The organism is Pseudomonas sp. AK-TSAG1-1, from assembly GCF_056821665.1.
In genome coordinates, this window is sequence record NZ_CM165965.1 from 3,934,043 (window position 1) to 4,155,869 (window position 221,827).

The 221,827-nt window shown below is 58.8% G+C and carries 234 protein-coding genes, 10 tRNA genes and 6 pseudogenes (2 of these 250 cut by a window edge); 103 read left to right on the forward strand and 147 right to left on the reverse strand.

Annotated features, from left to right (window positions below; translation table 11 throughout):
* The 5 genes from AC1UK9_RS17435 to hglS all read left to right on the forward strand — a co-directional run.
* Window positions 1-718 carry the 3' portion of an alpha/beta fold hydrolase gene (locus AC1UK9_RS17435; RefSeq protein ID WP_025111246.1) on the forward strand. Its footprint begins 209 nt before the window's first position, so the window shows 718 of its 927 coding nt (coding positions 210-927); its start codon lies beyond the left edge, outside the window; the stop codon is at window positions 716-718.
* On the forward strand, window positions 715-2,214 hold the full coding sequence (glcD, locus tag AC1UK9_RS17440) for a glycolate oxidase subunit GlcD (protein ID WP_482578120.1): 1,500 nt from the start codon (window positions 715-717) through the stop codon (window positions 2,212-2,214). The genes AC1UK9_RS17435 and glcD overlap by 4 nt, the downstream gene beginning before the upstream one ends.
* The gene (glcE, locus tag AC1UK9_RS17445; protein WP_482578121.1) at window positions 2,214-3,263 is read left to right on the forward strand and encodes a glycolate oxidase subunit GlcE; all 1,050 of its coding nucleotides are present in this window, start codon (window positions 2,214-2,216) and stop codon (window positions 3,261-3,263) included. The genes glcD and glcE overlap by 1 nt, the downstream gene beginning before the upstream one ends.
* Before the next feature lie 2 nt (window positions 3,264-3,265).
* Window positions 3,266-4,486, forward strand: coding sequence for a glycolate oxidase subunit GlcF (gene glcF / locus AC1UK9_RS17450; RefSeq protein WP_482578122.1), 1,221 nt, complete (start codon window positions 3,266-3,268; stop codon window positions 4,484-4,486).
* Window positions 4,487-4,574: 88 nt separating this feature from the next.
* Window positions 4,575-5,963, forward strand: a complete 1,389-nt coding sequence (gene hglS, locus AC1UK9_RS17455; RefSeq protein WP_482578123.1) for a 2-oxoadipate dioxygenase/decarboxylase HglS — start codon at window positions 4,575-4,577, stop codon at window positions 5,961-5,963.
* 47 nt (window positions 5,964-6,010) lie between these two features.
* Here the strand turns inward: hglS and AC1UK9_RS17460 are convergent, their stop codons facing one another.
* Window positions 6,011-6,688: a type 1 glutamine amidotransferase domain-containing protein gene (locus AC1UK9_RS17460; RefSeq protein WP_473012964.1), complete on the reverse strand. Its 678-nt coding sequence runs from the start codon at window positions 6,686-6,688 to the stop codon at window positions 6,011-6,013.
* Window positions 6,689-7,094: 406 nt separating this feature from the next.
* Here AC1UK9_RS17460 and AC1UK9_RS17465 point away from each other — a divergent pair, with 406 nt between their 5' ends.
* The 4 genes from AC1UK9_RS17465 (at window position 7,095) to AC1UK9_RS17480 (ending at window position 13,164) form a co-directional block, all read left to right on the forward strand.
* Window positions 7,095-7,610, forward strand: coding sequence for an Hcp family type VI secretion system effector (locus AC1UK9_RS17465; protein WP_047601845.1), 516 nt, complete (start codon window positions 7,095-7,097; stop codon window positions 7,608-7,610).
* A gap of 131 nt (window positions 7,611-7,741) precedes the next feature.
* Window positions 7,742-9,817 carry a type VI secretion system Vgr family protein gene (locus AC1UK9_RS17470; protein ID WP_482578124.1) on the forward strand — a complete coding sequence of 692 codons (2,076 nt, stop codon included), beginning with the start codon at window positions 7,742-7,744 and terminating at the stop codon, window positions 9,815-9,817.
* Window positions 9,814-10,647 (forward strand): DUF4123 domain-containing protein, encoded by an 834-nt coding sequence (locus AC1UK9_RS17475; protein ID WP_482578125.1) that lies wholly within the window; start codon window positions 9,814-9,816, stop codon window positions 10,645-10,647. The genes AC1UK9_RS17470 and AC1UK9_RS17475 overlap by 4 nt, the downstream gene beginning before the upstream one ends.
* Window positions 10,648-10,665: 18 nt before the next feature.
* Window positions 10,666-13,164 (forward strand): LysM peptidoglycan-binding domain-containing protein, encoded by a 2,499-nt coding sequence (locus tag AC1UK9_RS17480; protein ID WP_482578126.1) that lies wholly within the window; start codon window positions 10,666-10,668, stop codon window positions 13,162-13,164.
* Between the two features lie 31 nt (window positions 13,165-13,195).
* Here the strand turns inward: AC1UK9_RS17480 and AC1UK9_RS17485 are convergent, their stop codons facing one another.
* Entirely contained in the window at window positions 13,196-14,188 is a 993-nt protein-coding gene (locus AC1UK9_RS17485) for a formylglycine-generating enzyme family protein (protein WP_482578127.1), read from the reverse strand.
* Between the two features lie 62 nt (window positions 14,189-14,250).
* Between AC1UK9_RS17485 and tssI the strand changes: the two are divergent.
* The 4 genes and pseudogenes from tssI to AC1UK9_RS17505 all read left to right on the forward strand — a co-directional run.
* Window positions 14,251-16,254 (forward strand): annotated as a pseudogene (gene tssI, locus AC1UK9_RS17490) (type VI secretion system tip protein TssI/VgrG); the annotation flags it as partial.
* Window positions 16,255-16,585: 331 nt separating this feature from the next.
* The gene (locus AC1UK9_RS17495; protein ID WP_482580489.1) at window positions 16,586-16,786 is read left to right on the forward strand and encodes a CPCC family cysteine-rich protein; all 201 of its coding nucleotides are present in this window, start codon (window positions 16,586-16,588) and stop codon (window positions 16,784-16,786) included.
* Window positions 16,774-16,956 (forward strand): annotated as a pseudogene (locus AC1UK9_RS17500) (RHS repeat-associated core domain-containing protein); the annotation flags it as partial. The gene AC1UK9_RS17495 and the pseudogene AC1UK9_RS17500, both read left to right, overlap by 13 nt.
* A 67-nt stretch (window positions 16,957-17,023) precedes the next feature.
* Complete coding sequence (locus tag AC1UK9_RS17505) at window positions 17,024-17,470, forward strand: SMI1/KNR4 family protein (RefSeq protein ID WP_482578128.1); 447 nt, start codon at window positions 17,024-17,026, stop codon at window positions 17,468-17,470.
* A gap of 738 nt (window positions 17,471-18,208) precedes the next feature.
* Here the strand turns inward: AC1UK9_RS17505 and AC1UK9_RS17510 are convergent.
* The 3 genes and pseudogenes from AC1UK9_RS17510 to AC1UK9_RS17520 form a co-directional block, all read right to left on the reverse strand.
* Window positions 18,209-18,724 carry an SMI1/KNR4 family protein gene (locus tag AC1UK9_RS17510; RefSeq protein ID WP_482578129.1) on the reverse strand — a complete coding sequence of 172 codons (516 nt, stop codon included), beginning with the start codon at window positions 18,722-18,724 and terminating at the stop codon, window positions 18,209-18,211.
* Window positions 18,725-18,726: 2 nt separating this feature from the next.
* Window positions 18,727-19,170: an HNH endonuclease gene (locus tag AC1UK9_RS17515; RefSeq protein WP_482578130.1), complete on the reverse strand. Its 444-nt coding sequence runs from the start codon at window positions 19,168-19,170 to the stop codon at window positions 18,727-18,729.
* Window positions 19,083-19,883, reverse strand: a pseudogene (locus tag AC1UK9_RS17520) (RHS repeat domain-containing protein); the annotation flags it as partial. The pseudogene AC1UK9_RS17520 and the gene AC1UK9_RS17515, both read right to left, overlap by 88 nt.
* A 41-nt stretch (window positions 19,884-19,924) precedes the next feature.
* Between AC1UK9_RS17520 and AC1UK9_RS17525 the strand changes: the two are divergent.
* Window positions 19,925-20,353, forward strand: a complete 429-nt coding sequence (locus AC1UK9_RS17525) for a hypothetical protein (RefSeq protein ID WP_482578131.1) — start codon at window positions 19,925-19,927, stop codon at window positions 20,351-20,353.
* A 36-nt stretch (window positions 20,354-20,389) separates the two neighbouring features.
* On the opposite strand, the gene AC1UK9_RS17530 is transcribed toward AC1UK9_RS17525, so the two are convergent.
* Window positions 20,390-21,202 (reverse strand): VanW family protein, encoded by an 813-nt coding sequence (locus AC1UK9_RS17530; protein WP_482578132.1) that lies wholly within the window; start codon window positions 21,200-21,202, stop codon window positions 20,390-20,392.
* A 217-nt stretch (window positions 21,203-21,419) separates the two neighbouring features.
* On the opposite strand from AC1UK9_RS17530, the gene AC1UK9_RS17535 reads away from it, so the two are divergent.
* Window positions 21,420-22,226 (forward strand): glycosyltransferase family 2 protein, encoded by an 807-nt coding sequence (locus AC1UK9_RS17535; protein ID WP_482578133.1) that lies wholly within the window; start codon window positions 21,420-21,422, stop codon window positions 22,224-22,226.
* A gap of 328 nt (window positions 22,227-22,554) precedes the next feature.
* Here the strand turns inward: AC1UK9_RS17535 and AC1UK9_RS17540 are convergent, their stop codons facing one another.
* The 5 genes from AC1UK9_RS17540 to AC1UK9_RS17560 form a co-directional block, all read right to left on the reverse strand.
* Entirely contained in the window at window positions 22,555-23,139 is a 585-nt protein-coding gene (locus AC1UK9_RS17540) for a hypothetical protein (protein WP_025109894.1), read from the reverse strand.
* A 280-nt stretch (window positions 23,140-23,419) separates the two neighbouring features.
* The gene (locus AC1UK9_RS17545) at window positions 23,420-24,490 is read right to left on the reverse strand and encodes a lipocalin-like domain-containing protein (protein WP_473012974.1); all 1,071 of its coding nucleotides are present in this window, start codon (window positions 24,488-24,490) and stop codon (window positions 23,420-23,422) included.
* Window positions 24,480-26,951, reverse strand: coding sequence for an ABC transporter permease (locus tag AC1UK9_RS17550; RefSeq protein WP_482578134.1), 2,472 nt, complete (start codon window positions 26,949-26,951; stop codon window positions 24,480-24,482). Before AC1UK9_RS17550 ends, AC1UK9_RS17545 begins: the two co-directional genes overlap by 11 nt.
* Window positions 26,948-27,601 carry an ABC transporter ATP-binding protein gene (locus AC1UK9_RS17555; protein ID WP_482578135.1) on the reverse strand — a complete coding sequence of 218 codons (654 nt, stop codon included), beginning with the start codon at window positions 27,599-27,601 and terminating at the stop codon, window positions 26,948-26,950. Before AC1UK9_RS17555 ends, AC1UK9_RS17550 begins: the two co-directional genes overlap by 4 nt.
* A 195-nt stretch (window positions 27,602-27,796) precedes the next feature.
* Window positions 27,797-29,494, reverse strand: coding sequence for a sulfatase-like hydrolase/transferase (locus tag AC1UK9_RS17560; protein WP_482578136.1), 1,698 nt, complete (start codon window positions 29,492-29,494; stop codon window positions 27,797-27,799).
* A 390-nt stretch (window positions 29,495-29,884) separates the two neighbouring features.
* On the opposite strand from AC1UK9_RS17560, the gene AC1UK9_RS17565 reads away from it, so the two are divergent.
* The 17 genes from AC1UK9_RS17565 (at window position 29,885) to AC1UK9_RS17645 (ending at window position 48,612) form a co-directional block, all read left to right on the forward strand.
* Complete coding sequence (locus tag AC1UK9_RS17565) at window positions 29,885-31,237, forward strand: UDP-glucose dehydrogenase family protein (RefSeq protein WP_025109889.1); 1,353 nt, start codon at window positions 29,885-29,887, stop codon at window positions 31,235-31,237.
* Complete coding sequence (locus AC1UK9_RS17570) at window positions 31,234-32,271, forward strand: NAD-dependent epimerase (RefSeq protein ID WP_025109888.1); 1,038 nt, start codon at window positions 31,234-31,236, stop codon at window positions 32,269-32,271. The genes AC1UK9_RS17565 and AC1UK9_RS17570 overlap by 4 nt, the downstream gene beginning before the upstream one ends.
* A gap of 18 nt (window positions 32,272-32,289) precedes the next feature.
* On the forward strand, window positions 32,290-33,036 hold the full coding sequence (locus tag AC1UK9_RS17575; protein WP_473012978.1) for a sugar transferase: 747 nt from the start codon (window positions 32,290-32,292) through the stop codon (window positions 33,034-33,036).
* Window positions 33,036-33,683: a CpsD/CapB family tyrosine-protein kinase gene (locus tag AC1UK9_RS17580; protein ID WP_025109886.1), complete on the forward strand. Its 648-nt coding sequence runs from the start codon at window positions 33,036-33,038 to the stop codon at window positions 33,681-33,683. The genes AC1UK9_RS17575 and AC1UK9_RS17580 overlap by 1 nt, the downstream gene beginning before the upstream one ends.
* Before the next feature lie 21 nt (window positions 33,684-33,704).
* The gene (locus AC1UK9_RS17585; RefSeq protein WP_025109885.1) at window positions 33,705-34,730 is read left to right on the forward strand and encodes a polysaccharide biosynthesis/export family protein; all 1,026 of its coding nucleotides are present in this window, start codon (window positions 33,705-33,707) and stop codon (window positions 34,728-34,730) included.
* A 17-nt stretch (window positions 34,731-34,747) separates the two neighbouring features.
* A complete protein-coding gene (locus AC1UK9_RS17590; protein ID WP_473012979.1) occupies window positions 34,748-36,340 on the forward strand; it encodes a GumC family protein in 1,593 nt (530 codons plus the stop codon).
* Window positions 36,337-37,428, forward strand: coding sequence for a glycosyltransferase family 4 protein (locus AC1UK9_RS17595; RefSeq protein ID WP_025109883.1), 1,092 nt, complete (start codon window positions 36,337-36,339; stop codon window positions 37,426-37,428). The genes AC1UK9_RS17590 and AC1UK9_RS17595 overlap by 4 nt, the downstream gene beginning before the upstream one ends.
* Window positions 37,425-38,795 (forward strand): O-antigen ligase family protein, encoded by a 1,371-nt coding sequence (locus AC1UK9_RS17600; RefSeq protein WP_482578137.1) that lies wholly within the window; start codon window positions 37,425-37,427, stop codon window positions 38,793-38,795. Before AC1UK9_RS17595 ends, AC1UK9_RS17600 begins: the two co-directional genes overlap by 4 nt.
* A complete protein-coding gene (locus AC1UK9_RS17605) occupies window positions 38,792-39,760 on the forward strand; it encodes a glycosyltransferase (protein WP_482578138.1) in 969 nt (322 codons plus the stop codon). The genes AC1UK9_RS17600 and AC1UK9_RS17605 overlap by 4 nt, the downstream gene beginning before the upstream one ends.
* Window positions 39,753-40,889: a glycosyltransferase gene (locus AC1UK9_RS17610; protein WP_482578139.1), complete on the forward strand. Its 1,137-nt coding sequence runs from the start codon at window positions 39,753-39,755 to the stop codon at window positions 40,887-40,889. The genes AC1UK9_RS17605 and AC1UK9_RS17610 overlap by 8 nt, the downstream gene beginning before the upstream one ends.
* A gap of 13 nt (window positions 40,890-40,902) precedes the next feature.
* Window positions 40,903-41,904: a polysaccharide deacetylase family protein gene (locus tag AC1UK9_RS17615; protein WP_482578140.1), complete on the forward strand. Its 1,002-nt coding sequence runs from the start codon at window positions 40,903-40,905 to the stop codon at window positions 41,902-41,904.
* Entirely contained in the window at window positions 41,901-43,205 is a 1,305-nt protein-coding gene (locus AC1UK9_RS17620; protein ID WP_025109878.1) for a lipopolysaccharide biosynthesis protein, read from the forward strand. Before AC1UK9_RS17615 ends, AC1UK9_RS17620 begins: the two co-directional genes overlap by 4 nt.
* Window positions 43,202-45,121 carry a hypothetical protein gene (locus tag AC1UK9_RS17625; RefSeq protein ID WP_482578141.1) on the forward strand — a complete coding sequence of 640 codons (1,920 nt, stop codon included), beginning with the start codon at window positions 43,202-43,204 and terminating at the stop codon, window positions 45,119-45,121. The genes AC1UK9_RS17620 and AC1UK9_RS17625 overlap by 4 nt, the downstream gene beginning before the upstream one ends.
* Before the next feature lie 101 nt (window positions 45,122-45,222).
* On the forward strand, window positions 45,223-45,912 hold the full coding sequence (locus AC1UK9_RS17630; protein WP_025109876.1) for a GNAT family N-acetyltransferase: 690 nt from the start codon (window positions 45,223-45,225) through the stop codon (window positions 45,910-45,912).
* Window positions 45,913-45,916: 4 nt separating this feature from the next.
* Entirely contained in the window at window positions 45,917-47,101 is a 1,185-nt protein-coding gene (locus tag AC1UK9_RS17635) for a GNAT family N-acetyltransferase (protein WP_473012986.1), read from the forward strand.
* On the forward strand, window positions 47,073-47,864 hold the full coding sequence (locus tag AC1UK9_RS17640) for a ChbG/HpnK family deacetylase (protein ID WP_482578142.1): 792 nt from the start codon (window positions 47,073-47,075) through the stop codon (window positions 47,862-47,864). The genes AC1UK9_RS17635 and AC1UK9_RS17640 overlap by 29 nt, the downstream gene beginning before the upstream one ends.
* Before the next feature lie 55 nt (window positions 47,865-47,919).
* A complete protein-coding gene (locus AC1UK9_RS17645; RefSeq protein WP_482578143.1) occupies window positions 47,920-48,612 on the forward strand; it encodes a GNAT family N-acetyltransferase in 693 nt (230 codons plus the stop codon).
* Window positions 48,613-48,747: 135 nt separating this feature from the next.
* Here the strand turns inward: AC1UK9_RS17645 and AC1UK9_RS17650 are convergent, their stop codons facing one another.
* Complete coding sequence (locus AC1UK9_RS17650) at window positions 48,748-49,554, reverse strand: class I SAM-dependent methyltransferase (protein ID WP_482578144.1); 807 nt, start codon at window positions 49,552-49,554, stop codon at window positions 48,748-48,750.
* Between the two features lie 727 nt (window positions 49,555-50,281).
* Complete coding sequence (locus AC1UK9_RS17655) at window positions 50,282-51,169, reverse strand: LysR family transcriptional regulator (RefSeq protein ID WP_025111240.1); 888 nt, start codon at window positions 51,167-51,169, stop codon at window positions 50,282-50,284.
* 130 nt (window positions 51,170-51,299) lie between these two features.
* Here AC1UK9_RS17655 and AC1UK9_RS17660 point away from each other — a divergent pair, with 130 nt between their 5' ends.
* Both AC1UK9_RS17660 and AC1UK9_RS17665 read left to right on the forward strand, forming a co-directional pair.
* Complete coding sequence (locus AC1UK9_RS17660; protein WP_482578145.1) at window positions 51,300-52,316, forward strand: alpha/beta hydrolase; 1,017 nt, start codon at window positions 51,300-51,302, stop codon at window positions 52,314-52,316.
* A 183-nt stretch (window positions 52,317-52,499) separates the two neighbouring features.
* Window positions 52,500-53,927 carry a mechanosensitive ion channel domain-containing protein gene (locus tag AC1UK9_RS17665; protein ID WP_482578146.1) on the forward strand — a complete coding sequence of 476 codons (1,428 nt, stop codon included), beginning with the start codon at window positions 52,500-52,502 and terminating at the stop codon, window positions 53,925-53,927.
* 64 nt (window positions 53,928-53,991) lie between these two features.
* Here AC1UK9_RS17665 and ycaC read toward each other — a convergent pair whose 3' ends face one another.
* The 5 genes from ycaC to AC1UK9_RS17690 all read right to left on the reverse strand — a co-directional run bounded on the left by ycaC (window position 53,992) and on the right by AC1UK9_RS17690 (window position 58,725).
* Window positions 53,992-54,615, reverse strand: a complete 624-nt coding sequence (ycaC, locus tag AC1UK9_RS17670; RefSeq protein WP_025111237.1) for an isochorismate family cysteine hydrolase YcaC — start codon at window positions 54,613-54,615, stop codon at window positions 53,992-53,994.
* 68 nt (window positions 54,616-54,683) lie between these two features.
* Window positions 54,684-56,522, reverse strand: a complete 1,839-nt coding sequence (locus AC1UK9_RS17675) for an amidohydrolase (protein WP_482578147.1) — start codon at window positions 56,520-56,522, stop codon at window positions 54,684-54,686.
* A gap of 30 nt (window positions 56,523-56,552) precedes the next feature.
* Complete coding sequence (locus AC1UK9_RS17680; RefSeq protein WP_482578148.1) at window positions 56,553-57,179, reverse strand: antibiotic biosynthesis monooxygenase; 627 nt, start codon at window positions 57,177-57,179, stop codon at window positions 56,553-56,555.
* Window positions 57,172-57,588 (reverse strand): DoxX family protein, encoded by a 417-nt coding sequence (locus tag AC1UK9_RS17685; RefSeq protein ID WP_482578149.1) that lies wholly within the window; start codon window positions 57,586-57,588, stop codon window positions 57,172-57,174. Before AC1UK9_RS17685 ends, AC1UK9_RS17680 begins: the two co-directional genes overlap by 8 nt.
* 213 nt (window positions 57,589-57,801) lie before the next feature.
* Window positions 57,802-58,725: a LysR family transcriptional regulator gene (locus AC1UK9_RS17690; protein ID WP_473012996.1), complete on the reverse strand. Its 924-nt coding sequence runs from the start codon at window positions 58,723-58,725 to the stop codon at window positions 57,802-57,804.
* A gap of 212 nt (window positions 58,726-58,937) precedes the next feature.
* Between AC1UK9_RS17690 and AC1UK9_RS17695 the strand changes: the two genes are divergently transcribed.
* Both AC1UK9_RS17695 and AC1UK9_RS17700 read left to right on the forward strand, forming a co-directional pair.
* Complete coding sequence (locus AC1UK9_RS17695; RefSeq protein WP_025111232.1) at window positions 58,938-59,369, forward strand: helix-turn-helix domain-containing protein; 432 nt, start codon at window positions 58,938-58,940, stop codon at window positions 59,367-59,369.
* Window positions 59,370-59,503: 134 nt separating this feature from the next.
* Window positions 59,504-62,383: an ATP-binding protein gene (locus tag AC1UK9_RS17700; protein WP_482578150.1), complete on the forward strand. Its 2,880-nt coding sequence runs from the start codon at window positions 59,504-59,506 to the stop codon at window positions 62,381-62,383.
* On the opposite strand, the gene AC1UK9_RS17705 is transcribed toward AC1UK9_RS17700, so the two are convergent.
* Both AC1UK9_RS17705 and AC1UK9_RS17710 read right to left on the reverse strand, forming a co-directional pair.
* The gene (locus tag AC1UK9_RS17705) at window positions 62,345-63,802 is read right to left on the reverse strand and encodes an ATP-binding protein (protein WP_482578151.1); all 1,458 of its coding nucleotides are present in this window, start codon (window positions 63,800-63,802) and stop codon (window positions 62,345-62,347) included. The genes AC1UK9_RS17700 and AC1UK9_RS17705 overlap by 39 nt on opposite strands.
* 158 nt (window positions 63,803-63,960) lie before the next feature.
* Complete coding sequence (locus AC1UK9_RS17710; protein WP_025111229.1) at window positions 63,961-64,911, reverse strand: GlxA family transcriptional regulator; 951 nt, start codon at window positions 64,909-64,911, stop codon at window positions 63,961-63,963.
* A gap of 212 nt (window positions 64,912-65,123) precedes the next feature.
* Here AC1UK9_RS17710 and AC1UK9_RS17715 point away from each other — a divergent pair, with 212 nt between their 5' ends.
* Complete coding sequence (locus AC1UK9_RS17715) at window positions 65,124-65,846, forward strand: pirin family protein (protein ID WP_473013000.1); 723 nt, start codon at window positions 65,124-65,126, stop codon at window positions 65,844-65,846.
* A 49-nt stretch (window positions 65,847-65,895) separates the two neighbouring features.
* Here the strand turns inward: AC1UK9_RS17715 and AC1UK9_RS17720 are convergent, their stop codons facing one another.
* Both AC1UK9_RS17720 and AC1UK9_RS17725 read right to left on the reverse strand, forming a co-directional pair.
* A complete protein-coding gene (locus tag AC1UK9_RS17720; RefSeq protein WP_473013001.1) occupies window positions 65,896-66,291 on the reverse strand; it encodes a hypothetical protein in 396 nt (131 codons plus the stop codon).
* Window positions 66,292-66,540: 249 nt separating this feature from the next.
* Window positions 66,541-67,416: a LysR family transcriptional regulator gene (locus tag AC1UK9_RS17725; RefSeq protein ID WP_025111226.1), complete on the reverse strand. Its 876-nt coding sequence runs from the start codon at window positions 67,414-67,416 to the stop codon at window positions 66,541-66,543.
* Between the two features lie 173 nt (window positions 67,417-67,589).
* Between AC1UK9_RS17725 and AC1UK9_RS17730 the strand changes: the two genes are divergently transcribed.
* Window positions 67,590-68,588, forward strand: a complete 999-nt coding sequence (locus AC1UK9_RS17730) for an NAD(P)H-quinone oxidoreductase (protein WP_482578152.1) — start codon at window positions 67,590-67,592, stop codon at window positions 68,586-68,588.
* 109 nt (window positions 68,589-68,697) lie between these two features.
* A complete protein-coding gene (locus AC1UK9_RS17735; RefSeq protein WP_482578153.1) occupies window positions 68,698-69,642 on the forward strand; it encodes an alpha/beta hydrolase in 945 nt (314 codons plus the stop codon).
* Here AC1UK9_RS17735 and AC1UK9_RS17740 read toward each other — a convergent pair.
* Window positions 69,639-71,450, reverse strand: a complete 1,812-nt coding sequence (locus AC1UK9_RS17740; protein ID WP_482578154.1) for an ABC transporter ATP-binding protein — start codon at window positions 71,448-71,450, stop codon at window positions 69,639-69,641. The genes AC1UK9_RS17735 and AC1UK9_RS17740 overlap by 4 nt on opposite strands.
* Window positions 71,451-71,652: 202 nt before the next feature.
* On the opposite strand from AC1UK9_RS17740, the gene AC1UK9_RS17745 reads away from it, so the two are divergent.
* Complete coding sequence (locus tag AC1UK9_RS17745; protein ID WP_482578155.1) at window positions 71,653-72,066, forward strand: VOC family protein; 414 nt, start codon at window positions 71,653-71,655, stop codon at window positions 72,064-72,066.
* Between the two features lie 56 nt (window positions 72,067-72,122).
* Here the strand turns inward: AC1UK9_RS17745 and AC1UK9_RS17750 are convergent, their stop codons facing one another.
* A complete protein-coding gene (locus AC1UK9_RS17750) occupies window positions 72,123-72,452 on the reverse strand; it encodes a hypothetical protein (protein ID WP_482578156.1) in 330 nt (109 codons plus the stop codon).
* A 167-nt stretch (window positions 72,453-72,619) separates the two neighbouring features.
* On the opposite strand from AC1UK9_RS17750, the gene AC1UK9_RS17755 reads away from it, so the two are divergent.
* The 4 genes from AC1UK9_RS17755 (at window position 72,620) to AC1UK9_RS17770 (ending at window position 74,161) form a co-directional block, all read left to right on the forward strand.
* Window positions 72,620-72,895 carry a hypothetical protein gene (locus AC1UK9_RS17755; RefSeq protein WP_482578157.1) on the forward strand — a complete coding sequence of 92 codons (276 nt, stop codon included), beginning with the start codon at window positions 72,620-72,622 and terminating at the stop codon, window positions 72,893-72,895.
* A gap of 69 nt (window positions 72,896-72,964) precedes the next feature.
* Complete coding sequence (locus tag AC1UK9_RS17760; protein ID WP_025111219.1) at window positions 72,965-73,168, forward strand: hypothetical protein; 204 nt, start codon at window positions 72,965-72,967, stop codon at window positions 73,166-73,168.
* A 358-nt stretch (window positions 73,169-73,526) separates the two neighbouring features.
* Window positions 73,527-73,703, forward strand: coding sequence for a DUF3606 domain-containing protein (locus AC1UK9_RS17765; RefSeq protein ID WP_008076910.1), 177 nt, complete (start codon window positions 73,527-73,529; stop codon window positions 73,701-73,703).
* 263 nt (window positions 73,704-73,966) lie between these two features.
* A complete protein-coding gene (locus AC1UK9_RS17770) occupies window positions 73,967-74,161 on the forward strand; it encodes a hypothetical protein (protein WP_482578158.1) in 195 nt (64 codons plus the stop codon).
* A gap of 237 nt (window positions 74,162-74,398) precedes the next feature.
* On the opposite strand, the gene AC1UK9_RS17775 is transcribed toward AC1UK9_RS17770, so the two are convergent.
* Window positions 74,399-74,761 (reverse strand): response regulator, encoded by a 363-nt coding sequence (locus tag AC1UK9_RS17775; protein ID WP_482578159.1) that lies wholly within the window; start codon window positions 74,759-74,761, stop codon window positions 74,399-74,401.
* 23 nt (window positions 74,762-74,784) lie between these two features.
* Window positions 74,785-76,227: an ATPase domain-containing protein gene (locus AC1UK9_RS17780; protein WP_482580491.1), complete on the reverse strand. Its 1,443-nt coding sequence runs from the start codon at window positions 76,225-76,227 to the stop codon at window positions 74,785-74,787.
* Window positions 76,228-76,495: 268 nt separating this feature from the next.
* Here AC1UK9_RS17780 and AC1UK9_RS17785 point away from each other — a divergent pair, with 268 nt between their 5' ends.
* The gene (locus AC1UK9_RS17785; protein WP_482578160.1) at window positions 76,496-77,314 is read left to right on the forward strand and encodes an alpha/beta fold hydrolase; all 819 of its coding nucleotides are present in this window, start codon (window positions 76,496-76,498) and stop codon (window positions 77,312-77,314) included.
* Complete coding sequence (locus tag AC1UK9_RS17790; RefSeq protein ID WP_482578161.1) at window positions 77,304-78,473, forward strand: PAS domain-containing sensor histidine kinase; 1,170 nt, start codon at window positions 77,304-77,306, stop codon at window positions 78,471-78,473. The genes AC1UK9_RS17785 and AC1UK9_RS17790 overlap by 11 nt, the downstream gene beginning before the upstream one ends.
* Before the next feature lie 142 nt (window positions 78,474-78,615).
* On the opposite strand, the gene AC1UK9_RS17795 is transcribed toward AC1UK9_RS17790, so the two are convergent.
* Complete coding sequence (locus AC1UK9_RS17795) at window positions 78,616-78,861, reverse strand: hypothetical protein (RefSeq protein ID WP_482578162.1); 246 nt, start codon at window positions 78,859-78,861, stop codon at window positions 78,616-78,618.
* 162 nt (window positions 78,862-79,023) lie between these two features.
* Here AC1UK9_RS17795 and AC1UK9_RS17800 point away from each other — a divergent pair, with 162 nt between their 5' ends.
* Both AC1UK9_RS17800 and AC1UK9_RS17805 read left to right on the forward strand, forming a co-directional pair.
* Entirely contained in the window at window positions 79,024-79,749 is a 726-nt protein-coding gene (locus AC1UK9_RS17800) for a hypothetical protein (RefSeq protein WP_482578163.1), read from the forward strand.
* Between the two features lie 22 nt (window positions 79,750-79,771).
* Complete coding sequence (locus AC1UK9_RS17805; protein WP_482578164.1) at window positions 79,772-80,452, forward strand: SOS response-associated peptidase family protein; 681 nt, start codon at window positions 79,772-79,774, stop codon at window positions 80,450-80,452.
* Here the strand turns inward: AC1UK9_RS17805 and AC1UK9_RS17810 are convergent, their stop codons facing one another.
* The 8 genes and pseudogenes from AC1UK9_RS17810 to AC1UK9_RS17845 form a co-directional block, all read right to left on the reverse strand.
* Window positions 80,453-80,683: a hypothetical protein gene (locus AC1UK9_RS17810; RefSeq protein ID WP_482580492.1), complete on the reverse strand. Its 231-nt coding sequence runs from the start codon at window positions 80,681-80,683 to the stop codon at window positions 80,453-80,455.
* A gap of 179 nt (window positions 80,684-80,862) precedes the next feature.
* Window positions 80,863-81,369 (reverse strand): lysis system i-spanin subunit Rz, encoded by a 507-nt coding sequence (locus AC1UK9_RS17815; RefSeq protein ID WP_482578165.1) that lies wholly within the window; start codon window positions 81,367-81,369, stop codon window positions 80,863-80,865.
* Window positions 81,369-81,791, reverse strand: a complete 423-nt coding sequence (locus AC1UK9_RS17820) for a cell wall hydrolase (RefSeq protein WP_482578166.1) — start codon at window positions 81,789-81,791, stop codon at window positions 81,369-81,371. Before AC1UK9_RS17820 ends, AC1UK9_RS17815 begins: the two co-directional genes overlap by 1 nt.
* Before the next feature lie 56 nt (window positions 81,792-81,847).
* Entirely contained in the window at window positions 81,848-82,336 is a 489-nt protein-coding gene (locus AC1UK9_RS17825) for a tail fiber assembly protein (protein ID WP_482578167.1), read from the reverse strand.
* A 533-nt stretch (window positions 82,337-82,869) separates the two neighbouring features.
* Window positions 82,870-83,169: pseudogene (locus AC1UK9_RS17830) on the reverse strand (tail fiber domain-containing protein); the annotation flags it as partial.
* A 21-nt stretch (window positions 83,170-83,190) separates the two neighbouring features.
* Window positions 83,191-83,877: a hypothetical protein gene (locus tag AC1UK9_RS17835; RefSeq protein WP_482578168.1), complete on the reverse strand. Its 687-nt coding sequence runs from the start codon at window positions 83,875-83,877 to the stop codon at window positions 83,191-83,193.
* A complete protein-coding gene (locus tag AC1UK9_RS17840; protein ID WP_482580493.1) occupies window positions 83,877-84,182 on the reverse strand; it encodes a hypothetical protein in 306 nt (101 codons plus the stop codon). Before AC1UK9_RS17840 ends, AC1UK9_RS17835 begins: the two co-directional genes overlap by 1 nt.
* A 15-nt stretch (window positions 84,183-84,197) precedes the next feature.
* Window positions 84,198-87,758, reverse strand: coding sequence for a TipJ family phage tail tip protein (locus tag AC1UK9_RS17845; RefSeq protein WP_482578169.1), 3,561 nt, complete (start codon window positions 87,756-87,758; stop codon window positions 84,198-84,200).
* A gap of 129 nt (window positions 87,759-87,887) precedes the next feature.
* Between AC1UK9_RS17845 and AC1UK9_RS17850 the strand changes: the two genes are divergently transcribed.
* Window positions 87,888-88,112, forward strand: a complete 225-nt coding sequence (locus AC1UK9_RS17850; protein ID WP_198760385.1) for a hypothetical protein — start codon at window positions 87,888-87,890, stop codon at window positions 88,110-88,112.
* On the opposite strand, the gene AC1UK9_RS17855 is transcribed toward AC1UK9_RS17850, so the two are convergent.
* From AC1UK9_RS17855 to AC1UK9_RS17970, 24 genes are all read right to left on the reverse strand, one after another.
* Complete coding sequence (locus AC1UK9_RS17855) at window positions 88,090-88,359, reverse strand: hypothetical protein (protein ID WP_482578170.1); 270 nt, start codon at window positions 88,357-88,359, stop codon at window positions 88,090-88,092. The genes AC1UK9_RS17850 and AC1UK9_RS17855 overlap by 23 nt on opposite strands.
* Window positions 88,356-88,964: a tail assembly protein gene (locus AC1UK9_RS17860; protein ID WP_482578171.1), complete on the reverse strand. Its 609-nt coding sequence runs from the start codon at window positions 88,962-88,964 to the stop codon at window positions 88,356-88,358. Before AC1UK9_RS17860 ends, AC1UK9_RS17855 begins: the two co-directional genes overlap by 4 nt.
* 42 nt (window positions 88,965-89,006) lie before the next feature.
* On the reverse strand, window positions 89,007-89,429 hold the full coding sequence (locus tag AC1UK9_RS17865) for a hypothetical protein (RefSeq protein ID WP_482578172.1): 423 nt from the start codon (window positions 89,427-89,429) through the stop codon (window positions 89,007-89,009).
* Window positions 89,430-89,777: 348 nt separating this feature from the next.
* Complete coding sequence (locus AC1UK9_RS17870; RefSeq protein WP_482578173.1) at window positions 89,778-90,119, reverse strand: hypothetical protein; 342 nt, start codon at window positions 90,117-90,119, stop codon at window positions 89,778-89,780.
* Between the two features lie 33 nt (window positions 90,120-90,152).
* Window positions 90,153-90,908, reverse strand: a complete 756-nt coding sequence (locus AC1UK9_RS17875; protein ID WP_482578174.1) for a C40 family peptidase — start codon at window positions 90,906-90,908, stop codon at window positions 90,153-90,155.
* A 1-nt stretch (window position 90,909) separates the two neighbouring features.
* A complete protein-coding gene (locus AC1UK9_RS17880; protein ID WP_482578175.1) occupies window positions 90,910-91,659 on the reverse strand; it encodes a phage minor tail protein L in 750 nt (249 codons plus the stop codon).
* A 9-nt stretch (window positions 91,660-91,668) separates the two neighbouring features.
* The gene (locus AC1UK9_RS17885; RefSeq protein WP_482578176.1) at window positions 91,669-92,007 is read right to left on the reverse strand and encodes a phage tail protein; all 339 of its coding nucleotides are present in this window, start codon (window positions 92,005-92,007) and stop codon (window positions 91,669-91,671) included.
* The gene (locus AC1UK9_RS17890; protein WP_482578177.1) at window positions 92,007-95,063 is read right to left on the reverse strand and encodes a phage tail tape measure protein; all 3,057 of its coding nucleotides are present in this window, start codon (window positions 95,061-95,063) and stop codon (window positions 92,007-92,009) included. Before AC1UK9_RS17890 ends, AC1UK9_RS17885 begins: the two co-directional genes overlap by 1 nt.
* Window positions 95,064-95,090: 27 nt before the next feature.
* A complete protein-coding gene (locus AC1UK9_RS17895; protein ID WP_439822014.1) occupies window positions 95,091-95,360 on the reverse strand; it encodes a DUF1799 domain-containing protein in 270 nt (89 codons plus the stop codon).
* A 53-nt stretch (window positions 95,361-95,413) separates the two neighbouring features.
* Entirely contained in the window at window positions 95,414-95,794 is a 381-nt protein-coding gene (locus AC1UK9_RS17900; RefSeq protein ID WP_482578178.1) for a phage tail assembly chaperone, read from the reverse strand.
* Between the two features lie 9 nt (window positions 95,795-95,803).
* Complete coding sequence (locus AC1UK9_RS17905; RefSeq protein WP_482578179.1) at window positions 95,804-96,463, reverse strand: phage tail protein; 660 nt, start codon at window positions 96,461-96,463, stop codon at window positions 95,804-95,806.
* Window positions 96,464-96,502: 39 nt separating this feature from the next.
* A complete protein-coding gene (locus AC1UK9_RS17910) occupies window positions 96,503-96,931 on the reverse strand; it encodes a phage tail terminator-like protein (protein WP_482578180.1) in 429 nt (142 codons plus the stop codon).
* On the reverse strand, window positions 96,928-97,524 hold the full coding sequence (locus AC1UK9_RS17915; protein WP_482578181.1) for a hypothetical protein: 597 nt from the start codon (window positions 97,522-97,524) through the stop codon (window positions 96,928-96,930). The genes AC1UK9_RS17910 and AC1UK9_RS17915 overlap by 4 nt, the downstream gene beginning before the upstream one ends.
* Window positions 97,521-97,889 (reverse strand): hypothetical protein, encoded by a 369-nt coding sequence (locus AC1UK9_RS17920; protein WP_482578182.1) that lies wholly within the window; start codon window positions 97,887-97,889, stop codon window positions 97,521-97,523. Before AC1UK9_RS17920 ends, AC1UK9_RS17915 begins: the two co-directional genes overlap by 4 nt.
* Window positions 97,890-97,905: 16 nt before the next feature.
* Window positions 97,906-98,409 carry a DnaT-like ssDNA-binding protein gene (locus tag AC1UK9_RS17925; protein WP_482578183.1) on the reverse strand — a complete coding sequence of 168 codons (504 nt, stop codon included), beginning with the start codon at window positions 98,407-98,409 and terminating at the stop codon, window positions 97,906-97,908.
* A gap of 57 nt (window positions 98,410-98,466) precedes the next feature.
* On the reverse strand, window positions 98,467-99,057 hold the full coding sequence (locus AC1UK9_RS17930) for a hypothetical protein (protein WP_482578184.1): 591 nt from the start codon (window positions 99,055-99,057) through the stop codon (window positions 98,467-98,469).
* Window positions 99,058-99,102: 45 nt separating this feature from the next.
* Window positions 99,103-100,065, reverse strand: coding sequence for a major capsid protein (locus tag AC1UK9_RS17935; protein WP_003225242.1), 963 nt, complete (start codon window positions 100,063-100,065; stop codon window positions 99,103-99,105).
* Window positions 100,066-100,077: 12 nt separating this feature from the next.
* On the reverse strand, window positions 100,078-100,806 hold the full coding sequence (locus tag AC1UK9_RS17940; RefSeq protein ID WP_482578185.1) for a hypothetical protein: 729 nt from the start codon (window positions 100,804-100,806) through the stop codon (window positions 100,078-100,080).
* A 78-nt stretch (window positions 100,807-100,884) separates the two neighbouring features.
* Window positions 100,885-101,349, reverse strand: a complete 465-nt coding sequence (locus tag AC1UK9_RS17945; RefSeq protein WP_482578186.1) for a DUF6998 domain-containing protein — start codon at window positions 101,347-101,349, stop codon at window positions 100,885-100,887.
* A 32-nt stretch (window positions 101,350-101,381) separates the two neighbouring features.
* Complete coding sequence (locus AC1UK9_RS17950; protein ID WP_482578187.1) at window positions 101,382-102,467, reverse strand: minor capsid protein; 1,086 nt, start codon at window positions 102,465-102,467, stop codon at window positions 101,382-101,384.
* A complete protein-coding gene (locus tag AC1UK9_RS17955) occupies window positions 102,442-103,860 on the reverse strand; it encodes a DUF4055 domain-containing protein (protein ID WP_482578188.1) in 1,419 nt (472 codons plus the stop codon). The genes AC1UK9_RS17950 and AC1UK9_RS17955 overlap by 26 nt, the downstream gene beginning before the upstream one ends.
* The gene (locus tag AC1UK9_RS17960) at window positions 103,857-105,158 is read right to left on the reverse strand and encodes a terminase large subunit domain-containing protein (protein ID WP_122855075.1); all 1,302 of its coding nucleotides are present in this window, start codon (window positions 105,156-105,158) and stop codon (window positions 103,857-103,859) included. Before AC1UK9_RS17960 ends, AC1UK9_RS17955 begins: the two co-directional genes overlap by 4 nt.
* Window positions 105,145-105,606 (reverse strand): DUF2280 domain-containing protein, encoded by a 462-nt coding sequence (locus AC1UK9_RS17965; protein WP_482578189.1) that lies wholly within the window; start codon window positions 105,604-105,606, stop codon window positions 105,145-105,147. Before AC1UK9_RS17965 ends, AC1UK9_RS17960 begins: the two co-directional genes overlap by 14 nt.
* Before the next feature lie 31 nt (window positions 105,607-105,637).
* A complete protein-coding gene (locus tag AC1UK9_RS17970; RefSeq protein ID WP_482578190.1) occupies window positions 105,638-106,261 on the reverse strand; it encodes a putative metallopeptidase in 624 nt (207 codons plus the stop codon).
* A 74-nt stretch (window positions 106,262-106,335) separates the two neighbouring features.
* Between AC1UK9_RS17970 and AC1UK9_RS17975 the strand changes: the two genes are divergently transcribed.
* Window positions 106,336-106,530, forward strand: coding sequence for a hypothetical protein (locus tag AC1UK9_RS17975; RefSeq protein ID WP_482578191.1), 195 nt, complete (start codon window positions 106,336-106,338; stop codon window positions 106,528-106,530).
* A 31-nt stretch (window positions 106,531-106,561) separates the two neighbouring features.
* Here the strand turns inward: AC1UK9_RS17975 and AC1UK9_RS17980 are convergent, their stop codons facing one another.
* A complete protein-coding gene (locus tag AC1UK9_RS17980) occupies window positions 106,562-106,753 on the reverse strand; it encodes a hypothetical protein (RefSeq protein WP_482578192.1) in 192 nt (63 codons plus the stop codon).
* Window positions 106,754-107,399: 646 nt separating this feature from the next.
* On the opposite strand from AC1UK9_RS17980, the gene AC1UK9_RS17985 reads away from it, so the two are divergent.
* Window positions 107,400-107,597 (forward strand): hypothetical protein, encoded by a 198-nt coding sequence (locus AC1UK9_RS17985; RefSeq protein ID WP_482578193.1) that lies wholly within the window; start codon window positions 107,400-107,402, stop codon window positions 107,595-107,597.
* Between the two features lie 32 nt (window positions 107,598-107,629).
* Here the strand turns inward: AC1UK9_RS17985 and AC1UK9_RS17990 are convergent, their stop codons facing one another.
* Window positions 107,630-107,962 carry a phage holin, lambda family gene (locus AC1UK9_RS17990; protein ID WP_482578194.1) on the reverse strand — a complete coding sequence of 111 codons (333 nt, stop codon included), beginning with the start codon at window positions 107,960-107,962 and terminating at the stop codon, window positions 107,630-107,632.
* A gap of 165 nt (window positions 107,963-108,127) precedes the next feature.
* Between AC1UK9_RS17990 and AC1UK9_RS17995 the strand changes: the two genes are divergently transcribed.
* Window positions 108,128-108,391, forward strand: coding sequence for a DUF6555 family protein (locus AC1UK9_RS17995; protein WP_482578195.1), 264 nt, complete (start codon window positions 108,128-108,130; stop codon window positions 108,389-108,391).
* Window positions 108,392-108,942: 551 nt separating this feature from the next.
* On the opposite strand, the gene AC1UK9_RS18000 is transcribed toward AC1UK9_RS17995, so the two are convergent.
* From AC1UK9_RS18000 to AC1UK9_RS18035, 8 genes are all read right to left on the reverse strand, one after another.
* Window positions 108,943-109,620 (reverse strand): hypothetical protein, encoded by a 678-nt coding sequence (locus tag AC1UK9_RS18000; RefSeq protein ID WP_482578196.1) that lies wholly within the window; start codon window positions 109,618-109,620, stop codon window positions 108,943-108,945.
* On the reverse strand, window positions 109,617-110,219 hold the full coding sequence (locus tag AC1UK9_RS18005) for a recombination protein NinG (protein WP_482580494.1): 603 nt from the start codon (window positions 110,217-110,219) through the stop codon (window positions 109,617-109,619). Before AC1UK9_RS18005 ends, AC1UK9_RS18000 begins: the two co-directional genes overlap by 4 nt.
* Window positions 110,219-110,620 carry a recombination protein NinB gene (locus AC1UK9_RS18010; protein WP_482578197.1) on the reverse strand — a complete coding sequence of 134 codons (402 nt, stop codon included), beginning with the start codon at window positions 110,618-110,620 and terminating at the stop codon, window positions 110,219-110,221. The genes AC1UK9_RS18005 and AC1UK9_RS18010 overlap by 1 nt, the downstream gene beginning before the upstream one ends.
* Window positions 110,617-110,841 carry a hypothetical protein gene (locus AC1UK9_RS18015; protein ID WP_482578198.1) on the reverse strand — a complete coding sequence of 75 codons (225 nt, stop codon included), beginning with the start codon at window positions 110,839-110,841 and terminating at the stop codon, window positions 110,617-110,619. The genes AC1UK9_RS18010 and AC1UK9_RS18015 overlap by 4 nt, the downstream gene beginning before the upstream one ends.
* Window positions 110,838-111,635, reverse strand: coding sequence for a hypothetical protein (locus AC1UK9_RS18020; RefSeq protein ID WP_482578199.1), 798 nt, complete (start codon window positions 111,633-111,635; stop codon window positions 110,838-110,840). The genes AC1UK9_RS18015 and AC1UK9_RS18020 overlap by 4 nt, the downstream gene beginning before the upstream one ends.
* Window positions 111,622-112,593, reverse strand: coding sequence for a phage replication protein (locus AC1UK9_RS18025; protein WP_482578200.1), 972 nt, complete (start codon window positions 112,591-112,593; stop codon window positions 111,622-111,624). Before AC1UK9_RS18025 ends, AC1UK9_RS18020 begins: the two co-directional genes overlap by 14 nt.
* A 179-nt stretch (window positions 112,594-112,772) precedes the next feature.
* The gene (locus tag AC1UK9_RS18030; protein WP_482578201.1) at window positions 112,773-113,390 is read right to left on the reverse strand and encodes a hypothetical protein; all 618 of its coding nucleotides are present in this window, start codon (window positions 113,388-113,390) and stop codon (window positions 112,773-112,775) included.
* A 54-nt stretch (window positions 113,391-113,444) separates the two neighbouring features.
* On the reverse strand, window positions 113,445-113,660 hold the full coding sequence (locus tag AC1UK9_RS18035) for a hypothetical protein (protein ID WP_482578202.1): 216 nt from the start codon (window positions 113,658-113,660) through the stop codon (window positions 113,445-113,447).
* A gap of 87 nt (window positions 113,661-113,747) precedes the next feature.
* Between AC1UK9_RS18035 and AC1UK9_RS18040 the strand changes: the two genes are divergently transcribed.
* From AC1UK9_RS18040 to AC1UK9_RS18095, 12 genes are all read left to right on the forward strand, one after another.
* Window positions 113,748-114,479 carry an XRE family transcriptional regulator gene (locus AC1UK9_RS18040; RefSeq protein WP_482578203.1) on the forward strand — a complete coding sequence of 244 codons (732 nt, stop codon included), beginning with the start codon at window positions 113,748-113,750 and terminating at the stop codon, window positions 114,477-114,479.
* Between the two features lie 478 nt (window positions 114,480-114,957).
* Window positions 114,958-115,377: a low affinity iron permease family protein gene (locus AC1UK9_RS18045; protein ID WP_482578204.1), complete on the forward strand. Its 420-nt coding sequence runs from the start codon at window positions 114,958-114,960 to the stop codon at window positions 115,375-115,377.
* Window positions 115,378-115,622: 245 nt separating this feature from the next.
* Complete coding sequence (locus tag AC1UK9_RS18050) at window positions 115,623-115,892, forward strand: hypothetical protein (protein WP_025110118.1); 270 nt, start codon at window positions 115,623-115,625, stop codon at window positions 115,890-115,892.
* 552 nt (window positions 115,893-116,444) lie between these two features.
* Window positions 116,445-117,587 carry a hypothetical protein gene (locus AC1UK9_RS18055; protein ID WP_482578205.1) on the forward strand — a complete coding sequence of 381 codons (1,143 nt, stop codon included), beginning with the start codon at window positions 116,445-116,447 and terminating at the stop codon, window positions 117,585-117,587.
* 879 nt (window positions 117,588-118,466) lie between these two features.
* Complete coding sequence (locus tag AC1UK9_RS18060) at window positions 118,467-118,871, forward strand: hypothetical protein (protein WP_482578206.1); 405 nt, start codon at window positions 118,467-118,469, stop codon at window positions 118,869-118,871.
* The gene (locus AC1UK9_RS18065) at window positions 118,868-119,059 is read left to right on the forward strand and encodes a hypothetical protein (protein ID WP_482578207.1); all 192 of its coding nucleotides are present in this window, start codon (window positions 118,868-118,870) and stop codon (window positions 119,057-119,059) included. The genes AC1UK9_RS18060 and AC1UK9_RS18065 overlap by 4 nt, the downstream gene beginning before the upstream one ends.
* Window positions 119,056-119,250 carry a hypothetical protein gene (locus AC1UK9_RS18070; RefSeq protein WP_482578208.1) on the forward strand — a complete coding sequence of 65 codons (195 nt, stop codon included), beginning with the start codon at window positions 119,056-119,058 and terminating at the stop codon, window positions 119,248-119,250. The genes AC1UK9_RS18065 and AC1UK9_RS18070 overlap by 4 nt, the downstream gene beginning before the upstream one ends.
* Window positions 119,247-119,618 (forward strand): hypothetical protein, encoded by a 372-nt coding sequence (locus AC1UK9_RS18075; RefSeq protein ID WP_232324042.1) that lies wholly within the window; start codon window positions 119,247-119,249, stop codon window positions 119,616-119,618. The genes AC1UK9_RS18070 and AC1UK9_RS18075 overlap by 4 nt, the downstream gene beginning before the upstream one ends.
* A 156-nt stretch (window positions 119,619-119,774) precedes the next feature.
* Window positions 119,775-120,512, forward strand: coding sequence for a hypothetical protein (locus AC1UK9_RS18080; RefSeq protein ID WP_123588046.1), 738 nt, complete (start codon window positions 119,775-119,777; stop codon window positions 120,510-120,512).
* The gene (locus AC1UK9_RS18085) at window positions 120,509-121,072 is read left to right on the forward strand and encodes a siphovirus Gp157 family protein (RefSeq protein WP_482578209.1); all 564 of its coding nucleotides are present in this window, start codon (window positions 120,509-120,511) and stop codon (window positions 121,070-121,072) included. Before AC1UK9_RS18080 ends, AC1UK9_RS18085 begins: the two co-directional genes overlap by 4 nt.
* Before the next feature lie 7 nt (window positions 121,073-121,079).
* Entirely contained in the window at window positions 121,080-121,601 is a 522-nt protein-coding gene (locus AC1UK9_RS18090) for a hypothetical protein (RefSeq protein WP_482578210.1), read from the forward strand.
* Window positions 121,602-121,682: 81 nt separating this feature from the next.
* Entirely contained in the window at window positions 121,683-122,051 is a 369-nt protein-coding gene (locus AC1UK9_RS18095; protein ID WP_482578211.1) for a hypothetical protein, read from the forward strand.
* Here AC1UK9_RS18095 and AC1UK9_RS18100 read toward each other — a convergent pair.
* Window positions 122,029-122,247 (reverse strand): hypothetical protein, encoded by a 219-nt coding sequence (locus AC1UK9_RS18100; RefSeq protein WP_482578212.1) that lies wholly within the window; start codon window positions 122,245-122,247, stop codon window positions 122,029-122,031. The genes AC1UK9_RS18095 and AC1UK9_RS18100 overlap by 23 nt on opposite strands.
* Window positions 122,248-122,457: 210 nt before the next feature.
* Between AC1UK9_RS18100 and AC1UK9_RS18105 the strand changes: the two are divergent.
* Window positions 122,458-122,766 (forward strand): annotated as a pseudogene (locus tag AC1UK9_RS18105) (hypothetical protein); the annotation flags it as partial.
* 41 nt (window positions 122,767-122,807) lie between these two features.
* On the opposite strand, the gene AC1UK9_RS18110 reads toward AC1UK9_RS18105, so the two are convergent.
* Both AC1UK9_RS18110 and AC1UK9_RS18115 read right to left on the reverse strand, forming a co-directional pair.
* Window positions 122,808-123,002 (reverse strand): hypothetical protein, encoded by a 195-nt coding sequence (locus AC1UK9_RS18110; RefSeq protein ID WP_482578213.1) that lies wholly within the window; start codon window positions 123,000-123,002, stop codon window positions 122,808-122,810.
* Between the two features lie 75 nt (window positions 123,003-123,077).
* Complete coding sequence (locus AC1UK9_RS18115; protein WP_482578214.1) at window positions 123,078-123,263, reverse strand: hypothetical protein; 186 nt, start codon at window positions 123,261-123,263, stop codon at window positions 123,078-123,080.
* Between the two features lie 79 nt (window positions 123,264-123,342).
* Between AC1UK9_RS18115 and AC1UK9_RS18120 the strand changes: the two genes are divergently transcribed.
* Both AC1UK9_RS18120 and AC1UK9_RS18125 read left to right on the forward strand, forming a co-directional pair.
* On the forward strand, window positions 123,343-125,148 hold the full coding sequence (locus tag AC1UK9_RS18120; protein ID WP_482578215.1) for a DNA cytosine methyltransferase: 1,806 nt from the start codon (window positions 123,343-123,345) through the stop codon (window positions 125,146-125,148).
* 43 nt (window positions 125,149-125,191) lie between these two features.
* A complete protein-coding gene (locus AC1UK9_RS18125; protein ID WP_482578216.1) occupies window positions 125,192-125,791 on the forward strand; it encodes a hypothetical protein in 600 nt (199 codons plus the stop codon).
* Between the two features lie 53 nt (window positions 125,792-125,844).
* Here the strand turns inward: AC1UK9_RS18125 and AC1UK9_RS18130 are convergent, their stop codons facing one another.
* The gene (locus AC1UK9_RS18130) at window positions 125,845-126,039 is read right to left on the reverse strand and encodes a hypothetical protein (protein ID WP_482578217.1); all 195 of its coding nucleotides are present in this window, start codon (window positions 126,037-126,039) and stop codon (window positions 125,845-125,847) included.
* 143 nt (window positions 126,040-126,182) lie between these two features.
* Window positions 126,183-126,512 carry a hypothetical protein gene (locus tag AC1UK9_RS18135; protein WP_482578218.1) on the reverse strand — a complete coding sequence of 110 codons (330 nt, stop codon included), beginning with the start codon at window positions 126,510-126,512 and terminating at the stop codon, window positions 126,183-126,185.
* A 134-nt stretch (window positions 126,513-126,646) separates the two neighbouring features.
* Between AC1UK9_RS18135 and AC1UK9_RS18140 the strand changes: the two genes are divergently transcribed.
* From AC1UK9_RS18140 to AC1UK9_RS18160, 5 genes are read left to right on the forward strand one after another with little or no spacing between them, the layout of a single operon-like run.
* Complete coding sequence (locus tag AC1UK9_RS18140; RefSeq protein ID WP_482580495.1) at window positions 126,647-127,507, forward strand: hypothetical protein; 861 nt, start codon at window positions 126,647-126,649, stop codon at window positions 127,505-127,507.
* 49 nt (window positions 127,508-127,556) lie between these two features.
* Window positions 127,557-128,483, forward strand: coding sequence for an adenine nucleotide alpha hydrolase family protein (locus tag AC1UK9_RS18145; protein WP_482578219.1), 927 nt, complete (start codon window positions 127,557-127,559; stop codon window positions 128,481-128,483).
* Window positions 128,471-128,965: a hypothetical protein gene (locus AC1UK9_RS18150; RefSeq protein WP_482578220.1), complete on the forward strand. Its 495-nt coding sequence runs from the start codon at window positions 128,471-128,473 to the stop codon at window positions 128,963-128,965. Before AC1UK9_RS18145 ends, AC1UK9_RS18150 begins: the two co-directional genes overlap by 13 nt.
* A gap of 44 nt (window positions 128,966-129,009) precedes the next feature.
* Window positions 129,010-129,222: a hypothetical protein gene (locus AC1UK9_RS18155; protein WP_083368497.1), complete on the forward strand. Its 213-nt coding sequence runs from the start codon at window positions 129,010-129,012 to the stop codon at window positions 129,220-129,222.
* Complete coding sequence (locus AC1UK9_RS18160) at window positions 129,222-130,334, forward strand: tyrosine-type recombinase/integrase (RefSeq protein ID WP_482580496.1); 1,113 nt, start codon at window positions 129,222-129,224, stop codon at window positions 130,332-130,334. Before AC1UK9_RS18155 ends, AC1UK9_RS18160 begins: the two co-directional genes overlap by 1 nt.
* An 89-nt stretch (window positions 130,335-130,423) precedes the next feature.
* On the opposite strand, the gene AC1UK9_RS18165 is transcribed toward AC1UK9_RS18160, so the two are convergent.
* The 9 genes from AC1UK9_RS18165 to thrS form a co-directional block, all read right to left on the reverse strand.
* Window positions 130,424-130,500 (reverse strand) — tRNA-Pro (locus AC1UK9_RS18165).
* 88 nt (window positions 130,501-130,588) lie between these two features.
* Window positions 130,589-130,945, reverse strand: coding sequence for a MerR family transcriptional regulator (locus AC1UK9_RS18170; protein WP_003179985.1), 357 nt, complete (start codon window positions 130,943-130,945; stop codon window positions 130,589-130,591).
* On the reverse strand, window positions 130,926-131,228 hold the full coding sequence (gene ihfA / locus AC1UK9_RS18175; protein ID WP_002553164.1) for an integration host factor subunit alpha: 303 nt from the start codon (window positions 131,226-131,228) through the stop codon (window positions 130,926-130,928). Before ihfA ends, AC1UK9_RS18170 begins: the two co-directional genes overlap by 20 nt.
* Window positions 131,229-131,231: 3 nt before the next feature.
* Entirely contained in the window at window positions 131,232-133,610 is a 2,379-nt protein-coding gene (pheT, locus tag AC1UK9_RS18180) for a phenylalanine--tRNA ligase subunit beta (RefSeq protein WP_473013006.1), read from the reverse strand.
* Between the two features lie 26 nt (window positions 133,611-133,636).
* A complete protein-coding gene (gene pheS / locus AC1UK9_RS18185) occupies window positions 133,637-134,653 on the reverse strand; it encodes a phenylalanine--tRNA ligase subunit alpha (RefSeq protein WP_003226365.1) in 1,017 nt (338 codons plus the stop codon).
* A 109-nt stretch (window positions 134,654-134,762) separates the two neighbouring features.
* A complete protein-coding gene (gene rplT / locus AC1UK9_RS18190) occupies window positions 134,763-135,119 on the reverse strand; it encodes a 50S ribosomal protein L20 (RefSeq protein WP_002553161.1) in 357 nt (118 codons plus the stop codon).
* 28 nt (window positions 135,120-135,147) lie between these two features.
* A complete protein-coding gene (gene rpmI, locus AC1UK9_RS18195) occupies window positions 135,148-135,342 on the reverse strand; it encodes a 50S ribosomal protein L35 (RefSeq protein ID WP_002553160.1) in 195 nt (64 codons plus the stop codon).
* Window positions 135,343-135,402: 60 nt separating this feature from the next.
* Window positions 135,403-135,954: a translation initiation factor IF-3 gene (gene infC / locus AC1UK9_RS18200; protein WP_170929410.1), complete on the reverse strand. Its 552-nt coding sequence runs from the start codon at window positions 135,952-135,954 to the stop codon at window positions 135,403-135,405.
* A complete protein-coding gene (thrS, locus tag AC1UK9_RS18205) occupies window positions 135,954-137,876 on the reverse strand; it encodes a threonine--tRNA ligase (RefSeq protein WP_025111217.1) in 1,923 nt (640 codons plus the stop codon). Before thrS ends, infC begins: the two co-directional genes overlap by 1 nt.
* Before the next feature lie 381 nt (window positions 137,877-138,257).
* Between thrS and AC1UK9_RS18210 the strand changes: the two genes are divergently transcribed.
* A complete protein-coding gene (locus AC1UK9_RS18210; RefSeq protein ID WP_320328654.1) occupies window positions 138,258-138,557 on the forward strand; it encodes a hypothetical protein in 300 nt (99 codons plus the stop codon).
* A 292-nt stretch (window positions 138,558-138,849) separates the two neighbouring features.
* A complete protein-coding gene (locus AC1UK9_RS18215) occupies window positions 138,850-139,062 on the forward strand; it encodes a cold-shock protein (RefSeq protein ID WP_003179963.1) in 213 nt (70 codons plus the stop codon).
* 72 nt (window positions 139,063-139,134) lie between these two features.
* Here AC1UK9_RS18215 and AC1UK9_RS18220 read toward each other — a convergent pair whose 3' ends face one another.
* Window positions 139,135-139,452 carry an I78 family peptidase inhibitor gene (locus AC1UK9_RS18220; protein ID WP_025111215.1) on the reverse strand — a complete coding sequence of 106 codons (318 nt, stop codon included), beginning with the start codon at window positions 139,450-139,452 and terminating at the stop codon, window positions 139,135-139,137.
* Between the two features lie 168 nt (window positions 139,453-139,620).
* Window positions 139,621-139,926: a hypothetical protein gene (locus AC1UK9_RS18225; RefSeq protein ID WP_482578221.1), complete on the reverse strand. Its 306-nt coding sequence runs from the start codon at window positions 139,924-139,926 to the stop codon at window positions 139,621-139,623.
* 132 nt (window positions 139,927-140,058) lie between these two features.
* On the opposite strand from AC1UK9_RS18225, the gene AC1UK9_RS18230 reads away from it, so the two are divergent.
* Window positions 140,059-140,271 (forward strand): hypothetical protein, encoded by a 213-nt coding sequence (locus tag AC1UK9_RS18230; protein ID WP_025111213.1) that lies wholly within the window; start codon window positions 140,059-140,061, stop codon window positions 140,269-140,271.
* Between the two features lie 34 nt (window positions 140,272-140,305).
* Here AC1UK9_RS18230 and AC1UK9_RS18235 read toward each other — a convergent pair whose 3' ends face one another.
* The 8 genes from AC1UK9_RS18235 to AC1UK9_RS18270 form a co-directional block, all read right to left on the reverse strand.
* Window positions 140,306-141,334: a nucleoside hydrolase gene (locus AC1UK9_RS18235; RefSeq protein WP_482578222.1), complete on the reverse strand. Its 1,029-nt coding sequence runs from the start codon at window positions 141,332-141,334 to the stop codon at window positions 140,306-140,308.
* 45 nt (window positions 141,335-141,379) lie between these two features.
* Window positions 141,380-141,784 (reverse strand): D-ribose pyranase, encoded by a 405-nt coding sequence (gene rbsD, locus AC1UK9_RS18240; RefSeq protein WP_473013009.1) that lies wholly within the window; start codon window positions 141,782-141,784, stop codon window positions 141,380-141,382.
* Entirely contained in the window at window positions 141,781-142,698 is a 918-nt protein-coding gene (gene rbsK, locus AC1UK9_RS18245; RefSeq protein ID WP_473013010.1) for a ribokinase, read from the reverse strand. Before rbsK ends, rbsD begins: the two co-directional genes overlap by 4 nt.
* A 24-nt stretch (window positions 142,699-142,722) precedes the next feature.
* Window positions 142,723-143,742, reverse strand: coding sequence for a LacI family DNA-binding transcriptional regulator (locus AC1UK9_RS18250; RefSeq protein WP_482578223.1), 1,020 nt, complete (start codon window positions 143,740-143,742; stop codon window positions 142,723-142,725).
* 3 nt (window positions 143,743-143,745) lie between these two features.
* The gene (locus AC1UK9_RS18255; protein WP_025111208.1) at window positions 143,746-144,723 is read right to left on the reverse strand and encodes an ABC transporter permease; all 978 of its coding nucleotides are present in this window, start codon (window positions 144,721-144,723) and stop codon (window positions 143,746-143,748) included.
* Window positions 144,720-146,273: a sugar ABC transporter ATP-binding protein gene (locus AC1UK9_RS18260; RefSeq protein WP_025111207.1), complete on the reverse strand. Its 1,554-nt coding sequence runs from the start codon at window positions 146,271-146,273 to the stop codon at window positions 144,720-144,722. Before AC1UK9_RS18260 ends, AC1UK9_RS18255 begins: the two co-directional genes overlap by 4 nt.
* A gap of 57 nt (window positions 146,274-146,330) precedes the next feature.
* Complete coding sequence (locus tag AC1UK9_RS18265; protein ID WP_025111206.1) at window positions 146,331-147,287, reverse strand: sugar ABC transporter substrate-binding protein; 957 nt, start codon at window positions 147,285-147,287, stop codon at window positions 146,331-146,333.
* Window positions 147,288-147,487: 200 nt separating this feature from the next.
* Window positions 147,488-147,943, reverse strand: coding sequence for a hypothetical protein (locus AC1UK9_RS18270; protein WP_482578224.1), 456 nt, complete (start codon window positions 147,941-147,943; stop codon window positions 147,488-147,490).
* A 339-nt stretch (window positions 147,944-148,282) separates the two neighbouring features.
* On the opposite strand from AC1UK9_RS18270, the gene AC1UK9_RS18275 reads away from it, so the two are divergent.
* The 3 genes from AC1UK9_RS18275 (at window position 148,283) to AC1UK9_RS18285 (ending at window position 150,534) form a co-directional block, all read left to right on the forward strand.
* Window positions 148,283-149,371 (forward strand): asparaginase, encoded by a 1,089-nt coding sequence (locus AC1UK9_RS18275; protein ID WP_025111204.1) that lies wholly within the window; start codon window positions 148,283-148,285, stop codon window positions 149,369-149,371.
* 199 nt (window positions 149,372-149,570) lie between these two features.
* A complete protein-coding gene (locus tag AC1UK9_RS18280; protein ID WP_482580497.1) occupies window positions 149,571-149,840 on the forward strand; it encodes a DUF1654 domain-containing protein in 270 nt (89 codons plus the stop codon).
* A gap of 4 nt (window positions 149,841-149,844) precedes the next feature.
* The gene (locus AC1UK9_RS18285; RefSeq protein WP_007961223.1) at window positions 149,845-150,534 is read left to right on the forward strand and encodes an endonuclease; all 690 of its coding nucleotides are present in this window, start codon (window positions 149,845-149,847) and stop codon (window positions 150,532-150,534) included.
* A 56-nt stretch (window positions 150,535-150,590) separates the two neighbouring features.
* Here AC1UK9_RS18285 and AC1UK9_RS18290 read toward each other — a convergent pair whose 3' ends face one another.
* Both AC1UK9_RS18290 and AC1UK9_RS18295 read right to left on the reverse strand, forming a co-directional pair.
* Entirely contained in the window at window positions 150,591-151,502 is a 912-nt protein-coding gene (locus AC1UK9_RS18290) for a siderophore-interacting protein (protein ID WP_482578225.1), read from the reverse strand.
* Between the two features lie 86 nt (window positions 151,503-151,588).
* Window positions 151,589-151,957, reverse strand: a complete 369-nt coding sequence (locus tag AC1UK9_RS18295) for an SPOR domain-containing protein (protein ID WP_025111201.1) — start codon at window positions 151,955-151,957, stop codon at window positions 151,589-151,591.
* A 250-nt stretch (window positions 151,958-152,207) separates the two neighbouring features.
* On the opposite strand from AC1UK9_RS18295, the gene csrA reads away from it, so the two are divergent.
* Window positions 152,208-152,402, forward strand: a complete 195-nt coding sequence (csrA, locus tag AC1UK9_RS18300; RefSeq protein ID WP_003179932.1) for a carbon storage regulator CsrA — start codon at window positions 152,208-152,210, stop codon at window positions 152,400-152,402.
* 220 nt (window positions 152,403-152,622) lie between these two features.
* Here csrA and AC1UK9_RS18305 read toward each other — a convergent pair whose 3' ends face one another.
* Complete coding sequence (locus tag AC1UK9_RS18305) at window positions 152,623-153,078, reverse strand: DUF2214 family protein (protein WP_482578226.1); 456 nt, start codon at window positions 153,076-153,078, stop codon at window positions 152,623-152,625.
* Window positions 153,079-153,961: 883 nt separating this feature from the next.
* On the opposite strand from AC1UK9_RS18305, the gene AC1UK9_RS18310 reads away from it, so the two are divergent.
* A complete protein-coding gene (locus AC1UK9_RS18310; RefSeq protein WP_482578227.1) occupies window positions 153,962-154,918 on the forward strand; it encodes a tyrosine-type recombinase/integrase in 957 nt (318 codons plus the stop codon).
* A gap of 399 nt (window positions 154,919-155,317) precedes the next feature.
* The gene (locus AC1UK9_RS18315; protein WP_482580498.1) at window positions 155,318-155,389 is read left to right on the forward strand and encodes a hypothetical protein; all 72 of its coding nucleotides are present in this window, start codon (window positions 155,318-155,320) and stop codon (window positions 155,387-155,389) included.
* Window positions 155,390-155,426: 37 nt separating this feature from the next.
* On the opposite strand, the gene AC1UK9_RS18320 is transcribed toward AC1UK9_RS18315, so the two are convergent.
* Window positions 155,427-155,762 (reverse strand): hypothetical protein, encoded by a 336-nt coding sequence (locus AC1UK9_RS18320; protein WP_482578228.1) that lies wholly within the window; start codon window positions 155,760-155,762, stop codon window positions 155,427-155,429.
* 155 nt (window positions 155,763-155,917) lie between these two features.
* A complete protein-coding gene (locus AC1UK9_RS18325) occupies window positions 155,918-156,844 on the reverse strand; it encodes an FRG domain-containing protein (RefSeq protein WP_482578229.1) in 927 nt (308 codons plus the stop codon).
* Window positions 156,845-157,087: 243 nt separating this feature from the next.
* Here AC1UK9_RS18325 and AC1UK9_RS18330 point away from each other — a divergent pair, with 243 nt between their 5' ends.
* A complete protein-coding gene (locus AC1UK9_RS18330; protein WP_482578230.1) occupies window positions 157,088-157,471 on the forward strand; it encodes a hypothetical protein in 384 nt (127 codons plus the stop codon).
* A gap of 53 nt (window positions 157,472-157,524) precedes the next feature.
* A complete protein-coding gene (locus AC1UK9_RS18335; RefSeq protein WP_482578231.1) occupies window positions 157,525-157,989 on the forward strand; it encodes a hypothetical protein in 465 nt (154 codons plus the stop codon).
* A gap of 617 nt (window positions 157,990-158,606) precedes the next feature.
* Here AC1UK9_RS18335 and AC1UK9_RS18340 read toward each other — a convergent pair.
* Together AC1UK9_RS18340 and AC1UK9_RS18345 are read right to left on the reverse strand one after the other, a co-directional pair.
* Window positions 158,607-159,023 carry a hypothetical protein gene (locus tag AC1UK9_RS18340; protein ID WP_482578232.1) on the reverse strand — a complete coding sequence of 139 codons (417 nt, stop codon included), beginning with the start codon at window positions 159,021-159,023 and terminating at the stop codon, window positions 158,607-158,609.
* Window positions 159,024-159,053: 30 nt separating this feature from the next.
* The gene (locus AC1UK9_RS18345) at window positions 159,054-159,362 is read right to left on the reverse strand and encodes a hypothetical protein (RefSeq protein WP_482578233.1); all 309 of its coding nucleotides are present in this window, start codon (window positions 159,360-159,362) and stop codon (window positions 159,054-159,056) included.
* 112 nt (window positions 159,363-159,474) lie between these two features.
* Here AC1UK9_RS18345 and AC1UK9_RS18350 point away from each other — a divergent pair, with 112 nt between their 5' ends.
* The 3 genes from AC1UK9_RS18350 (at window position 159,475) to AC1UK9_RS18360 (ending at window position 160,706) form a co-directional block, all read left to right on the forward strand.
* Window positions 159,475-159,696 carry a helix-turn-helix domain-containing protein gene (locus tag AC1UK9_RS18350; protein WP_482578234.1) on the forward strand — a complete coding sequence of 74 codons (222 nt, stop codon included), beginning with the start codon at window positions 159,475-159,477 and terminating at the stop codon, window positions 159,694-159,696.
* Between the two features lie 32 nt (window positions 159,697-159,728).
* Window positions 159,729-159,944 carry a hypothetical protein gene (locus AC1UK9_RS18355; protein WP_482578235.1) on the forward strand — a complete coding sequence of 72 codons (216 nt, stop codon included), beginning with the start codon at window positions 159,729-159,731 and terminating at the stop codon, window positions 159,942-159,944.
* A 135-nt stretch (window positions 159,945-160,079) separates the two neighbouring features.
* Complete coding sequence (locus AC1UK9_RS18360) at window positions 160,080-160,706, forward strand: recombinase family protein (protein WP_482578236.1); 627 nt, start codon at window positions 160,080-160,082, stop codon at window positions 160,704-160,706.
* 400 nt (window positions 160,707-161,106) lie between these two features.
* On the opposite strand, the gene AC1UK9_RS18365 is transcribed toward AC1UK9_RS18360, so the two are convergent.
* The gene (locus AC1UK9_RS18365; protein WP_482578237.1) at window positions 161,107-161,361 is read right to left on the reverse strand and encodes a hypothetical protein; all 255 of its coding nucleotides are present in this window, start codon (window positions 161,359-161,361) and stop codon (window positions 161,107-161,109) included.
* Between the two features lie 175 nt (window positions 161,362-161,536).
* On the reverse strand, window positions 161,537-162,181 hold the full coding sequence (locus AC1UK9_RS18370; protein WP_306958378.1) for a hypothetical protein: 645 nt from the start codon (window positions 162,179-162,181) through the stop codon (window positions 161,537-161,539).
* A gap of 209 nt (window positions 162,182-162,390) precedes the next feature.
* On the opposite strand from AC1UK9_RS18370, the gene AC1UK9_RS18375 reads away from it, so the two are divergent.
* On the forward strand, window positions 162,391-163,065 hold the full coding sequence (locus AC1UK9_RS18375; RefSeq protein WP_482578238.1) for a hypothetical protein: 675 nt from the start codon (window positions 162,391-162,393) through the stop codon (window positions 163,063-163,065).
* Between the two features lie 118 nt (window positions 163,066-163,183).
* Here the strand turns inward: AC1UK9_RS18375 and AC1UK9_RS18380 are convergent, their stop codons facing one another.
* Complete coding sequence (locus AC1UK9_RS18380) at window positions 163,184-163,501, reverse strand: hypothetical protein (protein WP_482578239.1); 318 nt, start codon at window positions 163,499-163,501, stop codon at window positions 163,184-163,186.
* 2 nt (window positions 163,502-163,503) lie between these two features.
* On the reverse strand, window positions 163,504-163,758 hold the full coding sequence (locus AC1UK9_RS18385) for a hypothetical protein (protein WP_482578240.1): 255 nt from the start codon (window positions 163,756-163,758) through the stop codon (window positions 163,504-163,506).
* 561 nt (window positions 163,759-164,319) lie between these two features.
* On the opposite strand from AC1UK9_RS18385, the gene AC1UK9_RS18390 reads away from it, so the two are divergent.
* Window positions 164,320-164,544 carry a hypothetical protein gene (locus AC1UK9_RS18390; RefSeq protein ID WP_008028259.1) on the forward strand — a complete coding sequence of 75 codons (225 nt, stop codon included), beginning with the start codon at window positions 164,320-164,322 and terminating at the stop codon, window positions 164,542-164,544.
* Between the two features lie 224 nt (window positions 164,545-164,768).
* On the opposite strand, the gene AC1UK9_RS18395 is transcribed toward AC1UK9_RS18390, so the two are convergent.
* A tRNA-Val gene (locus tag AC1UK9_RS18395) sits at window positions 164,769-164,845 on the reverse strand.
* Window positions 164,846-165,029: 184 nt separating this feature from the next.
* Here AC1UK9_RS18395 and AC1UK9_RS18400 point away from each other — a divergent pair.
* Window positions 165,030-166,313, forward strand: a complete 1,284-nt coding sequence (locus AC1UK9_RS18400; RefSeq protein ID WP_482578241.1) for an NAD(P)/FAD-dependent oxidoreductase — start codon at window positions 165,030-165,032, stop codon at window positions 166,311-166,313.
* A gap of 65 nt (window positions 166,314-166,378) precedes the next feature.
* On the opposite strand, the gene AC1UK9_RS18405 is transcribed toward AC1UK9_RS18400, so the two are convergent.
* From AC1UK9_RS18405 to leuC, 23 genes are all read right to left on the reverse strand, one after another.
* Entirely contained in the window at window positions 166,379-167,350 is a 972-nt protein-coding gene (locus AC1UK9_RS18405) for an XdhC family protein (RefSeq protein ID WP_482578242.1), read from the reverse strand.
* Between the two features lies 1 nt (window position 167,351).
* Window positions 167,352-168,587 carry a cytochrome c gene (locus AC1UK9_RS18410; RefSeq protein WP_025111197.1) on the reverse strand — a complete coding sequence of 412 codons (1,236 nt, stop codon included), beginning with the start codon at window positions 168,585-168,587 and terminating at the stop codon, window positions 167,352-167,354.
* Between the two features lie 2 nt (window positions 168,588-168,589).
* The gene (locus AC1UK9_RS18415; RefSeq protein ID WP_025111196.1) at window positions 168,590-169,129 is read right to left on the reverse strand and encodes a (2Fe-2S)-binding protein; all 540 of its coding nucleotides are present in this window, start codon (window positions 169,127-169,129) and stop codon (window positions 168,590-168,592) included.
* Entirely contained in the window at window positions 169,122-171,953 is a 2,832-nt protein-coding gene (locus tag AC1UK9_RS18420; protein ID WP_482578243.1) for a xanthine dehydrogenase family protein molybdopterin-binding subunit, read from the reverse strand. Before AC1UK9_RS18420 ends, AC1UK9_RS18415 begins: the two co-directional genes overlap by 8 nt.
* A 508-nt stretch (window positions 171,954-172,461) precedes the next feature.
* A tRNA-Asp gene (locus AC1UK9_RS18425) sits at window positions 172,462-172,538 on the reverse strand.
* Window positions 172,539-172,631: 93 nt separating this feature from the next.
* Window positions 172,632-172,708: transfer RNA gene (locus tag AC1UK9_RS18430), tRNA-Asp, on the reverse strand.
* A gap of 55 nt (window positions 172,709-172,763) precedes the next feature.
* Window positions 172,764-172,839 (reverse strand) — tRNA-Val (locus tag AC1UK9_RS18435).
* Between the two features lie 217 nt (window positions 172,840-173,056).
* Window positions 173,057-173,833, reverse strand: coding sequence for an SDR family oxidoreductase (locus AC1UK9_RS18440; protein WP_482578244.1), 777 nt, complete (start codon window positions 173,831-173,833; stop codon window positions 173,057-173,059).
* Entirely contained in the window at window positions 173,830-175,041 is a 1,212-nt protein-coding gene (locus AC1UK9_RS18445; protein ID WP_025111193.1) for an O-succinylhomoserine sulfhydrylase, read from the reverse strand. The genes AC1UK9_RS18440 and AC1UK9_RS18445 overlap by 4 nt, the downstream gene beginning before the upstream one ends.
* 80 nt (window positions 175,042-175,121) lie before the next feature.
* On the reverse strand, window positions 175,122-176,627 hold the full coding sequence (purF, locus tag AC1UK9_RS18450; RefSeq protein WP_007956466.1) for an amidophosphoribosyltransferase: 1,506 nt from the start codon (window positions 176,625-176,627) through the stop codon (window positions 175,122-175,124).
* A 41-nt stretch (window positions 176,628-176,668) separates the two neighbouring features.
* The gene (locus AC1UK9_RS18455) at window positions 176,669-177,229 is read right to left on the reverse strand and encodes a CvpA family protein (protein WP_007961197.1); all 561 of its coding nucleotides are present in this window, start codon (window positions 177,227-177,229) and stop codon (window positions 176,669-176,671) included.
* A 98-nt stretch (window positions 177,230-177,327) separates the two neighbouring features.
* Entirely contained in the window at window positions 177,328-177,981 is a 654-nt protein-coding gene (locus tag AC1UK9_RS18460; RefSeq protein ID WP_482578245.1) for an SPOR domain-containing protein, read from the reverse strand.
* Window positions 177,965-179,272 (reverse strand): bifunctional tetrahydrofolate synthase/dihydrofolate synthase, encoded by a 1,308-nt coding sequence (gene folC, locus AC1UK9_RS18465; protein ID WP_482578246.1) that lies wholly within the window; start codon window positions 179,270-179,272, stop codon window positions 177,965-177,967. Before folC ends, AC1UK9_RS18460 begins: the two co-directional genes overlap by 17 nt.
* On the reverse strand, window positions 179,269-180,189 hold the full coding sequence (accD, locus tag AC1UK9_RS18470; RefSeq protein ID WP_482578247.1) for an acetyl-CoA carboxylase, carboxyltransferase subunit beta: 921 nt from the start codon (window positions 180,187-180,189) through the stop codon (window positions 179,269-179,271). Before accD ends, folC begins: the two co-directional genes overlap by 4 nt.
* Before the next feature lie 200 nt (window positions 180,190-180,389).
* Window positions 180,390-181,034: a phosphoribosylanthranilate isomerase gene (locus AC1UK9_RS18475; RefSeq protein ID WP_482578248.1), complete on the reverse strand. Its 645-nt coding sequence runs from the start codon at window positions 181,032-181,034 to the stop codon at window positions 180,390-180,392.
* Between the two features lie 65 nt (window positions 181,035-181,099).
* Window positions 181,100-181,954: a tRNA pseudouridine(38-40) synthase TruA gene (truA, locus tag AC1UK9_RS18480; protein WP_025111188.1), complete on the reverse strand. Its 855-nt coding sequence runs from the start codon at window positions 181,952-181,954 to the stop codon at window positions 181,100-181,102.
* A 269-nt stretch (window positions 181,955-182,223) separates the two neighbouring features.
* Complete coding sequence (locus AC1UK9_RS18485; protein ID WP_482578249.1) at window positions 182,224-184,875, reverse strand: motility hub landmark protein FimV; 2,652 nt, start codon at window positions 184,873-184,875, stop codon at window positions 182,224-182,226.
* Window positions 184,876-185,084: 209 nt separating this feature from the next.
* A complete protein-coding gene (locus AC1UK9_RS18490) occupies window positions 185,085-186,095 on the reverse strand; it encodes an aspartate-semialdehyde dehydrogenase (RefSeq protein ID WP_482578250.1) in 1,011 nt (336 codons plus the stop codon).
* A 248-nt stretch (window positions 186,096-186,343) separates the two neighbouring features.
* Window positions 186,344-187,456, reverse strand: a complete 1,113-nt coding sequence (gene asd, locus AC1UK9_RS18495; RefSeq protein ID WP_007956451.1) for an aspartate-semialdehyde dehydrogenase — start codon at window positions 187,454-187,456, stop codon at window positions 186,344-186,346.
* A 66-nt stretch (window positions 187,457-187,522) separates the two neighbouring features.
* Window positions 187,523-188,605: a 3-isopropylmalate dehydrogenase gene (leuB, locus tag AC1UK9_RS18500; RefSeq protein ID WP_473013025.1), complete on the reverse strand. Its 1,083-nt coding sequence runs from the start codon at window positions 188,603-188,605 to the stop codon at window positions 187,523-187,525.
* A gap of 68 nt (window positions 188,606-188,673) precedes the next feature.
* Window positions 188,674-189,441, reverse strand: a complete 768-nt coding sequence (locus AC1UK9_RS18505; protein ID WP_473013026.1) for a class I SAM-dependent methyltransferase — start codon at window positions 189,439-189,441, stop codon at window positions 188,674-188,676.
* A gap of 139 nt (window positions 189,442-189,580) precedes the next feature.
* Complete coding sequence (gene leuD / locus AC1UK9_RS18510) at window positions 189,581-190,225, reverse strand: 3-isopropylmalate dehydratase small subunit (RefSeq protein ID WP_025111182.1); 645 nt, start codon at window positions 190,223-190,225, stop codon at window positions 189,581-189,583.
* 11 nt (window positions 190,226-190,236) lie between these two features.
* Window positions 190,237-191,655: a 3-isopropylmalate dehydratase large subunit gene (gene leuC, locus AC1UK9_RS18515; protein WP_025111181.1), complete on the reverse strand. Its 1,419-nt coding sequence runs from the start codon at window positions 191,653-191,655 to the stop codon at window positions 190,237-190,239.
* 141 nt (window positions 191,656-191,796) lie between these two features.
* On the opposite strand from leuC, the gene AC1UK9_RS18520 reads away from it, so the two are divergent.
* Both AC1UK9_RS18520 and AC1UK9_RS18525 read left to right on the forward strand, forming a co-directional pair.
* On the forward strand, window positions 191,797-192,687 hold the full coding sequence (locus AC1UK9_RS18520) for a LysR family transcriptional regulator (RefSeq protein WP_007969232.1): 891 nt from the start codon (window positions 191,797-191,799) through the stop codon (window positions 192,685-192,687).
* 68 nt (window positions 192,688-192,755) lie between these two features.
* Window positions 192,756-196,034: a sensor domain-containing protein gene (locus tag AC1UK9_RS18525; protein ID WP_482578251.1), complete on the forward strand. Its 3,279-nt coding sequence runs from the start codon at window positions 192,756-192,758 to the stop codon at window positions 196,032-196,034.
* Between the two features lie 46 nt (window positions 196,035-196,080).
* Here the strand turns inward: AC1UK9_RS18525 and AC1UK9_RS18530 are convergent, their stop codons facing one another.
* From AC1UK9_RS18530 to gltX, 10 genes are all read right to left on the reverse strand, one after another.
* On the reverse strand, window positions 196,081-196,524 hold the full coding sequence (locus AC1UK9_RS18530) for an Hsp20 family protein (RefSeq protein ID WP_025111179.1): 444 nt from the start codon (window positions 196,522-196,524) through the stop codon (window positions 196,081-196,083).
* A 120-nt stretch (window positions 196,525-196,644) separates the two neighbouring features.
* Entirely contained in the window at window positions 196,645-197,604 is a 960-nt protein-coding gene (locus AC1UK9_RS18535) for a tRNA dihydrouridine synthase (protein ID WP_473013028.1), read from the reverse strand.
* A gap of 158 nt (window positions 197,605-197,762) precedes the next feature.
* Window positions 197,763-198,212, reverse strand: a complete 450-nt coding sequence (locus AC1UK9_RS18540) for an acyl-CoA thioesterase (RefSeq protein WP_025111177.1) — start codon at window positions 198,210-198,212, stop codon at window positions 197,763-197,765.
* 47 nt (window positions 198,213-198,259) lie between these two features.
* A complete protein-coding gene (locus AC1UK9_RS18545) occupies window positions 198,260-199,093 on the reverse strand; it encodes an alpha/beta fold hydrolase (protein ID WP_482578252.1) in 834 nt (277 codons plus the stop codon).
* A 29-nt stretch (window positions 199,094-199,122) separates the two neighbouring features.
* Entirely contained in the window at window positions 199,123-199,662 is a 540-nt protein-coding gene (locus AC1UK9_RS18550) for a TetR/AcrR family transcriptional regulator (RefSeq protein ID WP_025111175.1), read from the reverse strand.
* Window positions 199,663-199,842: 180 nt separating this feature from the next.
* Window positions 199,843-199,918 (reverse strand) — tRNA-Glu (locus AC1UK9_RS18555).
* Window positions 199,919-199,996: 78 nt separating this feature from the next.
* Window positions 199,997-200,072, reverse strand: a tRNA-Ala gene (locus tag AC1UK9_RS18560).
* A 53-nt stretch (window positions 200,073-200,125) separates the two neighbouring features.
* Window positions 200,126-200,201 (reverse strand) — tRNA-Glu (locus AC1UK9_RS18565).
* Window positions 200,202-200,280: 79 nt separating this feature from the next.
* Window positions 200,281-200,356 (reverse strand) — tRNA-Ala (locus AC1UK9_RS18570).
* Window positions 200,357-200,559: 203 nt separating this feature from the next.
* Window positions 200,560-202,041: a glutamate--tRNA ligase gene (gene gltX, locus AC1UK9_RS18575; protein ID WP_473013029.1), complete on the reverse strand. Its 1,482-nt coding sequence runs from the start codon at window positions 202,039-202,041 to the stop codon at window positions 200,560-200,562.
* A 228-nt stretch (window positions 202,042-202,269) separates the two neighbouring features.
* Between gltX and AC1UK9_RS18580 the strand changes: the two genes are divergently transcribed.
* A complete protein-coding gene (locus tag AC1UK9_RS18580) occupies window positions 202,270-203,319 on the forward strand; it encodes an HlyD family secretion protein (protein WP_025111173.1) in 1,050 nt (349 codons plus the stop codon).
* Window positions 203,309-204,859 carry an MDR family MFS transporter gene (locus AC1UK9_RS18585; protein ID WP_482578253.1) on the forward strand — a complete coding sequence of 517 codons (1,551 nt, stop codon included), beginning with the start codon at window positions 203,309-203,311 and terminating at the stop codon, window positions 204,857-204,859. Before AC1UK9_RS18580 ends, AC1UK9_RS18585 begins: the two co-directional genes overlap by 11 nt.
* 113 nt (window positions 204,860-204,972) lie before the next feature.
* On the opposite strand, the gene uvrB is transcribed toward AC1UK9_RS18585, so the two are convergent.
* Window positions 204,973-206,988: an excinuclease ABC subunit UvrB gene (gene uvrB, locus AC1UK9_RS18590; protein WP_025111171.1), complete on the reverse strand. Its 2,016-nt coding sequence runs from the start codon at window positions 206,986-206,988 to the stop codon at window positions 204,973-204,975.
* A gap of 337 nt (window positions 206,989-207,325) precedes the next feature.
* Between uvrB and AC1UK9_RS18595 the strand changes: the two genes are divergently transcribed.
* The gene (locus AC1UK9_RS18595) at window positions 207,326-208,522 is read left to right on the forward strand and encodes an amino acid aminotransferase (protein WP_025111170.1); all 1,197 of its coding nucleotides are present in this window, start codon (window positions 207,326-207,328) and stop codon (window positions 208,520-208,522) included.
* Between the two features lie 222 nt (window positions 208,523-208,744).
* Window positions 208,745-208,945, forward strand: coding sequence for a hypothetical protein (locus tag AC1UK9_RS18600; RefSeq protein ID WP_053118898.1), 201 nt, complete (start codon window positions 208,745-208,747; stop codon window positions 208,943-208,945).
* Here AC1UK9_RS18600 and AC1UK9_RS18605 read toward each other — a convergent pair.
* Entirely contained in the window at window positions 208,942-209,172 is a 231-nt protein-coding gene (locus AC1UK9_RS18605) for a hypothetical protein (protein WP_025111168.1), read from the reverse strand. The genes AC1UK9_RS18600 and AC1UK9_RS18605 overlap by 4 nt on opposite strands.
* Window positions 209,173-209,400: 228 nt before the next feature.
* Between AC1UK9_RS18605 and AC1UK9_RS18610 the strand changes: the two genes are divergently transcribed.
* Window positions 209,401-209,476 (forward strand) — tRNA-Asn (locus tag AC1UK9_RS18610).
* A 119-nt stretch (window positions 209,477-209,595) separates the two neighbouring features.
* Here the strand turns inward: AC1UK9_RS18610 and AC1UK9_RS18615 are convergent.
* Entirely contained in the window at window positions 209,596-211,122 is a 1,527-nt protein-coding gene (locus tag AC1UK9_RS18615) for a nucleobase:cation symporter-2 family protein (RefSeq protein ID WP_482578254.1), read from the reverse strand.
* 255 nt (window positions 211,123-211,377) lie between these two features.
* Here AC1UK9_RS18615 and AC1UK9_RS18620 point away from each other — a divergent pair, with 255 nt between their 5' ends.
* Window positions 211,378-211,662 carry a BrnT family toxin gene (locus tag AC1UK9_RS18620; protein WP_473013032.1) on the forward strand — a complete coding sequence of 95 codons (285 nt, stop codon included), beginning with the start codon at window positions 211,378-211,380 and terminating at the stop codon, window positions 211,660-211,662.
* Window positions 211,663-211,665: 3 nt separating this feature from the next.
* A complete protein-coding gene (locus AC1UK9_RS18625) occupies window positions 211,666-211,998 on the forward strand; it encodes a BrnA antitoxin family protein (RefSeq protein WP_482578255.1) in 333 nt (110 codons plus the stop codon).
* Between the two features lie 2 nt (window positions 211,999-212,000).
* Here AC1UK9_RS18625 and AC1UK9_RS18630 read toward each other — a convergent pair whose 3' ends face one another.
* Together AC1UK9_RS18630 and AC1UK9_RS18635 are read right to left on the reverse strand one after the other, a co-directional pair.
* Window positions 212,001-212,828: an arylamine N-acetyltransferase family protein gene (locus AC1UK9_RS18630; RefSeq protein ID WP_482578256.1), complete on the reverse strand. Its 828-nt coding sequence runs from the start codon at window positions 212,826-212,828 to the stop codon at window positions 212,001-212,003.
* 100 nt (window positions 212,829-212,928) lie between these two features.
* On the reverse strand, window positions 212,929-213,723 hold the full coding sequence (locus AC1UK9_RS18635) for an exodeoxyribonuclease III (protein ID WP_473013035.1): 795 nt from the start codon (window positions 213,721-213,723) through the stop codon (window positions 212,929-212,931).
* 127 nt (window positions 213,724-213,850) lie between these two features.
* On the opposite strand from AC1UK9_RS18635, the gene AC1UK9_RS18640 reads away from it, so the two are divergent.
* Together AC1UK9_RS18640 and AC1UK9_RS18645 are read left to right on the forward strand one after the other, a co-directional pair.
* Window positions 213,851-214,435, forward strand: coding sequence for a GNAT family N-acetyltransferase (locus tag AC1UK9_RS18640; protein ID WP_473013036.1), 585 nt, complete (start codon window positions 213,851-213,853; stop codon window positions 214,433-214,435).
* A gap of 89 nt (window positions 214,436-214,524) precedes the next feature.
* A complete protein-coding gene (locus AC1UK9_RS18645; protein ID WP_025111161.1) occupies window positions 214,525-214,830 on the forward strand; it encodes a hypothetical protein in 306 nt (101 codons plus the stop codon).
* Between the two features lie 83 nt (window positions 214,831-214,913).
* On the opposite strand, the gene AC1UK9_RS18650 is transcribed toward AC1UK9_RS18645, so the two are convergent.
* The 4 genes and pseudogenes from AC1UK9_RS18650 to AC1UK9_RS18665 form a co-directional block, all read right to left on the reverse strand.
* A complete protein-coding gene (locus tag AC1UK9_RS18650; RefSeq protein ID WP_473013037.1) occupies window positions 214,914-216,482 on the reverse strand; it encodes a sensor domain-containing diguanylate cyclase in 1,569 nt (522 codons plus the stop codon).
* 275 nt (window positions 216,483-216,757) lie between these two features.
* The gene (locus tag AC1UK9_RS18655) at window positions 216,758-217,282 is read right to left on the reverse strand and encodes a hypothetical protein (protein ID WP_482578257.1); all 525 of its coding nucleotides are present in this window, start codon (window positions 217,280-217,282) and stop codon (window positions 216,758-216,760) included.
* A 229-nt stretch (window positions 217,283-217,511) separates the two neighbouring features.
* Window positions 217,512-217,712: pseudogene (locus AC1UK9_RS18660) on the reverse strand (PAAR domain-containing protein); the annotation flags it as partial.
* A 141-nt stretch (window positions 217,713-217,853) separates the two neighbouring features.
* Window positions 217,854-218,519, reverse strand: a complete 666-nt coding sequence (locus tag AC1UK9_RS18665; RefSeq protein ID WP_025111158.1) for a ribonuclease T2 — start codon at window positions 218,517-218,519, stop codon at window positions 217,854-217,856.
* A gap of 165 nt (window positions 218,520-218,684) precedes the next feature.
* Here AC1UK9_RS18665 and AC1UK9_RS18670 point away from each other — a divergent pair, with 165 nt between their 5' ends.
* From AC1UK9_RS18670 to AC1UK9_RS18680, 3 genes are all read left to right on the forward strand, one after another.
* Window positions 218,685-219,155, forward strand: a complete 471-nt coding sequence (locus AC1UK9_RS18670; RefSeq protein ID WP_025111155.1) for a hypothetical protein — start codon at window positions 218,685-218,687, stop codon at window positions 219,153-219,155.
* A gap of 125 nt (window positions 219,156-219,280) precedes the next feature.
* Window positions 219,281-220,552, forward strand: coding sequence for a hypothetical protein (locus AC1UK9_RS18675; protein WP_482578258.1), 1,272 nt, complete (start codon window positions 219,281-219,283; stop codon window positions 220,550-220,552).
* 53 nt (window positions 220,553-220,605) lie between these two features.
* A protein-coding gene (locus AC1UK9_RS18680) for a copper resistance system multicopper oxidase (protein WP_482578259.1) crosses the window boundary here: on the forward strand, window positions 220,606-221,827 show its 5' portion. It continues 485 nt past the right edge of the window; the window shows 1,222 of its 1,707 coding nt (coding positions 1-1,222); its start codon is at window positions 220,606-220,608; its stop codon lies off the right edge, out of view.

Below are 221,827 nucleotides of genomic sequence, written 5' to 3' on the forward strand. Positions count from 1 at the left end.
TGGCTACAGCGCCGACAAGAACCTGTGGCTGCGCTTCGCCCGGCATTTTGTCCGCCAGTACCGGGTGATCATCCCGGACCTGGCCGGCCACGGTGAAACCGGCTTCAAGGCCGGTGGCGGCTACGATATCCCGCTGCAGGCCAAGCGCATGATCCAGCTGCTCGACGTCTGCGGCGTGGAGAAAGTCCACGTGATCGGCAATTCGATGGGCGGCTACATCGCAGCGTGGCTGGCGGCGACCTATCCGGAGCGGATTGCCTCGGTGGCATTGATCGATCCGGCCGGCGTGACCGCACCGCAGGCCAGCGACATGGAGCGCCACCTGGCCCGCGGGCATAACCCGTTCCTGATCAATTCCCGCGAAGAGTTCCGCCAGTTTTATGCCATGACCATGGCCTCGCCGCCGTGGGTGCCCGGGCTGGTTCTGGACGCCATCGCGCAGCGTTATGAGCGTCAGCGCGACGAACTGGAAGAGATCTTCCGCGATTTTCGCGCCAGCCCGCCGATGGAGCCGAAACTCGCCGAGATCAAATGCCCGGCGCTGCTGTTGTGGGGACGCAAGGATCGCTTGATCGACGTCAGCAGCGTACCGATCTGGAGCAAGGGCATCGCCAATCTGCGGGTCGACGTGTGGGATGGCGTCGGGCACATGCCGATGGTCGAGCAACCGACCAACACCGCGCGGTTGTATCGGGAGTTTCTGGGCAACCAGCGATGAACATTCTTTATGACGAGCGCCTCGACGGGCCGCTCCCCGAGGTCGACAAAGCGCAATTGCTCAAGGCCTTGCAGCATGCCGTGCCCGACCTCGACATTCTCTGGCGCGAAGACGAACTCAAGCCTTACGAGTGCGACGGTCTGTCGGCCTATCGCACCACGCCAATGCTGGTCGCCCTGCCCCGGCGACTCGACCAGGTGCAGACCCTGCTCAAGCTCTGCCATCAACGCAATGTGCCGGTGGTTGCCCGTGGTGCCGGCACCGGGTTGTCGGGCGGTGCGCTGCCACTGGAAAAAGGTCTGTTGCTGGTGATGGCGCGGTTCAACAACATCCTCCACATCGACCCGGCAGCCCGCACCGCGCGGGTTCAACCCGGAGTGCGCAACCTGGCGATTTCCCAGGCCGCGGCACCGTTCGGCCTGTATTACGCGCCGGACCCGTCATCGCAAATCGCTTGCTCGATCGGCGGCAACGTCGCGGAAAACGCCGGTGGCGTGCATTGCCTCAAGTACGGCCTGACCGTGCACAACCTGCTGAAGATCGAAGTGCTGACCATCGAAGGCGAACGCCTGACCCTGGGCAGCGACGCCCTCGATGCGCCGGGTTTCGATTTGCTCGCGCTGTTCACCGGCTCCGAAGGTCTGTTGGGGATCATCACCGAAGTCACGGTCAAACTGCTGCCAAAACCGCAAGTCGCCAAGGTCTTGCTGGCCAGTTTCGACTCGGTGGAAAAGGCTGGCCGCGCCGTGGCCGACATCATCGCGGCGGGCATCATCCCCGGCGGCCTCGAGATGATGGACAATCTGGCGATCCGCGCCGCCGAAGATTTCATTCACGCCGGTTATCCGGTCGATGCCGAGGCGATCCTGCTGTGCGAACTCGATGGCGTCGAAGCGGACGTCCACGACGATTGCCTGCGAGTTCGCGAGGTCATGACCCAGGCCGGCGCCAGCGAGGTGCGGCAGGCCCGCGACGAGGCCGAGCGCGTACGTTTCTGGGCCGGGCGCAAAAACGCCTTTCCAGCCATCGGCCGCTTGTCACCCGACTACTACTGCATGGACGGCACCATTCCGCGCCGCGAGTTGCCCGGTGTACTGCAAGGCATTGCCCGCCTCGGCGCCGAATACGGCTTGCGCGTCGCCAACGTGTTTCATGCCGGCGACGGCAACATGCACCCGCTGATTCTGTTCGACGCCAACCAGCCCGGCGAACTGCATCGCGCGGAAGCGTTGGGTGGCAAGATTCTGGAACTGTGCGTGCAGGTTGGCGGCAGCATCACCGGCGAACACGGGGTCGGCCGCGAGAAAATCAATCAGATGTGCGCGCAATTCAACAGCGCTGAATTGACCCTGTTCCACGCGGTAAAAGCCGCATTCGACCCGCAAGGCCTGCTCAATCCCGGCAAGAACATCCCGACCCTGCATCGCTGCGCGGAATTTGGCGCGATGCACATTCATGCCGGGCAACTGCCGTTCCCTGAGCTGGAGCGCTTCTGATGGCTGACGTCGACGCCAGCAGCGCCTTGCTCGATCAAGTCAACGAGGCCCGGGCCAACGCCACGCCGCTGAAAATCCAGGGCGGCAACAGCAAGGCGTTTCTTGGCCGCGAGGTGGCCGGTGAAGTGCTCGACACCCGTGTGCACCGCGGCATCGTGCGCTATGAACCGACAGAACTGGTGGTCAGCGTGCGCGCCGGTACGCCGTTGCGCGAGTTGCTGGAGGCGCTCGACGCGGCCGGGCAGATGCTGCCGTGCGAGCCGCCGGCCTTCGGCGACAGCGCCACGGTCGGCGGGATGATCGCCACCGGACTGTCCGGGCCGCGACGGCCATGGTCCGGCTCGGTGCGCGATTTTGTCCTCGGCACCCGGGTGATCACCGGCCTCGGCGAGCACCTGCGCTTCGGCGGCGAAGTGATGAAAAACGTCGCTGGCTATGACCTCTCGCGCCTGCTGACCGGCAGTTTCGGCTGCCTCGGCGTGCTCACCGAAGTCTCGCTGAAAGTCCTGCCAAAACCGCGTCAGTGCCTGAGCATCCGCCTCGACCTCGATTGCACCCGGGCGCTGGCCAAACTGGCCGAATGGGGCCAGCAACCCTTGCCGATCAGCGGCGCCTGTCATGACGGGCAAAGCCTGTATCTGCGCCTGGAGGGTGGCGAAGGTTCGGTGACCGCCGCCCATCAACGCCTTGGCGGCGAGCCGCTGGACTCGGTGTTCTGGCGTGATTTGAACGAACAACGCCTGGCATTTTTTGACGAGGGCCTGCCGCTGTGGCGCCTGTCGCTGCCGAACGATCTCGGGCCGCAGGACTTGCCCGGCCAGCAGTTGATCGACTGGGCCGGCGCGCAACGCTGGCTGAAATCCGAGCACGAACACATTCAGATCCTCGCCCAGGAACTCGGCGGCCACGCCACCTGCTTCACCCATGGCGCCAGCGATACACCGTTCCAGCCGCTGGCCCCGGCATTGCTGCGCTATCACCGCCAGCTCAAGGCGCAACTCGACCCGCAAGGGCTGTTCAACCCCGGCCGGATGTACGCGGAGTTCTAGCCATGCAGACCACCCTCAGCGAACAAGCCCGACAACTGCCGCGTGCTGCCGAGGCGGAAAAGATTCTGCGCACCTGCGTGCATTGCGGGTTTTGCAACGCGACCTGCCCGACGTATCAATTGCTCGGTGATGAGCTCGACGGGCCGCGCGGGCGCATCTACCTGATCAAGCAAGTGCTCGAAGGCGCCCCGGCCACCGAGCAGACTCAACTGCATCTGGATCGCTGCCTGTCCTGCCGCAATTGCGAAACCACCTGCCCTTCCGGCGTCGACTATCACAACCTGCTCGACATTGGCCGGGCGGTGGTCGACCGGGCCGTGCCGCGCCCCGCTGCCCAGCGTTTGTTGCGCGAGGGCTTGCGCGCACTGGCGCCGAACCCCGGGGTGTTCAAGGGATTGCTGCGGGTCGGCACAACGTTTCGGCCGCTGCTACCGCGAAGCTTCGAAAGCAAATTGCCGCAACGCGCGCCAGTGTCCGGCACACGCCCTGCTCCGCGCCATACGCGCCGGGTGTTGCTGCTCGAAGGCTGCGTGCAACCGGGCCTGTCGCCGAATACCAACGACGCGACGGCGCGGGTGCTCGATCGGCTGGGGATTAGCGTCATTCCAGTGGCCGAGGCCGGTTGCTGTGGTGCGCTGGACTATCACCTCGACGCCCAGGCCAAGGGCCTCGACCGCGCCCGGCAGAACATCGACGCCTGGTGGCCACACCTGGAAAACGGCGCCGAAGCGATCGTGCAGACGGCCAGCGGTTGCGGCGCGTTCATCAAGGACTACGGGCACTTGCTGGCGCAGGACCCGCGCTACGCCGACAAGGCGCGGCAGATCAGTGAACGGACGCTGGATCTGGTGCAAATCCTCGCGCACGAACCACTGGAGAAAGTGTGTGCCGCCAGCCAACGGCGGATCGCCGTGCACTGCCCCTGTACCCTGCAACATGCGCTGAAACTCGGCGGCGCGGTGGAAGCGCTGCTGACCCGCCTCGGATTTAATCTCACGCCGGTGCCGGACGGGCATCTGTGTTGCGGTTCTGCCGGCACCTATTCACTGACGCAACCAACCCTCGCTCGGCAACTGCGCGACAACCGCCTCAATGCCTTGGAGAGCGGGCGCCCGGACCTGATCGTCACCGCCAACGTCGGTTGCCAGCATCATCTGGCCGGCGCCGGCCGCACGCAGGTTTCGCACTGGATAGAACTGGTGGATCAGTCGTTGGCAGAATGAAGTCCGTAGGATTCTTCGTTTGCCGCCGTCGACGAAGGCTGCGATCTTTTCCTCCATTCTTTACATGACCGTGGCAGGAATTTTTTTCATGACCGTGCAGCCTTTCGTCAGCCCCGACCTGATCCGCCAACGCTTCTCCAAAGCGATGTCCGACATGTACCGCGAAGAAGTGCCGTTGTACGGCGCACTTATGGAACTGGTGGAGCAGACCAACCGCGAGGTGTTGGCACGCGAGCCGCACATCGCCCGGCAGTTGCACGGCACCGGCGAGATCGAGCGCCTGGACATGGAGCGCCATGGCGCGATCCGCGTTGGCACCGGCAAAGAGCTGGCGACCCTCGCCCGCCTGTTCGCGGTGATGGGCATGCAACCGGTGGGTTATTACGACCTGACCCCGGCGGGCGTACCGGTGCACTCCACGGCGTTTCGCGCGGTGCACGAAGCGGCGCTGCAGGTCAGTCCGTTTCGGGTGTTCACTTCGCTGTTGCGCCTGGAGTTGATCGAAGATCCCGAGTTGCGCACGTTCGCCGAGTCGGTGTTGAGCCAGCGCTCGATCTTTACCTCGCAGGCGCTAAGGCTGATCGATCAGGCGGAAGCGGCCGGTGGCCTGAATGAGCATGAGGCGGCGGAATTTGTCCTGCAGGCACTGGAGACCTTTCGCTGGCATCACAGCGCAACCGTCACCGCTGAGCAGTACCGCACGCTCAGCGCCCAGCACCGTTTGATCGCCGATGTGGTGGCATTCAAAGGCCCGCACATCAATCACCTGACTCCGCGCACGCTGGACATCGACATCGTTCAGGCGCAAATGCCGGTGCACGGCATCACCCCCAAAGCGGTGATCGAAGGTCCGCCGCGCCGGCACTGCCCGATCCTGCTGCGCCAGACCAGTTTCAAGGCGCTGGACGAGCCGATCGCCTTCACGGACCAGCACGGCACCCACGGCAGCCACAGCGCGCGTTTCGGCGAGATCGAGCAACGCGGTGCGGCGCTGACACCTAAAGGTCGGGCATTGTATGACCGCTTGCTGAATGCCGCGCGCGATGAACTCGGTGACTTCCCCAACGAATGCAACGCCGCACGTTACAACGCGCTGATGACCCAACACTTTGGCGAATTTCCTGACAGCGTCGAAGGCATGCGCGCACAGGATCTGGCGTACTTTCGCTACTTCGCTACGGAAAAAGGCCTGGCAGCGGGTGCGCCCTCGCCGGCGTCGCTGGAAGATCTGCTGCGCGATGGGCATATGAAAGCCGAACCGCTGGTGTACGAAGATTTCCTGCCGGTCAGCGCGGCGGGGATTTTTCAGTCGAACCTTGGTGATGCGGCGCAGACGCACTATGGCGAACACTCAAACCGCCAGGCGTTCGAACAGGCCTTGGGGCGTTCGACCATTGATGAGCTGGGGTTGTATGCCGAGACGCAGCGGCGTTCGATTGAAGAGTGTGCCCGGGTTTTGGGGTTGAAACTGATCTGAATGTGGCGAGGGAGCAAGCTCCCTCGCCACAGAATCAAGTGCTGCTATCAGCGCAGTCGCGACAACAGCGCGAACGCCGTCTCTTCCGACGACGCCGGATTCTGCCCGGTCAGCAGCAGCCCGTCCTCACGGGTGTAGCTCGACCAGTCCGCACCCTTGGAGAAGATCCCGCCCTTGGCCTTGAGCTCGTCTTCCACCAGAAACGGCACCACGTTGGTCAGCCCTACCGCCTCCTCTTCACTGTTGGTGAAGCCCGTCACTTGCTTACCGTTGACCAGCGGCTGACCGTCCGCACCTTTGGCATGACGCAGCACGCCGGGCGCATGACACACCGCCGCCACTGGCTTGCCAGCGTTGTAAAACGCTTCGATCAAGGCAATGCAATGGCGGTCTTCAGCCAGGTCCCACAACGGGCCGTGTCCACCGGGATAGAACACGGCATCGAAGTCCGCAGCCTGCACCGCGTCCAGTCTGACCGTCGAGGCCAGAGCCGATTGCGCAGCGGAGTCCTTGCGAAAGCGCTCGGTCGCGGCGGTCTGTGCGTCCGGCTCGTCACTCTTCGGGTCCAGTGGTGGCTGACCGCCCTTGGGCGAGGCCAGCGTCAGTTGCGCGCCGGCGTCCTTGAACACGTAGTAAGGCGCGGCGAATTCTTCCAGCCAGAAACCGGTTTTCTTACCGGTATCACCCAGTTGCTCGTGGGACGTTAAAACCATCAGGATTTTCATGTCGCTCTCACTCGATGCGGGGAATGTTCGTACGCCTTCGGCGTGGTCGTGAGTGATTGACCGTCGATCAAGACGGATCGTTTCAAGCGCTCGATGATGGCACTTGGCCTTGCTGCGCAACTTCTTGCGCACTTGTTTGGCGAAAAAGACCACCCATCACGCTACAGGCCTTGATTGGCGTGGCTCGCAGCCAAGTGCGCAACTTCTTGCGCAGTACTGCGCAAGAAGTTGCGCACTTTCGACCTCGATTCAGTGAAAAACATCGCTCCAACCGCAGACTAGAGCCACTTCACCCCCGGCTTCCGGGACCTTCAGCAAACCTGGCACGCTCCTTGATAACAGTCAGGCACCCACCGGGCGATTCCGCCCCGGGCACCCTAAATTTATTCCGCAAGGAGAGCACCCCATGGCAACACCAGCGTACATGTCGGTTACCGGCGAGAAACAAGGCCTGATCACTGCCGGCGCCTTCACCGCCGACTCCGTTGGCAACACCTACCAGGAAGGCCACGAAGACCAGGTCATGGTTCAGGCTTTCAGCCACGACGTGATCATCCCGCGTGACCCACAATCCGGTCAGCCAACCGGTCAGCGCGTTCACAAGCCAGTTGTGATCACCAAGGTCTACGACAAGGCTTCGCCTCTGCTGCAAGCTGCTCTGACCTCCGGCGAGCGCATGAGCGAAATCGTTATCCAGTGGTACCGTACTTCTGCTCAAGGTACTCAAGAGCACTACTACACCACCAAACTGGAAGACGCGATCATCGTCGCCATCAACAACAAAATGCACAACTGCCAGGATCCAGGCAACTCGCACTTCACCCACCTGGAAGAAGTGCAGTTCACCTACCGCAAAATCACCTGGACCCACGAAGTATCCGGTACTTCGGGTTCCGATGACTGGCGTGCTCCAGTCGTTTAATTACGGCTGATCGTTACAAGCATCGACCAGCCCTGCTGGTCGATGTTGTTTACGCCCCTCCAGAATTTCGCGTGCGTTGAACCGCCTTGCGGTTGTCGACGAACGCCGCTGTACAGCACGAGGAACAAGGGATGTTCGCGCCGGCCAATGAAACCCACTTTGCCCTGACCATCGAAGGGCTCTCCGCCGATTTTCAGGTATTCACCCTGACCGGCCGGGAAGCCATCAGCCAGCCTTTTGTATTTGAGGTGGAGCTGGTCAGTGAGCAGCCGTCGCTGGACCTCGAAACCCTGCTGCACAAACCTGCCTTCCTGCAGCTGTCGCCCGATGGCAGCGGCATCCACGGCCAGATCTATCGCGCCGCACAAGGTGACTCGGGCAAACGCCTGACCCGTTATTCGGTGACCCTGCGCCCGCAATTGTCGTACCTGGCGCACCGCGTCAACCAACGCATCTTCCAGAACCTCACGGTGCCGAAAATCATCGGCATGGTCCTCGAAGAACACGGCATCCAGAGCAACGCCTACGAATTCAAGACCGGTTCGATCTATCCCGAGCGCATCTACTGCGTGCAATACGATGAATCGGACCTGCATTTCATCCAGCGTCTGTGCGAGGAAGAAGGTATCCACTACCACTTCCAGCACAGCGCCACGGCGCACAAGCTGGTGTTCGGCGATGATCAGACGGTGTTCCCGAAACTCAAGCCTGTGGCCTACCAGCAAGACTCCGGCATGGTCGCCAGCAACCCGGTGATCAAGCGTTTCGACCTGCGCCTGGAAACCCGCACCAGCCGCACCACGCGCCGCGACTACGACTTCGAAAAACCACGCCTGACGCTGGAAAGCGAAAACCGTGGCGACGCCCTGCCCGACCTCGAAGACTACGACTACCCGGGCCGCTTCATCGACCGCGAGCGCGGCAAGCACCTGGCCAAACGCGCCCTCGAACGCCACCGCAGCGACTTCCAGCTCGCCGAAGGCAAGAGCGACCAGCCGCTGCTGGTCTGCGGCCATTTCCTCGCCCTGACCGAGCACCCGAAGGCCAAGTGGAACGACCTGTGGCTGCTCACCGAAGTCCTGCACGAAGGCAAACAGCCGCAAGTGCTCGAGGAGTCGGTGACCAGCGACACCACCGCATTGAAAGACGACTTCCATCAGGGCTATCGCAACCGCTTTCAGGCGACCCCGTGGGACGTGCCGAACCGTCCACCGCTGCGCCACCCGAAACCGCGCATCCTCGGCAGTCAGAGCGCCGTGGTGACCGGCCCCAAAGGCGAAGAGATCCATTGCGACCAGTACGGCCGGGTCAAAGTGCAATTCCACTGGGACCGCGAAGGCCAGGCCGACGACAAGACCAGTTGCTGGCTGCGCGTCTCCAGCGCCTGGGCCGGCGCCCAGTACGGCGGCATCGCCATCCCGCGCATCGGCATGGAAGTGCTGGTCACCTTCCTTGAAGGCGACCCCGATCAACCGCTGATCAGCGGCTGCCTGTACCACAAGGAAAACACCGTCCCCTACGCGCTGCCGGCGAACAAGACCCGCAGCACCTTCAAGACCCTGAGTTCGATGGGCGGTGGCGGCTACAACGAACTGCGCATTGAAGACAAGAAAGGTCAGGAGCAGATCTACCTCCATGCCCAGCGCGACTGGGACGAGAACATCGAACACGACCAGAAGATCCGCGTCGGCAACGAACGCCACGACACCGTCGAAAAGAACAGCTACAGCGAATTCAAGGCCGAAGAGCACCACACCGTCTACGCCGACCGCAAAGTCGAAACCCGCGCCAACGACCACCTGACCGTGGGCGTCAACCAGCACATCAAGATCGGCACCGGCCAGTTCATCGACGCTGGCCAGGAAATCCACCTGAGCAGCGGCATGAAAGTCGTGCTCGAAGCCGGCGCCGAGTTGACCCTGATCGGCGGCGGCAGCTTCATCAAGATCGACGCCGGCGGCGTGACCATGAGCGGCCCGGTGATCAACATGAACTCCGGCGGCAGCCCCGGCAGCGGCACCGGCGCCGCCCCGCTGATGCCCGGCATCCTCAAACAGGCCGACGCCGACAAGGCCGGCCAGGTTGTCAAACCTTCATTGGGTTCATTCAAGGCACAGTCAAAAGCTGGCGTATTGCTACCGACGCCATCGTGTCATCTGGACTCAACAGGTTGCTGTCCCATTCACCAACCGGGCGCTTCAGCATGATTGCTTCCATTGAATCACCCTTCAAGCAGCCTGCAACAACGGGTGTCATGTGTCTGATTCTGGATCGAAGTTGTGATCCGGACCTGTTGAGCCACTTGTATCAGGGTCACGGGCAATCCCGGCCCAGTTGCATACCGCTGTTCACAGGAACGCCATACGCAGATCTTCAGCCTGCCGGTCCCTACGCAGTCCTGTGTCCAGAAAAAGGTGCAGCTGCGGATTTCATCGGTGTTTTGCTGGAACAGGCGGACGCTGGTTGTGTCGCCTGGCTGAGCAACCCGGAGTCACTGGATCAGGGCGTGGAGCACTGGCGCAGCCTGCTGACAGTACGTACCGATGATGAACCACAACAGATGATGCGTTTCTTTGACCCGCGCTGGCTGGAACCTTTGCTGTTGAGCCTCGACGAAGCCGAAAGAACGCAATTTCTCGGCCCGTTCACTAGCTTGGCCTGGCGAAACGAAATCGGCTGGCGATATTACGCCAAGGCGCCGCACAGTCAGGAAACAGTCGTCCAGCCACCGGCATGGCTGTATTTGAGCCCACAACGGCAGACGCTAATAGAGCAGGGGCGGTTGAAAGTCATTGCCACCCGTTTTGCCGACGACTACCGCGACGCATTGCCGCCGAAGGACACCGTTGAATTCGTCCACCGACAACTGCTGGCGGGCCAGGCTATGGGGTACGAGCAAATGGCCGATCAGGAACGCTGGCTACGTTTGGCCATTATGCGCGGAGACACCTTCTGGACACGCTCGCCCGACGCAGAACTGCTGGCCCGTGACGATATCGCGCTGGGTGACAAGCTGACCCAACTGGAAAGTCTGTAACTACAAGGACGACGAGCAATGAGCGACACCTACACCGTTAAGAGCGGCGACACTCTTGGCAGCATTGCCGCCGCGAACAAATGCTCCGTGGCAGATCTGCGGGCACTGAACCCGATCATTACTGACCCCAACCACATCAAGACCGGCTGGACGTTGAAGCTGCCGGCAGCTTCGGCCAAAGCTCTGCCGCTTCCCAAACACGCAGAGAACCAAAGCACCACTGCCGTCAAAGGCGCCATTGAGTGCAAGGATGAACTTGTTGAAGTCATCCATATCACCGGCGAAGAACACTTCTACATACTGACGGAAAAGGAATCGAACGAGCTCAAGCAGCAGTCCGACCTCGTCAAAAAGCTGATGGACGAGCTGCATCAAAATCTGGCCAGCGCGACCGAAGCCAGCAAGTGCACCAAGACCAAAGATCCCCAAGCGTCTTGCTCCTGCACGAGTTGCATAAAAGATAAGTGGAACGCCAAGGCTGAAGAAGCTGGCCTGTTGCAGCGCTCCCCTCCTCCAGTGGAAAAACCTAAAACCATTATCGAACGCAAGGAAGATCTGCAAGGCCAACTGGCGACTGTGCAAAAGGCCCGTGATTGGTATCAAGATTACACGCCGAAGGCCGCGTTCGAAGGCAACTTTCTAGAGAGCAACTGGAAAGGTCTGCAAACCAAAAAAGTCGCAGAACTCAATGCCGAGATTCAATCACTGCGCACCCGAATTGCGGCACAAGGCAAGGCCGAGGCCGGCGACAGCTCAACCAGCGCCAATGGTGCAGCGCCGGACATCAAGCATGGCAAGGGAAAAACCTCTGATATCCAGAAGGGAAAGCAGGTAAAAACCGGCATCACAACGGTCGAATACATTTCCTTCCGTGACCCGACTCGACGTCACTACATCCCTATTCGTACTCGCCAGCAGTTCACCTGGAGCGTCAAAGTTCCTACCACAGTGATGCAAGGCAAACCGTTCGATAAGAACCTTGCCAAAAATCTGATCAAGGACATCAGAACAGCTGTCTCCGATGGCCGCAAAACCAGCCCTCTCGGCAGCCTCGAAGCTAAACTCACCTCGTGGACGAGCAAAGACGACAACCTGCTCAACGCACTGCACAAAGAATGCTCCTGGACCTCTAACGAAGCGGACTCGGCGCAATATGCGGTATCTGCCGAGGCCCATGCATTCCGTTTTGCCGCAACAGCCAGCGCCGGGATCAACAGCTGGGAGCCGGGCAAAGGCAACATCGAAGTCGGTGTCAAAGGAAGCGCGGCGATCTCGTTGGCCGAAGGCTCTGTAGCACTCAAGAGTTTCTTCCCCAACCAGGGCGGCTATGTGGTGCGCATGCCTTACCGCAATGCCGAGGGTAAGGAAGTCGTCAGCGATATCGGTATCTTCCGACTCGACGGCAAGGTGGAGTTGTCGTGTTTCCTTGGAGCAACGACGCAAGGCCAGGCCGGTGTCAAAGCCCAATACAAACCAAAAGAAGCGGAAGCCTCCGGCGCGACCGCGCTCCTAAGCACGCCCGACATTGCTGTCGACAAACGACGCGGCGGCAGCCTGGGCGTGAAGGGTAACGCTTTCGCCGGCGTGCAAGGCGGCGGCACCGTGACCGGAACGTTGAAATGGCTTGATTCGACCAAACAAGGCGCCGGAAAAATCGTCGCAGGACAGGCAAACGACAGTGGCAGTACGGATTGGTCGAGCTTGGTTGAAGTCAAGGCTGAAGGGAACGCGGCTCTGGGTATTGGGGCGGGTTTTGATTTTGGTATAGAGATTCGCGCGGATCGTTTGGCAATCAACTGTAAAGCCAGTCTGGTTTTTGGTCCAGGAGCGGGGGGGGGGTTTGGTACGTCGGTAGACCTCGAAAAAATTGGTGATCTGATCTACGTGTTTTGCAATGCACTCTCGAAAGCGGACTTCCATTATCAGCTGGCGGTGACTAAAGATGCATTCAACTATATGGCTAGGGGAATGTTCAAAATTGCGACGCAACCCGGCGCAGCATTTAATGAAGGCTTTCAAAAAATAGGGCTTTGGTGGGAGGACCGAAAGGCAACTAAAACTGAGGCACAAAATCTTGCCAAGTACTTAATCAGCCATCGCTCAATAACGATTAACCGTAAAAAAATACCACTTGAGATGCTACCACCGGAAACAATCGGACCGATGCTTCATTTATTGACCGAAAGTTTCGTAGAGAGTTGGGCTGAAGAACAAGAGAAGGCTGTTGTTCTACTACTGTCCCACTTGCGCAGCTGGCGACACTTCATTGCAGCATTGGAATGCTGCTCGAAAGATGGTAGCAAAGTCAATGCAATGGATAGTCTCGATCGCCTAAACTCTCTACTTGACGGAATGGAACAACAACAATTCAATCGTTTTATCGGAACCTTGGCGATAAATATAGATACCACTGCACCAGACTTTGGGATGCTTGCTTGGAACCCCGGTCTACCTTGGCGTAAAGAGAGAACTTTGATAGCCGCAAAACGCAGCAACCACTTTGACGGTCTGGCTTGAGCAAGGGCGCCAAAGGCGCCTTGCTTATTAACTAAAGTGTTTTATCTGTCTGGATAGCGCAGCGAAATCCAGTGCCAGGATAGTAAGCATCTTGCTCCGGTTTATCGGGCCAACGCCGAACTATAGATGCCGCAGACATAGGACCTTCAGGGTAGTAAGAACCACGCTTCACCTTATAGACACCTGACTCTGGCCCTTTAGGATTTTCCGATGGCGAATGCTCGTAGTAATTCTCGTCGTACCAATCATTAACCCAGTCAGTTGCGTTCCCAGCAAGACTGTAAATACCTAGAGGATTTGGCGGGAATCGATCAATTGAAAACGTTCTGCCTTCTCCTTCGACTGGATAGTTTTTGCCAAAATCCAAACTACCTGTATTGGTAGGGAAAAGAATATGCTGACCACGACTGCGAGCAGCAAACTCCCACTGAGCCTCCGTAGGCAAATCTACAGGATAACCACTTACTTCCGCTATCCAATGACAATAATTTTTAGCTTCTTGCCAAGTCTTGGTAAACGCGGGCAAGTTTGATTTATAACGAAACTCCAAATCTTGACGCTTGCGTTTTTCGGAGTCGAACAACGGCTTACCGCTCGAAGTAAAAAACAAATCAAAATCGCCAAGCGACACTTGAAACTTAGAAAAATAATAACCACTCAACTTCACCGAATGCACAAAATCATCATCACCATTACTACTGATATTACAAAGCTGCTCGGGCTCCTGCCCACATGGCCAAGTGCAAACATCTTTCTCGTCATATTCACAAATCCAGCCAAAGTCACCCATGTCAAATTGGCCACCTTCGACAAACACCATATTGTCGATCGACTTCACAACCGTGTTGAGCACTTTGTCGCGCATTTCACTGGAAAGATCAGGGTATTTTGTCTTGATCGTCGCCGCAATCGAGGCGACTTTTTCCGCGGGCAGGCTCTTGCTACTAGGCAATGAGCCAGACTCTGCCTCACAACCAAGCAGCAGCGTAATGAAAGGAAGGGCAAGTACAGACTGACGTAACACGAGCAATATCCTTATTAAGGTGCATCAAAGGGCAAACCTTAGCATCCCATGCCAAGACTACAAAATGCATCATCCGCCACCGCAGCGACTTCCAGCTCGCCGAAGGCAAGAGCGACCAGCCGCTGCTGGTCAGCGGCCATTTCCTCGCCCTGACCGAGCACCCGAAGGCCAAGTGGAACGACCTGTGGCTGCTCACTGAAGTCCTGCACGAAGGCAAACAGCCGCAAGTGCTGGAAGAATCGGTGACCAGCGACACCACCGCGCTGAAAGACGATTTCCATCAGGGCTACCGCAACCGCTTTCAGGCGACCCCGTGGGACGTGCCGAACCGTCCACCGCTGCGCCACCCGAAACCGCGCATCCTCGGCAGTCAGAGCGCCGTGGTGACCGGCCCCAAAGGCGAAGAGATCCATTGCGACCAGTACGGCCGGGTCAAAGTGCAATTCCACTGGGACCGCGAAGGCCAGGCCGACGACAAGACCAGTTGCTGGCTGCGCGTCTCCAGCGCCTGGGCCGGCGCCCAGTACGGCGGCATCGCCATCCCGCGCATCGGCATGGAAGTGCTGGTCACCTTCCTTGAAGGCGACCCCGATCAACCGCTGATCAGCGGCTGCCTGTACCACAAGGAAAACACCGTCCCCTACGCGCTGCCGGCGAACAAGACCCGCAGCACCTTCAAGACCCTGAGTTCGATGGGCGGTGGCGGCTACAACGAACTGCGCATTGAAGACAAGAAAGGTCAGGAGCAGATCTACCTCCATGCCCAGCGCGACTGGGACGAGAACATCGAACACGACCAGAAGATCCGCGTCGGCAACGAACGCCACGACACCGTCGAAAAGAACAGCTACAGCGAATTCAAGGCCTACGACCCACTGGATCGCCTGGTCAGCGTTCGTGGCGCTACACCCGAAACCTTCGCTCATGACCCGGAGGGTAACCTGCTCGGTCAGACCGACATGCCCGTAGCCAACCTAGCCAACGTCAAAGGCAACCGCCTGCTGATGCAGGGCGACCGCCACTACGACTACGACGCCTACGGCAACCTGATCCGCGAGCGGCGCGGCGCTAACCAGAAACTCGTTACTGAATACCGTTATGACTGCCAACATCGTCTGATTGGCGTAAGTCTGCCGGGGGGCAGTACGGCGTCGTACAAATACGATGCCTTCGGTCGCCGCATCGGGAAGACCGTCGACGGCCAGACCACCGAGTTTCTGTGGCAAGGTGAACGACTGATCGTTGAAAGCGGTGACAACCGTTATCGCAGCTACATCTACGAACCCGATAGCTTCCGCCCATTGGTGATGCTTGATGGCGAAGGTCCACGCAAGGCCACGCCGTTTTACTACCAACTCGACCACCTCGGCACACCGCAAGAACTCACTGATTACAGCGGCGAGATCATGTGGTCGGCGAAGTATCGCGCCTACGGCAACCTCGCTGCGCTGGATGTCAGCGAGATAGATAACCCGCTGCGCTTCCAAGGTCAGTACTTCGATGCCGAGACAGGGTTACATTACAACCGGCACCGCTACTACAATCCGGGCACTGGGCGGTTTTTGACGCCGGATCCGATCAAGCTTTCGGGTGGGTTGAACAACTATCGATACGTGCCTAACCCTACGGGTTGGGTGGATCCGCTTGGTCTGAACACTTGTCCTGGCGGAGATAAATGCATTCCTGGCCAAGGCGCTGAGGCGCCTGAGGACAAAGCCCGGGTAAATCAAGGAGATGCGCAGGTTCCAACGGCGGCCGCATCTGTCAATTGGAAGGGATTTTCTTCTGGGAAGTTGCAACCTCATTATCAAAAGCATGTAATTGATCAAAAAGAATTCGGAAACATAAGCCAAACTGAATACTTAAAAAAGGCGAAAGAATTCTCGAAAGAATCAGGAAGTTTTAACGAAACGAATGTCGGAAATTTTGTAATCAAACATGACCCAGCAACTGGACGAATATTTGTTGGGCACTTGAAGTCCAGAGAAATTAGAACATTCTATAGAGATGATGGTAGAAGCGCCGACGCCTTCCAATCCGCCATCGAATTGGCTAAGGGTTTATAAAATGACCAAAATTGATCGACACGATGCTGTAAAAAAAATCTCAACGGCAATTTTGATTTTGCTTGACCATGACGAGCGAGAATCTCATCTCCTCGATTGGTGGAATATTGATGAGAGTAATCCTGAATTCTTCACGCTATCAGAGCAACTACAAAGACTTATTACTAGCGAGGACGATTTACCTAGCGACATCGATGATAAAAAATATGACGAACTTATCATGCTTGCCCTAACATCAAGCTATAAAGGCGTAACAAACGCATTCCTATCAAAAAAATTAAAGCAATTAAATATTGGAGAGTACGAGGTATCTGGAGAAATTGAAACTCTGATGCCTTGCCCGTGCTGTAAATATCGCACGCTTTCAGTGCTTGGTAATTATGAAATTTGCGACCTATGCAAATGGGAAGACAATGGAACTAGCAACCTTGACACTTATAGCGGCCCAAACCACATGACTCTTCGGGAAGCAAAAGAAATATTTGCAAAAAAAACCGAGAAGCTTCCTTTGGATAAATGGGTGAAAGACTGATCGCGGAAAGCAGAGAAAACCGCGACCGCAGTTACATCTACGAACCGGGTACCTTGCGCCCGCTTGCCATGATCGATGGTGAGGGCCTGCGTCAGGCCACTCCGTTCTACTATCAGCTTTACCGCTTGGGAACATCGCAGGAACGGACCGAATACAGCAACGAGATCATGTGAGCTGCCAAGTACCGCGAAAAGCATATTGGAAAGAATAAACCAAAGACTTTGAGTGAGCAAAATCATGCATAACTATCAAGATTTGATAACAAAGCTCGACAATTCCGACGAAGAAACTTTTTGGCTCGGCCCCGCCACTACTGAGCAAATTAAAAAACTCGAAATTATTTTAGGCATAAAACTAACTGAAGATTTCGTTGATTTCTTGAATGTATGCGGTGGCGGTGGAGCAGCAGGCTCAGAAATATGCGGGATTGAGAACAATGATGCGACTTTAGACAATGGCGGAACTGTAAATTACAGCACCGTGTACTGCCGATCAGAATTTGAACTGCCTAGCAACTTTGCAGTGATTTACTTAAAAGATTACGAAGTTTGCTGGGCAATTGATTGTGGACCCACGGAGAACGGACAGATCACTAGCTACGATCTGTTTAAGAAAAAGCCGTCAAAAAAAATAGCAGACAACTTTTATTCATTCTTCAAAGAATACGTCGAACTTAGAACCTGACTTTTTTCAACCCTGAATTATCTGGCAAGCAGCAAGGGCATTCCACATTCGATTTTCTAGACGTGGTCTTGCCCCGAACAGATATCTGTATCTCGGCCTCCGAAGGTAGAATGTCCATCAATAGCCTAGCCGAGGCGGAGGGACATAAAGGCAAATGGGACAGATTTTTTCCGGCTTGCTCCCCTTTCGATTCAAAAGGGACTGAAAATAAATACGTCGCCCTTTTTCTACATTTCACACTCACCAAAAAGCTGTCGTCGTCAGCTCATTCGCAAAAAAACGAGCTGTGTCTTAACTTTGCTATTGTATGTGTCTTTTGACCTTAGAACCCAATGAGAAGAAATTTTTTCAGTGATTTCAAAAAATTCTAGTGCGAACGGTTTGGGGCATTCATCATACGAGTCTGCGCATATGTAAATCCATGGGCAATCATCCCAGAACTCTATGCCGTAAATTGTATGTTCTTTTCAATTTCCACCTCTAGCCAACTGTCGCTGATTGAGATAGAGCGCCTCAGTATTGTTGCAGTGTCTTGCGTAAAGCTGTTGTCTATTTTGTTTGTTTTGCATCTGACTTTCATTTATTTTCATAGTCCCCTGGTGGCACAAATGTTCCGTACCTAGTTCTAGGGCCTACACAAAGAGCCATATGGCGAGTAAATCAGGGGTAATTCACCCCGGATCGGAGCATGGACAATGTCTATGACATCCGACTAGGGCAATTCTGAATTGCGATTTTCTAAAAATTAAACTCGGCACTGATTACTCCGCCGTCATCTTTTGAGTTGGTTTCATCATTGTCAGGTATGAGTTGCTCGAAAAAATTAGTAAAGGATGGCGCAATTAGAAATAGTGATAATGCATAATCTTTTGCTTCGTGATACCAGTAATATACTTCTTCTGTATTTTTGTTAATGCAAAATTGATCTCCTCCACCTGATTCACCAAAAGTGTAGAAGTCACTGCGTATTTGGTTCGAATACATTTCATTCTTGTAGTGTATGTTGTTTGAGTCTGAAGCTAGTCCGTATAGTACATCCAGAAATACGAAGCCGTTTTTGTCACCGATAGGCAGCTCTTTAGATATTTTGAATTTTGCACCATTGGAAAAGACAATGGCTGTCTTGAATCTGTCAAGGAGCTTTTTCAAGTTTTCTGTGATTTTAATATCGCTTTGCAAACTGTTGCGGGGCCGTTTTGTCTCGAAAGACATCGACTCGGCGCCGAGTTCGTTTAAAATCTTATCATATGACATAACTAATTCCTCATGTCCGAAGCAGAGCCGATATGGGGGATGTTTCCATGTAGGTCTGTTGGTATTAACTGAATAGTCTCTTTATCAAGATGGTGTGGTGTGAACCCAGCTTGTCGTAGCAGTGGTCTAGCAGCATTGGCACTTCTCAGGCCTCGATCCTCTTTCAGTCTTTCATAGACTTTTTTGAAGTCTTGATCTGTTCCATCTACTACACCAGGTTTTAACTTGACAGTACCTTTGGACCACTGTGAAAAGTCGGGACGACCATTGACGAAAGGAATAGCCCCCCCTTTGGTTACCTCGTTGACCTCAGGAATGTCAGAGTACCAAGGGCTTTCCCCCGGCTTTCCTTTCCAGTCAGCCCCCCCGCTAGTTTGATCGGGTCCGGGGTCAAAAAACTTCCAGTGTTCGGATTGTAGTAGCGATAGCGATTGTAGTGTAGACATGTCTCGGCATTGAAATACTGACCCTGGAACCGTAACGGGTTATCGATTTCACTGATTTCCAATGCCGCGAGATTGCCGTAGGTTCGATACTTTGCCGACCACATGATCTCGCCGCTGTAATCGGTGAGTTCCTGCGGAGTGCCAAGATGGTCGAGTTGGTAATAGAACGGTGTAGCCCTGAGCGGGCCTTTGCCGTCGAGCATCGCCAAAGGTCGGAAGGTGCCCGGTTCGTAGACGTAGCTGCGGTAGCGGTTCTCAGCGCTTTCAGCGATCAGCCGTTCACCTTGCCACAAGAACTCTGTGGTCTGGCCATCAACGGTCTTCTCAATGCGGCGGCCGAAGGCGTCGTATTTATAGGACGCGGTGCTACCGCCCGGCAGGCTGACGCCGATGAGGCGGTGCTGACAGTCGTAGCGATATTCGGTGACGAGTTTCTGCCCAGTACCACGGCGCTCACGGCTTAGGTTGCCGTGAGCGCCGTTATCGTAGTGAGGATCACCCTGCATCAGCAGGCGGTTGACTTTGACGTTGGCGAGGTTGGTCGCGGGCAGATCGTTCTGGCCGAGGAGGTTGCCTGCCGGATCATGTACAAAGCTTTCTGGCATAGCGCCACGGATGCTGATCAGTCTGTCCAGCGGGTCGTAGTGGTAGCTGCGTTTGCCTTTGCGGCTGTCATCGATACCGGCAAGGTTGCCGTTGGCGTCGCAGTCATAATAACTGGACCGCCACCTTCGAAAACAACGGTGAATTCCGCATGGGAGCCGAAGGCTGGAGCTTGCTCCTGCAAGGGCCTGACGGCAGAAATATCAAATACTTCGCGGACCAGATCATTTTGGTCAACGATGATGACGGCACCCAGGCTAATTCGTGCATTCGTCTATCCAGCGATGGTATCTACGGTTATTTGAGTACGGCCGTTGACAGCTGCTGGGTGATCGATTTTTCGCGGTGCATGATCGCCCCGCACCGAGTGAGCATCCATCACTACCATGAAGCCTATGACGATAGCGTGGCAGCTTACGAACAACCGGCTTTTAAGCGTGCGAGGCAATACATCAGTGTGGTTGGAAGGTACATCTATCTGACCTTCCCGCTGACCAAAGATGAAGACTTCCCCAAGGTATGGGAAGAGTATCTGTCCATACGCAAACACCAACTGGATGAGCTCTATTTCAGAAACTGATCAGTGGACGCCAGTATCATCGTAGCTATTGGCGCCCTACCCAATCAACTCGTCCATCACCTCATACTTAACCACCACCCGATTCCGATACAACCTCACCCTCTCCACCAATTCCCCCACCTGCCCCTTCTCCCGCACCTCCCGCCAGATCTCATTCTCCCGATACACCCGCTCCCCATCCCGCACAAACCGGTGCCCTTCCTGAAACACGTGATACCGATAATCCCGCACCCGATCGCACAACAATTCCCCCTCCAGCTGCGTCTCCCCCACGTTCAACTTCAACTGAAAAGTCCGATCCGTCGGGTTGTGCAGCACCAGATCTACGTAGTTATAGAAAATCGCCGCGCCGGAACCGAATGGCAATACTCGCCCCTCGTCCGGGAATGGATCGAAGCTGTGGTTGGAGCGTTCAACGACCACCAGTGGTGAGTGAATCGCCATCCAGTGGATCAGGTTGCTCAGCTGGCAGATTCCGCCGCCGATACCGCGTCGCGCTTCGCCGAAGGACAGTTCCATGCCTTCGACGTAGCCGCGTTTGCGGGTTGGCCGGCCGACGAGGCGGCAGAAGGAGAAGTGTTCGCCGGGGGCGATGATGACGCCATCGATGGCGGCGACGGCGAGTTTTAGGTTGATGACTTTGTTGTGTTGCAGGGCGAGATCGGAGTCGCCGAGTTTGCGGATAAGTTTCGAGGTGTGTTTCAGGTAACGAAATGGCAGACGCTCAGCGCCAGCAACAAGGCTTGCATAGCGTTGGCTGGAGCAGTGCCAGGCGATCTGGCGGAACAGCCTTTTTTGCCAGACGCGCAGCCAATACAAGGCTGGGTGGTAGAGCGAGAGTGGTTTCATCCGTGAGTCTACGGCGGGCGCCGTTTGTTCCTTGAGGCGTGAAAAAGGACGCGCAGTTTAGCGTGTGGGCCGGCTTAAGTCGTGTGTGAGGTGTCTGGGCTCGACACACTTCGACCCACTTCCTCATCGGCAAATTAAGCTTCAACTAAGGTTGCGTCGCTAGCATCCCGGCCCGACAGACACCTGTCACCGATCAACCGTGGATGAGCGTCCCGACATGAGCCAGTTTGATTTACCAGCCGTTACGCAGCCGAATTTCAGTCTTGTATTGGTAAATTACAAAACCCCGGACATCACCCGGATGTGCCTGGAACTGTTGCGCCAGCACGTTCAGGCGCAGCGCATTCCGGTTTGGGTGGTGGACAATGATTCGGCGGATGCCAGCCTGGATTACTTGCGCTCGCTGGACTGGATCAATCTGATCGAACGTCCCTCTGCCGGCAAAGAAGCTGGGCATATTGCTCATGGCAAGGCGCTGGACATGGCATTGGAGAAAGTTGAAACCGACTATCTGTTTCTGCTGCACACCGACACCTTTGTCTACGACAAGGAAGTCTTCGCGATGATGCTGCGTGAGTGCACCAAGACTGCGGACATCGCCGCCGTCGGGTGTGTCGAGCAAATTAATCGTGGGGTTGTGAGAGACACCTGGCGATTAACTTCGCGCTTTTGCAAACATTATGTTCGCCGGGCCAAAACCTCGTTGGGCTTGCGCAGCAAAGAGCCGAAACCTTATCGGGAAACTCATCTAAAAAGTTTCTGCACGTTGTGGAACGTCAAATTGATGAAGTCCCTGGGGCTGCACTTTTGTATGGATGACCGGGTGCCCGGTTATACCCTGCAGGATCGAGTGACAGCGTTGGGCTACGGCATCAAGCTGTTGGCGCCGCGCAAGATCTTCCGCTATCTGGATCATATCCAGGCAGGAACCGTCGCAGCTGCCGGCACCTACGGTAAAAATCACCGCCGGACCCGGATGTACGAGGCCACCCTCAAACGCTTTGAGGGGCAGGCATCGGCGTAATCACGGGCACAAAAAAGGGCGACTTCAAAGTCGCCCTTTTTTTGTCTGAAATTGTATACATCCGCTCCGAAGAGGTGTTCGCCCAGTGTAATGGCCTGGCAATCCATGCACCGGTAAAGAGCCCTGACACTGGGCGAACGAGAGGGATTTTAATAGAAGTTGGCGCATATGTCGTCATTCATAAAGGTAAAGATTATGTACGAAAAAGTTAATAGATATTTATCGATCAATTCTTTCGCGAAACTTTCAACCTGCTGCATCACTTATTTCAGATGATTGTTCTCATACAATAATCTGTACAAGAACAACCATCCTGTAGAGTTAATACTCAGCTTTCATGCTGACTGGTCACTTTTAATATATCTGTGTAAGTGACGATAACGCTCTGCCCTTCTTTCAGATCCTTCAGCTTGGCTTGAATTTCTGGCTTTTTCACGTCGAGGATTTTCGACTGGCCCGCCGGGTTTTCCAGGGTCACCTGATTCTTCTTCAAATCAATTTTGGTGATTTTCAGTTGCACCTGAACCTGGCGATACGCTTCGCCACCCGGGTTTTCACTGCCCGGAGCCTTGCGCAACTCGCCGCTGCGCTCGACAGTACCAGGCAGACCTTTATCCACATCGGTATCCAGGTAGGCCGCCACGGAGCGCTGCACTTCAACGTTCACTTGGTCGCCGACCTTGAGGTTGGCCAGATTTTTCGCCTTGTCGCTCAGTTGAACGTGGACCTGGCGACCTTCAGCACCTTCGAGCACGACCTGATGTTTAGCTGCATCGACGGCCAGCACTTTGGTGGTGACCTGATCGGCCTCGAGGGTGGCGGACAGCGGAATATCGGCAGCCAATGCGCCGAAGCTGGTGGCGGACAATACGGTTGCGAGGGTGATGGCCTTGGCCAGTGCTTGGAGCTTCATAAGCGGTACTTTCCCTGTGATGAATGGCAGCACCCGGCGCCAACGCGTGTTCGGCGCCGAATGTGCCACTGAGCATAGACGCTGTTCAGGGCTTGGCTTTGGTTTCTGATGCTGCGTCGGGGGATTGCTGCCAGCAGGTCTGGTCGTCGCTCATGGGGAAGTCCTCGACGGGGTCGCGCAAAGGAGCAGGGAGAAGCGGAGTTCCGGGCAATTGCTTTGTGGGGGCTTTACGGGCGCCTTCGCGAGCAAGCCCGCTCCCACAGGGTTTTGTGTATGGCCGTCAGTACCCGGTCATTTCCAGATAGCCGCGTCCGCCATGGCTGCCGCTGATCCGCACCGGGCCTTCCCAGTAGGGAATGCGCAGGTTCATCCAGGCGTTGGGGTTCAACGCCGACAGGCTGATGTCGAGGTGTTTGTCGGGAATGCTGATCGACCAGCGCACCGGCATCGTGCGGCCGGCGACTTTCGCGGTGTCCTGAGGAGTGAGTTTGATCTGCTCGCCCGTCAGGGTTTGGGTCTGGCCGTCGGTGCTGATCCAGGTGCCGGTCAGATACGGCGCGCCATCGGTTTGCCGGGTGCGAAACAGCATCAGCGATTCACCGCTGTCCAGGTGCAGGGAAAACCAGTCCCATCCAGTCTGGTTGGCCGCCAGCGGTTGGCTGCTCCATTCACGGTCGAGCCAGGCCGGGCCGTTGACGGTGTAGGTCTGCCCGTCGATTTGCAGGGTGCCGCTGGCCTGAAAAAACGGCTGACTGTAGTAGTACGAAGCCTGGCCCTGTTCAGATTTGCGGCTGAAGCCGTTGTCGCCCTGCAACACCAACGGGCGGCTGGACGTGAGGTGCAGTTGATAGCTGAAGGCTTTGTCTGCGGCACTGAGTTGCAGGTCCGTCAGCGGATCCGGCGCCTGACTGGCAAAGCGCCAATCATCAATCCACGCCTCGAACGGTGCCACGTTCACTCCGGCCTGCCCTACGCCACCCCGGGCGTAACGCTCGGCGGCATGGTGCGCGGTGGCCGAGGTCACCGCCGCATGGCCAAGCCAGAGCGTCTGATTGCCCCATCCCGGTGGCTGCGGCGTTGGTTTCAAGGCGCTGCGAAATAACGTCCACTGCACACCGAAATCATGGCCCTGCTGATCCTTCAGATTGGCGGTGACGTACCACCACTCGATACGAAAACCTTCGTGGGCGCCATGATCCGCCGGGAAGCTGAACACCCGCCCCGGCACTACGGGAGTGAACTGAGCAGCCTGATCGCCGAGCCCGGCAAAACCCTTCTGCTCAGAAACAGGCTGATCGCAGCCGCCCAAAAGCAGCAGCGCGAACAGCAGCGCAACGAGGTTAATCCTCATGGGCAAACGTCCTCAGCAGATCCGCCGGTTGCGTGCGGTACAACGAATACAGCGGCCAGGCTGAGGCGAGCAGCGTCGCCAACAGTGCCAACCCCATCAGTTGCAGAAGTTGCAGCGGAAAAATCCGCAGCGGTAAACGCCAACCAAACGCCTGCACATTGATTACCGCATCCAGACACCACGCCAGCGCGATCCCCAGCGGCAGCGCCAGCACCAGCGTCAGCACCGCCAGCAACCAGGTCTGGCCGAGGTTGAGCAGCATCAACTGGCGGCGCGTCACGCCTAACGCCCACAGTGGCGCCAATTGTCCGAGGCGGCTCTGGCTCTGGGTCAGCAGACTGATGAACAGCGCCACACCGGCGACCGCCAGCGTCAGGCTGTTGAGCGCTGCCGTGGCCGCGAAAGTGCGCTCGAACACTTGCACCGACCAACCCTTGAGCCGCGCCTGATCGACGATGCGGCTGTCATCGATCTGGAAGCCCGTTTGCAGCGCAGTCAAAAACGGCGGAATGTCTGGCGGCGCGATGCGCAGGTTGAAACGGTTCGGCGTCAGTGACGGCCACAAACGCAGCAGATGGTTGCTGTTGACCAGCACGTGCCCCTTGGGATTGCCGTAGTCGGCGTAGATCCCGACGATGCGCGGTGTCCACGTCCCCCCCGGGGTCGGCAACGCCAGATGATCACCCGCGCGCACTTTGAGGCGCCGCGCCAGTTGTTCGCTGAGCATGACCGCATCGTCGGTCGCCAGATGCGCCCACGGATCCCCGGCAATCGCGTCAAGCAACGGCCAGTGCTGTCGATAATGCGCATGATCGATCACCCCGAACACATCCGCCGGCCAGCCTTGCACGGTCACCGCCACCTGCCAGTTGGGCAGCACGGCGCTGACATTCGGCTGTTGCTTGAGCCAGCTATACAGCTCGCGGGACTGCGCCGGATTCACCGGGTTGATGTAAAGCTCGGCGCTCAGGCGTTGTTCGAGCCAATCGTTGAAGGTCTGGCGAAAACCGGCGGTCATGCTACCGGCGCCGATGTTGGCGGCCAGCGCCAGCAGCAACGCCATCAGCGCCAGACTCAGCGCCGGCAGTTGCTGGCGACAGTCGGCGAGAAACCACTGACCGAGCACCGAGCGACTGCGCCCGAGCAGTTGATTGAGCACCGCACTGAGCAGCACCGGCAACACCAGCGCAGCACCGAGCAACAGCCCGGCCATCAACACAAAACCGCTGCCGAGGCTGCCGCCCCACACCAACGCCATCAGCGCCGTCCCGCCCAATAGCGACGCCAGCCAACCCTGGCGCCGCAACCAGCGTGCGTGCTGCTGATGCCAGGCCTGCGGATCTGCCACTGCCAACAACGGCAAGCGTGCTGCGCGCAACAGACTGTTGGCGCCGGCCAGCAGCGCGCCGAACAGGCTCAAGCCGACACCGCTGAACCACCACCACGGACTCAGGCGCAACTGCCCCGCCACTTCCGCGCCGTACAAGCCACGCAGGCTGGCGGCGACATCCGGCAGCAACACACTCGCCAGCCAGTAACCGCTGATCACCCCGAACACTCCGCCCACCATGGCCAGCACACCCAGTTCGACGATCAGACTGGCGATCAGCAACCGCGCACTGACCCCGCAGGCGCGCAAGGTGCGCAACAACCCTCGACGCTGTTCCAGCGCCAGGCCAATGGCCGCGTGAACGATGAACAACCCGACCACGAACGAGAGAAATCCCAACGCATCGAGATTCAGATGAAAGCTCTCGGTCAGGCGCGCCAGATTGTTTTCCTCGGCACTGCTTTTCAGTTGCAACTGCCCTTTGAACGCGGCCGGCAGTTCGGCATGAAAATCCTTGGGCAGTAACAGCCGCGACAGTTGCCCGGGTTGTTCGAGCAGGGTTTGCGCAACGCCGATGTCCACCAGCAACACACCCGGTGCCATGTCCTTTTGCGCATGCAGAGGCGGCAGCGTCTGGCCGTTGACGGCCTGCGGCGTGGCGCCTTCGGCGAGGTCCAGCGCTTGCAATGTCTCGGGTGAAATCCACGTACTGCCCGGTGGCGAGAAGAACTCGACGATGCGTTCGATCGGCATCGCCTGCCCGGCCACCGCGGAATCGGTCGGCAGCGACACCGGTTCGATCCCCATCAGTTGCAGGCGCTGGTTGTCGTGATCCTTCAAGACCAGTCGTCCCTGCAGCAGCGGCGAGACCGGCCAGCCTGCACGGCGCAGATCAATGAACCACTGCTGCGCAAACGTCGCGCCATTGGCTGTGCCGAGGCTGGCCTGCGGTTCGCCTCCGATCATCTGGCTGGCCCGGGCGTAACTGTCGCGGGCCTGACTGTTCAGCGCCTCGACGCCGGTCAGCAGACTGGTGGCCAGCCACAGCCCGGTCAACACACTGAAGAACTGCACCGGATGCCGCCGCCAATGGCTGAGCAGCGCGCGCAGGGTTTGCCAGAAAACGTTCACGTCAGCCGGCCGTTGGACAACACCACCCGCTGCGCCAGCCGCGCCGCAACGCGCGGGCTGTGCGTGACCATCAGCAGTGTGGTCGGGGTGTCGTCGAGCAGTTCCAGCAACAGGCGCAGCACTTCATCGCTGGTGGCTTCGTCGAGGCTGCCGGTCGGCTCGTCGGCCAACAGCAATTTCGGCCGTGACGCCAAGGCCCGGGCCAGTGCGACCCGCTGCTGCTGACCACCCGACAACTGCTCGGGATAACGCTTGAGCAATTCGCCCAGCCCCAGACGCTGCACCAGATGCGCCTGCCAACGCGGCTCATGGCGCCCGGCCAGGCGCGCCTGAAACGCCAGATTGTCCTCGACCCGCAGGCTGCCGATCAGGTTGAACTGCTGGAACACCAGACCGATTTCGGTCCGACGCCAGTCGGCCAGTTGCGCTTCATTCATGCTCTCCAGCCGATGCTCGCCGCTACGGATGCTGCCGCGGTCGACCTTGTCGAGGCCGGCGATCAGGTGCAGCAAAGTGCTTTTGCCACTGCCGGATTCGCCCATCAGCGCCAGGCTGCTGCCGGGTTCGAGCGTCAGGTCGATGCCTTGCAGCACCGGTAACGGGCCTTGGGGAGTGAGGTAACTTTTGAAAACGCCTTGAACCTGAAGCATGCCGCCATCCGCTGGGTCAGTGTGGGCCAAGGATAGCGGATAGCGGCCTGATCAGATCAGTGGCGTTTGATCGGGCCTCACCGCTTGCAGGCAAGCTCCCACAGGGATTGCGGTTGTTCACAAAGACTGGGTTCACCATAGAACACTGTGAAAGCGGGCTTGCTCGCGAAGAGGCCAGTTGGCCCAACACAAGTCTCACTCCCCGGCCGCCACACTGGTCGCCGCCTCCCCCGGCGTGACAATGGTCTTCAGATCAATGTGCTTCCACTCAGGCTTGGCCCCCAACCGCGCATTGAAGCGGTAATTGAAGGTGAAGTCGTCCGCCGTCGGCTGGGTCAACGGCTTGCCATACAGCGCTTCGATCCCCGCCAGGTCGTAGCCCATCAACTGCAGCAAGGTCGGAAAAATGTTGTAGTGGCTGGAACGGTCCTTGTTCACCGGTAACGATTGCGCCCAGTCCGGGCCGTGCAACTGATCGCCCTGAATCACCACCAGCGGCACCAGCCCCTCTTCCTCCACCGGATCACCACCGCAGTGAGTATTGAGCCCGGGGTTGCCGCGCTCGTGCAGATCCTGGCCATGATCCGAGGTGTAGATCAGCAGCGCATTGTTCAGATTGGCCTGGGCAAACACCCGGGCAAAAAACTCGCCGACATTCCACAGCACCGTGTTTTTGTAGGCGTTGCGGTACAACACCCAATCGTCCGGCTGGCCGTTGAAACCGTCGCGCTTGCCGGTGTCGGCCACTTCGGTGAACTGCCCGCGGGGCAGCGTCGGCCGATAGGCCATGAATGCGTCGGGGTATTTGTCGTGCACCGGGAAATGCGCGCCGACCTTGTTGATCACCACCAGCTCCGGTTGGTCGTCGTTGAGCAGCTCGATCAGCTTCGCAGCGGCGGCCATGTCGCGATCACGCACGCTGGTCTGGTCAAACTGGACGAACTCGTCGATGTCCTTTTTCTCGGTGTCGGTCATCAGGTTCTGCAGATTGCCGCCGGTGCGCTGGGCGTCAATATAGACGGTGCGCAAGCCGGCCTTTTTCGCGTACTGCCAGATCGACGGCAGCGTGCTGTTGATCCGCATGTAATCGGCGCGGGTGCCGCCGTAGCGCAGGGTGACGTTGGTGTCGGCGCTGCAGTTGGCGATGGACGCGGCGTAACCGTAATTGAAGATGCCGACACCTGGATGCGCCTGCTTGAGGTTGCTGTGCACCCCGAACGGCGCGTTGATGTCCAGGTAATTGCCGGAGATGCTTTCGTCGATGATCAGCACGATGTCGTGATTGACCGCCGCAGTGCTGCGCGCCAGCGTCACCGGCTCACGCGGGCCGACGGTGTTGTGCAGCGCTTCATAGGCAAACAGGTTCAGATAGGCCAGCGGCGTGTACATGATCGGCAAGCCGCGCGCGCCCTCGCCCGCCCGCAGGAACAACACCGCGCTCAGCAGCAAGACCCCGCACACAGGCGCCGCCACCCGCCATGCATTGGGCACCGCCAACGCATGCCGCGGCTTGAGCCCGACGCCAAACAGCAGCAGCAAACCACTGAGCGCGCCATGCATGATCGCGTCGCGATACTGATAGGCGGCTTCCTGGATGAAGCCGCCGGAGTACACCAGCGAGACAAAACTGCTGTAGCTCAGGTAATCAGCGGTAACCCGGGTATATACATCAAAGAATACCGCCGAAACAAACAGCGTTATTGCGAATAAATGACGAATCAGTGCCTGACGAATATAAGCCGTTAGATATAACGCTAAAGTGAGCGCCAAAAACATCGCGCCAAAAAGAAGTACAGCAAAACCGACACCGATAGCCGTTAACCGATCAATGTAATATTCGGAATAAAGCAGCAGATAAACAATTAAAAGCAGTTCTTTCAAATATCGAAACATGGCAATTCCGGTCGTGCGAAACGGCATTGGGTCAATAGTTTGTCGGTCAAAATCTGACACTAGCATCCGGCCATCAAAGCGCAAGAAAAGCCTGACTTTTTCATGAAGCGTCAAAAAACTGTTGACTCAATCCTGACACACTCCAGCGGCTACAAGTCTTTAATTTCAGGGCTTTCGACCGTTTATCGCTTTCTTTGAATTGTGAAAAAAGCGTCAAGAACGGGACAAATCCAGCAATAGCAAGCACTTGATGGCCAATAGCCTGAAAAAAGCCCGGTGTTATACACATGCAACATGTCATTTTGCTGACACGCTTTTCCCTTCCTGCGCTATACCCCTTTTGACAGTTCACTTTCGATCTTCCTCCACCGTCTTACGAGGCACGCCAATATGGACGTGAGCGTATTTGGTACGGGCTATGTTGGCCTTATACAAGCAGCCGCACTTGCCGATGTCGGACATCGGGTTTTATGTGTGGACATTGACCCGAACAAGATTAAACAACTGCAACAGGCTGTTCCGCCTATTAGTGAGCCCGGTTTATCCGCAGCACTGGAGGAAAACATCAAGGCCGGCCGCTTGCTGTTCAGTACCCAGGCCAGTGACGCGGTGGCGCATGCCGAGCTGATTTTCATCGCCGTGGGCACCCCGGCCGATGAGGACGGCTCTGCCGACCTGACCCACGTGCTCAACGTCGCCCGGCAGATCGCCTCGCACATGGAGGCCGATCGCACCCTGATTATCAAGTCCACGGTGCCGGTCGGCACGGCGGACCAGGTGGCCGCCAAGGCCAACGAAGAGTTGCAGCGCCGTGGTCGCAGCAGCCTCAAGGTACGGGTGGTGTCCAACCCCGAGTTTCTCAAGGAAGGCAGCGCCCTCGCCGACTGCATGCGTCCGGACCGGATCATCGTCGGCACCCGTGACGACGCGGCCCGCGAACAGATGAGCGAGCTGTATGCGCCGTTCTGCCGCAACCACGAAAAACTGATGTTCATGGACAACCGCAGCGCCGAGCTGACCAAGTACGCCGCCAACGCGATGCTCGCCACGCGTATCAGCTTCATGAACGAACTGGCCAACCTCACCGAACTGCTGGGCGCCGACATCGAAGCCGTGCGCAAAGGCATCGGCTCCGACCCACGCATCGGCTACCACTTCATCTACCCCGGTTGCGGCTTTGGCGGTTCGTGCTTCCCCAAGGATCTGCGCGCCCTGCTGCACACCGCCGAACACAACGGCATGCCACTGAAACTGCTGCGCAGCGTCACCGACGTCAATGACAGCCAGCGGCACATCCTGTTCAGCAAACTCCAGGCACAGTTTCCGCAAGGCCTGGCCGGCAAGTCGATCGCGATCTGGGGCTTGGCATTCAAACCCAATACCGATGACATGCGCGAAGCCCCCAGCCGCTACCTGATGGACGCATTGTGGGCCGAAGGCGCCAGCGTGCAGGCCTACGATCCGGAAGCCATGTCCGAGTGCCGGCGACTGTACGGCTATCGCGACGATCTGCACCTGTGCGCCACTCGCGATGACACCCTGGAAGATGCCGATGCGCTGGTGATCTGCACCGAGTGGAAGAACTTTCGCGTGGTCGATTTCGAGCTGCTGGCGAGCAAGCTGCGCTCGAAGGTGATTGTCGACGGTCGCAACCTCTACAACCCGGAACACGTGGCCGCCGCCGGCCTGCATTACAGCGGCATCGGCCTGCGCCATATCGCTCCGGAAGGACTGCGCCCATGAAAATCCTGGTCACCGGCGCAGCCGGCTTCATTGGCGCCCATTGTGTGTTGCGGCTGATGCGCGACGGGCACGCGGTGGTCGGCCTGGACAACTTCAATGGCTACTACGACCCGCAGCTCAAACACGATCGCGTGCAATGGGTGCGCGATCAGGTCGGGCATTTCCCGTTGGCGCGGATTGATCTGGCCGATGCCGCCGCGATTGAAGCATTGTTTGTCCGCGAGCAACCGCAAGTGGTGATTCACCTCGCGGCGCAGGCCGGGGTGCGCTACTCGCTGGAAAACCCGAAAGCCTATCTGGACAGCAACCTCTGCGGCTTTTTGAACATCCTCGAAGGCTGCCGGCATCACCCGGTCGAGCATTTGATCTACGCCTCGTCGAGTTCGGTGTACGGCGCCAACCAGCACATCCCGTATTCGGTGCACGACGGCGTCAATCACCCGCTGTCGCTGTACGCCGCCACCAAAAAAGCCAACGAGCTGATGGCCCACAGTTACAGCCACCTGTTCGGGATTCCCAGCACCGGCCTGCGTTTCTTTACCGTGTACGGCCCTTGGGGCCGGCCGGACATGTCGCCGATCCAGTTCGCCCGGGCGATCACCGAAGGCACGCCGCTGAAGCTGTTCAACTACGGCGAGCACCAGCGCGATTTCACTTACATCGACGACATCGTCGAAAGCATCGCCCGTCTCACCGACCACCCGCCGCATAACCACCCGGAGTGGGACCGCGAACACCCCGACGCGGGCAGCAGCATGGCGCCGTGGTGCCTGTTCAACATCGGCGGCCACCACCCGGTGGAGCTGAAAACCTATCTGGCGCTGATGGAAAAACACCTCGGCCAGAAAGCCATTGTCGAGCTCTTGCCCCTGCAACCGGGCGATGTGCTCAACACCTGTGCCGAGACCGATGATCTGGCCCAGGCCACCGGGTTCCAGCCCCGGATCGAGCTGGATGAAGGACTGGGGCGTTTCATCGCCTGGTTTCGAGACTACTACCCCACTGTCTATCGCCCACGCGCCGCTCGCGGCTGAACATCAGCGGAGGACCCCATGACTGGACATGAGCAAGGTGTACCGATCAATCAGATGCGCCGCGACAAGCGCATGGACCCCGAGCACCGAATGCGCCTCGATACCGCCATCCACATGCAGGGCCGTGGCTGGTTGACCGGCCGCGACGGTGGCCGGCCATGGACGCTGTCACGCACCAACCGCGTAATGGCCTGCGTCGGGGCGCTGGTGATTCTGGTGGTGTTTTCACCGCTGCTGCTGGGCCTGGCGCTGGCCATCAAGCTCACCAGCCCGGGGCCGGTGATGTTCGTGCAAAAACGCACCGGCTATCGCGGCCGCAAATTCGGCATGTACAAGTTCCGCACCATGGTCTGCAACGCCGAAGAGCTGAAGGAATCGCTGCGCCACCTCAACAAGCACGGAGCCGACGCCATCGATTTCAAGATCGACAAGGACCCACGCATCACCGGGATCGGCGGTTTCCTGCGGCGCACCAGCCTCGACGAACTGCCCAATCTGATCAACGTGGTCAGTGGTGACATGCGCCTGGTCGGCCCACGGCCGACTTCGTTCAACGCCTACCGCTACAAGGACAACCACCTCGCCCGCCTGAGCATCTACCCCGGCATGACCGGCCTGTGGCAGATCTCCGGGCGCAGCAACATCGACTTCGACCAGCGCGTTGAGTTGGACCTCAGTTACATCGCCGAGCAAAGCCTTTTGCTTGATCTGAAGATCCTGTTGAAAACCCCCTTCAAAGTATTCAGCGGCCACGGAGCAAGCTAATGGACGGTTCAACCAACAAAAGCCTGAGCATTGCCAACCCCAGCGAATCGAACCTGATCTCGACCGTGCTGGATCTGGATCTGCGGATCCTGTTTCTGACCGCCGCCAACCCCGGCGCGGGCACCACCACCAGTGCCCTGGCACTGGCCAGCCAACTGGCGCAGATGAGCAGCGGCCAGGTGCTGCTGGTCGATGCCAGCCAGTCGGCCAGCAACCTCACGCAACAACTGAACCTGAGCAAGGAGCGCGGCCTGCGCGACCTGTTGTTCAACCCCGACAGTCCGCCGCTGTTGCAGGACTGTGTGGTGCAGGTGTCGAGCTTGCCGTTTCACATCCTGCCCAACGGCCGGCCGATCCGCACCATGGAGCACCTGACCGCCGAGCGCCTGAGCCCGTTGCTCGACCAATTGGGCAGCCAGTACCGCTTTGTGGTGATCGACGGTGACGCGGTGTACTCCGCCGCCGACACGCTGGTGCTCGGGACCCAGGTCGACGGTGTGGTGTTCGTGGTCCGTGCTGAAGACACCCGCTGGGAAGTCGCCCAGGCCGCTGTGCAACGCCTGACCCAGGCCGGGGCAAAAGTGGTCGGCAGCGTGTTCAACCGGCGCAAGTACTACATGCCCAAGTGGCTTTACAAAAACCTGTAAGCAAACGCGAAGGATGACGCCATGAACGCCAAGATACTTGTTCTGCTGATGCTGCCGCTTGCAGGCTGCTCCAGCACTCCCGAAACCCAGAACATGCCGGTGAATATCCTCACCGCCACGCCGGCCAATGCCCAGGCGACCGACATGCCCAAGGTCGAACAGACCCTGCGCCCGCAAGATGTACTGGATGTGATCTTCCATATCAGCACCAGCGGTTCGGACGCCTACCGCGTGCAGTCGGGTGACCAGATTGGCCTGAACTTCACCGCGGCCAGCCAGCTCAACGGCAACCAACTGGTGTTGCCCGACGGCACCATCAACCTGCCTGGCGCCAACACCTCGGTGAAAATCGCCGGGCTGACCGGCGACGAGGCGCGCGAAGAAATCCAGCGCGCCTATCAGCGCAAGCAACTGTTCCAGCCCAACCGCAATCAGCTGACGGTGCAGGTCATCAGCCCGCTGACCAATGAACAGAACCTCAAAAGCGCGCTGAATCACCCAGCCACCGGCATGAGCCGCGAGATCACTGTGGGCAACGACGGTTATGCGAGTTTCCCGGAAATCGGCGCGGTGCCGCTGCAAGGCATGACCATCAACCAACTGGAAACCTTCCTCAACCAGAAATACGCGCAGTTGCCCGGGAAGATGAGCGTCGATGTGATGCTCAAATCCACCGCCGGCAACGAGATCTACGTGCTCGGCGAAGTCGGTCAGCCCGGTTCCTACCCGATCCGCCGCCCGGTCTCGGTGCTTGAAGCGTTGACCCTGGCCCGTGGCACCAACGTCAAGGCGCGTCTGGATTCGGTGGTGATCATGCGCCGCAACGGCAATCAGGTGCAGGCCGTGCACTACGACGTGGAAAAAGCCCTGGCGGGCGACGCGTCGCAGATCGCCTACCTGCAACCGGACGACATGCTGTTCGTGCCGAAAACCAAACTGGCGAGTGCCGGCGATCTGGCTCGGCAACTGGCAGACGTGGTGTTGTTCCAGGGCGTGGGCTTCAGCTTCGGCTACCGCGTCGACAACAAAAGCAGCAGCAGTAACTGACTCTCAGGTGAACGATCATGAATCCAAAGGAAAACTACCTGCATGAGTTCTTCAGGATCTTCTTCGCCAACAAGCAATTGGTGAAACGGGTCTTCCTGATCTTTGCAGTCATCGCGTTGGTACTGCCGCTGGTGCTCAAACAGAGCTTCGATATCACCGCCCAGGTGATCGTGCAGTCGAAAAAACTTTCCCAGGGTGACGCCACCACGTCACTGACGGTCGATAACGCCACCTTCATTCCGCCGTCACTGGCGGACATGGAAACCGAAAGCAACATCCTGCGGTCGCCGGCGCTGATCCGCCAGACCATCAGCGAGCTGCGCGACAAGGGCGAGTACAACCCACCGGTGGGCGTGTTCGCCAAACTGGTGAGCGACCCGTTCCGGCGCTACGTCTCCTCGCCGCTGCGCCAGTACGTGATCAATCCGCTGCGTAACCTGCTCGGGCTGCAAACCGATCCGGTGCGTGACACCGTGCTCGACGGCCTCACCCAACAGGCCCTCGACAGCCTGAAGATCGAGACCCTGCCCGGCTCCAACGTGATCTCGATCATCTACAGTTTCCCGGATCCGCACCAGGGCACGACGTTTGTCGCCTCCCTGCTGCAAAACTATCTGGTCAGCCGTCAGGCGTTGCAATCGATCGACCTGCCACAATCCTTCTACGAAACCAAGAAGCACCTGTATCAGGTGCGCCTTGATGGGCTGGAAGGCAATCGCCAGGCGTTGCTGGAAAGTGTCGGTTCGTCCGATCCGAAGGAAGAAATCACCTTCCGCCTGAACGCGATCAACACCGAAGAACAAGCCCTGAACCTGTACCAGGATCGTCTGTTGCAGAGCCAGCGCTGGCTCGAATACCTGAAAACCGCACTGGCCGCTGCCAGCACCAACAAGCTCAACGACTACACCTTCCCCTACACCTTCACCACCACTGTCGACAACGTGGCGTTCGAGGACCGGGAAGTCAAACAGTTGGGCGAGCAACTGACCACCCAGGTCAGCCGCTACATGAATGACCTCGCGGTGTTCCAGCCCGGCAGCGAGCCGATGCTGCTGACTCGCGAGCAGATTGCCCGCACCCGTCAGCAGTTCCTCAAAGTGGTGAGCAACCGCATTCAGGAACGCACCAACGACCTGGCCGTGGTGCAACAGGTGATCGACCAGAAAACCGCGCGCATCGCCGACTTCAAGAACCGCATCCATACCCTGCAGCAGACCCAGAGCAAGCTGCGGCAGATGGACACCGAAATCGACGCGCTGCACACGGCGTTCTCGACCTACGCACAGCGCTTTGCCGAAAGCAGCACCGCCGGTTCGCTCAACGACGACCTGTCGAACGCCAAGGTCCTCAGCCCGCCGTTTGAACCGACAGAGCCGGCCTTCCCCAAACCGTTGCTGATCATCCCGTTCGGGCTGTTCACCGGGCTGCTGCTGGCGATTGCCCTGGTCTATGTGCGTGAGTTCTTCGATCACCGTTTCAAACACCCTGCGCAAATCACCCACGAACTGGGCCTGCCCGTGTTGCTGGTGATCAACGACGAGAACGTGCTGCCACGCAATCCGCACAAGAACTGGACCGTGCCAAGCTTCGTGCACTGGGTGCGCAATTGAACACGCTGTCCACCCCGAACGCCGCGCTGCCGATCATTCATTTGCTCAGCAGCGGTGGCTTCTATGGGGCCGAGCGGATGTTGCTCGATCACTGCCTGGCGACACCGGGGCAGCACCAAGTGCTGTTTCTCGATGCACCGCCGGCGTTGATCGCGCGCTTTCGCGAGGCCGGGGTGGACTGTCGTGGTTGTGCCGGGCTCGGCGAATTGTTGCGCCATCTGCGCGCCCGGCGCAGCGAGCAGCCACTGATCAACACCCACAACTTCAAGGGGCTGTTGTTCGGCTGGGTCGGGGCGACGCTGTTGCGTTTGCCGCTGGTCATTACCCAGCACGGCTTCACCCCGCGCAGCCGCAAACAGAAGTTCTACACCTGGCTGAGTCTGCAGCTGTGCCGCACCGCGTCAGTGGATCGGGTGGTGTGCGTGGCCGAGAGTATTGCCGTGCTGCATCGTCAGGCCAGCGTGCAGGCGGCAAAGCTGCAGGTGATCCCCAACGGCTTGCCGGCCGCCGCCGCGCTGGTTTGCAACGTTGACCGCCAGCGCTGGCTGGCCGGTTACGTCGGGCGCTTGAGCAGCGAAAAAGGCCCGGATCTGTTTCTCGATGCTCTGATTCCGTTGTGTCACCAGCATCCGCAACTGGATGCGGTGATGCTCGGCGATGGCCCGGAACGCGAAGCCCTGCAGGCACGGATCGACGCCGCCGGACTGTCACCACGCATACGCCTGCCCGGTTACCAGACCGCCATGCAAGCGTGGTGGCAGCAACTGGATGCGCTGGTGATCAGCTCGCGCACCGAAGGCACGCCAATGATTCTGCTCGAAGCGATGCAGGCCGGCGTGCCGGTGGTGGCGTTCGCTGTCGGCGGTATTCCCGATGTGCTCGAGCACCGGCACAACGGCCTGCTGGCGCCCCCCGCCGACAGCAGCGCCCTCGCCCGTCAGCTCGACAATCTGCTGAACGAGCCGGACCTGGCCCGGCAATTGTGCGACAACGCAAAGCGTACGCAACAGGATCGCTACGACCTCAAGGCCCTGGCCGAACGCTGGTCGCAGCTGTACATCCGCACGGCACGGGAGGCACGCGCATGATTTTCCCGCTCTCGATCGTCACTCTGCTCGGCCTGGTGTGCATCGGTCTGCTCGCCAGCCCTTATCCGTTTCTGGCACCAGGCGCGGTGTTGGGGCTGGTGGGTTTCTCGGTGTTGTACCGCAAGCCAACCTGGGGCCTGCTGGGCATTGCCGCGCTGGTGCCATTCGAAGGTTTCTTCAAGGACAGCACGCTGTCCGGAAGCAAACTGATCGGCGCGTCACTGGCGGTGATCCTGATGCTGCAACTGGCCATGCACCAGACTCCCGGCGAACGCCTGCGCAGCAACCTCTGGCGTTTTCTGTCGTGGTTTCTGGTTCTGTATTTCCTCAGCCTGCTCAACACCGATGACATGGGCATGTCGCTGGGGCATCTACGTGAACTGAGCGTCGGGCTGATCCTGTTTGTCATCACCCTGCTGATCGGCCGCGAACTGAACCTCGATCTGTTCGCCAGACTGGTGACCCTGAGCGTCAGCGCCACCTGCGCCATGGCCATGTTCTCGACCAGATTTCAGGATCAGGGCCGCGCTGCCGGGCTGCTCGAAGACCCCAACGCCTTCGCCCTGCTGATCGCTTTCGCCATTCCGCTGGGGCTGCTGCTGGTGATTCGCGGCCCGAATCTGTTGCATCGTTTGTTCTGGGGCGCCTGCTGCCTGTTGCTGCTCGGCGGCATGACCAAGACCGAGTCGCGCTCCGGGCTGGTGGTGGTGGCCTTGAGTCTGTTGATCGGCTGCTGGCACTACCGCGCCCAACTGACCCGGATCCGCCCACGGCACCTGGGTTTTGCCATGCTGGGTGCGGCCATCGTGATACCGCTGGCGATCTACGCAATGCCTGCCGGTTACATCGCACGCATTCAATCCCTGAGCGTGCTCAGCGCCGGGGCCAAGGGCCACGACGACGAATCCCTCGGTCGCCGTGCTTCGTACATCGTGGTCGGCGGGCAGATGATCCGCGAGAACCCGCTGCTCGGCTCCGGCCCCGGCACCTTCCCGCTGCACTACGCAACCACCGGTTACGCCAAGGCGTTTTCCGCCAACCGCAAGATCGGTGACCTGTACCGCCGTGCCCACAACACCTACCTGGAAATCTTCAGCGAACTGGGGATTCCTGCCGGCCTGCTGTTCGTCGGCATGCTCGGCCTGGGCCTGTACAACCTGATCCGCGCACGCGCCGCGTGGCTGCAACGGCGCGACTGGCAGCAGGCAGACCTGATGACCCACCTGGGCGTGAGTTTCCTGTCGCTGACCCTGTTTTTGATGTTCCTCAGCGCACCCAACCAGAAATACGTGTGGATCATGCTCGCGCTGACCAGCGTCCTGCGCCTCAAAGCCGAACAAGCACCCCTGACCGAGGCCCGCGCATGAATCGGATCAGCATCATCATCCCGATGTACAACGAGGCCCGGCACATCGGCCGCACGCTGCTGGCCGCGCAAAAAGCCGCACATGCCGCCAACATCGAGTGCGAGTTGATTGTGGTCGACAACGGTTCCAACGACGACGGGCCGCACATCGCCCGCCAGTTCGGCGCGCAAGTGCTGGTGCTGCCGGGCTTGTTGATCGGCGCCTTGCGCAATCGCGGCGTACTGCTGGCGAGCGGCCAGTGGATCGCGTTCATCGATGCCGACGTCGAGATGCCCGAAGACTGGCTCAAGCCATTGTTCGAACTGGAAGCCGGTGCTCAGGCCGACGTGTTCGGCCTTGACCTGCATACCCCCGCCGCCGCGCCGTGGTACGCCACCGCCTGGCAACGGCGCACGCTGCGGCCGTCGAGCCAGGCGTCGCACACGGTGGACTGGCTGCCCAGCTCCAACCTGCTGATGCGGCGGCGCTGGTTCGACAAGGTCGGCGGCTTCAACGAACACCTGCGCACCGGCGAAGACAAGGAGTTCACCCTGCGCCTGAGTGAACAAGGCGCGCGGCTGCTGGCGGTGAACAGCAACGTGGCCCTGCACTGGGGCTACGAAATGAACTGGCGCGAGTGGATGGGCAAGGAGATGTGGCGTCAGGGCAGTCATCTGCAGCTGCTGCGCACCCACGGTTTCAGCCTGCGCCTGCTGCGGTTTCCGATGCTCTCGCTCGGCGCATGGCTGCTCGACTTGCTGGCCATTTCTGCGCTGCTCAACGGTTTCCCGCATCACGCAGCAGTCATGGTGCTGTTGACGACGATACCGGCGCTGGTGCTGAGCATTCGTCAGAGTTCACGCCATCACGACCTGAGCCTGACCCTGCAACTGTGGGGCCTGCACTGGGTGCGCCTGCATCTCGCGGGTGCGGCATTCATTCTCAATCTGTGTCATTGGAACGCCAGGAGGCCTGCCCGTGGCTGAATTCATTTTCTGGATGTGCCTGCTGCTGCCGGTGTACGCCTATCTGGGCTACCCGCTGCTGCTGAGCCTGCTGGCGCCGTTGTTCCCGGCCTGGCGCCATGCCCCGGCGCCGCCGCTGAACATCAGCATCGTGATCGCTGCGCACAACGAGGCGCGGCACATCGAGCACAAGTTGCGCACACTGCTGGCGCAGGATTATCAGCCGGCCACGTTGCAGATCATTCTCGCCAGCGACGGCTCCACCGACGACACCGTGGCCTGCGCGCGCAAGGTGATTGATTCGCGGATCACCGTGCTCGACCTGCCGCGTCAGGGCAAGGCGGCGACGCTGAACGCCGGTGTGGCACTGGCCACCGGCGACATCCTGGTGTTCACCGACGCCGACAATCAATGGTCGCGCGAAACCCTCGGCTACCTGCTGGCGCCACTGGGCGATCCCGGCGTCGGCGCCTGTGCCGGACACATGGTGATTCCGGTGACCGGCACCGGCTTGAGCGTCGGCGACAGCCTGTACCGGCATTACGAAGGCTGGCTGCGCCGGGTCGAGAATCGCACCGGTTGCATGGTCTCGGCCGACGGTGCCCTGCTCGCCCTGCGCCGCGAGTTGTTCCAGAGTGTGCCGGCGGAGGTCAACGACGATTTCTTTCTGAGTACCTGCGCACCGGTCGCCTTCAAGCGCATTGTGTATGTGCCCGAGGCGCAAGTGATCGACCACGGAGTCGACGAAGCGGACAAACAGTTCCGCCGCCGTCAACGCGTGACCGTCGGTGGCCTGCAAAGCCTCGCCCAGCGCAGTGAGCTGCTCAACCCACTCAAGCATGGCCTGTATTCGATTGCGCTGATCAGCCACAAGCTGATCCGCCGCCTGGCGCCGATCCTGCTGCTGCCGTTGCTGCTGAGCAACTTCTGGCTGTGGGACGACCACGGTTTCTATCGAATGGCCCTGATCGCACAGCTGTTCGGCTACGCCGTGGCGATTGCCGGACTGCTGGATTCACAACACCGGTTACCCAAACCGTTCCGCCTTGCGGCCTTCCTGCTGGTGACACTGGCAGGCATGAGCATCGGCCTGTGGCAGTTCCTGCGCGGCCACCGTTACGCCCAATGGAACCCTGAACAAAACCGTTGAGAGGACTCAAGCCATGGCGATCAAACAACTAATAAAACGCACCAGTGGCTGGCTTTACCTCAACTCCCCCGTGGGACGAAATCAGTTGCACGGTGCCGGGGTGATCCTGATGTTGCACCGGGTGCTGGCCAATGACCGCGCCGCCGACCTGCCGCACCGCAATGAACTGTGCGTCGGGCCAAAAGCCTTCGAGCACTTGCTGGTGTGGCTGCGTCGGCATTTCGACTGCGTGCCGTTGATGGACATCCTTGCACCCACCTCACTGCGCAGCGAACGCCCACGGGTAGCGCTGACCTTCGACGACGGCTGGCGCGACAACGCAGTCAACGCCTTCCCGTTGCTGCAAAAACATCAGGTGCCGGCGAGCATTTTTCTCTCCACCGATTTCATCGGCAGCCGCCAGCGCTTCTGGTGGGAAAGCCTTGGCGAAACCTTGTGGGGCAGCCATGGCGAGAAAGCGCGCATGCACTTGATCGAGTGCCTGCACGTGATCCACCACCCGCTGCCGGTACTGGTGGACGACATTGATGTCGACCGGCGCAGCCTGTCGCTGCTGCATTACCTGCAAAGCCTCAAAGATCTGGAGCCGGCGATGCTCGAACGGCTGACCGACGAATGCCCGCCCGAAGCGCAGCCGCAAGCGCTGGACTGGCATCAGGTGCGGGCGCTGGAAGCCTCGGGGCTGGTGCGTTTCGGCCCGCACGGCGCCAGTCACGCGATCCTCACGGGGCTGGACGACGTGCGTCTGAACGAGGAAATCAGCCGCAGCCGTGATGCCTTGAACAACGGCTGCAATCGGCCGCTGCCGGTCTACTGCTACCCCAACGGTAACAACGACGAACGGGTACGCAAGCAGATAGCCGAACACGACTACCCGTTCGCCCTGGGTACCGCCACCGGTATCTATCGCGGCGAAGGCGATCCGTTGAACCTGCCGCGTTTCGGCGTCAGCCAGCGCACCGCGCGCAATCCGGAGCTGCTGTCGTGGCGCATCTTTCGTGGAAACCGGCCATGAGCCGCAGCCACTACCTCAAGCATTTGGCGCTGAGCATGGGCACCAAACTGGCGATGATCGCCCTGCGTTTGCTGCGCAACGTGCTGTTGGCGCGGATCCTCGGCCCCAGCGAACGCGGGCTGTTCGCGCTGCTCAGCACCCTGCCGGACTTGATCAGCGCCGCGACCAGCGGCGGGCTGAATTCAGCCGTCGGCTATCAGGCGGCCAAACAACGGCCGATGGGCCTGCTGCTGAGTCAGGTGCTGGTGTTCGGGTGTCTGCTCGCCGCGCTGCTGACCTTGCTGGTGGTGGCGCTGGTGCGCGAATTCGGTAGCGAGCTGGATGTGACCGTGCAACTCGGGCTGCTGGCCTGGCTGTTGCTGCTGGCGGTGCCGCTGACTGTACTGAAAAGCGGCCTGCTGACCCTGCACAATGCGTCCGGCGGCGTGGTCGCCTTCAACGCCTTGCGCCTGACCGAATCGCTGGCACCGCTGTTGCTGTTTCTTGCGCTGTTCTGGATGTGGAAAAGCGCCGCACTGGAAGCGGCACTGATCAGTTGGCTGGCCGGGATCAGCCTGGTGGTGCTGGCCGGTTGGGTCTGGCTCAAACGCGCACAACCACTGCGCCTGCAATGGGACCGCGCCAGCCAGAACGAACTGCTGCGCTACAGTGCCCGCAGCCATCCGGACCTGCTGTTCCAGCAAGTGATTCTGCGTTCGGATTACCTGTTCATTGGCGCCCTGCTCGGCAGCACCGCACTGGGTCATTACGCGATGGCCAGCGCTGCTGCCGAACTGCTGTTGATCGTCCCGGAGGCGGTGACCACACCGCTGATGAAACGCCTGCTGCAACAGGATGAAGGCATGGACAAGGTCACCCCGCTGGCGCTGCGCTTGACGGCCACGGTGATGCTCGGCGCGTGCCTGTGCATGGCGTTGATCGGCAACTGGCTGATCGTCACCCTGTTCGGCATCGCCTACCAACCGGCGTATCCGGCGCTGCTCGCGTTGCTGCCGGGGCTGCTCGGGCTGTGCTATGCAAGCATCCTGCGTCTGGATCTGCTGGGGAAAAACCGTCCCGGCACGGTGTCGCTGTTGATGGGCCTGGGTGCCCTGCTCAATCTGGCGCTGAACCTGGTGCTGATTCCGGCCTACGGCATCGTCGGCGCGGCAGCGGCTTCGTCGATTGCCTATCTGGCGGTGACGGTTGCGATGCTGGTGTTGTACTGCCGTTTGAGCGGTGTGGCGTTCTGGCAAACCCTGATCATCCTGCCCAGCGATGTCGCGCCAATGTGGCAGATGTTGCAACGGAAGGCCGCATGAAACGCCTGCTCCTGCTGCTCGGTCTCGGCCTGTCGCTGGACGCCTTTGCCGCGTCGATGCGCTGGGGCGAGATCCGCGACGGCAGCCTGTACCTGCAAACCGATCGCCCGGACACCGTGACCGTGCGCTGGACGCCCGCGTGGCAGGCCGACGCCAACGAAGAGCACCTGTACCTGCTTGATGGCCAGGGCAAATTGCAGGGCGAGCGCGTGATCAAGGCCAGCGAAACCCGTGGCACGCAACGCTGGCCGCTGCTGCCGGGTGCCGCCAGTTATCGCCTGGAAATCCCCGGCTACAGCTTCCGCAATTACCGCGTCGAACACGATGACCACACCGTGGCGCTGTTCGAGCCGGCCAAGGTGCATTTCAGCGCCCAGACACAGCAGGGCGACGAGTTGTATTTCAAGGTCGCTCCGGGGGAACATGCGGTGTTGGCCGGCAAGTTTCACGGCGGGGTCAACGCCCTGCAGGCACAGCGGGTTGGCGATGACCAACCCCTGACGCTGACACTCAAACCCTATCGCGCCTATTGGCAGTTCGACCAAGTGGCGTTGCCGGTCAGCGAACGCGAACAGGTCTGGCGCCTGCGCCTGCAAGGCAGCGGCAAAGCGGCGTTCTGGCTCGACGGCACGGCCAACCGGTTCGCGCAGAACCCGCAGCAACTGCAACCCCTGCGCGAGGACGCCGGGCAGACCCGTTTGACCCTGCACGACAAAGTGCTCGGGCGCACGCCGGACCTGGGCATCGCCCTGCCCTACGTGCTGCCGCCCAACGCCAGCCATGCCGCGCTGGATGCACTGAAACCGACGGCGGCCAGTTACTACAGCTTTGTCGATGTCACGGCGAAGAACCCGCATTTCGAAGACGCGTTCCGCAAAGTTTATCAGGATCGCTTCGGCATCCGACAGGACATCACCCTGCTCGCCGGCAGTCAGCGCCAGGCCGACTTGCGCGCCGACGTGCAAAGCAACAACGGCCTCGATGCCTGGCTTGCCGCTACCCGGGCATTGGGCGGTAAAGGCACCCACTACATTGGTTTCGCCGACGAGCCGAACCTCAACTATTCGAGCTTCGAGCAATACCGGGCGATTTTCACCAGCATGGCCAGGCAAGTGCGCAGCGATCCGGCAAACGCCAGGGCCGGCGTGCGCATCGCCATGCCGGCCAGTTCGCGGCTGGTCAACGGGCCGTTCGCCGACAACGCGGCAGACAAGCGCGGCATCGACTGGGCGCGGCGCCTGCTGAGCGAATCGGCCGATCAGGTTGACGCGCTGGCGTGGCACGAATGGATGATCCGCGACCTGCTCGCCACCCGCGTCTACCGCGACAGCGTGCGCCGCGCCGCCGAACTGGTCGGCCTCGACGCCCACGGCCAGCCGCGCAAGGCCTTGCTGCTGGACCAGACCAATCTGTCGAGCGGCTCCAGCCTCAGCCCCTACGATCAGGAAACCCACTACGCCTCGCTGTGGTGGGCCTCGGTGGTGATCAACGCCTCGCAGGACGGTTTGCTGAGCATGCTCAACTGGTTTCAGGCCGCCGACGAGCCGCAGTACCCCAAGGGCATGATACGGGTGTCGGGCGACGATCGCTTCGCGCTGAAACCGGTCGGTCTGGCCCAGCAGTTCATCGCACAGCACTGGCTGCAACAGGTGTTGTGGCTGGAAAACGATGCGTTTGAAGTCGATGTGCTGGCGATGGCCGGTGACGACCAGCGCGGCCTGCTCGGCGTGAACAAAGGCACGCGGTTGCAGCGTGTCGACCTGAGCGGCGCCAAGTGCCCGCTGAACAACGGTGCGTTGCGTTATTTCGGTGCGGATAACCGCAGCCGCGACGCGCCATTTGCCTGCCGCGACGGACGCGTCAGTTTCGACTTGCCAGGGGAAACCCTGTTTGCGCTGAGCTGGAGCGCGTCATGAACCCAATCCCGATCAGTCATGAGCAACGTCAGGCAAACACCGATTCTGTGGCAAAGGGGCTTGCCACAGAGTTTGTCTGCCGGAACGCCGGAGTACAGAACATGGGTATCGTCAGCAAACTCAGCCAGCACATCAAACAAAAAGGCCTGCGCGCCACCCTTGGCAAAGCGTGGAAGCACTACGTGTTTTTCCATCAGGAACTGCTGTGGATGGAGCGCGACCTGGTCAGCCCGGTGCCGCCGCACAGCCTCAAACCCTATGCGCCGCTGCGGGTGGTGAAGATCAGCGCCGACAACGCCAGCGCATTCTCCCGCTATTTCGGCGACCGCGTCGCGACCATGGCCGAACTGGCCAACGAAGGGCACACCGGGCACATGCACCTGGACGATCAGGGCGATGCCGTGGCGTTCATCTGGGGCAGCGCGCGGGACTATTTCGACCGGCACTACTACGGCTGCATGTTCCCGGTAAAAACCGGCGAGTTCTTCGAATTCGGCGGCGAACTGACCCGCGCCTACTGGGGCACCGAACTCTCGGTGGACCTGCAACTGGAGCTGTGGAAAGCCATGGCGCAACAGGGCTGCGACAAGGTCGTGGACGTCTGCGAGTTCCACAACGTCCCGGCGCTCAAACTGCACCTGCGCATGGGTTACACCGAGCAAGGGCGGATCATGAACGTCTATACCCTGTTCGGTCGCTGGCATTTCTACCGCGAAAGCCGTTACAGCGGCTCGCGCCTCGATGCATTGCGCAAACCATCCCGTCCACCTGTCCAAGCAACGGCGGCCTGAGCCCATGACGGCGCGATTCGAATGGCGCACCTCGCTGTGCGCCGCCGACTTCCCGGCAGCAGCGTATGAAGCGCTGCGCCTGCGGGTGACGGACCACACGCCATTCAACAACCTCGGCTGGTTGCGTGCGGCGCAGTTGACCCTCGGCGAGGGAGAACGGTTGCACATTCTGCTGGGTTGGGAAGCGGATGAATTGCGCCTGTGCCTGCCGCTGGTGGCGGGTCATGAGCGCTTTGCCGGGGTGCCGTTGCGGGTCCTGCATCATCTGGGCTATCCACTGGCCGACCGCCTGGCGCTGCTGTCGCTGCTCGATGGCAACGACATGCGCAAGGCCTTGCGGCTGATCCGCCAACGGCTGCCCCACGCGCTTCTTCAACTCAATGAATTGTCCGAGCCGTCGGGGGAAGAAAGCGCGCTCACTCAATGGATGGCTGCCAGCTCCACCGGCGAGCGACGTTTGAGTTGCCGAGTGCCGGTGCACCTGATCAGCGAGGCCGATCAGCAGGAAGTCTCCGGCGACCCGCGCTACAAGCTGCGCCGCGCGCGCAAACGGATTGCCGCGTGTGGCGCCGAGGTGCGGCGGATCACCCCCGACGCGTTGAGCATGCCACCGCTGCTGAAGATACTCGGCGAAGTCGAAGCGGTGAGCTGGAAAGGTGACGAAGGCGTGGGAATTTTTGCCAGCGAGCGCAGCCGGCAATGCATCGAAAATGCCTTCACCGCCCTCGCCGCCCAAGGCCTGGTGCGCGTGGTAACGCTGGAACTCAACGGGCGTTGCATCAGCTATCGCCTCGGCCTGCTCGAACAAGGCCGATTGTACGATTACAACCTCGCGTTCCTGCCGCCATACGCCGATCTGGGCAGCGGCCGGGTGCTGCTGGAGGAATGGATTCGCTGGGGGCTGGACGAGCACTGGCGCTGGATCGATGCCTCGCGGGTCAGCCTGGAAAACTCCAGCCACCAACTGCACGAACGCCTGACCGGACAAATCGACCACTGGCGCTGGAGCTTCTATTCCTGGCGCCCCAGCGGTCTGCTGCTGGGGCTGGGGTTGCGCCTCTGGCATCGCCTGAAACCGACGGTGCAGCAATGGCGGGCGCGGCGGGCGGCCAAACCCGCCGTGGCGCCCGAACCTGTCGTCATCACCACGGAGGGCGATCATGCCTCGCCAAGTCATAGTCAACGCTGACGACTTCGGTCTCAGCCCGAATGAAAACGCGGTGATCTTCGCGGCGTTTCAGGCCGGGGTCATCAGCAGTGCCACGGCCATGGCCAACATGCCCGCATTCGAAGCGGCCTGCGCCATGGCCCGGCACGCGTCGCTGCAGGGGCGGGTCGGGTTGCATTTCAACCTGACATACGGCCGGCCGCTGAGTGCGTCGATCCTGCGCAGTCGCACCTTCTGCGACGGCCACGGCGTGTTCGACCTCAGCCTGCCGCGCCACAGCCTGTGGCTGAACCGTGAAGATCGTGACGCGGTGCGCGAAGAGTTGCAGGCGCAGTGGCAGCGCTGTGTCGAGCATGGCGTGCGCCCGAGCCACATCGACTCGCATCAGCACGTACACAACATCTGGCCGATCGGCGAGATCGTCGCGCGGTTTGCCGCCCACCAAGGCGTGCCGATTCGCCTGGCGCGCAACCTGGGGCAGAACCTCAGCCTGCCCAAACGCGTGTTCAAAGGTTTGCTCAACTGGCGCTTGCAGAGTCTGGCCGGTGCCACGGCGGACTACGTCTGTACACCAGTGGACTTGCGCAACGACCCCGCGCCGACCGACGGCGTGCTGGAAATCGTCGCGCACCCCAATCAGCTCGGGAGCGATTTCGGTGATGCCTACCTCAACCCCGCAGAGTCCCTGAGCCGCGTGCTGGAGCAGCGGCTGACGGGTGTGCCACGGGTGTCCTATGCCGATCTGAACAAGGACTTTTTACGGGGTGCGGCGGCACTCGATTGATTCATCCCCACAACAGCAACATCCACCAGACCGGGCCTCGGCCACGGAGGGCAACATGAACGTCATCGGAAAATTGCGTGATCGTATCCGTCAAAAAGGCTTTCGCCATTTCTTCGCCAGTCTGTGGAAGCGCTACGTGTTCTTCCACTGGGAACTGCTGTGGATGGAGCGCGATCTGGTGACCCCGGTGCCGCCGCACAAACTGCGTCCGTACGAAGGTTTGCGCAAAGTCGATATCACGCCGTTGAACACAGCAGCTTTCGCCAAGCATTTCGGAGACCGCGTCGAAACCATGGCCGAACTCGCTGCCGAGGGCCACACCGGACACATGTATCTGGATGCCGATGGTCATGCGGTGGCGTTCATCTGGGGCAGTATTCGCGACTACCACGACCGTCACTATTACGGCTGCTGGTTCCCGGTCAAACCCGGTGAATTCTTCGAGTTCGGCGGCGAGATGGCCCGGCCGTATTTCGGCACCAGTCTGTCGGTGGACGTGCAGGTCGCCCTCTGGGAAGCCATGGCCGCCCAAGGCTGCCACACCGTCGTGGACACCTGCGAAACCCGCAACATCCCGGCAATGAAACTGCACATCCGCATGGGCTACCACGAACAGGGGCGCATCACCCACGTCTACGGCCTGTTCGGCCGCTGGCGCTTCTACCGCGAAAGCCGCTATGACGGCTCTCGGCTGGAACCGCTGCGCAAACCGGAGCGGCCGGGGGTGAGTGCAGCGGCGCAGGCTTGAATCAATCGTAAAGCGATGGCAGCCATTCGGCCGCCATCGCGAGCAGGCTCGCTCCCACATTGGAGCGGTGTCGTACACAAATCCCTGTGGGAGCGAGCCTGCTCGCGATGAGGCCGGCTGGAGCGATGGAAAGCTTCAGGCCTTGCTCGCGACCAGAGTGAAGCACAGCGGCATCTGCGCTGGCTGATTCAGGTACTGGTCATACACCTCTTCCCGGTTCGAATGCGGGTATTCCTTGAAATGCGCGATGTTCAGCCCGGCCGCGATGGCGCCGCTGAAGATCGCGCCGAGGGTGTGCACGAACCAGTAGGACTTGGCCGCCTGCTGCTCGACCTTGCCGACGTAGACGATCGGCGCTTCCTGCACGAACGGCTCGGCGCGGAAGTAAGAAGTGGCGAGGCGGTACGGGTCTTCGCCGTCGGGGTCGACCATTTCCAGAAACGGATGGGTTTCGTAGATCACCAGTTTGCCGCCCGGCTTGAGGGTCGAGGCGACATGGCGGAAGAACTCGCCGATATCGGGCATCCAGTTGAGGACGCCGATGGTGATCAGCGCCACGTCAAAGCGGCTGTGCAGCGAGGCCGGAAGATGATGGACATCGGCTTCGATAAATTCGGCGTCGTACGGCGAGCGCTGATTCAACTCGCGGGCCTGTTCGAGGAAGGCACTCGACTGATCGACCCCGACCACCGCTCGCGCGCCGAGAGCAAACAGCGACAGGCTTTCGCGGCCGTTGTTGCAACCCAGTTGAATCACCGCTTTACCGTCCACACCGACCTGTTCCAGCAGGCCGCGCAAGGTGTCGTCGAAGCAGGAGAAATCAGCCCGTGACACGTCGTTCAACAGCGCTTGCCATTCCACCGACTCACGGTGATGGCGAGCGGAGTCGTTCCACGCCTGTCGATTGCTGTCGATGGCGGTTTTATTGTTGGGCACTTCCATGGCGCACTCCGGATACTGCTCGTGATTGAGCGGTGTCGAGTCTAGATCAGCCTGACAATGCGGGTTGTTACGAACTTGTAAGCCGTCGCACGCCCCCTGTGGGAGCGGGCTTGCTCGCGAAGGCGTCGGCACAGCCAACATCTTCATCGCCTGAACCACCGCTTTCGCGAGCAGGCTCGCTCCCACAGGTTTTATGGAGTAGGCAAATCTTGCGTTCTGGCTGAACTCTTGTGGGAGCGGGCTTGCTCGCGAAGGCGTCGGCACAGCCAACATCTTCATCGCCTGAACCACCGCTTTCGCGAGCAGGCTCGCTCCTACAGGTTTTGTGGAGTATACAAATCTGGCGGTCTAGCTGAACTCTTGTGGGAGCGGGCTTGCTCGCGAAGGCGCCGGCACAGCCAACATCTTCATCGTCTGAACCACCGCTTTCGCGAGCAAGCCCGCTCCCACAGGTTTTGTGGAGTAGGCAAATCTTGCATTCTGGCTGAAATCTTGTGGGAGCGGGCTTGCTCGCGAAGGCGCCGGCACAGCCAACATCTTCATCGCCTGAACCACCGCTTTCGCGAGCAGGCTCGCTCCTACAGGTTTTGTGGAGTATGCAAATCTTGCGTTCTGGCTGAACTCTTGTGGGAGCGGGCTTGCTCGCGAAGGCGTCGGCACAGCCAACATTTTCATCGTCTGAACCACCGCTTTCGCGAGCAGGCTCGCTCCCACATTTTTGGCGTGGTCACATCTGATTCAGGCGTTCGCGCAGGAATTCGACAAGCGCCTGCACCGGCCGCGAGGCCTGGCGATGTTGCGGATACACCGCCGACAGGGTCAGCGGCTCAGGCCTGTAGTCATCAAGGACCGGCAGCAGCCGCCCGTCGTTCAGCGCCGCGCCAACGATGAACGTCGGCAGATAAGTGATCCCCATCCCCTGCACCGCCGCATCGCGCAGCAACTCGCCGTTGTTCACCCGCATGCGCCCGGTGACGTTCACCAGCAACGGCTTGCCCTGCCCCGCGTTGAAACGCCACTGCACCGAACGACCGTGCCCGTAAGGCAGGCAGTCGTGGCTGTGCAGGTCTTCGGGTTTGAGCGGTGTGCCGCGTTCGGCCAGGTACGCTGGGCTCGCGCAGTACACCCGCTCGATGGATGCGATGCGCCGGGCAATCAGCGTCGAGTCCTCCAGCACACCGATACGCAACGCCAGGTCGTAGCCTTCGCCGAGCAGGTCCACCGGGCGGTCGCTCAAATCCACCTCCACCGTGACCTCGCGATAGCGCTGCAGGAACAGTGGCAACAGGCAGCCCAGATGCGCCACGGCAAACGACAGCGGCGCACTGACGCGAATGGTCCCGCGTGGCTCGGCGGTCTGGCCGGCGATGCCTTGTTCGACCTGCTCGACTTCGCCCAGCAGACGCAATGCCGATTCGTAATAACTCTGGCCCAGTGGCGTGACGTCGAGACGCCGCGTGGAGCGGTTCAACAACCGTACACCGAGACGCTCTTCAAGCTGCATCAAACGGCGGCTGACGAACTGCTTGGACAGGCCCAACTGATCAGCCGCCGCAGTAAAGCTGCCGGAGTCCATGACCTGACAAAAAATACGCATGTCTTCGAACGGGTTCATTGTCACTCTCTGGTAGACAGTCAAACGCTTTATAGCCGCTTTTTCACTTTTCGACAGCTCATTAATCTGTGCTCACGGTTTGAAAACAGCCCGCCACCACACAACAAACTCTCGAAAAAAGGAATTGAGCATGAACCTCACCAAAACCCTGACCGCGTCCCTCCTCGCCCTGTCCATCGGCAACGCTTTTGCCGCCGGCAGCCCGGGTGTCGAACACCACACCCAGGCGTTCCTCGAAGCCCTCGCCGCCGGCGGTGGCAAACCGCTGGAACAACTGAGCCCGAAGGATGCCCGCGCGGTGCTGACCGGTGCGCAAGCGTCGGTAAAAGTCGACCTGTCCGGGGTTGAAGTCAGCGACAAGGCGATCACCGTCGATGGCCAGGTGATCAACCTCAAAGTGGTGCGTCCGGCCAAGGTCAAAGGCGAGTTGCCGGTGTTCATGTTCTTCCACGGTGGCGGTTGGGTGTTGGGCGATTACCCGACGCACCAACGCTTGATTCGCGATCTGGTGGTGGGTTCTGGAGCGGTCGCGGTGTACGTGGATTACATGCCATCGCCGGAAGCACAGTACCCGACGGCGATCAATCAGGCTTACGCCGCGACCCAATGGGTGGCTGAACATGGCAAGGACATTGGCGTCGATGGCAAGCGTCTGGCGGTGGCCGGCAACAGCGTCGGCGGCAACATGGCGGCGGTCGTGGCGCTGATGGCCAAGGAACAGAAAACCCCGGCCCTGCGCTTCCAGTTGCTGATGTGGCCGGTGACCAACGCACAGTTCGACGACGGCTCGTACCAGCAGTTTGCCGAAGGGCATTTCCTCACCAAAGGCATGATGCAGTGGTTCTGGGACAGCTACACCACCAACGCTGCGGAGCGTGCGCAGATCCACGCCTCGCCGCTCAACGCCAGCAGCGAACAGCTCAAGGGCTTGCCCGCGGCGCTGGTGCAGACCGCCGAGTTCGACGTGCTGCGTGATGAGGGTGAAGGCTATGCGCGGCATCTGGATGCGGCGGGTGTGCCGGTGACCTCGGTGCGGTACAACGGGATGATTCATGACTTTGGCTTGCTCAATCCGCTGAGTCAGATTCCGGAAGTCAAAGCGGCTGTGCGGCAGGCGGCGGCTGAGCTGAAGACACATCTGAACTGATGCCTTCGCCACACAACCTTGTGTGGCGAATCCATTCGACTGTGGCGAGAGCGCTTGACCCCGTTCGACTGCACAGCAGTCGCGAAGGCATTTTGGGGTTGCTTCACAACCCAACGGGGGCAAGCGCCTTCGCCACGCTTTTGCCCTGCCAGACCGCCCATCCACGTTTTGCCGGAGCATGCCATGTCTTTCCTCCTTACCCATCCACTGTCCTGGAGCGCCGCCTTGCTCCTGCTCGATGCCCTGCTCTGGCACCTCGCGCCGTTCAAACATCGCGCACCGAGAGTCGGCATGCGGCTGGTGCTGTTTCTTGGTTTCAGTGCACTGATCATCAATGCCGGCATCAGCCCGTTGCTGGCGCCGGTGTTTGCCGATGACCGCGTCGCGCAACTTGGCGCGACCGCGCTGGGGATTGTCTGGTGGCTGTACGCCGCGCGCGTATTGACTGAAGTGATCGGCCTGGCACTGATGCGGCGTATCGGCCACAGCGGTCGGCTGTTGCAGGACGTGATTGGCGCGCTGGTGTTTCTGGCAGCGATCGTCGCGGCCGCCGGTTATGTGCTGGAGCTGCCGGTCAAGGGTTTGCTGGCGACTTCCGGGGTGGTGGCGATCGTCGTCGGCCTGGCACTGCAAAGCACCCTGAGCGACGTGTTCTCCGGAATCGTGCTCAACACCACCAAGCCGTATCAGGTGGACGATTTCGTAGTGATCGACGGCGTCGAGGGCAAGGTACTCGACATCGACTGGCGCGCCACGCACCTGCTGACCAGCACCGGCACTCTGGCCGTGGTGCCGAACTCGGTGGCGGCCAAGGCGAAGATCGTCAATCTCAGTCGTCCGACCAACCTGCACGGCGTCTCGATCAGCATCAAGGTGCCGAATCATATCCGCCCACGGCGGGTGCTCGACGCCCTCGACCGCACACTGCAGGGCAGCAGCAGCCTGCTGTTGAACCCGCCGCCCAAAGCCGTGTTGAAAGAGGCCGGGGAAGAGACGTCGGAGTACGTCGCCAGCGGCTTCATCAGTGAACTGGGCAAGAAAGGCGAGGTGCGTAATCAACTGTTCGACCTCGCCCACCGTCATCTCGAAGCCGCAGGTATTTCCCGACACCCCGATGGCGTGATCGAGCCTTCGACCCGCGCCCGGGCGCTGCTCGATGAAGTAAAAGTCTTCCGCTCGTTGAGTCATGAGGAACGCGATCGCCTTGCTGAATCGATGGTCGCGCAACAGTACGCCGCCGGTCAGGTGGTGCTGGGTCTGGATGAGATCCCCGAGAGTCTGTTTGTGATCGCCACTGGCGTGGTCAGCGCGACCGTGCCCGATGGCAATGGCCAGACCGAAGCCGGGCGCATGGGGCCGAGCGAGGTCATGGGCGAACAGAGCATCCTCGCCGACACGCCGTCGCAGGCCACGTTCACGGCGTTGACGTCGAGCATCATCTATCGCCTCGATAAAGCCCTGACCCGCCAATGCATGGAGCAACGCAGCGCAGTCGGCCAGGCGCTGAACAAACTGCAGGCCGTGCGGCAGCAGAACAGCCGCCTCGCGTTGATGGCGAAACCGGCGCCGATGCGCAAGGGTGGGTTTCTCGGTTGGCTGCAGAAGCGCTGACAGCAAAAAATCGCAGCCATGCGGTCTCCAGGGAGCTGCCGCAGGCTGCGATCTTTTGATTTTCTTACTTGGCAGTGAACTTGGTGTAGCTGTTGATCAGGTTGCGATAGTTCGGCAGGCGTTCCGACAGCAGGTGCGCCAGGCCTTCCATGTCGTTGCGCCAGTCGCCCTGCAGCTCGCACGCCACCGAGAACCAGTTCAACAGTTGTGCACCGGCGGCCGACATCCGCGCCCACGCGGCTTGTTGCACGGTGGTGTTGAAGGTGCCGGACGAGTCGGTGACCACGAACACGTCATAGCCTTCGGCGATGGCCGACAGGGTCGGGAACGCCACGCAGACGTCCGTCACCACACCGGCGATGATCAGTTGCTTGCGGCCGGTGGCCTTGATCGCCTTGACGAAGTCTTCGTTGTCCCAGGCATTGATCTGGCCTGGGCGCTGAATGAACGGCGCATCCGGAAACTGCTCACGCAGCTCAGGCACGATCGGGCCGTTAGGACCGGCGTCGAAGCTGGTGGTGAGGATGGTCGGCAGTTTGAAGAACTTGGCGATGTCGCCCAGCGCCAGCACGTTGTTCTTGAATTCGTTGGGCGTGAAATCCTGCACCAGCGAGATCAGACCGGTCTGGTGATCGACCAGCAACACGACCGCATCATCTTTGTTCAGACGCTTGTAGGGAACGCTCATGGGAAACTCCTTGGGATGGATGTTGCAGGAAGCGCCGTACCAGTTGGCCGGCGCTTTTTTTGTATTCGTCAGAAGGCGAAACAGGAACAGCCGAAGGCGCCCCAGAACCCGGCAAAGTCGCTGACCGGTGCGTTCGACAGGCGCGCTTTTTCGTGGCTGTGCGAGTGCACCGCACAGGCCCCGACACACTGGTGCACCTGCGCCTGCAACGGCGAATTCGGCCGCCAGTGGCCCGGGACCTTGACCACTGGCGACCAGTCCGGCAGCACTGGAATCGAGCGTGGGCCGAGGTCTTCGAAATCGCCGGCGGCGTAGACGATCTTGCCGCCGACCACGGTCAGCACCGACTCGATCCACTTGATCGCTTCTTCCTCGACGTGGAAGAAATCCGCGCTCAGCGCCGCCAGATCCGCCAGTTGCCCGACCTTGATCTGGCCCTTCTTGCCCTGCTCGGAGGAGAACCACGCACTGCCGTGAGTGAACAGTTCCAGCGCGGTGGTGCGCGGCAGACCTTCTTCGTACAACGCCAGGCCACCGACGGTACGGCCGCTGACCATCCAGTACATCGACGTCCACGGGTTATAGCTGGAAACCCGCGTGGCGTCGGTGCCGGCGCCCACTGGCACACCTTCGGCGAGCATGCGTTTGATCGGCGGCGTGGCCTCGGCGGCCTGCTTGCCGTAACGATCGACAAAGTACTCACCCTGGAACGCCATGCGGTCCTGAATCGCGATACCACCGCCCAGCGCCCTCACCCGCTCGATGTTCTGCGGGGTGATGGTTTCGGCGTGGTCGAAGAACCACGGCAGACCGTTGAACGGAATGTCACGGTTGACCTTCTCGAACACGTCGAGCATGCGGCTGATCGACTCGTTGTACGTGGCGTGCAAACGGAACGGCCAGCGCTGCTCGACCAAGTGGCGCACCACCGGCTCCAGCTCCTGTTCCATGGTCTGCGGCAGGTCCGGGCGCGGTTCGAGGAAGTCTTCGAAGTCGGCGGCGGAGAACACCAGCATCTCGCCGGCGCCGTTGTGCCGCAGGTAATCGTCGCCCTGGTGCAGGGTGACGCTGCCGGTCCAGTTCTGGAAATCGCTGAGTTCTTCTTTCGGTTTCTGGGTGAACAGGTTGTAGGCGATGCGCACGGTCAACTGGTCGTCCTTGGCCAGTTGCTCGATCACTTGATAGTCGTCCGGATAGTTCTGGAAACCACCGCCGGCATCGATCGCACTGGTCAGGCCGAGGCGATTGAGTTCACGCATGAACTGACGGGTCGAGTTGACCTGATATTCCAGCGGCAGTTTCGGCCCCTTGGCCAGTGTCGAATACAGAATCATCGCGTTCGGCCGCGCCACCAGCATCCCGGTCGGGTTGCCATTGGCATCCCGGACGATCTCGCCACCCGGCGGGTTTGGTGTGTCGCGGGTGTAACCGGCAACCCGCAGTGCGGCACGGTTGAGCAGCGCGCGGTCATACAGGTGCAGGACGAACACTGGCGTATCCGGCGCGGCCTGGTTGAGTTCTTCGAGGGTCGGCATGCGTTTTTCGGCGAACTGGAATTCGTTCCAGCCACCGACCACGCGCACCCACTGCGGGGTTGGCGTGCGGTCGGCCTGTTCCTTGAGCATGCGCAGCGCATCGGCCAGCGACGGCACGCCTTCCCAGCGCAGCTCGAGGTTGTAGTTCAGGCCGCCACGGATCAGGTGCAGGTGCGAGTCATTGAGGCCGGGGATCACGCAGCGGCCGTGCAGGTCGATCACTTGCGTGGCCGAACCGCGCAGGGCCATGGCCTGGGTGTCGTTACCGACGACGACAAAGCGCCCGTCCTTGATCGCCACGGCACTGGCCAGCGGTTTGCTGCGGTCGACGGTATGAAATTGACCATTGAACAGAATCAGATCGGCGTTCATCGCAGTTCCTTCCGAGTAAATGAATGGGGTTCAGCGTGACGGCTGTTTGGCCGGTTCGATGTGGGCATGGGCCTGACCGGCTTCCAGCCACGGCGCAAACAACCGGGTCACGCGGGGCATGAACACGTACACCACCGACAGGACGATGGTCAGGGTGATCAGGAACGTGGCAACCACGTAGTTGGAAAGCAGCGGATGCAGCTTTAGCAGCGGCGCCCAGATCAGTGGCACCAGCAAGGTATGCGGCAGAATCACCAGCAGCGTGATTACCGCTTGTTTCCAGCGCGGCGGTGGCCGGGCGGCATCGGCCAACGGGGCAAACCAGAATTCATTGATCGGCGCGACTTCGGTCTGATCACCGTCGGCAAGCATCGGCGTCGCTTCATCGACCAGCGCCTGACGCTGTGGCGACTCCAGCCACAGTTGCATGGCCGCGGTGGAGCAAAAACGCAGTACACACGTGTAGGTGTCTAGGCCGCCAAGCTTGCCGCGCACCACGTCCACCCCGAGGTGGCCTTCGCGTTGCCCGGCGACCCGCACGATGTTGCGCAGCCATGCCTCATAGGCTTGTTCAAATCCGGCCTTGACCCGGTGCTTGACGATCAGGGTGACGGTCTCATCAGACCCCGGTGCTTGTGGACTCAGGGCTTCAGGCATAACGCAGCACTCCGGACAGGCGAACATTGAGCGCCAGCCGTCCCGGCCCGGCGATGAACAAAGTGGCGAACAGGATCAACAGCAACCAGCCGAACTGCCCCTCGGCCACACTCCATTGCGGATGCACGACCAGCAGCGCCACCAGCAGCACAAAGAGAATAGGCAAGCAGGCCAATCGCGCCAGCACCCCGCCGACGATCAGTAGCGGACACAGGACTTCGGCAAAAATCGCCAGACACAAGGTCAGATGAGCACCGAGGTGGAACGGGTCTTCGATCTGCTGCAATTGCGCGTTGAAGTTCAACAGCTTGGGCAAACCGTGAACCCACAGCAGAAACAGTCCGCCGCTGACCCGCAGAAACAGCAAGCCGACGTCGTGCGCCTGTTCATCCCGTTGCAAAGCGTTCATGACCTCACCCTTTATTTCTTATCGGGGTCAATCATGCTCGGTGCGGGCGGGGGGAAATTGGATGGATGTGCTCTCTTTCAGACGCGCCGGATTCCTGTGGGAGCGGGCTTGCTCCGGGTGGTGATCCGACGATGGCGTCGGGTCAACCCGCATGATTGTTGAATGACACATCGCTTTCGCGAGCAAGCCTCCCACAAGGGGATTGTGGTGTTTTCACACGGGTGGGATGTCCAGCGGCGCCGCCATGAACTGACTGATCCGCGAACGCAGCCAGCGCTCCGCCGGGTCGTTGTCATGCACCCCGCTCCAAGCCATCGACAGCTGCGCCGCATCGATCGGGAACGGCGGATCTTCGGCGCGCAATGTGCAACCTTCGACCAACGCACAAGCGGCGTAATCCGGCACGGTGGCGATCATTTCAGTGCCGGCGAGCAAGGCGCGCAAGCCACTGAACTGCGGCACACCGAGCACCACGCGCCGCCGACGACCGAGCTTGGCCAGGTCCAGGTCGATGTTGCCGCTCAAGTCACCGGAAAACGACACCATCGCATGCGGGCGCTCGCAGTATTCATCGAGGGTCAGCGGCCCCGGGCGGTCATCGCCGCGCAGCACCTTGCAGGGGATGTCGCGCAGTTTCTTGCGCTTGGCGTTGGCCGGCAGATCGGTGGTGTAGCTCACACCGACGGAGATTTCCCCGGACGCCAGCAGCGCCGGCATCAGCAGGTAGTTGGCGCGCCGCACCACGACGACAATCCCCGGCGCCTCTTGCTGAAGCTTGCGCAGCAGCGGTGGAAACAGGCCGAACTCGGCGTCGTCCGACAGGCCAATGCGGAACACGTCGCAACTGCTCGCCGGATCGAATTCCTTGGCCCGGCTGACCGCGCCGGAAATCACGTCCATCGCCGGTTGCAGCTCTTGCAGAATCGCCAGCGCGCGGGCGGTCGGCTCCATGCCACGGCCGTTGCGCAGCAGCAACGGGTCGTCGAACAAATCGCGCAAACGGCCTAGCGCGGCACTCACCGCCGGTTGGCCCATGAACAGTTTTTCGGCGACTCGGGTCAGGTTCTTTTCGAACATCAGCGCTTCGAAAATCACCAGCAGGTTCATGTCGACGCGGCGTAGATCGTTACGGTTCATGGGCTCCAATTCCTTCGATGACCAGGCGCAAGTGCTGTGCACTTTACGCGATCATCGCGGGTTTGCGCCCGGGTCAGGTCTGCGAATTAACAACGATTAACTCGTCAGTCTGCGCGGCCTGTCTTAACAATGAAGGCCTCTGCGCAGCGTTGTTTTTTGCCCTGAGGGAACGCACCCGGCGGGTGTCCCCTCCCACGACACGGACTTTGGCCATGGCTCATCTACAGCAATCCGTCGCCCTCGCCCCTGCCTGCGAACCCCGCAAGCCGCCCCTCGGCGGCCTCAGCCCGCAACGCGAGCGGCAGGTCAAACAACTGATCCTCGAACGCCTCGGAGAAAGCCTGGAAGTGGCCGAGCTGGCACGTGCCTGCTCGCTGTCGCGCAGCCATTTCTCCCGGGCGTTCAAGGCCAGCACAGGCCTGGCACCGCAGGACTGGATCCGCGAGCAGCGGATCGCCCGCGCCAAGCTGCTGATCCGCCACACCGGCCTGAGCCTGACGCAAATCAGCCTGGAATGCGGCTTCTGCGATCAAGCGCACTTCTGTCACATGTTCACCCGCAGCGAAGGGATCAACCCGTTCGCCTGGCGCTGCCAGGTCATGCGCGAAGGCAAAGACCCCCGAACACGGCCCATGAGCTTTTGAGCATTACCCGAGAGCCTGCCGTTGCACTGATGGCCAAACCTGAGGAATATGCTGCGATACCTTGCACCAGACGGGCTGCGTCTTCACGCAGCGCGCCTGTGCCGGGATCGCCGCATCACCGCAGGAGTGTGCTGTTGAGTCTTTCCCCGAACCAGGCCATCGGCTTCGGCCCTTATCGGATCTACACCGGGCAACGACTGGTCATGGAAGGCGACCAGCCGCTGCGTCTGGGCCGGCGTGCCATGGATATTCTGTTGATGCTGCTGGCACATGCCGGTGAAGTGGTGAGCAAACAGCAGTTGCTCGCCGGCGTGTGGCCGGACAGCGTCGTCGAAGACATCAATTTGCGGGTACACATGGCTGCCCTGCGCAAAGCATTGGGCGACGGTCAGGCCGGCCAGCGCTTTATCGTCACCGTGGCCCAGCGCGGTTACAGTTTCGTTGCGCCGCTGACGGTACAGTCCAGCGAACAACGCCTGCGCGAAGCGGCTCCGGGGCGGCACAATCTGCCGTTGCGCCACACCCGGATGATCGGCCGCCAGCCGCTGGTCGACAGCCTGATGCAGCAGCTGCCGTCGCAGCGTTGCATCACTCTGGTTGGCCCCGGCGGAATCGGCAAGACCACCGTCGCGCTGCGTGTCGCCGAACAACTGATCGGACGCTATCGCGACGGCATCCGCCTGCTGGATCTGGCGCCGCTCAACGACCCGACGCTGATCGCCTCGCAACTGGCGACCCTGCTCAATCTGTCAGTGCACGACGGCGAGCCGCTGGCAGCAGTGCTCAACGCTTTGCGCGAGCGGCAGATGCTGCTGGTGATCGACAACTGCGAGCACCTGATCGATGCCGTGGCGCTGCTCGCCGAAAGCATCCTGCGCGGCGCACCGCACGTGCACATTCTGGCCACCAGCCGTGAAAGCCTGCGCGCTGAAGGCGAGTTCGTGCAGCGTCTGGATTCACTCGACTGCCCGCCGGCGACAAGCGATCTCGATCGCGAACAGGCGATGGCGTTTGCCGCGCTGCAACTGTTCGTCGAACGGGCCATGGTCGCCCACGAACACTTTGAATTGAGCGACGCCGAGTTGCCGCTGGCCATTGAAATCTGCCGGCGCCTGGACGGTATTCCGCTGGCCCTGGAACTGGCGGCAGCGCAGGTCGAAAGCCTCGGCCTGAGCGGTTTGCTGCAGCAGTGGCAGGATCATCTGCATCCACTGGCGGCAGGCAACCACCAGCGCCATGCACGGCACCAGACGTTGCATGCCACGCTGGACTGGAGTTTCAACCTGCTCACCCCCTGCGAGCAGACCTGCCTGCGCCGCCTCGGGACGTTTCGCGGCAGCTTCAGCCTGGCGTCGGCCGCAGCGGTGATCGTCGGGCAGCACATCGAGCCCACCCAGGTACTCGCGGCGATCACGCAACTGGTGGCCAAATCACTGCTCAATGTGGATGTCGGCGATGAACAAGTGTTCTATCGCCTGCTCGACACCACGCGCCATTACGCGCTGGCAAAACTTGAACACAGCGGTGAACGCGAAACCCTGCGCGAACGCCACGCCGAGCGCTATCTGACGTTGATGGAACAGGCGCAAGCCGACTGGGAGCACACGCCAACCACGCAATGGATCGAGCGCTATGCCCGAGCGTTGGAGGATCTGCGCGCCGCCCTCGACTGGAGTTTGCAGGGTGCTGGCTCGCGTTCACTCGGAATCCGTCTGACGGCAACGTCGGCCGCGTTGTGGCAGGAGCTGTCATTACTCAAGGAGTATGGCGCGCATGTACGCCAGGCGCTGACCTTGCTCGCAGCTGCCGAACAACCTTGCCCACGTCTGGAAATCGCCCTGCAACTGGCGCTCGGCAGCGCCTGCTACCACACCTGGGGCGGTTCGCCGGAGACCATCGCAGCGTTCACTCAAGCCAACGCGCTGGCGCAACAGCACCGCGACGTCGCCGGGCAATTGCGCGCGATATCCGGACACCTGGCGGTCAACCTCAGTTGCGGCCATTACCAGGCAGCACTGCAGCAAAGCGCACATTTCGACAGCCTCGGTGACCACGACGATCCTCTGCTGTCGTTGAGTACTCACCGCCTGCGTGTCCTGGCCCTGCACTTTGCCGGCGACCAACCGCAAGCCCGGATCAGCGCCGAGCAAGTGATCCAGCGCATGGCCCACAGCGGCTATCGCAACCGGTTCACCCACGGCTTCGGCGTGCAGTACGACCAGAGCGTGGCGTCGCTGACCATTCTCGCCCGGGTGCTATGGCTGCAAGGGTTTCCCGAACAGGCGTGGCGCACCGCGCGACAGGCGCTGGACATCGCCGTGCAGATCAACCACGGCACCTCGATCTGTTACACCCTGGCCTTGGCCAGTTGCCTGATCGCGCACTACAACGGCGATCCAAAGACCGCACGAGCGCTGTTGCAACTGCTGCTGGAGCAGGCGCAGAAGCATTCGGTGCTGCTGTTCTACAGCTGGGGGCGGCACTATGCGCAGGTTATCGATGAGCGTCTGGCCCAGCCCGACGCCCCTGCGCAAAGCGGCCTGATCAAGGAGCTGATGGTCACACTCGATGCTCGCTACATCGATGCCGCCTTGCTGGAGCGCGCACGCAGTGGCGCGGCGGGCTGGAGCACGGCGGAGGTGTTGCGGGCCGAAGCCGAGCGGTTATTGGCTGATGAGTCGGGTTGTCCGCAGGGAGGCCTTCGCGAGCAGGCTCGCTCCCACAAGAGCCCGCCAGCTTGCGAAAGCGATCACCCAGGCACCGCCTGCACCGTCGACCAGGCAGAAGAACTTCTGCAAGACGCCCTCGCCATCGCCCGGTCCCAGGGCGCCCTGGCCTGGGAACTGCGCAGTGCAACGTCCCTGGCACAGCTGTGGCAGCGCCAATCACGTGACCGCGAAGCACTGGACTTGCTGACCCCGATCTACCAACGCTTCAGCGAAGGTTACGCCACCCCGGACCTGCGTAAGGTGCGCTTACTGCTCGACACGCTGCGCGCCCGGTTGCACGACTGAGCCGGATCGACTCTGTCCGTGGTACCGGGCATGGCGGTGCACGATGTCGCTCAGTTCAGCACTGGTTTCGAGCTGCTCACGCACATAACAGCGAATGGTGTTGAGCATCCGGTAGCGCACCGGGTCTGCGCCCCGCTCCACCGTCAGCCATGACTTGGCGGCCAGACGCTCGATCATCGCCCTCAGGTGCGCACCGTCAATCACCTGCAGCGCCGCCGCCTCGGTAAAAGTCGCTTTGAACACCGACAGGCGCTGCAATACCCGTTGCTCGCTGGCCTTCAGGTCCTGATAGCTCCAGTCCAGCGCGGCGCTCATCGACTGGAGTCGCGCTACCGCGGTGCGTCGACCATGACTGAGCAGGCGCAGACCGTTATCCAGTTGTGTCTGCAGCCCCACCAGCGCCAGTGAATCGATCTGCGCCGCCGCCAGTTCGATGGCCAGCGGCAAACCGTCGAGCCGACGACAGATGTCACACACGGTGGGCAGATCCTGCTCGCGCAGGCGGAAATCATGCTGACGGGCGCGAGCGCGGCTGACCAGCAATTGCACCGCCGAATAGCCCATGAGTTCTTCAACACTGTCCACTGCCAACGCTTTGGGAAAACTCAATGGCGCAACCGGTTGCAGGGTCTCGAGATGGGCGTGCAACGGTTCGCGACTGGTGACCAGCAGCGCCAGCCGGGGCGCAGCCAGTTGCAATCGCTCGACCAGCTCCCGGCCCGGTTCGCGACGACGATCAGCATTGTCCAGCACCAGCAAGGCATGACGTGACACTAACGCCTCGAACGAGGTGTCGAGGGTGTGCAGCAAGTGGTCGAGCAACGATGGAGCATCATTGGCAAGGGACAGATCGACGTACCAGACGCCCTCGCGATAATGCTGTAGCAGCAACTCGGCCACGCGCAGCGCCACCGTGGATTTGCCGATCCCGGCCGGGCCTGTCAGCGTCATCAACCGGCACAGCGGCATTTGTCGCACCAGGCTGCCGACCAGCGAATCGCGGCCGATGACCGGAGTCAAGCGAGCGGGTAAATTATGCTGCGGGGCTTGCAGGGTTTCGAACACCACTTGCGCAACGCTTTGAGCGTGCACCGGGGCAATGAAGCAGTAGCCGCATTGCGGCACGTTGACGATGTAGCGCTGACCGTTCTCGCCATCACCCAACGCCCGACGCAACGCGGCGATGTGCACCCGCAGGTTGATCTCCTCGACCACGCTGTCTGGCCACACCCAGGCGATCAACTGCTCTTTGCGCACCACCCGACCGGCGCGCTCGACCAGCATCTGCAGAATGTCCAGGGCGCGGCCGCCCATGCGCAACTGCCGGTCACCGTCGAGGACCAGCCGTTGGCGCAGATGAAACGCGTAGGGTCCAAAATACAGGACCGATGCAGCGGGCAAATCGTCGTGGCTGTGCATGCCGTTTTCCAGTGCCAGCGGTCGTGAGCATCTGCCTCAGGCCTCCGGCGCCTCTCCCTTCCAAGCGTTGCAGTTATCTTGGCAGGCGCAGGTGACGGCACAACCTCCGTGCGGGGCGCAGCACGGACATCCGGATGCACCGGACGGACACAACCGCTCTAGCTGAACTGTTTGCGGTATTGCGCCGGGGTCAGGCCGAGCTTTTCAGCGAACAGCAGACGCATGTGTCGCACGCTGCCGAAACCGCTTTTATAAGCCACGGTCTTCAAGGGCAGCTCGGTGGTTTCCAGAAGATTACGCGCGCAATCGATACGGGCGTTCTGTAAAAACGCCATCGGCGTCATGTCCACATCCCGCGCGAACACTCGCGCAAAGTGCCGGGTGCTCATGTTCGCCAGACCGGCCATGCGCTCGACCGTAAACGCCTCGTCGAGGTGTTCCAGCACGTGGTTCTGCACGCGGGTAATGGCGGTTTCCTGCGGGGCCACCGCCGCCATCAACGGGCTGAACTGCGCTTGCCCGCCCTGACGCTTCATCACCACCAGCAGAACCTTGGCCACGTCCTGGGCGACTTTTTTCCCGTGATCCTGCGCGACCACCGCCAATGCCAGATCGATACCGGCGGTCACGCCTCCCGAGGTGATCAGATTGCGGTCTTCGGTGTAAATCTGATCAGTCTCCACCTGCGCCTTGGGGAAAGCCTTGATCAGCCGTTCGGTGTAGTTCCAGTGGGTGGTCACGCGATAGCCATCGAGCAGACCGGCATGGCCCAGCACAAAGGCCCCGGTGCAGATCGAACCATAGCGGCCAGCCTGCCCCGCCGCCCGTTGCAGCCAGGCAAGCAATGGTGGGTGCCTTTCGCTGTAGGCCCCCGGGCCACCCGGTACCAGCAGCAAGTCACAGGCCGGGATCGGGTCGTCGATATGGCGGTCGGTTTGTACTTGCACGCCATTGGAGGCGCGGAGCATCCCGCGCTCGGTGCCCAGGGTGATCAACTGGTAATGATCGTCGGCCTTCAAGTAGCGGTTGGCGACCGAAAACACCTCCATGGGACCGGCCATGTCGAGCAGTAAAAATTCGGGAAACAGCACCATTGCCACGGTTTTCATGGGTGAACATCACTGAAATCAAGGAAAAGTAGCCAGAGCTCGCATTATGGCCAAGTGCGTGGCGAGCAGCGAAAAGAATGCGTGATCGAGTACGCAAAACTGTCAACCTGAAAGGGACAGTATTTCAATTTCCATCTACTTATTGCACAGGGCGATTAACAGTAACCTTCTCCTCACTCGGACGAATCAACGTCCCGCCAGGAGATTTCATCATGCTGACTCTGCGCAAAGCTTCCGACCGCGGCCTCGCCAATCATGGCTGGCTGAAGTCCTTCCACACCTTTTCCTTCGCCAGCTACCGCGACCCGCGTGAGCAGGGTTTTTCCGACCTGCTGGTGATCAACGACGACAGCGTGGCGGCCGGCAAGGGTTTCGGCCAGCACCCGCACCGCGACATGGAGATCTTTTCCTACGTGCTGGAAGGCGCGCTGGAACACAAGGACACCCTCGGCACCGGCTCGGTGATTCGCCCCGGTGACGTGCAACTGATGAGTGCCGGCAGCGGCGTGGCCCACAGCGAGTTCAACCATTCGGCCACCCGGCCTGTGCACTTTCTGCAAATCTGGATCGTGCCGGAAGTGGCTGGGGCCAAACCGCGCTACCAGCAGGAGCACTTCAGCGCGCAGAAGAAACGCGGTCGCCTGCAACTGATCATCTCGCCAGACGGCGCTGATGGCTCACTGAAAGTACGTCAGGACGCACGGGTCTTCGCCGGCCTGTTCGACGGCAAGGAAAGCGCGACACTGGAACTGCCGGCCAACCGTTATGCCTACGTGCATGTGGCGCGTGGCAGCGTTGAACTCAACGGCGTGCAGTTGCAGGAGGGCGACGGCGTGCGGGTGCGTGAAGAACAGGCCCTGACCTTGGGCAATGGCGTGGATGCCGAGGTGCTGGTGTTTGATCTGCGGCCGCAGGAGTTGCCGCAAATGCCATGAGGCAGGGGGTTGTCGCCTGCAAAAACGGCCTTCGTTTGAAGGCCGTTTTTTATTGTGGCGGTAAAGGCGTTGGCAGCATCGACGGTTTTGGTGCGTGAACGTCCTTGCCTGCTTGAACTGCGGCGAGGGTGGTTTGTATGGCGACATACATGTTGGCTTGATTGGCGTAATAGGCCCCGACGACGATGGCGACTATTCCCAGTAACTGGACGGCCGTTGCTGCCCAGACGTTGGCTTTGACGGTCGCCCCTTGCCTTGCTGCGTCCTGCGCGCCGTCGGCAATCCTGCGCATTTCTTGCGTAATCAGGTCGTAGCGTTTGTCTCGCTCTACCTGAACAGATAAAAACCCGTCGATTTTCATTGATACCGCGTCCAGTCGAGCATCCATTCGTGTCTCGATGGTCTCGATCCTGGCATTGAATTCTTCGCGACTGATGGCGCCCATGACTTGCGTTCCCTGGCCTTTACTCGTTGTGTCACTGCTTTGAACGTGACTGAATTCCCTGGCTTCCAATTCGACACCTTTATCGGGCTACCGATACCGTCCGTGGTATGTCACGCCAGTGCAAGCGTGCTGCCTTGCACCAGCCTTTGAAACGATAGCCCTCGGTCCTTCGGCCTACAAGCCAGCGGTTTCTGCTATCGGCGTAGGCCGTTTCGTCAGGCTCTGTGAGCTCGCCGATGCCAGTGTGCGCTACTCATTTTCCGAGGCAAACACCTCGACGATCTGTTCAATCACCGCCCTCACCCTTGCGGTGTGGCGCAGATCCGCATGGGTCACAAGCCACACTTCATAGGGCTGCGGCCGGGTACGCTGCGGCCAGAGCCTGACCAGCCCGTCGCGCTCGCCCATGTACAGCGGGATTTCTCCTACACCAATGCCCGCCGCAATCGAGCGCCGTATCAGCAGGCTGGAGCCGAGACTGGCGACAATACGCCCGCGACTGATCGGCTCGCCCACCAGCGTCAGGTCTTTGTGGCTCTGCAGGTACGGTTGATAGACCACCAGATCATGCCCCGCGAACGCACTACCCTGCTCGGGTACCCCGTGGGCATCAATGTAAGCCTGCGTGGCGAACAGCCCGGTGGGCCAGCGAGCGATGCGTCGGGCGATCAGGCCCGGATTGTCCGGCCGGGCATTGCGCACGGCGATGTCCGCTTCGCGCTTCGCCAGGCTGAGCATCTGCGTGGAGGCATCCAGTTGCACGCGCACGTCCGGATGCTGTGCGTGCAAACGGGCGATGGCCGGGATCAGGAAGTCGATGGCCAGCGAATCGGTGGTGCTGACCCGCACCGTGCCGGTCAGGCGATCATCCAGGCCCTCGATCTGGCGCTCGAGTTCAAGCGCAGAATGCTCCATTTTCTCGACAGACCTGAGTGCTGCTTCACCCACCGCAGTCAGTGCATAACCGTCGGAGGTGCGCAGGAACAACGTCGCGCTCAGGGACTTTTCCAGCGCGGTGATCCGCCGTCCGACCGTTGCCTGGTCCACGCCAAGCACCCGCGCCGCGCCCCGCAGCGTCGACTCACGACAGACCGCGAGAAACACCCGTGCGTCATCCCAATTCATCGCTTCTCCTGTTGATGCAGATTTGCATCACTGTGCCGCCAAATCGCTGCGCGAAAGCAGCAACAATAGCCGATATCCTCGCCACTGTTCTCAAGCCTGAAGGGCTTTTGAAGGGAATCATTGCCAACCACTTGAACTCCCACCTACAGCCCCCCTACGCAACAGGACCGGATATGACACTGCCCAGCGAAATGACCCGCATCGAAATCACTCAACCCGGTGGCCCCGACGTCTTGCAACCCAAGCGTGTGCCGCTACCCGTCGCTGCTGCCGGCGAAGTGCTGATCCGCGTGCATGCCGCCGGGATCAACCGGCCGGACGCGTTGCAACGTGCTGGCAAGTACCCGATGAAACCCGGCATGAACCCGATTCCCGGTCTGGAAGTGGCTGGCGAAGTCGTGGCGCTGGGGGACGGTGTCAGTGAGTTTGCCGTGGGTGACAAAGTCTGTGCATTGACCAACGGTGGCGGTTACGCCGAATACTGCACGGTGCCCGCCGGGCAAACCCTGCCGATCCCGGAGGGGCTGGATTGGGTGCAGGCTGCCGCCATCCCGGAAACCTTCTTTACCGTGTGGGCCAACCTGTTCGGCCTCGGCGGCGCCCAGCGTGGTCAGCGGGTGCTGATTCACGGTGGCACCAGTGGCATCGGCACGACCGCGCTGATGCTCTGCCGTGAGTTCGGCATCGAAGCCTTCGCCACCGCCGGCAGTACGGACAAATGTGCGGCGATCAGCGAGCTGGGTGGGCAGCCGATCAATTATCGCGAGCAGGATTTCGCTGCCGTCATCGTAGAGAAAACCGCCGGCAAAGGCGTTAACGCGATTCTCGACATCATGGGCGCCTCGTACCTCAACGCTAATGTCAGCGCGTTGGCGATGGATGGCCGGCTGGTGATGCTGGGCTTTCTCGGTGGTGGCAAGGCCAACGACATCGACTTGCTGGCGATCATGGCCAAGCGCGCGGTGATCACCGGTTCGCTGCTGCGTGCGCGCACCTCTGAGGAAAAGGCCGAAATCGCCGACCACCTGCGCCAATACGTCTGGCCGGTGCTGGCCGCCGGGCGCTGCCTGCCGATCATCGACAAGGTCTATTCGCTGCACGATGCGGCACGGGCGCACGCGCACATGGAAAGCGGTGATCACATCGGCAAAATCGTTCTGCGGGTCGATTGAACCGCAGCATTTTGTAATTGGTGCGGGCACACGGCGGTCGAAAAATCCACGCGCAGACCACGGGTTCTGGTAAAAAGCCTTCTTCGTCTGCGCTGTGGTGAACCGTTTAATGTTCCTTTCCTTCATGACTCGTTTGCGTCGCCGTCGTCTGGCGTTTGCCTGCATGGCTGCGCTGATCATTGGCGTGCCGACGAGTTGTGCCGTCCTCGAACACACCGAGCGCAAACTGCTGTTTCGCATCGAACCGGGCACGGCCGGCTGGTATCACGGTTTGCCGGGCAGCGTGCAGGAACTCGACTTGCAGCCCAAGGGCTTCAAGGCCGGGCAGAACATTCATGCCTGGTGGTGGCCGGCGGAACGGCCGAACGCCCCGGCAATCCTCTATCTGCACGGCGTGCGCTGGAACCTCACCGGGCAGTTGTTCCGCATCGAGCAATTGCGCGCGGCAGGCTACTCGGTACTGGCCATCGACTACCGTGGTTTCGGCCAGAGCAAGGGTGATCTGCCCTCTGAAAGCAGCGTGTACGAAGACGCCCGCGTGGCATGGGAGCGCTTCAAACTGCTGCAGCCCGACCCGAGCAAACGACTGATCTACGGCCACTCCCTGGGAGGCGCCGTGGCCATTGATCTGGCGGCCGAGCTCGGCCAGGACGCCGCACGCGACCATACACCGCTGCCAGTCAAGGGCCTGGTGATCGAATCGACGTTTACCTCCCTCGCCGACGTAGCGGCTGCCGTGGCCAACACCTCGTTACCGGTGCGCTGGCTGCTGTCGCAGAAGTTCGACTCGATCGACAAGATCGCCGAGATTCACATGCCATTACTCGTCGTACACGGCATGGCCGACGCGTTCGTGCCGCCACGCTTCAGCGAGCAACTGTTCAACGCCGCTCAACAGCCCAAGCGATTGCTGCTGGTACCGGGTGCCACCCACAACAACAGCATGGCGCTGGGCGGGCTGAATTATCGCAAGGCGATCGATGCGCTGATCCAGTCCAAACCTGCGCCCCATGTGGCCGGTCCGGCATTGGCACGTAGCGCACAGGACTCCTAGCGATAGCCACGGGCCTGCAGATCGAACAGTTTGGCGTAGTGTCCGTTGGCCGCGATCAGCCATTCGTGATCGCCCTGCTCCAGTATTCGACCGGCCGCCAGCACGATGATCTGATCGGCGTTGCGCACACTGGAAAAACGGTGGGAGATCAGCAAGGTCATGCGATTTTCGGTGTGCTGGCTGAAGTGCTCGAACACCGCCGCTTCCGCAGCCGGATCCAGAGCCGAAGTCGGTTCGTCGAGGATCAGGATGTCGGCATCGCGGCGCATGTAGGCCCGGGACAGGGCAATCTTCTGCCATTGCCCACCGGACAACTCCTGACCACCGGCAAACCAGCGACCCAACTGTGTGGCGTAACCGCGGTCGAGCCCTTCAATGAACGGTGCGGCCATGCCTTCGATCGCCGCAGCCTTCCAGCGTGGCTCTTCATTGAACGCTGAAGTATCACCGACGCCGATGTTCTCCCCCACGCTGAACTGGTAGCGAATGTAGTCCTGGAAAATCACGCCGATACGCCGGCGCAACGTGGTCTCTTCCCAATCCTGCAAGTCACTGCCATCGAGCAGGATACGTCCTTGATCGGGCCGATACAGGCGGGTCAGCAGTTTGATCATGGTGGTCTTGCCTGAGCCATTCTCCCCTACCAGCGCCAGGCTCTTGCCCGGCACCAGATGCAGGTCGATGCCTTCCAGCGCCGCACGGTTGGCTCCCGGATAACGGAAACCGACGTTTTCAAAGCGCAGGCCATCGCCCGGCTGCGCGCCGACAGTGAGATGACCGGAAGCGGCCAGCACCGGTTCGGCCAGATACTCGTAAAGGTTCGACAGGTACAAACCGTCTTCATACAAGCCGCTGATCGCGCTCAAGCTACTGCTGACCGCGCTTTGCCCCTGCTTGAACAGCACCAGGTACATGGTCATCTGGCCCAGACTGATATTGCCATGCACCGCGTCGATCACCACCCAGGCATAAGCCAGATAGAAAGCCCCGGTGCCGAGCAATCCAAGACCGAAACCCCAGCCATCGCGACGCAAGGTCAGGCGCCGGTCTTCAGCGTAGAGCCTGGCGAAGGTGTCCCGGTAGCGTTGCAGCAGCAACGGCGCGAAACCGAACAGTTTGACCTCTTTGATATAGGCCTCATGGGACAGCAAGGTTTCGATATAGCTTTGCTGCCGGCTCTCTGGCGCACGGCGGGTGAACAGGCGGAAAGCGTCGCCGGAAAAGTGTGCCTCAGCAAAGAATACCGGTAACGCACCGACCAACAGCAGCACCAGTGCCCACGGCGAAAAATGCACCAGCAACACACCGAAGCTGATCAGCATGATCAGGTTCTGGATCAACCCCAGCGACTTCATCACCAGCGCCAGCGGCCGGGTCGAGGCCTCACGGCGCACGCGGACCAGTTTGTCGTAGAACTCGGAGTTCTCGAACTGCACCAGTGACAGGGTCTGTGCCTTTTCCAGAATCAGCGTGTTGACCTTCTGTCCCAATTCCACCCGCAACAGCGACTGCTGGACCGACAACGCCCGTTGCGTACCGGACAACAGCGCCAACACTCCCGCTTCCATCAACACATAACGCAACACCGGCCACAGCGGCGCATCGCCGTGCTGTGCGTGTAACTGCATCGCCGTCACCACCGCATCGACAATGCGCTGACCCAGCCATGCGGCCAGCGCCGGCAGTACACCGGCAATCAATGTCGCCAGCACCAAGCCCAGAAACAATCCGCGAGATGTCGCCCAGACCAGCAACAAGGCGCGCCGGGCCTGATCGAACAAAGCGTGGAAGCGGGAAATCAAAGGCATGGATCAGTGAACTCGACAACTGATAGAGCCTGCCATGGTACTCCGCAGGTGTGATCCGTGCTGAAACCGGGCCTTTTCATGAGAAAAACATCTGGAAAAACTCTGCCCATTCCGGCGTCCAATGCTCTGCTATGTTTTAACCGTCTTTCGCGGAACCTGGCGAAAATCGCCTCACTCCGCGCCTACTGCCAGGACCACCACCATGAGAATCAATCCCTACCTGATCTTCAACGGCGACTGCCGCGAGGCCTTCACCTTCTACGAGCAAGCCTTGCAAGGAAAACTCGAAGCGATGATGACCTTCGGCGAAACACCTGCCGCCGAACATGTACCGACAGAGCATCACCACCTGGTCATCCACACTTGCCTGAAAGTCGGCGACCAGATGATCATGGCCTCAGACACCACGCCAGACCGGCCAACCGGGGGCATGAGCGGTTGCTCGATCTCCCTCAACGTCGACAGCATTGCTGAAGCCGAGCGGGTGTTCAATGCGCTGGCCAAGGACGGTCGCGTCGACATGCCGCTTGAAACCACGTTCTGGGCCGCCCGTTTCGGCATGCTGGTGGACCGCTTTGGCGTGTCGTGGATGGTCAATTGCGAGAGCGACAAGTGACGCTGACGTTTCGGCAGGCATGAAAAAGCCCAACCTCTTCGGGTTGGGCTTTTGATTTATCGCTGGGCCAGTTCATGCCGTACGCATTGTTCGTAATAGGTCTGCTTGACCGCCGCTGGCTTGAGCTTTGACGTGCTGTTGTAGGTCTGCTCGGTAATCCCCATCGCCGTCATCCGCATCCACGGCTGCTGGAACTTGCGCACCTGCAATTGCTTGCGCGCGCCATACAGGGAAATCCCCGACAGCTTCGACTGCTGGGCACCGGCAGCAATGTCTGAACCCCAAGTACAGGCAAACCGATGACTCTTGCTCAACTCTTTTGCCTGGGCTCCCACGGCAAATGCAGCCAGGGAAAGCGTTGCAACGGTTATGACAATCGTCCGCATATAGCCAACCTAACCTTTTGAAAAAAGGCGAGTTTGCCCGGTCTCGGGAAACCTGGGGGCCAGCAATTTGCCGCCTGGTTTCATTGCCTACCGCTCGTCCAACGAACAGCACCTTGGCCCTGCCCGCACCTCCAATGCGGTACATCCCTCGTACGGAAGGCCTGGAAATGAACAAGAAGATTGCGACCCTGGTACTGGCAAGCCTGATGTTGACGGCCTCGGGCCTCTCACTGGCAACCGATGAGGCAGGATCCGCCGCGCCGCCTACCGCCATTCCGGGCGTCAATCAGTCCAGCAACAAGCCTGAATCCAATGAAGAAAAGGCCAACAAGAAAGGTGAAGAAGCCTCTGGTTCGAACTCCGGCGCCGCATCGAAAGAAACCGAGAAAGACGCGGCGACCTCCAGCGACTCGGAAGACATTCAGAGCAAGCCAAAACAATAGCCTCTGGATTGAACGCTTGTGAACGCCGATCATGCTGGAGAAGTTTTCAATTTCCTGCAGATGAACCGAATGCCCAAAAGACCAGCACAAACCTCAGCCGCGACCACCGCCGCAGACATCGAACGCTCGATCCAGGCGCTTAACAAAATGGCGGAACGCCTTTGGGGCGATGGCCGAGAAGCTGAAGCAAAGGCACTTCTGGATGCACTGGACGCCTTGAACCGGGCACTGGACCGGATCAGGATCGGTGAGAGTCGCAGGGTTCTGCATTGAGTCCTGCCTGCGCGCAGCGACTTCTTAGCCGCCGCGTAAAACTCACGCGCATGAAAAAGGCCAATGTCGTAAACATTGGCCTAAGTCATTGAATTATATGGTCGGGACGGAGTGATTCGAACACTCGACCCCTAGCACCCCATGCTGGGGACTGGGGCCGACCAAGCAATTGTTTTATAAGGGAAATTGCTCATTTCATGAGTTGCAAAACATCCGTTTTTTTGTGCTTATGCAAACGGTAAACCGTGGGCGGTAGCGGAGGTTTTGCGCAGAAATGTAGTCAACCCAGGCGATCAGGATTGATGGTCTATGCTGGATTGGCCTGGACTGCCCCAGGCTACCAAAAAGGAAATTGAAGATGGCTGATGATCTGAAAAACCGCGGCCCCAAAGATAGAGACCGGGTAAACACTTCCGAGGATTGGGAGTTGAAATATTGGTCGACTAAATTCGGCGTGACAGCGGACCAGCTAAAAGCAGCTGTGAAAGCAGTCGGTCCGATGGTGACCGACGTTCGCAAGAAGCTCGGTAAGTAATGGCGTAACGACCCCGCGGCCCCCGCGGGGCTTTGAGGCGAGGTTAAAGCACCATCATGTCAAGGTGACTTCTGAGCCCATGTAAACTACTGATAGTAAAGGAAAAGATACCAAAATCAGCGTAGTAGAAAATCGCCTTTACCACCTATAAGATTCAACAACTTAGCGCTGTATTTTCCTACAGTGTTTGCTCCCTCCCCGGCGTTCTGCCACTTGAAAACCAATCCCCCTGCTACGCTGGTTTCGTCCACGGAGGAAACCAAATGCCAAACTCTGACCTGCTCCCTTCCCTACTCTTCAAGATCAACGAAAACCAGCTCGCCCTCGAATGCGCCATCATGGAACTGTCCAATTGGGTCGAACACCGCGGATCGGCAGATGTGGCCGAGAACATCCGCAGTGCACACTGGACGATCGACAAAAACGAGGAGTTCATCAAGATGACCCTAGCGGTTTGATGACACTCGACTGGCAGCTAACGGCCAAACAGCGGTGATTCTCTTAGCTGCTCAGAAGCCATCACGGGCGAGATCCAGAGGAGGTTCACGATCAAGCGGAGCTGATCCATCAGCGAATAACGACTATAGAAAATTCTGCTCATCTCCACAAAAACATAAAAAAGTAGGTCAGGTAGGCGTAGCGAGCGGAGCAAATCCTTTCCATTCCACTCAAAACGAGCCTCAAAGCGTCGTTGGCTATTTCGAAGCTAGAAGCCTCCTGACTTCGGAAATCATCAAGTCGATCTTGAATGGCTTTGCCAACACCACATCAAACAGATCCGATCTCTGCATGCCAAGGTGTGCCTGAGCACCGCTCATCAAGATGATCGGCAAATGGTTGTTGGAAGGAAGGGCTCGGATAGCTGTAGCGAATTCCAGTCCGTCCATAACCGGCATCATAAAGTCGGTAATGACCAAGGCGGGCCGCTCTCTATCCAGCACCTCAAGTCCTTTTCGACCGTTGCTGGCCTTTACCACCATGTACCCCTCATCCTCCAGCGCAAAGCTAAGAATGTCAGCGATCAAATACTCGTCGTCGACGACCAGGATGGTGGTCATGTTAATTTAACCCACTTAAAAGCTTAAGAAATTGAACCGGGAGATGCCTCAGTGGGGACTGATGGTTCATGTCTTGAAGTCTTTCTCAGGAAAACATCTTGATCACGGATCACGACCTCGAATCGCGAAGGGTCGTAAGAGCTGTCTCGTACTTTAAGAATGGACAGCGTCCTGCTTAGTTCAGAGTGATTCTCACAGAACCGCATTAGCATCAGGTTGTCGACGATGCTCGAAAGGTCAGAGTTTGGCGCGCTTACTTCGGAGCCAAATAGATCGCGCATTTCCCAAGATGCAAATACCGTAACGCCTCTAGATCGCAGTTCGTTCATCAGTGCACTGAAGAAGTCAGTGATCCTTGCCGGATTTGTCGAAACTCGAGTCATACCGCTAAGGCTATCGATGAACAAGCGCTTGATGCCTTTTTCTCCAACTAGTCTCAGCAAACGTGCGCCCAGTCCGTCCAAAAGGCCTTCTGTAGTAGGCTGCCAGGCAATATTCAAAGCACCGCTGTCCTCCATTCCCTTGATATCGATACCCAGTGATAGGCCTTTGAGTCGCAGTCGCTGTGGACTTTCGTAGAAGCCAAAATGTAGCCCTGGCGCATCTACGGTCGATTCGGCCAGAAATTTGAGGCCCAGTGTTGTTTTACCAATCCCCGAGGGGCCGATTACTAGTGTCACACTGGAACTGTGCAGGCCTCCGCCCAAAATTTCGTCCAGCGTTACGATGCCACTGCCAATACGCGTCATATCGGCGCTGTCGGGGGATGATGGATGGCTATAGAGACTTTCAAGTCGTGGATAAACCACCAAGCCATTCTCGGTAATTTCACACTCGTGAAGACCGGTCATTGCGGAGCTGCCGCGAGTTTTACGAAGCTGAATTCGACGTACTGAACGAGTGCCATACAGCTCCTCGCCCATCTCAATGACGCCGTCTACCATGGTGTGCTCAGGGCTCCCATCGTCCAGGCGGGAGCTGGTAAGGAATAGCACTGTGCAACCAGCGAAAGCGGCGTGACCTTGTAATTCTGAAATAAATTTCTTGGTATCAATAGGCGAATCAGCTTTCGAACGTGCATTAAGCAAACCGTCTACGACCATCACCGTGGCTTTTTGGCGGCTAATTTCGCGTCGAAGCAGCTTTACTACCTCATCCAATCCTTCGTTTTCCAGGGTGTCAAAAGCACTCACAAACTGCATTTCAGCGCCGACCCTGGAGGAGTCGAAAAAGCTTAGGGTAGAAAGAAATTGAAAAAGACGGTCATGCGATTCAGCCAACAGCGTGGCGACCAGAACCCGCCCCCCGTTGTTCGCATGATGGAACCCAAGCTGGTTTGCGAGGATGGTTTTTCCAGACCCCGGGCGTCCTTGGATTATGTATGAAGCCCCCTCGACCAGCCCGCCCCTGAGCAGAGCATCGAGCCCTTCTATTCCGCTTTGAAGGCGTTTTAGCTTTTCCACAATGCGACCCTGATCCGAAAAACAATCTGTTTATACAAGTTAATGGAATGCTAACGCTAATTCTTCTTCGGAGCCATTCAGATGAGCGGAAAAGCTGGGGCGCCATCTCGCTCAAATCTGATAGGCACCAGGAGCGCGCTCCCTTGCAAAGATGATCCTTTTGAATCTGAATTTTTGTGGTTATTGTCACGTACCGATGACTCAAGGCTCGCTACTGTCTACACTGCGTGCTGCGCCCGAATTCTTCTTTTGGGTCCCGGGAGCGTCCAGTATGTCTTTCCAAAGCCGCAATAACGTAAGTGTAATGGGCGACGGCTCTGCAACGCTGATTTTTTCCCACGGTTTTGGTTGCGATCAAACCATGTGGTCTTATCTCGTCGATCATTTCACTAGCCGCTTTAAAGTCGTCCTCTATGACCTAGTCGGTGCCGGACAATCTGATCTGCGTGCTTACAATACGGAAAAATATAGCTCACTGGATGGTTACGCTCAGGATCTGATTCAAATCATCGAAGCTTTCACTACTGGACCAGTCATTCTGGTCGGTCACTCCGTCAGCGCCATGATTGGCGCTTTAGCTGATCGTAGTCTGCACGACCGCATTGTTGCTCACGTGATGATTGGCCCTTCGCCCTGCTATGTCGACTCGGGTGAGTACGTCGGAGGATTCAAACTCGATGACATCGAATCACTATTGCACACTCTGGACAGCAACTATCTCGGCTGGTCTAGCACCATGGCCCCGGTCATCATGGGGGCGCCGGGCCAACCTGCATTGGGCGAATCGCTAACGAACAGCTTCTGCCGAACTGACCCGGACATCGCGAAGCAATTTGCTCGAGTGACTTTCACGTCTGACAACCGCGCGGATGTAAATGGATTGATGACGCCGACCCTGATTCTGCAATCCACTGACGACTTCATCGCTCCCGTTGCTGTGGGCGAATATCTACACCAAGTGCTCCCTAATAGCACTCTGTGCTTGGTTGCGAACGTTGGTCACTGCCCGCACATGAGTGCCCCGAGTGCCTGCTCGGAAGCTATGGACACCTTCCTTTTACCTTGGATGGAAGGCGGCAATGGCAGCTGATACAGCGGTTCTACCCGATCCGCAGGCACTCTTTGAAGACGCACCTTGCGGCTTGGTCATCACCCAAGAAGATGGCTGCATCTTGCGTGCGAACCGGACCTTCAGCGCTTGGATAGGACGCGAGCCAATAGACTTGAATGGCTTGCGCTTTCAAGAGTTATTGACCATGGGTGGACGAATCTTTCACCAAACTCATTGGTCGCCGCTTATGCGCATGCAGGGTTCGGTGGCTGAGGTAAAGCTCGATCTAATCCATCAAGACAAAACAATTGTTTCAATGTTGCTAAATGGGGTACGTCGAGAGCATGCATCGGGGGTTTTTTACGAATTGGCATTGTTCTGTACCGCGGACAGGGACAAATACGAAATCGAGATTCTGAAAGCTCGACAACTGGCGGAAGATCTGCTGACGAAGAAATTGGCGGCTGATGCTGCTTTGTCGGAAGCACAGGTAAAGCTGAATGACGCTTATGAAAAATCACAACGAAGGGCGTTGTTTGCTGAGCAAATGGTGGCCATCGTCAGTCACGACCTAAAAAACCCGCTAACGGCCATCAAAATGGCTGCGGAAATTCTAGCTCGTAGGTTGCCCAAGGGCAGAGACACGATCATGCTTAGTCATATCAGTAATTCTGCGAATCGAGCGCATCGGATGATCGCGGACTTGTTGGATTTCGCACTAGCAAGAGTAGGCCGAGGGATATCAATATCGGCATCAACAATTGACTTGCACGCCGTAGCGGCTCAAAGCATTGCTGAATTAAGGATAGCCTTTCCTGATGCAACGCTCGACCATGAATCGTTTGGAACTGGAAACATGAACCTCGACGCCGATCGTATCCAACAAATCATTGGCAATCTGATCGCTAACAGTGTTGCTTACGGTGATATGCAACGACCGATAACCGTGACATCTCGAATTAGCAGCCGACAAGCTAGCTTATCAGTTCATAACTTTGGTCCAGTAATTTCTGATTCAGCGTTGCCTGGCCTTTTTGAACCAATGACGCGGGGATCAGAAAACGCCAGTGAACTGCGAAGCGTTGGGCTCGGCCTGTTTATCGTCCGAGAAATCGCCATGGCACATGGTGGTGATGTGTCGGTGGAATCTTCTCTTAAGAACGGCACCACCTTCACGGCAACTTTTCCGTTATTTTAACCTTAGATGAATACACGTATTGGTACCGTCAATGACTGATATGAAATACAAACATTGGTCAAATGGTTCATTAATGAATGTATGCTTTTGGCGGAAACCGCCTCTCAATCACGCGAAATCCAACTACGGCGACTCGGTTTTTTTAAATCTCTCCAACAACCTGAACGTGGATTTCAGTAATCCCAAACAGATTGACCTGTTCTAGAATCTCTTCAGCAGTCGAGGCTGCTGTCGGCATGACCAGGTTGTTTTCGCTATCTCCTAAATGTAGCTGTAGCAGATGCATAGCAGCATCGTGAACGACAAGCTCAGACTGCTTCAGTTTAATATTGTGAGTACGGGGCTCGCCGTTGAATAGATATTGGATCGCGTAGTAGCGGTTGCGCATGGATGCCCCTCGAACAATGATGACTTACAGATACCCTGACTTTCTAGTCAATTTTTAGTTCAAATAGACGGCTGGCATGCAGTTCGTCGAGCAGACCTCGCCAGATACAAATCACCCAATTACTGTGCATACATACAGCATCTGTACAGTGAATCTCCTTCCATGAATTTCGACCAAGCCAAATCCCTCCGGCTCCAGCGATGGTACGCGACTCTCAACGACCAGGACTTTCGCATGCAAAACCCTGAGGGCCACAGAAATACCCTTCGTGAGATGGCTGCGACGTTGCATGCTGAAGGACTGATCGATCGGCTTGAGCAGTTCGACATGAATGAAATGGCAGACTCTTCGTACTGGCACGCCGTCGAGGAGCTGCAGAACTCATCGGGCCAATATCGCGGCGCATCGACCTATGACGTCGTGCAGATCGACAACGGAGAGTTGTTGGGCACGATCAGTCGCTCCATCTTCGACTTCGCAACCACCGAGCCGCGCGACGCATCATCTTCCTATGAAGGCAAGGTTTATTCGGGCCCTGATGGGATATACCTGAATCTGGGGCTTTCCCGGAATGTCGGCACGATCACGGGGCTGATTTTGGAGATGCACGGGCGGCGGTACCAATTGATCGAGACGCAGCGAATGATCCGCGGCGTATGCCACAAACCCATCAACGACCCTGACGTTTACCGAGCGCTGGTTGATGTAGCGCAGATTGCCCAAGAGGACCGGGATATGCGCATCTTTGAAAAAGTGCGCCCTCACATCGAATCGGCCGTCTTCTGCACCTGCCCTGCTTGCCTCGATCGGTTTGACGCCCGTGACGACTGCCCGGCCTGCACCGGAAAAGGTTTTGTGACGAAGCCGGCGCCAGCGGGTCTACGCTGAAAGCTCACGCGAGGAACTGGCAATGTGCGGACGACTCTCCCAGTACAGCGGCATTCACGACTTCGTGGCGGCGCTGAGCATGCCGAATGCACTTGTCAACTCGACCGGGGATCAGCCCATCGAGCGGTATAACGCCCCGCCGACCACTCAACTTGTGCTCTTCCACCAGGACGGCCAGTTTCTGCACGCCGACATGATCCGGTGGGGATGGCGACCACACTGGGCCAAGGATCGCGCCGCACCGATCAATGCCAGGGTCGAGAAAGTCGCCCATGGCCCGTTTTTCCGCGCGATCTGGCCGCACCGGGCGATCATTGCGATCAACAACTGGTTCGAGTGGGTCGACGAACGAGGGCCGAAAAAGCAGCCCTACTTGATCAGGCATCGGGACCAGACGCCAATTCTCTGCGCCGCCATCGGCCAATACCCGAACGGGGAGCACGCGCCAAGCGAGCATGACGGCTTTGTGATCATCACCGCGGACAGTGCCGGCGGCATGGTCGATATTCACGATCGCCGGCCCGTGGTGCTAACCCCCGAGCTCGCCCGAGAATGGTTGGACCCGGGCACCCCGAAAGAACGCGCCGAACAGTTGGTGCTGCACCAAGGCGAGCCGACAGAAACGTTCGAATGGTTCAAGGTTGACCGGGCCGTGGGGAACGTCCGGAACCAAGGCCCGGATCTGATCAAGCCGGTCGATTGATCAGCGCTTCGATAGAGTTTTAAGACGCTCCACCAGCGCGGCTTCAAAAATGATGTACAGCCTTTCAGCATCGCCGGCACGCAAAGCCCCGCCGGTTTCCAGTCCAAGCACGAAACCGTCCGCCCGTGCCCCTGCCTTCACAGCGATGATCATCGAGTCGGCCCGGACAATTTGCGCCAGCAGTAGATCTGCTTCCCGCTGCATTTTTTCGCTCAGCACTACGCCTTCCACATTCGCCACCTTTAACTTCAGCGTGACATCCAATACATAACCGCAACCACGACCGTGACCCAGGTGAGCGTTATCAAAAAAGAGAGTCCAGCCAGTCGCTTATCCATGCAGATCACATCAACATTCAAACAAGAATGATGGTTCACGACTGATTGTCTCGCAAGAATGGCTCGGTGCCATTAGCGCTGCAACTCCCGTACATAGTCTTGGCAGGCCTGCAGCGCGATCAGTCCGCGATCGCCGGTGTCGGTGATGGCGATAATTCGTTGAGCATGCGCCGGGTCAAGTCGGGCTCGTACGGCTGCATGATCCACGCCGCCGGCGCCGGCGGTGGCAGGCATACCACAGCCTTTGGCAGTGTCGGTTGCGTCGAGGAGGACTGACAGCCGCAAATCAGAAGTGGCAAGGCGATCGCGCAGGCGATCCTGGTTCTTTTGAGCATCGGTCATTTTCTCGAAGTGGGTTTGCTCACTGGCCGCCAGCCGCTGCTCGAGCGCCAGACGCTTGTCCTGCTCGACCTGCTGCGCGGTGGCAGCGGCTTGGGTCAGTTGATTGAGGGTTTCGGCGTGCTGCCGCGCCTGCTCAGCCAGTTGGCGGCCGTAGCGCCATTCCTGAAACTGCCAGGCGTTGCCGGCACCGAACAGCACCAGCACAACCGCGCAGACCGTCTTCCAAGGAACGACCATCACGGCACATCCTTGAAGAAGACGTGCCCGCCCAATTTCAGGGTCTGCTTTGCCTTCGCCGCCCAGACAGGCGCCTTGATGCTGGTGGCGTAGTAATGAGTCGCGCCGCCGGTGGGATCTTGCACCTTACCGTCGATCACCTGGTCAGCAGCGATCCGACATTGCGCCAGCTCGCGGAATGGGATCTCCTTCACCCCGATCAGGAACTGATAGTTCGGGTCGGTCTTGTTCCAGCAGCTGAACTGGTAAGGCTTTTGGCACACGCCGGCGTAGCCCTCGCCCCACCACGAATTGGTCTTTCCATCGAACACGCGATTGCGGATCGCCCAGGCCACGGCGATCTGGCCGGCCGTGCCTTCGCCGCGCGCCTCTCCCCACAGCGTACGGGCGAGGACGTCGCGGTCTTTCTCAGTTGCAGTCATCACTTTCTCCAGGCAATAAAAAACCGCCTCGCGGGCGGTGTTGGTGGACAATCAGGTCAGGCAGGCGGACTTGGCCAAGTCACCTCGTTAGGCCAGCCGGGCTGCTTATCAATGCGGTTGAGGTCGACCACGTACTTTTTCCACTCATTCAGTTGGGCGGCTTCGGTCTCTTCGGCAATGTCCAGATCGACGGCGTACTGCAGCGGTGCGATGGCAGCCAGCGCTACGCTTCTGAGCTCAGCCCGCACCTGGTACTGACCCTCGGCAGTGATTACGGGCGGCGCCCCTGTGTCTACCCAGTCGCCAGCAGACCACTCGCCATTGCTGTCCCGTGACGCGCCTTGATACTGGGCCTTAAAAAAGCCATCTCCGACGAGCGTCCGTGTCCAGTGCTCTGGCAGCACCGTTTTGCGGCGAATAACTGCGACGGACTCGCCATCGACGATCTCAACTTCCGGTGTGTCGACGAGATAAATCGAGGTTGTGCCGACGATCACATCGCCGATATAGAAGCCGGCAGCGTCAAGCTGATTGATTTTGATCATGAGAGAGGTACCCAAAAGCTGCCGGCAATTGAACCGGCAATATTGCTGGTAGTGACACTCCCGTCCGCCGCGAAAAAGATGCTCGGCGAAGCCTGGCCACTCACGGGGATCGATCTGACCGGCACCACCACGGGGGCTGCCGGCCTGTAACCGACTGGCATGGTCCAAAGAAGCGTGCCGTTGGCGGTGGTGCCGCCGCTGATGTAGAACTGGCACTCAATGTGCCCCAGCACAATCCTGTAGACCACCCGGTAACCGGCCACTACCGACCAGCCATTCTGCAGGGTGGCAGGAATCCATGGTGTGGTCCCCACGGTGTACTCCGTGTAGAGCTGGCCAAGATCCGTTGAATCGACCGCCGCCCGCAGGAAGCCTCCCGTGGTCCAGCCAATCTTCACCTGATTCCCAGTCTGACCGGGGCCGGTACCCATCTGCACCGGGGCGTACCCCGCGTTTGCCAGCACGACGAGGTTCGCAACCGAGGAGGCTCCAGCCAGATCGGTCAATTTTCCTGAGAGGGGCTGCTTATTGGGAATGGACGCGATCAGGTCGCCGAAGTTATTCACCAGCGCCCTGAGCGCATCGGCCGAGTCCTTCACATAGCCCTGCATCGGTGCGAGCGCGTAACTGCCGCCGGCGGCGGTCGCACCCTTGTAAGGCGGTGAAATGGACAGCGCTGTATCGCTGGCAATGTTGGTAACCTCATACCAGCCGCCATCCGGGCCGCGGAATGCATCGCCGACTCGGCCATTGGAAATGAAGGCAGTGCCGGAACCGATCACCGCGTTGGAATTTTGGGTGACAGAGACCGTTCCCGATTTATACCAGGGCATATTCTTTTCCTAAGAATGATATTAGGCAGCGATTTTCGCAAACAGCGCGGGAAGCCAAAAGGCGTAAGGATTGGAGAAACCAATAGTCACTGCATATAAAATTTTATTGGGAAAATCCCACCACGTATAAAGAGACCGCCCGATACCATCGTCATTGGTCATACGCATATTGAATGAATTACCTAGAATATACTCATTCTCAGGAAACTCGAATTTCACAGTATAGTAATTCACATACTCACCCTGCGGCTTTCGGCTGGTTGTAACATAAGTCCAGTTCTGAAATGCTCGGGTAAAAAGGACATTTGGCGTGCCAGAGTCGAATATGACTTCACCTGAAGCCGAAAACAATCTTAGGCCGTAATCGGCTACAGGTTGAGCGCTGAAGGAAGCCACGATATATCTGCCATTTGGGTAGAACCCCACCTGATCGTACATGCCGGTTAGAAATCCCGTCCAATTGCCTGGAGTACCCTGAACAGACGCGGCCACCCCCATTTTCAGTATCCCGTTGACAGTATCCGGCCTAATAAAGATTAAAGGAGGCTCCTGAGTTGTTATCGGTGCAGGAAATGTGACTAGCGCCCCAAAATTTCCGGGACCAAAGTTCGGAACATAACGCCCGCTATAAATAACGCAAAGCCTTGCATACTCTGAATCAAGAATAACAACACCATCATTATTAGAAAAACTTAGTCCATAATCCATCATCGAAACCTTGATACAAAAAGACGCATCGTTCCACTAGCAGTGTAGCTGGCGTCGAATGTGCGCGTGTAATTATATACTCTGGCAACCCCATCCAACATTTCCGTCTCAAACTGACGCTGTCCGGAAGTTACAGGTCCCGCAGGCAGAACAAATGCAATAGAGTTGCTCGGATTACAACCGGGCACCAAAAAGTCCTGTATCCCTTTTACGGAATTGAAAGTCACCAAAGTAGACAAGACGAGCCTGAGCGTGAACGAGTTTTCATCAAGCTGGAGCGCCCCATCGGCGCCCCAGATTCGCATCCCATAAGCCATTGATTACCCCAGATAGCCGAGACGCACACGCAACACATTGTTGGCGTCGTAGACAGAGACGTTGAGAGAGTTGATCACCAACCGCCCCTGCCCTGGCACAATGCCGTTGATCTCGAGTGTGCCGTCTTTGTTGAGAATCCAGCCTTGCTGGCCGGCAATGTAGTTGGTGGAGCTGATGTAACTGCCGATCTTGGCGTTGGTGATTGTCCCGTCGAGGATGAACGCGGACTGCAAAAAAGCTTGGCCGTTCTGAACCGCAAACGGAACGGACAAATTGCCGTTGATTCCATTTACGATGGCGAAACGATCAGCGCTCACCAAGAATTGGCTTTGAAGCCCTGCCCCAGTGTTCTCGATCCCTAAGCCGATGCCAGCCGCGACGTACTGTCCCTGGGCATTTACCTGCATCTTCACCGACCACATCGTGGTCAGTTTCCCTGCCGTGTCCGCGTAGGCGGTCGAGGTCTGCTGAATCTGCGCGGTGTTCTGCCCAACGGAGGCGGTTAACTGATCGATCTTCGTCGACGTCGCCGAGTTGGTGGTGGTGACCACGCGATCAAGCTCGGTGATGGTCGCCTCGTTGCGCCCAACTCGCGCGTCCAGCGTCACCTGGCGCTGTGCCATCGCTTCATTATCAGACGCCCGCACCTTGCTTTCTGCTGCGATCGCAGCGGTGCTATTCCAACCCTTCAAAGCATCAGCAAGGTCGCCTTCCCCGCTATCGTCCCGAGAAGATGCCCGCAGCGCCTCGAATGACGTTGCTGTGGCCGTTACGGCGCCGTCGAGTTCGGTGATATCGACGGTATTGGTCGCCACCTGCTGGGCAAGGCCGTTTGCCGTTTCCACGGTCTGGCCAACATCGAGCCAGTAGGCAGGATTCGGCGGTGGCGTCTCTTTCGGTACCGGGCCAGTGGCCTGATAGATGCGTTTGCCCTGCACTACCAGGTCGTACTCCACGTAGGTGGCTTCTGGGTCGTAACCTTTCAGCCCATCCAGCGCATCGATCTGCGCCTGCAGGCCGGGGATCTTCTCGATTTCCTTGAGCAGATCCTCGCCGAGCTCCGTCTCGGTGATCTTGCCGGCGATCATTTCCAGAATGTCCCCAGCGTTCGAGCTGGACTGACCTTGTACGCCCAAGCCGATCGGGTGCCACGGCCCGATGTTGCCGATCTTGTCGACGATCCGTCCCCAAAAGTAGAACGTCACGCCAGCAGCAAGTCCAAGCATTGAGAAATCGCTTTGTGGATAGGCCAGGTCGGTCAGCTTGGTGGCAGCCTCGAGACTGGTGGTCGGGCCATACCAGATTTCAGTCCGCTGGCTGTCTCCAGCGCCAGCGGGGAAACCCCACTTCAGGTAGATGCCGAACAGCAGCGGTGTGGCCGTCAGGTAGCTGAGCGCCGGCGGCAGACCTTCCTTCCCTTTCAGGTTGGTCAGGATCGAGTTACGCCATTGCGACGAGATGTCGAACGCACTTACCGCACGCACCCGGGCCACGTAGGCGCCAGCGTAGATACCGACCACGTCCACGTTGGTCATGCCGGTGCGCTGCACCTTGATCCAGTTGCCGCTATCCTTGCGCCATTCGACGTCATAGCCCACAGCGCCATCCACCGCGGGCCAACTGATGGTCATGGTGGCCACGGCCAGTCCCTGCACCACCGACGACGTTGATGTGAGGGACACGCTCGCCGGCGCGGGTACGACCGTGATCGGGATCACGCTGATCGGCCGATCCTCCAAACGCGCACCGGTGTCGATATAGGCGAATTTGCTCGGCTCGAATTGCAGCGCGCTGATCTCGAAGTCACCTTCGGTCGTGCGCTTGGTGCGCAGCACGCGGTACAGCGGGATTGCCAGGTCATCGGCGTCGAGCGCCCATTGCAGTTGCGCGACCGGCGGCTCGCTGTAAGCGACGGTCACGGTGACGTCACGGCCGTTGACGCTTTGCACAGTGCGCCCTTCGGCGCGGCCGCCCGGAAGGTTGATGATCAATCGATCACCGGCCTTGGCCAGGGTATCGCGATCGAGCGTGATCACGCGGCCAGCCGCTGACGAGATCCGCCCGCCGACCTCCCGCCCGGCCAGCAGCGAGTCCGCCACCGGGATGATGTGGCCCGGCAGTGGAATCACGCCCTCCATGCCGGTCTTGAACGACACGGTGCGGTCTTGGTTGTTGCTCAAGATCGCCCACTTGCCGCGGCGCTGGGCCTCGGAGGCGCGGGTGCAGCCAATGGCGCTCAGCTCGGTGGGCCGGTCGCCGTAGCGGCGCTGCAGATCCAGATCCGCAAACGGAATGACGTCGGTGTCGTAGTTGTTCGCTGGGTTGTCGTAGCTCACCAGCGCCCGGGTGAAGCGAGTCTTCGCCGAGGCGCTGCCGTACGAAAATTTGCCGTCGATCACGTTGGCCCGGGTGAAGACGTAGTCGAAGTCCTGCGCGCGCGGCATGTCGGCCTGCATCACCAGCTGGCCTTGCGCCCAGTAGGTCATGCCCCGGTAAATCGCCGAGATGTCGCGCAGCAACGACCAGGCATCAGCCTTGCCCTGCAGGTTCATGTCGCAGAGGAAGCGCGGTTCCTGTCCGCCCAAACCGTTCGGTACCATCTGGTCGCAATACTGGGCGATCCGGTACAGCTCCCACTTGTCGACCATGAACGGCTTGATACGCTTGCCCAGGCCGAAACGGTCTTCGGTGCAGATGCCGTAGGTGATCCATGCCGGGTTGTTGGTCCAGGCCGATTTCATCGAGCCGTCCCACGTCCCGGTGTAGGTCCGGGAGATCGGGTCATAGTTACTCGGCACCATCCAGCGCCGGGCCTTGCACTTCACGGTCACCGCCGGGATGTTGGTGAACTGCTCGGCGTCGAACTCAATGTAGAGCAGCGCAGTGTTCGGGTAGCGCAGCTTGGCGTCGATCACTTCCGTGTAGCCGGCCACCAGCATGGTGTCGGCAACCTTGTTGCTGTTCTGGTTCGGCGTCAGACGGCGCACGCGGATCTGCCAGCCCGTGGTGGCAGCCGGCAGGTCGATGCGGCGCGAGCGCTCGTAGCGCGTGGTGGTCTTGCCGTCGACGGCGTCCACCAGCACTTGCTGATAGGCACCGCCGTCGGTGGCAACGTCGATCGCGTATTCGATGCGGTAACCGCCGACGTTACCCTGGTCATCAGACCGTTGCAGCGCTGGCCACGCCAACCGCATGCGCACGGCGGAAAGCTGAGTGTTGGTGATCGATCGCACCCACCGCGAGTCGCCGCGCAGTTCAATGTTCAGTGAAGTCTCGTTCTCTACGGACGGGATGCCCGGGATGTAGGTCTGATCCACCGAGCCCGGGCGCCAGTCCCACTTCACGTTCGGGAAGTTGTAGTTGCCGCTGGCATCGCGGATCGGCGTGTTGTCCAGGTAGATGTCGTAGTCGGTCGGAATGCCGTCGAACTCGCCCTCGCCCACGGCGATCAGAAGTTTTGCAAGGTTGGTCGAGCGCAGGCTGTCCCTGGCTTCGACCGGCGACTTCGGCTTGCTGCTGCCGCCCTTCTCGCCGTGGATCTCGATCTGTTGCGCTGCGCCCATGCTTTCCTCCAGGCATAAAAAAGCCGCCAATAGGCGGTGTGGGTGTCCATACAGCGTGGATGAAATGCCAGTGGCGACCACGCGCTGTGGAGTAGTAATTTCCTGACCTCTCACAACCAAGGAGCGGTCATGTCAATTAGAAGTCTCGCGAAGAATTTGCCGAAAGATCCGGACAACTCAGGCTGGGTGCTTGGCTGGGGCGTTATTCAGTCAAAACCTTGGAAGTTCGTCGACATCTACGCATCTAAGGATGCTGCTGAAGCCGAAGTTGCGAATCGCGGAACTGGATATCAGGTGGAGTACGGCTCTCATGAGCTGGGTACAGACAACTTCATGGGTGGAATTCAGCCATAGCGCCAGGATGTTGCACGCTGAATTCAATCTTGCAGTTACCAGAAATCAGCGAGGCGGTTAGCCCGGGCTTGCCCCGGTAGGTGCGCGAGAAGCCATCTGCCGAAGAGCATTTCCCAGCGAATCGAAGGCGGTCGATTTCCAGGCCCTGAGACGTAACGGCGACGATCGCTTCGTCGCCGCAAACCGCTCCATTCTCGATTCGATACAGGTCGCGAACGGTGATCTGGTAGGTCGAACTGTTAGTCATGCTTTGTCCTCAGCCAGGATCGAGGCCGAGATGATCATCCCGCCCCACCGGCGCTCACCGATGCAGATCGGGACCGGGTTGCCGCTGGCCGTGGTGTTCTTGGCGCTGCCGAAGGCGTAGGACGGGGCGTTTTCAGGGGATGCGCTCTGTTTCAGGCCTGAGGCTTGGGGGCTGAGCATTTGGATCACGCCGCCAATCGCCATCGACGCACCGGCCGCATACAAAAAAGGTGATGCGGCGGCAAACGGAGTGAAAGACAGCACATACGCTGCGGCGATCATGACTGTGCCGACGATGGTCTGTAACCCACCGGCACGCTTGCTGCCACCAATCACTGGAACAATGCGGATTTCCCGTGTGCCGCCGAGATCGAATCCGTCCATCCCAATGTTCGCGCGGTTCCGGAAAATCGCAAACTTCAGCCCAAGGCGCTCCAGCCGCTTAATTTCCTCGGCAAAGCCATCAATCGTCGCATTGAGCGCGCGGAAAACCTCGCCGGCCGACCCTCCGTCGAGAAGGAATTGCTTGCTTCGAAAGAACTTCTTAGCGAGCGAACCGGACAGCATCACTTTCGTCATCGGTGTGTAGGTAATTGCTGAGCACATGCCATTCTCCAGGCAATAAAAAACCGCCCGGAGGCGGTCTGTTCAAAGGGTCGTTGGCAGTATGTCGATCTGCCCATCGCCCCCGGTGAAAACTCGATATTTCTTGATCGCGCCGTCTTTCACGATCGCTTCCCGCTCCACTCGCGCAGCCCCCATGGAGCAGATGCCAGAGCCGGTGTAAGCCGCGCCAACTGAGACTGAATCAGGCGGCAGATAGAACGATGCCTTCTGGCCCGGCTCAAGCTTGGCGGCCTGTTTGCCATCGATAAAAACCGCCATCGCGCAAAGGCTCCCGGTCTGCCCAGAGTCACGGATCACTTGCAGTGTGCCATATGCCCCTGACGGCTTGACCTGGTATGCCGACAGCTGACTAGCCGGCGCCTGCTTGGCCTCACTGGAAGGCGTTGGCGAAGTCGCACACCCCGCAAACAGCGCTACCGCCAATGCTCCTATCAAAATCCGCATATTTACTCCTTGTGCTCTCGTACTGTGAAGGTGAAGAAATAGAACGAGATTTTTTCGTTCTCAATATCCCTCAGCTCGTACCTGATTCTATCCAGACCATCGTCAATGCGAGTCACAACGAGGTCCATGAATTGGGTCAGTCCGCCACCGAAACTGCTTAGGTTAAGGGTGCTGACGTCATGAAAAACAGCCGTTACACCCTCTGTTTCTGGGTCTTCGGAGGACGACATAGTCAAGGTGACGTCGTATTTGAAATCCACCATTTCGAGCTTCATCGAAGCTACGCAATTGTGCTCGAAAAAGAGTTCGTTTAAGCGAGACAGGCTGCACATTTTCTAGATCCAAAATTCAGCGCTGGTCGATTTCAATTTTCTGTGTTGGATCAGGATTGTACTTCTGCCGCTTCAACTGAGGATCACCGGCTGCCAAGCAGAAAAAATAGATCTCCGCTTCGCCGCAGCCGCCATGCAACGCACATTCACTTGCCTGCATGTGATCGAGCAGGATTTCACGCCCCTGTGAGGCGCAAAAAACATTCGCCTCTTTCAGGGCCTGCCCTTTCGCGGAGGCAGGGCCACCGAAAGGCACTCGAGTCGAAATCGTGTAGGTGTCGGGTCCAACTTTTATCGGCCCGCTATCAGAGCAACCCGCCAATAGCGCAAATGCCAGCACTCCTACGATCAGCTTCATGCAGGTCACTCCTGTGGGAAATGGCCCACGATATCACTGCGCGTCCTTGTGGCGCAGCACCAACCGCGCGCGGTCGAGCCACGGCCCGCCGAAGACAATGACCTCTGACGGCCTGCCGTACAGGTGATGCAGCAGGAACGGCCCGGGGCCGAACGTACCAGCATCCTCTCCCGGCAACGCCGGATCGGTGCCGAGAAAGATCCCGGCGTGGTTTGGGTAAACCGTGCGGCCCACCTCCATCACGATCATGTCGCCGCGCTGCGGCTGGTCGACGCGGTAGAAGCCGGCGGCCTCGTAATTCGCTTCGTACAGACTGGCGTTGTCCTTGCTCTCCCACCAGCCATCGGCGCGCTTGAAGGCTTCGAACTCCAGCCCCCACTCGCGCTTGTACCAATCGGCGCAGACCTGCCAGCAGTCCCAGGCGCCGTGCACGAAGGGTCGCTTGAGCAGCGGAGTTAGCGGCTCCGGCAGCACTTCCCTGAAGTCTCCTTCGGGCCAACTGAGAATCCACCATGGCAAAGCCGTAGCGCAGCACATGGCCAAGTCGCGCGGTGACGGCCTGCTGGTGGCGTCAGGATGCGAATGCACCACGCCGATCACCTCGCCGACGTCTTCGGCCGCCGCGTATTCCTCCGGGTCGATTCGAAATTCCTCGTTCGGCTCGGTCGAGACGTTGCGGCACGGGTAATACTGCTGCTTGCGGCCCACAGCCAGCAGCAGGCCGCAGCACTCTTTCGGGTACTCGGCCGCCGCGTGCGCCTGGATCGCGTTCAAAATGTGTTTACGCATATCAGCTCCGTGCGATCAGGGAAACGGCCGGGAAGCCACCAAACGGCAGCGGGTTGCCTTCTCCGAAGCGCGGAATGCAGCCCTTACCCAGCGTGGCGTCGCATTCGTCCAACTCCGGGTTATCGGTCACTACGCCGTCTTTCGTGACATACAGACCGGTGTAGCCGCAGTTCGGCCCACGGTAGCCTCCGGTGAGGCACCAGTGACAGAGCGTTGTCGACTGCCGTCCGATGGATTCATTGCCGACGTCGCCCGGACTGGCCAACTCCCACGTAACCGTCTCGCCATCCTCGTTCGTCTTCTGGTCGATGTACCAAACCTCGATCGTCTCTTGGGTTGGGTCTGCCGTTGGGTTGCCGGCCGGAAAGTTCGCAGCGTCGAGGTAGGAGCCGAGCGTGTGCCGCATGGTCAGCTTGAATTCGAGCAGATCCTCGAAAGCCAGACAGAGCGCAGTGATGCGCCCGTTGACGTTGCCCACCGACAGGGTTGGCCGCACAGCCGTGCCGTCGCCATTCGCCTCGATGCCTTCGATCTGCATCGGCCAGGCGCTGTACTCGTTGCCTTGCCAGTAGATCGCCTTCGCCGGAAGTTGGTCCGCGTTGTCGCCGGCAGCGATCAGCTCGGCCGCCGTGTGCGGGATCGCGTGCCCGTGGAAGCGCAAAACATCCGCGCCGTAGTCCGTGCCGTCCAATTCAAAGAGCAGCACTTCGCTGCCTGGCTCAAGTAGCTGGATGTCACTGATCAGCGGCATGATTGCCCCTTATGGTTGGAATGCCCGCTCAAACGTGGCGGTGAGTTTGAAAACGCCGCCGCCCATTGGTGTGGGAGCCGGATTTTTGCAGGTGAAGAGACCGAGCTCGCCGAGCGGTGTTGTCCAGAGAAACGCCCTCGCACCAGCGTGCCGGTCGAGGAACTTCATGATCTCCAGCACCTTGGCCTTTTGAACTACGCAGGTAACCGGGTACGAGTCCTCCTTGTTGTTAGGTCCGTCTCCGACGTTTTGCGCGTAGCCATTGCCGAACTTCGAGGTGCGAACCCGATAGTTGATATCGGGTGTTTCCCCGCGCTCGGTTGGCCAGTTGAATTTCTCGATGGCCATCAGGCCCTCCCATTTGCATTTCGGAAACTGGTACCGCCCGCGCGCCAAGAATCGGCCACGGCTTTCTCGGCCACAGCCTGCATCTGCGATTGCAGGTTTCTCGACAGGGCCTGCTGATCAATCTGCATCCCTTCGGAACTGCGATCTTCGGTCACTACCGTCACCGGTGCGCTGATACTGATTGCAGTGCCGGATCCGCCACCGGCAGCGATGACGCCCAACTTGCCGCTGGAAGTCCTGGTCAGAGGCATAACCGCCTCCGGACCGGCCTCCCCCATGACGCCCGCCCGACCTCCAGCCATACCGAAGGCGGTCGGCGTGCTGACAATGCTGTTGGTGAATGCGCCACCGTTGGCAAACATCTGCACACCGGATGACCAGGCGCCACCGAGGGCCTGAGGAAAGTAGCTACCGGAGTAGCCAGCCGAAGACGCGCCGAGATTCGACGACATTGCGCCAGCAGAACCAGCCGCGAGCCCATTCCCGCCGCCACCGCCAGTGAAGTAGCTGGTTGCGGCACCGACCAAGCTGCTCAGCAACGCCGAGCTGGCTTGCCGAGTCGCGATCCGCGCCATGTCCGCCAGAATCGACTTGGTGAAGTCAGCGAACGACAGTTTCCCGGTCATGGCGAAGTTGACGATCGCGTCTTCCATCGAGCTGAAGGCATTGCCGAACAGTGTTTTCGTCTGGCCGGCGATGTTGCCGGCCGAATCCAGATAATTGGCCCAGGCCGAGGTTGCGCCCTTGGTCCAATCACCCTGCGCCGCCTCCACGTCCGCGTAGTTCTGCCGGATCTGGTCGGTAGCGGCCTTGTTCGCGTCGGCGAGAGCCTGCGATTTTCGGGCAAACTCCTCTTCCGACATATTCCGCGACGGATCGGACTTCTGGTTTGCGAGCTCCAGCGACTGCTGAGCAAACCGGTCTTGCTGGCTGTTCAGTTCATTGTTCAGCGCATTCTGGCGATCCCCTTGGCCGACGCCGACAACGGCGCGCTGTCCCGCCAGTTCCAAAGCCCGCTGCTGTTGGGCCAAGGCCTGCACGTACGTCGTGATCGACCGCTCTTGTCGAGCAAGGCGTCCGGTCTCGTTCGTGGCCAGAACCTCAAGCTGGCTGTCAGCCTCCTTCTGCGCCTTGACCATCCCGGCTCGCGCATCGGCGATCTTCTGATCGAGCTGAATGCTTTGCGCAGCAGAAGTGGTTTTCTTCGCCTTGGCGGCTTCCAGCGCGGTGATTTCAGCCTCGTAGGCTGCGGTCACTTCATCGCGCTCGTTGCCAATCAGCGCTTCGCGTTTCAGGGCATAGTCAGCCTGAGAAACGAGTCCTGCCTTCTGCGCCGCGTCCAGCTCCTTCTGGGCGTTTTTGTACTCCTCGCTGATAGCCGCCAGATTGTTTTTGGCGTTGTTGAAACCGGTCAGATCGACTTGGGTGCCAGCGGCTTTAGGATCCTTGAACTGGTCGTTGATGTTCGCCAGGTTCTTGTCGATCGCCGCCTGATTTAGGCGCGGGTCGTTGGGAGCGACCTTGCGGATGTCTTCGAGTTGCCGCTTGTAGTCCTTGATCGCCTCGGTGCGTTTTTGCTCGTTCGTCCAAGCAGATTTGGTCAGGGAGTCGACCTTTCCCATGGCAGTAACGGCATCCTGCTGAGCCTTCGCCTGCTCGCCTTCCCATTTGGCGATGTCAGCTTCTGCTGCCTTTTGATCCTCAAGCATGTTCAGGCGGTTACGCCGAAACTCGATGAGGGCATCCTTCGATTTTTGGCTTTGAAACAAGCCGTCCATGGATTCAGCTTCACGGAGATCGTTCTGTGCGGTCTCGATCTCTGCATTGATGTCGCGACGGCCAATGTTCTTCAGTCCATCAGCGGCGCGGGCTACGGCGTTGTAACCCCTTTCCCAGAAGCTCAAGTTCTCCAGGATCTTCGGGGTGCGTTGATTGATTGCATCCGCGAACGATTCGGTCGCCAACTTCACAGCGCCGGCGTGGTCGCCCTGCTTCTCCAGTGCGGCGATCTGCGAGTAAACCGATGCGGTCAGGTAGTGGTACTGCTCGTTCAGCGCGGCGGACGCCTTGACTGGGTCGTCGGCGAGCTTGGCGAACTCGGCCACCGTCTCGCTGATAGCCTTGCCAGTGGCTTCCTGCATCGACACGGCAGCCTGGGTGATTCCGGTGAAACTCTCACCAGCGATCTTGCCGTTGTCGGCCAGCAACGCCAGCACGGCTGCGGCCTGGCCAGTGGTGCCAACCGTAGCGCTGACCTGGCGAGCCATATCACCCAACTGCCCGGCGCTCACACCGGCATAGTTGCCGGTCAGGATCAGCGATTTGTTGTAGCTGTCCTGCTCCTCGCTGCCCTTGTAGAAGGCGTATGCCAGCCCACCAACCGCCGCAGTAGCGAGCGCGATTGGCGCAAGCATCGCGAGCAACCCAGCAGCACCGGCGCCTGCACCGGCGCCCAACTGAGCAACCGCACGGACGCCACTGCCCCAGTCGCCAGACGACAGCGCATTTCCCAGCTGAACAACGTTTTCCTGAGCTTGGCGGGTGCCGAGACGCAGCTTGTCGAAGCTGGTGGTGGTTTTATTGAGCTTGTCGTAGTCCTTGTCGATCTTGCTCAGGGCGGTGTTGTACTCGTCCTGACTGATCCGGCCAGCATCCAGATGCTTGCCCAATTGCTCGACCTGGGTGTCCAGCTTCGCCAGCGCGGCGCGAGCCGGGTCAATGGCGCCCAGAAGGCTGTTCAGCGCCTTTTGCTCGTCCATGGCCGACTTGGCCAGAGCAACCTGCTGCTTGTCGAGCTGTGCCGAAATCTTCGCGGCCTCAGCCTCGCCATAAGCACCGGTTTTCGTCAGTTTTGCCAGCGCATCGCGTTGTTTCGCGAGATCCTGCGTGGTCTTGGCGCTGGTCGAAAGCGACTTCTCCAGCGCCTGCATTTCGTTCATCAGCGAAACGGCGGACTGCTCGGCCCGCCCGCCAGCTTTCGCCATATCATCCAGGCTGGTTTTTGCCTCGATTGCATCGGCCGAGTCGATCTTGATGCCGAGTTCGGAAATGTTCATCGACTCACCTTGAATAAGTGCCCGTGCTTACGGGCTGTTTTCCCTTTCCTCCGCCATGACGCGCAGGGCTTCGCCTTCCAGCACCTGCAGGTCAGGAAAGATTTCAGCGAGTTTCTTTTTCTTGATGCCGAGGAAGCCGGCAACGTCGCGGATGCAGTTGTAATCAAGGCCGATGGCGCCACCGGCGCCGACCCGCCACTGCGTGGACATTCGGTTGAACAGGAGGAAGGCCGGCCAGTTGCAAGGCCAAACCTCAACTCCTTCATCCGATAGGTCGGCAGCCGTGAGCCCGAGAATCGCCAACTGCTCAGCAGATGGGCCACTTTCGTATAACGCTCTGGCTGCCGCCGTCAGTTTCCCAAGCGGGCCTGATTGAATGCGCTCTGGTAGGTACTCACCACTGCCTCAGCGGTGCCCTGGCAAGACCTCACAAGGGCAATGATGCTCTTGTCGTCGAACTTGTCATCGAACGCCCAGCCAGCGACCAGATCCTTGATCTGCTGAACCTGATATTCGGTTTCAGCAGCAACGACATCCGACAACGTGGTGCCTTCCCCGAATCCCTCGCGCATTCCTTTCGCCTTCAAATTCCATTCGTCGAACAGAGCGGCGAGTGCCGGGCGATCCCGATACTTGAAAGTGAATTCGATTGCCTCGGGCTCACATCCAACGATTGGGATGTGTACTAGAGCCTTGAACGTGGGGTTCTGGGCGATCCTGATCTTTGCCATGGGAAATCCTTATGCGCCGGCCAGATAGCGGAGAGAGCGAGCCGAAAGCCCAATGCTTATGGTTCGAGTCATGACGTTGTTTCGCTCCATCGTCGGATCTGGAGTGATGCTCACATAACCCGGATAGAGGATCTGATCACCGTTGCGCAACTTCATGCGCACGACGGCCAGCTCCTTGGTGTCGTCGAAGCCTTCGACAGTCTCGACGTACTGAGCGGTTGGCTGATCCTCGACCACGATGGTAATCGTGGTTGGGTTGCGGTTCGTTGGAAACTGCTTGTCATCGTCATCTTCCAGGTAACCGACGGTTTGGTACTGCTGCTCACCGCCGGACGAGGTAAAAGAGGTGACTTTCGAGATCTGCGTCCACCCTGACACCGGAATCACGGAACCTACCCCTGCTCCGGCGGTGAATTTGTCGGTGTTGGTGGTATTGAGACCAGCCAGCGCAAAAGCATCGGCGGTAACGCCTGACGCCTTCACTGCACGGTCATTGATAAGCGCCCAACCGGAGTTGATCAGCAAAACGTCGCCGTTTTCGATGTCGTGCCCTACAGAGGCAGCAACTGGCGGTTTCGCATTGGTCAAAGCAGTGAAAGGGACGGCGGATCCCATGATGCTGGCGATCTCCAGCACGGCGCCGTTCGGCAGTGGGAAGCGTGCGGCCATGGTTTGTTTCCTCTTGAATGCCCGCCTGACGGCGGTAGGTTATGCCCCAGCGGGCGGTTGGTCTGCGACACCTGCGTAGGTGAAGCTGGCCGGGACCGTGTAGGTCGCCGACTCTGTGATGGTTGGCCCCTGATCTACCGGCTCAGTGATGAGTCCATCGAACCCGTTGCGGGCCAGTGGCGTGTCCACGCGAAAGAGCCGTGTCAGCTCTTCAAAGAGCGTCTCAGCGGTCGCCATGGCCTGGGCAGATGGACAGATGATGCTGATCTGATAGACGCCGGTGTATTCGTAGGCGTCCCCGCCGAGATAACGGCAGGTGGTGCTGGCTGGTAGCTGGAAGGCCCGCAGATAGGTTTCAGATGGACCCGGTGTGAATGGCTGACTCGAGTAGGCCACTCGTATTGGGCGCCCATTCGACCATGCGGCCAGCTTCGTTTCGATGGCCTGACGGGCGCGTGCGTGACTCATGCCTGATTGTTCCTGATGGCGTCCTGCACGATCTGCTGGAAGCGAGCCACGGTAACCCGGACCATACCGCCGGGGGCCTGCGTGGAATGGCCGAACTCCAGCGGAATTGCGTAGGGCAGGTTGTTGATGATGTAAGCGATCTGGCCGGCGGTGAAATCGCTCATCGCGGCGACCAAGGCGGCAACAGTTTCATTGCCGCTCGGGTCAACCTCGTCGAAGGTGACGCTTTCGACCACACCGAGGGAAATGTGCCAGTTCGCGCGGAATCGGCCGCCGACGTAGCCTTCCGGGGCAACGATATCCATGCCGTCATTGAGCTTGCGGCCTTTTTTGAGCCTGCCGCCCTTGGTCAGGTTGGCCGGGTCGCTGCGCAGCGCAGTGTTGTGGTCGTCGACAGCCTTGTTGTACTGAGTTGCGACAGCGTTCTGCGCCCAGATCTCCGGGTTGCCCACGGGCGACATGCGGATGAGGCTGCTGCCGACCTCGATGATGATCTCGCGAACGCTGGCATCGATGGCTTCGCTAGTCTGCGCGGCGAACTCGGCGAGGCTCAGGGCGAAGCTGCCGGATCGACCGGCACCCGCCCGACTCACGACCGCACCTGCAGTTCATACAAGATCGGCGTTCCGGCTGGATTGACCTCTTTCAGCGGCGGGACAATTGCCCATGTGCGGCCCTGGGCGACCACCTTGTCGAGCAGGCCCGGCACCCAGGCCAAACCCTGCGCGGCGATCTTCAGTTTCTTGTCGCCCTGCTTGATGAGGCTGTTGTTCTGGAATTCCTGACCAGTGAAATCGAGCAGGATGCCTTGAGCGGTCTGCTCGATGGTGGCGCCCTGTGAATCCCCACCTGTTTCAGGATCGTACTCGCCCGGCTCTGTCTTGCTGATGGTCACGGGTTGGCCGAACTCTGTGATCATCTCCAGAGCCATCACGGCCATTTCGTCGTAGAAGGCCATGTGGGCTCCGTTTCAGCTATGCGCGCACCGCAAACAGTCCGCGCTTCTGCAGGTAGTCGGCAAACTGGGTTGCGCTCGGGCGATCCGGCGCCGCTGGTAACAGTCGGCCGCTGGTGTTTGGGATCGTCGCGTATTCACGAGTTACCGCACCCTCGACACGCTCAAGCGTTACCGCGCCTTTGCGCTTCTCGATCGGGTCGACGTCGTCGGTGTGGATCTCGGCAGCCAAAGCCATCTGGCCGTACTGGATCCGCGCTGGCAGGTAGTTGTCGGGCTTGATCTCGCGGTCCAGCTCAACGCCCCGGCGCGGCCAGGATAGGGCCTGCTCGGTATTGGACTTTCGCCCTTTCCACGTCATACCGTCCATTGCCAGAGCGGCCCGGCGCAGCAGCGCTTCCTGCGCTGGCACCTCCGCCGGGATGGTCACGCCGAACTTCATGGCGTACATGGCCAGGTCTTCGGCGGACGCGTAGCTTTCGGCGTCGGGCTTGCCGGTGCCGTCCTCGATGATGAGAGTCATGAATCAGCTCGCTATTGTGTTCTGGATCGGATGCCACGTTACCGGGCACCCGGATTCTTACGCCTGCTGCAGGTCAGCAACTGCCTTTTCCAGCGATTCAACCGAAGCATTCGCTCGATACGGCACATCGGCGGCGTCGAGCTGCGCTTTGAGGTTCGCGATCTTCTCGGCATTGTCGACCGGTTCCGCTGCCGCCTTGAGGCGTGCAACTTCAGCGCGGAGCGATTCAACCTCGCCAGCCAGATTGTCACGTTCACCAGTAAGGGTTTCGAAACCTTCATGAATGGCTTTCAGCGCACCGAACAAGCGGATTGGCAGTTCGCCGGCGCACGGGTGTTCCAGCTCCGATTGCCCCTCGGCGGCGTCGATCAGCCGCAGTATACCGTCGCGCTCAGCGCGCAGCGTGACGTTGTCTTGCTCAAGGTCGGCGATAGCATCAGCATCACTCGAATCGACCGGTGGGCTGATCAAAGGCTTCAACACTGAGACTTCGACGCCCAATGCCTCATAGGCGTCTATCACCTTCGGCCAGTCGCCAATCACGACCGCATGGGTCACACCCGCTTCAGGCCGATCAAAGTGTGCCGGATTGCGGTAACGCTTTTCCGGATCGAAGTCCGAATTTTGAGTGGAGTAAACCAGTTCCATAAAAGTCTCCGTAGCGGCCATTGCTGGCCGCTGTCAGGGCCAGTATCAGCCGCCGGCTGGTGGCGTGGTGGTCAGGGTGATCAGCACGCCAGCAGTCACCTTGTTGCTGTTGGAATGCTTGACCCAGTTCGCAGCCGAACCCACAGCGGCGAGCGTAGGGTTCGCGCCGCCGGCGGCTTCCTTCCAGCTGTAGCCGAGCACATCGATGTTGACGGTGCCTTCAGCGCGGTAGCCGATACCCAGGTTCTCTTCGTCGTTCACCGCGTAAGAACGGAAGCCGGGCGCCTGGGATTCAGTGATCACAACAGCGTTTGGCAGCAGGCCGAAGATCACATCTGCGGGCGCGGTGTCGGTGACCAGCACCGGCTTGCCGAGAGTGCCTGGCAGGCCGCCGTAGATGACGACACCGGCCTCTTCGTAAACCTTGTTCGCGATCGCCTCGTCGACAATGTCGAAGTAAGCGCTGGAGTGCATGACCCACAGCGCGATGCGACCGAACTTGTCACCGAACTTGCGCATGCCGCGGGTCAGGGTCTTCTTGCCGTCGGTCTCGATGTTGGCCGAAACCACCATGTCAGCGTTGGAGCTGATCGAAGCGCGCAGCGCAGCGGTGGCGTACTGGATGAAGCCTTCCAGCGTGGCGTCGGCAACGTCGGCGCCGATGATCTGGGAGAACTCGTCGACCGGACGACCGCGGCGTTTGAAAGCCTCTTCGGTGGTCTGGTACGGGCCATACTTCCACGGGGCCTTGACGCCAACGGCTTCGCCCGCGCCGATCTTCTTCGCGGTAACCTTGCCGGTGGAGTTAACGTCGCGATGCTCCAGCGAGCCGCCGATCTTGTAGAAAGAGCGCTTGCGGAAATCGCCTTCGATCAGCTCGTTGTCGAGCACGATCGCACCATTGGACGATGCGTTGAACACGTCGAGGTTGTCCTGGACACGCTCCAGGTATGCAGTTTGCGCCTCATCGTTGTAGATGATCAGGTCGCTGTTAACAGTCGTTGCCATGGGTGAATCCCCTTACTTGGGCAATTGCAGGTATGCGGTTTGGCCGTGCTTGCGCTGGTAATCGCGCTTTTGCTCGGCAGTCATTTCGGAGCGCTTGAATGCAGCCTGGCCGCCACCCCCGCCCGGGGCTTGTGTACCTGAAGCCCTTGGCCACAGGTGAGGTGCGCTTTCGCGCAGGGATTCCGCCCATTCAAGCGGAGTCAGAGGGGTCTTGCCGTCTTTGCCGAGGATGACCTGGCCTGACTCATCAACGGCGACCGCTTCACCCTCTTCGTTCAGCGAGAACACGCCTTTGGAGCGCAGGATGATGTCGTCGGTTGCTTCAGGCAGAGCGCCGGCTTTAAGCGCTGCACCGCGTACCGAATCGCCTAGGACTTTGCCCTGGAACTTGGCGGCGAATGCTTCGGCCTTCTCGGCCCGCGCGGTGACAGTCTTCAACTGCTTGTCGTAGTCGCCACGCAGGCGCTCGGTGCGACGGTTGAACACCTCGTCTACCTTGCCCTCGGTCAGCAGCTTGGTTTCTTCGTCCTGGCCGGCTCGGCTGAGCAAACCTTTGACGGCGTCGATATCGATGCCCTCGAACTGGGTTTCGAACTTGCTGAGCTTGCCGGTGGTTTCCTTCAGCTTGCCCAGCAATTCGGAGTTCTTTGTTTTCAGACCAGATACGGAGGCCTCAACGGCGGTCGCGATAGCGGCCTTGATTGCCGGGTTGTCCAGGTCGATTTCGTTTTCTTCTGCCACGTTGATGCACCCCTTGGGTATGTGTTGCCAGCTTTGCAGGCATAAAAAAACCCGGCGCTTGGCCGGGCTTGATGTGAATTAGCGTTTGGGTATGCGATCTTCTTCGAGAACCGTCTGATTTAATCGCCTGAGCATTGGCATTAGCGCACCATGAAGGCCTGTCTTTGTGGCCTTCCGTCCCGAGAGCGCAGCCTGGATAAAACGCCCCGGGCCGTTGTAGATCTCCTCAAACGTTCCATCCCGATTCATTCGAATGCCGAGGTAATAATCAGGCACATGGTGCACCGGAAAAGTAAGACTGGTGCCGAAGGTGGTTTTGATTTGCACATTCCGACCATCGCGTGTGACGGCGTCATGGTGCTTGGTCAGGCCTTCACTCAGCGTCAGGTCATAAGCCAAGCTTGCGACCACTTCGCCGATGTCTCCGACAAGTCGACCATCCGGAGTGAAAGGTTTGCCCGGATAGGCTTCCTGAAGCATTGATACGGCGGTGAAAAGCCCCTTCAAGCCTTCTTCGATTTTCCTTTGAATGAACTGATCCATAACGGCTCCTTGGTATGAGCCACGATCCTATATCAGATTCCCGCACGCTCGAATGCCAGAGGCTCAAGCCCTTTCATTTGGGTCAAGGTCAGCGGAGCGAAGTTGCGATCAAGCTGCAGCTCTGCAAAGCGCTCGACGCTCAAACCGCCCTCGCGAAACAGCTTTGCCCGCACCGGCCCGATTGCCACGTCCTGAAACGACGCCGGCTGCTGCTGAAGCCAGTGGTAATAATCGAGGCTCGCGCTGACCTGTCCCGTTCCACCTGCACCCACCGCCGCACGCGTAGCGCCCTTGGCGAACATCTCACTGAGCTTGGTCAGCAGGACGAACGTAGTACGGCAGTTCGGGTGAAACGGAGGCCTCGGCCCGGAATCGACCGGAAACCGTCGCTTATCCATCGATCGACACTGCTGGCTAGTCTTGCTGTCCAGCGTCGCGACCATCTCGATCTCGGACACGATGTCCGTGTTGGCTTTGGCCACCTCGATGCGCGCCTGAGACGACACATGCTGAATAGCGGTGTGCACGACCGTGCTGGCATTGCGGTTGGTGGTGGCGAGAACCCCGTTCTTGTACCCGGCTGCCTGGGTGCCGCGAATGTTGCGGATAATCTGGAAGTTCGTTTGACCTTCGAAAAATCCCTGCCGAATCGTGCCGGTGACGCGCTCGCGCTCGGCACTGGTCCAGCCCTTGATGAACGACTTCAGCAGCTTGCCGCCACCGGTGCCGCGCACACTGAGGGGGTTGGTCAGCACCGCGGTGCGGATAGCCGCCGCCGTGGGCGCAACCACATCCAACGAGACTCCAACCGGCGCTGATCGGCCCAGGCTCGACGCCTCAAATTCTGCCTCGTAGTTGGCGATGTCGATCAGGTCGAGGTTCAGTTGCGCGCTGTAGCGGTCGAAGATGCCCAGCAGCAGACTGTCGACCTCTTTCAGCAGCGCTTCCAGCCGCTTCACGTTGTACTCGGTCAGATCCGACTGGGTGAGCCGGTCGCGGATCGAGCGGTCGATCTCCTTGAGGAAGGGCGCGAACTTGCCAACCTCCCCAGCCTTCAGCTTTTCGAGGAAGACCGCGTGCCGAATCGTGGCATCAAGGATTGCTTGGTTTGCCGCCATCTACTTTGTCCTCATCGTCCAGGCCCAGGCCGTCGCTCTGCTCGGCCAGCTCACCGTCGATCTGCTGATCCGAGCGCTCAGGCGCGATCAGGCCCAACTTACGCAGATAGGCTCGAAGATCTGCTTTGGCGAATCCGCCGTTCTGCCAGAGGCCGACCAATGCGGTGATCATCTGTGGATCAGCCGTCAGTTCTACGAACTCTTGGTTGATCTGATAAGCAACCTTCTCGTCGTCGACGCCCATGTAGGTGCAGCACCACATGATTGCCCGGGTGTACGCCTCGCTGACGTTCGCCACACAGCCGGCAAGCACCGACGTCGATGCAGACTGATCGCCGCGTGCTTCGGTCGCTGTCTTGGACGAGAGAGAGGCCACGACCATTCGGGCGCCCAGCTCGATCATCATCTGGTTCTTGTCGGCCATCGCCTCTTTGACCAGCGTGTTCGGCAATGGCTGCGCATAACCGAAGGCACCACCTGTTGGCAGCATCATCGGGGCGCGGGAGCCGACGTAAACGCCGTTCTTCTCCATCCAGTCGCGCCATTGTTCGTCCAAACCGGAAATCCATGGCTGAGCTTGGCCGCACCAGAAGACGCTGTCCTCGTAGTCGGCGCTGTTCCGGTAATGGCCCAAGTTGATCATGGCGATGTCGTACAGCGGAGACTCATCAATGCTTGGATCGTTGTTCTGCGCGCCGACGAAGGTGAACGGGATCTCCTTCAGGCGTCCGGCGGCACCGGCGGGTTTGAATTCCTGAACAACGGCCAGCGGCCCGCCACCTTTCGGCCCGGACCGGCGCCAAACGCGGCAGACAAAGCCATCATCCTCGAGAGCCAGTTCCCGGTACTGCTCGATCACCTTGAAGCCGAAGCCGTCTTCGATTTCCGGCGATTCGCGCAGCACCACCAGGGTCAGCACGCAGTGTCCGTTCACCATGCCCGTGCGCCAGTTGATGATGTCTTCTGCACAATACGACAGGATCACCGAGTGCCCACCGGTGCCGCTGTCTTGGTGATAGTCGACGTACAGACCATGCCGTCCAGCTTCAAGCACCTTTTCCAGCGTGCCCTGCGAGTGCTGGTAAATGCTCACCCCGGAGCCGTTGGCGTTGTCCTGCAGGTATTCCATCTTCTTGGTGACGGTCAGCGTCGGGTCTTTGTGAAACGCCAAACCGAGCAAGCCATTGCGCGTGTGACCGGTGGCGTTCTTGAACACCGCCCGTTCGCGATAGGCCTTGTTTCGATCTACGTTCTCTGGCGACTTGTCGTGAGCATTGATGTACGGCAGTCGGTCAACAACCCTGTGCTGACCGGCGCAAACATCGCGTACGGTTGCCCAGCGATCCAGCACTTCGATGTAGTCCGCCCGCTTGAAGGAGACGTCGTTGCTCATCGGGCGTATCCCATTTTGATAGCGGTGACCGGTTTGATGATCGGGTACTCGCGGTGAATGAAGTAACCGCCGCCGTCGTTGGCGTGGTCGTTTCCTTGGCTCTTGTCTGGCTCGCCGTTAGGCGCCCAGATCTGTTGTTCGAGGCCGTCGGCGTATGTCGGGCATGTAAACGGGTTGACCAGGTACCGCCGTTCGCCCTGCGCGTTGCAGAACATGGCATTCATGGCGTTGATCCGATCCTTCACCGGCGGGTTGGCCGCCGGCGCGATGACTGTGAAGCCCGCCTGCTTGAGCATGGCGATATCGGTGAGGCTGGCATTGACCGACTTGCGCGAATCGCCGGACGCGTCCGGGTAGATCCGGATCTCGCAGGTCTTTTTGTAGTCGTTGCCGGTGTGTTCCCAGTACCGCTCTTTGATCCGACGGATCATGTCCGGTGTGTCATAGCCATCCATCAACTCGTCCACGGCGCGCGGCAGGCCTTGATCACGTTTGACATGGGTGATCGCCGCCATCTTGCCGACGTTGAAGTCCATGCCGATGAACAGCGGCTCGCCTGGCTGGACCGTGTCGAAGCACTGGTTCAGCTTGCGGTCGTAGGCGTGGTAGATCGACCCTGACGTCAGGTTGACGAACTGGCCGTTCAGGTAAGCGCGGATCAGTTGCTCGGGGTACGACTCCATCAGCGAAGCGATGTAGTCGTCAGGCAGGTTCAGCTCGTTGTCGAAGGTGCTGGCCTGGATGAGCCCATACATTTCCTTCAGCGCCGGCTTGTCGCGCAGCTGCTTCACGAACTGGAGGAAGACGAACTTGAAGCCTTCCGGCGTCGTGGTCACATCCACGCCGTTCTTCAGCCCGGGGATGTTGTAACGCATCCGAGCAATGATCTTGCGCCAGGCCTGCTGCGCCTTGATCGACGTCAGCACGTCCAGCTCGTCGACCAGTGCGTGACCGATCTTGAAGCCGACGATGGTCTGCGGCTTCTCCATCGACCGGCAAATCACAGTGCCGCGATACTGCCGGCCGCTGTAAATGTGAACCTCATGGTTCGCCTGGTTGATCTTGGTCTTAAGCCCCCAGTCGTAGGCCACCTCCTCCATGGTGGGATAGAAGATGTCTCGAATCTGCGGGTAAGTCGGCGCGAAGTAGCCAGCATTGACGCCGGGCCACTCCATGAAATGCTTGCTCAGTGCTGAGCATCCGACCCAGGTCTTTCCCGAACCGAACCCAGCAACGAATGCGCGAAACTTGTGGGGCAACAGGAGGAACTGCGACTGCGGAACGTTAAGGCTCGGCATTCGGCTTCCTCGCATCCACTACGTCGACCTGAATGCGCGTCGGGATTGCCGGCTCATCATCAGGCTCATCCTTCCGGTGGCGATTGACGTAGACGTCGCCGACTTCCTTCGCAGCCTGCTCGAGGATCTGCATGGCCAGGCCGATGTTCTTCATCGTCTCGGCCTTCTCAACGAACCGGTTCATGGCTCGCAGACGATAGGCCCGGTTGGCGATCGGGATCTCGGCGGTTTCTTCGCGGAAGCGCTTGCGGGCATCTTCAAACATTGTCACCCAGCGCTTGGCCAGACCTTTCCCTGATGTCTTAGTGGGGTCGTGTGTCTCCACCTGCTGGCGGGTCACCGCTATCCCGTATTCCTTTTGGACGGCTTCAACAACCTGTGAAGGCGTGTCGAAGCACGCCAAGGCCTGAACGATAAAGGCCTTCACGTCGTTTTGAAGGGCTGCCATAGATTTTCATCCGTCCAGAGCCTGTCCAGAATCAGGCCGACTTGAGCAGACAGGTTCCGCAGGCCCTCGCAATGTTCATTTTCCCTACCTCGGCAGGATTGTTTGCAGCGTCCACCAGCTCTTGAACCGCAGGGCTTGCACCGTAGCGGCGAACAACACCGACGAACTCTTCAACGTCGTGTCCGCGCATCTCAAGCTTGGGCAAACCATCTTGGGTGAACTTGGGTGCGCCGTACTGATCCTTCGCTTGGGCGATGTGGTACAGCTCATGCTCGACCAAGGCGCAGAAGTCAGCATCGGAGCAGTCGGCGCAGTAGTCGGCTGCCAGCGTGATGATGTAGGCCGGCACGTCGCCGAACCAATCCAGCATCTGCTGTTCCATCCGGGCCTTCTGCCAACCGCCGGCGCGGAACGCTACCTGCTCTGCCTGGCCGACGACTGTGCGCCCCTTCTTTGTGAAAGCAGCAGACGCCCACATTACACGAAGGTCCGCATCGATCAGATGGGCGTGCTCGCCGTTGTGAATGCTACCGGTGTCGGCAAGGATCTCCGCCTGGAGCCAGCTCCAAACCTCAGGTGCTGGAGTCAGGCGAATGCTGAAGTTCGATAGTTCAGACAGCTCAAGCAATGACAAGGGAGGGTATGGCCTATCCATGGGTCACCTTGAACTTGAAATAGTGGCGCATTGCCGGTATTTGTGGGGTTCAACTCAATCGCAAGGAAAGCAGTATGGGTATTTCGGAAGACGCAAAAGTCGCTGTCAAATCTGTGAAAGGTAATCCGAACCTGTCCAGATCAAGCGCCGTCGCAGCGGCCATAGGACTGATTGCGTTACAGGCCCAAGCGGGCAAAGTAGATGACCTAGAAAAGGCCCTAGACAAACTTTCCTGTCTTGCTACAAAGATCCAGAATGCAGCAATGTAATTGAATGGTGCCGCATTCACACGCGGCACACCTACCGTGCGTACACATTCCAGAACCACTCTTCAATGATCCGGCGCAGCACTGGTTCGGTAAGCTCCGCTGCTGGCGTGTCGCCGGCGATCACTGATCGCACCATCTCAGACGGCAGTACGTGGACACCGTTGTCAGCCGTTACCGTCAGGTGGGGGCGCTGGTCAGCGATGTCGTGGATGTCTGCGGTCATACCTCCACCATCTTTTTGGTCTGTGCATGGGCGTGTCCGTGCACCTCGGCGAAGATTAGGCCCTAAGGTGAGCCGGCAGCCTTCGCTGCGTCGGGAGCTCTGGCGATCGCGCTATCCAGCTCGGTCAGGGCCTTGTTGATGTCCTGGTTCAATGGGAGCAAATTGTGCAAGCGAGTTACGTTGGTCATGTGGACTCCAGTGTCGCGACACAATTTTCCGATTCGCGATACGTGTCGCGTTATCTGTGATATTGCTGTGCAAGGCGCTGACGAAAAGTATCCACAAGGTGCACAATCCGCCCCTAATTTCAGGTCAGAATTTTGATGCCGATAGACTCAGCAACTGCAATGGCTCACGCCCGGGCAAATTTCAGATACCTAGACGAAGCCGAGACGGAAGACCAGCTTTCACAGCTGAAAAAAGGGGCGTCCGGCTATCATCTTTCGCTACTCAGAGCGAAGCTGATAAGCGATGACCAAATGTGTGCCCTGTCAGAAGAGCTCGATCGACTATGCCGCTTGCGGTCAGAATCCCTCTCATCACCACACAGACTCCGCTAACACTCGCGCCTTCTCCATTCGTCTCTTTCCCGCTTGAAAATATACATTTCCCGATTAATGTGAATGAATTGATCAGGAGTATTCCCATGGACGAAAACTTCGTAGTCCAGAAAAGGCCCACGAGTATCGGTGCGATTCAAAATTTTTATTATCGAATCGTCAATGTGAAAACAGGCGAATCGCTACCCGCAACTTTTTTCAGCCAAGAACAAGCCGACATCCAGTGCCTTCGACTGAATACAGATGCGTGCATGCCCTCTTCAATCGCTGACTTTGCCGTCTGATTCGCAACCCGACTGGTTGAAAAAGACTGCTCTCATTCCACCTTACGGGCCGGCAACCTTAAGTCAGTCACTCGGTCTGCGATGTTCCTGATCTTCTCCACTCCTAGAAAGCCTACCCAGCCGCCTGCAAAGGTGGCCATACTTTGAGGCAAGCCGAAGAAGTCCAGGCCGCTGATGATAGTCAATGTTAAGCAGCCGCAGATGGCGCCTTCAACCAGCATCTGGCGACGAGTTCCGCCCCCGTATGTGATTCGCAACACGGCCATCGCGCAGGAAAGCGCAGCCGCATAGAGGATCGGCGAATGCTGGCTCAACCACGCAAGCGCTATCGCCCATGTGTCTGGTTTGTCTGGCATGTTTGTCATCTCATTTCCTCCCCGTGAGGGAGTGGTTATTGATGGTCGAACGCGGCCTGCGAACGTGATTTGCTGTTAAACGTGATTTAAATCAAATAGCTACAGATTGTTCGACAATTCTTTGAATTTTTTTGATAGCGCAAAATCATTAGTTCATGAGCAATAGGAGGCCTCATGAAACACGCCGAAGTCTTTGTCGTCGAATACAAGCTCCACGGAGAGCCTAAGTCGTTCATCATCCGAACTAAGGTGATGAACAATTCAGAAGCCTGGCAATGGGCTAGCTGTGACGTAGGTATTGCACCCATCCCAAAACCAGGACGCCCTCCCCTCAAGCGCTTTACAAGGCCGATGGCAGAGCGCTTCGGGATTAGCGATGTGCAGTGGCGTGAATCAACCCCCGTTGCATGGGAGGAGGAATACGCGAACGCGAAATAGCAGATAGCCCTAACGGTGCAGAACACCCTGCTGCTTACGAGTTGCCGGCTATCGACGTCGAGGCTTACTCGAGAGCTGTCCTGGCTACAGGTAAATTCAAGGCAATAAAAAACCCGGCGCAACGGCCGGGTTTCTCTCAACGCCTGTCATCGGAGAGCGGTGTCGGCTCATCCGCTTCTGGGGTAACCCTCTCAGGGGGGGCTTTCCAGTCCTCTGGACGATCATCCGGCGGATTCTTCAGAGGGTCATATTTGTTTGGATCGTCAGGATCAAGTATCGGCTCATCCGTACCTGGTTCTGTTTTGGACGGCACAGAATTTTGAGTTTGGTCCTCGAAGCTCGAATCGGTAGACATAACCACCTCACCAATGAAGACCCATAAAGATTGGGCCGTAATCGTTGGAAGCCGTGCGAGTCACCGAGTGCTTTCACACAGATGAGCGGGCGATAAAAAACCCGACGCGGTGGCCGGGTTTCGAAGATGCCGTGCACTGGATGTAAGTTGCGCAGTATGGGAAAAGTACATCAAATTCCCCACCATAGCAACACCTTTATGCCGCATTCTCTGAATTTTCTGCGTGAATAACCTGCCATACAGGCTGTTGAGCCTGAATATCCACTTCCTTGATGACTTTTCTTAGGAAATTCCAGATGTCGAGCCAATCACGATCCCAGTGCTTGGGCTGGATAGCGATACCGTACAGCTTCATCATGGCGTCGGACACACGTGCCGGCCCCCAAGCATCGCCACCGTTTGCCTCGGCCTTGTAGGACTGTAGAGCAACAGTGATCAAGCAATGCACCTTTGCCGCCTTGGCGTCGGTGAGCGCGCCGAAGTCAGTGTCCGACCAGATCAGCTTCTCGGCGTTGAGCATGTGCACGACGGTCATACACGGGTGGTAGAGGTAGTGCCCCAACTGCTGCACCTGGAACGGCAGCGACTCGATTGCCTTTTGCACCTTGCCCATGGTCACGAGATGAGCGGCTCGATGTGTCGAACGGCCAATAGGCGTGCGGCGCGTCTCAGCAATGTGGATCTTCTGGCGCACAGCCATGATGCGCTCTTCCTTGTCCTCGCCCTGGGCGGCAAAGATGATCTCTCGAAGCGCGGCCTTTTCCTTTCTGACGACAGTCGCGGATTTTGCCCGGTCGGCCGCCGCCGCACTGATTGAGGCGTTCGACTCATGCTGTGCGTCTGTCCACGCTTGACGTGCGTTGATCAATTTCATGCTGCCTGCCCCTTTTTCAGTTCACGGGTCTTGGCCCGGTATTCAGCCCTGATGGTTTTGATTTCTTCGACGGTGTACTTGCGGGGCTCATGAGGCCCTTCGAGCCATGCAACTGTTTCGGCGTCGATGCGCTGTACCAACCGAATACGGTACTCGACCGCGTTACCGGACAGGTTGCGGTTGCACTTCACGCACTGGCGGTGGATGTTCAGCGGCTCGAAGCGCAGCTCCGGGCAGGCACCAACAGATCGGTAGTGCCCAGCGTCCCAGCGGCTGCCCGTCATCAGGTCGCTGTCGTTCGGCATCGAGTCGCAGCTGATGCAAGGGAGGTGCGCGTCACGCAGGCGAACGTACTCGTTCACAGCGGCCTGGGCTTCTCGCAAGTGATCCGCCCTGCTCTTCAGCTTCTCCTTGCGCACCTGGATCTCGCGGCGATTTCGCTGGGCGATGGCCTTGCGGGCTTTCTCGCTGTTCGCCGGCGCATGGGCCAGCGCGCATTTCGGGCTGCACACCACCTGCGTGGTGTTGAACATCGGGGCGAACTTCTCGCCGCAGGCCTTGCAGATTTTCTGCTTCACATCCTTGATGGCAGTCCGCATCAGTACCGCCCTCCCCACTTGTCCTGCTCCGTCCAGCGCACGTCATGCTCGGCGCCGAAGGCATGCATCAGCTCGAATAGATCGCTGAACCACTTCTGCGACTGCTTGCGGGTCGATACGGCCATCACGACAAAGCCACCGTCGAGCCCAGGCTCCGCGCGCTGCTTCTCCAGTGAGGCGCTGAAAAGGAACTTCCAGTCCTCACTGGTGAGCTTCTTGCCGTGCCAGATCACCTGCTCTGAGACGTCCTTGAGCATTGCCCACATTTTGCGGTTGCAGACGTCCGGGCGTTTCTCGTCGCGGATCACCACCACCTTCGGCTTGCTCAGGTCGATGGCATGCAGCGCGCCGGCGAGGCGGCTGATGTCGCTCCGGTCGCGGATCGTGTACTCGGGATTCATGGCTGCACCACCTTGCTTGGGAGCGATTCAATCATTTCGCCGAGTTGCTTCGTCAGGCGCTCGTTCTCGGTCAACAGCTCCAGCGCCACCTCGTCCACGGTCTTCTCGCCGAGAAAGTCCTGAAGAGCCTCAGTGTTACGTTTCCAGGTCGCGCAATCTGCGCGGTATGACGCGGCTTCAGCCCAGAGCAATTTCTGGAGTTTCTGTTTGTCGATGGTCATTGAGCAGCGCTCCTTGCTTTCAATTGTTCGGCCTGCTGAATCAGCAACGCCCGGCGATCGGCCAGCTCATTGGCTGCCAAAATTCGCAGTTCTGTTTTTTCCTTGTCCGAGGCTTTGCGCATGGCCAGCATCGAGTCCTTCACCGCGGCGAGCTTCTCCCGCAGTTTTGGGGAGGGCCGTGCTACCTCGCCGGTGAGCAGCGCGACGACGGCACGGCCGTCTTCAGTGACCGGCGCGACACTCAAGTCGGCCAGGTACTGCTGAGCGCGCTCCTGTGGGATTCGCTGCATTTGCACAGCTTTGGTGATCGCCTGCATGCGGCGGTTGGCGTCGAAGCCGACAGACACATGCCAGTTCACCTCCTTGCTGTCCTCCCGGGCTTGCCCTACCAGACGCTCGTAAGCGCTGTTGAACGCCATGCGCGCACCAACCTTGTCGCCGGCATCGAGGACAGGTTTTGCAGCAGCCAAGGCGAGCTGAATTTCATCGGTCAGCACCACGGTTTCAAATTCATCGTTGGTGGTCATGGCGATCGCCCATGCTTCGTCCTTGCCCGGGCGGCCGTCAGCGGCCTGCACTCGCTGGAGGATGTCGGCCATCGCCAGCTTGCCTTTCACTTCGAAACGGCAAGCCTTCAGCGCAGCTTTCACGGATGGCACCGAGTAAGCGCAAAGGTCTTCGGCCATCATCGCCGCGGTGCCTGGGTTCATTTCCTGCCCCATGGCCTCGGCGGTGGCGCAGATCGCTGCTGCGAGGCTGGCAACCTGCTGATCATTCATTTCAAATGTACTCATTGCGTTCCCCTGCTTTGCGCTTGGCCAAGACCATTTGTGCGGCCTGCTCAGCGGCGGACACGTTCGCCTCGGTGCGCTCCATCTGGCGTGCGGTTGTCCCGTTGATGCGCTGACCGGTCACCCACTGGGTGTGGTAGCTCTCGGCGTTGGCCAGCAGTTCGTTGAGGCTGTGGCACTTGCGCAGGACGCCGGCGTCGCTGGTCTTCAGGTAGTGAGCGGCGACGTGGTGGGCGACATCGGCGCCGAGCCGGTCGACCAGTTGGCCGAGTTGGCCACCAACCTTGGCGTTCCACACCGGCCAGGTGCTGTAGCGCTTGCGGTAGGCCATGGCGTAGTTCGCCCAGACCTTGAAGGTTTTGCAGGACTGGTCTTTGGGGCCTGGCATGTCGGCGGGAATCTCAACCCGTGGCGTATCGGTACGATCGACCACCAGCACTAGGTTGCGGGCCGGCTTGTCCGGGCTGACTTGCAAGTCCTGACTGGTATCCTGATTGGTACCCTGATGATTGGTATCCTGATTTGTCGGAGATTTTTCCGACCTTGGCTCGGATTTTTCTCCGACCTTGCTCGGATTTTTTTCCGAGGTAGATCGGATTTTTTTCCGACCTTCGTTCTTCGGTGGGGTCGGATATTTTTCCGACCCATCCAGTTTCTGGTTCCACTCAATCGCCTTCTCGGTCAGGCGGAACAGCGTGATGTTCGAAGTACTGGAAAGCTCAATCAGACCGGCCTCTTCTAGGGCCTTCAGCATGCGGTAAGCGGTGTCCGGCTTATCGGTAAGAAGCGGCAGCTCCTCGATGATCTTGGCCTTGCTCAGCGCGAAGAAAATCCCGTCGTCAGTCTTGATTGGCTTGGTCCAGCTCGGGCATCCGTAGACGAAGGCGAACAGCAGGGCCTGCTGAGAATTCAGCCTCCACTCCAGCGCCTTCACCTGATTGATGGTGACGGTGAACTGCATCTCAGGTGTTCCTGACGTGAACGGAAAAGATAAAAGCTTGCGACACGTTTTGAGAACTCTGAAAACGTGTCGCGACATTGGTTGGGGTATTGCTGGAATTGGGTTGGCTCTGCATAATCGGGCCTCTCTAGTTTTGCAAATGAGCCGACCTTCTCCGTCGGCTTTTTTGTGCCCGGGATTTAGGCAATCTTCAAATTCGGTCGGTGTTTCGCGAGCAGTGCTTCCGCCTTCCGGCCAAGCTCCCCTGCTCGCGCTTCAACTTGACGGCAGTGCTCGGCGAACGCGGGCAGGTGCGGCAGGTCTTCTTCGCACATCACCTGGTCGTCAAATACTTCGCTGCCGGTGTCGATTACATCGCCCAGTGCGCGGATCAGCGCACCGAAGCTTTTGTTGGCGCATTGGTCGCTCTGCATTTGGCGGGCACCGGTCAATCCATGGCGGGCTGCCAGTTCGTTGATGCAGTTGTCGCGGTACTCGGGCTTCAGAGCATTCACCCAAGACTCCTCAAGCCAAGACGGCATCTCCTGATCGCCGGAGAGCCAGCGCTGAACACGTTTCAGCCAGCGGCCGGTTGCCTTTACGAACTCGTCGATATCGTTCAAACGCGCCAATTCACTGAAGTCCGGGACTTTTGCCTCCTTGATCCTGTCCGCAGGAACACTCAGATAGATCTCCCGGGCCAGCAATTGCGCGAAATGGTCCTGGCTCAAGCTGGTGCGCGCGATCTGGTTTTGAGCGTGCGCGATCAGAACCTGATCACGGGTCTGTACGATGTGTCCTGGACTGGACGTTTCCATGGGGACTGTTCTCTTCTAATGTGGCTTCAACGGATTGGCGGACAGGGATGACACTTAGGCGGCCATCTCGGCCCAAGGAAACGACGGACACAGGTTTTCTTTTTTGAAAACACCTTCGGTCAGCGCCTCCGCACGTTTGGCAATAACCGGAGACATGCCGTGCTTCCCCCGAACCCATCCGGAAACGGTGCTTTGATCAACCTTGAGCTTTTCGGCGGTGGCCTCCTGGGTGCCGAAGTAGTCAACGAGGCCCTTGTAAATTGCGTTCATGATGCCCCTCCATACGGGAATACCCATATATTAGGTTATGGGAATACCGATTTGCAAGGGTATGGGAGCGCCCGTAATACTTCGCGAATGGAATTCAAAGACCGACTCAAAGCAGCCCGCCGCCACGCCAAGCTCAATCAGACTGAGCTCGCAGAGCGCGCCGGCCTCACGCAGACCTCAATCTCAGATTTGGAGAGGGGTAAATCGAAAGCGACTGCCTTCGCAGCTCAGATCGCCTCAGTTTGCGGCGTATCCCCTATGTGGCTCGCAGAAGGCGTCGGCGACATGGTAAAGGGCGCGACTGAACAGCATCCTGAGCGAATCCAGCCCAGCATAAAATTGGGAACCATCGAGACCTGGGACGACGAAACCCCGCTCGATGACGATGAGGTCTACGTCCCCTTCCTACATGAAGTCGAGCTGGCGGCCGGATCGGGCAGATTTGCCATCGAGGAAAACGCCAACTCACGTCTGCGCTTCAACAAGAAAGATTTGCGTAATAACGGCGTTCAGTTCAGCAACGCGAAGTGCGTTAAGGTCGGCGGCAACAGCATGATGCCCGTGCTGCGCGACGGCGCCACGGTTGGCGTGAACGTCGGCAAGAATTCACTGAGCGATATAGTCGACGGCGAAATGTACGCTATCAATCACAATGGACAGCTTCGTGTGAAGCAGGTCTACCGCATCCCAATAGGGCTACGCCTGCGCAGCTTCAACCGCGACGAACATCCGGACGAGGACTACACGTTCCAGCAGATCCAGGAACAGCAGATATCGATCTTGGGGCATGTGTTTTGGTGGGCGATGTACTCGCGCTGATGGATGAATTTTGAGGGAAACGGATGTCTATTCCTGCACTAGACGCCAGAGGACTTCTTCCTGGTGGCGTACATCTCGGTACGTTGCGAGATATCGAGCAGCGCTTTCTTTTCAATCAGTACAGGTCTGACCTTTACTACCAGGTTAAGGGTTTTCTCGACGGTGAGCTGTGAGAAAAGGCTTTTGGACTACAGCTTGTACTGGGCGGAAGCTTCTTCTCCGACAAAGAGCACCCGGCCCATAGCCGGGCTTCCTGTTTCTGCCCGACTGCCTTCCGCCCTCGAGCCTCTCACTCGCCTATGCTCAGTTCTTTCCTCCCATCCTTAAAAGCTGACTGCCCCTGAGCGGCAATGACGAATGGAGCTCTTTGCACATCGTAAAATGAAGATTTCTTCATCATCGGTCAAAGCTGCTTTTGATCGAGAATTAAAGCTCGGCAAATGTGTCTATTTGTTACAAACAACAAGGACTTGCCGCCATGAAATTTTCAAAACTCTGCCAAACGCTGTGCAACTGGTCGGGAAGCCCACGAACCTTCCTTGCTGCGGTGGTATTGATAATGATTTGGGCCAGCACCGGCCCGATGTTCCACTACAACGACACCTGGCAACTGATCATCAACACCTCAACAACGATCATCACGTTCCTGATGGTCTTTCTGATCCAAAACACCCAAAACCGTGACAATGACATCCTTCATCTTAAAATTGACGAGCTTATCCGCGCCAACAAGGAAGCCCAGAACGCGGCGCTGAACCTTGAGGCAATGGGAAATAAGGAGCTAAGAGATCTGAGGAAAGAATACACGACGATTGGGGAGAGCGAGACGATGTGCGTACAGCCGCTTCCTCTTCAGGACGCCACCGGAGACACCTCACCTCCAACCATAACCCCTTGATCGTGGCTCGAGAGCGCAAGGGGGTCGCCGCAATTCCTTTTGTGAGTTCGCTTGACCCCCTCGGCGCCTGACCTACACTCTCCCCGCCGGCAGTAGGATAGTAGGTGTTTTCCAAACGCCCAATTCTGCAGTAACGAGGGACGTTCGGATGACGAATTACGAAATGGATTCCGGAAACCATTGAATAAACGGGGCGAACTCCGAAAAGCCAAACGAGTAGGAATTTAAATATGGAGATTTAATTCATGACTGCTCAAGAACATCTTGTAGGTGGATGGACTCCCTATCACAAACTGACCCCTAAGGACCAGGAGGTCTTCAAAGAAGCTTTGGCGGGTTTTGTAGGTGTGAACTACACCCCCGAAGAGGTTTCGAGCCAAGTAGTCAACGGCACAAACTACCGCTACAAGTCGAAAGCGACGCTGCCAGGCTCGCCAAGTAGCTGGCAGGCGATCGTTGAAATCTACGCTCCTATCAATGGCAAGCCGCACATTACTCAGATCCATCGGATCTAAAAAAAGCGCCAATCTTCGGGCCTTCGCAACCTAAGGCCCGAAGATTAATAACGTCACCCTGAGTACCTGCTCTCCCAATCCCGCCCTCAGACTCCCCACTCTCTCGATCTAATATCGCCCCAGCGTAGCGGACGAGCTGCCTCCATTCAGCACCTGTTATGAGCCCTCGCACTTCCATTGCGTCAGCCATCTTCAGCAGATTGTCGTACTGTTCTTCAACCGACATCTGAGTTTCAGGCTCTCTCGCGAGCTGTAGCCATGCGGCGAGCGCCTTATTCTTTTTGTCCAAGTACATGACCGGTGCCTTTTTGTAGTTCTTAACCGTTGAGCACAGGGGTGCGTGCTCAGCATTCCAACAGCTGACGCACATGTAAAACAAAGCGCGCAGAAAAGACAGACCCTGTGATCGGGTTCTTATTTCTGCCAGTCCCTGATCGGATCTGCGACCCAAATCCTATCCGCAGGAGAAAGCACCGATGCTCGACCGGTTAAATCTAACGAGCCCGCCAAGCGCGGGATTTTTGCGACCAGAAATACGGGAGAATCAAATTTATGGGAATGCCCATTGACACAAAATATGGGATTACCTATATTTGGCTCATCGCAGCGACACACAGCCACTGCGAAGGGCCTAAAGAGACCCGCCGCTCTTTAACAGTCAGGAATCTTCGCGGATCGATCCCCGGAAACGGGCACAGCGCGAAACACAAACTTCGATCCCCATGCAGGCTCTGGAACCTGCCGGACTTCCCATATGGGAGGACGCCAAACCATGCAAGCCAGCCGGCGAAGAACACCGAACACGAAATGTGTGACGCAGGCCAGGTGGGGAAACCGCGGCGCCGCGCATGGAATGGAAAACAGATTTCACTGGCTGGCCTTGGCGACAGGGCCAGACGGGAAATCAACCGATCAAGCACGGAGCATCAAATGAGCGAACAAACACTTCAAGCGCTGCTCGCCGAGCGCGTCACTGCTTTTGCAAACAGCGACAAGCCAGTCGAAATCATCGACGAGCACGTCAAGCAGATGTTCACGAACGTGGTCGACAACTGCTTCGGCCGTTATGGCGACATGGGTAAGCAGGTCGAAGAAGCAATCAAGGCCGCGCTTCCAGCTAATTTGACCGAAATCTTTGAGCTGACTCGCTACAACGCAATGATCGCTGCTGCTTTGAAGGAAAAGTGGGAAAACAGCGGCGTCGAAGCCGACATGGTGCGCCTGTCGCAGAAACAGATCGACGAGGTGCTGAACAAAGATGCGATGCCGGAAGTGATCAGCCTGCAGGAGTTGCTGGAAGCCTTCGTCGAAGACCACAAAGAGTCGGCAGCCGAAGAGCACTGGGAAGCTCCGGACATTCGTTTCCAGCCATCCGACTACGGCGGCATGCACATCTACTTCGACAAGGAACCGAAGGGTCACGGGGCTTCGACCTACTCCCGACGCTCCGAGCACAGTGAATACATGCTCGGCAACGCGATCCATATCAGTTTCGACCGTTATGGGAAGGACCGAAACGAAAAGGGTCATGAAGTCGGATCGGTATACGCCGCCAAAATCGACAACGAGAAGATCAGCCAAACCCTGAAATTCCGCTCTCCATTCGAAAAGATGGTCGCTGCACTCTACTTCGGTAAATCCAAAATCATCGTCGATTGCGATGAGGACGAGTTCAGCTACGGCATCTACGACTGACCAACCAGCGCCACGACAGCCTGTCGTTAACTGCCCGATCCTCTCTTTGAGAGCGCATCGGGGTGTGATCTGAGGCCAAGCCTCGGGCGGCGGATGTGCCAACAGGTAGCCTTCAGGGCTGCCCCATCCGCTCAATGCCGGTTGAGCCCCGGACAGATCAAACCCCGATGCGGACGAAGCTGCGGCCTATAACCGCCCACCTGCATGCAGCACCAACTGAGAACGGCGAGCGTCCGCCAAGATGCCAACGGCGCGCATTGGAGGATGACCATCATGAAATAGATGAGCTGCTCTACCTCGAGCGGCGCGGCAAGCCTGAAGGCCTACGCCCATCACTCATACAGGCAGCGGACAGTAGGCCGTCGATGTTACCGCGCATCGGCCGAATGCGGTAGGCCACCCCACGCACGTCGACAATTTGATGCTGCAAACCCAGATCGACGCCAGTAGCGGGTCTGGGTGCTTTGCATATCAATCAGGTAGAAAAATTGAATTAGCCAGTTGCCCGCCCGGTCAAGAATTATGAACGCAGAAAATCTGACGAGGTGACAGCAATGACTATCCAAGCAGAGACACTCGTACAACTGACCGAAGCGCTCCAAGAGCGCGGAATGAATCTGGTTTCAGATGTTCACTTCACCCGCGCGCCATACCGGCAAAATCATCGCTGGATTTGCATCGTAGAGTAACCATGCTCGTTGCCGGCGGCTCGGACTAAGACTCCACCGCCGGCCCCACTAAACCGCTACACCGTTATCCCTCCCTACACCCTCCAACACCACCCGAATGCACTCCCCTCCGCGCCCAACGGCAACCAGCGGAGCGAACGAGTGCATCCGAGTTTTGTTGGATCAACACCCCGCCACTCTGGAGGCGCCCATGTCAGCTTTGCGCAAGCACATCCCGGAAGACGACTTTCTCGACACGGAGGCAGGTCAGGAATGGCTGACCGAGTCAGTCGACGATTTGCTTTATCGACGCCACGTCGAGGCTCCAAATCCGGTAGGTCGCAGCAAGGTCTTGGTCAACGCTGACCACTTACCGGAAGCGTTGGCGGATCATATGGCTGCGAATCCGGATCCCGATCGGTACATCGAGAAGATTTTGATCGAACTGATCTGTCGCGGGGATGGCGGTGTACTGCACAAGTGGGCCATTGAAGCCGTCGGCGGTGATCCGCAGATCGTTCGGTCCCTCGCCAACGACCTGGTCGCGGTGCACGCCAACGAATACCGAGATGCCAAGCGTGAAAGCGATCGCGTAGAGCAGGAGTGCGGGTTTTGAGCCCTCACATCCTGATCGACCAAGCCCTTGATGGTGTGTCAGCGCCCGCCGGCGAAGAAGGCATCAGCCTGCTAGTGCAGGGCCTGATCACCCGCCTCTTCACTGACGGCGCGATCACCATCGACGAGTTCAACCACTACTGCAAACGCCTGCGTGACAACTGTCAGCGGCGCAAGGAGGACGCATGAGTACGGCACCGGACAAATCGCTCATCGACGAGCAGCTCGAGGACATCGAACACAAGATCGCCCTGCTCGGCTTCGGCCTTCCCTTTAACGAGGTCATCGGTCGCAAGCGCGAGGACCTGGTCGCGAGTCTCCCGCAGCGCCTGTCTGTGACCATGAAAGGCGGCCGCATCGCCGCGAGGGTTAGGTCGTGAGCTTTTATGAAGACAGCGTGGCTGACGGAAGCCACTGCATGAGCTGCTGCCAGCTCATTGGCGAGGATGTCGGATATCCACGGGCTTGCCGGAATTGCGGCGGCGAAGGCAGCGAGCCGAACGCCGAGGGACATAAAAAGCGAATGAAGGCTGAGGCCATGCAGCGCTTTGACGTCTGGCTGGCTCGTACCGGCCTCGCCCACAAGAGACACAACAATGGCTATCACGTCGTGTTGACGCTTCCGGACGGTCGCATGATCGACTGCTGGCCAAGCACGAAAAAGTGGCAGCTTCGCGGGCAGCGCATCAGCCGAGACGGAAAAGCGCTTCATGAGCTGGTGCTACAGCAACTGAGGCCGTGGTCGTGACCGGCCGCCAATGGGCGCGTCGCCTGATCATCTGGCGCGGCGCGCTCTCTTCCCTCGGCGTTTTCACCTTCCTGATGCTGCTCAGCGCCCTCGCCGACCGCGTCACTCAATAAACCAAGCATTCAAACGCTGCGCACCGCGCGGCAAGGATTCCTCATGTCCACGAATACGCGGATCTGGGATCAGGTCAATACGACCGATCCGAGTGCGACAAAGAACTTTACCGGTATGGGCGGCTTCAAGGGTACGGCCATCAAGCCGACCTACCTGATGCGCAAAGCCACCGAAGTGTTCGGCCCATGCGGTGAAGGTTGGGGCTGGACCATCCTTGAAGAACGATTCGACGAAGGTGGCCCGCTGCAAGCCCCGACCAAGGAATGGCCGACCGCGCCACTGATCAACGCGAAAGTCCACACCGTGAGAATTGAGCTTTGGTACCAGGGCGAAGGCGGACAGAAATGCACGGTGACGCACTACGGGCACACGCCGTTTGTCCTCCTGCAGCAAGGCAAGATCATCACCGACTGGGAGGCGGCAAAGAAGTCGCTCACAGATGCCATCGGTAAATGCCTCCAGCCGCTCGGGTTCGCCGCGGACATCCACATGGGACTGTTCGATGACGCCGCATATGTCGAAACAGTTCGGGATGAGGTGGCACTGAACAAGGCAGAAGATCGGGTAGCGGAAGAAGATCGTCAGAAGCAGGAACGGCTGGATTACATCAAATCGGTCATCGACACCATGGCTGGCGCCCAGTCCGCCCAGGAACTGAAGAAGATCCACGACGTCGCCGTACGCAAGCTGACCATTCGAAAGGACACCAGAGGTGCCGAGCGCATTTCACTGGAGTGGAAGCGCATCACCGAAGCCACTGAGCGGGAGAACGCAGCATGACTCAACTTTACGCACTGACCGGCAAGCTCGCCGAACTTCAGGGAATGGCCGACACCGATGATGAGGGCCTGAAAGAGGCCCTGCAGCACGCCATGGATGAGATTCAAGGCGAGTTCGAAGTGAAGGCCGACAACATTGTCATGCTGCGCCGGAACATCGAGAGCGATATCGACGCTATCGACAAAGAGGTCGAGCGCCTCAACGAACTGAAACGCGTGAAGAAAAACAGCATTTCCCAGATCAGTGATTACCTGCGCCGGAACATGGAAGCCGCGGCGATCAAGTCAATCAAGCGACCGCTGTTCACAATCACACTGGCCCTGGCGCCCGAAAAGGTGATCGTCGACAAGGAAGATGAGATTCCTGATGACTTCATCGAAACGAAGACTGTGTTCGCCCCTGACAAAAAGTCGATTGCGTCGAAGCTCAAGGAAATCCGTGATCACAACGACGCGGTGCGCAAGCGCATCGAAGCCGGCGAAGACGCGGAACATGAACTGCTACCGGAACCGGTCTGGGCTCACCTTGAGCGCGGCGAAAGCTCGATCCGGATCAAGTGAGGCCAACATGATCAGCAATCATCTCAACGACGTCGTGCGGCGGCGTCAGGACGCAAACGACCTTTCCGCTCAAATTGCCCAGTACCTAGGCGCTGGCGGAAAGATCGACGTGCCAGAACCGGCGCCGATCAAGTTCACCAGCACCTCCGAGGGGAAGCATCCGCCAAGTTTCCATCGACCGAAAGTGAAGGATGAGACAACCGCTCGCGTTGCGCGAATCCGAGAAATGGCAAAGACGCTGACCAGGAACGAGATCTGCGAGCGGGAAGGAACTGCGCTAGCCACGCTGAAAGCAATCGCGTCCAAGCACGCCATCAAGTTCCAGGTTCGGCAGAAGACCGGCACGGCGCCGAACAAGGCGCCGCCCGATCTGGAAGCGCGATTGGTCGCGCGGATCAAAGACTACATCGCCGGCGGCATGAACCGGAGCCAATGCTGCAAAGCTCTGGCTATCAGCTACAACATGCTCAACCGGATCATCCGGGACAACGAGATCGATTTCCCAAAGCTGAAACCTGCATTTCGATGAGAAGAACCATCAACCGGGCGGCCACGCGCCGCCGACAGACCTGGCTGGACTTGCCGGCCAGCGGAATTGAAGAGGTAGGCCATGGCCGAAGTACAGGAGCCGACGAAGGAATCGATCAAGCAGAAGAAAAAGCGCGAGAAGGCGGCAGCGAAAGATGCTGCATTGGGCGTCGAGAAGTTTACGGTTGAAGTGGCCGGCGTGTTCAAGCCTGACCTGAAGCGCTTGATGAAAGAACACGGGTTCAACAATCAGCAGGAGGTTTATCAGAACCTGTTGCGCAACGTGATCGCCGCGGATTTTGAAACGGCGGCGGTGATGCTCAGGAGTGTCACGACACCTTTTATTATTGTTGAAAAGGTGTCGCAGGAGTTTCGCAATGAAAGCTTGCGAATCCTGCACGACTCACCAGGTGAGCCAGAGGACGAGATTATTTGCCCGCTATTGCTTTGAACTGATCCCAGGCACCTATCAGCTCTTTCCGAGCATCGGCGACATGAGGGTGATCCAGCTCCACGAACTTGCTGTGACGCTGAATAATCTCTCGGGACTCTTGGTGCAATGTTTCGTGGTCAATACCAAGTTTATCGGCTGCAGCAAACGCCGCCACAAGCGCCTGTTCCAATGCAATTTCACGATCAGTCGCCATTTTCGCACTCCCTTCGGCCTCATGCCGAACGGAAAACATAACCGAATTGACACGATCGTGCCATGAAACTATGCCACCACCGGTCACCGAGGGTGACGCCCGGTGCCAGGTGATGGTAGCAGCGCGAGACGAACCATCACCGGGCGCACCAGCGCCGCCGACAGGCCTGGCTGGACTTGTCTGCCAGCGGAATTGAAGAAGTAGGCCACGGCCGAGAGCAACGCGGAACGGTCAGAGAAGGCCGCGGCGAAGAGGAAGAGTCGCGGCGAAGTAGAGGTTCGGTTCCACACCCTGCCCGCTACGCGCCAAGCCCTTGCTGAGCTTATGGCTTGGAGCGGCATCGAGGAACCGGGTGAGGCGATCACGCTGATGATTCACCACCTGCACCGGCTCGGACCGGGCGGCGCGCTTCCACTGCTTGAGCCCCCGCCGCGACACGAATACGTAATACCCGAAAACGTGTCGCGGAAATTGCAGCTGGCCTATCAGCGTGAAGCCCTTCGGATAGAGCGGGATTGATCAGAGCTTTTTCCGTGCGATGAAAGCATCGGCATGAGCATTCATGTGTAGCCGAGCATGCTCTTCGTTATCCCACGGACCTGAATGCTCTTCTTCGATCCTACCATCGGCGGCTCAACGGCTACATCCAACCGGCCGATCCAGGCAATGGTTGGTGGCCCGACACGCTGTGGCCCGAAAGATATTTTCACTTTCGGTGCATGTTCTGGATATTCGTAGGATTCCCAATACGCCATATCGCTCTCCTTGATCCGGCCCGATGCCGGGCCGAACACAAATTCCCCACTTCTACGAATCACGCCAGCCACGCTCTACAGCAAGAGCGACTCTGAATAATCGCCGATCGTCTCTGTATAAGTCGCCAAGTCAACTATCTGCCGTAAGCAGATAACGATGTCCAGTTTCTGCTGATCGTCTGGAAGACCAATCCACTTGAGCATCATTCGAGCGTCTTCCTCGATAGCCGCAAGTGCGTCGATATCACTTTGCAGTCTCATTTCGGCCTCCTGCCAGACTGAAACCCACTAAGACAAATAGCCTAGAAAACTAAATAACGCCAGCCGGCGAGGATCCCCTATGTCCGCACAACAGAAATTGCCTCAGTTCATCCATTGTCAGCCGAGCATGGGCCTGCCGTTCGAAAAGGAACTGGTGATTGACCTGTTCGCTGGCGGCGGTGGCGCCAGCACCGGCATCGCCCGGGCATACCGGGAGCCGGACGTGGCGGTAAACCACAATCCAATCGCCCTGGCTGTGCACCGCGCCAACCACCCCACGACAGCGCACTACGTCGCGGACGTTTTTGAGGTGGAGCCTCGCGAGGCCACTGGCGGTCAGCCAGTCGCGATCATCTGGGCATCGCCAGACTGCCGCCATCACAGCAAGGCAAAGGGCGGCGCGCCGCGTGATCGTGGTGTTCGCGGGCTGGCTTGGGTGGTGATCCGCTGGCTGTACGTCACGAAGTCGCGCCTGCTCTTCCTCGAAAACGTTGAAGAATTCTGCGACTGGGGTCCGATCGACGATGACGGACAGCCGATCAAGTCTGAACGGGGTCGCACCTTCAAGGCGTTCATTGCCGCGATCAGCACCGGATTGCCCGCTGATCATCCGGACATGCGGGAGATCATCGAGGCGATCGGAGAGTTCGTGCCGGTGGAGGCTTTGGTGCGAGGTCTTGGCTACAACGCTGAGTGGCGGGAGCGGATCGCGGCGAATGCCGGAACCCCGACCATCCGCAAGCGCCTTTATCTGGTGGCGCGCCGGGACGGGAAGCCAATTGTCTGGCCAGCGCCAAAGCGCCACAAGCGGCCAGCGGCGAAACAACTGCCGTGGCGCTCGGCGGCAGAGTGCATCGACTGGAGCAACCTCGGTCGCACGATCTTCCGCGACAAACCGATGGCTGAGAACACCATGCGCCGAGTCGCCAAGGGCTGCTGGCGGCACGTGTTGACCAGCGCGAAGCCTTTCATTGTCCCTATGCGGGGCACCTCATCGGCGCACACCTGCACGCACGGTACCGACGAAGCGCTTTCCACAATCAGTGCGGGCGGCACCCATCACGCACTGGTTCAGCCGGTTGCATCCCCCTTCCTCACCGAGTGCGCCAACGGATCAGCACAGCGCAACTTCGACGTGCAGGAGCCGCTGCGCACGCAGGTTGCCCAGGTCAAAGGCGGACACTTCGCGATGGCGGCTGCGCACATGACCGCGTTCGGGCAGAACGCAGCGGGCAGCTCGCCTGACGATCCAACTCAGACAGTTCTGGCCGGCGCCGCGCGTCACGGCATCGTCACTGCGTTTTTCGAGCAAGCGAATGGCGGCTTCTACAAAGGCGATGGCCGATCGGCTTACGATCCGATATCGACCATCTGCCAGTCCGGCGCCAACCAGCGGCTGGTGAGCGCTTACCTGGTGAAGTACTACGGCAACGAGAAGGATGGCATTTCGCTTCATGAGCCGATGCACACGCTACCGACGAAAGATCGCGTGGCGGTTGTCGAGACGGTTCAGGTGCCCGACACGCTAACTCCTGAGCAGATGGAAGGCGCCCGGCGCTGCGCTGCCTTCATGCACAAATACCTGCCGGAGCACTTCAAAGATCCGGGTGAAATGGTGATGGTCGGCGGCTACGTACTGATCGATATCACGCTGCGCATGCTGCAGCCGCCTGAGCTGAAAGCTGCTCAGGGCTTCGAAAAGGACTACATCATTGATCGCGGGCTATTCATCGATCCGTTAACCGGTGAGGAAGAGTGGCGAGAAATCAAGAAGGTCGACCAGGTGCGGCTGATCGGCAACAGCGTCTGTCCGGATGAAGCCGAGGATCTGGTCGCCGCCAACGCCGCAGACATCATCGAGCTTTATCAGCGCCTCGCAGCATAACCCACCCTCCACCGCCCGGGCATGCCCCGGCATAGGACGCCCCATGCCCACAGAAAAGATGAAGGCCTATCACGTCGGTGAAGGCTCCGAAGGTGAACATGTCATTACCTTCGCAACCAACAGCGCCACGGCGCGTCGCGAGGGCGGTAACGAGCTGAACCTGACCTTCGAAGAGGTTGAATTCTGCCGGCGCGCACCTTGGGCTGACGAGTTTGCCGGTCAGCGGTTCATCCCGGCCAGGGCATACCACGCCAATGGCTGGTGGCTGCACTGCAACAACTGCGAGAACCCGCTGTACGAGGACGAGGAAGACGATGACGGCAACCCGCTCACGATCATCTACAACGGCCGGCACGCTTACTGCGATCAGGACTGCAAAGAATCGCGCGACAAGCTGATCGCCGATGCGAATGCCAAGGGCGAAGCCTTCAAGGCGAAGGTGCTGGCCGAACGTCCGGACCTCACTTTCGACAACTTCAAAATAGGCTATCCGTGGGTTGTCATGTCCGGCACGTTCAAATTTCCGGGCTGCCAGTTCGGTGGGTCGGTCTACGACCAGGAGGACAGCGGCGATCTGACCTGGTACGTGGCCCAAGGCGACAAGGCGGCTTGGGACATTTACCAGCAGGAACGAACGACATGACCGAGACTTTTTGAGCGCGAGCCGCTCCCAAGGGAATCGCGGCCGGGAGGGCTTTAAGATTTTTTCTCGGAGACATTTAGAAATGAGTTCCACGCAAGATACGCCTCGTGGTGCCTTTCAGTGGCTATTTCCCACTCATCCCCTGAAGTTTTGCGGGCTGTGACAAGCATCATCATTCCGGTAGTAGCTGCATCCAACTCAAGCAGCAATTTGTAAGATTCAAGTCTGAAGTCGTCAACAGCTTTCATAGTTTTATCCTCGAGTAGTAAGCACTACGAGACGAAGTGCGAATACCCTCGAGTGGTTGATTGCTGAAAATGGGAATGATTCAGTTATTCTTTCGCCTATACGAATCGATCAGGCAGCTTTATAGGCGTAAAACACAAATAGTCTATTTAGCTTGACGCGATCCCTGACGAGGGAGTGATTCCGCCCCCGAAAACGGAGTAGTATTTTCAATTCTCTCAGCAAATTCTCTCGCTTGCTCAATCCCCCACTGCATGGCCTGAGTCATCGTCTCTCCGGGACGAGACAGATATGCATCCTCGAAAAGCATCGAGCCTTGTTCTCCGTAGACGCCTACAAACAGCTGCGTTTCGCTTTTCCGGGAGAGTCGAACATGAATGTCGATGAGCAAGCCATTTTTTAGTCTTTCTTCGTGTTGGCGGCAATGCAGGTCGGAGTCGGTCCAATCCCAAAATTTTTTGCCACGCTGGCTCATTTAAGTTAATCCAAAAAATAAAAATGGAGTATGCCGCAAGCGCCTCGCGTTCACGAAATAACATTTCAGTATCTCAGTTCATTGCTTTACTCCCTCCCCTCAAAGTCAGCCGCTATAGCGGCAAGGACGAAGTCATGCCTAGAAAAAACCACCTGATCGTCGACTCAGGATGCACTCAGGATAATGAGCGCTGGGCGCTCTCCGCATGCGGACTGAATGAAGAAACCGAAAAGCAGTGGGACGGCACCCACAACCGGGACTTTGTAAGCTGCAAACAGTGTCAGGCGAAAATGCCCAAGCCGCGGGCGGCGCCGGAGCCTTTCCACAAAGAGCGACCCATCCTTTTCAACGGAGCGATGGTTCGCGCAATCCTGTCCGGGCAAAAGACGGTCACGCGCCGCCCCATCAAAGGGAATCAGATCCCGAGCCGCAGCACATCCGATTTCCCTGAACATCAGTGGATCGCCGTAGTTCAAGACCATCCACGTTGGGGTTTCGCTGCATTCGGTGCGTCTGAGGAAAAATGCGCGGCGGAGCTGGCCATGTACGGTGGCTGCCCGTACGGACGGCAAGGCGATCGGCTGTGGGTGCGCGAGACGACAGAAGCGGACGAGGACCGCAGCGACACCGTGGTTCTTTCGCGATATGCCGCTGACCGGGCGCCAGTGCTGTACGCAGGTAGCGAAGACCCTGAATACAACGGTTCAGTGGCCCACTGGGATTACCCGAGACGATCGCGGCCGAGCATCCACATGCCACGCTGGGCGTGCCGCATCCTGCTTGAGATCACCGACGTGCGCGTCGAGCGGTTGCACGCAATCACCGATCAACAATGCAAAGCAGAGGGTTGCGCCGGTGGGCACGGATCAATTCCGGGTTACATCTACAACGCCACGCCGCAGGAGCATTTCCGGCACATTTGGGAAAGCACGGGCGGCGACTATCACGCCAACCCTTGGGTCTGGTGCGTTTCTTTTCGGAGGGTTGAGTCATGATCTTCGCCCCGCTATACATGGCCTACCTAATCTACAAGGGGCCGTGGCGATGAATCCCTACCGAATAACTGGCCCGGCCCAGATCGGCATCAGCGGTGGTCGCACCAGCGGTCACATGGTCTACAAGATCCTCGAAGCACACGGCGGCACCCTCCCGCCGGACGTTCACCTGTTCTTCCAGAACACCGGCAAGGAGCGCGAGGAAACGCTGGTTTTCATCGATCAGATCGCCAAGCGCTGGAACGTGAAAATCGTTTGGATGGAGTGGTGCCGCGTCTACGGCCAGCCCGATGACGCGCCTTGGTACAAGCTGGTTGACTTCGAAACAGCCAGCCGCAACGGCGAGCCGTTCACCATGATGCTCGAGTATTACGCCGCGTACCGGAAGGCCGAAAAGAACCTGTCGCCGGTGCTGCCGAATTTCTCCAACAACATGTGCACCGCCTACCTGAAGATCAAGGTCGGCGAGAAGCACATGCGCTCATTGGGCTACGACGAGTGGGATTGCGTGATCGGCATCCGAAAGGATGAGCCCGGCCGGTACCACCGCATGATGGCCGCCAATGCAAAGGGTGGCACACGATGGGACAACGTTTGCCCATCCTATACTGCAGGCATCACGAAGGAAGACGTCGCCGCTTTCTGGCAGGGGCAGGACTTTGACCTGGGCATGGACTCGGACCTAGGCAATTGCGACCTGTGTTGGAAGAAAGGTGAGGACAAGTTGTTCAAGGCAATCCAGGCTGAGCCGGATCGGGTGATCTTCTGGTCTGGCGCTGAAGAACGCTTCAACCAGGTATTCCGAATGGACCGCCCGAAGACGCCCACCTGGCTTGGTATGCCGAGAACTACAAGGGCCAGATGGATGCGTTTGGCTATTCCGAAGACATCGACTGCTTCTGCGGCGACTAACCCCTCCCCCTACTCAACAGCCTGCCGGTGTACGGCGGGCGAGGTATTCGTATGTCCGCACTGAACCGCTTTCATGAAACAGCGAGCGATGCGCTGGAGAAGATCAGCGCCAGCTTGCCGACCGGCGCCAAACTCTGCCTGACAATCTACACCCCGGAAAAACCAGAACTCGACATCGTGCTGCAGGACAAAGAGCTCGACCTGAACGAGGTCGTTTCAACCCTGCGTCGACGCGGCCTGAGCATCGACGGCGACAACGCCTACAAGCGCGATCTGTGTGACGTGATCGTTGGGTCCTTGGCCGTCGGCGCACAGAACGGCTCCCCACCGCCTGCCGATCACTGGGCGCAGCGATTCTTCGATATCGGCCGCGAGGAGCGCGGACTGCACGAAGAGCTGGTCGGCGCGCTGAAACTAAACCGCGAGAACCTGCGCGCCTGTCAGGCAACGATCCACCTGGCCGGCGGCTTCGATCCTGCCTACGTGAATGACGCCCAAGCGGCCATGAAGATCGCCGACGCAGTTTTGGCCAAGGCCGGCGCATAACCCATCACCACCTTCTGCCGCCACGCGCGGCATGGAGCATCCCAATGAAAAAAGAGCTGATCAAGATCAGTGAATTCCAGCGCCGGCGCTGGGGTGAAAACGGAACACCACCCTGCCCCCAAGCGATCCGCAACTACATCCGCAACGGCCAGGTACCCGGCGAGCAGATCGGGAAACTCTGGTACGTTGATTGGACGGCGTTCAGCAGGTCAGACGGCAACGATCTGGTCGCGATGGTATTGAAAGGAGCTGCATGATGGTCCCACGGCCGCGCAACAAGGCGAACAAGAGCCTCCCGCAGAACCTGTACTTCGATTCGCGGCGCTCGACCTATCGCTACCGCCGGCCTACCGACGGTAAGTGGTTCCAGTTCGGCGCCGACCGAATCAAAGCGATCGATGCCGCGAAGCAGTTGAATCTGGAGTTCATGCGCGGCGCTGACCTCGTCGGCGCTGTGATGGGCAGCACGTCGGAATCGTTCGCCGATTTCCTGGACACATACGAGCGCTACGTGCTGCCACCACGGGAACTGGCAAAAGGGACCTTGGGCCTTTACGCCGTGCATTTCCGGCGCTTCCGGAAACAGTTCGAAGGCAAAGCAGTCGACCAAATCACGATCCGCATGATCGCCGAGATGCTGGACGCCCTCACGCCGCGCACTGCCAACCAGTGCCGCGCCCTGCTGATCGACATCTTCAACCACGCTGCGGCCAAAGGCCTTTGCCCAGACAACCCTGCGGCCAGCACCATCAACCGAATTGAGAAGAAGCAGCGCAAACGGCACACCGTCGAAGGCCTGAAAGCCATCCGGAAGAAGTCGCCGTTCTGGTTGCAGAATGCAATCGACCTCGCGCTGATCACCGCTCAGCGCCGGACGGACATCTTGAATATGCGATTCGATGGTGTTCGGGAAGGTTTTTTGTATGTGGTGCAGCAGAAGACGGCCAAGGCCAGTGACGCAGCGTGGATCCGGTTCAAAGTCACCGAGGAACTCCAAGCGGTGATCAGCCGGTGCCGGGATGACATCGTCTCACCTTACCTGATCCATCGGCGGCCGGACCGCAAAAAGCAGAAGCAGGCGCAGACGAAAGATCACTGGACTCAGGTCGAAGAGCGATATTTGACGCGAGCCTTCAAGGAGGCCCGGGAAGCTGCGGGTTGTTACAAGGGATGGAAGGAAGAGGAAATGCCAGGCTTCCATGAAGTGCGGGCGCTGTCGCTGCACCTATACCAGAGAGCCGGAAAGGACGGTCAGAAGATCGCCGGCCACGCCAGCGAAACCATGACCAAGAACTACCAGAAGGACCACGCCGAGATCGTCTGGTCGGAGGCGATTCCAGACCTCAATATCAGCGAAATCACGGGGTAGTTTTGCGCAAGTTTTGCGCGGGTTTTGCGCAGGCACAAAAAAGCCGATCTAGATGATCGGCTTAAGTATCTGATTTTACTCAGGAATAATGGTCGGGACGGAGTGATTCGAACACTCGACCCCTAGCACCCCATGCTAGTGCGCTACCGGACTGCGCTACGCCCCGACTGGTTTGAAATCTGCCCTTCGTCTCGAAGAGCGCTCAAGAATATATCGCAAGCTTTTGAAAACTGGAAGTATTTAAAAGCCGCTTTTTATTTCTTGAGCACCACCAGTACATCTTCAAGCTCGGCAATCATCTGGCGGATCATTTGCTTGTATTGGGTGGTGTCGTCTTTGGCTTCATCGCCGGACAAACGCAGGCGCGCGCCGCCGATGGTGAACCCCTGATCGTAAAGGAGCGCGCGGATCTGCCGGATCATCAGCACGTCCTGGCGCTGATAATACCGGCGGTTTCCGCGGCGTTTGACGGGGTTGAGTTGAGGAAACTCCTGCTCCCAGTAGCGCAGCACGTGTGGTTTTACCGCACACAGCTCGCTGACTTCACCAATGGTGAAGTAGCGTTTGCCCGGGATGACGGGTAGTTCGTCGTTATGACTTGGTTCCAGCATAAGCCTCAACTCGGGCCTTCAACTTCTGCCCTGGACGAAAGGTGACCACACGGCGAGCCGTGATCGGGATTTCTTCCCCCGTTTTCGGGTTGCGGCCAGGCCGCTGGCGTTTGTCCCGAAGGTCGAAATTGCCGAAACCCGACAATTTGACCTGCTCGTTGTCCTCAAGAGCGTGCCTGATTTCCTCGAAAAACAGTTCAACCAATTCCTTGGCTTCCCGCTTGTTCAGGCCCAGCTCTTCATACAGACGTTCCGCCATCTCAGCTTTCGTCAAAGCCCCCATACGTCACTTCCTTAACGTGGCGTTCAACCTTTGTTCGAGCGAGGTGAGGATATTTTGCGTCGTCGAATTCACCTCATCGTCATTAAGAGTGCGCGATGGATGCTGCCAGGTCAAGCCAACTGCAAGGCTTTTTCTATCAGGATCAATACCTTTACCCTGATACACGTCAAACAGCCTGAGATCCGTGAGCCATTCGCCTGCATTTTCACGGATTACGTCCAACACCGCCGAGGCCGCGACGTCTTTGTGCGCAATCAGTGCAAGGTCACGACGCACTTCAGGAAAGCGCGACAACTCGTGGAATTTCGGCATTTTACCGAGCGCCACTTCAGCCAGAACCAGCTCGAAAACGAAGACCGGACGATCCAGCCCCAAGGCTTTGGACAATTCCGGGTGGATCGCGCCGATAAAGCCGACTTCACGGCCTTCGCGTTCGATGCGCGCGGTTTGACCCGGGTGCAGCGCCGGGTGTTTGCCCGGGGCGAAAGTGAAGGTCTCCAGTGCACCAGCGAAGCCCAGCACCGCTTCAACATCAGCCTTGACGTCGAAGAAATCGACGGTGTCGCGACCTTGCGCCCAGCCTTCCGGCAGACGGCTGCCGCAAACCACACCGGACAGCATCGGCTCTTGCTTAAGGCCTTCCAACTGACCGACGAAGCGCAGACCGCTCTCGAACAGGCGCACGCGATCCTGTTGACGGTTCAGGTTGTGCTGCAGCGCCTTGACCAGACCCGGCCACAGCGAGGAACGCATGGCAGCCATGTCATTGGAGATCGGGTTGGCCAGCAACAGCGGCTCGACACCTGGATTGAACAGCTCGAACTGCTTCGGATCAATGAAGCTGTAAGTGATCGCTTCCTGGTAACCGCGAGCCACCAGCAGACGACGCAGTTCAGGCAGATCGCTACGTGCTTCAGCCTTGGCTTGTGGCGCCAGACGCGCTTGTGGGTAACGAACCGGCAGGCGGTTGTAGCCGTACAGACGCGCCAGTTCTTCGATCAGATCGACTTCCAGGCTGATGTCGAAGCGGTGGCTTGGTACTTCTACGCGCCACTGCCCGGCTCCGTCAGCGGAAATGTTCAGACCCAAGCCGCTGAGCAGACGCTCGACCTGCGCCGAATCCATTTCCATACCCAGCATCTGGGTGATGCGCTGCGCACGCAGGGTGATCGGCGCGATTGACGGCAGGTGCTGCTCGCTGACGGTCTCGATGATCGGGCCGGCTTCGCCACCCGTGATTTCCAGCAGCAGGCCAGTGGCGCGCTCCATGGCTTCACGGGCCAGCTGCCAGTCCACGCCGCGCTCGTAACGGTGCGATGCGTCGGTGTGCAAGCCATAGGAACGGGCTTTGCCAGCGACAGCGATCTGGTCGAAGAATGCGCTTTCCAGGAACACGTCGCGAGTGGTCGCGGACACGCCGCTGTGCTCGCCACCCATCACGCCGGCAATCGCCAGAGCGCGAGTATGGTCGGCAATCACTAGCGTATCGCTACGCAGGCTGACTTCCTGACCGTCGAGCAGTACCAGCTTCTCGCCCTCTTCCGCCATGCGTACGCGGATGCCGCCATTGATTTCGGCGAGATCGAAGGCGTGCAGCGGCTGGCCAAGTTCAAGCATCACGTAGTTGGTGATGTCGACGGCAGCGTCGATGCTGCGCACGTCGGCGCGGCGCAGACGCTCAACCATCCACAGCGGCGTCGGTTTGGACAGGTCAACGTTACGGACAACACGGCCCAGGTAACGCGGGCATGCCGCTGGAGCCAGCACTTCTACCGAGCGCACTTCATCGTGCACGGCAGGAATGGCCATGACCACCGGACGCGTGACCGGAGCGGCATACAGCGCGCCGACTTCACGGGCCAGACCGGCCAGGGACAGGCAGTCGCCGCGGTTCGGGGTCAGGTCGACCTCGATGCTGGCGTCTTCCAGATCCAGGTACACACGGAAATCTTCGCCCACCGGCGCATCGACCGGCAGTTCCATCAGACCGTCGTTGCCCTCGCCAACCTGCAACTCGGCTTGCGAGCAGAGCATGCCGTTGGACTCAACGCCACGCAGCTTGGCCTTCTTGATCTTGAAGTCGCCCGGCAACTCGGCACCGATCATGGCAAACGGAATCTTCAGGCCCGGACGCACGTTTGGCGCACCGCACACGACCTGGAAGGTTTCCGCGCCATTGCTCACCTGGCAAACGCGCAATTTGTCGGCATCAGGGTGTTGCTCGGTGCTCAGCACCTCACCCACCACCACGCCGCTGAATACACCGGCGGCCGGCGTAACGCTATCGACCTCAAGACCGGCCATCGACAGGCGAGCAACCAGCTCGTCGCGATTTACCTGCGGGCTAACCCAGCCACGCAGCCATTGTTCACTGAATTTCATCCTGCTCTCCTAAGAATTCGTTACGACTAGCGAAATTGCGCGAGGAACCGCAAGTCGTTGTCGAAGAACAGACGCAAGTCGTTCACGCCGTAACGGAGCATGGCCAGACGCTCGACGCCCATGCCGAAGGCAAAGCCGGAGAACTCTTCCGGATCAATGCCGGACATGCGCAGCACATTCGGGTGCACCATGCCGCAGCCCATCACTTCCAGCCAGCCGGTCTGCTTGCAGACGCGGCAGCCTTTACCGCTGCACATCACGCATTCCATGTCGACTTCAGCGGATGGCTCGGTGAACGGGAAGTACGAAGGACGGAAACGAACAGCCAGCTCTTTCTCGAAGAACACCCGCAGGAACTCTTCGATGGTGCCTTTGAGATCGGCAAAATTGATGTCGCGATCAACCAGCAGGCCTTCGACCTGGTGGAACATCGGCGAGTGGGTAATATCGGAGTCGCTGCGATACACGCGGCCTGGGCAGACGATGCGGATCGGCGGCTGTTTCGATTCCATGGTGCGGACCTGTACCGGCGAGGTATGGGTGCGCAGCAGCATGTTTGCATTGAAGTAGAAGGTGTCATGCATCGACCGGGCCGGGTGGTGGCCTGGGATGTTGAGCGCTTCAAAGTTGTGATAGTCGTCTTCGACCTCAGGGCCTTCGGCGATGCCGTAGCCAATGCGGGTGAAGAACTGTTCGACACGTTCCAGAGTCCGGGTAACCGGATGCAGACCACCGGAGGTCTGGCCACGGCCCGGCAACGTCACATCAATGGATTCGGCAGACAGTTTGGCAGCCAGTTCGGCTTCTTCAAACAGCGCCATGCGCGCATTGAGAACGCCTGTGACACGTTCCTTGGCAACGTTGATGAGCGCACCGACTTGCGGACGCTCTTCTGCCGGCAAATTCCCCAGGGTCTTCATCACCTGAGTCAATTCACCCTTTTTGCCAAGGTATTGAACCCGGATTTGCTCCAGGGCATTGATATCTTCAGCGCTTTGCACAGCCTCTAGTGCTTGAGAGACCAGCGCATCCAGGTTTTCCATGTACAGACTCCAGATACAAAATAGGGGAAGAGCTTGAAGGCTCTTCCCCTATTTATGACGTTTAACACCTGGCCCCACAGAGGTGAGGCCGGGTGACTGTCGGGGGTACTTAAGCCAAGGTGGCTTTAGCTTTCTCGACAATCGCAGCAAACGCCGCTTTTTCGTTCACTGCCAGATCAGCCAGAACCTTACGGTCGATCTCGATGGACGCTTTTTTCAGGCCAGCGATGAAACGGCTGTAGGACAGACCGTTAACACGAGCACCAGCGTTGATACGAGCGATCCACAGAGCGCGGAACTGACGTTTTTTCTGACGACGGTCACGGTAGGCGTATTGGCCTGCCTTGATTACCGCTTGCTTGGCAACACGGAATACGCGGGAGCGTGCGCCGTAGTAGCCTTTAGCAAGTTTCAGAATTTTTTTGTGACGCTTACGGGCAATGACGCCACGCTTTACACGAGCCATGAGTTACTTCCTCTATTCTTGACTAAAATTAACGAAGGCGCAGCATGCGCTCGACTTTTGCCACGTCAGACGGATGCAGCAAGCTGCTACCGCGCAGTTGACGCTTACGCTTGGTCGACATTTTGGTCAGGATGTGGCTCTTGAAAGCGTGCTTGTGCTTGATACCGTTAGCAGTTTTCAGAAACCGCTTAGCAGCACCACTTTTGGTTTTCATTTTTGGCATGTTCGGATACTCCGCATTCAGTTGATAAACATAATCAGAAGGCCTGCCGTGCCCTGTTGATTACTTCTTCTTTTTCGGGGCGATGACCATGATCAGCTGGCGTCCTTCCATCTTAGGATGCTGTTCGACCGAACCGTACTCGAGCAGGTCAGCTTCAACCCGCTTGAGGAGTTCCATCCCCAGCTCCTGGTGGGCCATCTCACGGCCGCGGAATCGCAAGGATACCTTGGCCCTGTCCCCGTCACTCAGGAAACGTACCAGGTTGCGCAGTTTTACCTGGTAATCCCCTTCCTCCGTCCCTGGACGAAACTTGATTTCTTTTACCTGAATCTGCTTCTGGTTTTTCTTCGCCGCTGCAATCTGCTTCTTCTTTTCGAAGATCGATTTGCCGTAGTCCATCACCCGGCAAACCGGTGGGACTGCGTCAGCAGAGATTTCTACCAGATCAAGCTTTGCTTCTTCAGCAATACGAAGCGCTTCATCAATCGAGACGATGCCAATCTGCTCGCCATCAGCGCCAATTAACCGAACCTCGCGTGCCGAGATATTCTCGTTGATCGGGGCTTTCGGTGCAGCTCGTTTATCTTGTCTCATTTCACGCTTAATAATAATTACTCCGAATCTGGGCGACCACGCCGGGAAACCGCTTGCGCGAGAAACTCAGCGAACTGGGCGACGGGCATCGAGCCCAGGTCAGCACCTTCACGAGTACGCACAGCGACAGTCTGCATCTCGACTTCCTTATCTCCGATAACCAAAAGATAGGGAACCTTGAGCAAAGTATGCTCGCGGATTTTAAAGCCGATCTTTTCATTTCTCAAGTCGGACTTGGCACGAAATCCGCTTTCGTTGAGAGTTTTTTCAACCTGGGCGACGAAATCTGCCTGTTTATCAGTGATATTCATGATCACTGCCTGGGTTGGCGCAAGCCACGCAGGGAACGCACCTTCGTAGTGCTCGATCAGAATCCCGACGAAACGCTCGAACGAACCGAGGATCGCACGGTGCAACATCACCGGATGCTTGCGGCTGTTGTCTTCGGAGACGTATTCAGCGCCCAAACGGACAGGCAGGTTAAAATCGAGCTGCAAGGTACCACATTGCCAGACGCGACCGAGGCAATCTTTCAGCGAGAACTCGATCTTCGGACCGTAGAACGCACCCTCACCCGGCTGCAGGTCGTAAGGCAGGCCCGCAGAATCAAGGGCTGCAGCCAGTGCGGCTTCAGCGCGATCCCACAGTTCGTCGGAACCCACGCGTTTTTCCGGACGAGTGGACAGTTTCATCTCGACATCGGTAAAGCCGAAGTCGCGGTAAACGTCCATGGTCAGCTTGATGAACGCAGCGGACTCAGCCTGCATCTGCTCTTCGGTGCAGAAGATGTGGGCATCGTCCTGGGTGAACGCACGAACACGCATGATGCCGTGCAACGCACCCGACGGCTCGTTACGATGGCAGGCACCGAATTCGGCCAGACGCATCGGCAGCTCGCGGTAGCTCTTCAGGCCCTGATTGAACACCTGCACGTGGCATGGGCAGTTCATCGGCTTGATGGCGTAGTCGCGGCTTTCCGACTCGGTAGTGAACATGTTGTCGGCGTAGTTGGCCCAGTGCCCGGATTTCTCCCACAGGCTGCGATCGACCACTTGCGGGGTCTTGATCTCGAGGTAGCCGTTGTCACGCTGCACCTTGCGCATGTACTGCTCGAGCACCTGGTACAGGGTCCAGCCATTCGGGTGCCAGAACACCATGCCCGGCGCTTCTTCCTGGGTGTGGAACAGACCCAGGCGTTTGCCGATCTTGCGGTGATCGCGTTTTTCCGCTTCTTCAATGCGCTGGATGTAAGCCGCCAACTGCTTCTTGTCAGCCCAGGCAGTACCGTAAACGCGCTGCAACTGCTCGTTTTTGGCATCGCCGCGCCAGTAGGCGCCGGACAACTTGGTCAGCTTGAAGGATTTCAGGAAGCGAGTGTTCGGCACGTGCGGACCGCGGCACATGTCGACGTATTCTTCGTGGTAGTACAGGCCCATGGCCTGTTCGTTCGGCATGTCCTCGACCAGGCGCAGCTTGTAGTCTTCGCCGCGAGCCTTGAACACTTCGATCACTTCGGCGCGCGGAGTGACTTTCTTGATGACGTCGTAATCTTTGTCGATCAGCTGATGCATGCGCTGCTCGATGGCGGCCATGTCGTCCGGAGTGAAAGGACGTTCGAAGGCGATGTCGTAATAGAAGCCTTCGTCGATGACCGGACCGATGACCATCCTGGCCGTCGGGTACAGCTGCTTGACCGCATGGCCAACCAGGTGCGCGCAAGAGTGGCGAATGATCTCCAGCCCCTCTTCATCCTTTGGCGTGATGATTTGCAGCGTCGCGTCGCTGTCGATGATGTCGCAGGCATCGACCAGCTTGCCGTTGACCTTGCCGGCCACGGTGGCCTTGGCCAGACCGGCACCAATGGATGCGGCGACCTCGGCTACGGAAACCGGGTGATCGAATGAACGTTGACTGCCATCGGGAAGAGTAATAGTTGGCATGGCGCCTCCTCTCCTAGTGGTGACCCCTACCAAAGGTCACGTGGGTTGGGATGAGCCAGTACAAGATCCGATCCAGGCCATTCAATGACGAACGCCTGCCTTACAGCGGCAGGAGCCTTGCGGCCAACCGGAAAACCGAACCAGAGTGACTGGGATTCAAATCAGAATGTTCGCACGCTGACCGCTGCCGGGGCTGAAGGCCGTCCGGAGCCTGAGAACGCTTGAGCCCGGCATGCTAGCACAGATGAGCGGTCATCGACTCGCACGATTTGCAGCGATGAAGATTTGTGCATTTTTGCGGCGCAAAGTGAACTTGGGATATACGCTTTGCCTCAAATAGGCTGAGAATCGTCGCCGATATCAAACCAAGGAGTTTCAGACATGCGCCTTATCCGTCTTTTTGCTTTCGCGGCCCCGCTGGCCCTGCTGCTGCCGCTGAGCGCCAACGCGGCATGGCCTGCTGGCGTCAAAGACCAGTACATGAATGACTGCACCAAAGCTGCTGCCCAAAGTGTCAATCCAACTGTGGCAAAACAGCACTGCACGTGCGGTGCCGATGTCCTGGAGAAAAAATTCACCACGCAGGAAATCGCGCAGTTGATGGACAAGAACACCCCGCCAAGTGGTGAACTGGGCCAGCGCGCACTCAAGGAAATCTCGGTTTGCCGAGTGCAGAAATAAGCACTGACGAATGATTTTTCGGGCCTGCGGCAGTCTTAAAACCGCCAAAAAGCCCCTGATTTGGATAATTTACGCAGGTTTTATAGCTTTTTTTACGCCCTGAATTTTCGGACGAAAGCCTCTGAAACCGGGGCCTGCAGACATTTCAAAGGTTGAAATGAATGCAATATGAAAGCAAACAGCACGTCCGGGGGGCTACCAAAGCGAACATTTCGACTATGATACCCGGGTGTGCCCAGTTGGCCTGAGCAGCACAGTACTACTGAAAATATATGTTTCTTGGAGATACACCATGTCTAATCGCCAAACCGGCACCGTTAAATGGTTCAACGATGAAAAAGGCTTCGGCTTCATCACTCCTCAAGGTGGCGGTGACGACCTGTTCGTACACTTCAAAGCTATCGAATCCGACGGTTTCAAAAGCCTGAAAGAAGGCCAGACCGTCTCCTTCGTGGCTGAGAAAGGCCAAAAGGGTATGCAAGCTGCACAAGTTCGCCCAGAGTAATTTCTCGGCGCACTAAAAAAACCCCGTCCATGTGACGGGGTTTTTTATGCCTGCAACAAAAGCTGTCTGTGATCAGCCGCAGTTGACGCGGGTGACCACCAGATTGGCGTCCGTGTTCAGGTTCAGGCGATCGGAGCGATATTCCAGGGTGATCATGTCCGTCGGCTTGAGAAAGCGGGCATTTTGCGCACCAGACTTGGCACGCGCCTGATCCAGCAGCTGCGGCGAAGCTTTTTTACCAATGGCAAATTCCGCTGCCGTTGCTTCACAGCGGCTATGACCGGCATCGGTCGCCACAGGATCCTTTGCCGACTCGCTGGAAGTTGTGCTGCAACCGGCCAACATGGCAACGGCCATAAGTGCACCCAGAGACGCGAACTTCAAAGGCATGAAGCCTCCTTCTTTCAAATGGTTAAGCTGAGATCGTGCGACCGCCAATCCGGCGTTTGGTTTCACAGCAAGTGCCATCACCCTGCCCCACGATCCGGAAAAACGTCGAGTCTGCCTCAAGAACGGGCAACGCATCCTCAGACAATCGTCACCGAATATTAACGAAGCTCAGTAGATGTCGATGTAATCGTGTGGCGGATTCGGCCAGTTGTCCTTGAGCGCATTGAAAATCTGCATGACCCAGACTTCATCGCTGGCCGCCACGTTGCCGACATACCCCGAACCCTTGGCCCAGGTCTCCAGCCGAAACAGCAGGCCATCGATGTCCTGACCACCCGTCACGCCGCAAGAAATGTAGGCAATCCCACCCTTGGTCACACGCAATTGTGTGTGCACATCATCGCTGGCCGAAGCCAGTAACTGGCGCACAGCCTCGACTGTCAGGCCATCGGGGATGTTCAAATCAATCTGCACAGCGCATTCCTTGGATCTGCCGGAAAAGACCAAGTGTCGCATAGCATCACGCTCATGCCTAAGTCGCAGTGCCAAACGCCCGACAAAGTGGTTAACTCGCCCTCAGACATTCCCGACTTTTCGAGCGCACTCATGAGTACCGTAAGCATCACCGCCGACATCAAAGTCCTGTGGCCAAAAGGGCACAGCTCGTATAGCCCGGGCAGTTCGGAGGAGCTGGCATTGATCAGCATCGATCTGCTGGTCAAGACGATGGGAACCCAAGGCGCACAAACGTTTATCGCTCAAGTGTTCGAACGGTATCAGCATGATCAGAAAAACACGCAGGACACCGAGAGAGAGTAAAAACCCGCAGGTCGGCGCCTGCGGGTCTTAAGCCTTACTTCAAGCGCTTCAGACGCTCGGTCAGCAGATCGAAGAAGCCCTGGGCGTCGCCGTTCTCGACCCAGAATGCATTTTTCGGTTGCTTCAGGCCGTCGTACCAATCAACGACGGTCTGACCGAAGGTGATCCCTTCACGGCTATCGATAGCCACGTTCACCGAACGGCCGGTAAACAGCTCAGGCTTGAGCAGGTAAGCGATGACGGTAGCGTCATGCACCGGGCCGCCCGGGATACCGTAATGCTCCATGTCCCCCTTGATGTACTCATTGAGGATGTCGCCAACAATCTTGCTTGCGTTGTTGTTGAGCGCGGCAATTTGCTTCAGGCGAGCGTCGCTGGTGAGGATCTTGTGGGTCACGTCCAGCGGCAGGTAAGTCAGTTTCACGCCGCTCTTGAGCACCACTTCTGCAGCCTGCGGGTCGGCGAACAGGTTGAACTCGGCGACCGGGGTGATGTTGCCGCCATTGAAGTGCGCACCGCCCATGATCACCACTTCCTTGATGCCCTGAACGATCTCCGGCTCCTGGATCAGCGCCAGCGCCAGGTTGGTCTGCGGACCGAGCATGGCGATGGTGATGCTGTGCGGCTTGGCCTTTTTCAGGGTGTCGATCAGGTAGTTGACCGCATTGCCTTCGGCCAGGCCTTTTTTCGGCTCATGCACGGTGACACCCGACAGGCCTTCCTTGCCATGGATGTTCTCGGCATAGATCGGCGTGCGCATCAGTGGCTTCGGCGCACCTGCGTATACCGGAACGTCCTCGCGCCCCGCCCACTCGCGGGCCAGACGCGCGTTACGCGAAGTCTTGTCGAGGCGCACGTTGCCGGCCACGGTGGTCAAGGCACGGATGTTCAGTTCGTCCGGCGAGGCCAGGGCGAACAGCAACGCAACCACGTCGTCGGCACCGGGATCGGTGTCGATGATCAGGTCGATCTTTTCAGCGGCCTGAGCGCCGGTGGCGGAGATAAAAGACAAAAGCAGCAGACTCCGAAGCAATTGTTGCAGTTTTTGAGCATAGCGGTGCATGGCGCATTCCTTGTGCTGATGAAAATGTAAGGGTCGAAAACCCGGTTAAAACGTGACGCCGGCGACCAGCACGATGTTGCAGTACGGCTGACATTCGCCTGTACGAACAATCGCCCGCGCCTGTCGGCTGAGCACTTTGAATTGCTCATGAGTCAGCAGGTCGCGCCGACCGAGGGCGCCTTCTTCCTGCAATTCATCCAGGGTGGTCAAGGCCGTTGGCTGCTTGTCGAGAATTTCGTTGGCCAGCACATGGCTTTCCACCTGCATCTCGCTGAGCACGACTTTCAGGGTGCTGACGAAATCCGGAACACCGTGGGTCAGCGCCAGATCGATCAGTTCGACACCCGGCGGCACCGGCAGACCGGCATCACCGATGACCACCATGTCGCCATGCCCGAGGGAGGCGATCAGTCGCGACAACGCGACATTGAGCAAAGGAGTCTTTTTCATGCGGGTTTGAACGCCTGTACGTCGGACATGGTTGGAATGGAAGGTTGCGCGCCAGCCCGAGTCACAGACAACGCGGCCGCGATCTGTCCGTAACGGATCGCTTCGGCTTCAGACTTGCCACTGGCGAGCGCCGCCGCAAACCCGCCAACAAAGGTATCCCCCGCTGCCGTGGTATCGACAGCCTGCACTTTCGGGGCCGGAAAATGCTCGAAACCCTGACCATTGGCGAACAGCGAACCTTGCGCGCCGAGGGTGATGATGACCTTGCCTGCGCCCATCGCGATCAGATGGCTGGCCGCGCTTTCTGCGGTGTCCAGCGAATCCACTGGCAGCCCGCTCAACGCGGTGGCTTCGCTTTCGTTGGGAATCAGGTAGTCGATTGCCGCAAACCAGTCTGCCGGCAACGGACGACTGGCCGGTGCCGGATTGAGAATCACGGTCTTGCCCAGCTCACGCGCACGTTTGAGCGCATGCCCCACCGTCGCATCCGGGATCTCGAGCTGGCAGATCACAACATCGGCGGCCTGCAGCACCGCATCAAAGCGGTCAATCACCGCAGGCGTCATGGCACCGTTGGCGCCAGCGACAATCACGATGGCGTTCTGACTGTTGTCATCCACCACGATCAGTGCCACCCCACTGGAATTCTCCACCGTGCTCACTGCCTGGCAATCGATCTGCTCGGCCAGCAATGCGTCACGCAATTGCACACCGTAGTCATCGTTGCCAACACAGCCAACCATGGCAACCCGTGCACCCAGGCGCGCAGCAGCCACCGCCTGATTGGCGCCCTTGCCGCCGGACACGGTGGCAAAGGAATGACCGATCAGCGTTTCACCGCCCACGGGCAGCCGTGGCGCCCGGGTCACCAGATCCATGTTCAGGCTGCCTATTACCACTACATTTGCTGGCATACATCACTACTCGTCAATTCGGTTTCAGCGGTACTCAGTGAACACGCCGGACAGCGGCGCAGTCGATTCGCGCAAGACAATACTCGGAGTCACGATCCGTTGATCGGTGACCAGGCTCGGGGTGGCAATCCTTCGCAACAATACTTCGGCAGCCATCTCGCCCAACTGCAGGATCGATTGACCGACCGTGGTCAGCGCGGGGTACACATAACGGCTCATCTGGATATCGTCGAAGCCGATCACCGACAGCTCGCTCGGCACCCGCACATTGCGCTCGGCCGCCGCGCGAAGCACGCCAATACCGATCATGTCGTTACCGGCGAAAATCGCACTTGGCGGATTGTTTTCGAGCAGGATCGCTGCCGCGTTGTAGCCGCCGGTGCTGGTGAAATCGCTTTCCAGCAGACGCTCTGGCCGAACCTTGATGCCCGCCTCCTTCAATGCCCGGCAAAAACCGGCCTGACGCATTTGCGCCACGCTGGTGCTCGACGGACCGCCGATGGTAGCAATGTCTCGATGCCCCAGTTCCAGGAGGTGCCGGGTCGCCAGATAGGCGCCATATTCATGGTCAATGCGCACCAGATCCGCATCCACGCCATCGAGCCCCCGGTCGACAATGACCATCGGCGTTTTCACGCCGGCCAGCCCTTGCGCAAGCCCGGTGTCGCCACCGGCGGAGGCGACGATCAGGCCGTCGATGCGCTTTTCCAGCAGCACACGCAAATAGCTGCGCTGTTTTTCCGGGTTGTCGTCAGAGTTGCAGAGGATCACGCAGTAACCGTTACGCTCGCAGTAATCCTCGATGCCCCGCGCCAACTCGGCAAAATACGGGTTGAGGCTGTTGGGCACCAATAAGCCAATAGTCGCAGTGGTCTTGGCTTTTAGTGAGCGCGCCACGGCACTGGGCACGTAGTCGAGGCTTTTGATGGCCGCCTCGACTTTCAACCGCACCTCCTGGCTGACCGGGCGCGTGTTGTTCACCACATGAGAAACGGTGGTGTAGGAAATGCCCGCGAGCGCCGCCACATCCTTGATCGTTGCCATGACTTAGCCCCGTCGACTGGCGCGTTGACTGCGATAGGTATCGAGTACGACCGCGATGACGATCACAGCACCAGTGATGATGCGCTTGGTCGGCTCGGTCGCACCGATCTGCGCCAGACCGGCGGCCAGCACCGAGATGATCAACACACCGAAGAAGGTACTGATCACCGAACCGCGACCACCCATCAGGCTGGTGCCACCGATCACCACGGCGGCGATCACTTGCAACTCCAGACCGGAGCCGGCATTGGGATCCGCCGCTTCCAGACGAGAGATCTGGAACAGCGCCGCGATCCCCGCCAGCAGCCCCATCAGGCTGAACACCAGAATCTTGTACGGCTTGGGATTGATCCCGGCCAGACGCACCGCTTCTTCATTGGTGCCGATACCGATCAGATAGCGACCGAACACCGTGCGCGTCAGAACCGCTTGCGCAATGAAGATCACCAGCAAGGCAATGATGAACGATGGCGAAATGCCGAACGCAATCGGGTTCGACAGCCAGGCAAACGAGTCACCGATGTAGGCGGTACGCGAACCGGTCATCTGGTACGCCAGACCGCGCGCCATTTCCAGCACGCCGAGCGAAACGATGAACGACGGAATTCGCCACGCCACGGTGATCGACCCGGTGACCGTGCCGGCCAGTGCCGCCACCGCCATGCCGAGCAACGCCGCCGGCAAAACGCTCCAGCCCCAACCGAGAATCGCCACGCTGACCGTCGAAGCGGCAAGCGCCAGCACCGAACCCACCGACAGGTCGATGCCACCGATGATCAACACGAAGGTCATGCCCACTGCCAGCACCATCAGATCGGGGATCTGGTTGGCCAGGGTGCTGAAGGTGTTATAGGACAGAAAGTGGCTGCTCATCACCGAGAACAGCGCCACCATCGCCAACAAGGCACCGGCCAGGCCCAGATAGGTGCCCAGACCGTAGAAATTGCCACTACGTTTGCCGGCAGAAGATGCAGTTTTCATGGGAGTTCCCTAGGCGCCGCTTCATTGAGCAACGCATCACGTTTTTGGTAGCCGGCGAACGCGGCGGCAAGCAAATCATCCTGAGTCCAGCTGTCGCGCTCGAAGGTGTCGATCAAACGCCCTGCCGACAACACACCGATCCGGTCGCAGATCAGCATCAGCTCGCGCAGGTCACTGGAAACCACCACCAGCGCTTTGCCCTGGCGAGTCAGGTCGCCAAGCAAGGCATAAATATCGAATTTGGCACCGACGTCGATGCCGCGGGTCGGCTCATCGAACAACAGCACCGAACAATCGCGCTCGAGCCAGCGGCCGATCACCACTTTCTGCTGATTGCCGCCGGACAGCTCGGAGACCAATTGTGTCGGGCTCGAACTGCGAATGCGCATGGCGTCGATCTGACGCTTTGCCAAGGCGATTTCATCGCTGTTGTTGACGACACCACCCCTGGAAATTTCCGGCATGTTGCCCAGCGCAATGTTGGCGCTGATCGACTGGCTGAGCAGCAGGCCTTCGCCCTTGCGGTCTTCGGTAATCAGGGCAATGCCATGGTTCACCGCGTCAACCGGGGAGCGCACGCTGACCGCCCGCGCCGGCGAACCCAGCGCAATCGTGCCGCTGTCGGCCAGATCGGCACCGAAAATCAGCCGCAGCAATTCCGTGCGCCCGGCTCCGATCAACCCGGAAATCCCGAAGATCTCGCCGGCACGCACTTCGAAGGAAACATCGCGCACCTTGTCGGAACGGGTCAGGCCCTTGACCGTCAGTGCCGGCGCGCCAATCTTGCGCGGCCCCATGTCGATGTGTTCGCCCAGCTCGCGACCGACCATCAAAGTGACCAGTTGCTCACTGTTGTAATTGGCCATCGGTTCGACGCAGACCAGATTGCCGTCACGCAGCACGGCAATGCGTTGCGCAACCCGCGCCAGTTCTTCGAGACGGTGGGAGATATAGATGATCGAGACGCCACGCGCCTGCAAGCGAGTGATCTGCTCGAAGAGCATTTCCACTTCACGGGCAGTGAGCATGGCCGTCGGCTCATCGAGAATCAGCACATGGCAATCGCCGATCAGGTTGCGCGCGATCTCGACCATTTGCTGATGCCCGATACCCAGCTCGCCGACCAGGGTGTCCGGATCAATGGCATCGAGGCCGACCTGAGCCATGGCTTCGATGGCAGCTTTGCGCAATTGCTTGCGACTGATCCAGCCACCGTTGCTCGGCAGGTTGTCGAGAAACAGGTTTTCCGCCACCGACAGGGTCGGCAACAGATTGAGTTCTTGCATGACCATGCGCACGCCCAGCTCTTCGGCTTGGGTGCGGCTGCCCGGGCGGTAGTCCTTGCCCTGGAATTGCATCTGGCCTGTGGTCGGCGTGACCAGACCACCAATGATCTTGGACAACGTGCTTTTACCGGCACCATTTTCGCCGGTCAGCGCCAGCACTTCACCGCGCATCAGCGTCAAGTCGATGCCTGTGAGCACCGGCTGCGCATAGGTCTTACCGATACCGCTGACCGAGAGGACAGCGTTCGGGGCGGAAACTGACATAAAAAACTCTCCATGCGCTCGCCCGGACGGACGAGCGCCGTTGTGTCGCCAGAAGACTTACTTGGTGACCAGCTCGACCGGCGTTTCGATCACGCCATTGACGCCGCTGTCGACTTTCTCGCCCTTGAGGATTTTCAGCGCGGTCTGGATACCGAACACGGCCTGCTTGGCGGCGAACTGATCGGCAGTCGCCAGCACACGACCGTCCTTGAGCATCGGTTTGATGGCGTTGATATTGTCGTAGCCGACAACCTGTACCTGCCCGGCCTTGCCGGCAGCACGCACAGCGGAAACGGCGCCGACGGCCATGCTGTCGTTACCCGCCAGCAAGGCTTTGACATCCGGGTATTCGCTGAGAATCGACGCAGCAACCTTGTTGCCCTTGTCGATCTCCCAGTCACCGGATTGCAGCGAGACGACCTTGATCTGCGCCGCGTCCATCGCATCCTTGAAGCCGGCGGTGCGCTGCTGGGCGTTGGTGGTGGTGGACACGCCTTCGATAATGCCTACTTCGTCACCGGCCTTCAGTTGCTTGGCCAGATACTCGCCGACCAGACGCGCACCCTTGCGGTTGTCCGGACCTACGAATGGCACGCTGATGTTCTTGCTTTTGACGATTTGCGGATCAAGCTGATTATCGATGTTGATCACGGTGATACCGGCATCGACGGCTTTCTTGATCACCGGCACCATGGCCTTGGAATCGGAAGGCGCGATGACCAGCGCGTTGACCTTCGCCAGAATCATCTGCTCGACGATGCGGGTCTGGCCAGCGGTATCGGTCTCGTCCTTGATGCCGTTGGAAATCAGATCGAAATCGGCGGAGTGTTCTTTCTGGTAGGCCTTGGCGCCGTCTTCCATGGTCAGGAAGAATTCGTTGGCCAGGGATTTCATGACCAGCGCGACTTTGGGTTTTTCCGGGGACTCGGCGAAGGCCGAAGAGACAGGTAGTGCGGCGGCTGCGGCAGCCAGCATAGCGACAGCAAGAAGACGTCCAGCAAATGGCAGCTTCATGGGTTCACTCCGATCTTATGATTATTGTGAGCAACGCTCGCGCTGGCGTAAGCTGGATCGCTATCTTCCGGGCAACAGTGCACCGAGAAAGCCGCGCAAACGTTTGCGTAGACCGAACTATGCGAATGCCGTCGACATTTGTCAACAATCAGAAATCGGTATCGAGTGCCGGGCGAATCCGCTGATTCGCCCTTCGATGCTCAGGCCGTAGTGTCGACCATGCTGCCGCTGGTGGAGTTCTTGGTCATTTCCTTGACGAGCGCCGCCGCAACTTCCATCAGTTCCCCACTGGTTTGCGCGATCTGGCCCTGCACCGACATCACCGCCTGCGACTTGGCTTCAGGTGTCGGATAGCTCGCAGCCTGAGCGGCCGCCAGTTGCTGTTGCTGCTCCTGCAGCTGCTTCTGCAATTCCTGCATCCGCTTCAACAGCATTTTGACCGTGACGCTCAGGTTATCGCCGCTGTCTGCGCTGTCAGCCTTGCTGGCTTCTTGCGCGGGACCACCGGTTCTGACCTGATTGCTCGGTTCTTTTTCAACGCCCAGCGCCGCGTCAGAAGCGTCCGCCTCCGCCTGGTTCATGGCGTTGATCGTCGCTGCGGTTTTACCGCCGATGGTGACTGCACCGGGATTTGAAAAGCCGATCGTCAGTGACATGTGAACTCCCTAAATTAGCGTTTCCTTGAACACCCATCGGCTTGCTGATGGGTTTCTTTAGCAGAAAAGCAAGACGATTCGTTCGACAGCACTCGTAGTCCCTTTCGGTGAGCCGAACGCGAAAGCTTCAAATGTTCGGAAACCCGGATAAACGATCTGCTGCGCGACTTTCCAATCCACAAAATATTGATGTAAATCATTAGGTTAAACATTTCTCTAAAGCAAAGTACGGCTGGTACAGATCCTGCTCCCTAGCCTGCACCCCGGGCATTCAGATCGGCCTGGGGCGCATCTAGATGAACCTGCATCAGCACCGTCTCACTACTAGAGAGAAAAATAATGAAATCTGCTTTCAACACCTTGGTACCGGGCGCTTTGGCCCTCCTCCTGCTCCTGCCGACCGCTCTCCAGGCAAAAGAAGTCGAAACCCAGACCAAACTCGCCAACGTCGTGGTACTCGCGACCGGCGGCACCATTGCCGGTGCTGGCGCCAGCGCTGCCAACAGCGCCACTTATCAGGCAGCCAAGGTCGGCATTGAACAACTGATTGCCGGCATTCCCGAGCTGAACAAACTGGCGAATGTGCGCGGCGAACAAGTCATGCAGATCGCCTCCGAAAGCATCACCAACGAAAACCTGCTGCAACTGGGCCGCCGCGTGTCCGAACTGGCCGACAGCAAGGACGTCGACGGCATCGTCATCACCCACGGCACCGACACCCTGGAAGAAACCGCCTACTTCCTGAACCTGGTCGAGAAGACCGACAAGCCGATCATCGTGGTTGGCTCGATGCGTCCGGGCACCGCCATGTCGGCGGACGGCATGCTCAACCTGTACAACGCCGTTGCCGTTGCCAGCAGCAAAGATGCGCGCGGCAAAGGCGTGCTGGTGACCATGAACGACGAGATCCAGTCCGGTCGCGACGTCAGCAAGATGATCAACATCAAGACCGAAGCGTTCAAAAGCCCTTGGGGTCCGCTGGGCATGGTGGTTGAAGGCAAATCCTACTGGTTCCGCCTGCCAGCCAAGCGCCACACCATGGATTCGGAATTCGACATCAAGAACATCAAGAGCCTGCCCGACGTAGAAATCGCCTACTCCTACGGCAACGTCGACGACACCGCCTACAAGGCTCTGGCCCAGGCCGGCGCCAAGGCCATCATCCATGCCGGTACCGGCAATGGCTCGGTGTCCTCCCGCGTCGTGCCATCCCTGCAAGCTCTGCGCAAAGATGGCGTGCAGATCATCCGCTCGTCCCACGTCAACGCCGGCGGTTTCGTCCTGCGCAACGCCGAACAGCCTGACGACAAGTACGACTGGGTTGTCGCCCACGACCTGAACCCGCAAAAAGCCCGCATCCTGGCCATGGTCGCCCTGACCAAAACCAACGACAGTAAAGAGCTGCAACGGATGTTCTGGGAATATTGATTGACCCTCGCCTGACCCTTTCCGGGTCGGGCAGCTTGCTCACCACTCGCCCGCGCGGCGGGTGGTGCTGCCACCTACGCCGAGCGCGACCTTTTCGCACAAAATAATCGACCCCACTTACACCAAAACCGGAAAAGCGCTGTCAGAGGATTTTCTTGAATTTTAAGCAGTTGCGAAAATGCTTACAGTTAAATACTGTATGCACGTACAGCCTAATAAGGATAACCTCGTGGCCACCTCTCCTGATGCTCCTGACGCTTACGAACGCATGGGCATGCGCGTTCAGAAAATCATCAATTCTCCCACCGCACAAAAAGCCAAAGCCGCATTGATCTTCCGTCTGCCGGACGAGCCGATGGATGCCTGGGAGCAACTGCTCGAGGAAATCGACGAGAACGACAACGTCACACTCGCCTATCGCGACGATGGTGGCGTGCAGATTTTTTGGGTTGTGCCGAAGGAAGATTGATTCAATGAGTGTCCGCTGTTTTGCTTTGCTGTTGCTGTTCATCGCGTGTGGTGCCCAGGCTGGCGCGCCCCGCACGTTTACCGAAGCCAAGAAGGTCGCCTGGAAACTCTATGCACCGCAGTCCACCGAGTTTTACTGCGGGTGCAAGTACACCGGCAACAAGGTGGACTTGAAGGCTTGTGGCTACGTGCCGCGCAAAAATGCCAAGCGCGCCTCGCGCATCGAGTGGGAGCACATCGTGCCGGCGTGGGAGTTCGGCCATCAGCGTCAATGCTGGCAGTCGGGCGGGCGCAAGAACTGCACGCGCTATGACCCGAGCTATCAGAAAGCCGAAGCCGATCTGCACAATCTGGTGCCGAGCATTGGCGAGGTCAACGGTGATCGCAGCAACTTCAGTTACGGCTGGCTGCCGGTGCAATCCGGCCAGTACGGCTCGTGCCTGACCCAGGTCGACTTCAAGGCCAAGAAGGTCATGCCGCGCCCGTCGATTCGCGGCATGATCGCTCGCACCTACTTCTACATGAGCAAGCAGTACGGCTTGCGTCTGTCGAAACAGGATCGACAGCTGTACGAGGCGTGGGACAAGACTTACCCGGTGCAAGACTGGGAACGCCAACGCAACCAGAGCGTGGCGTGTGTGATGGGGCGCGGCAATGAGTTTGTCGGCCCGGTGAACCTGAAAGCCTGCGGCTGATCCTCCAGCCCATAAAGAAAAGGCCTCGAACGTGGTGTTCGAGGCCTTTTTTGTGCCTAGCTGCCAGCCTTGTTGTAGCGCCAGTACCCCATCAAATTGAGCGATTCACGCGGGATGCCGCATGCCTTGATCAGATGCTTGCGCAAGCGCATGACCGCTGCGCTTTCGCCGGCAATCCAGCCATAGAATCCTTCAGGCGCGGTGTTGGCAATCTCCCAGAGGATGTCCTGGTCGATATCGACCTCAGCCAGTTCGGCAGCTTGCCCGGCCGGGGAATCATCTGCCGGCAGGAACGCCTGTTGCACTACGTCTGCCATCAACGCACCAGCAACCGCTGCCGGCGCCTGATCACGAACCAGCCACTGCACCGACAGCCCGGGCCAGTCCGGCACCGAAAGCATGTCTGGCGCGCTGTCCACTTCAAAGTACGCTTGAACCTGAGGCGGTTCGGCCATGGCGGCCAACGCTTCGAGAATGCCCATGGCCGCCGGTAATGCCGTCGCATCGGCCACCAGCAAAACCTGCCTGAGCAGCTGCGGCGGCTTCCATTCGAACCCTCCGGCCTCCAGCGCTGAAAACCCGCTGTCGGGAGCGAGAATCTGCATCGAGGCGCCCGGCTGCGCATGCAACGCCCAACGCGAAGCAGGACCGGTCTCGCCGTGCAGGACGAAGTCGATGTCGACCTCGCCTAGATCAGCGCGCAAATGACGAATGGTGTAAGTGCGCATCGCCGGTCGACGGCTCGCGAGCATCGACCGAAAGCGCGCGTACCAGCCCTCCTCCTGCGCGAGCGTTGCGGGGGTTCCATCTTCAGAAGGGAAGAACAGTTTGACGCGCTGGTCCGGCGCCCAGGTGGCCATGCCGCGGATCGAAGGGTCGGCGAGCGTGATCCGCATCATGTGCGGACTTACCAGCGTCTTGCGGTGCAGAACCGCATTGAAGAGTTTATAGGGAGCGGTGGAGGCCATGCGGAGCTCCTGCAGAAAATCGTGATTGACTCGTATAAGACGAGTCGCCTGCGATGTCCTTTAGGCCGCTCCGCTGAAAGTGCTGCTTACGGCGCGAGCGGATGCTCCACAATCACCGATTCGACGTTCTGCTTCTTGGCCTTCACCAATGCCGCGTCCACTTGTACCTTGCGCGCTTCAGCCTCGGCCTGGGAGTTGAACGGGCCAATCAGGATCCGCGTCTTGCCGCTGCTGTCCTTGATCACGGTCGGCACAAAAGCATGCTCGATCAACCAGCCACTCAGGTCACTGACAGCCTGGGGCGTTTCACCGCGTACTTCGAGGTCCCACTGCGGGGCCGACACCGCTGCAGGTGCGGCCACCACTGCGGTTTTCGGCTTCTGCACGTCTACACTCTTGCCTTCACCACATCCTGCCAATGCCAGTGCCGCGACCATCCAGACCAATTTGCGCACAACGCTTTCCTCGAAAATCTCAAAGCGGCGATCTTAACATTCATAAATACTTCGCGAGGCCCGCAAAATGGGCACAAAACAACGAGATTGATGATTGCAGCCTCTGTATAGTTACGCCCTGGGAATTAATGCCGTATCTGCGCGTCAGAAAGAGGCACCCAAACCGTGAGACTTCGCACTAATCTATACGTACCACCGACCTCTGCACTGTCTGAATCAGGTGCCCTACAAAGCAATCAAGGAGAAGACCATGCTGATACTCACCCGCAAAGTCGGTGAAAGCATAAACATTGGTGATGACATTACGATCACCATCCTCGGCGTAAGCGGTCAGCAAGTCCGCATCGGCATCAACGCCCCGAAAAACGTTGCCGTACACCGTGAAGAGATTTATCAGCGCATTCAGGCTGGCCTGACCGCGCCGGACAAGCCACAAACTCCCTGAGCCGCATCGCAGTCAGTAGCCAGTTCGTTTGCTCTGCGTAATGACTGGCTAGAGATTCACGCGCCGTATTGCCATCCGCTCCCCAGCCCACTGGGCACGGCGCCTGACACATTCATCCCCTCCGCTTCATCTGCCCCCTTCTCTCTTGCAGCGCGATACTACCTGCGACGGCCCAGCCTGGCTGTCAGACATTTCCGAGAGAGCACAGAGAATTTCCCTGTTAGCTGAACGTCACGCCTCGCGCCATGCCAGTGGCTGCAATAACCATCAGCACCAACAGCAGCGCCTCGACATGACTGATCCGCGCATACAGCTTTGCACGTCCGGTATCGAGCGCCTTGCCTCGCGATGATGCGATCCGCCACTTCACCAGCGTGATCATCGGCGCCAGCTCTATCAGCAGAATCAGCACGAACAGCATCATTTTCAAATGAAACAGCGGCTGATGCAGATAGTAGTCAGTGCCCTTCTCAAAGCCGCCGAAGGCGCGCATGCCACCAGTCACCAGCAGCACCAGCGCAGCAATCCCCCACAGATTATCGGCAAGCAAAACGCGCTTGGCCTCGCCGACGCCAGCCGCCAGCTGACTGAACGCCGTGCCACGGGTCAATACGGCCCAGAAGCCCAAGGCAAAGGCCAATAGATGAATAGCGGCAAGAAACCAGTGAACCAGCATTCGACGAACTCCTTTGAGAAAGCGCTGGAAAACGCCAGTCAGTAGTAGTCGAAAAAAGTCAGTTGCGCCCACACACCATCGTGGGGCCAGAAAGCTTCGCGCAGGAAGCAGGGAGGCAGAAAGCGCGATTTGCCAAATCGCAGGCAAAAAAAATCCCAAGCAGCTGATGGAAGCTTGGGATTTAAAAATGCATAAACCGTGGTGGTGAACGCGGGGCGAATGTTACTGAAATCCACCCCAGGTAACAACGTTTTTTTGATAACCGGTTAGTTCGTAACGCTCGTAAGCCATTCAATATCCACACAATTTTAAAGGTCGCTGGCGACGAACGGTATTTTTGTCGGCCGACATCATGAAATTCCCATCAAGGAAGGAATGCCTTTTTTACCTGCACGGGAAGCACTACTCAAGCACGGCTGGAAACCCAGCGAGAGAAGCAAGCAATGCCTCGGCATCACGACTTAGGTGTAGGGGCAGCAGACCTGATCATTGACGCCAGGGATCTCGAGCGCCCGTAAAGCGATCCGCCACATTCGCCTTGTCCCACCTGTTATTGAGTAGTTGATCAAGCACGTCTCGGCAAATAGCCGGTTTTTGATGACGGGCCCGCGCCTGGAGCAAATAGAAAGACAGGGCGAACTCATTGAGGTTAACGCCGCACTGGCGTTCTGAGGGGTGGGTTTTGCAAATCGCAGACAACAAAAAAGGGCCCACCTTTCGGTGGGCCCTTCCAGACCGCCCAGCAGAGCGGATTTTGTTTGGTAGGCGCGATTGGACTCGAACCAACGACCCCCACCATGTCAAGGTCTGCTAGGAGCAGGCTCCTAGCCCTGCTGCTCTTGGACTTCACAGAACGCCCATTCACATCTATGAGGCGTCAACAGTGGCTAATTTCCGCTTACTTCCGTCCGGCAACTGGAATGTTCAGGTACGGGTTAAAGGCAAATCTCCCCAGTCGAAAACGTTCAGCACCAGGGCCGAAGCTGAGTCATGGGCGAAACAGATCGAAGCCGTGACGATGGACCGCAAGCACCACACCATCTATACGTTGGGCATGACGTACTGCGAAACGATGCTCAAGGGGAAAGGTAGTTACGATCACGCACTGAAAATCGTGGAGCACCTGGGCAGACACTTCACCCAGCCCATTCACGAAATCACACCGCAGATGATCAATGACTTCAAGATCATGCGATTGAAGACAGTGAAGCCGTCCACGTGCAGGACGCAGCTTGCATTCATGTCCCGCTTCTACAGGTTCGCCAAGCGCGGCTTACTGATCGACATTCACAACCCTGTGAGTGATATCGCACTTCCAAAGCCTGACCGGTCTTCTGAAAAGGTGATCCGTGCAAGCGAGCTTGAGCGACTGTTGGCGAAACTATCCCCAACCATGAAACTCATTGTTGAATTGGCATACGAGACTGCTATGAGGCGGTCGGAAATTCTGAAACTGACCAAAGACTGCCTGCACCTCAAAGAACGCATTGCAGATGTGATCGATGGGAAGAACGGCACACGATCAGTTCCCCTCACCCACCGAGCCGTTGAGATTCTTGAACTCGCCCAACTGTGGGCCACCGTGGAGCGCCACCCACATGGCATGATCTTCACTGTCACTCCCCACGCCGTATCTCAGGCTGTGCGTCTGGCACGCGTAAAGGCTGGACTTGATAGCAGCGTCAGGCTTCACCAGCTCAGGCACACCAGAATCACCAATGTGGCGAAGAAAGGATTCAACAACGCACAGATCATGATCGTATCGGGCCACAGGGATACTCGATCCGTCGCACGATACTCGCACCTGAACGTCAGGGACGTACTGCACCTCATCGACTGATCAACCGAATGGACTGCCAACCTTGACGGACTTAGGGTTGGCGGCTCTAGAAACTTACCCAATACCTCCGAAAACCACGTCAAAACTAGCACTAGATTCGCCTGCTCCCGAACGAGCACTTCCGTTCTTCCCACTGTTTACTGGCCTATATGACGGCTTGTGCTAAGCCGATGGCGTTCTCATCACCGGAAATAGGTTTTGTAAGAATAGGCACCGCCATACGGTCTTCAACATATCCCATGTGATCCGTAAAGTCGTGATCTCGTAACCTTGGATGTGAAACGGTCAATATTACAGTTTTTGAACCACCAGTCTTCTGGGTCCGATGTTGAGCATCAATAGTGCTTAACCGCATGGAAAGGCAAAAACACAATCAGCGGAACGTGGACATTCAACGGGATTCCATTTGATACACATAAACATACAGGCGTCACGCCGGGTAATGGTGTGTCTGGGTTGCCAACGGCTTAAAATCCGGTGGTGTTTAGTCACCGGATTCTGTTGTGTATCATTTTTCAGGGTAAAGTTTACGCCTGAATTGTTTATATTCGTTACCATCCTTTTTGATTGAACGAGCAACAAACTCTTTGTTGCCAATCTGGGCTACATAGTAAATCTTCTTAAGCTTGAACTCAGTTGCCGCTTCAACAAGAACTGATGCGAGCCTTTTCTTGATGGCTTTGTAAGCCTCATCCTTTTCAGGGTCAGCTTTCCCGTAGTTAATGGTCCAGACAGTGTCAACATCCTTCGTTTTAAACCATTTCTTGCTTTTCAGGAAATCATAGAAATCATCTCTTTGATCTTCTGAGTCGATCAAGTCCAAGGACAGTAACACCCTAATCATCTGCCGCTTCCTTTCGTTGTACATCGTTAACCGTGAAGTACGGTGTGATCCTAATGTTGGGGCTATATAGTGGCTTTTCAATGGCTCGCATGTAAAAATTTAAGAGTTCAAGCCCGCCATGACTCTCGCCTTATGTACGGGCTTTCTTGTTTTAATCAGTGGAAGTCAGGATCATTGTCGTAGCTATCAGCGTTGTATTCGTCTTGAAGTGCTCTTGATGGCCTAACACCCACTTCAACGTTTGCCCAGTCCCTTACACTCTTCGCCACACCATGAAAGCCCGGAAACAATGTTGAACCATCAACCCCAAAGCGTGAGCAGAGATTTAATAAATCTGGAGCTTCACTGACGGGCAAAGTGATCTTGATCAGTGGGTTATCAGTGCACCTAGTTGTGTAAATTTCTTTTACTTCTTCTAGAGCCTCTACCTGATAGAAATCATTATGGTTATAAACTTTTACGTTGTGTGTAGTGAATAGGCCAGACTGTGCCGCTTGGTTCTTACTGGTTCCCCCCGGCGTCCTAATCACCTTCACTGCTTGCCAATGTTCCGCACACGCGGTGTCAAGTGCCCAGATGGCTATCCTTGCGTTCTGTTTATCAATCTCAAAGTTTGCTGATGAGGCTGCGAAGTAGCAAGCGACAAAAGCTCTTTCCGTCCAGTCGAGTAAGCGAGTTGGCACATCATAATGCTGTGCAACAGCCATGATTTCGTACAGATCGGGGTGCGGCCATAGTATTGTAGGATTTACAAATGAAGCGATGTGATTATGCAGTTTTGTTTTTAAGTTCTCAGTGTAGCCCGGAACAATCAGCCCGGATTTGTCACAGCCAGCCAGAAATTGCTTGAGGATGTCTAGCTCCAGTGAAACCTGCCCAGAGCTTGAGAAGTCAAAGGTCCGCCGTGGCGATCCATAGGCGAACGATCCAGCTCCGCGTCTGCATACAGAAGGAGTCAGCTTGTACTCATCGCTTGGCTGGCCTCTGAAGATATATCTGCCGTGATCCCATATAGGATTGAGAGGGCTCACATAGTCGAACAACTGGCGTGCTGTGCTGAAGGGTTTCTCAAGTGGTGTCATCGTTCCCTGATCCTGTGCACGTTGGACAACCTTCAGTGTACTGGCCTTTTGATCACGCAACCAATCCAGTGCGTGCCGCTCAATTCGCTACAGCATCCACCAGGCGGCGTCAACATGTTTCGGTTGACGTGATGGCAATCTGAGAGTAATATCCCCACCTCGCCAATAACGGCGACCAACACCAGCCCGGCGATGACGCCGAAGGAAGTGACCCACATATCGAACTGACTACAGGAGAACCCCATGCAATCTGCTACGCCCTTCGTTTTACACCTCACCCCCGGCACCATTGCTGCCAACCAAGACGCCCCAGCACTCACAATCGATGACCAGATTGTCGCACTGCATCGGAAGGGATTCGGTCGCCGTAAGATTATGTTGGCGCTCGGCGTCGGAGAGTCCCATGTACGCCGTCTGACCAAGGGGATTGAAGTGCAGGCCGACCAGCAGCCAGCTCTTACGCCCTTTGATCGCGCAGTGAAACAATGTTACCCGCTGGCGACAGGCCGCTATGGCCTCAAGGATTATCAGCTACGGGACATCCTGTTTCGTGTCATGGCTCAAAGTGGAACACCGCTACCGGCAAGTACGATGGCCTCTACACTGACGACCAAATCTACAGGGTAAGAAAGCGGATTCGGGAGCTTGCTGATGAAAGAGGCGACTTGGCCGTATTCCCCATGGATTGGTTCAATACCGAGCATCCTAAAGACTCTAATCGCCACATCCAACAGTGTTCTATCAACCTTGCCGAACGTGTTCGGGAGGCCGTTGATGATTACATGGCTGCCTGCGGAGTGGAGTTCGTGACGGAAGAAGGTACGCCGACAGAGCAGGAAGCCAATCTGCATCAAGTCGAGGTGGCTAAACAGGTCGCGGCGGCAAGACTGCACATTCTCAAGCTTGCGATTCCTGAGTTCAGCCCTGAGCCGGTTAGGAGCCTGATCGAACGTGCAGAACAGCAGGCCAATGGCCTGAGTCGTACTCCGGATGAGGAGTTATCGGAGGTGGAGCCACGCAAGAAAGAGGATCAGCCTGAACCGACGGTCGATAGCCCCTTTCTTGATTTTATTGAGGACAGGGGGTGGCTGCATCCCAGTTACTACGCCGAGGTAGAGAACACGCCGGCCAACCTTGGTTACTGATTATTGAGTCCACCCAATTTCACCCCACCCGCACGTACAATATTAAGGGTGTGGGGTGGTGGGGGTGATACACGAAGTAAATTACTGCTGGACACAATGTAAAGGATTACTAGCCCCTTGAAGGAATACCACCCAGTCGGTACGACTGAGCTTGATACCATTCGAACGTCAGTTCAAAGCTGATCCACTTGAAATGTTACCCCAACAAACAAAACAAACAACACCAAAAAAACCAAGAAGAGATTACTACTGACAGGCCATCCTGTCGTGTTAACTCCGACAAACAGGCTTGTCGATTGGTAAGCCTCACAAGAGCGTCAACCCTTAAGGCAATGGTTGTTATGTTGGTTGATATGGATTTCCACATGAGGTGCTCAGCTTGGGCATAGCCCGGAGATTATCCCTTCTGAACGTCCGTTCAGAGCTGTTCTCCCTGTAAGGTGCGAGAATTCAACAATCAACAATAATGAACATCCCAGCTTTGAAAGACGATCATGCTTTTTTGCGAGAACACTGGCGGAGCCAAGAGGTAGTATCCCTTCACGCTCCGTTTGGCTAACACACGTCATCTGTAAAGCTGGTCAATTTACGAAGAGTGTTCAATTGGTGCTGTGTAGTTATAGTGCATCATCAATATCATCCACTGCGACAGTGAATTTGTCGTTTGTTTGGTTGATGGTTAGTCCCGACTTCTTGCAGGTGGCAATACCTCGCCGATAAAGGTCATTGATCTTCTCTTTGTCATTGTTCTTAACAGCTGTCGTGAAGTAGTTGGCTAATATGCTGGCGGTGTTGCTTGAGGTGTCTGTCATTATCCTTAGCGTGGTTGAAGGGTACTTGTTCTTCGCAGCAACTGCTTTCATCTTGACTCCAGCGATATCGCTAGAGCTATCCATCATCTTTGCGTTTATATACTTTTGTGAGGCAAGGAAGCCAACGCATTTCGAGATGTCGTTTTCTTCTTCGGATAGTCCCCTTGCAAAACTGGGGGTGCAGAGTGCAAGCAGGGCTGCTGAAAGAATCAGTTTTTTCATTGAGTCATGTGTCCTTTCGAAGGTGCTGGATTATCGGAGGTAGAAGTAGAGGAACACGACAACCAGAATCACGAATATCACTCGACCCTGAAGTACGTCGTAGTTTAGTTCGTCTTTCTTGATCTGCTGGTACGTATCGGTGTCACTCAGCCCCTGTGCTTTGTAAAGCATGATCTGATTAATCTGCTTGTCGATTCTCTTGTTGTGGGCGTCATTGCTGCGCATGGTTATCCCCCACACCAGCAGCCATAGACCTCCTGTCAGCACCGTCAGAATCACGTGCAGGATGTGATTTGTCGTCTTCTTCTGGTTGGTGAGTACAAACAGTTTTTCGTTCATGGGCATCCCTGTTAGGTGCTAGCTGGGTGAGCAGCGAGGATACCAATGTATCATTTGGTGTGTCATCACTCAGTGTGTTCACGGTTGGAGCACATCCGACCATCATTCGGGGATGCAACCAAATCAGAATCTGAGAAAGGGCTTCGGCCAACGCATTCGAGAGCTACGCAACAGCCAAGGCTTCAGTCAGGAGGCTTTCGCTGATAAGTGCGGGTTCGTTCGAACGTACATGTCACGAATAGAGACGGGCACAGCCAACCCAAGCCTAGATGCCGCCAAGGTGCTTGCTGATGGACTGGGAATAACCTTGTCAGAACTGCTAGAAGGTCTCTGACGGCTTCTACACACAAATTCAAGGAATGAGCCGTGCCAGACAACACAGAAGCCCATATAGGCACAGCGGACGTTCTAACCCTCCTCCTTCACAACCAGCACGCCTTAGCTGCTGCAATCGAAGAAGTAGACCTGTGGGTTAGGGCCAATGGATCAAATGAAGTCCATGAGAACGCCGTCTCCGCATTGCAGACTCTCGATGCGAACGCTTCAGCCATCACCGCTGGAATTCTTAAGCTCCGGCAATAAGTCGCTATCAAAGGAGTAGACCTATCCGGTAGTCCGAGAGCTGACAGGAAATAACTATCAATAGACTATTGTGGAAAGCTATATGATAGGATTATCATTTAGCTATCAAAACGAATGACAAAGGATAGAAACCCCATGAATGCCCACCTTTACCTCCGAGCCTCGACCAAAGACCAAGATGCCAATCGTGCAAAGGTCGTCCTTGAGTCGTTCGCTGTAGAGAAGGGTTTGAACATCGTTGGCGTGTATGCAGAAAACATCAGTGGCACGAAGCTCAACCGTCCTGAGTTGCATGCTCTGCTGGGTACTGCCGAAAGTGGGGACGTGCTATTGGTTGAGTCTGTAGACCGCCTGAGCCGCCTCTCACAAGCTGACTGGGACACTCTAAAGGGCACGATCAAGGCCAAAGGACTTCGTTTGGTTGTGGCTGATCTGCCCACCAGTCATATGCTGGTTGAAGCCAAGGGGATCACTGGGCAAATCATGGATGTGATCAACAACATGTTGATTGATCTGATGGCAACCATGGCAAGACTGGATCAAGAGAAACGTGTGGAACGCATCAAACAAGGGCTGGAAAACAAGAAGGCTGCTGATCCTCAATGGAAGCCAACAGGCAAAGGCAGGAACGCTGCCAAGTGGGCTGAGGTACAGGCGCTGATGCGGAAGCATCCAACCATGTCTGCTGATCAGCTTGCCAAGCTGGCTGACTGTGGCGTTGCTACCGTTTACCGGATAAAGCGAGAAACAGAGACAGCCTGATTTCGTTTCTGCTCCTGGGACATCGTGTGACATCCGCACCTATTACGTCGCAACGGTTCAACGCGAACACTACAAGCCGCCTGAGGCTCGCCCTCAGGCATCGTTATGATTGGGGTAGCGCGGGACCAACTTATTTTTGGTTCCCTTTGGGCGGCTCAGACTGAGGCCGCTATTCGCCACTTGATAGCACTAGCAAAACCACCTCCCCATCCATTATTTTTGCCAGTATGTTCTAGGCGAAGCTTCAGCGAGCACTTCCGCTCTGGCGGCGGGGGTAGTTTTCAGCTAGAAACGTCCCTACAGCCTCTAGCTGAAGCTCACAAATGGTATATGGAGTAGATAAAATAAAGCCCCCAATAATGGAGGCTGTTACTACGTCGTGCGATGGAGTGCTTCAGGTTTAGAAAAGCGGTTTAGCAGATAGCGACAGACTGCCATTGATGAGAATATCCTTAAACCTCTTCAGACATTCATCTTCAGACAGCTGATCTTTACTGTTTACAGAGATGCTCAGAATATCGTCATCAAGCGTTACAGTAGCAGTTTCAAAGCCATTCTTAGCATCTTCTAAACAGGCGTTAAACCTCGCCTCTTTTTCTTCCTCCGACAAATACATGTTCTGAAACGGCGAGAGTTTGAATTTGTAGTCCAGCATGGGGTTTCTCGGTGGTGGTCAAGATGTGTAGTGGTCCAATGAAACCGGACCCCCATTTAGGCGAGAATGCTCGCCAGAAAATATTTGTGATTCGCTCTATCCCGAACAAAAATCGTCATAAGGGCAGGAAACCGCTAAAAAGTGGAGTCGCAGCCCTATGTTCTTGCCGGCAAAGTTATTTTTTGTCAGAAATGGCGTTGACGGGACGAACTTGAAATTTCTTGCTGTAGAGAGGTGATTTGAAGTACCGCCCAACCCGCACAGCGGTCTCAATCAGTTGATCCATAGCCTCTTCCAGACCTTCTTCCTTAAAAGCTATCGACTCCTCATTCGAATGTATGCCTACATCATCGTTGACGGTCTTGCACGGAACGAAAGGGTGGGCAATCTCTTCAAGGTATTGATAGAACGCACTCTTCGCGATCACCAACCCGAAACGGCGCCACGCATACTTCCGCCCCCAGTAATAACCGTCTGTTGCTCGGTGCCTTACACGATCATCGTTCTTGCCTTTATTCTCAGCCAGTTTGTCTACCGAGAAATGTTTTGCCGCCGAATAGCTAAGTAGCTTGTTGGCAGTGTCAGCCTTTCCCAGTGCAGACGGTTCAATAACGTTTCTACCACCAGCATCTGTAATGAAGCCAATGTTATAGCGGTCTCCATTCACCAACTCCGCATTGCTGCTGTTGGTCTCGAATTGGTACAGGGTGTCGGTAGTGAGCGGATTGAACTGGTGCAGAAACTTGCCCGACGGCATCGCAGTGACTGTGTAGTTTCTGATAATCACATCATGAATTGTGTACAGGTTTCTCGACTTCATAGCATCGTCCTTGGGTAGAAATCAGACCTCAAAAGTAGTGGCAATTCGCCTTTAATGCAACCTGTTACTTTGACGGCTTCAGGCAGGAAGTCGAGGCATAAAGCCTTGGCAGTAATAAGACGCTTTGCGGGGGGTGGGATTTTCACCTGAGGCAGCGTGATCACTTCAACCAGTGATACGCTTCACGCTTCGCAGAATGGAGCTGGTGCATGAAAACTACATGGAAGCTGAAACAACTTCAGGAGTGGATTGAGACGACCCGGCCTGAAGACACCCAAACCGCCAACCTACCAAAGGCCCTTAGCCGCTCAGCATTCATAGTTCATTATCACGTCCATCTTGCGAGGGACGCATTTGCAGAGTTCAAGGAACCTGATGGCAGCACCGACAAAATGTTCGTTGCCATGATGAGCTTTGAGCCTGATTTCAACAGGGCAGCTCTCGTTCAAGAGGCCAACATAATTGCGACCATCCACACCGTGCGAAACTACGCTGACATTTTCGCCCAGCTCGCCAATACGCTGGCCATGCCAAAGCCTCTACCTGAGCGTGACTCCACTTTTGGCAAGGTTGCCGACAAGCTACCAGAATCAGCGTTGAAGCAAGGTATGTTGGAGCTGAACTCATCTCACTGGTTTCGCTACCTTGCAGCGTTTAGCAACATCTCTAAGCACCGTCGTCTGTTGGAGAGCAAACCAAGCGTGTCGTTTGAAGAAGGCGTGAGCGGACTGCGGGTAGAAAAATTTTCGTATACATTCAGTTTGAAAGAACCTGAGACGGAGTTCCCACGCTGCTGGGGACACGATCTGCTTGAAGAAACGTATAACGTGTATCGTCGGATTCTGGAGCTAGGGCAGGCGTTGAATGAACACGTGCTGACCTAGTCGCAGCCATTGCAAACGCCATCACCACAGCCATAGAAAAGCTGCGTCAAAATCATCAATAGCTAAAAACCAGATGGCCAGATGTGAAAAACCCCACCGAGGTGGGGCCTAAAGCTTTTTACTTCTGGAACCGCAATAGCCCCTCTAACAGAGGGTTTGTCGCGCTTTTCTTCCACTCGACTGGTGGCGCCTCGCTGATTGACACGAAGGCTTCGTAGGTGGAAATCCCTGCCAATGCAGCCGCAGCATCAATGCTGTCGCGGGCGTACTTGACTGCGCCCTCCCTCGTTGTCGCTGGCGTAAAGACCGCTGTCCAGAGAGTCGTGAGTTTGTGTTTGCTGAAGTTCTTTTTCTTCAGCTCCTCATTGAATTTCGTGCGAGCTGTTGAGCTGACGCCGTTATCCAAATCGACCGTTACAACCGCGTGGTAAGGCATGATTAATTCCCCCGCTCTTGGTTGGATTGGGAGATAACAGACGCAGCGAGGGCTTTCGTTTCCTCGCTATATTTGTTGCTCTGGAGAACCTTGCCCGCAACCGTTTCCATCTCAGCACTCGTTTGCTTTCCAGTGTTGGCTTGGGCCAACGTGGAGGCAGCGAGACTTTTGGCAATTTTAGAGGCATGCGGATCGCGGAGGGTTTCAGAGGCCAGTTTGGCCGACTTCGATGAGGACTGCTTTTTATTACTAGGCATGACGTTTTACCTTTGTAGCAAAGGATAGATTTGTCAGCCCCAAGGATTACCGGCCAGCAGAGAACCGTTGACGATCACGTCAATGTTTGGCTCAATGCAGTCCCCCTAGGGCTAACGTAATCGCTACTGTTTAGCTTTAGTTGGTGCGGATGGTTGTGTTCTAAGTTGTGGAGACCGAAGCACGACCATTCGCAGACTTTTCTAAGTACCTCGCTCGAGGTCAGCAGCTAACGGCAAACCCCTACATGTAGGGTTTTTTCGCCACCGAGATACAAGATAATGCGTTTCACAGGGTGTTGCAACGTACTACCTGTGGATAAACCTGTGCGTAAATTGTGTGTGAGAGATGGAACGAGCGTGTAGGCCGTGACCTAGTTGGAGCGCACCGTTTTTCACTGATTTTCAGCGATTGAAAACAGTCATTCGGATTTTTAAGGGCGCGAACCCTATCTCAAAATTCCGCTGTATGTTGCGAGCCAAGACCCTTTTAGAACCACCGTTTACCGCTCACCCTGATGATGGCAAAGTGACCCGACTCTAACCACGCAGGAAGCAAAGACAATGAAAGACATCGTGATTACCGTAGTGAATTTCTTCGCCTGGGCAGGAATCATCGTTGCAACGGTTGTGGGGTATTTCGCAATGAAGGGCAACTACGAGTACATCGGCGCCCTGATTGGCTTCGCCGTAGGCTGCCTAGGCTCTGGAGTGTGGTTTGTACTTTCAGCAATCCATCAGAATATCCAAACCATCCGAGATATTGCCATCAAGCAGTCGCAGGGCTGATTACTACTTTCAACACCCCACCACCACCACCACCACCACCACCACCACCACCACCACCACCCCAAAGCAGAATCCCACCCGAAAACGAACTGATATCGGCGTTCACATTGCCCAGTGTGAACGAACCCTATAATTTGTGAACGTTCTGAAGAAATCCAAGACAACAAAAAAGGGCCCACCTTTCGGTGGGCCCTTCCAGACCGCCCAGCAGAGCGGATTTTGTTTGGTAGGCGCGATTGGACTCGAACCAACGACCCCCACCATGTCAAGGTGGTGCTCTAACCAACTGAGCTACGTGCCTGCTGTGAGGCGGCATTCTACGGAATTCCGGAGGGGTGTCAACACCTTTTTTTCACCTAACCCTATGAATATGCAAAATATTTAATTTCGGCCCAGTGAAGAAGATTTTTTCGGTGGCTGGCGGAGGTTTTTCAACTCGGGTAGCATCGGCGCACTCGTAAAATATATTAAACAGAGGCTGCAGGATGGCGAACACCCCTTACCCAGAGTCTTATTACGCTGCGTCGGCCAATGCCGTACCGCCACGTCCAGCCTTGCAGGATGATGTGGAGACGGATGTCTGTGTGATTGGCGCCGGGTATACCGGGCTGTCCTCGGCGCTGTTTCTGCTGGAGAACGGTTTTCGCGTGACGGTGCTGGAAGCGGCCAGGGTCGGTTTCGGGGCGTCTGGGCGTAATGGCGGGCAGATCGTCAACAGCTATAGCCGCGACATCGACGTCATTGAACGCACTGTCGGACCCAAGCAGGCGCAATTGCTCGGGCAGATGGCATTCGAGGGCGGACGGATCATTCGTGAGCGCGTCGCCAAGTACAACATCCAGTGCGACCTGAAGGACGGCGGCGTGTTCGCCGCCCTCTCCGTCAGGCAGATGGGCCACCTGGAATCGCAGAAGCGCCTGTGGGAACGCTTCGGCCATACGCAACTGGAGTTGCTGGACGAGCGCCGCATTCGCGAAGTGGTGGCCTGCGATCAGTACGTCGGCGGCATGCTCGACATGAGCGGCGGCCACATCCACCCGCTGAACCTGGCGCTGGGTGAGGCCGCCGCCGTGGAATCCCTCGGCGGTACGATCTACGAGCAATCGCCGGCCATACGCATCGAGCGCGGCGCCAACCCGGTGGTGCACACGCCACAGGGCAAGGTCAGGGCCAAGTTCATCATCGTCGCCGGCAACGCCTACCTCGGCAATCTGGTGCCGGAACTGGCAGCCAAGTCCATGCCGTGCGGCACGCAGGTGATCACCACGGAACCACTGGGCGAAGAACTGGCGAGATCATTGCTGCCACAGGATTACTGCGTCGAAGACTGCAATTACCTGCTCGACTACTACCGCCTGACGGGCGACAAGCGCCTGATCTTCGGCGGCGGAGTGGTTTATGGCGCGCGCGATCCGGCGAACATCGAAGCGATCATCCGCCCGAAAATGCTCAAGGCTTTCCCGCAACTGAAGGATGTGAAGATCGACTACGCGTGGACGGGCAACTTCCTGCTGACCCTGTCGCGCCTGCCGCAGGTTGGCCGCCTGGGCGACAACATCTATTACTCGCAGGGCTGCAGCGGCCACGGCGTGACCTACACGCACCTGGCCGGCAAGGTGCTGGCCGAAGCATTGCGCGGCCAGGCTGAGCGTTTTGATGCGTTTGCCGACCTGCCGCACTACCCGTTCCCGGGAGGGCAGCTGCTGCGTACGCCGTTTGCCGCGCTGGGCGCGTGGTATTACGGGTTGCGCGACAAATTCGGATTCTGACTGCAGAAACACATGTGGCGAGGGGATTTATCCCCTCGCCACAAAAAGTACGCTACCAGCTTGTTTCAGAGCTGATCCCGAGCAATCCCGCTACGGATCCGCAAGATGTCAGCGAGCACTGCCAAGGCGATCTCCGCCGGTGTCTTGCTGCCCAGGTTCAAGCCGATCGGCGCATGAATCCGCGCCAGCTCGACCTCGCCCAGCCCACCGATCCTGCGCAAGCGCTCGAAGCGTTTCTGCGAGGTTTGCTGCGAGCCCATGACACCGATGTAAAACGCTTCGGTGCGCACCGCTTCCATCATCGCCAGGTCATCGATACGCGGATCGTGGGTCAACGCCACCACCGCGGTATCGCGGTGACAGCCACCGTCGGCAATGAACACCGACGGCAGTTGCCGGCGAATCTCCACACCATTCAACACCACGCCCTCAAGCACTTCATCACGCGGGTCGCAGAGAATCACTTCAAAGCCCAGACCAACCGCAAATTCGGCGCACGCCTGTGCCACGCTGGAGTATCCGGCCAGCAACAAACGCTGAGCGGCTCCCATGCGAATACGCACCCGGTCGTTCTCACGCTCGATGCGCACACCCTGCTCGCGATCAGCGAACAGACTGCGCGCACCACTGGCCAGATCGACTTCGCGAATCAGACGACGCTGTCCGAGCAACGCCGATTCGAGCTCACGCAGATGCGCCTGCACCTCGCAGTCGGCGTCAAATTTCTCTACCAGTACGTCGAGAATGCCGCCACAGGGCAGGCTGACCCGCGAGCGCGGATCATCCCCTTCGCCGTAACGCACCACGTTGACCGCATCGAGAAACGCGCCTTGCGCCACGCGCTCGAGAAAGTCTTCCTCGACGCAGCCACCGGACAGCGACCCGATCCACTGCCCACCATCGTTCACTGCCAACAGTGAACCCGGCGCACGCGGCGCCGAGCCGTAGGTGGTCAGCACGGTGCAGAGCCAGATGCGCTGCCCCGCCACCGACCACTCCAGCGCCCGCCGTACCACTTGCAGATCGAGATGCTGCATGTCAGTGCGCCTTGTGCTCGATGGCCGGGACTTCAGCCTGCAGTTTCTGCACATCGCTGACCGCCAGCTCTGCCGATTGACCACCCCAGCCTTGACGCAGGTAGTTCAGCAGATCGGTCAGTTGTTCAGCGCTGAGCTTGTCGGCAAAACCCGGCATCGGCTGCATGTGTTCGAACCCGGCGAATTTCTGCTCGCCGATACCATCCTCGATCACCCGCACCAGGTTGCGCGGATCCTCCAGACGCAGCGTGGTATTGCCACGCATGGCCACGGCGATGTGCGGCTTGCCTTCACCACCGGCCGCATGGCAACCGGCGCAGACGTTCAAATATTCCTGACGGCCGCGCTGGGCGCTCGGACTGAGCTTGTCCACCGGCACCTCGACGAGTTCTTTGGCTGCTGGTGGTTTGTCGCCGAGCAGGAACGTCGCCATCGCTGCCAGATCCTGATCGTTCAGGCCCTGGGTGCTGTTGTGGAATACCGGGAACATCTCGTTGAACATCGTGCCCTGAGCACTCATGCCGTGCTTGAGGAACGTACTCAAGTCCTGCTGATTCCAGCCGCGCGCCGCCAGATCGGTGGCGAGCAGGCTTGGCGCGAGATAACCGTTGAGGATGCCGCCAGTCAGGCGCTTGTCCAGCTGCATCGCGCCCGGCAGGCCGCGTGGCGTGTGGCATTCGCCGCAATGACCGAGCACCTCGACCATGTATTGGCCGCGCTTCCAGGATTCACTTTTACCTTCGGCCGACTCCAGTTTCAGGGCTTTGCCATACATCATGTTCCAGCCCATCAGGCCCAGACGCACGTTGAACGGAAAGCTCAGGCTGGTGACAGGCGCGGCGCGCTCGATCGGCTCGATGGTTTTCAGGTACGCGTGGATCGCGTCGGAATCTTCACGCGGCACCAGGTGATACGAGGTGTACGGCATCGCCGGGTACAGATTAGCGCCGTCGCGACGCTTGCCCTCGGTCAGCGCAGCGAAGAATTCATCATCGCTGTACAGGCCGATGCCGTGCTCTTTGCTCGGCGTGATGTTGGTGCCGTAGATCGTGCCGAACGGTGAGACGATCGGCAGCCCGCCAGCAAACGGCGCGCCGCCCGGCGCGGTGTGGCACGCCATGCAGTCGGCCGCGCGGGCGAGGTATTCGCCGCGCTTGACCTGATCGTCGGCGTGGGCAAACAACACCGGCGCAGCCAGCCCGACCGCCAGGGTCAGGCGGGTCAGTAGATGCTTCATGCTCAACCCTCCTTGACCAGGCCGAGATCGGTCAGCACGTTGCGGGTGGCGTTGTAGTAACGCACGTACCCGGTGCAACGGCAGACGTGATGACCGAGGCTGTCCTCAATGACCTGTTCCAGTTTGCTCTTGGCGATCGGCTGGCGCTGCAGCTTCTCCACTAGCACCGTCGCGGCGTTGACGAAGCCCGGTGCGCAGTAGCTGCACTGGAAGGCGAATTCGTCGACGAAGCGTTGCTGGATCGGGTTCAGCTCAGTGACCTGACCCTGCTCGTCACGCTTGGCGTGAGCTTCGATGGTGCGCACTTTCTTGCCTTCGAAGTAATGCGCGCCGGTGATGCAGGTACGCACTTCTTCGCTGGTGCCGTCCGGGTTGTCGACGATCACCACGCAGGCGTGGCAGATGCCCTGGCCGCAGCCCAGGCGCGAACCGGTGAGGTTCTTGTATTCGTGCAGGTAGTCGATCATCGGCAGGTCATCAGGGATGTCCACCGGGCCGACGGATTGACCATTGAGGGTCAGTTGAAGCGGACGGTTAGCCATTGAGGGCCTCCTTGATGCGCGCAGCAGTGATTGGCAGATCGCGAACACGTTTACCGATGGCGTGCGCCACGGCGTTACCGATGGCACCGACCACCGGGATCATCACCACTTCGGCGATGCCTTTGGATGGATCGCTTGGCGACAGCGGCGGCAGAATCTCCGCGGTCTGCTTCCACACCGCCACGTGGCGGGCCATCGGCAGGCGATAACGGTTGAAGTTCCAGTCACCCTCCCCCGGCCCGCCTTCGTACAGCGGCATCTCTTCCATCAGCGCGTGACCGATACCCATGGCGATCCCGCCTTCGAGCTGGCCCTTGACCAGTTCTTCGACCAACACCCGGCCGCACTCGACCCACGAATGGTGGTTGAGCACTTCGACTTCCGCCGAACCTTTGTTGACCTTCAGCTCTACCAGCGTCGCCACCGGGCTGTAGTAAGTCACAGCTGCATTGTTCAGCTGGACAACCGGGTAGTTGATGTTCTGGCGATCCAGCAGATGGAAGCCCGCCGTGTTCATCAGCGCTTTCTTCGCCTTCGGCGCGCCATCGCCGTACTTCACCGCCAGACCGTCGAGCGGCAGACGCTCGCGCACACCGTCAATGCTGTATTCGGCCTCGGCCCAGCTCCAGCGGTTGAACGCGTGAACAGTGGCGCCGGTTACCAGACCACGCTCGTGAGCACGCTTGGCCAGCTCTTCAAAGGTCAACGGCTGCATGCCGTTGGCAGTGAGTTTGCCATCGACCCAATGCGCATCTTCGCGACGCACGACGTAAGGGTTGGCTTGACCGCCGTAAGGGCCCTGACGCCAGATTTCCATGGCCGCCGGCCACAGACCGTTGTTGAACAGCACGCGTGCTGCTTCACGGGTAGCGTGACTGAAGTAGTAAGCCGAGTTGGTCGCGGACGACGCCGAGGCCAGCTTGCCGACCCAGCGCGGGTTGCGCAGCAGGTTGTCCTGTTCGGCCTGGCTCATGATGTAAGGGTTGCCGCTGGTGATCAGTTGCATCTCCTTCCATTCGGTTTCGCCAGTCTTCACGTCATGCGCCGGGCTGCCGAGGAAATCAGCCACCACCAGCGCTTGCGAAGTGGACATGCCGGTGCCGATCTCGATACCGATGTGGCGCAGGGTAATGCGACCTTCAGCGGTGAATTCGATGCTGGCCATCGGCGCTTCCGAACCGGTACCGAAGTCTTTCTGGCAAATGGCGAAACCGACGCCGTACCAGTTGTCCGGATCTGCCGCTTCGCGCTGTTTCTTGATCGCGTCACGATTTTTCCAGACTTCGTGCACCGAGGCCTTGTCGAGAATCTCGTGCAGGCGCAGGGCACCGGCCGGAATCGCGCCCTGGGTGTTTTTCATGCCCGAACGCAAGGCGTTCTTGCGGCGCAGATCAATCGCGTCGACACCGAGTCGATTGGCAATTTCGTCGACCATCATTTCGGTCGAGGCCATGCTTTGCAGCGTGCCGTAGCCGCGCATCGAACCCGCCTCAACACCACGGGAGTGGTAAGCGGTGACCTGCAGATCGTTCTGCGGCATGTAATAGATCGACTGTGCTGCCGTGGCACCCACTGCTGCCACCGACGGGCTGTAGTTGATACGACCACCGCCGTCGACGCTCATTTCTGCGCGGAAAATCTTGAAGCTGTAGTCGTTCTTGTCCACCGCCAACTGGTAGCGGATGTCGAACGGGTGACGCTTGATGCCGCTCTGGAACTGCTCGTAGCGGTCGTTGGCCAAACGGATCGGTACACCGGCGCCGTACAGCGCCGCAAGGGCGGCGTAGTAGACGAAGATGTTGTGGTCTTTGGAACCGTAACCCACGGTGTAACCCGGATGCATGTTCAGGTTGGCCAGGCCAAAGCGCGACGGCGCGATCATTTTCGCGGTCTCGGTCGCAGCTTCCAATGGGCACTGGGTGGCCACGACGAAGTGCAGGGTTTTGGTTGCTGGGTCGTACCAGCCGTTGCCGTTGTCCGGCTCCATCGCGGCAGGTTCAATCGACGGGGTCTTGTAACGTTCGTCGAACACCAGCCAGTTGTCCGGCGGCGTATCGATCTCTTTCTTCATGCGGTCGGCGTAGAACAGACCACGCTCAGTCAGGTTGCCGTGCAGTTTCGGCTGGGAATTCCACACCGGGCGACGGTTTTTCAGCATCGGGAACAGGATCGAATCCTTGAGGCTGGCGAATTCGTCTTCGTCGGCCGAGGTCGGGCCACCCACGCGCACGTAACGGAAGCTGCCATAGGGGTCGCCTTCGTAGTACGGCACTTGTGCACCGTAACGAATCGCCTTGTCATTGAATTTGAGCTTGTTCTTGGCCTGGCGGAAACGCTCGAAATCGTTCCAGATCAGGATCGCTACCGGATGACCGATGAACATCGGCACTTTGCCTTCGGGCAGCAATGGATCCGGTGCGTGCTCTTCCGGGAAAACGATACCGTCCTTGTCCAGATCGGCAGCGGTGACGATGCGGTCGGGCTGCAGCTCGGCACCGAGCCACGACAGGTCGTAACCGTCATAGATACGGTCGGCCTTGATGGTTTTGAGCAGCATGGCGTGACCCTGTTGTTCAGGCCAGCCCGGCATGTCCTTGGAGCGAATGTCGCGGGCAAAGACTTTGCTGCCGCAGACCTTGGACAATGCATCGTTACGTTGGCGCGCCTTGCCGTTGTTGCCGAGCCACTTCTCGGACGGCACGGTGACGCTGTTTTCCATCAAGGCAGCCAGCGCCTGACTGCTGAGCGGCGCGAGCGTGACGCTCACACCCGCCACCAGCCCGCCCTGGAGGAACGAGCGCCGGGATATATCACGGTTGGACATGGATCATCCTCTGGGCGGTTATGTGTCCGCCCTTCTGGTTATCTACTGGGAATCTCGAGTCTTGCAGAAGCCCTTCTTGGCTAAACAAAGGGCGTGATGACAGTGCAAAGCTGACCGAAAGGTTAACTTTAAAGGTTTCTGGGCTCGCAGCAAACAACCAGTTACAAAAATTTGACTAAAGAATCAAAAAATCAATGCGACGTGGTACCGCAGCAGATTCCTGAACCTACCGCCACCCCTGTGGGAGCGGGCTTGCTCGCGAAGGCGTCGGAACATTCAACACTTGCATTGACTGAAAGAACGCTTTCGCGAGCAAGCCCGCTGCCACAGGGATATGCGCCAAACGCAGCATCGACGATCAGAAGGGAACAAGATAAATAAGGAGGAATAGCCAAATTTCAGACACAAAAAACCCCGGTCTTTCGACCAGGGTCTTTGCTATCGGATCCGAATCAACCAGAGGCTGTTTTCGGTGCTTCAAGGCGTTCAGTGGTCCTTGAAACAGATATGGCGCAGCGGACGGGACTCGAACCCGCGACCCCCGGCGTGACAGGCCGGTATTCTAACCGACTGAACTACCGCTGCGTATCGCTTTGAGCTTGCGCTCAAGTAACTCGTTTGATTGAAAGCTTCGGTGCATTTCAATCGCGAACCAGGCAAGGCCTGACTCGTAAAATATGGCGCAGCGGACGGGACTCGAACCCGCGACCCCCGGCGTGACAGGCCGGTATTCTAACCGACTGAACTACCGCTGCGCGTCGGTGCAGGCACTTTCAGCCTACGCTCTTGCTTTCGCAAGTCTCTCGGGAGTGGTGGGTGATGACGGGATCGAACCGCCGACATTCTGCTTGTAAGGCAGACGCTCTCCCAGCTGAGCTAATCACCCGTTTGCATCTCCGAGGCCGCGAAATTTACGCAGGTAGCGAACCTAAGTCAATAGCAGGATTGAAGTTTTTCTGAAAAAGACGAAATTGTTTCTATCCTGCAAGACCGCCTTCGCGAGCAAGCCCGCTCCCACAGGGGGATGCATTCCAAATGTGGGAGCGGGCTTGCTCGCGAAGACGGCGGCATATTCAGCGCAGAAGCCCGAATACTTATGCGGTTTATTCGCTGTAAATCATCTTCTTGGTCATGCCGCCATCGACGACAAACTCCTGCCCGGTGACAAACCCGGCATTCCTCGACAGCAACCACGCAACCATCGCTGCGACGTCCTCGACCGTCCCTACCCTGCCCGCTGGGTGCTGAGCATGATCGGCATCGGCCAAAGGCTCGGCTCGACGCACAGAAGGATCCCGCGCATCGATCCAGCCCGGACTGACCGCATTAACGCGAATCTCCGGCCCAAGACTGATAGCCAGCGCATGCGTCAGCGCCAACAGGCCGCCCTTGCTCGCCGCATATGCCTCGGAATCAGCCTCCGATTGCCGTGCACGGGTCGAGGCCAGGTTGACGATCGAACCGTTGTGCGCGCGCAGATACGGCGCACAGTGCTTGGCCAGCAACATTGGCCCACTGAGGTTTACCGCCAACACCCGATTCCAGTACGCCAGATCGAGACTTTCCAGGGTGATGTTGTGCGGATCGGCCACTGCCGCGTTGCACACCAGTGCATCCAGACGACCAAACTGCCCAAGCACTTCAGCGACGCCGAGCGCGACCTGGCCTTCATCCGCGACGTCCATGGCGATGAACCAGGCATTTTCGCCCAGCACCTTCGCCACTTTCGAACCGCGCGCGCGATCCAGATCCGTCAGCACCACTTGCCAGCCTTCGCTGATCAGCCACGCCGCGATACCCAGACCGATGCCGCGCGCAGCACCGGTGACCAACGCAACGCGGCCATGAGTGCCTGCCACCGGCGTAGACAACTCGATCACAACGCCGCCAGACCGCGCGCCAGATCGGCCTGCAGATCCGCCACATCTTCCAGACCGACCGCAATGCGGATCAGGCTGTCACGAATGCCCGCCGCCTCACGCTCCTGTGGCGCCAGACGGCCGTGGGAGGTGGTGCTCGGGTGGGTAATGGTGGTTTTGCTGTCACCGAGGTTGGCAGTGATCGAAATCAACCGGGTGGCGTCGATAAAGCGCCAGGCGCCCTCTTTGCCGCCCTTGACCTCAAAACTCACCACAGCACCGAAGCCCTTCTGCTGACGCTGGGCCAGTTCGTGCTGCGGATGGCTCTTGAGACCGGCGTAATGGACTTTCTCGATACCGTCCTGCTGCTCCAGCCATTCAGCCAGTTGCTGGGCGTTGGCGCAGTGCGCCTTCATCCGCAGGTTGAGGGTTTCCAGCCCCTTGAGGAAGATCCACGCGTTGAACGGGCTCAGGGTCGGGCCGGCGGTACGCAGGAAACCGACAATTTCTTTCATCTGCTCGCTGCGCCCGGCCACCACGCCACCCATGCAACGGCCCTGACCGTCGATGAACTTGGTCGCCGAGTGCACGACGATGTCCGCACCCATTTTCAGCGGCTGCTGCAGCGCAGGCGTGCAGAAGCAGTTGTCGACCACCAGCATCGCGCCTTTGGCGTGAGCGATTTCTGCCAGCGCAGAGATGTCCACCAATTCAGCCAGCGGGTTGGACGGCGACTCGACGAACAGCAGCTTGGTGTTCGGCTTGATTGCCGCATCCCACGCCGACAGATCGGCAAGCGGCACGTAATCGACTTCCACGCCGAAACGCTTGAAGTATTTCTCGAACAGGCTGATGGTCGAACCGAACACACTGCGCGACACCAGCACGTGATCGCCGGCGCTGCAAAGGCTCATCACCACCGCCATGATCGCGGCCATGCCAGTGGCGGTGGCAACGGCTTGCTCGGCGCCTTCCAGTGCGGCAATGCGCTCTTCGAACGCGCGCACGGTCGGGTTGGTGTAACGCGAGTAAACGTTGCCCGGCACTTCCCCGGCAAACCGCGCCGCCGCGTCGGCCGCAGTACGGAACACGTAGCTGGAGGTGAAGAACATCGGATCACCGTGTTCGCCTTCCGGCGTACGGTGCTGACCGGCACGTACGGCCAGGGTATCGAACGCTACGCCTTCAAGGTCGCTGTCCAGCCGACCGGCATCCCATTCCTGACTCATGCTGTCACTCCTTGCCCTGTTCTGAATAAGTAAAAGTCTTTTGCCAGATACAAAACCGGCCCCTCAGGGCCGGTAGAAACTCAGTTGTTGTACAGATCGATGATCGCACTGACCGCCTGGGTCTTGACCTTGGAGGCATCATTGCGTGCCTGCTCGATCTTGTTCAGGTAGGCCTCGTCGACGTCGCCGGTGACGTACTTGCCGTCGAACACCGCGCAATCGAAGTTCTCAATCTTGATCTTGCCGCCACCGACCGCTTCGATCAAGTCAGGCAGGTCCTGATAGATCAGCCAGTCAGCGCCGATCAGATCCGCCACGTCCTGAGTCGAACGATTGTGTGCGATCAGCTCGTGCGCGCTCGGCATGTCGATCCCGTAAACGTTCGGGAAGCGCACTGCCGGAGCCGCCGAGCAGAAGTAGACGTTTTTCGCGCCAGCTTCGCGAGCCATCTGGATGATCTGCTTGCAAGTGGTGCCGCGCACGATCGAGTCATCGACCAGCATCACGTTCTTGCCGCGGAATTCCAGCTCGATGGCGTTGAGCTTCTGACGCACCGACTTCTTGCGCGCGGCCTGGCCCGGCATGATGAAGGTACGACCGATGTAACGGTTCTTGACGAAACCTTCGCGGAATTTCACGCCCAGGTGGTTCGCCAGCTCCAGCGCAGCGGTACGGCTGGTGTCCGGAATCGGGATGACCACGTCGATGTCGTGCTCCGGACGCTCGCGCAGGATCTTCTCGGCGAGCTTCTCGCCCATGCGCAGACGAGCCTTGTACACCGACACACCGTCGATGATCGAGTCCGGACGCGCCAGGTAAACGTGTTCGAAGATGCACGGGGTCAGGGACGGGTTGGTCGCGCACTGACGGGTATGCAGCTTGCCGTCTTCGGTGATGTAGACCGCTTCGCCCGGGGCCAGATCGCGAATCAGGGTGAAACCGAGCACATCCAGCGAAACGCTTTCGGACGCGATCATGTACTCGACGCCTTCGTCGGTGTGACGCTGACCGAACACGATAGGACGAATGCCGTGCGGGTCACGGAAACCGACGATGCCGTAACCGGTGACCATCGCCACCACCGCGTAACCGCCAACGCAACGGTTGTGCACGTCGGTCACGGCGGCAAATACGTCTTCTTCGGTCGGCTGCAGCTTGCCGCGCTGGGCCAGTTCGTGAGCGAACACGTTCAGCAGCACTTCCGAGTCGGAACTGGTGTTGACGTGGCGCAGGTCGGATTCATAGATCTCTTTGGCCAACTGTTCAACGTTGGTCAGGTTACCGTTGTGCGCCAGGGTGATGCCGTAAGGCGAGTTGACGTAAAACGGCTGGGCTTCGGCCGACGTCGAGCTGCCGGCGGTCGGGTAACGGACGTGGCCGATACCCATGTGGCCGACCAGACGCTGCATGTGACGCTGCTGGAACACGTCACGCACCAGACCATTGTCCTTGCGCAAGAACAACCGGCCATCATGGCTGGTCACGATACCGGCAGCGTCCTGGCCGCGGTGCTGGAGCACGGTTAGCGCGTCATACAGCGCCTGATTGACGTTCGACTTACCGACGATACCGACGATGCCACACATGCGACGCAACCCCTACTTAATGGATCTGAACTGAGCAACACTCACTGTGGCGTTTTGGCCGACGGCAAGAGCTGCTCCTTGAACGGAATATCAGCGGGTACGCTGATTCCGCTGGCAAGCCACTGACTGCTCCACCCGAGAATCAGGTTTTTGGACCAGTCAGCGACCAATAGAAACTTTGGCACGAGCTGTGATTCTTTCCACCACCCGTCCTGCTGTACCGGCCCCAGGCTCAACAGCCCGACTGCCACGACCACCAGCAACACGCCACGCGCTGCGCCAAAGGCCATGCCCAGGAATCGGTCGGTGCCGGACAATCCGGTAACGCGAACCAACTCGCCGATAAGATAATTGATCATTGCGCCCACGATCAGTGTGGCGACAAACATGATGGCACAGCCCGCGATCACGCGAGCCGATGGGGTTTCGATGTATCCGGCGAGGTACTCGGACAGTGAGCCACCGAACATCCAGGCAACGGCTCCTGCGATGATCCAGGTCACCAGCGATAATGCTTCCTTGACGAAGCCGCGGCTCAAACTGATCAAAGCGGAGATGGCGATGATTGCAACGATCGCCCAGTCAACCAGGGTAAATGGCACAGTGCAGCCTACAGACGGATAAGGCGGCGCATTTTAGCAGAGCGCACCGCTGTCGGTAAGCTGCGATTGTCAGTGCATTTCAATCCGGGTGATAGTTTTTAGCCGCGCTCAGGCTGGAAACGCACGACAAAACCCTTGAGGTTCTGCTGACGACTCAAAACATCACGCAGACGATCCGCCTCGGCACGCTCGATCAACGGGCCGACAAATACCCGATTCTTGCCATCGGCAGAGCGGATATAGGCGTTGTAACCCTGACTGCGCAGGGTTTTCTGCAGAGACTCCGCACCCTCGCGGCTCGACAGGCTGGCCAGTTGCACCGACCAGCTGACCGACAGACCGTTGGCATCGACACGGCTTTGCGTGGTATCAGGCTTGGCCGGGGCCGCAGCAATCGGCTGCGCTGGCGCCGCTGTCGGCTTGGCCGCCGGCGCCGGCGCCGGTGCTGGAGCAACCGGTTTGGCCACTGGCGCTGGCGCCGGTGCAATCGGCGCCGACGGCGCCGATTGCTCGGCCACTTCGTCATCGCTCGGCACCGGTTCTTGCGGCAGCGTTTGCGGTTCAGGCACAGCGACCGGCTCCAGCTGCACTTGTGGCACAGCAGGTGCTTGCGGCGCGGCGGGCGCCTCGACCGTCACCTGGCGCTGTTCGTCCTGACGGGAAAACAGCATCGGCAGGAAAATCACCGCCAGCGCCACCAGCACCAGCGCACCAACCATGCGCTGCTTGTACGCTTTATCCAGCAAAGCCATTTGCCGCTTCCTCCGTGGAGCGCCGGGCCAGCCATTCAAGGGCCTCGGCGACACAATAAAATGATCCGAACAACAGAATCTCGTCGTCACTGGTGGCCACTGCGCACTGCCCTTCCAGCGCGGCCGCGACACTGTCATAGGACGTGACGGATGCGCCAAGGTTCTGCAACCCGGCGTGCAACTCACTGACCGGACGCGAACGCGGCGAATCCAGCGGCGCGACGGCCCAATGCTGGACACTAGCATTCAATTCGCCGACAACACCATCCAGATCCTTGTCTGCGAGCAAGCCGAATACCGCCAGGCGCTTGCCCACCGGCGGCCGACTGGCCAGACGTCGCTTCAGATACTCCGCCGCGTGCGGGTTATGCCCCACATCCAGCAGCAGGTTCAGGCGCTTGCCATTGAACTGGAATGAACGACGATCCAGACGCCCGACCACGCGGGTCGCCTGCAAGGCCGCGATGATCTGCGGCGCATTCCACGGCAAATCGAGCAGCAGATACGCCTGCAATGCCAGCGCGGCGTTCTCCATCGGCAGATCCAGCAGCGGCACATCATGCAGTTCGACCTGCTGGCCCTGTGCATCAGTACCGCGCCATTGCCAATGCTGGTCGGTGATGCCGAGATCGAAATCACGCCCACGCAGGAAAAACGGACACGCCAGTTCACGCGCCTTGTCGAGCAAAGGCTGCGGAGGATTCAGATCGCCGCACAAGGCAGGCTTGCCCTGGCGGAAAATCCCGGCCTTCTCGAAAGCCACGGATTCACGGGTATCACCCAGGTATTCGGCATGGTCGACACCAATGCTGGTGACCAGCGCGATATCGGCATCCACCACGTTGACCGTATCCAGGCGTCCGCCCAGACCGACTTCCAGCACCACCGCATCGAGCCCGGCCTGCTGAAACAGCCAGAACGCCGCCAGGGTGCCCATTTCGAAGTAAGTCAGGGAGGTCTCGCCGCGCCCGGTCTCGACCGCAGCGAAGGCTTCGCACAGCTGTGCATCAGTGGCTTCGACGCCATTGAGCTGCACCCGCTCGTTATAGCGCAGCAGGTGCGGAGAATTGTAGACACCAACGCTCAGGCCCTGCGCTCGCAGCAATGAAGCCACGAAGGCGCAGGTCGAACCCTTGCCGTTGGTGCCGGTGACCGTAATCACCCGAGGCGCCGGCTGGCCCAGCCCCATGCGGGACGCTACCTGTTGCGAACGCTCCAGCCCCATGTCGATGGCCGATGGATGCAACTGCTCAAGGTAGGCGAGCCACTCGCCAAGGGTACGCTCGGTCATACGTTGGCAGGCACCGGTGGAACGACGATTGGCTCGACTGGAGCGGCAATGTAGGTCGGTGTCGGCTGACCGGTCATTTGCGCCAGCAGATTGCCCAGGCGTGGACGCAGCTCACGACGATCGATGATCAGGTCGATTGCGCCGTGCTCCAGCAGGAATTCACTGCGCTGGAAGCCTTCCGGCAGTTTTTCCCGCACGGTCTGCTCGATCACACGCGGACCGGCGAAGCCGATCAGTGCTTTCGGCTCACCGACGATCACGTCGCCAAGCATCGCCAGACTGGCGGAAACGCCGCCGTAGACAGGGTCGGTCAGTACCGAGATGAACGGAATGCCTTCTTCACGCAGACGCGCCAGCACCGCGGACGTCTTGGCCATCTGCATCAGCGAGATCAGTGCTTCCTGCATCCGCGCACCACCGGAAGCGGCGAAGCAGATCATCGGGCAACGGTTTTCCAGAGCGAAGTTGGCGGCGCGCACGAAGCGCTCACCGACGATGGCGCCCATGGAACCACCCATGAAGCTGAATTCGAATGCCGAAACCACTACCGGCATGCCCAGCAGGGTGCCGCTGACGGAAATCAGCGCGTCTTTTTCGCCGGTCTGCTTCTGTGCTGCGACCAGACGGTCCTTGTACTTCTTGCCGTCGCGGAATTTCAGACGGTCAACCGGCTCCAGATCGGCACCCAGTTCGTTGCGGCCTTCGGCATCGAGGAATATGTCGATGCGCGCACGTGCGCCGATGCGCATGTGGTGGTTGCACTTGGGGCAAACGTCCAGGGTCTTTTCCAGCTCAGGGCGATACAGCACAGCCTCGCAGGACGGGCATTTGTGCCACAGACCTTCAGGCACCGAGCTCTTCTTGACCTCCGAACGCATGATCGAAGGGATCAGTTTGTCTACTAACCAGTTGCTCATGCTTTCTTTCTCCAGTACCGGCGGCCCGAACGCTCTGGTTCGCAGCCCCGCGTATGCCCTTCAGCTAAATTCATGTGTGTGGCGATGGTCGGTGGAACGCCGCGGTCAGCGCGAAACATGACCTGCGTGCAACTCCAAAAACCCTCAGCCTCGCCTGCTTTGTGCAAGTGCATTGATGGACGGCGGCAGACTGCCAGCCGTCACATCGAAGTAGGCGCTCCCGGTGAGCTACTGCGTACGGCATCGATGAACACACGGATCTTCGCATGATCCTTGATGCCCTTGCTCGCCTCCACCCCACCGCTGACGTCGACCGCGTACGGTTTGACCCGCGCCACGGCGGCAGCGACGTTTTCCGGCGTGAGACCACCGGCCAGGATCAGCGGCTTGCTCAACCGCTGTGGAATCAATGACCAGTCGAACGCCTCGCCGGTTCCGCCAGGCACGCCTTCGACATAGGTGTCGAGCAGCACGCCACTGGCGCTCGGATAGGCATCGACGGCGGCGGCGATGTCGTCGCCGGCCTTGACCCGCAGCGCCTTGATGTACGGACGATGCCAGCCCTCGCATTCTTCTGCGCTTTCATCACCATGGAACTGCAGCAGATCCAGCGGCACGGCATCGAGGATTTCCCCCAACTCGCAGCGGCTGGCATTGACGAACAGGCCAACGGTGGTCACAAACGGCGGCAAGGCGCGGATGATCGCCCTCGCCTGCTGCACGCTCACCGCCCGTGGACTTTTTGCATAAAACACGAAACCGATTGCATCGGCCCCGGCTTCGACCGCTGCCAACGCATCTTCTATGCGGGTAATCCCGCAAATCTTGCTGCGAACGGCTGACATGTCGATAAAAACCTCAAGGCAAAAACCGGGAAAGTCCCGGATGGTAACAAAAGCGTTCAGGGGCGTCAGCCGTCAAGGCCAGAGAAACCCGTAAGGAAATGTGGCCCGATGAAACGCTCGGGCAACGGGAACTCGTCGTGGTACTCGACCTGCACCAGATACAACCCGTACGGATGCGCGGTCACACCACCGGAACGGCGCTCGCGGCTCTCCAGCACTTCCTTCATCCATTCCACCGGACGCTCGCCGGCGCCAATCGTCATCAGAACACCGGCAATGTTGCGCACCATGTGGTGCAGGAACGCATTGGCGCGGATATCGAGCACAATCATCTTGCCGTGACGGGTCACGCGCAGATGATGCATCTTCTTGATCGGCGACTTGGCCTGGCACTGGCCGGCGCGGAACGCACTGAAATCGTGGGTGCCGATCAGGTATTGCGCGGCTTCGGCCATGCGCTCGACGTCCAGCGGGCGATGGTTCCAGGTGATTTCTTCGTTGAGATGGGCCGGACGAATCTGATCGTTGTAGATCACGTAGCGATAACGCCGGGCGATGGCCTTGAAGCGCGCATGAAAATGCGCCGGCATGACCCGCGCCCAACTGACACTGATGTCGTGAGGCAAATTGATGTTGGCGCCCATCACCCAGGCTTTCAGCGAGCGATCGACCTGCGTGTCGAAGTGCACCACTTGCCCGCATGCATGCACCCCGGCATCGGTGCGACCGGCACACTGCAGCGAAACCGGTGAATTGGCGACTTTCGACAAGGCTTTTTCGAGTTCTTCCTGCACCGTCGCGACACCCGTCAACTGACGCTGCCAGCCGCTGTAACGCGAACCTTTGTACTCGACGCCCAGCGCCACGCGGTAAAAGCCGTCGGGTGCCAATTCGGCGGCCGGGTTATCTATGTTTGCCAAAGTGGGACAGCCTGCTGATCTGCAAAGGCGGGCATTATAAGGCTGTGAGTCGGGGATGCCAGTCAGTTCTGTATTGACCGAGCCGGCCTCTTCGCGAGCAAGCCCGCTCCTACAGGGGATTGGGGGGTGGATCGGGATGGGTGGCTGCCGCAGGACCATTGTGGGAGCGAGCTTGCTCGCGAAAGCGCCGCTCCAGACGCAGCAAAATCCAGCCCAAACAAAAACGGCAGCCTCAATGGGCTGCCGTTCTGTTTACTGCTGACGCCGAATCAAGCCAGGTGCGAAAGCATTTCCTTGGCCTCGCCCCGCTGCTTCTCGTCACCCTCGGTCAACACTTCGTTGAGGATGTCGCGTGCGCCGTCGTTGTCGCCCATGTCGATGTAGGCCTGAGCCAGGTCGAGCTTGGTCGCCGCTTCGTCAGTGCCGGCGAGGAAGTCGAAATCGTCTTCACCCAGATCATCACCGATGGCCGCATCGGCTTCGGTGAAGGTCGGCTCGGCAATACTCTGCGACAGGCGATCCAGCTCGGCGTTGACATCATCCAGCTCGGCGGCGAAGGCATCCGGTTCTGCCGGGTTGCTGTCCATCTCGTCAGCCAGCGACAGATCGAAATCCGCCGGCAGCTCCAGGTCGTCCTGCGGCGCTTCGTTCACCACGGCAGGCTCGACCGGCGACAGGTCTTTCACGCCCTCGTCCAGGTCCAGCAGGAAATCATCGTCTGCCAGGTCCACTGCAGGCGCTGGCTCGGCACCGAGGTCCAGATCCAGGTCGAAGTCCGACAGGTCGTCGAGGTTTTCCTTGATCTCGGTCTGCTGTTGCAACACCGACTCAAAGCTCAGGTCGTCGTCTGCCGGGAATTCGTCCAACTGCACCGGTGCTTCAGGCTCAACGACAGGAGCAGGCTCAACCGGGGTAATGTTGTCGAGGTCATCCAGGCTCAGGTCGAAAGCGCTGTCCAGGTCATCTGCCACCGGCTCAGGCTCAGGTGCAGATTCAGGTGCAGGTGCAGGTGCTTCTGGCTCGTCAAGCAGCAGGTCTTTGACATATTGCGCATCCAGCTCTGCAGCGACTGCTGCTGCAGCCAGACCCGCAGCAGCCACTACCGCCATGGTCGGGAAGCGCTTCTTCAGCTCTTCGACCTTGGCGAAGTTATCGCCGTTGGCCACCAGTTGACGCTCCTGACCGACGAACGCATCGCGATCACCCTGCTGACCGTAGACTTCCATCAGCTTGAGGCGCAGATCGCTGCGTTGCGGCTCAAGGCTGACACCCTCTTCCAACAGCGCGGCAGCCTGATTCAGGCGGCCGGCGTTGATGTGCGACTGGGCCTTGTCCAGCACGTCATCGGAACGCTCGGCAGCCGGTGCGACCAATGGCGCCGCGATCGGCTCGGCCATCACCACCGGCGTCACGACCGGGGCCGGAGCAGGTGACGAGGCCTGGGTATTGAGTTTGACGCTGGCAGCCGGCACTTCCAGACCTTCGAAGCTGCTCTCCGGCAGGTCCTGCTCGGCGGAGAACTCTTGTTCCTCAGTCAGGGCCCGCGCCATGCGCAGGTGTTTCTCGGCTTCCTGTTGGGCTTTGCGGCGACGGGCCAGCAACAACAGCAGAAGCAGCAGGACCACCGCACCGCCACCGATCAGACCCAACAGGATCGGATTGGTCAGCAGCTCGTTGAACGTTTTGTCTTCATCGACAACCGGTTTTGGCGCAACGACTGGCGTCTCGGCGGGTGTGTCGACCGGCGGCGCAATTGCCGATTCCGGCGTTGGCGCCGCTTCTGCCGGAGTCGCCGGCGGTGTGGCGGCCAGCTCGGCAGTGATCGCCGGCACGGCAGCATTGGCGGCCGGGGCAGCGCCCGTACCGTCAGCCTGCATTTTCGCCAGTTGATTGTTTTTCAGCTCGATCAGGCGTTGCAGCTTGTCCAGCTGACTTTGCAGATCGGCCATGCGGCTCTTCAGCTCCTCGTTGTCACGACGGGTCGTGTCGAGGCTTTCCTGAGTGACCGCCAGCTTGTTGCTCAAGGCCTTGGCATCGCCGGCCGGGCCTTTGCCCCGCGCCTTGGCGCTTTCAGCGGAGACCAGGCTCAGGTTGTCTTTGGCATTCTGGCCGCTGCCGGCGTTGCTGCGACCACGCTTGGTCGCATCGAGTTGCTGCTGACCGGTGCCCGGCTTGGCGACATAACGACGACCCTGACGCCAGGCTTCGTTCTGCGCGGCAACTTCGGCAATCGCTTTCGACTGCGGCAGCGCGGCACTTTCCACCGAGTCCGGCAGACGCAGCACCTGGCCGGTCTTCAGCCGGTTGATGTTGCCGTCAATGAAGGCGTCCGGGTTCAGCGCCTGAATCGCCAGCATGGTTTGCTGCACGGAGCCGCCCGTGCGCGCCTTCGCAGCGATTTCCCACAGGGTATCGCGCGGCGTGGTGGTGTATTGATTCGGGTGCGTGGCACCGGTGGTCGGCGCGGTGATGGTCTGCGACGGCGCCGGTTGCGCGGCGGCTTCAGCGGTCTGCGGCGAGAATTTCGACGGATCCAGCAGCACGCTGTAGTCGCGCAGCAGGCGGCCGTTGGGCCACATCACCTGCACAAGGAATTTCACCATCGGTTCCGACAGTGGCTTGCTCGAGGTCACGCGCAGCACGCTTTTGCCGCTGGCGTTAAGCACCGGGGTGAAAGTCAGGTCGTTGAGGAAGGCCTGGCGATCGACGCCAGCCTTGGCGAAATCTTCCGGCGAGGCCAGGCTCGGCACCACTTCGGCAGCGGTGAGATCCTTGACGTCGAGCAGCTCGATTTCGGCCACCAGCGGCTGGTTCAGGGTCGACTTCAGGGTCAGCTCCCCGAGCCCGAGGGCATGCGCCATACCGGAGGACAGCGCCGAGGCGGCCGCTATTGCTAACACCAGTTTGCGAACTTGAACCATAGCCTCATCCTTTGTTTGAACGTTCCTCGGCCAGCGAGAAGATGTTGATTGCCGCTGCCGTAAGGCATTGCGCGCGACGACGACACAATGCCGCGCGCGATCATTTCTTTGATGCCCCGGAAAGTCCCGGAGGGTGACACGTTATCAAGTGCTCCGGGCAAGCATAGCGCTCACCTAGAATCAGTCGACAAATTGTTGCCAAGTATCTTTTACAGCAGGTCTTTTATCAACAATTCAGCGACCTGCACAGCATTGAGGGCTGCGCCTTTGCGTACGTTATCTGACGTCAGCCACAGATTAAGTTCCGCCGGGTCATCGACGCCGCTGCGCACTCGACCGACATAGACAACGTCCTGCCCCACCGCGTCACCCACCGCAGTCGGATAATCGCCGGCTTCGACCAGCTCGATGCCCGGCGCATCTTCAAGCGCAGCGTTGACCTTTTCCAGGTCGACCGCGCTCGCTGACTGCAAGGTCACGCTATAGCTATCGCCAAAAAACACCGGGGCTTGAACGCAAGTTGCGGAAATCTTTAATAAAGGCTGAACCAATACCTGGCGCAGCTCGCGCACCAGACGTTTTTCCAGCAGCGTGTGACCGTGGGCGTCCGGCGTGCCGACCTGGGCCAGCAGGTTGAAGGCCATTTGCCGATCAAAGAAAGTCGGCTCCAGCGGGCGCATGTTCAATAGCTCGGCGGTCTGCCGCGCCAGCTCGGTCACGGCCTCGCGACCTTGTGCGGAAACCGCCAGATTGGCGGTGACGTTGACGTATTGCAGATCGATCAAGTCGAGCAGTGGCGCCAGCACCACAGCCAGCGCGGTAGCCGACGGGCTTGGGCTGCTGACCTGGAACGGCGCGATCAAACCGGCGACGACCTCAGCATTGGCTTCCGGCACCACTTGCGGCGCCTGCTCGGCCGGCAGCGCGCCGGACAGGTCGATCAGCGAGCAACCGGCCGCATGGGCCCGCGCCGCATAGCTCAGGGTGATGGCCGGGCCGGCGGCGAAGAACACCAGTTTGACCTTGCTGAAATCGAACTCGTCGACTTCACGTACGCGCACGTTCTTGTTGCGAAACAGCACCGAGCTGCCGGCGGATTCGCTGCTGGCCAGCAGGTGCAGGTTGCCGACCGGGAAGTCGCGCTCTTCGAGAATCTGTACGAGGGTTTCGCCGACAGTACCGGTGGCGCCGATCACGGCAATATCTAGGGTCTGGGTCATGGTGCGAGCCTCTGGCGAAACGGGGGGAGCGGCACTTTACCGGGTGAGTGAGATGCAGGCAATTTCTGCCGGGATTTGCAGGGTCTGTTCTGGCCTCTTCGCGAGCAAGCCCGCTCCCACAGGGGGAATGCATTTGAAGGGTGGGAGCGGGCTTGCTCGCGAAGGCGCCAGACCAGACACCGTGAAACCTCAGGCATAAAAAAACCCGCACCTCTCACAAGGCGCGGGTTTTTCACAGCTTGAAGCGATCAACGCTCCAGCAGGATCCGCAGCATGCGACGCAGCGGTTCGGCCGCGCCCCACAGCAGCTGGTCGCCGACGGTGAAGGCACCGACAAATTGCGAACCCATGTTCAGCTTGCGCAGACGCCCCACCGGCACATTCAAGGTACCGGTGACCTTGGTCGGGCTCAGCTCCTGCATGCTGATCTCGCGCTGGTTCGGTACCAGTTTGACCCAAGGGTTGTGCTGGCTGATCAACCCTTCGATATCGGCGATCGGCACGTCTTTGTTCAGCTTGATGGTCAGCGCCTGGCTGTGGCAACGCATGGCGCCGATGCGCACGCAGATGCCGTCGACCGGGATCGGGCTCTTGAAGCGGCCGAGGATCTTGTTGGTTTCGGCCTGGGCCTTCCACTCTTCGCGGCTCTGGCCGTTCGGCAGTTCCTTGTCGATCCACGGGATCAGGCTACCGGCCAGCGGCACACCGAAATTCTCGGTCGGGTACGCGTCGCTGCGCATGGCTTCGGCGACACGACGATCGATGTCGAGGATCGCACTGGCAGGATCGGCCAGTTGATCGGCGACCGCGGCGTGGGTCGCGCCCATCTGCTTGATCAGTTCGCGCATGTTCTGCGCGCCGGCACCGGAGGCCGCCTGATAGGTCATGGCGCTCATCCACTCCACCAGACCGGCTTCGAACAGACCGCCCAGGCCCATCAGCATCAGGCTGACGGTGCAGTTGCCGCCGATGTAGTTCTTGGTGCCCGCGTCCAGTTGCTGGTCGATGACCTTGCGGTTGACCGGGTCGAGAATGATGACCGCGTCATCGTTCATGCGCAGGCTCGAGGCCGCGTCGATCCAGTAACCCTGCCAGCCGGCTTCGCGCAGCTTCGGGAACACTTCGCTGGTGTAGTCGCCGCCCTGGCAGGTCAGAATCACGTCGAGGGTTTTCAGCTCTTCAATGCTGTACGCGTCTTTGAGCGGAGCAATGTCCTTGCCCACGGACGGGCCTTGGCCACCGACATTGGAAGTGGTGAAAAACACCGGCTCGATAAGATCGAAATCCTGCTCTTCCAGCATCCGCTGCATGAGCACGGAACCGACCATGCCGCGCCAACCGATCAGACCTACACGTTTCATCGCAACTACACCTTCTTGAAAAGTGGGCCGCTGCTTTGTATTGAATTTCGCAGCGGGCCCGAGAGATTACAGATTCCGCAGCGCGGCGACTACTGCGTCGCCCATTTCCTGCGTACCGACTTTAGTGCAACCGGCCGAATAGATGTCACCGGTGCGCAGGCCTTGATCCAGCACCACGCTGACAGCTTTCTCGATGGCATCGGCCGCATCGTGCAGATTGAAGCTGTAACGCAGCATCATCGACACCGACAGAATGGTCGCCAACGGATTGGCAATGCCTTTGCCCGCAATGTCCGGGGCCGAACCATGGCAAGGCTCGTACATGCCCTTGTTGTTCGAATCCAGCGAGGCCGACGGCAGCATGCCGATGGAGCCGGTGAGCATCGACGCCTCATCGGAGAGGATGTCGCCGAACAGGTTGTCGGTGACGATCACGTCGAACTGCTTCGGTGCGCGCACCAGTTGCATGGCGGCGTTGTCGACGTACATGTGGCTCAGTTCGACTTCAGGGTAATCCTTGGCGACTTGCTCGACCACTTCACGCCACAATTGGCTGGACGCCAGCACGTTGGCCTTGTCCACCGAACACAGCTTCTTGCCGCGAACCATGGCCATGTCGAAACCGACACGGGCGATGCGACGGATTTCGCTCTCGCTGTACGGCAGGGTGTCGTAGGACTGACGCTCGCCGTTTTCCAGGGTACGAGTGCCGCGCGGCGCGCCGAAGTAGATGCCACCGGTGAGCTCACGGACGATCAGGATGTCCAGACCGGCAACGATTTCCGGTTTCAGGCTCGAAGCGTCGGCCAGTTGCGGGTAGAGGATCGCCGGACGCAGGTTACCGAACAGGCCCAGTTGCGCACGGATTTTCAGCAGACCGCGCTCAGGGCGGATGTCACGCTCGATGGTGTCCCACTTCGGGCCGCCCACCGCCCCCAGCAGTACGGCGTCGGCAGCACGGGCACGGTCGAGGGTTTCGTCGGCCAGCGGCACACCGTGCTTGTCGATGGCCGCGCCACCGATCACGTCATGGCTCAGCTCGAAGCCCAGGCTGTACTTGTCGTTGGCCAGTTCCAGCACCTTGACCGCTTCGGCCATGATTTCCGGACCAATACCATCACCTGGGAGAATCAGAATCTGCTTGCTCATGCTTTCCTCGTGTCTTCAGTCGGTGCGCCACGGGTGGCACGCCCGGAAAAATTCTTGGCGTTCGAAAACTATTTTTCAGCCCAGAGCACAATCACATCTGTACTGAACGAACCGTCGGCATCAATCTCAAAATATTCGCGCACTTCGTTGCCCATCGACTGCTGCAACTGGCGGATCGCCGCGCGCATCACCTCAGGCGTGCGCATGCGCTCGACCCAACTGCTGTACTCCAGACGCAGGCGCTGACGGGTGGTGCTGCGGGTATGCAGCCCGGCCTCGCTGATCTGGCGTAACCACTCGCCGGCGGAATAATCGCGCACATGACTGGTGTCGCGCAGCACTTCAACGCTTTGCAGGTAAGTGTCGAACAACGGACTGCCCGGTGACAATACGTCGATGAACGCCGCCACGCCGCCCGGTTTCAGCACCCGGCGCACTTCGCGCAAGGCCACGCCCAGATCGCTCCAATGGTGCGCCGAATAACGGCTGAACACGAAGTCGAACTCACCATCGGCAAACGGCAAGCGCTCGGCAGCACCGTTGACCGTGGCAATGTTGCTGATGCCGCGATCAACGGCAGCGGCGGCGACCACGTCGAGCATCTGCTGCGACAGGTCGTAGGCCACCACTTCCTTGACCAGCGGCGCGACATTAAAACTCACGTGACCGGCGCCACAACCCAGATCCAGCACCCGAGCCTCGCCCTGCCCGGCCAGTTCAGCCTGTAGCAGCGCAAATTCGGTGCCTTGAGCGTGAACGGCGCTGCTCAGGTAGGCAGCGGCCTGTTCACCGAATTGCTTCTGGACAACCTGGGTGTGCTGGGCGGTGCTGGTCATAGTCATTTCCTGGCATTTGTGTTGTTTGAGCTACCGCCTTCGCGAGCAAGCCCGCTCCCACCTTTGAAATGCATTCCCCTGTGGGAGCGGGCTTGCTCGCGAAGAGGTCAGCCCTGACTGCATCAATCTCAAATCTTGCTCATGCGTCGCGGAACAACCACGGCTGGCTCACGCGGTGCTTGGCTTCGAACGTGGCAATCGCATCACCGTCCTGCAAGGTCAGGCCGATATCGTCCAGACCGTTCAACAGGCAATGCTTGCGGAACGCGTCGATTTCGAAGCGGTAAACCTTGCCATCCGGGCGGGTCACGGTCTGCGCTTGCAGATCAACCTGCAATTGATAGCCCGGCTCGGCCTCGACCTGCTTGAACAACTCGTCGACTTCAGCGTCGCTCAGGATGATCGGCAGCAAGCCGTTCTTGAAGCTGTTGTTGAAGAAGATGTCGGCGTAGCTCGGCGCGATGATGCTGCGAAAACCGTATTCTTCCAGCGCCCATGGCGCGTGCTCACGGCTGGAGCCGCAACCGAAGTTCTCGCGGGCCAGCAACACGCTGGCGCCTTGATAGCGCTCGGCGTTGAGGACGAAATCCTTGTTCAGCGGGCGCTTGGAGTTGTCCTGGTACGGCTGACCCACATCGAGATAACGCCACTCGTCGAACAGGTTCGGGCCGAAACCGGTGCGCTTGATCGATTTCAAGAACTGCTTCGGAATGATCTGGTCGGTGTCGACGTTGGCTCGATCCAGAGGCGCGACAAGACCGGTGTGCTGGGTAAAAGCTTTCATGCTGCGCTCCTTTAGATCAATTCACGAACGTCGATGAAACGACCGTTCACCGCCGCCGCAGCGGCCATGGCCGGGCTGACGAGGTGGGTACGGCCACCGGCGCCCTGACGGCCTTCGAAGTTGCGGTTGGAGGTCGAGGCGCAATGCTCGCCGGACTCCAAACGGTCCGGGTTCATCGCCAGGCACATCGAGCAACCCGGTTCACGCCACTCGAAACCGGCTTCGAGGAAAATCTTGTCCAGACCTTCGGCTTCCGCCTGCGCCTTCACCAGACCCGAGCCCGGCACCACGATGGCCTGCTTGATGGTCGAGGCGACTTTGCGGCCCTTGGCGATCACGGCGGCGGCGCGCAAGTCTTCGATACGCGAGTTGGTGCAGGAGCCGATGAACACGCGATCCAGTTGAATGTCGGTGATCGCCTGATTGGCGCTCAAACCCATGTATTTCAAGGCGCGGACGATCGAATCGCGCTTGACCAGGTCCATCTCTTTGGCCGGGTCCGGCACGTTCTGATCAACGGCCAGCACCATTTCCGGGGAAGTGCCCCAACTGACTTGCGGCTTGATCTGCGCAGCGTCCAGTTCGACCACCGTATCGAACTGGGCATCAGCGTCGGATACCAGGTCTTTCCAGGCCTCGACAGCCTGATCCCACTGCGCGCCTTTCGGTGCGAACGGACGCCCCTTGACGTACTCGACGGTTTTCTCGTCGGCAGCCACCAGACCCACACGAGCGCCGGCTTCGATGGACATGTTGCAGATGGTCATGCGGCCTTCGACGGACAAGTCGCGGATCGCGCTGCCAGCGAACTCGATGGCATGGCCATTACCGCCGGCAGTGCCGATCTTGCCGATCACCGCGAGGACGATGTCCTTGGCGGTCACGCCGAACGGCAACTGGCCTTCGACGCGCACCAGCATGTTCTTCATTTTCTTGGCGACGAGGCACTGGGTGGCAAGCACATGCTCGACCTCGGAGGTGCCGATACCATGCGCCAGCGCACCGAACGCGCCGTGGGTCGAGGTGTGCGAGTCGCCGCAGACCACGGTCATGCCCGGCAAGGTCGCGCCCTGCTCCGGGCTGATCACGTGAACGATGCCCTGACGGATGTCGTTCATCTTGAACTCGACGATGCCGTACTCATCACAGTTGTCATCGAGGGTCTGAACCTGCAAACGCGAGACCTGATCGGCAATGGCAGCGATACCGCCCTTGCGCTCCGGGGTCGTCGGTACGTTGTGGTCCGGGGTCGCGATGTTGGCATCGATGCGCCAAGGCTTGCGCCCGGCCAGACGCAGGCCTTCGAAGGCTTGCGGCGAGGTCACTTCGTGAATGATGTGACGATCGATGTAGATCAACGCAGAGCCATCGTCGCGCTGCTTGACCAAATGCGAATCCCAGAGCTTGTCGTAGAGCGTTTTGCCGGCCATCAGACGGTTCCTCATCAGCTTGTTTCTATGCCCTGGGCTTATCAATAACCCTTTGGCTTGTGAGGCCGATCCTATGGGGTTAGATTAAATAACTCAAATTCATATTTTTTATGCTTTGGATAACCAACTGGAATACGACCCATGGACCTGGCCAACCTCAATGCCTTTATCGCTATCGCCGAGACCGGCAGCTTCTCCGGCGCCGGCGAGCGACTGCACCTGACGCAGCCAGCGATCAGCAAACGCATCGCCGGACTGGAGCAACAGTTGAAGGTGCGCCTGTTTGATCGGCTGGGCCGCGAAGTCGGTCTGACCGAGGCTGGCCGCGCCTTGCTGCCCCGGGCTTATCAAATTCTCAACGTGCTGGACGACACTCGCCGCGCCCTGACCAACCTGACCGGCGAAGTCAGCGGCCGCCTGACGCTGGCCACCAGTCACCACATCGGCCTGCACCGTTTGCCGCCGCTATTGAGGGAGTTCACCCGCCGCTACCCGCAGGTGGCGCTGGATATTCAGTTTCTGGATTCGGAAGTGGCTTACGAGGAGATCCTCCACGGCCGCGCCGAACTGGCGGTGATCACCCTGGCCCCGGAGCCGCACACCCTGGTCAAAGCCACGCCAGTGTGGGACGACCCGCTGGATTTCGTGGTGGCGCCGGAGCATTCATTGATCAGCAACGGCGCGGTGAGTCTGGCGGACATTGCCGGTCATCCGGCAGTTTTCCCCGGGGGCAACACCTTTACTCACCATATTGTCCAACGCTTATTCGAGGCCCAAGGGCTGACGCCGAACATCGCCATGAGCACCAACTATCTGGAAACCATCAAAATGATGGTCTCCATCGGTCTGGCCTGGAGTGTTCTGCCCCGCACCATGCTCGATGAACAGGTGGCGCGCATACCTTTGCCGGGCATACAGCTCAGTCGCCAGCTAGGCTATATCGTGCACACCGAACGGACGCTGTCGAATGCGGCAAGGGCTTTCATGGCCTTGCTGGATGCGCAAATCGATCTGCCAGGGACTCCAGGCTAACTTGTGCTACTCCTATAGAGCCGCTGTCCCTGTGCCTAACGCCACCATCAGCTCAAGGCCCGTTAACAATGCCGAAATCTGTTGACCGAATTCCGCCGATGCCGCGTATTCAGGCCATTGATCCGCGACGTTCCGAGCAGAGCTGGGAGAGTGCGCCGCAATTGCTGGCCGCGCTCAACGGCGCCCGGCTCGGAGCTTGGTACTGGGACATCGAGCGCGGGCAGATCAGTTGGTCACGGGGCACCCAGGCGCTGTTCGGCTTCGATCCACGGCAACCGCTGCCCGAAGATCTGGAATACCTCGACCTGTTGCCGCCCGAAGACCGGGCGAAAACCGTTCGCGCCTTCCACGCGGTGATTGCCGGCGCGCCACTGGAACAGGCGATGCACCACCGTATCCGCTGGCCCGACGGCAGCCTGCACTGGCTGGAGATCAGCGGCAGCCTGCTGCCGGACAAACACGGCCGCCCCCGAATGATCGGGGTGATTCGCGAAATCACCCACCAGCGCCAGCGCGAACAGGCCCTCAGCAGTTCCGAGAAACGTTTCGCCACCCTCTTTCATCTGTGCCCGAACATGGTGCTGCTGACGCGCCAGGAGGACGGCCTGATCAGCGAGGCCAATCAGTATTTCGAAAGCCTGTTCGGCTGGCCGGTGCAGAGCGCCATTGGCCGCACCACGCTGGAGCTGGGTTTGTGGGTACACCCGGAGCAACGCGCCGAACTGGTGAAAAAGACCAAGGCCAAAGGCGAACTGATCAGCATGGAAGTGCAGTTTCGCGCCAGCAACGGGCAGATTCATGACGGCATCCTCAGCGCGCAGAAGGTCGAACTCGAGGGCCAGCCCTACCTGCTGAGCACCTTCCTCGACACCACCGAACGCAAAGCCGCCGAACACGCCTTGAAAGACAGTCAGGAACGCCTTGACCTGGCGCTGGACTCGGCACAGCTCGGCACCTGGGACTGGCACATCCCCAGCGGCATGCTTTACGGCTCGGCGCGAGCGGCGCAACTGCACGGGCTGGAGCCGATACCGTTTCACGAGTCGTTCGAGGAGTTTTTCGAAGGCGTGCCCGGCGAGGAACGTGACAGCATGCGCGATGCCTATCGCAGCCTGCGTGAAGGCCCGGCCGGCAACTATCAACTGACCTATCGCGTGCAACTGCCGGATGGCAGCTCGCGCTATCTGGAAAGCCGCGCCCGCCTCTACCGCGACGAAAACGGCGCCCCTCTGCGCATGGCCGGGACCTTGCTGGACATCACCGATCAGGTCGAGCGCGAGCAGCGCCTGGTCGCCTCGGAAGAGAAGTTCGCCACGCTGTTCCAGGTCAGCCCCGACCCGATCTGCGTGACCCGTCAGGACAGCGGCGAATTCATCGAAATCAACAACAGTTTCACCCAGACCTTCGGCTGGAGCGCCGCCGATGTGATCGGTCGCACCGCCGAAGACATCGGCCTGTGGGACGCCTCGGCGAAGAGCCTGCAACGCATCGAACGGGTGATCCGCGAACAGGGCCTGAGCAATGTCGCGATCATCGTCCAGCACAAGGACGGGCAGTCGCTGACTTGCGTGATTTCCAGCCGGCAGATCAGCGTCGGCAATCAGCCGTGCATCGTCACCACCCTGCGCGACATCACCCAACAGCAGCGCTCCGAGGCCGCACTCAAGGCCAGCGAAGAGAAATTCGCCAAAGCGTTCCACTCCAGTCCCGATGCCATCACCATCACCGAGCGCGACACCGGGCGCTATCTGGAGGTCAACGACGGCTTCTGCCGCCTCACCGGCTATCGCGCCGAAGAAGTGGTGGGTAAAACCGTCTACCAGATCGGCATCTGGGCCGAGGAAAAACAACGCTCGGCGCTGCTCGCCGAACTGCAGATCAAGGGCCGCGTGCATCATCAGGAAATGCTCGGGCGCAACAAGCGTGGCGAACTGCTGACGGTCGAAGTGTCGATCGAACCGATCACCCTCAACGAAACCGCATGCCTGCTGCTGACAGCGCGGGACGTCAGTCTGCTGAAGAACGCTGAAGCGCAGATCCGTCACCTGGCCTATCACGACCCGCTGACCAACCTGCCCAACCGTGCCTTACTGATGGATCGCCTGAGCCAGCAGATCGCCCTGCTCAAACGACACAATCTGCGCGGCGCACTGCTGTTCCTCGACCTTGACCATTTCAAGCACATCAACGACTCGCTGGGTCACCCGGTCGGCGACACCGTGCTGAAAATCATCACCGCACGGCTCGAAGCCAGCGTACGCATGGAAGACACCGTCGCACGCCTGGGCGGCGATGAATTCGTAGTGTTGCTCAGTGGCCTGGAGGGCACGCGCAACGAGGTCAGTGTGCAAGTGCGCGAGTTGGCCGACACCATTCGCGAACTGCTGTCGGAACCGATGTTCCTCGACGGCCAGCGCCTGCAAGTGACGCCGAGCATCGGCGTGGCGCTGATTCCCGATCACGGCTCGACCCCGACCGACCTGCTCAAGCGCGCCGACATCGCGCTGTACCGGGCCAAGGATTCCGGGCGCAACACCACGCAGATGTACCACAACACCATGCAGAAAGCCGCCAGCGAACGGCTGCGCATGGAGACCGACTTGCGCCTGGCGCTTTCTCGCGGCGAATTCAACGTGCACTTCCAGCCGCAGGTCGACGCACGGGACAACCGCATCATCGGCGCCGAGGCACTGGTGCGCTGGAATCATCCGGAACTCGGCGCGCAATCGCCCACCGAGTTCATCAAGGTGCTGGAGGAAAGCGGGCTGATTCTGGAAGTCGGCACCTGGATCCTCGACGAGGCTTGCGAAGCGTTCAAGCAACTGATCGCCTTGAAGCTGATCGACCCTCTCAATTTCAGCCTCTGTGTGAACATCAGCCCACGGCAGTTCCGCCAGAACGACTTCGTCGAACGCATCGAACACAGCATGACCAGCCACGGCCTGCCCTGCTCGCTGCTGAAACTGGAGATTACCGAGGGCATCGTCATCCAGAACCTGGAAGACACCATCAGCAAGATGCGCCGCCTGAAAAAGCTCGGCGTGAGCTTCGCCATGGACGACTTTGGCACCGGCTACTCGTCACTGACCTACCTCAAGCGCCTGCCGGTGGACACCCTGAAAATCGACCAGTCGTTCATCCGCGACGCGACCACCGACCCCAACGACGCCGAGATCATCCGCGCCATCGTCGCCATGGCCCGCAGCCTGGAACTGGAGGTGATTGCCGAGGGCGTGGAAACACCGGAACAACTGGCGTTTTTGCAGGGACTGGGCTGCCATTTGTATCAGGGCTATCTGCACAGTCGCCCGGTGGCGCTGGAGGCGTTGAAAACGATGCTCGAATGACGGGCACAAAAAAGGGCGCCATTGGCGCCCTTTTTCTTGCTCGGCCTTATTGCAGAGCCGGCTTCTGCACCCCGTTGATCGGGATGCGCTTGGCTTTCGCTTCTTCCGGGATCACCCGCAACAGGTCGATGCTCAGCAGACCGTTGCTCAGATCGGCGGCCTTGATCTCGATGTGATCGGCCAGGCGGAAGGACAACTTGAAAGCGCGCTGGGCAATGCCCTGATGCAAGAAGGTCACGCCTTCGTTGGCATCACGCTTGCCGCCACTGATGGTCAGCACCCCCTTCTCGACTTGCAGCTCCAGGTCTTCTTCCTGGAAACCGGCTGCCGCTACGACGATGCGGTATTGATCGTCACCGTGTTTTTCCACGTTGTACGGTGGATAGGTGCTGCCTGGCTCGTTGCGCAGGGCGGTTTCGAACAGATCGTTGAAGCGGTCGAAACCTACCGAGGAACGGAACAGTGGAGCGAGGGAAAATGCAGTACTCATGGTTCAAATCTCCTGAAAACAATCAGCAAGTTTTTGTGTCTCCGCGACCCGAATTCGGCATCGCGTACCCCTTAGATAGGGACCGCTGAAATGATTTCAAGAGATTATTTGCAGTTTTTTTCAGGCCGCTTCGGCGACCGGCAAACCTAGCAAACGCGAGACCTGATCCGGTTCTGTCTCGCGACGCAGCACGGTAAACAGCTCGGTAGCCTCGGGATAATTGCGCGTCAGCATCGCCAGCCATTGCTTCAACCGACCCGGCGATTGCCGCGCAGTCATCTGCGCCTTGGCCTGCAGCCAGAAGTCCTGGATCAGCGGCAACAGTTCGGCCCAGGTCATCTCGACCACTTCCTCGCCGGCGCGGGCGGCAGCGATCTGTTTGGCCAGGTCGGGCCGCGACACCAGGCCGCGCCCGAGCATGATGTCTTCCACGCCGCTGATCTCGCGGCAACGCCGCCAGTCTTCGACGCTCCAGATGTCACCATTGGCGAACACCGGCACCTTGACCACCTCCTGCACCCGCGGGATCCACTCCCAGTGCGCCGGCGGCTTGTAGCCATCGACCTTGGTCCGGGCGTGAACCACGATGTGTTCGGCACCACCCTCGGCCAGCGCAGTCGCGCAGACCAGCGAGCCGTCCGGACTGTCGAAGCCCAGGCGCATCTTCGCAGTCACCGGGATGTGCGCCGGTACGGCACGACGCACGTGCTCGACGATGCTGTTGAGCAGCTCCGGCTCCTTGAGCAGCACCGCCCCACCCCGGGATTTGTTGACGGTCTTGGCCGGGCAGCCGAAGTTCAGGTCGATCACTTCGGAGCCGAGTTCGCAGGCCAGCGCAGCATTTTCCGCCAGGCACACCGGATCGGAACCCAACAACTGCACGCGCAACGGTACGCCGGACCGGGTGCGGGCGCCGTTGAGCAGCTCCGGGCCGAACTTGTGAAAGTAGGCCGGGGTGAGCAACTGATCGTTGATCCGAATGAATTCGGTCACGCACCAGTCGATGCCGCCAACGCGGGTCAGCACGTCGCGCAGGATATCGTCGACCAACCCCTCCATGGGCGCCAGAGCAATTTGCATGGGGAAAACACTACTCAAGGAAAAAACGTGAGGCAGTTTACTGGATATCGCAAGAAATCGCAGATCCCTGTGGGAGCGGGCTTGCTCGCGAAGGCGTCGTGTCAGTCAGCATTCATTTAGCTGATCCACCGCTTTCGCGAGCAAGCCCGCTCCCACATTCAGATATTCGCTGACTCGAGAGACTGGATCGCCGGGCCGTAACCTTCGATAAACTCCGCCGGCATGCGCTTGGGCTTGCCGGTGGACAGCTCGATGCAGACGAAGGTGGTCTGGGCGCGCAACAGGGTGGTGTTGTCGCTGGGGCGAATCAGCTGGAAATGCCGGGTCATTTTCAGGCGCTGATCCCAATCGACGATCCAGGTCGCCAATTGCAGCTCATCGCCTTCGTAGGCGGCCGCCAGATAATCGATTTCGTGACGCACAACCGCCATCGCCCGATCCAGGCGCCGGTACTCGACCAGATCCAGCCCAAGACGCTGCGAGTGGCGCCAGGCGCAGCGTTCAAGCCAGGTCACGTACACCGCGTTGTTCGCGTGGCCCAGCCCGTCAATATCCTCGGCGCCTACTTGCAGATCAATGGTGAACGGCGTTGCCCGATCCCAGCCCATGCCCCACTCCCGGTCAGATTATTCAACCGGGGCAGTGTAACGGATGCTCAGGCCGATTGCCGCGCTTGAAGACTGCGCCCCGCCAACAGTGATAACACGCCATCAACCACCCGGGGGTCGGCCAGCACGCGCTGGTGACCGCCGCTTTCCAGGCGCAGCAAACGGCTGTCGAACCAGGATTCGTGGATCAGTTGCGATTCCTTGACCGAGACGAAGCTGTCGTCCTCGGCATGCACGATCAGCCCCGGCATATCCAGTTGATAGTGCGCGACATCCAGCGTGGCTGCGCGCATGCCGACATCCCGCTCGACCTGCCGGATGAAAGCAGAACGCGCCCTCGGCGGCATGCCGACATAGCGGGCGAAACCACGCAGCACGCCGAGTATCCTTGCGGGCGCGGCGATACTGACGAGGGTTTCGGTGCGCAATCCCAATTGCACGGCGAGCATCGCGCTGGCGCCGCCCATGGAGTGGCCGATGACCGCTTGCAGCGGTGGCAACTCGGCAGCGGCTTCAAGCATCGCGCGAGCAAACAGCACGACATTGGCTTCACGCCCCGGGGAGCGACCGTGAGCCGGACCATCCAGCGCAACGACGGTGTAGCCGGCCTCGACCAGCGCGCTGATCAGAGCCGCAAACTGGGTTGGCCGGCCTTCCCAACCGTGCATCAGCAATACGGTCGGGCCTTGACCCCAGCGCAGGGCTGACAGACCAAAGCGCAAGGTGATCCGCTCGGAACTCGCCAGCAGCGGCAACTCCCAATCACGCAGTGGCAGTGCGCGCGGCGTCATGAACGCCAGACGCATTTTGCTCGCCACCAATTTCGGTGCAAACCAGCCCAAGGTGCCATTAACGCCACGAACCCACTTCAACGTGCTCATCGCTCTCTCCTCAGGCTGTGGCCTTCAGGTCAACGCACCGCCGACTTGGCCGCGCGCAGCAATCGATCGGATAAATCACCCGGGCCCAGCGCTCTAGCCAGCGCCAGACCACCAACCATCAAAGCCACATCGGCCAACGCTTTGTCGGTGTCCTCGGGGCTGGACGCCAACTGCGCAATCATCAGTTCCAAGTGCTCGTTCAGCGCGATACGGAATGACTCCGGCAAACGACCCAGTTCGCCGATCGACGCCGGGATCGGACACGCCGACTCACTGGAATCACGGTGTTTGCGCGACAGATAAAACGCAGCCACCAGCGCACGACGCTCTTCACCGGTCAGCTCGGAATCCATGTCGGCAATCAGGTCGCGTCGGCGGCCAAGCAGTTGCTTGAACGCCTCAAGCATCATCGCGTCCTTGCTTTCGAAGTGCGCATAGAAACCACCGACGGTCAGGCCGGCGGCGCCCATCACTTCGCCCACGCTGGGGTCTGCCGGGCCACGCTGGATCAGTGCGGCACTGGCAGCCTTGAGGATGCGTTCGCGGGTTTGAGCTTTTTTATCGTTCATCGTTGCCTCCGAATATTACGACTAGAATATTATTCGCATAATAATATTCTGCAAGTCGAGGATATGACCGCTGGTCTGAAGCACAGTGTAAGGAAAAGGAGAGTTGGCCAAACGCCAGACAAACAAAAGGGCCATTCAATAATTGAATGACCCTTATAAATCCCGCAGAGCGGGTAATCGTGGCGTCCCCTAGGGGACTCGAACCCCTGTTACCGCCGTGAAAGGGCGGTGTCCTAGGCCACTAGACGAAGGGGACGCAAAACCCTTCTACAACTGATCAGTGCTGAGTGCTGATCGCTTCAAGGCCGGTGTGGCCAGACCTTGAAGTGTAAATTGGTGGAGCTAAGCGGGATCGAACCGCTGACCTCCTGCATGCCATGCAGGCGCTCTCCCAGCTGAGCTATAGCCCCGGATTTTTCGCCTCGCGGCGGAGTGACATCTTGCAACATCACTTCTGTAAAACTGGCGTCCCCTAGGGGACTCGAACCCCTGTTACCGCCGTGAAAGGGCGGTGTCCTAGGCCACTAGACGAAGGGGACGCAAACCCTTCTATACAACTGATCAACGCTGAGTGTTGATCGCTTCGAAGCCGGTGTGGCCAGGCTTCGAAGTGTAAATTGGTGGAGCTAGACGGGATCGAACCGTCGACCTCTTGCATGCCATGCAAGCGCTCTCCCAGCTGAGCTATAGCCCCTCATCGTTGATGTCATCGCTGAGGACGGGGCGAATCTTAAGGGCGTATCGAAAGCCTGTCAAACTTATTTTTGAAAAATTTCAAAGTTTTTTGTCGGCATAACAATCACTTACCGCCCTCCCCCCGAAAATCCGGGGGAAAAACGCCGAAGGCCGGAATCAAACGATCCCGGCCTTCGGCGGTTCCTGCAGAGTCAAGTGTGCTTAGGCGATCGCGCCCAGCAGCTTTTCCCACTCTTTGTTTTCTTTCTTCGACACGCCGCCCAGCAGATCAATCGCCTGGCGCAGACGGAAACGGGTCAGGTCGGGACCGAGGATTTCCATCGCATCGAGCACCGACACCGAACTCGCCTGCCCAGTGATTGCGGCAAACATCAGCGGCATCGCATCACGCAGTTTCAGCTCGAGGGATTCGACCACCGCCTGAATCGTTGCGGTGATGCTGTCCTTCTCCCACTGACGCAGGCTTTCGAGCTTCCACAGAATCAGCTGCATCAACTGGCGTACCTGATCGCCCGAAAGCTTCTTCGATTCGAACAGCTTGGCATCCGGGTTCACGCCACCGGCAAAGAAGAAGCCGCCCAGCGGTGCAACCTGGCTGAAGGTTTCCACGCGACCCTGAACCAGCGGCGCGATCTTCATCATGTAATCGGAGTTGAACGCCCACTTCTGCACACGCGCGGCGAATTCTTCCACCGGCAGATCACGCAGCCACTGGCCGTTGAGCCACGACAGTTTTTCGATGTCGAAGATCGGCCCGCCAAGCGATACGCGCTTGAGATCGAAGTTGTCGACCATTTCCTGCAGCGAGAACTTCTCGCGCTCGTCCGGCATCGACCAGCCCATGCGGCCCAGGTAGTTGAGCATCGCTTCCGGCATGAAGCCCATGCGCTCGTAGAAAGTCACCGAGGTCGGGTTCTTGCGCTTGGACAGCTTGCTCTTGTCCGGATTACGCAGCAGCGGCATGTAGCACAGCTCAGGCTGTTCCCAACCGAAGTATTCGTACAGCAGAATCAGTTTCGGTGCCGACGGCAGCCACTCTTCGCCGCGCAGCACGTGGGTGATGCCCATCAGATGGTCGTCGACCACGTTGGCGAGGAAATAAGTCGGCAGGCCGTCGGTCTTCATCAGCACTTGCATGTCCATGCGATCCCACGGGATCTCGACATCGCCACGCAACATATCCGGCACCACGCAGACGCCTTCGGTCGGCACCTTCATGCGGATTACGTGCGGTTCGCCGGCCGCCAGACGCGCGGCGACTTCTTCCTTGGACAGCAGCAGTGCGCGGCCGTCGTAACGCGGGGTTTCGCCACGCGCCATTTGCTCGGCGCGCATCTGGTCCAGCTCTTCAGCGGTGCAGAAGCACGGGAACGCGTGGCCCATGTCGACCAGTTGCTGGCAATACTTCTGATAGATATCGCCACGCTCACTCTGCCGGTACGGACCGTGCGGGCCGCCGACGTCCGGGCCTTCGCTCCAGTCGATACCCAACCAGCGCAAGGCGTCGAAGATCTGCTGTTCGGACTCGCGGGTCGAACGCAACTGATCGGTGTCTTCGATGCGCAGGATGAACTCACCGCCATGCTGCTTGGCAAAGCAGTAGTTGAACAATGCGATGTAAGCGGTACCTACGTGGGGGTCCCCGGTAGGCGATGGCGCGATGCGAGTACGGACGGTGGTCATGGCATGTCTCGAAAAGAATGAAAAGCAGAACAATCAAGCGGCGAATGGTAACAGGCGACACCCGCCCCGCTCCAGCGGGCAGGGCATATAAGCCAAGTTTGCGGCTGGAACGCCCATAGAGCGCGGTGAATGGCGGAATATCGGCCGACGGCATTTACCGTTTATCGGCTTCGTGCCAGATTCGCCTCCTGATAACTTTCCTTACAATTCCTCGACTACAGTTTGCCCATGCCTGCCCAACTCAAGCGTCGCCTGTTTATTTTCCTGCTGCTGGTTCTGTTGATTGCCGGGGGCTTCTTCGCCCATTGGTTTTTCAAGGGACGCTTTTATGAAAGCACCGACAACGCCTATGTCCAGGGCGAGATCACTCGTGTATCGAGCCAGCTGAGCGCGCGCATCGACGAAGTGCTGGTACAGGACAATCAGCACGTGGAAAAAGGCCAGTTGCTGGTACGCCTTGAACCCAACGATTTCCGCCTGGCCGTGGATCGCGCCAACGCCGCGCTTGCCACCCGCGAGGCCGAGCGCCTGCAAGCCCAGAGCAAGCTGACCCAGCAATCGAGCCTGATCGCCGCCAGCGATGCACAAGTGGCAACCACCCAGGCTACCCTCGGCCGTTCGCAGATCGACTTGTCGCGGGCAGAGACCCTGCGCAAACCCGGCTATGTCTCTGAAGAGCGGGTCACCACCCTCTCCGCCGACACCCATATCGCTCGCTCACAAGTGGCCAAGGCCCAGGCCGACGCCCAGAGCCAACGCCAACAGGTCAATGCCCTCGCCGCCGAGATCAAACGCCTCGACGCGCAGATCGCCAACGCCCGCGCCGACCAGGCGCAAGCCGAACTCAACCTGACCCGCAGTGAAATCCACGCACCGATCAGCGGCCTGGTCGGCCAGCGCGCCGCGCGCAATGGTCAGGTGGTGCAGGCCGGCGCCTATCTGCTGTCGATCGTCCCGGACGAAGACATCTGGGTCCAGGCCAACTTCAAGGAAACCCAGATCGGCCACATGGTTCCCGGACAAAAAGCCGAGCTGACGTTCGACGCCTACAGTGACACGCCGATCGAAGCGCGGGTCGACAGTCTGTTCGCCGCCTCGGGTGCGCAGTTCAGCCTGTTGCCGCCGGACAACGCCACCGGCAACTTCACCAAAGTCGTGCAACGGATTCCGGTGAAACTGACGTTCAAGGCCGACAATCCGCTGCACGGCAAAATCCGCCCGGGCATGTCGGTCACCGCCACCGTGAACATCAAAGACGCCCCAGACAATGGCCGGTGATTCGCTGATCCGCCCGGTTGGCGAACCGACCCGGCGCGATTGGATTGCGGTGATGAGCGTGATGCTCGGCGCGTTCATGGCAGTGCTCGACATCCAGATCACCAACTCCTCCCTGAAAGACATTCAGGGCGCGCTGTCGGCGACGCTGGAAGAAGGCTCGTGGATTTCCACCTCGTACCTGGTCGCGGAAATCATCATGATTCCGCTGACCGCGTGGCTGGTGCAGCTGCTCTCGGCACGGCGGCTGGCGGTGTGGGTGTCACTGGGGTTTCTGGTTTCGTCCTTGCTGTGCTCGATGGCCTGGAGCCTCGAAAGCATGATCGTGTTTCGCGCCATGCAGGGCTTCACCGGCGGTGCGCTGATCCCGCTGGCGTTCACCCTGACCCTGATCAAACTCCCCGAACACCACCGCGCCAAAGGCATGGCGATGTTCGCCATGACCGCCACCTTCGCCCCTTCCATCGGCCCCACCCTCGGCGGCTGGCTCACGGAAAACTGGGGCTGGGAATACATCTTCTACATCAACATCCCGCCAGGGCTGATCATGATCGCCGGGCTGATGTATGGCCTGGAAAAGAAAGAGGCGCACTGGGAACTGCTGAAAAGCACCGACTACACCGGCATCCTCACCCTCGGTGTCGGCCTCGGTTGCCTGCAAGTGTTTCTCGAGGAAGGCCACCGCAAGGACTGGCTCGAATCGAATCTGATCGTGACCCTGGGCAGCATTGCCCTCATCAGCCTGATCACCTTTGTGATCGTGCAGATCTCCAAACCCAATCCGCTGATCAACCTCGGCATCCTGCGCAATCGCAATTTCGGCCTGTCGAGCATTTCCAGCCTGGGCATGGGCGTCGGGTTATACGGTTCGATTTACCTGTTGCCGCTGTATCTGGCGCAGATCCAGAACTACAACGCCCTGCAGATCGGCGAAGTGATCATGTGGATGGGCGTGCCGCAACTGTTCCTGATTCCGCTGGTGCCGAAGTTGATGAAATTCGTTTCGCCAAAGTGGCTGTGCACGCTGGGCTTCGGCTTGTTCGGGCTGGCGAGTTTTTCGTCAGGGGTGCTCAACCCGGATTTCGCCGGGCCGCAGTTCAACCAGATCCAGATCATCCGCGCCCTCGGTCAACCGTTGATCATGGTGACCATTTCACTGATCGCCACGGCCTACATCCTGCCGCAGGACGCCGGCTCGGCGTCGAGCCTGTTCAACATCCTGCGCAACCTCGGCGGCGCGATCGGCATCGCCCTGCTCGCCACGCTGCTGGATGCACGCACCAAGACCTATTTCGATTACCTGCGTGAGGCGGTGGTGCCGACCAATCCGCAGGTGGCCGAGCGCCTGGCGTCGATGACCGACCGGTTTGGCAGCGATACGGCGGCGCTGGGCAAGTTGAGTGAAATCGTGCATCAGCAGGCACTGATCATGGCCTACAACGATGCGTTTCACTTTGTTGGCATTACGCTGGGGATCAGCATGTTGGCGATTCTGTTGACCAAGAAACTGCCACAGGGACTCAAGGCTGGGGAATCTCATTGAGACCGCGTTGTCCCATTCGCGAGCAAGCCCGCTCCCACATTGGATCTGTGGCATTCACAAATCCCCTGTGGGAGCGGGCTTGCTCGCGAAGAGGCCCGATCAGACGATGAAGATCAAACCGCCAAAAGCCGCTCACGCAGCTTGGCAATCTCGTCGCGCATCTGCGCCGCTGCCTCAAACTCCAGATCCCGCGCCAGCTGATACATCTTCTCTTCCAGCGCCCGAATGCGCTTGGTGATTTCGCTCGGCGAGCGCAGTTCGGCTTCGTATTTGGCGTTTTCTTCGGCGGCCTTGGCCATGCCCTTGCGCTTCTTGCTGCGCGAGCCGGGCACGGTGGCGCCTTCCATGATGTCGGCGACGTCCTTGAACACACCTTTGGGGGTGATGCCGTTTTCCAGGTTGAAGGCGATCTGTTTGTCGCGACGGCGCTCGGTCTCGCCAATCGCCCGCTCCATGGAGCCCGTAATGCGGTCGGCGTAGAGAATCGCTCGCCCGTTGAGGTTCCGTGCAGCCCGGCCAATGGTCTGGATCAGCGAGCGCTCGGAGCGCAGGAAACCTTCCTTGTCGGCATCGAGGATCGCCACCAGCGACACCTCCGGCATGTCCAGACCTTCGCGCAGCAGGTTGATCCCCACCAGCACATCGAAGGTACCTAGGCGCAAGTCGCGGATGATTTCGACCCGCTCGACGGTGTCGATGTCCGAGTGCAGATAACGCACGCGCACGCCGTGGTCAGCGAGGTAATCGGTGAGGTCTTCGGCCATGCGCTTGGTCAACGTGGTGACCAGCACCCGCTCTTCGACCGCCACGCGCTTGGTGATTTCCGAGAGCAGGTCATCGACCTGCGTCAGCGCCGGGCGCACTTCAACTTGCGGGTCGACCAGACCGGTCGGACGCACCACTTGCTCGACCACGCGCCCGGCATGCTCGGCTTCGTAGTTACCCGGGGTGGCCGAGACGAAAATGGTCTGCGGGCTCACCCCTTCCCATTCGTCAAAACGCATTGGCCGGTTGTCCAGTGCCGAGGGCAGACGGAAACCGTATTCCACCAGCGTCTCTTTACGCGAACGGTCGCCCTTATACATCGCGCCCACTTGCGGCACGCTGACGTGGGATTCGTCGATCACCAGCAAGGCGTCGGCCGGCAGGTAATCGTAGAGCGTGGGTGGCGCGGCACCGGCCGGGCGTCCGGACAGGTAGCGCGAGTAGTTTTCGATGCCGTTGCAGTAGCCCAGCTCGAGAATCATCTCCAGGTCGAAACGCGTGCGTTGCTCGAGGCGCTGAGCCTCCACCAGTTTGTTGTTGCTGCGCAGGTATTCCAGGCGTTCCTGCAATTCGACCTTGATGTGCTCGATCGCGTCGAGCAGGGTCTCACGCGGCGTCACGTAGTGGCTCTTTGGGTAGAAGGTGAAGCGCGGCATCTTGCGGATGACTTCGCCGGTCAGCGGATCGAACGCGGAAATGCTCTCCACCTCATCGTCGAACAGCTCGATGCGGATCGCTTCAAGGTCCGATTCCGCCGGATAGATGTCGATCACATCGCCGCGCACACGAAAGGTCGCGCGGGCAAAGTCCATGTCGTTGCGGGTGTATTGCAGGTCGGCCAGGCGTCGCAGCAGCGCACGCTGATCGAGTTTGTCGCCACGATCGACGTGCAACACCATCTTCAAATAAGTTTCCGGACTGCCCAGACCGTAGATGCACGACACCGTAGTGACGATGATTGCGTCCTTGCGCTCAAGCAGCGCCTTGGTCGCGGACAGGCGCATCTGCTCGATGTGGTCGTTGATCGACGCGTCCTTCTCGATGAAGGTGTCGGACGACGGCACATAGGCTTCTGGCTGGTAGTAGTCGTAGTAGGAAACGAAATATTCAACGGCGTTGTTCGGGAAGAACGCCTTGAACTCACCGTACAGCTGCGCGGCCAGGGTCTTGTTCGGCGCCAGCACCAGAGTTGGACGCTGTATCTGCGAGATGACGTTGGCAATGCTGAAGGTCTTGCCCGAGCCGGTCACACCGAGCAGCGTCTGGTGGGCCAGCCCGGCTTCGATGCCCTCGACCAGTTGGCGGATGGCTTCCGGCTGATCGCCGGCGGGCTCAAAGCGGGTGACTAGCTGGAATTCGGACATACACACCTCTGGGATCGCGGCTCGCGCAGAAAACAGCCGAGCCACGGGGATGACCGCAAACGACCGTTGTCGCCCAAGGAAAAACGAAGATTGTGCTCAATGTGGAGTCGATTGCCTCGCCTTTCAAGGCAAACGTCCTACATCCGGTAAAGTCTCCGACAAGACCAATCGACTAACGGTCAAGAAATAATCGGAGAAACTTGCCTGAAAAGCTGAATCGCCTGTCGCCATTGCTCGCTGATGGCCTCTATACTAGCTCCCCGTTTGTGCACCGCTCTAGTGCATTCGGCTGGAGCGCCACACGTCCCTCCATTATCCATTCAGAGCCGCCGTAATAATGAGCCTGTTCTCCGCTGTCGAAATGGCACCCCGCGATCCAATCCTGGGCCTCAACGAAGCATTCAACGCAGATACCCGGACCACCAAGGTCAACCTGGGCGTCGGTGTGTACTGCAACGAAGAGGGGCGAATTCCCCTGCTGCGCGCCGTGATCGAAGCCGAAACCATTCGCGCTGCTCAGCACGCCTCCCGTGGCTACTTGCCGATCGACGGCATCGCGGCCTACGACCAGGCGGTGCAAAAGCTGCTGTTCGGTAACGACTCGCCGCTGATCGCTGCCGGTCGCATCGTCACCACCCAGGCCGTCGGCGGGACCGGCGCACTGAAAATCGGTGCCGACTTCCTCAAGCAATTGCTGCCGAACGCCGTCGTGGCGATCAGCGACCCGAGCTGGGAAAACCACCGCGCGCTGTTCGAAACCGCCGGTTTCCCGGTGCAGAACTACCGTTACTACGACGCAGCCACCCACGACGTGAACCGTGCCGGCATGCTCGACGACCTCAACGCCCTGCCGAACGGCTCGATCGTTGTGCTGCACGCCTGCTGCCACAACCCGACCGGCGTTGACCTGACCCCGGCCGACTGGAAAAACGTGCTGGACGTGGTCAAGGCCAAAGGTCACGTGCCGTTCCTCGACATGGCTTACCAGGGTTTCGGCGACGGCATCGACGAAGACGCGGCGGCTGTGCGTCTGTTCGCTGAATCGGGCCTGACCTTCTTCGTATCGAGCTCGTTCTCCAAGTCGTTCTCGCTGTACGGCGAGCGCGTTGGCGCCCTGTCGATCGTCAGCGAATCGAAAGAAGAAAGCGCGCGCGTGCTGTCGCAAGTCAAACGCGTGATCCGCACCAACTACTCCAACCCGCCGACCCATGGCGCCAGTGTTGTCGCCGCCGTGCTCAACAGCCCGGAACTGCGCGCCCAGTGGGAAGCCGAACTGGCTGAAATGCGTCTGCGCATTCGCGGCATGCGCGAGCAGATGGTTGCCCTGCTGGCCGAAAAAGCCCCGCAACGTGACTTCAGCTTCGTTGGCCGTCAGCGCGGCATGTTCTCCTACTCCGGCCTGACCACTGAACAAGTGCATCGCCTGCGTAACGAGTTCGGCATCTACGCGCTGGACACCGGCCGTATCTGCGTGGCCGCACTGAACCAGAGCAACATCAAGGCTGTGACAGACGCGATCGTTCAGGTCATCTGATTTCGCTGCGTGATGAAAAACGGGAAGCCTGAGGGCTTCCCGTTTTTTATTTGTCCGAGGAAATGCAACATTCCCTCTAAACTGCACACAAATCTGAATTGTGGGAGCGAGCCTGCTCGCGAATGCGGTGGGTCAGTCGCCATTGAGGGTGGCTGACAGCATTCGCGAGCAGGCTCGCTCCCACAGGTTTCGTATACATCCAAGAATTTAGTGAGAAGCCAAATGAAAAACGACAACCTGCGCGCCGACCGTGACGATCTGGATGATTTCATCCCCCGCGCCTCGGCCAAACGTGAAAAAAGCCTGGTGCTGCAAGTTGCCGCTGGCGTCTTCCTGGGAGGACTGGTCCTGTGGCTGGTGCAACTGGCGGCGACCGCGGCCTACGCCAAACTGATGCTGGGCACCATCACCTTCGGCAGTTAAGCCAGTTCGCTCGCGCGCTGACTGGCGGCATCGTCATAGGCGACGTAGAGCGATTCGGCGATCTGACTCTTGATCGCCTTGGTGCTTTCAAGACCGAGAACAAACCCTTCAGCCTTGCCGCCAGCGCGGTTCAATTCTTCAGCAGTACTGGCCTGAGTGATCGCGTCGAAGAGTTTCTCGGCGTGCGGCCCCACCCCTTTGGGCAGACTGATCTGTGCAACGCTCATGCGAGCACCTCGCTTGGGCGGGAATTGAGAACGGATTGATTCATGGCGCGTACCTTTTCGGCGAATGGCCGGCAGCGCGTGTGACCACTTCCGGGCGACCATGGTAGACCTGTGAGGCGGTTCCGGTCATCGCTAATCACTGACAAATCACCGTCCGTCCTGACAAATCGAAAAAGTTCATACCCGACGCTTGACTTCTCTTTTTGAATCAGTAACATACGCACCAATTCCGCAATAGCTCAGTTGGTAGAGCAAATGACTGTTAATCATTGGGTCCCTGGTTCGAGTCCAGGTTGTGGAGCCAAATAGCAAAGCCCCTGAATCGAAAGATTCAGGGGCTTTTTTGTGGGCGCTGGAAAATCCCGCGGCAAAACGTAAAAGGCCGATCTGTCCCCAGATCGGCCTTTTTCATACCCTCAGCAATCAGACGTGTTCGCTGCTCTTCACGTGGGGCTTCGGCGCACCGTGACCATGGTCATGATCCGAATCGACCTCGATCACCGGCACTTCATTGCCATCGCAATCGTGCAGCTTGCCATCGCTGAAGTAATCACCTTCACGCAGCGCCGCCAGATCGCGATAACGCAAGGTCCGCTCTTCCGCCGCAGCAAACACCGATTGCTGATCCGAGTTGCCGGCAGTGAAGTGGTTGAAGGTCAGGTTCAGCACGATCGCCATGATCGCCGACGAACTGATGCCCGAATGGAAAATGGTCGCGAACCAGCTTGGGAAATGATCGTAGAAGTTCGGCGCGGCAATCGGGATCATGCCGAAGCCGATCGAAGTCGCGACGATGATCAGGTTGACGTTGTTGCGGTAATCCACCTTCGACAGGGTGCGAATCCCGCTCGCCGCCACGGTGCCGAACAGCACGATACCGGCGCCGCCCAGCACCGAAGTCGGCACCGCCGCAATCACCCGGCCCATGAACGGCAGCAGGCCGAGAATCACCAGGAAGATACCGCCGGTGGCCACCACATAACGGCTCTTGATCCCGGTCACCGCCACCAGCCCGACGTTCTGGGCGAACGCGCTCTGAGTGAACGAACCGAAGATCGGTGCAAACATGCTCGACAGCATGTCTGCGCGCAGACCATTGCCCAGGCGCTTGGAGTCGACCTTGGTGCCGATGATTTCACCGACTGCGAGAATATCCGCCGAGGTTTCCACCAGGGTCACCATGACCACAATGCACATCGACAGGATGGCAGCGAAGTGAAAGGTCGGCATGCCGAAGTGGAACGGTGTCGGGAAGCCGAACATCGGCCCTTGCGTGACACCGGAGAAATCCGCCATGCCAAGGAACACCGCCAGAATCGTGCCGATCACCATGGCCAACAGGATCGACAGACGGGAGATGGTCGAGCTGCCGACCTTGCTCAACAGCAACACCAGCACCAGCGTGACGGCCGCCAGACCGATGTTCTGCATGCTGCCGAAATCCGGCGCGTGGCTGTTGCCACCCATGGCCCAGCGTGCGGCCACCGGCATCAGCGTCAGGCCGATGGTGGTGATCACGATGCCGGTCACCAACGGCGGGAAGAACTTGGTGATTCGCGAGAACACCGGCGTGATCAGCAAGCCGATCAGGGAGGCGGCAATCACCGCGCCCAGCACCGACTGGAAGCCGCCCTCCCCGCCACTGCTGACGATCGCGACCATGGTCGCCACACCCGAGAACGACACACCCTGTACCAGCGGCAACTGACAGCCAAAAAACGGTAGACCCAGGGTTTGCAGCAGTGTCGCCAGCCCCCCCGCAAACAATGAAGCAGCAATCAACAGACCAATGTCCGCCGGCGACAGCCCGGCTGCCTGACCGATGATCAGTGGCACCGCGACGATACCGCCATACATGGTCAAAACATGTTGCAGGCCGTAAGCCATATTCGCGCCGACCCCGAGATTTTCGTCCTCGGGCCGTTGGTGTGAAACATGGGGCGTTTTCATGGTGGGGGGTTCCCTGGTTTTTGTTATGCGCACACTGTATTCAATACTCGTGACAAATGTCCATAGAGTTGTATACAACTTGTCAGTCACATAATGGATAGGTAGCCACCCAACCTTCTATCTCGCCTTCTCCATCGTCCACAAATCCGGCAACACATCCCCTCCTGCCCCCCGGTTTCTATCGCACCAGGCTGAAGTGTTCATGGCGACCAGCGGTGCACCGTCGCTCTTTTTTATACATATAAAGTATGCATAATGAAGTCATTCCAGATTCAGTTCGACAAAAGCAAGAACGCAGCCAACAAACTCAAGCACAGGGGCGTCAGCCTTGCCGAGACCGAGCCGGTCTTTCACGACGAACGCGCTCTGACGATCGAGGACAACGACCATGACGAACAGCGCTGGATCACCCTCGGTCTCGACGGCAAAGGGCGTTTGCTGGTGGTTGCGTACAGTTATCGCGAAGCCAATGTCGTTCGAATCATTTCTGCACGTGTCGCCACACCGAGCGAACGTTGCGCTTACCTTCTGGAGGCTTGACTGATGAAAGACGAATACGATTTCTCGCAGGGCAAACGCGGTGCCCTGGCGCCCAACAAGGGCAAGACCCGCATCACCATCATGCTCGACGACACCGTCATCGAAGCGGCCCGCAGCGTGGCGGAAAACGAAGGGTTCGGTTATCAGACGGTGATCAACAACACCCTGCGCCATGCCCTGCTGGAGGCTGAAAGCAAACCGCAGCAGGACGCCTTGCTCCACGTCGGGCAATTCAAGCAGGGGATTACCGCCGCCGACCTCAAGAGTCTGGAAAAAAAGCTGTCGGCGGCGGTCGGGGAAATCCGCCGGGTACTGGAGCCGGAAGCCAAACCCTGAAATCAGACGGGCACGAGCATCCGCGCCAGCGACTGGCGCACGTGCGGCTGGTCTGGCACACGCAGATCAAACTCCTGCTCCAGCACTGCAATCAGTTCATCGACATCCGCCACCTCGCGCCGCTCACTCTCGGCGCCCATGCGATGAATCGCGAAGCTGCCGTTGTTCAGTGTCCGGCGCCAGCCATCACCAGTACGCGCGATCATCAGGCGCTTGGCAAACGGTGACTCGGGATGGGTCGAGACGTACCAGTTGCCGAGTGTGTAATCGATGTCCTCCTGGCGTTGCAGGTCGAACAGGTACATCGAACGCCACTCGCCCGCGACATTGGCACGCAGCATGTAACCGTCGGCCTGCTTCTCGATACGGTAAGACTCGTGCGGTGTCGGCTGTTCAGCTTCGGTATCAAGACGCAGCGGCGCGGTTGGCACCATGCCGCCGAAGCCGACATCGGTGATATGGCGCTCGCCGTCGATAATCACCAGACTCAAGCGATGAGTACGCGCCGTCCACGTGCCTTCGGGTTGCGCCAAGACCACCCGCCCCGAGATGCCACGGGCGTCGAAACCCAATTCCAGCAATAGCGCCAGAAACAGGTTGTTCAGTTCATAGCAGTAGCCGCCCCGGCCATGGTGTAGAACTTTCTGCTCGACGGATGGCAGATCGATCAACACCGGTGCACCCGTGATCGTCGACAGATTCTCGAAGGAAAAGACCCCGGTATGGCGCAACTGTAATTGCCGCAAGGTTTCAAGGGTCGGTGCCGGTGGAGCGTCGAACCCCAGGCGTTGCAGGTACAACGCCGGATTCGCCAGACGTGACTCGCTCATTGCTCAGTCCTTTTGCATGTGGCCGCGGATCGCTGCGCCGATGGCCGACATGTATACGGGATCGCCCCCGGACTCCGACAATTGATTTCGCCAATCAAGACTATCGCCGCTTGCGTGAACCGATGCGAATCCAGGTCGGGGCATGGTCGCTGGCGTGCGGCTCGTTACGCACCCACGCGTCAACCCCGGCCTCGTGCAGATACGGACTGAGTGCAGGGTTAAGCAGCAAATGATCGATGCGCAGGCCGGAGTTGGTTTGCCAATGCTGGCGGAAGTAATCCCAAAACGTGTAGAGGCGATCCTCCGGATACAGGTGGCGCAGCGAATCGGTCCAGCCCTGCGCCAGCAACCGCTGATAACACTCACGGCTCTCAGGCTGCAGCAACGCATCCTTGAGCCAGGAGCGGGTGTTGTAGATGTCCATGTCGGTAGGCACCACGTTGTAATCACCGGCCAGCACCACCGGATGATCGCTGCTTTGCAGGTCTTTCGCGTAGCGGATCAGGCGTTCGAACCAGGCCAGTTTGTAGTCGAACTTCGGCCCCGGTTGCGGGTTGCCGTTGGGCAGGTACAGGCACCCGACCAGCACACCGTGCACCGCCGCCTCCAGATAACGGCTGTGCTTGTCTTCGGGATCGCCCGGCAGGCCACGACGACTCTCCAGCGGTTGCGCATCGCGGGCGAGGATCGCCACCCCGTTCCATGACGCCTGACCGTGCCAGATCGCGCCGTAACCGGCCGCCTCCAGCTCGGCGGCGGGGAATGCACTGTCCACCGACTTGAGTTCCTGCAGACACGCGATGTCCGGTTGCTCGCGCTTGAGCCACGCCAGCAGGTTCGGCAATCGTGCGCGCAGGCCGTTGACGTTGAAGGTGGCAATCCGCAGGTTTTTCATCGGCCAGGCTCCGGCGAACAAGGTGTGAAAATTGTGACCTTGGGCTGGCGACGGTGGTTGCATAGGATCGGCTGGCTGCGGCGTAATAGGCGCTCGCCATCCGCCTGACCTGCCGAGACCCGACCCCATGCCCATCACGCTGCAAGGCCCGCGCATCCTTCTGCGCCCGCTTCAGTACAGCGACGCCGACGCCCTGCTCCACGCTGCCGCCGACGGCGAGCTGTGGAACCTCACCGTCACCGTGGTGCCGTCGGCGAGCACCGTCGACAGCTACCTGAAAAAAGCCCTCGACGGCCGCGACGCAGGCACTGTCATGCCGTTTGTGATTGTGTTGAAGGATAGCGGCGAAGTGATCGGCTCGACGCGTTTCTGGAAGATCGATCCGCTCAATCGCAAATTGGAAATCGGCAGCAGCTGGATCTCGGCGCGCTGGCAGAAATCCTTCGTCAACACCGAAGCCAAGTATCTGATGCTGCGCCATGCCTTCGAGGTGCTCGACTGCGTGCGGGTGCAGTTCACCACCGACGAGAACAACCAGAAGTCACGCAATGCGATTTTGCGCCTCGGTGCGCAGCAGGAAGGCATCGTGCGCCACGAGCGGATCATGCCGGACGGGCGCAAGCGCAACTCGGTGCGCTTCAGCATCATCGATGACGAGTGGCCGCAGGTACGACTGGCGCTGGAGCAGAAACTGGCTGACGAGCGACGCTGAAGTTCGGCAACCGCTCGTCAGCCAATCGGCACCAACGGCGAGCGCTGTCAGACCAAAGTCAGGTAACCGACCCTTTCTGGAGACGTAACATGACAATGCGCACACTCACCTCTTTGTTGCTCGCCGGCCTGCTCGCCAGCGCCTCGGCTGCCAGCTTCGCGGCCAACGACAGTTCCGCCACCTCCGGCACCAACCCCGATGTCAACAAAAGCACGCCCAAGCCACCGGACAACACCCCGGGCGCGCCGGCCGGCAGTAACAGCGCTGGCAGCCCCGGTTCGGGCAATGGCACTGGCACCAACGGCGGCGCCATGGGTTCGGGCTCGGGAGCTGGCGGCGGCACCGGTGCGGCGGGCGGCGGGACTGGCGGCGCGGGCGGTGGCTCGGGCAGCTGAATGAACCGGCGTGACGGTTGGTGATGAGAACACATCCTGTGCGAGGGAGCGCACTCACCTCGCACAGTTAAAGCCTGGATGCTTCAGCGATCCGAACGAATCAGCTCGGCGAAGCCTGCGTCCAGCGACAACACCGCCGCGCGATTGCGCCCGGCATTTTTCGCCTGGTACAACGCTGCGTCGGCGCGCTGGATAAATACTTCCAGGCTGTCATTGCCGCTGGGAATGAACGAGTAACAGCCCAGGCTCACCGTCAGATACCCGGTCGGAGAACCGCTGTGGGTGATGCGCTTGTCCATCACGCTGCGACGAATCTGCCCGGCAATCGCCAGCGCGCCGTTGATGTCAGTGTCCGGCAGCAGCACCGCGAACTCCTCGCCTCCGTAACGCACCGCGAGGTCGGCCTTGCGCTGGCAGCAATTTTTCAACACCTGGGCCACCTGAGTCAGGCAATGGTCGCCCGCCACATGCCCGTAGGCATCGTTGTAGCGCTTGAAGAAATCGATATCGAGCATGATCAGGCCGACCGGACTCGACTGCCGTGCACCGCGGGCAAACTCGATCTCCAGCGAACGCTCGAACAATCTCCGATTGGCGAGCCCCGTCAGGCTGTCGTGGGTAGCGATCTGCTCCAGCGCCCGTTGCGCCTTGCGCAGATTCCTCTCGATGCGCTCGCCGTCGCGCACCTGATGAATGAACACCCAGCCAAACAATCCGACGCCAAGGATCACCAGCGCGACGATCACGCTGGACTGAAAGGCCCGCTCATACCAACCCTTGAGTATCGTGTCGCGCGATGACGCCGCCGCGACCACCAGCGGGTACGACGCCAACTGCCGGTAGCCGTACAAACGCACCACGCCATCAACCACCGACCGGATCATCGCGGTGCCGGCCGGGGCTTCAGGCAGCAGTTTCTGATAAATCCTGCCTCGCGCCAGCGATGAACCGATCAGGCTTTCGTCAAACGGCCGCCGCGCCAGCAGGGTGCCGTCCTTGAGACCGAGAAACATGATGCCGTTGTCATCGAGGCTGAAGCTTTTGAAGAACCGGTCGAAGTACGCCATCTTGATCCCGGCCATCAGCACACCCTGAAAATTGCCGGCACGGTCATTGATGCGTTTCGAGATAGGGATAATCCACTCGCCATTCTTGCGGCTGCGAATCGCCGGGCCGATGTGCGCCACGGTGGAGACGTTCTGCTGGTGAAACTTGAAGTATTCGCGGTCGGCCACGCCGTCGCCACGGGGCAAGTCGGGAAACGAGGTAATCACCCACTGGCCCTCGCGGTCGAACAGGAACATGCCGTGCAGTTGTTCCAGTTGCTGCACCCGACGGGCGAAGGTCTTTTGCAGGCGCGGTCGTTGCGCGGCACCGTAACCATCGTCCTCGACCCAATCGGCCAGACTGGTAAGCACCAGGTCGGCGGCCAGAAACGTGTCTTCGGCCTGCTGCGCCATGGCCCGGGTCAGGTTGGTGGAGGCGATCTGCGCGTTCGCCAGATCCTGGCGCCGCGTCTGTTCCAGCTGCAAATAAAGCAAGCCGGACAGGCACAGGCACACCGCAACGATGAACAGCGCTGCCGCCTTGCGCAGCGGCAGGCGTTTAAGCGTGCCGGGAGTCTGATGCGGGTCGTGAATGGGGATTGGCAAAAACGTGTCCTGGGCAGGTACGACAGGGGCCGCAGCCCGAAACCCTTACTTTTCGTGAGCGTAGCCCACCAGAATGCGCACGGCAAACCGCAGCGCCAACACATTCCTGCCCAGTTGTATCGGCGCGTGAGGGATTTGGATGAACGCTGCGCGGCGATTTATTTTCAGTTGCCGTTTTGCGCGTGATCAGCGGCGATTGCTCAAGCCACGGATCGCGCTTTGCGGATCGCCCTCGCGTACCTGCGCAGGGCAATCGCGTGGGGCACCCGTTACAGCTAAAGGGGTTTGTTGATTTCCCGCAGCAGGTCTGCGACCGGGATGTTCATGGAGTTTGAGTAGTAGGGTTTGTAGCCGTAGGCGGTGACGACGACTTTGCAGGGAATTTGTTGTTTGTTGGCGAGAAGCTGGTTCAGTTCTGTTGCTGACAGATTTCTTTCAGAACTTCGGTTGCTGGAGGTTTCACTCAGGAATGCGCGGGTGAAGCAGGAAAACTTTGCCTTCCTGTCTTCATTTTTATCCGACCGTATCAAACCGGATGCGGAAAACTGTATGGCTTTGCCTACTGAGAAATCATGATCATCCGCCAAGGCGCAATGAAGCATGCCCGAAATCATCCCGACTCGCTCTCCGCGACCAAAAAGATCCAACACATCAACGTCTGACTGATAACGGATGAGGTAGAGCAGCGACTTTTCTCTTTCCACAGACTCGAAGCTCAGGTTTGCGGGAGGCTTTACGTGGTCCTTCGCACAACCAGAGCACATAGCGAGTAAACCGCAAAGGAGTAGCCTGTACATCATGGAAACTCCTTCATGATTGAATCAAAAAGCATATCGCCTGCCGACTTGCTCCCGGCAATACGGGCAGTAAACAACCCCAATGCATTTGCATGATTTGTGTCTACATTGACGTTCAATGAAGGGCCGCAGGAGATAAGCCACTTTTCACCAAAATCAGCGACCCCATCTGACGAATCTCTTTTAGTTGGCATCGCTTTGACATTGATCCAGTCGGCAGCAATCGGATCGGGGCGTTCAAGCCATTGATCAACACCGTCGAGGAAACGCCGCCAGTAATGGGGCTACCGCACGCTGATTTATCAGTCATCCGCGCAGCCGCCAGACCATCAAAATTTACATTCGGGGAGCCATTGGCAATCGGATTGGTGCCGTGTACCGGGAGTGGGCAGGCGGTTGGATCAGTGACGCGGGCGGCGGGTTTTCCGCTCATGAACAGCTCCTTGCAGTGTTGCGGGGTCATCCTTTTGATGGGGCGCAAGCATGCGTGAATTTTTCAGGAGCTTCAAACCTTCACAAAAAAAGGCGCCCGATCGGGCGCCTTTTTTTCTATTCGTGGAAACCGCTGACGACATCAACGCGACGGCGGCACCCGGATATCCCCCGCCCGGCACTGCGTTTTCACGCCCTTGCCGCACGCGCCGAACTGCAGATCCTTGCCCATGCACACCCGCACTTCCGACAGTTCCGGACCGCTGCAGACTACCGCGATACCATCCGCTGGAATCCCCGGGTTGGCCTTGCGGAACAGGTCGGCGATTTCCTGGGCTTCAAAGTAGTAGGAGTTGCTGAACGGTTGCAGCTCTTGGGGGATTTTCACCGCGCCGACGGCTTTGTCCGCTTCGTCCAGATACCCCATCGCGCCCAGACCGCTGCAGGTGCCATGCTTGGACCATTCGTGGTCGAGCAGTTTCTTGGTCGGGAACAACGTCAGGCCTTTGGTCGTTTCCGCCGCCGACAGCGTGGTCAGCGGTGGGCAGGATTCCGGCCAGCCACCGTTGGCGTATTGCGGCCACAAACCGTGCAGCACGAAGCCGTAGCCCTTGCCGGAACATTGCACGTCATCTTTATGGGTCAGGCAGAACGTCGGTGACCAGGACAACGTCAGCAGGTAGTAATCGAACTGCCCCGCTACCGCTTCCGTTTGCACTTTGCTGGCGTGCGACTGACGCGCCGAACTCAAGCCGATGCTACCGGCCGTCAGCGCGATCAGCGCCAGAATTGTAAACAGTTTTTTCATGTACCCGCTCCTTGGGACGCCTGCGTCCGTGGTTTTCGATCCTGGCCAGATTTGGCCAGCGCTGATTTCGACATGCTTGTGTTGCAAGCGCATGACGCAAGACAACGCCGTACGCCGTTGAAAGGTCTACGATTAACAGGCAGACATCAAACCAAGGGATCCGAAATGAGTAAAGCAGACGAACTGGCCGCCAAACTCAAGCAAACCCGGCACGCCCATGCGGATGCCGCGCTGGAGATCGATTGCTGGCCGGCGCAGGTCTATGACCTGTACCACCGCATCGAGGCCTGGCTGCAGCCAGTCACCGAAGTCGGCCTGAAAATCCGCCGCAATCCGACCCACGTTTGCGAAAGCTCGCCCGATGGCGAAAGCCACGATTACGCGATCGACCAACTGGTGATAGAAGCCAACGATCAAACCCTGACATTTGATCCCATCGCGCGTTTTACCGAGGACGGCGCCGGGCGCGTGCAGATCACCCTGCCCGAGCGCAACACCTATCTGCTGCGCACCGTCGATGAACACCACGAAAGTCATTGGTGGTTGCAGACGGTTGAAACCGGTCAGGAGCTGGATGCGATTGCGCTGACCGAGAACAACCTGTTGCAGGTGGTGCAGGAAGGTCTGGGGCTTTAGGTATTCCCTGTCACCATCAAGATTGAGTGCTCGATCCGCCACACTCAACGGCCAGATTTCCTAAAGAATTCTGGCCGTTTGTCGTTACAGGACCACTAACCGAACCCGATGGAAAATCTGACCGCATGGATGCCTTGACAGTAACGACGCTTACGCAGTTCTTTAAACGCAATTTCAAACGGGTTCTTGATTACTGGAGCCAGATCACCGTCACACTGGGCTTTCTCGGTGCAGGGCTGGCGATCCTTGGGTTGTACGCCTACACGCGTGCGATTGGCCGTACAGACCTTTTTCTGGCCGGTAGCGATGCCAAGTCAGCGCTTGCCATCTGGCTTCTACTGATCGTGCTGATTATGGTGAGTTACCTGATCGTCCTATCTTCCAGCGCCCTGCTCTACGGCATCACCGTCTCGATGTTCGATAAGATCCCCGACAGACACAGTCGGATCGCAAGCTGGTTGGTGCTTCCGCTGTTTTTTGGTTTCTGCACTTTCACCATTCTGCTGTTCAGGTTCTCAAACAAACTCAGTGCCGGATATTCGATGCTGATTGTTTTTGGGGTAACCCTGCTCGTCTACTTCGCGCTTTTCCTGATCAAGCCCTTTCGTGAGATTTTCAACGAAAATACCGAAGGATGGGTGAACTGGAAGAAAGAAGTCTTTCGAGCCATTGTCGGTGGTATCGTCGGCTTTACCGTTCTATGCGCCTCACTTCCCACCTTGCTGATCATCACCACTTACGTCGGCGAAGATACGACTGAAGCTGTATCAGCTGTTGGGCTGTTTTCCCTTGGCACGCTTACTTTCAGTCTCTTCCCTGTTTTCATCTTTTACATCAGTAAAGGCCATGTCTTCGCGCGTATTGCTTATGGAATCACGGCAGCTCTGGCGTTGTTCAGCATGTATCTTGCGGCATGGCCCGGGGCAATGCCGAGCATCACCTACGCAGCCGCCGGAAACCTGGCTATCCGTCAAATGCCGGCGCGTTTCATTCTGGATGAAAACATCAGCCTGAGCGATGTGGATAACAGACAGTGGCGCACCACACTCATTGACAAGAAAAAGATCGAAGTCACGGCATTTCCGTTGTTCGCCTTCGGCGACATTTTGCTGTTGTGCAGCAGAGATTTGTTGCGCTTGAACCTGTACGACCTGCCTCGCTACACAGGTTTCTGCATCGCCACACGCAGCAGCAAAGTGACCCAAAAACCATGGCGCCCCGGGCTTGCACGTGCGCTCACCTGGCAACAGCGCGCAGAGCACGTTCTGGGCTGGGAGCATTTGCGCTCAGCTGTTTTAAAACCCATTCACGCATCACCACGAGCGCTGGAGTTCAAACGCTTGAGTGAGCAGACGGCTGAACCTGTCAAAACTGTAATCCCCCTCTCAGCCAACTGAAAGCCAGCGCTGGTTAGCCTCCCCGTCATGTGTCAAACGGGGACTTCCAGCGCATGCCTTCCAACACTTCAAGACGCACCTTCGTCAAAGGTCTTGCCGCCAGCGGCCTGCTCGGCGGCCTCGGCCTGTGGCGCGCGCCGGTCTGGGCGCTGAGCGGGCCGGGGCCGATCACTGAACTGAGCGGCAGTGAGTTCGAGCTGTTCATCGGCGAAACCCCGGTCAACTTCACCGGCAGCCCACGCACCGCGCTGACCATAAATGGCAGCCTGCCCGGACCGCTGCTGCGCTGGCGCGAGGGCGACACGGTGACGCTGCGGGTGCGCAACCGGCTCAAGGACAGCACCTCGATTCACTGGCACGGCATCCTGCTGCCGGCCAACATGGACGGCGTGCCGGGGCTGAGTTTCCATGGCATCGAACCGGGCGGCGTGTACGTCTACCAATTCAAGGTGCGGCAGCACGGCACCTACTGGTATCACAGCCATTCCGGGTTGCAGGAACAGGCCGGGGTCTACGGGCCGCTGGTGATCGACGCCAGGGAGCCGGAGCCGTTCCAGTACGACCGCGACTACGTGGTGATGCTCAGCGACTGGACCGACGAAGACCCGGTCAACCTGATGAAGACGCTGAAAAAGCAGTCCGACTACTACAACTACCACAAGCGCACCGTCGGCGATTTCATCGACGACGTCAGCGAAAAAGGCTGGGGCGCCACCGTCGCCGACCGCACCATGTGGGCGCAAATGAAGATGAACCCCACTGACATCGCCGACGTCAGTGGCGCCACCTACACCTTCCTGATCAACGGCCACGCTCCCGACGCCAACTGGACCGGACTGTTTCGCCCCGGCGAAAAACTGCGCCTGCGCCTGATCAATGGCTCGGCCATGACCTATTTCGATGTGCGCATTCCCGGGCTGAAAATGACCGTGGTGGCGGCGGATGGCTTGCACGTCAAACCGGTCAGCGTCGATGAGCTGCGCATCGCGGTGGCGGAAACCTACGACGTGATCGTCGAACCCGCCGCCGAGGCCCACACCCTGTTCGCCCAGGCCATGGACCGCACGGGTTACGCCCGCGCCACCCTGGCCACGCGCGCTGGTATGTCAGCCCCGGTGCCTGCGCTGGATCCACGTCCGTTGGTGACCATGGACGACATGGGCATGGGCGGTATGGATCACGGCTCGATGGACATGCGCGACATGGCGGGCATGGATCACTCGGCGATGGGCCCGATGCAATCGCACCCCGCCAGCGAGAAAGACAATCCGCTGG

Excerpts from the sequence above, each read along its gene's own strand:
- purF (WP_007956466.1), bottom strand. The coding sequence starts at position 176,627 with ATGTGTGGCATCGTCGGTATCGTCGGTAAGTCGAACGTCAATCAGGCG.
- AC1UK9_RS18365 (WP_482578237.1), bottom strand. The coding sequence starts at position 161,361 with ATGCTGGACTACAAATTCAAACTCTCGCCGTTTCAGAACATGTATTTG.
- AC1UK9_RS18600 (WP_053118898.1), top strand. The coding sequence starts at position 208,745 with ATGAAAAACGACAACCTGCGCGCCGACCGTGACGATCTGGATGATTTC.
- AC1UK9_RS18505 (WP_473013026.1), bottom strand. The coding sequence starts at position 189,441 with ATGACCAGCACCGCCCAGCACACCCAGGTTGTCCAGAAGCAATTCGGT.
- AC1UK9_RS17615 (WP_482578140.1), top strand. The coding sequence starts at position 40,903 with ATGGCGATCAAACAACTAATAAAACGCACCAGTGGCTGGCTTTACCTC.
- AC1UK9_RS17555 (WP_482578135.1), bottom strand. The coding sequence starts at position 27,601 with ATGCTTCAGGTTCAAGGCGTTTTCAAAAGTTACCTCACTCCCCAAGGC.
- AC1UK9_RS17465 (WP_047601845.1), top strand. The coding sequence starts at position 7,095 with ATGGCAACACCAGCGTACATGTCGGTTACCGGCGAGAAACAAGGCCTG.
- AC1UK9_RS18080 (WP_123588046.1), top strand. The coding sequence starts at position 119,775 with ATGTCCACGAATACGCGGATCTGGGATCAGGTCAATACGACCGATCCG.
- leuB (WP_473013025.1), bottom strand. The coding sequence starts at position 188,605 with ATGAGCAAGCAGATTCTGATTCTCCCAGGTGATGGTATTGGTCCGGAA.
- AC1UK9_RS17825 (WP_482578167.1), bottom strand. The coding sequence starts at position 82,336 with ATGATCAAAATCAATCAGCTTGACGCTGCCGGCTTCTATATCGGCGAT.
- AC1UK9_RS17710 (WP_025111229.1), bottom strand. The coding sequence starts at position 64,911 with ATGAAAACCGTGGCAATGGTGCTGTTTCCCGAATTTTTACTGCTCGAC.
- AC1UK9_RS18270 (WP_482578224.1), bottom strand. The coding sequence starts at position 147,943 with ATGTCACTGACGATCGGCTTTTCAAATCCCGGTGCAGTCACCATCGGC.
- AC1UK9_RS18345 (WP_482578233.1), bottom strand. The coding sequence starts at position 159,362 with ATGAACGAAAAACTGTTTGTACTCACCAACCAGAAGAAGACGACAAAT.
- AC1UK9_RS18485 (WP_482578249.1), bottom strand. The coding sequence starts at position 184,875 with ATGGTTCAAGTTCGCAAACTGGTGTTAGCAATAGCGGCCGCCTCGGCG.
- AC1UK9_RS18000 (WP_482578196.1), bottom strand. The coding sequence starts at position 109,620 with ATGAAATTGATCAACGCACGTCAAGCGTGGACAGACGCACAGCATGAG.
- AC1UK9_RS18420 (WP_482578243.1), bottom strand. The coding sequence starts at position 171,953 with ATGTCCAACCGTGATATATCCCGGCGCTCGTTCCTCCAGGGCGGGCTG.
- AC1UK9_RS17900 (WP_482578178.1), bottom strand. The coding sequence starts at position 95,794 with ATGGCAAAGATCAGGATCGCCCAGAACCCCACGTTCAAGGCTCTAGTA.
- AC1UK9_RS18030 (WP_482578201.1), bottom strand. The coding sequence starts at position 113,390 with ATGGAAACGTCCAGTCCAGGACACATCGTACAGACCCGTGATCAGGTT.
- AC1UK9_RS17600 (WP_482578137.1), top strand. The coding sequence starts at position 37,425 with ATGATTTTCCCGCTCTCGATCGTCACTCTGCTCGGCCTGGTGTGCATC.
- AC1UK9_RS18330 (WP_482578230.1), top strand. The coding sequence starts at position 157,088 with ATGCAATCTGCTACGCCCTTCGTTTTACACCTCACCCCCGGCACCATT.
- AC1UK9_RS18475 (WP_482578248.1), bottom strand. The coding sequence starts at position 181,034 with ATGTCAGCCGTTCGCAGCAAGATTTGCGGGATTACCCGCATAGAAGAT.
- AC1UK9_RS18070 (WP_482578208.1), top strand. The coding sequence starts at position 119,056 with ATGAGTACGGCACCGGACAAATCGCTCATCGACGAGCAGCTCGAGGAC.
- AC1UK9_RS18220 (WP_025111215.1), bottom strand. The coding sequence starts at position 139,452 with ATGCCTTTGAAGTTCGCGTCTCTGGGTGCACTTATGGCCGTTGCCATG.
- AC1UK9_RS17790 (WP_482578161.1), top strand. The coding sequence starts at position 77,304 with ATGGCAGCTGATACAGCGGTTCTACCCGATCCGCAGGCACTCTTTGAA.
- AC1UK9_RS17695 (WP_025111232.1), top strand. The coding sequence starts at position 58,938 with ATGGCTCATCTACAGCAATCCGTCGCCCTCGCCCCTGCCTGCGAACCC.
- AC1UK9_RS17740 (WP_482578154.1), bottom strand. The coding sequence starts at position 71,450 with ATGCCTTTGATTTCCCGCTTCCACGCTTTGTTCGATCAGGCCCGGCGC.
- AC1UK9_RS17850 (WP_198760385.1), top strand. The coding sequence starts at position 87,888 with ATGTCAATTAGAAGTCTCGCGAAGAATTTGCCGAAAGATCCGGACAAC.
- AC1UK9_RS17535 (WP_482578133.1), top strand. The coding sequence starts at position 21,420 with ATGAGCCAGTTTGATTTACCAGCCGTTACGCAGCCGAATTTCAGTCTT.
- AC1UK9_RS17775 (WP_482578159.1), bottom strand. The coding sequence starts at position 74,761 with ATGACCACCATCCTGGTCGTCGACGACGAGTATTTGATCGCTGACATT.
- AC1UK9_RS18460 (WP_482578245.1), bottom strand. The coding sequence starts at position 177,981 with ATGGCTTTGCTGGATAAAGCGTACAAGCAGCGCATGGTTGGTGCGCTG.
- AC1UK9_RS18385 (WP_482578240.1), bottom strand. The coding sequence starts at position 163,758 with ATGCCTAGTAATAAAAAGCAGTCCTCATCGAAGTCGGCCAAACTGGCC.
- AC1UK9_RS17605 (WP_482578138.1), top strand. The coding sequence starts at position 38,792 with ATGAATCGGATCAGCATCATCATCCCGATGTACAACGAGGCCCGGCAC.
- AC1UK9_RS17990 (WP_482578194.1), bottom strand. The coding sequence starts at position 107,962 with ATGACAAACATGCCAGACAAACCAGACACATGGGCGATAGCGCTTGCG.
- AC1UK9_RS17565 (WP_025109889.1), top strand. The coding sequence starts at position 29,885 with ATGGACGTGAGCGTATTTGGTACGGGCTATGTTGGCCTTATACAAGCA.
- AC1UK9_RS17945 (WP_482578186.1), bottom strand. The coding sequence starts at position 101,349 with ATGGATCAGTTCATTCAAAGGAAAATCGAAGAAGGCTTGAAGGGGCTT.
- asd (WP_007956451.1), bottom strand. The coding sequence starts at position 187,456 with ATGAAACGTGTAGGTCTGATCGGTTGGCGCGGCATGGTCGGTTCCGTG.
- AC1UK9_RS17505 (WP_482578128.1), top strand. The coding sequence starts at position 17,024 with ATGCATAACTATCAAGATTTGATAACAAAGCTCGACAATTCCGACGAA.
- rpmI (WP_002553160.1), bottom strand. The coding sequence starts at position 135,342 with ATGCCAAAAATGAAAACCAAAAGTGGTGCTGCTAAGCGGTTTCTGAAA.
- AC1UK9_RS18655 (WP_482578257.1), bottom strand. The coding sequence starts at position 217,282 with ATGATGTACAGGCTACTCCTTTGCGGTTTACTCGCTATGTGCTCTGGT.
- AC1UK9_RS18615 (WP_482578254.1), bottom strand. The coding sequence starts at position 211,122 with ATGAAAACGCCCCATGTTTCACACCAACGGCCCGAGGACGAAAATCTC.
- AC1UK9_RS17950 (WP_482578187.1), bottom strand. The coding sequence starts at position 102,467 with ATGGCGGCAAACCAAGCAATCCTTGATGCCACGATTCGGCACGCGGTC.
- AC1UK9_RS18090 (WP_482578210.1), top strand. The coding sequence starts at position 121,080 with ATGATCAGCAATCATCTCAACGACGTCGTGCGGCGGCGTCAGGACGCA.
- AC1UK9_RS17705 (WP_482578151.1), bottom strand. The coding sequence starts at position 63,802 with ATGCACAGCCACGACGATTTGCCCGCTGCATCGGTCCTGTATTTTGGA.
- AC1UK9_RS17590 (WP_473012979.1), top strand. The coding sequence starts at position 34,748 with ATGAATCCAAAGGAAAACTACCTGCATGAGTTCTTCAGGATCTTCTTC.
- AC1UK9_RS18265 (WP_025111206.1), bottom strand. The coding sequence starts at position 147,287 with ATGAAGCTGCCATTTGCTGGACGTCTTCTTGCTGTCGCTATGCTGGCT.
- AC1UK9_RS17630 (WP_025109876.1), top strand. The coding sequence starts at position 45,223 with ATGGGTATCGTCAGCAAACTCAGCCAGCACATCAAACAAAAAGGCCTG.
- glcE (WP_482578121.1), top strand. The coding sequence starts at position 2,214 with ATGGCTGACGTCGACGCCAGCAGCGCCTTGCTCGATCAAGTCAACGAG.
- AC1UK9_RS17460 (WP_473012964.1), bottom strand. The coding sequence starts at position 6,688 with ATGAAAATCCTGATGGTTTTAACGTCCCACGAGCAACTGGGTGATACC.
- AC1UK9_RS18285 (WP_007961223.1), top strand. The coding sequence starts at position 149,845 with ATGAGTGTCCGCTGTTTTGCTTTGCTGTTGCTGTTCATCGCGTGTGGT.
- AC1UK9_RS17920 (WP_482578182.1), bottom strand. The coding sequence starts at position 97,889 with ATGGCCTTCTACGACGAAATGGCCGTGATGGCTCTGGAGATGATCACA.
- uvrB (WP_025111171.1), bottom strand. The coding sequence starts at position 206,988 with ATGTCCGAATTCCAGCTAGTCACCCGCTTTGAGCCCGCCGGCGATCAG.
- AC1UK9_RS18605 (WP_025111168.1), bottom strand. The coding sequence starts at position 209,172 with ATGAGCGTTGCACAGATCAGTCTGCCCAAAGGGGTGGGGCCGCACGCC.
- AC1UK9_RS17860 (WP_482578171.1), bottom strand. The coding sequence starts at position 88,964 with ATGTGCTCAGCAATTACCTACACACCGATGACGAAAGTGATGCTGTCC.
- AC1UK9_RS18525 (WP_482578251.1), top strand. The coding sequence starts at position 192,756 with ATGCCGAAATCTGTTGACCGAATTCCGCCGATGCCGCGTATTCAGGCC.
- AC1UK9_RS18540 (WP_025111177.1), bottom strand. The coding sequence starts at position 198,212 with ATGGGCTGGGATCGGGCAACGCCGTTCACCATTGATCTGCAAGTAGGC.
- AC1UK9_RS17470 (WP_482578124.1), top strand. The coding sequence starts at position 7,742 with ATGTTCGCGCCGGCCAATGAAACCCACTTTGCCCTGACCATCGAAGGG.
- AC1UK9_RS17685 (WP_482578149.1), bottom strand. The coding sequence starts at position 57,588 with ATGAACGCTTTGCAACGGGATGAACAGGCGCACGACGTCGGCTTGCTG.
- AC1UK9_RS17980 (WP_482578192.1), bottom strand. The coding sequence starts at position 106,753 with ATGACCGCAGACATCCACGACATCGCTGACCAGCGCCCCCACCTGACG.
- AC1UK9_RS18125 (WP_482578216.1), top strand. The coding sequence starts at position 125,192 with ATGCCCACAGAAAAGATGAAGGCCTATCACGTCGGTGAAGGCTCCGAA.
- AC1UK9_RS17805 (WP_482578164.1), top strand. The coding sequence starts at position 79,772 with ATGTGCGGACGACTCTCCCAGTACAGCGGCATTCACGACTTCGTGGCG.
- AC1UK9_RS17515 (WP_482578130.1), bottom strand. The coding sequence starts at position 19,170 with ATGTCTACACTACAATCGCTATCGCTACTACAATCCGAACACTGGAAG.
- glcF (WP_482578122.1), top strand. The coding sequence starts at position 3,266 with ATGCAGACCACCCTCAGCGAACAAGCCCGACAACTGCCGCGTGCTGCC.
- AC1UK9_RS17835 (WP_482578168.1), bottom strand. The coding sequence starts at position 83,877 with ATGGATTATGGACTAAGTTTTTCTAATAATGATGGTGTTGTTATTCTT.
- AC1UK9_RS17910 (WP_482578180.1), bottom strand. The coding sequence starts at position 96,931 with ATGAGTCACGCACGCGCCCGTCAGGCCATCGAAACGAAGCTGGCCGCA.
- AC1UK9_RS17540 (WP_025109894.1), bottom strand. The coding sequence starts at position 23,139 with ATGAAGCTCCAAGCACTGGCCAAGGCCATCACCCTCGCAACCGTATTG.
- AC1UK9_RS17855 (WP_482578170.1), bottom strand. The coding sequence starts at position 88,359 with ATGACTAACAGTTCGACCTACCAGATCACCGTTCGCGACCTGTATCGA.
- AC1UK9_RS17985 (WP_482578193.1), top strand. The coding sequence starts at position 107,400 with ATGGACGAAAACTTCGTAGTCCAGAAAAGGCCCACGAGTATCGGTGCG.
- AC1UK9_RS18060 (WP_482578206.1), top strand. The coding sequence starts at position 118,467 with ATGTCAGCTTTGCGCAAGCACATCCCGGAAGACGACTTTCTCGACACG.
- AC1UK9_RS17870 (WP_482578173.1), bottom strand. The coding sequence starts at position 90,119 with ATGAAGCTGATCGTAGGAGTGCTGGCATTTGCGCTATTGGCGGGTTGC.
- AC1UK9_RS17795 (WP_482578162.1), bottom strand. The coding sequence starts at position 78,861 with ATGCGCAACCGCTACTACGCGATCCAATATCTATTCAACGGCGAGCCC.
- ycaC (WP_025111237.1), bottom strand. The coding sequence starts at position 54,615 with ATGAGCGTTCCCTACAAGCGTCTGAACAAAGATGATGCGGTCGTGTTG.
- hglS (WP_482578123.1), top strand. The coding sequence starts at position 4,575 with ATGACCGTGCAGCCTTTCGTCAGCCCCGACCTGATCCGCCAACGCTTC.
- AC1UK9_RS18645 (WP_025111161.1), top strand. The coding sequence starts at position 214,525 with ATGACAATGCGCACACTCACCTCTTTGTTGCTCGCCGGCCTGCTCGCC.
- AC1UK9_RS18025 (WP_482578200.1), bottom strand. The coding sequence starts at position 112,593 with ATGCAGTTCACCGTCACCATCAATCAGGTGAAGGCGCTGGAGTGGAGG.
- AC1UK9_RS17875 (WP_482578174.1), bottom strand. The coding sequence starts at position 90,908 with ATGCGTAAACACATTTTGAACGCGATCCAGGCGCACGCGGCGGCCGAG.
- AC1UK9_RS18010 (WP_482578197.1), bottom strand. The coding sequence starts at position 110,620 with ATGAATCCCGAGTACACGATCCGCGACCGGAGCGACATCAGCCGCCTC.
- AC1UK9_RS18130 (WP_482578217.1), bottom strand. The coding sequence starts at position 126,039 with ATGAAAGCTGTTGACGACTTCAGACTTGAATCTTACAAATTGCTGCTT.
- AC1UK9_RS18405 (WP_482578242.1), bottom strand. The coding sequence starts at position 167,350 with ATGCAGCATCTCGATCTGCAAGTGGTACGGCGGGCGCTGGAGTGGTCG.
- AC1UK9_RS17625 (WP_482578141.1), top strand. The coding sequence starts at position 43,202 with ATGAAACGCCTGCTCCTGCTGCTCGGTCTCGGCCTGTCGCTGGACGCC.
- leuD (WP_025111182.1), bottom strand. The coding sequence starts at position 190,225 with ATGAAAGCTTTTACCCAGCACACCGGTCTTGTCGCGCCTCTGGATCGA.
- AC1UK9_RS18140 (WP_482580495.1), top strand. The coding sequence starts at position 126,647 with ATGCCTAGAAAAAACCACCTGATCGTCGACTCAGGATGCACTCAGGAT.
- AC1UK9_RS17715 (WP_473013000.1), top strand. The coding sequence starts at position 65,124 with ATGCTGACTCTGCGCAAAGCTTCCGACCGCGGCCTCGCCAATCATGGC.
- AC1UK9_RS18155 (WP_083368497.1), top strand. The coding sequence starts at position 129,010 with ATGAAAAAAGAGCTGATCAAGATCAGTGAATTCCAGCGCCGGCGCTGG.
- AC1UK9_RS18040 (WP_482578203.1), top strand. The coding sequence starts at position 113,748 with ATGGAATTCAAAGACCGACTCAAAGCAGCCCGCCGCCACGCCAAGCTC.
- AC1UK9_RS18550 (WP_025111175.1), bottom strand. The coding sequence starts at position 199,662 with ATGAACGATAAAAAAGCTCAAACCCGCGAACGCATCCTCAAGGCTGCC.
- AC1UK9_RS18520 (WP_007969232.1), top strand. The coding sequence starts at position 191,797 with ATGGACCTGGCCAACCTCAATGCCTTTATCGCTATCGCCGAGACCGGC.
- AC1UK9_RS17845 (WP_482578169.1), bottom strand. The coding sequence starts at position 87,758 with ATGGGCGCAGCGCAACAGATCGAGATCCACGGCGAGAAGGGCGGCAGC.
- AC1UK9_RS18340 (WP_482578232.1), bottom strand. The coding sequence starts at position 159,023 with ATGAAAAAACTGATTCTTTCAGCAGCCCTGCTTGCACTCTGCACCCCC.
- AC1UK9_RS18410 (WP_025111197.1), bottom strand. The coding sequence starts at position 168,587 with ATGAAGCATCTACTGACCCGCCTGACCCTGGCGGTCGGGCTGGCTGCG.
- AC1UK9_RS18585 (WP_482578253.1), top strand. The coding sequence starts at position 203,309 with ATGGCCGGTGATTCGCTGATCCGCCCGGTTGGCGAACCGACCCGGCGC.
- AC1UK9_RS18630 (WP_482578256.1), bottom strand. The coding sequence starts at position 212,828 with ATGAGCGAGTCACGTCTGGCGAATCCGGCGTTGTACCTGCAACGCCTG.
- AC1UK9_RS18320 (WP_482578228.1), bottom strand. The coding sequence starts at position 155,762 with ATGATTAGGGTGTTACTGTCCTTGGACTTGATCGACTCAGAAGATCAA.
- AC1UK9_RS17885 (WP_482578176.1), bottom strand. The coding sequence starts at position 92,007 with ATGGCCATCGAGAAATTCAACTGGCCAACCGAGCGCGGGGAAACACCC.
- AC1UK9_RS17925 (WP_482578183.1), bottom strand. The coding sequence starts at position 98,409 with ATGACTCTCATCATCGAGGACGGCACCGGCAAGCCCGACGCCGAAAGC.
- AC1UK9_RS18305 (WP_482578226.1), bottom strand. The coding sequence starts at position 153,078 with ATGCTGGTTCACTGGTTTCTTGCCGCTATTCATCTATTGGCCTTTGCC.
- AC1UK9_RS17650 (WP_482578144.1), bottom strand. The coding sequence starts at position 49,554 with ATGGAAGTGCCCAACAATAAAACCGCCATCGACAGCAATCGACAGGCG.
- AC1UK9_RS18230 (WP_025111213.1), top strand. The coding sequence starts at position 140,059 with ATGAGTACCGTAAGCATCACCGCCGACATCAAAGTCCTGTGGCCAAAA.
- AC1UK9_RS17560 (WP_482578136.1), bottom strand. The coding sequence starts at position 29,494 with ATGTTTCGATATTTGAAAGAACTGCTTTTAATTGTTTATCTGCTGCTT.
- glcD (WP_482578120.1), top strand. The coding sequence starts at position 715 with ATGAACATTCTTTATGACGAGCGCCTCGACGGGCCGCTCCCCGAGGTC.
- AC1UK9_RS17970 (WP_482578190.1), bottom strand. The coding sequence starts at position 106,261 with ATGGATAGGCCATACCCTCCCTTGTCATTGCTTGAGCTGTCTGAACTA.
- AC1UK9_RS18580 (WP_025111173.1), top strand. The coding sequence starts at position 202,270 with ATGCCTGCCCAACTCAAGCGTCGCCTGTTTATTTTCCTGCTGCTGGTT.
- AC1UK9_RS17800 (WP_482578163.1), top strand. The coding sequence starts at position 79,024 with ATGAATTTCGACCAAGCCAAATCCCTCCGGCTCCAGCGATGGTACGCG.
- AC1UK9_RS17760 (WP_025111219.1), top strand. The coding sequence starts at position 72,965 with ATGCCCAAAAGACCAGCACAAACCTCAGCCGCGACCACCGCCGCAGAC.
- AC1UK9_RS18375 (WP_482578238.1), top strand. The coding sequence starts at position 162,391 with ATGAAAACTACATGGAAGCTGAAACAACTTCAGGAGTGGATTGAGACG.
- AC1UK9_RS17580 (WP_025109886.1), top strand. The coding sequence starts at position 33,036 with ATGGACGGTTCAACCAACAAAAGCCTGAGCATTGCCAACCCCAGCGAA.
- AC1UK9_RS18100 (WP_482578212.1), bottom strand. The coding sequence starts at position 122,247 with ATGGCGACTGATCGTGAAATTGCATTGGAACAGGCGCTTGTGGCGGCG.
- AC1UK9_RS17955 (WP_482578188.1), bottom strand. The coding sequence starts at position 103,860 with ATGAGCAACGACGTCTCCTTCAAGCGGGCGGACTACATCGAAGTGCTG.
- AC1UK9_RS18115 (WP_482578214.1), bottom strand. The coding sequence starts at position 123,263 with ATGAGACTGCAAAGTGATATCGACGCACTTGCGGCTATCGAGGAAGAC.
- AC1UK9_RS18445 (WP_025111193.1), bottom strand. The coding sequence starts at position 175,041 with ATGAGTCAGGAATGGGATGCCGGTCGGCTGGACAGCGACCTTGAAGGC.
- AC1UK9_RS17525 (WP_482578131.1), top strand. The coding sequence starts at position 19,925 with ATGGGAGCCGAAGGCTGGAGCTTGCTCCTGCAAGGGCCTGACGGCAGA.
- AC1UK9_RS17510 (WP_482578129.1), bottom strand. The coding sequence starts at position 18,724 with ATGTCATATGATAAGATTTTAAACGAACTCGGCGCCGAGTCGATGTCT.
- AC1UK9_RS17745 (WP_482578155.1), top strand. The coding sequence starts at position 71,653 with ATGAGAATCAATCCCTACCTGATCTTCAACGGCGACTGCCGCGAGGCC.
- AC1UK9_RS17765 (WP_008076910.1), top strand. The coding sequence starts at position 73,527 with ATGGCTGATGATCTGAAAAACCGCGGCCCCAAAGATAGAGACCGGGTA.
- AC1UK9_RS18235 (WP_482578222.1), bottom strand. The coding sequence starts at position 141,334 with ATGCACCGCTATGCTCAAAAACTGCAACAATTGCTTCGGAGTCTGCTG.
- AC1UK9_RS18255 (WP_025111208.1), bottom strand. The coding sequence starts at position 144,723 with ATGAAAACTGCATCTTCTGCCGGCAAACGTAGTGGCAATTTCTACGGT.
- AC1UK9_RS18635 (WP_473013035.1), bottom strand. The coding sequence starts at position 213,723 with ATGAAAAACCTGCGGATTGCCACCTTCAACGTCAACGGCCTGCGCGCA.
- AC1UK9_RS18280 (WP_482580497.1), top strand. The coding sequence starts at position 149,571 with ATGCACGTACAGCCTAATAAGGATAACCTCGTGGCCACCTCTCCTGAT.
- AC1UK9_RS17935 (WP_003225242.1), bottom strand. The coding sequence starts at position 100,065 with ATGGCAACGACTGTTAACAGCGACCTGATCATCTACAACGATGAGGCG.
- AC1UK9_RS17785 (WP_482578160.1), top strand. The coding sequence starts at position 76,496 with ATGTCTTTCCAAAGCCGCAATAACGTAAGTGTAATGGGCGACGGCTCT.
- accD (WP_482578247.1), bottom strand. The coding sequence starts at position 180,189 with ATGAGCAACTGGTTAGTAGACAAACTGATCCCTTCGATCATGCGTTCG.
- AC1UK9_RS18400 (WP_482578241.1), top strand. The coding sequence starts at position 165,030 with ATGGCGAACACCCCTTACCCAGAGTCTTATTACGCTGCGTCGGCCAAT.
- AC1UK9_RS18640 (WP_473013036.1), top strand. The coding sequence starts at position 213,851 with ATGCCCATCACGCTGCAAGGCCCGCGCATCCTTCTGCGCCCGCTTCAG.
- AC1UK9_RS17720 (WP_473013001.1), bottom strand. The coding sequence starts at position 66,291 with ATGGGCGCCATCAGTCGCGAAGAATTCAATGCCAGGATCGAGACCATC.
- AC1UK9_RS17960 (WP_122855075.1), bottom strand. The coding sequence starts at position 105,158 with ATGCCGAGCCTTAACGTTCCGCAGTCGCAGTTCCTCCTGTTGCCCCAC.
- AC1UK9_RS17635 (WP_473012986.1), top strand. The coding sequence starts at position 45,917 with ATGACGGCGCGATTCGAATGGCGCACCTCGCTGTGCGCCGCCGACTTC.
- AC1UK9_RS18170 (WP_003179985.1), bottom strand. The coding sequence starts at position 130,945 with ATGCTGGAACCAAGTCATAACGACGAACTACCCGTCATCCCGGGCAAA.
- rplT (WP_002553161.1), bottom strand. The coding sequence starts at position 135,119 with ATGGCTCGTGTAAAGCGTGGCGTCATTGCCCGTAAGCGTCACAAAAAA.
- AC1UK9_RS17495 (WP_482580489.1), top strand. The coding sequence starts at position 16,586 with ATGCCTTGCCCGTGCTGTAAATATCGCACGCTTTCAGTGCTTGGTAAT.
- AC1UK9_RS18390 (WP_008028259.1), top strand. The coding sequence starts at position 164,320 with ATGAAAGACATCGTGATTACCGTAGTGAATTTCTTCGCCTGGGCAGGA.
- AC1UK9_RS18530 (WP_025111179.1), bottom strand. The coding sequence starts at position 196,524 with ATGAGTACTGCATTTTCCCTCGCTCCACTGTTCCGTTCCTCGGTAGGT.
- AC1UK9_RS17660 (WP_482578145.1), top strand. The coding sequence starts at position 51,300 with ATGAACCTCACCAAAACCCTGACCGCGTCCCTCCTCGCCCTGTCCATC.
- AC1UK9_RS17530 (WP_482578132.1), bottom strand. The coding sequence starts at position 21,202 with ATGAAACCACTCTCGCTCTACCACCCAGCCTTGTATTGGCTGCGCGTC.
- AC1UK9_RS18380 (WP_482578239.1), bottom strand. The coding sequence starts at position 163,501 with ATGCCTTACCACGCGGTTGTAACGGTCGATTTGGATAACGGCGTCAGC.
- gltX (WP_473013029.1), bottom strand. The coding sequence starts at position 202,041 with ATGACCACCGTCCGTACTCGCATCGCGCCATCGCCTACCGGGGACCCC.
- AC1UK9_RS17770 (WP_482578158.1), top strand. The coding sequence starts at position 73,967 with ATGCCAAACTCTGACCTGCTCCCTTCCCTACTCTTCAAGATCAACGAA.
- AC1UK9_RS17475 (WP_482578125.1), top strand. The coding sequence starts at position 9,814 with ATGATTGCTTCCATTGAATCACCCTTCAAGCAGCCTGCAACAACGGGT.
- AC1UK9_RS18035 (WP_482578202.1), bottom strand. The coding sequence starts at position 113,660 with ATGAACGCAATTTACAAGGGCCTCGTTGACTACTTCGGCACCCAGGAG.
- AC1UK9_RS17995 (WP_482578195.1), top strand. The coding sequence starts at position 108,128 with ATGAAACACGCCGAAGTCTTTGTCGTCGAATACAAGCTCCACGGAGAG.
- AC1UK9_RS17655 (WP_025111240.1), bottom strand. The coding sequence starts at position 51,169 with ATGAACCCGTTCGAAGACATGCGTATTTTTTGTCAGGTCATGGACTCC.
- AC1UK9_RS18625 (WP_482578255.1), top strand. The coding sequence starts at position 211,666 with ATGAAAGACGAATACGATTTCTCGCAGGGCAAACGCGGTGCCCTGGCG.
- csrA (WP_003179932.1), top strand. The coding sequence starts at position 152,208 with ATGCTGATACTCACCCGCAAAGTCGGTGAAAGCATAAACATTGGTGAT.
- AC1UK9_RS17585 (WP_025109885.1), top strand. The coding sequence starts at position 33,705 with ATGAACGCCAAGATACTTGTTCTGCTGATGCTGCCGCTTGCAGGCTGC.
- AC1UK9_RS18360 (WP_482578236.1), top strand. The coding sequence starts at position 160,080 with ATGAATGCCCACCTTTACCTCCGAGCCTCGACCAAAGACCAAGATGCC.
- ihfA (WP_002553164.1), bottom strand. The coding sequence starts at position 131,228 with ATGGGGGCTTTGACGAAAGCTGAGATGGCGGAACGTCTGTATGAAGAG.
- AC1UK9_RS17905 (WP_482578179.1), bottom strand. The coding sequence starts at position 96,463 with ATGGCCGCACGCTTCCCACTGCCGAACGGCGCCGTGCTGGAGATCGCC.
- AC1UK9_RS17815 (WP_482578165.1), bottom strand. The coding sequence starts at position 81,369 with ATGGTCGTTCCTTGGAAGACGGTCTGCGCGGTTGTGCTGGTGCTGTTC.
- AC1UK9_RS18620 (WP_473013032.1), top strand. The coding sequence starts at position 211,378 with ATGAAGTCATTCCAGATTCAGTTCGACAAAAGCAAGAACGCAGCCAAC.
- AC1UK9_RS17750 (WP_482578156.1), bottom strand. The coding sequence starts at position 72,452 with ATGCGGACGATTGTCATAACCGTTGCAACGCTTTCCCTGGCTGCATTT.
- AC1UK9_RS18335 (WP_482578231.1), top strand. The coding sequence starts at position 157,525 with ATGGATTGGTTCAATACCGAGCATCCTAAAGACTCTAATCGCCACATC.
- AC1UK9_RS18085 (WP_482578209.1), top strand. The coding sequence starts at position 120,509 with ATGACTCAACTTTACGCACTGACCGGCAAGCTCGCCGAACTTCAGGGA.
- AC1UK9_RS17880 (WP_482578175.1), bottom strand. The coding sequence starts at position 91,659 with ATGCCGCTGATCAGTGACATCCAGCTACTTGAGCCAGGCAGCGAAGTG.
- rbsD (WP_473013009.1), bottom strand. The coding sequence starts at position 141,784 with ATGAAAAAGACTCCTTTGCTCAATGTCGCGTTGTCGCGACTGATCGCC.
- pheT (WP_473013006.1), bottom strand. The coding sequence starts at position 133,610 with ATGAAATTCAGTGAACAATGGCTGCGTGGCTGGGTTAGCCCGCAGGTA.
- AC1UK9_RS18015 (WP_482578198.1), bottom strand. The coding sequence starts at position 110,841 with ATGACCATCGACAAACAGAAACTCCAGAAATTGCTCTGGGCTGAAGCC.
- AC1UK9_RS18535 (WP_473013028.1), bottom strand. The coding sequence starts at position 197,604 with ATGCAAATTGCTCTGGCGCCCATGGAGGGGTTGGTCGACGATATCCTG.
- AC1UK9_RS17975 (WP_482578191.1), top strand. The coding sequence starts at position 106,336 with ATGGGTATTTCGGAAGACGCAAAAGTCGCTGTCAAATCTGTGAAAGGT.
- AC1UK9_RS17730 (WP_482578152.1), top strand. The coding sequence starts at position 67,590 with ATGACACTGCCCAGCGAAATGACCCGCATCGAAATCACTCAACCCGGT.
- AC1UK9_RS18215 (WP_003179963.1), top strand. The coding sequence starts at position 138,850 with ATGTCTAATCGCCAAACCGGCACCGTTAAATGGTTCAACGATGAAAAA.
- AC1UK9_RS18350 (WP_482578234.1), top strand. The coding sequence starts at position 159,475 with ATGCAACCAAATCAGAATCTGAGAAAGGGCTTCGGCCAACGCATTCGA.
- AC1UK9_RS17820 (WP_482578166.1), bottom strand. The coding sequence starts at position 81,791 with ATGACTGCAACTGAGAAAGACCGCGACGTCCTCGCCCGTACGCTGTGG.
- AC1UK9_RS18095 (WP_482578211.1), top strand. The coding sequence starts at position 121,683 with ATGGCCGAAGTACAGGAGCCGACGAAGGAATCGATCAAGCAGAAGAAA.
- AC1UK9_RS17725 (WP_025111226.1), bottom strand. The coding sequence starts at position 67,416 with ATGAATTGGGATGACGCACGGGTGTTTCTCGCGGTCTGTCGTGAGTCG.
- AC1UK9_RS17755 (WP_482578157.1), top strand. The coding sequence starts at position 72,620 with ATGAACAAGAAGATTGCGACCCTGGTACTGGCAAGCCTGATGTTGACG.
- AC1UK9_RS17865 (WP_482578172.1), bottom strand. The coding sequence starts at position 89,429 with ATGCGGATTTTGATAGGAGCATTGGCGGTAGCGCTGTTTGCGGGGTGT.
- AC1UK9_RS17545 (WP_473012974.1), bottom strand. The coding sequence starts at position 24,490 with ATGAGGATTAACCTCGTTGCGCTGCTGTTCGCGCTGCTGCTTTTGGGC.
- AC1UK9_RS17620 (WP_025109878.1), top strand. The coding sequence starts at position 41,901 with ATGAGCCGCAGCCACTACCTCAAGCATTTGGCGCTGAGCATGGGCACC.
- AC1UK9_RS17735 (WP_482578153.1), top strand. The coding sequence starts at position 68,698 with ATGTTCCTTTCCTTCATGACTCGTTTGCGTCGCCGTCGTCTGGCGTTT.
- AC1UK9_RS18665 (WP_025111158.1), bottom strand. The coding sequence starts at position 218,519 with ATGAAAAAACTGTTTACAATTCTGGCGCTGATCGCGCTGACGGCCGGT.
- AC1UK9_RS17665 (WP_482578146.1), top strand. The coding sequence starts at position 52,500 with ATGTCTTTCCTCCTTACCCATCCACTGTCCTGGAGCGCCGCCTTGCTC.
- AC1UK9_RS18135 (WP_482578218.1), bottom strand. The coding sequence starts at position 126,512 with ATGAGCCAGCGTGGCAAAAAATTTTGGGATTGGACCGACTCCGACCTG.
- AC1UK9_RS18110 (WP_482578213.1), bottom strand. The coding sequence starts at position 123,002 with ATGGCGTATTGGGAATCCTACGAATATCCAGAACATGCACCGAAAGTG.
- AC1UK9_RS17930 (WP_482578184.1), bottom strand. The coding sequence starts at position 99,057 with ATGGAACTGGTTTACTCCACTCAAAATTCGGACTTCGATCCGGAAAAG.
- AC1UK9_RS18020 (WP_482578199.1), bottom strand. The coding sequence starts at position 111,635 with ATGAGTACATTTGAAATGAATGATCAGCAGGTTGCCAGCCTCGCAGCA.
- AC1UK9_RS18005 (WP_482580494.1), bottom strand. The coding sequence starts at position 110,219 with ATGCGGACTGCCATCAAGGATGTGAAGCAGAAAATCTGCAAGGCCTGC.
- AC1UK9_RS17645 (WP_482578143.1), top strand. The coding sequence starts at position 47,920 with ATGAACGTCATCGGAAAATTGCGTGATCGTATCCGTCAAAAAGGCTTT.
- AC1UK9_RS17480 (WP_482578126.1), top strand. The coding sequence starts at position 10,666 with ATGAGCGACACCTACACCGTTAAGAGCGGCGACACTCTTGGCAGCATT.
- AC1UK9_RS18675 (WP_482578258.1), top strand. The coding sequence starts at position 219,281 with ATGGATGCCTTGACAGTAACGACGCTTACGCAGTTCTTTAAACGCAAT.
- AC1UK9_RS18145 (WP_482578219.1), top strand. The coding sequence starts at position 127,557 with ATGAATCCCTACCGAATAACTGGCCCGGCCCAGATCGGCATCAGCGGT.
- AC1UK9_RS18415 (WP_025111196.1), bottom strand. The coding sequence starts at position 169,129 with ATGGCTAACCGTCCGCTTCAACTGACCCTCAATGGTCAATCCGTCGGC.
- AC1UK9_RS17675 (WP_482578147.1), bottom strand. The coding sequence starts at position 56,522 with ATGAACGCCGATCTGATTCTGTTCAATGGTCAATTTCATACCGTCGAC.
- AC1UK9_RS18045 (WP_482578204.1), top strand. The coding sequence starts at position 114,958 with ATGAAATTTTCAAAACTCTGCCAAACGCTGTGCAACTGGTCGGGAAGC.
- AC1UK9_RS18050 (WP_025110118.1), top strand. The coding sequence starts at position 115,623 with ATGACTGCTCAAGAACATCTTGTAGGTGGATGGACTCCCTATCACAAA.
- AC1UK9_RS17570 (WP_025109888.1), top strand. The coding sequence starts at position 31,234 with ATGAAAATCCTGGTCACCGGCGCAGCCGGCTTCATTGGCGCCCATTGT.
- AC1UK9_RS18595 (WP_025111170.1), top strand. The coding sequence starts at position 207,326 with ATGAGCCTGTTCTCCGCTGTCGAAATGGCACCCCGCGATCCAATCCTG.
- AC1UK9_RS18370 (WP_306958378.1), bottom strand. The coding sequence starts at position 162,181 with ATGAAGTCGAGAAACCTGTACACAATTCATGATGTGATTATCAGAAAC.
- thrS (WP_025111217.1), bottom strand. The coding sequence starts at position 137,876 with ATGCCAACTATTACTCTTCCCGATGGCAGTCAACGTTCATTCGATCAC.
- AC1UK9_RS17690 (WP_473012996.1), bottom strand. The coding sequence starts at position 58,725 with ATGAACCGTAACGATCTACGCCGCGTCGACATGAACCTGCTGGTGATT.
- AC1UK9_RS18150 (WP_482578220.1), top strand. The coding sequence starts at position 128,471 with ATGTCCGCACTGAACCGCTTTCATGAAACAGCGAGCGATGCGCTGGAG.
- AC1UK9_RS18275 (WP_025111204.1), top strand. The coding sequence starts at position 148,283 with ATGAAATCTGCTTTCAACACCTTGGTACCGGGCGCTTTGGCCCTCCTC.
- AC1UK9_RS18325 (WP_482578229.1), bottom strand. The coding sequence starts at position 156,844 with ATGACACCACTTGAGAAACCCTTCAGCACAGCACGCCAGTTGTTCGAC.
- AC1UK9_RS18545 (WP_482578252.1), bottom strand. The coding sequence starts at position 199,093 with ATGAGCACGTTGAAGTGGGTTCGTGGCGTTAATGGCACCTTGGGCTGG.
- AC1UK9_RS18055 (WP_482578205.1), top strand. The coding sequence starts at position 116,445 with ATGGGAATGCCCATTGACACAAAATATGGGATTACCTATATTTGGCTC.
- pheS (WP_003226365.1), bottom strand. The coding sequence starts at position 134,653 with ATGGAAAACCTGGATGCGCTGGTCTCTCAAGCACTAGAGGCTGTGCAA.
- AC1UK9_RS17680 (WP_482578148.1), bottom strand. The coding sequence starts at position 57,179 with ATGCCTGAAGCCCTGAGTCCACAAGCACCGGGGTCTGATGAGACCGTC.
- AC1UK9_RS17640 (WP_482578142.1), top strand. The coding sequence starts at position 47,073 with ATGCCTCGCCAAGTCATAGTCAACGCTGACGACTTCGGTCTCAGCCCG.
- AC1UK9_RS18210 (WP_320328654.1), top strand. The coding sequence starts at position 138,258 with ATGCGCCTTATCCGTCTTTTTGCTTTCGCGGCCCCGCTGGCCCTGCTG.
- folC (WP_482578246.1), bottom strand. The coding sequence starts at position 179,272 with ATGACCGAGCGTACCCTTGGCGAGTGGCTCGCCTACCTTGAGCAGTTG.
- AC1UK9_RS18290 (WP_482578225.1), bottom strand. The coding sequence starts at position 151,502 with ATGGCCTCCACCGCTCCCTATAAACTCTTCAATGCGGTTCTGCACCGC.
- AC1UK9_RS18490 (WP_482578250.1), bottom strand. The coding sequence starts at position 186,095 with ATGACCCAGACCCTAGATATTGCCGTGATCGGCGCCACCGGTACTGTC.
- AC1UK9_RS17890 (WP_482578177.1), bottom strand. The coding sequence starts at position 95,063 with ATGAACATTTCCGAACTCGGCATCAAGATCGACTCGGCCGATGCAATC.
- AC1UK9_RS17575 (WP_473012978.1), top strand. The coding sequence starts at position 32,290 with ATGACTGGACATGAGCAAGGTGTACCGATCAATCAGATGCGCCGCGAC.
- AC1UK9_RS18160 (WP_482580496.1), top strand. The coding sequence starts at position 129,222 with ATGGTCCCACGGCCGCGCAACAAGGCGAACAAGAGCCTCCCGCAGAAC.
- AC1UK9_RS18250 (WP_482578223.1), bottom strand. The coding sequence starts at position 143,742 with ATGGCAACGATCAAGGATGTGGCGGCGCTCGCGGGCATTTCCTACACC.
- AC1UK9_RS17840 (WP_482580493.1), bottom strand. The coding sequence starts at position 84,182 with ATGCGAATCTGGGGCGCCGATGGGGCGCTCCAGCTTGATGAAAACTCG.
- AC1UK9_RS17965 (WP_482578189.1), bottom strand. The coding sequence starts at position 105,606 with ATGGCAGCCCTTCAAAACGACGTGAAGGCCTTTATCGTTCAGGCCTTG.
- AC1UK9_RS18670 (WP_025111155.1), top strand. The coding sequence starts at position 218,685 with ATGAGTAAAGCAGACGAACTGGCCGCCAAACTCAAGCAAACCCGGCAC.
- AC1UK9_RS18120 (WP_482578215.1), top strand. The coding sequence starts at position 123,343 with ATGTCCGCACAACAGAAATTGCCTCAGTTCATCCATTGTCAGCCGAGC.
- AC1UK9_RS18260 (WP_025111207.1), bottom strand. The coding sequence starts at position 146,273 with ATGTCAGTTTCCGCCCCGAACGCTGTCCTCTCGGTCAGCGGTATCGGT.
- rbsK (WP_473013010.1), bottom strand. The coding sequence starts at position 142,698 with ATGCCAGCAAATGTAGTGGTAATAGGCAGCCTGAACATGGATCTGGTG.
- leuC (WP_025111181.1), bottom strand. The coding sequence starts at position 191,655 with ATGGCCGGCAAAACGCTCTACGACAAGCTCTGGGATTCGCATTTGGTC.